210 protein-coding genes, 3 tRNA genes, 1 other RNA gene, 1 pseudogene and 1 riboswitch (1 of these 216 running past the window's edge) are annotated in these 223,418 nt (G+C 68.7%); of the genes and pseudogenes, 89 read left to right on the top strand and 126 right to left on the bottom strand.

The genetic code is table 11. The features are described from left to right. Both glmU and glmS read left to right on the top strand, forming a co-directional pair. On the top strand, positions 1 to 905 hold the 3' portion of the coding sequence (gene glmU / locus DS837_RS03725) for a bifunctional UDP-N-acetylglucosamine diphosphorylase/glucosamine-1-phosphate N-acetyltransferase GlmU (RefSeq protein WP_149163469.1). 451 nt of this gene lie to the left of the window's left edge; only the last 905 of its 1,356 coding nucleotides appear in the window; the start codon falls outside the window, past its left edge; its stop codon occupies positions 903 to 905. A 57-nt stretch (positions 906 to 962) separates the two neighbouring features. Continuing rightward, the gene (gene glmS, locus DS837_RS03720) at positions 963 to 2,789 is read left to right on the top strand and encodes a glutamine--fructose-6-phosphate transaminase (isomerizing) (RefSeq protein ID WP_149163468.1); all 1,827 of its coding nucleotides are present in this window, start codon (positions 963 to 965) and stop codon (positions 2,787 to 2,789) included. Between the two features lie 84 nt (positions 2,790 to 2,873). Here the strand turns inward: glmS and mepK are convergent, their stop codons facing one another. Further along, a complete protein-coding gene (mepK, locus tag DS837_RS03715; protein ID WP_236778089.1) occupies positions 2,874 to 3,401 on the bottom strand; it encodes a peptidoglycan L,D-endopeptidase MepK in 528 nt (175 codons plus the stop codon). A 427-nt stretch (positions 3,402 to 3,828) separates the two neighbouring features. Here mepK and DS837_RS03710 point away from each other — a divergent pair, with 427 nt between their 5' ends. The 4 genes from DS837_RS03710 to DS837_RS03695 all read left to right on the top strand — a co-directional run bounded on the left by DS837_RS03710 (position 3,829) and on the right by DS837_RS03695 (position 6,670). Then, positions 3,829 to 5,136 (top strand): pentapeptide repeat-containing protein, encoded by a 1,308-nt coding sequence (locus DS837_RS03710; RefSeq protein WP_149163467.1) that lies wholly within the window; start codon positions 3,829 to 3,831, stop codon positions 5,134 to 5,136. A gap of 97 nt (positions 5,137 to 5,233) precedes the next feature. Continuing rightward, complete coding sequence (locus DS837_RS33250; protein WP_149163466.1) at positions 5,234 to 5,518, top strand: rubredoxin; 285 nt, start codon at positions 5,234 to 5,236, stop codon at positions 5,516 to 5,518. A gap of 50 nt (positions 5,519 to 5,568) precedes the next feature. Then, the gene (locus tag DS837_RS03700) at positions 5,569 to 6,024 is read left to right on the top strand and encodes an Lrp/AsnC family transcriptional regulator (protein ID WP_149163465.1); all 456 of its coding nucleotides are present in this window, start codon (positions 5,569 to 5,571) and stop codon (positions 6,022 to 6,024) included. Positions 6,025 to 6,046: 22 nt separating this feature from the next. Continuing rightward, on the top strand, positions 6,047 to 6,670 hold the full coding sequence (locus DS837_RS03695) for a LysE/ArgO family amino acid transporter (RefSeq protein WP_149163464.1): 624 nt from the start codon (positions 6,047 to 6,049) through the stop codon (positions 6,668 to 6,670). Positions 6,671 to 6,699: 29 nt separating this feature from the next. Here DS837_RS03695 and DS837_RS33025 read toward each other — a convergent pair whose 3' ends face one another. Continuing rightward, a complete protein-coding gene (locus tag DS837_RS33025) occupies positions 6,700 to 6,828 on the bottom strand; it encodes a hypothetical protein (RefSeq protein WP_282184081.1) in 129 nt (42 codons plus the stop codon). A gap of 314 nt (positions 6,829 to 7,142) precedes the next feature. Here DS837_RS33025 and DS837_RS03690 point away from each other — a divergent pair, with 314 nt between their 5' ends. Beyond that, entirely contained in the window at positions 7,143 to 8,183 is a 1,041-nt protein-coding gene (locus tag DS837_RS03690; protein ID WP_149163463.1) for a patatin-like phospholipase family protein, read from the top strand. A gap of 6 nt (positions 8,184 to 8,189) precedes the next feature. Here DS837_RS03690 and DS837_RS03685 read toward each other — a convergent pair whose 3' ends face one another. Continuing rightward, entirely contained in the window at positions 8,190 to 9,149 is a 960-nt protein-coding gene (locus DS837_RS03685; protein WP_149163462.1) for an SAM-dependent methyltransferase, read from the bottom strand. A gap of 9 nt (positions 9,150 to 9,158) precedes the next feature. Continuing rightward, entirely contained in the window at positions 9,159 to 10,136 is a 978-nt protein-coding gene (locus tag DS837_RS03680) for an alpha/beta hydrolase family protein (protein ID WP_170295723.1), read from the bottom strand. Positions 10,137 to 10,336: 200 nt separating this feature from the next. On the opposite strand from DS837_RS03680, the gene DS837_RS03675 reads away from it, so the two are divergent. Together DS837_RS03675 and DS837_RS03670 are read left to right on the top strand one after the other, a co-directional pair. Next, entirely contained in the window at positions 10,337 to 10,603 is a 267-nt protein-coding gene (locus DS837_RS03675) for a (2Fe-2S)-binding protein (RefSeq protein ID WP_149163460.1), read from the top strand. Positions 10,604 to 11,115: 512 nt separating this feature from the next. After that, on the top strand, positions 11,116 to 11,436 hold the full coding sequence (locus tag DS837_RS03670) for a hypothetical protein (protein ID WP_149163459.1): 321 nt from the start codon (positions 11,116 to 11,118) through the stop codon (positions 11,434 to 11,436). A gap of 58 nt (positions 11,437 to 11,494) precedes the next feature. Here DS837_RS03670 and DS837_RS03665 read toward each other — a convergent pair whose 3' ends face one another. From DS837_RS03665 to DS837_RS03655, 3 genes are all read right to left on the bottom strand, one after another. Next, positions 11,495 to 13,258 (bottom strand): sensor histidine kinase, encoded by a 1,764-nt coding sequence (locus DS837_RS03665; protein WP_149163458.1) that lies wholly within the window; start codon positions 13,256 to 13,258, stop codon positions 11,495 to 11,497. Between the two features lie 131 nt (positions 13,259 to 13,389). Next, positions 13,390 to 13,992 carry a response regulator transcription factor gene (locus DS837_RS03660; RefSeq protein WP_149163457.1) on the bottom strand — a complete coding sequence of 201 codons (603 nt, stop codon included), beginning with the start codon at positions 13,990 to 13,992 and terminating at the stop codon, positions 13,390 to 13,392. Next, the gene (locus DS837_RS03655; protein ID WP_149163456.1) at positions 13,985 to 16,015 is read right to left on the bottom strand and encodes a sensor histidine kinase; all 2,031 of its coding nucleotides are present in this window, start codon (positions 16,013 to 16,015) and stop codon (positions 13,985 to 13,987) included. The genes DS837_RS03660 and DS837_RS03655 overlap by 8 nt, the downstream gene beginning before the upstream one ends. 150 nt (positions 16,016 to 16,165) lie before the next feature. On the opposite strand from DS837_RS03655, the gene DS837_RS03650 reads away from it, so the two are divergent. The 3 genes from DS837_RS03650 to DS837_RS03640 all read left to right on the top strand — a co-directional run bounded on the left by DS837_RS03650 (position 16,166) and on the right by DS837_RS03640 (position 19,292). Beyond that, positions 16,166 to 17,176, top strand: coding sequence for a TRAP transporter substrate-binding protein (locus DS837_RS03650; protein WP_149163455.1), 1,011 nt, complete (start codon positions 16,166 to 16,168; stop codon positions 17,174 to 17,176). A 128-nt stretch (positions 17,177 to 17,304) separates the two neighbouring features. After that, a complete protein-coding gene (locus tag DS837_RS03645) occupies positions 17,305 to 17,997 on the top strand; it encodes a TRAP transporter small permease (protein ID WP_149163611.1) in 693 nt (230 codons plus the stop codon). Beyond that, positions 17,994 to 19,292, top strand: a complete 1,299-nt coding sequence (locus tag DS837_RS03640) for a TRAP transporter large permease (RefSeq protein ID WP_149163454.1) — start codon at positions 17,994 to 17,996, stop codon at positions 19,290 to 19,292. The genes DS837_RS03645 and DS837_RS03640 overlap by 4 nt, the downstream gene beginning before the upstream one ends. A 90-nt stretch (positions 19,293 to 19,382) precedes the next feature. Here the strand turns inward: DS837_RS03640 and DS837_RS03635 are convergent, their stop codons facing one another. The 3 genes from DS837_RS03635 to DS837_RS03625 form a co-directional block, all read right to left on the bottom strand. Further along, on the bottom strand, positions 19,383 to 19,739 hold the full coding sequence (locus DS837_RS03635; RefSeq protein ID WP_145686769.1) for a zinc ribbon domain-containing protein YjdM: 357 nt from the start codon (positions 19,737 to 19,739) through the stop codon (positions 19,383 to 19,385). Positions 19,740 to 19,858: 119 nt separating this feature from the next. Further along, the gene (locus DS837_RS03630; RefSeq protein WP_170295722.1) at positions 19,859 to 21,457 is read right to left on the bottom strand and encodes a methyl-accepting chemotaxis protein; all 1,599 of its coding nucleotides are present in this window, start codon (positions 21,455 to 21,457) and stop codon (positions 19,859 to 19,861) included. Positions 21,458 to 21,524: 67 nt separating this feature from the next. Further along, the gene (locus tag DS837_RS03625) at positions 21,525 to 22,280 is read right to left on the bottom strand and encodes a type 2 periplasmic-binding domain-containing protein (protein WP_170295721.1); all 756 of its coding nucleotides are present in this window, start codon (positions 22,278 to 22,280) and stop codon (positions 21,525 to 21,527) included. Between the two features lie 221 nt (positions 22,281 to 22,501). Between DS837_RS03625 and DS837_RS03620 the strand changes: the two genes are divergently transcribed. Both DS837_RS03620 and DS837_RS03615 read left to right on the top strand, forming a co-directional pair. Then, positions 22,502 to 24,553, top strand: a complete 2,052-nt coding sequence (locus DS837_RS03620; RefSeq protein ID WP_149163451.1) for a molybdopterin oxidoreductase family protein — start codon at positions 22,502 to 22,504, stop codon at positions 24,551 to 24,553. A gap of 118 nt (positions 24,554 to 24,671) precedes the next feature. After that, positions 24,672 to 25,766 (top strand): NAD(P)H-dependent flavin oxidoreductase, encoded by a 1,095-nt coding sequence (locus DS837_RS03615; RefSeq protein WP_149163450.1) that lies wholly within the window; start codon positions 24,672 to 24,674, stop codon positions 25,764 to 25,766. Between the two features lie 10 nt (positions 25,767 to 25,776). On the opposite strand, the gene DS837_RS03610 is transcribed toward DS837_RS03615, so the two are convergent. The 7 genes from DS837_RS03610 to DS837_RS03580 all read right to left on the bottom strand — a co-directional run bounded on the left by DS837_RS03610 (position 25,777) and on the right by DS837_RS03580 (position 34,106). Continuing rightward, a complete protein-coding gene (locus DS837_RS03610; RefSeq protein WP_149163449.1) occupies positions 25,777 to 26,814 on the bottom strand; it encodes a GGDEF domain-containing protein in 1,038 nt (345 codons plus the stop codon). Positions 26,815 to 26,935: 121 nt separating this feature from the next. Beyond that, positions 26,936 to 27,448 carry a pentapeptide repeat-containing protein gene (locus DS837_RS03605; protein WP_149163448.1) on the bottom strand — a complete coding sequence of 171 codons (513 nt, stop codon included), beginning with the start codon at positions 27,446 to 27,448 and terminating at the stop codon, positions 26,936 to 26,938. A gap of 80 nt (positions 27,449 to 27,528) precedes the next feature. After that, on the bottom strand, positions 27,529 to 28,023 hold the full coding sequence (locus DS837_RS03600) for a thioesterase family protein (RefSeq protein ID WP_149163610.1): 495 nt from the start codon (positions 28,021 to 28,023) through the stop codon (positions 27,529 to 27,531). A gap of 141 nt (positions 28,024 to 28,164) precedes the next feature. Beyond that, positions 28,165 to 31,656, bottom strand: coding sequence for a methionine synthase (gene metH / locus DS837_RS03595; protein ID WP_149163447.1), 3,492 nt, complete (start codon positions 31,654 to 31,656; stop codon positions 28,165 to 28,167). 61 nt (positions 31,657 to 31,717) lie between these two features. Continuing rightward, positions 31,718 to 32,191 carry a DUF29 domain-containing protein gene (locus DS837_RS03590; protein WP_149163446.1) on the bottom strand — a complete coding sequence of 158 codons (474 nt, stop codon included), beginning with the start codon at positions 32,189 to 32,191 and terminating at the stop codon, positions 31,718 to 31,720. A 53-nt stretch (positions 32,192 to 32,244) separates the two neighbouring features. Next, positions 32,245 to 33,126 carry a methylenetetrahydrofolate reductase [NAD(P)H] gene (metF, locus tag DS837_RS03585; RefSeq protein ID WP_145626021.1) on the bottom strand — a complete coding sequence of 294 codons (882 nt, stop codon included), beginning with the start codon at positions 33,124 to 33,126 and terminating at the stop codon, positions 32,245 to 32,247. Beyond that, entirely contained in the window at positions 33,123 to 34,106 is a 984-nt protein-coding gene (locus DS837_RS03580; RefSeq protein WP_149163445.1) for an ArsR/SmtB family transcription factor, read from the bottom strand. The genes metF and DS837_RS03580 overlap by 4 nt, the downstream gene beginning before the upstream one ends. Positions 34,107 to 34,515: 409 nt before the next feature. Here DS837_RS03580 and DS837_RS03575 point away from each other — a divergent pair, with 409 nt between their 5' ends. The 3 genes from DS837_RS03575 (at position 34,516) to DS837_RS03565 (ending at position 37,679) form a co-directional block, all read left to right on the top strand. Further along, the gene (locus DS837_RS03575) at positions 34,516 to 35,292 is read left to right on the top strand and encodes an MlaA family lipoprotein (RefSeq protein ID WP_149163444.1); all 777 of its coding nucleotides are present in this window, start codon (positions 34,516 to 34,518) and stop codon (positions 35,290 to 35,292) included. A 93-nt stretch (positions 35,293 to 35,385) separates the two neighbouring features. Continuing rightward, positions 35,386 to 36,003: an MlaC/ttg2D family ABC transporter substrate-binding protein gene (locus tag DS837_RS03570; protein WP_149163443.1), complete on the top strand. Its 618-nt coding sequence runs from the start codon at positions 35,386 to 35,388 to the stop codon at positions 36,001 to 36,003. A gap of 194 nt (positions 36,004 to 36,197) precedes the next feature. Beyond that, entirely contained in the window at positions 36,198 to 37,679 is a 1,482-nt protein-coding gene (locus DS837_RS03565; protein WP_149163442.1) for a pentapeptide repeat-containing protein, read from the top strand. Positions 37,680 to 37,730: 51 nt separating this feature from the next. Here the strand turns inward: DS837_RS03565 and ettA are convergent, their stop codons facing one another. Beyond that, positions 37,731 to 39,407: an energy-dependent translational throttle protein EttA gene (gene ettA, locus DS837_RS03560; RefSeq protein WP_149163441.1), complete on the bottom strand. Its 1,677-nt coding sequence runs from the start codon at positions 39,405 to 39,407 to the stop codon at positions 37,731 to 37,733. A 124-nt stretch (positions 39,408 to 39,531) separates the two neighbouring features. Here ettA and DS837_RS03555 point away from each other — a divergent pair, with 124 nt between their 5' ends. After that, positions 39,532 to 39,999 carry a YaiI/YqxD family protein gene (locus DS837_RS03555; RefSeq protein ID WP_145626027.1) on the top strand — a complete coding sequence of 156 codons (468 nt, stop codon included), beginning with the start codon at positions 39,532 to 39,534 and terminating at the stop codon, positions 39,997 to 39,999. A 4-nt stretch (positions 40,000 to 40,003) separates the two neighbouring features. Here DS837_RS03555 and DS837_RS03550 read toward each other — a convergent pair whose 3' ends face one another. Together DS837_RS03550 and DS837_RS03545 are read right to left on the bottom strand one after the other, a co-directional pair. Further along, entirely contained in the window at positions 40,004 to 41,317 is a 1,314-nt protein-coding gene (locus DS837_RS03550) for a DNA polymerase III subunit epsilon (RefSeq protein ID WP_149163440.1), read from the bottom strand. Between the two features lie 98 nt (positions 41,318 to 41,415). Next, on the bottom strand, positions 41,416 to 42,114 hold the full coding sequence (locus DS837_RS03545) for a hypothetical protein (RefSeq protein ID WP_149163439.1): 699 nt from the start codon (positions 42,112 to 42,114) through the stop codon (positions 41,416 to 41,418). Between the two features lie 403 nt (positions 42,115 to 42,517). Between DS837_RS03545 and DS837_RS03540 the strand changes: the two genes are divergently transcribed. Both DS837_RS03540 and DS837_RS03535 read left to right on the top strand, forming a co-directional pair. Next, complete coding sequence (locus DS837_RS03540) at positions 42,518 to 42,958, top strand: hypothetical protein (protein ID WP_247889746.1); 441 nt, start codon at positions 42,518 to 42,520, stop codon at positions 42,956 to 42,958. A 213-nt stretch (positions 42,959 to 43,171) separates the two neighbouring features. Next, positions 43,172 to 43,564 (top strand): hypothetical protein, encoded by a 393-nt coding sequence (locus DS837_RS03535; protein ID WP_149163437.1) that lies wholly within the window; start codon positions 43,172 to 43,174, stop codon positions 43,562 to 43,564. A 25-nt stretch (positions 43,565 to 43,589) separates the two neighbouring features. Here the strand turns inward: DS837_RS03535 and bfr are convergent, their stop codons facing one another. The 11 genes from bfr to DS837_RS03480 form a co-directional block, all read right to left on the bottom strand. Further along, positions 43,590 to 44,075 carry a bacterioferritin gene (gene bfr, locus DS837_RS03530; protein WP_145626032.1) on the bottom strand — a complete coding sequence of 162 codons (486 nt, stop codon included), beginning with the start codon at positions 44,073 to 44,075 and terminating at the stop codon, positions 43,590 to 43,592. Positions 44,076 to 44,198: 123 nt separating this feature from the next. Next, complete coding sequence (malQ, locus tag DS837_RS03525) at positions 44,199 to 46,388, bottom strand: 4-alpha-glucanotransferase (RefSeq protein ID WP_149163436.1); 2,190 nt, start codon at positions 46,386 to 46,388, stop codon at positions 44,199 to 44,201. A 225-nt stretch (positions 46,389 to 46,613) separates the two neighbouring features. Continuing rightward, positions 46,614 to 47,666, bottom strand: a complete 1,053-nt coding sequence (locus DS837_RS03520; protein ID WP_149163435.1) for a response regulator — start codon at positions 47,664 to 47,666, stop codon at positions 46,614 to 46,616. Positions 47,667 to 47,753: 87 nt separating this feature from the next. Then, a complete protein-coding gene (glgX, locus tag DS837_RS03515; RefSeq protein WP_149163434.1) occupies positions 47,754 to 49,904 on the bottom strand; it encodes a glycogen debranching protein GlgX in 2,151 nt (716 codons plus the stop codon). 28 nt (positions 49,905 to 49,932) lie between these two features. After that, on the bottom strand, positions 49,933 to 50,289 hold the full coding sequence (locus tag DS837_RS03510; protein WP_038527390.1) for a HepT-like ribonuclease domain-containing protein: 357 nt from the start codon (positions 50,287 to 50,289) through the stop codon (positions 49,933 to 49,935). Continuing rightward, entirely contained in the window at positions 50,279 to 50,596 is a 318-nt protein-coding gene (locus DS837_RS03505; protein WP_149163433.1) for a nucleotidyltransferase family protein, read from the bottom strand. Before DS837_RS03505 ends, DS837_RS03510 begins: the two co-directional genes overlap by 11 nt. A 112-nt stretch (positions 50,597 to 50,708) precedes the next feature. Then, entirely contained in the window at positions 50,709 to 52,973 is a 2,265-nt protein-coding gene (glgB, locus tag DS837_RS03500; protein ID WP_149163432.1) for a 1,4-alpha-glucan branching protein GlgB, read from the bottom strand. Positions 52,974 to 53,080: 107 nt separating this feature from the next. Further along, on the bottom strand, positions 53,081 to 56,404 hold the full coding sequence (treS, locus tag DS837_RS03495; RefSeq protein WP_149163431.1) for a maltose alpha-D-glucosyltransferase: 3,324 nt from the start codon (positions 56,402 to 56,404) through the stop codon (positions 53,081 to 53,083). Between the two features lie 179 nt (positions 56,405 to 56,583). After that, positions 56,584 to 57,876 (bottom strand): hypothetical protein, encoded by a 1,293-nt coding sequence (locus tag DS837_RS03490; protein WP_149163430.1) that lies wholly within the window; start codon positions 57,874 to 57,876, stop codon positions 56,584 to 56,586. Between the two features lie 280 nt (positions 57,877 to 58,156). Next, positions 58,157 to 58,591 carry a bacteriohemerythrin gene (locus tag DS837_RS03485; protein WP_170295720.1) on the bottom strand — a complete coding sequence of 145 codons (435 nt, stop codon included), beginning with the start codon at positions 58,589 to 58,591 and terminating at the stop codon, positions 58,157 to 58,159. Positions 58,592 to 58,746: 155 nt separating this feature from the next. Further along, the gene (locus DS837_RS03480; protein WP_247889745.1) at positions 58,747 to 59,256 is read right to left on the bottom strand and encodes a GNAT family N-acetyltransferase; all 510 of its coding nucleotides are present in this window, start codon (positions 59,254 to 59,256) and stop codon (positions 58,747 to 58,749) included. 93 nt (positions 59,257 to 59,349) lie between these two features. Between DS837_RS03480 and cysQ the strand changes: the two genes are divergently transcribed. Together cysQ and DS837_RS03470 are read left to right on the top strand one after the other, a co-directional pair. After that, positions 59,350 to 60,126: a 3'(2'),5'-bisphosphate nucleotidase CysQ gene (gene cysQ / locus DS837_RS03475; RefSeq protein WP_149163428.1), complete on the top strand. Its 777-nt coding sequence runs from the start codon at positions 59,350 to 59,352 to the stop codon at positions 60,124 to 60,126. Continuing rightward, the gene (locus DS837_RS03470; RefSeq protein WP_149163427.1) at positions 60,117 to 60,914 is read left to right on the top strand and encodes a ferritin-like domain-containing protein; all 798 of its coding nucleotides are present in this window, start codon (positions 60,117 to 60,119) and stop codon (positions 60,912 to 60,914) included. The genes cysQ and DS837_RS03470 overlap by 10 nt, the downstream gene beginning before the upstream one ends. Before the next feature lie 15 nt (positions 60,915 to 60,929). On the opposite strand, the gene DS837_RS03465 is transcribed toward DS837_RS03470, so the two are convergent. The 7 genes from DS837_RS03465 to DS837_RS03435 form a co-directional block, all read right to left on the bottom strand. Next, entirely contained in the window at positions 60,930 to 61,226 is a 297-nt protein-coding gene (locus DS837_RS03465) for a type II toxin-antitoxin system RelE/ParE family toxin (RefSeq protein WP_145676834.1), read from the bottom strand. After that, positions 61,223 to 61,429, bottom strand: a complete 207-nt coding sequence (locus DS837_RS03460) for an addiction module protein (RefSeq protein WP_211102050.1) — start codon at positions 61,427 to 61,429, stop codon at positions 61,223 to 61,225. The genes DS837_RS03465 and DS837_RS03460 overlap by 4 nt, the downstream gene beginning before the upstream one ends. A 90-nt stretch (positions 61,430 to 61,519) precedes the next feature. After that, a complete protein-coding gene (locus DS837_RS03455) occupies positions 61,520 to 61,909 on the bottom strand; it encodes a DUF6285 domain-containing protein (protein WP_149163425.1) in 390 nt (129 codons plus the stop codon). Continuing rightward, positions 61,909 to 63,012: a phosphotransferase family protein gene (locus DS837_RS03450; protein WP_149163424.1), complete on the bottom strand. Its 1,104-nt coding sequence runs from the start codon at positions 63,010 to 63,012 to the stop codon at positions 61,909 to 61,911. The genes DS837_RS03455 and DS837_RS03450 overlap by 1 nt, the downstream gene beginning before the upstream one ends. 4 nt (positions 63,013 to 63,016) lie before the next feature. Further along, entirely contained in the window at positions 63,017 to 64,213 is a 1,197-nt protein-coding gene (locus tag DS837_RS03445; RefSeq protein WP_149163423.1) for an acyl-CoA dehydrogenase family protein, read from the bottom strand. Positions 64,214 to 64,249: 36 nt separating this feature from the next. Further along, positions 64,250 to 65,011, bottom strand: coding sequence for an SDR family NAD(P)-dependent oxidoreductase (locus DS837_RS03440; RefSeq protein ID WP_149163422.1), 762 nt, complete (start codon positions 65,009 to 65,011; stop codon positions 64,250 to 64,252). 153 nt (positions 65,012 to 65,164) lie between these two features. After that, positions 65,165 to 66,799 carry an acyl-CoA synthetase gene (locus DS837_RS03435; protein WP_149163421.1) on the bottom strand — a complete coding sequence of 545 codons (1,635 nt, stop codon included), beginning with the start codon at positions 66,797 to 66,799 and terminating at the stop codon, positions 65,165 to 65,167. A gap of 240 nt (positions 66,800 to 67,039) precedes the next feature. Between DS837_RS03435 and DS837_RS03430 the strand changes: the two genes are divergently transcribed. Then, positions 67,040 to 67,750 carry a Crp/Fnr family transcriptional regulator gene (locus DS837_RS03430; RefSeq protein ID WP_170295719.1) on the top strand — a complete coding sequence of 237 codons (711 nt, stop codon included), beginning with the start codon at positions 67,040 to 67,042 and terminating at the stop codon, positions 67,748 to 67,750. A gap of 29 nt (positions 67,751 to 67,779) precedes the next feature. Here DS837_RS03430 and DS837_RS03425 read toward each other — a convergent pair whose 3' ends face one another. The 3 genes from DS837_RS03425 to DS837_RS03415 form a co-directional block, all read right to left on the bottom strand. Then, the gene (locus DS837_RS03425) at positions 67,780 to 70,374 is read right to left on the bottom strand and encodes an SUMF1/EgtB/PvdO family nonheme iron enzyme (protein ID WP_170295718.1); all 2,595 of its coding nucleotides are present in this window, start codon (positions 70,372 to 70,374) and stop codon (positions 67,780 to 67,782) included. A 145-nt stretch (positions 70,375 to 70,519) separates the two neighbouring features. Then, positions 70,520 to 72,334, bottom strand: coding sequence for an adenylate/guanylate cyclase domain-containing protein (locus DS837_RS03420; protein ID WP_149163418.1), 1,815 nt, complete (start codon positions 72,332 to 72,334; stop codon positions 70,520 to 70,522). A gap of 83 nt (positions 72,335 to 72,417) precedes the next feature. Beyond that, positions 72,418 to 73,590 carry a DUF4384 domain-containing protein gene (locus DS837_RS03415; RefSeq protein WP_170295717.1) on the bottom strand — a complete coding sequence of 391 codons (1,173 nt, stop codon included), beginning with the start codon at positions 73,588 to 73,590 and terminating at the stop codon, positions 72,418 to 72,420. 355 nt (positions 73,591 to 73,945) lie between these two features. Between DS837_RS03415 and DS837_RS03410 the strand changes: the two genes are divergently transcribed. Continuing rightward, on the top strand, positions 73,946 to 74,170 hold the full coding sequence (locus tag DS837_RS03410; protein WP_149163416.1) for a DUF1150 family protein: 225 nt from the start codon (positions 73,946 to 73,948) through the stop codon (positions 74,168 to 74,170). A gap of 158 nt (positions 74,171 to 74,328) precedes the next feature. On the opposite strand, the gene DS837_RS03405 is transcribed toward DS837_RS03410, so the two are convergent. The 5 genes from DS837_RS03405 to DS837_RS03385 form a co-directional block, all read right to left on the bottom strand. Beyond that, a complete protein-coding gene (locus DS837_RS03405; RefSeq protein ID WP_149163415.1) occupies positions 74,329 to 74,655 on the bottom strand; it encodes a hypothetical protein in 327 nt (108 codons plus the stop codon). 24 nt (positions 74,656 to 74,679) lie between these two features. After that, positions 74,680 to 75,564, bottom strand: coding sequence for an OmpA family protein (locus tag DS837_RS03400; RefSeq protein WP_170295716.1), 885 nt, complete (start codon positions 75,562 to 75,564; stop codon positions 74,680 to 74,682). A gap of 102 nt (positions 75,565 to 75,666) precedes the next feature. Further along, positions 75,667 to 77,247: a DUF4384 domain-containing protein gene (locus tag DS837_RS03395; protein WP_149163413.1), complete on the bottom strand. Its 1,581-nt coding sequence runs from the start codon at positions 77,245 to 77,247 to the stop codon at positions 75,667 to 75,669. Between the two features lie 45 nt (positions 77,248 to 77,292). Next, positions 77,293 to 77,871 carry a DUF4399 domain-containing protein gene (locus DS837_RS03390; RefSeq protein WP_247889744.1) on the bottom strand — a complete coding sequence of 193 codons (579 nt, stop codon included), beginning with the start codon at positions 77,869 to 77,871 and terminating at the stop codon, positions 77,293 to 77,295. 24 nt (positions 77,872 to 77,895) lie between these two features. Next, positions 77,896 to 78,345 carry a DUF4399 domain-containing protein gene (locus tag DS837_RS03385; protein ID WP_149163412.1) on the bottom strand — a complete coding sequence of 150 codons (450 nt, stop codon included), beginning with the start codon at positions 78,343 to 78,345 and terminating at the stop codon, positions 77,896 to 77,898. A gap of 245 nt (positions 78,346 to 78,590) precedes the next feature. Here DS837_RS03385 and DS837_RS03380 point away from each other — a divergent pair, with 245 nt between their 5' ends. Continuing rightward, entirely contained in the window at positions 78,591 to 80,057 is a 1,467-nt protein-coding gene (locus tag DS837_RS03380; RefSeq protein ID WP_247889743.1) for a mechanosensitive ion channel family protein, read from the top strand. A gap of 1 nt (position 80,058) precedes the next feature. On the opposite strand, the gene DS837_RS03375 is transcribed toward DS837_RS03380, so the two are convergent. After that, the gene (locus DS837_RS03375; RefSeq protein ID WP_149163411.1) at positions 80,059 to 81,228 is read right to left on the bottom strand and encodes a DUF2336 domain-containing protein; all 1,170 of its coding nucleotides are present in this window, start codon (positions 81,226 to 81,228) and stop codon (positions 80,059 to 80,061) included. 31 nt (positions 81,229 to 81,259) lie between these two features. After that, a complete protein-coding gene (locus tag DS837_RS03370) occupies positions 81,260 to 81,805 on the bottom strand; it encodes a MarR family winged helix-turn-helix transcriptional regulator (protein WP_149163410.1) in 546 nt (181 codons plus the stop codon). A 270-nt stretch (positions 81,806 to 82,075) separates the two neighbouring features. On the opposite strand from DS837_RS03370, the gene DS837_RS03365 reads away from it, so the two are divergent. The 7 genes from DS837_RS03365 (at position 82,076) to pdeM (ending at position 88,542) form a co-directional block, all read left to right on the top strand. Beyond that, positions 82,076 to 83,041, top strand: coding sequence for an alpha/beta fold hydrolase (locus DS837_RS03365; RefSeq protein WP_149163409.1), 966 nt, complete (start codon positions 82,076 to 82,078; stop codon positions 83,039 to 83,041). Positions 83,042 to 83,197: 156 nt separating this feature from the next. Continuing rightward, complete coding sequence (locus DS837_RS03360) at positions 83,198 to 83,527, top strand: hypothetical protein (protein ID WP_247889742.1); 330 nt, start codon at positions 83,198 to 83,200, stop codon at positions 83,525 to 83,527. Between the two features lie 170 nt (positions 83,528 to 83,697). Then, positions 83,698 to 84,024, top strand: a complete 327-nt coding sequence (locus DS837_RS03355) for a TMF family protein (protein ID WP_149163407.1) — start codon at positions 83,698 to 83,700, stop codon at positions 84,022 to 84,024. A 2-nt stretch (positions 84,025 to 84,026) separates the two neighbouring features. After that, positions 84,027 to 84,866, top strand: coding sequence for a class I SAM-dependent methyltransferase (locus DS837_RS03350; RefSeq protein ID WP_149163406.1), 840 nt, complete (start codon positions 84,027 to 84,029; stop codon positions 84,864 to 84,866). Between the two features lie 190 nt (positions 84,867 to 85,056). Continuing rightward, entirely contained in the window at positions 85,057 to 85,200 is a 144-nt protein-coding gene (locus DS837_RS31950; protein WP_170295715.1) for a hypothetical protein, read from the top strand. Positions 85,201 to 85,384: 184 nt separating this feature from the next. After that, positions 85,385 to 87,853, top strand: coding sequence for a ligase-associated DNA damage response DEXH box helicase (locus tag DS837_RS03345; protein WP_149163405.1), 2,469 nt, complete (start codon positions 85,385 to 85,387; stop codon positions 87,851 to 87,853). Continuing rightward, on the top strand, positions 87,853 to 88,542 hold the full coding sequence (pdeM, locus tag DS837_RS03340; RefSeq protein WP_149163404.1) for a ligase-associated DNA damage response endonuclease PdeM: 690 nt from the start codon (positions 87,853 to 87,855) through the stop codon (positions 88,540 to 88,542). Before DS837_RS03345 ends, pdeM begins: the two co-directional genes overlap by 1 nt. A gap of 104 nt (positions 88,543 to 88,646) precedes the next feature. On the opposite strand, the gene DS837_RS03335 is transcribed toward pdeM, so the two are convergent. Continuing rightward, positions 88,647 to 89,135 (bottom strand): fasciclin domain-containing protein, encoded by a 489-nt coding sequence (locus DS837_RS03335; protein WP_149163403.1) that lies wholly within the window; start codon positions 89,133 to 89,135, stop codon positions 88,647 to 88,649. 269 nt (positions 89,136 to 89,404) lie between these two features. Between DS837_RS03335 and DS837_RS03330 the strand changes: the two genes are divergently transcribed. The 4 genes from DS837_RS03330 to DS837_RS03315 all read left to right on the top strand — a co-directional run bounded on the left by DS837_RS03330 (position 89,405) and on the right by DS837_RS03315 (position 94,826). Continuing rightward, entirely contained in the window at positions 89,405 to 90,862 is a 1,458-nt protein-coding gene (locus tag DS837_RS03330) for a cryptochrome/photolyase family protein (RefSeq protein WP_149163402.1), read from the top strand. 137 nt (positions 90,863 to 90,999) lie between these two features. Continuing rightward, on the top strand, positions 91,000 to 93,033 hold the full coding sequence (locus DS837_RS03325) for a PhoX family protein (RefSeq protein WP_149163401.1): 2,034 nt from the start codon (positions 91,000 to 91,002) through the stop codon (positions 93,031 to 93,033). Between the two features lie 117 nt (positions 93,034 to 93,150). Further along, positions 93,151 to 93,657, top strand: coding sequence for a Fur family transcriptional regulator (locus DS837_RS03320; protein WP_149163400.1), 507 nt, complete (start codon positions 93,151 to 93,153; stop codon positions 93,655 to 93,657). Next, positions 93,627 to 94,826 carry a CobW family GTP-binding protein gene (locus DS837_RS03315; RefSeq protein ID WP_149163399.1) on the top strand — a complete coding sequence of 400 codons (1,200 nt, stop codon included), beginning with the start codon at positions 93,627 to 93,629 and terminating at the stop codon, positions 94,824 to 94,826. Before DS837_RS03320 ends, DS837_RS03315 begins: the two co-directional genes overlap by 31 nt. A gap of 124 nt (positions 94,827 to 94,950) precedes the next feature. On the opposite strand, the gene DS837_RS03310 is transcribed toward DS837_RS03315, so the two are convergent. The 9 genes from DS837_RS03310 to pdxH all read right to left on the bottom strand — a co-directional run bounded on the left by DS837_RS03310 (position 94,951) and on the right by pdxH (position 104,770). Continuing rightward, the gene (locus DS837_RS03310) at positions 94,951 to 96,534 is read right to left on the bottom strand and encodes a hypothetical protein (RefSeq protein WP_149163398.1); all 1,584 of its coding nucleotides are present in this window, start codon (positions 96,532 to 96,534) and stop codon (positions 94,951 to 94,953) included. A 10-nt stretch (positions 96,535 to 96,544) separates the two neighbouring features. Continuing rightward, positions 96,545 to 97,561 (bottom strand): glycosyltransferase, encoded by a 1,017-nt coding sequence (locus tag DS837_RS03305; protein ID WP_149163397.1) that lies wholly within the window; start codon positions 97,559 to 97,561, stop codon positions 96,545 to 96,547. A gap of 152 nt (positions 97,562 to 97,713) precedes the next feature. Next, positions 97,714 to 98,985 (bottom strand): SLC13 family permease, encoded by a 1,272-nt coding sequence (locus DS837_RS03300; protein WP_149163396.1) that lies wholly within the window; start codon positions 98,983 to 98,985, stop codon positions 97,714 to 97,716. An 82-nt stretch (positions 98,986 to 99,067) separates the two neighbouring features. Next, the gene (locus DS837_RS03295) at positions 99,068 to 99,892 is read right to left on the bottom strand and encodes an MBL fold metallo-hydrolase (RefSeq protein WP_149163395.1); all 825 of its coding nucleotides are present in this window, start codon (positions 99,890 to 99,892) and stop codon (positions 99,068 to 99,070) included. 172 nt (positions 99,893 to 100,064) lie between these two features. Next, positions 100,065 to 100,298, bottom strand: coding sequence for a hypothetical protein (locus tag DS837_RS03290; protein ID WP_149163394.1), 234 nt, complete (start codon positions 100,296 to 100,298; stop codon positions 100,065 to 100,067). Between the two features lie 99 nt (positions 100,299 to 100,397). Beyond that, on the bottom strand, positions 100,398 to 101,432 hold the full coding sequence (locus tag DS837_RS33020) for a methyl-accepting chemotaxis protein (RefSeq protein ID WP_149163393.1): 1,035 nt from the start codon (positions 101,430 to 101,432) through the stop codon (positions 100,398 to 100,400). Between the two features lie 202 nt (positions 101,433 to 101,634). Beyond that, complete coding sequence (locus DS837_RS03280; protein ID WP_149163392.1) at positions 101,635 to 103,026, bottom strand: methyl-accepting chemotaxis protein; 1,392 nt, start codon at positions 103,024 to 103,026, stop codon at positions 101,635 to 101,637. Between the two features lie 162 nt (positions 103,027 to 103,188). After that, entirely contained in the window at positions 103,189 to 104,124 is a 936-nt protein-coding gene (locus DS837_RS03275) for a cation diffusion facilitator family transporter (protein WP_149163391.1), read from the bottom strand. 34 nt (positions 104,125 to 104,158) lie between these two features. Next, on the bottom strand, positions 104,159 to 104,770 hold the full coding sequence (gene pdxH, locus DS837_RS03270) for a pyridoxamine 5'-phosphate oxidase (protein WP_149163390.1): 612 nt from the start codon (positions 104,768 to 104,770) through the stop codon (positions 104,159 to 104,161). Between the two features lie 181 nt (positions 104,771 to 104,951). On the opposite strand from pdxH, the gene DS837_RS03265 reads away from it, so the two are divergent. The 6 genes from DS837_RS03265 to DS837_RS03240 all read left to right on the top strand — a co-directional run bounded on the left by DS837_RS03265 (position 104,952) and on the right by DS837_RS03240 (position 111,698). Then, positions 104,952 to 105,407: an RT0821/Lpp0805 family surface protein gene (locus DS837_RS03265; protein WP_149163389.1), complete on the top strand. Its 456-nt coding sequence runs from the start codon at positions 104,952 to 104,954 to the stop codon at positions 105,405 to 105,407. A gap of 48 nt (positions 105,408 to 105,455) precedes the next feature. After that, positions 105,456 to 106,415, top strand: a complete 960-nt coding sequence (locus DS837_RS03260) for a DnaJ C-terminal domain-containing protein (RefSeq protein WP_149163388.1) — start codon at positions 105,456 to 105,458, stop codon at positions 106,413 to 106,415. 137 nt (positions 106,416 to 106,552) lie between these two features. Next, positions 106,553 to 108,331, top strand: coding sequence for an ATP-dependent zinc metalloprotease FtsH (gene ftsH / locus DS837_RS03255; protein WP_149163387.1), 1,779 nt, complete (start codon positions 106,553 to 106,555; stop codon positions 108,329 to 108,331). A 129-nt stretch (positions 108,332 to 108,460) separates the two neighbouring features. Beyond that, positions 108,461 to 109,258 carry a substrate-binding periplasmic protein gene (locus tag DS837_RS03250; protein WP_149163386.1) on the top strand — a complete coding sequence of 266 codons (798 nt, stop codon included), beginning with the start codon at positions 108,461 to 108,463 and terminating at the stop codon, positions 109,256 to 109,258. Next, complete coding sequence (locus DS837_RS03245) at positions 109,255 to 110,829, top strand: SpoIIE family protein phosphatase (RefSeq protein ID WP_149163385.1); 1,575 nt, start codon at positions 109,255 to 109,257, stop codon at positions 110,827 to 110,829. Before DS837_RS03250 ends, DS837_RS03245 begins: the two co-directional genes overlap by 4 nt. Before the next feature lie 137 nt (positions 110,830 to 110,966). After that, positions 110,967 to 111,698 (top strand): response regulator transcription factor, encoded by a 732-nt coding sequence (locus DS837_RS03240; RefSeq protein WP_149163384.1) that lies wholly within the window; start codon positions 110,967 to 110,969, stop codon positions 111,696 to 111,698. A gap of 22 nt (positions 111,699 to 111,720) precedes the next feature. Here DS837_RS03240 and DS837_RS03235 read toward each other — a convergent pair whose 3' ends face one another. From DS837_RS03235 to DS837_RS03220, 4 genes are all read right to left on the bottom strand, one after another. Next, positions 111,721 to 112,770 (bottom strand): sensor histidine kinase, encoded by a 1,050-nt coding sequence (locus DS837_RS03235; protein WP_149163383.1) that lies wholly within the window; start codon positions 112,768 to 112,770, stop codon positions 111,721 to 111,723. After that, positions 112,767 to 113,165 carry a DUF1987 domain-containing protein gene (locus tag DS837_RS03230; protein ID WP_149163382.1) on the bottom strand — a complete coding sequence of 133 codons (399 nt, stop codon included), beginning with the start codon at positions 113,163 to 113,165 and terminating at the stop codon, positions 112,767 to 112,769. The genes DS837_RS03235 and DS837_RS03230 overlap by 4 nt, the downstream gene beginning before the upstream one ends. Before the next feature lie 26 nt (positions 113,166 to 113,191). After that, on the bottom strand, positions 113,192 to 113,755 hold the full coding sequence (locus tag DS837_RS03225; RefSeq protein WP_247889741.1) for a SiaB family protein kinase: 564 nt from the start codon (positions 113,753 to 113,755) through the stop codon (positions 113,192 to 113,194). A 157-nt stretch (positions 113,756 to 113,912) separates the two neighbouring features. Beyond that, complete coding sequence (locus tag DS837_RS03220; protein ID WP_149163381.1) at positions 113,913 to 115,688, bottom strand: ATP-binding response regulator; 1,776 nt, start codon at positions 115,686 to 115,688, stop codon at positions 113,913 to 113,915. A gap of 228 nt (positions 115,689 to 115,916) precedes the next feature. Here DS837_RS03220 and DS837_RS03215 point away from each other — a divergent pair, with 228 nt between their 5' ends. The 5 genes from DS837_RS03215 (at position 115,917) to sugE (ending at position 118,826) form a co-directional block, all read left to right on the top strand. Beyond that, positions 115,917 to 116,975, top strand: a complete 1,059-nt coding sequence (locus DS837_RS03215; protein WP_149163380.1) for a hypothetical protein — start codon at positions 115,917 to 115,919, stop codon at positions 116,973 to 116,975. Between the two features lie 19 nt (positions 116,976 to 116,994). Further along, positions 116,995 to 117,567 carry a hypothetical protein gene (locus tag DS837_RS03210; RefSeq protein ID WP_149163379.1) on the top strand — a complete coding sequence of 191 codons (573 nt, stop codon included), beginning with the start codon at positions 116,995 to 116,997 and terminating at the stop codon, positions 117,565 to 117,567. Further along, positions 117,564 to 118,109 carry a hypothetical protein gene (locus DS837_RS03205; RefSeq protein ID WP_149163378.1) on the top strand — a complete coding sequence of 182 codons (546 nt, stop codon included), beginning with the start codon at positions 117,564 to 117,566 and terminating at the stop codon, positions 118,107 to 118,109. The genes DS837_RS03210 and DS837_RS03205 overlap by 4 nt, the downstream gene beginning before the upstream one ends. Before the next feature lie 84 nt (positions 118,110 to 118,193). Next, positions 118,194 to 118,367: a hypothetical protein gene (locus tag DS837_RS31945; RefSeq protein WP_170295714.1), complete on the top strand. Its 174-nt coding sequence runs from the start codon at positions 118,194 to 118,196 to the stop codon at positions 118,365 to 118,367. Positions 118,368 to 118,508: 141 nt separating this feature from the next. Further along, complete coding sequence (sugE, locus tag DS837_RS03200) at positions 118,509 to 118,826, top strand: quaternary ammonium compound efflux SMR transporter SugE (RefSeq protein WP_109069639.1); 318 nt, start codon at positions 118,509 to 118,511, stop codon at positions 118,824 to 118,826. A gap of 21 nt (positions 118,827 to 118,847) precedes the next feature. On the opposite strand, the gene DS837_RS03195 is transcribed toward sugE, so the two are convergent. From DS837_RS03195 to murA, 4 genes are all read right to left on the bottom strand, one after another. Then, positions 118,848 to 119,879, bottom strand: coding sequence for an SDR family oxidoreductase (locus tag DS837_RS03195; protein ID WP_149163377.1), 1,032 nt, complete (start codon positions 119,877 to 119,879; stop codon positions 118,848 to 118,850). Positions 119,880 to 119,975: 96 nt separating this feature from the next. After that, positions 119,976 to 120,395, bottom strand: a complete 420-nt coding sequence (locus DS837_RS03190; protein ID WP_149163376.1) for an OsmC family protein — start codon at positions 120,393 to 120,395, stop codon at positions 119,976 to 119,978. 13 nt (positions 120,396 to 120,408) lie between these two features. Next, a complete protein-coding gene (locus tag DS837_RS03185; protein ID WP_149163375.1) occupies positions 120,409 to 120,873 on the bottom strand; it encodes a DUF2948 family protein in 465 nt (154 codons plus the stop codon). Positions 120,874 to 120,917: 44 nt separating this feature from the next. Next, positions 120,918 to 122,222 carry a UDP-N-acetylglucosamine 1-carboxyvinyltransferase gene (gene murA / locus DS837_RS03180; protein ID WP_149163374.1) on the bottom strand — a complete coding sequence of 435 codons (1,305 nt, stop codon included), beginning with the start codon at positions 122,220 to 122,222 and terminating at the stop codon, positions 120,918 to 120,920. A gap of 231 nt (positions 122,223 to 122,453) precedes the next feature. Here murA and DS837_RS03175 point away from each other — a divergent pair, with 231 nt between their 5' ends. Next, positions 122,454 to 122,933, top strand: a complete 480-nt coding sequence (locus DS837_RS03175) for a GNAT family N-acetyltransferase (RefSeq protein WP_247889740.1) — start codon at positions 122,454 to 122,456, stop codon at positions 122,931 to 122,933. On the opposite strand, the gene DS837_RS03170 is transcribed toward DS837_RS03175, so the two are convergent. The 4 genes from DS837_RS03170 to DS837_RS03160 all read right to left on the bottom strand — a co-directional run bounded on the left by DS837_RS03170 (position 122,902) and on the right by DS837_RS03160 (position 126,402). Next, on the bottom strand, positions 122,902 to 123,831 hold the full coding sequence (locus tag DS837_RS03170; protein WP_149163373.1) for a DMT family transporter: 930 nt from the start codon (positions 123,829 to 123,831) through the stop codon (positions 122,902 to 122,904). The two genes, DS837_RS03175 and DS837_RS03170, sit on opposite strands and share 32 nt — an antisense overlap. Positions 123,832 to 123,923: 92 nt before the next feature. Beyond that, positions 123,924 to 124,082 (bottom strand): hypothetical protein, encoded by a 159-nt coding sequence (locus tag DS837_RS31940; RefSeq protein WP_170295713.1) that lies wholly within the window; start codon positions 124,080 to 124,082, stop codon positions 123,924 to 123,926. After that, positions 124,079 to 126,046: an asparagine synthase (glutamine-hydrolyzing) gene (gene asnB, locus DS837_RS03165; protein ID WP_149163372.1), complete on the bottom strand. Its 1,968-nt coding sequence runs from the start codon at positions 126,044 to 126,046 to the stop codon at positions 124,079 to 124,081. The genes DS837_RS31940 and asnB overlap by 4 nt, the downstream gene beginning before the upstream one ends. Before the next feature lie 17 nt (positions 126,047 to 126,063). Beyond that, on the bottom strand, positions 126,064 to 126,402 hold the full coding sequence (locus tag DS837_RS03160) for a hypothetical protein (protein WP_149163371.1): 339 nt from the start codon (positions 126,400 to 126,402) through the stop codon (positions 126,064 to 126,066). A gap of 196 nt (positions 126,403 to 126,598) precedes the next feature. Between DS837_RS03160 and DS837_RS03155 the strand changes: the two genes are divergently transcribed. From DS837_RS03155 to DS837_RS03130, 6 genes are all read left to right on the top strand, one after another. After that, complete coding sequence (locus tag DS837_RS03155) at positions 126,599 to 127,582, top strand: SDR family NAD(P)-dependent oxidoreductase (RefSeq protein WP_149163370.1); 984 nt, start codon at positions 126,599 to 126,601, stop codon at positions 127,580 to 127,582. Between the two features lie 10 nt (positions 127,583 to 127,592). Further along, positions 127,593 to 128,783, top strand: coding sequence for a glycosyltransferase family 4 protein (locus tag DS837_RS03150; protein ID WP_247889739.1), 1,191 nt, complete (start codon positions 127,593 to 127,595; stop codon positions 128,781 to 128,783). Beyond that, positions 128,780 to 129,793, top strand: a complete 1,014-nt coding sequence (locus tag DS837_RS03145; RefSeq protein ID WP_149163369.1) for an MraY family glycosyltransferase — start codon at positions 128,780 to 128,782, stop codon at positions 129,791 to 129,793. Before DS837_RS03150 ends, DS837_RS03145 begins: the two co-directional genes overlap by 4 nt. Then, positions 129,793 to 130,761 (top strand): NAD-dependent epimerase/dehydratase family protein, encoded by a 969-nt coding sequence (locus DS837_RS03140; RefSeq protein WP_149163368.1) that lies wholly within the window; start codon positions 129,793 to 129,795, stop codon positions 130,759 to 130,761. The genes DS837_RS03145 and DS837_RS03140 overlap by 1 nt, the downstream gene beginning before the upstream one ends. A 71-nt stretch (positions 130,762 to 130,832) precedes the next feature. Continuing rightward, positions 130,833 to 132,818, top strand: coding sequence for a polysaccharide biosynthesis protein (locus DS837_RS03135; protein WP_149163367.1), 1,986 nt, complete (start codon positions 130,833 to 130,835; stop codon positions 132,816 to 132,818). A 162-nt stretch (positions 132,819 to 132,980) separates the two neighbouring features. Beyond that, a tRNA-Thr gene (locus tag DS837_RS03130) sits at positions 132,981 to 133,055 on the top strand. Positions 133,056 to 133,251: 196 nt separating this feature from the next. On the opposite strand, the gene pal is transcribed toward DS837_RS03130, so the two are convergent. From pal to DS837_RS03055, 16 genes and pseudogenes are all read right to left on the bottom strand, one after another. After that, entirely contained in the window at positions 133,252 to 133,728 is a 477-nt protein-coding gene (gene pal / locus DS837_RS03125) for a peptidoglycan-associated lipoprotein Pal (protein ID WP_149163366.1), read from the bottom strand. Between the two features lie 148 nt (positions 133,729 to 133,876). Next, positions 133,877 to 135,229 carry a Tol-Pal system beta propeller repeat protein TolB gene (gene tolB / locus DS837_RS03120; protein WP_149163365.1) on the bottom strand — a complete coding sequence of 451 codons (1,353 nt, stop codon included), beginning with the start codon at positions 135,227 to 135,229 and terminating at the stop codon, positions 133,877 to 133,879. Positions 135,230 to 135,231: 2 nt separating this feature from the next. Then, positions 135,232 to 136,377 (bottom strand): TonB C-terminal domain-containing protein, encoded by a 1,146-nt coding sequence (locus tag DS837_RS03115; protein ID WP_149163364.1) that lies wholly within the window; start codon positions 136,375 to 136,377, stop codon positions 135,232 to 135,234. Between the two features lie 28 nt (positions 136,378 to 136,405). Beyond that, positions 136,406 to 136,888 carry a protein TolR gene (tolR, locus tag DS837_RS03110; RefSeq protein WP_014240514.1) on the bottom strand — a complete coding sequence of 161 codons (483 nt, stop codon included), beginning with the start codon at positions 136,886 to 136,888 and terminating at the stop codon, positions 136,406 to 136,408. Between the two features lies 1 nt (position 136,889). Next, entirely contained in the window at positions 136,890 to 137,612 is a 723-nt protein-coding gene (tolQ, locus tag DS837_RS03105; RefSeq protein WP_149163363.1) for a protein TolQ, read from the bottom strand. A 5-nt stretch (positions 137,613 to 137,617) separates the two neighbouring features. After that, positions 137,618 to 138,103 carry a tol-pal system-associated acyl-CoA thioesterase gene (gene ybgC, locus DS837_RS03100; protein ID WP_149163362.1) on the bottom strand — a complete coding sequence of 162 codons (486 nt, stop codon included), beginning with the start codon at positions 138,101 to 138,103 and terminating at the stop codon, positions 137,618 to 137,620. After that, positions 138,096 to 139,187: a Holliday junction branch migration DNA helicase RuvB gene (gene ruvB, locus DS837_RS03095; RefSeq protein ID WP_149163361.1), complete on the bottom strand. Its 1,092-nt coding sequence runs from the start codon at positions 139,185 to 139,187 to the stop codon at positions 138,096 to 138,098. Before ruvB ends, ybgC begins: the two co-directional genes overlap by 8 nt. Next, entirely contained in the window at positions 139,184 to 139,810 is a 627-nt protein-coding gene (gene ruvA / locus DS837_RS03090; protein ID WP_145626103.1) for a Holliday junction branch migration protein RuvA, read from the bottom strand. The genes ruvB and ruvA overlap by 4 nt, the downstream gene beginning before the upstream one ends. Beyond that, the gene (locus DS837_RS32520) at positions 139,807 to 140,355 is read right to left on the bottom strand and encodes an endonuclease domain-containing protein (protein WP_247889756.1); all 549 of its coding nucleotides are present in this window, start codon (positions 140,353 to 140,355) and stop codon (positions 139,807 to 139,809) included. Before DS837_RS32520 ends, ruvA begins: the two co-directional genes overlap by 4 nt. After that, positions 140,338 to 140,874: pseudogene (gene ruvC, locus DS837_RS32515) on the bottom strand (crossover junction endodeoxyribonuclease RuvC); the annotation flags it as partial. The pseudogene ruvC and the gene DS837_RS32520, both read right to left, overlap by 18 nt. A 29-nt stretch (positions 140,875 to 140,903) precedes the next feature. Beyond that, positions 140,904 to 141,656, bottom strand: coding sequence for a YebC/PmpR family DNA-binding transcriptional regulator (locus DS837_RS03080; protein WP_014240508.1), 753 nt, complete (start codon positions 141,654 to 141,656; stop codon positions 140,904 to 140,906). A gap of 200 nt (positions 141,657 to 141,856) precedes the next feature. Further along, positions 141,857 to 142,678 carry a TIGR00282 family metallophosphoesterase gene (locus DS837_RS03075; protein ID WP_149163359.1) on the bottom strand — a complete coding sequence of 274 codons (822 nt, stop codon included), beginning with the start codon at positions 142,676 to 142,678 and terminating at the stop codon, positions 141,857 to 141,859. 12 nt (positions 142,679 to 142,690) lie between these two features. Further along, a complete protein-coding gene (locus tag DS837_RS03070) occupies positions 142,691 to 143,284 on the bottom strand; it encodes a 5-formyltetrahydrofolate cyclo-ligase (RefSeq protein ID WP_149163358.1) in 594 nt (197 codons plus the stop codon). Positions 143,285 to 143,323: 39 nt separating this feature from the next. Further along, a non-coding RNA gene (ssrS, locus tag DS837_RS03065) (6S RNA) lies at positions 143,324 to 143,483 on the bottom strand. 13 nt (positions 143,484 to 143,496) lie between these two features. Further along, positions 143,497 to 143,811 carry a cell division protein ZapA gene (locus DS837_RS03060; RefSeq protein ID WP_149163357.1) on the bottom strand — a complete coding sequence of 105 codons (315 nt, stop codon included), beginning with the start codon at positions 143,809 to 143,811 and terminating at the stop codon, positions 143,497 to 143,499. Between the two features lie 3 nt (positions 143,812 to 143,814). Continuing rightward, positions 143,815 to 144,039, bottom strand: a complete 225-nt coding sequence (locus DS837_RS03055) for a hypothetical protein (protein WP_038527192.1) — start codon at positions 144,037 to 144,039, stop codon at positions 143,815 to 143,817. A gap of 345 nt (positions 144,040 to 144,384) precedes the next feature. Between DS837_RS03055 and tkt the strand changes: the two genes are divergently transcribed. Together tkt and gap are read left to right on the top strand one after the other, a co-directional pair. Next, the gene (tkt, locus tag DS837_RS03050) at positions 144,385 to 146,397 is read left to right on the top strand and encodes a transketolase (RefSeq protein WP_149163356.1); all 2,013 of its coding nucleotides are present in this window, start codon (positions 144,385 to 144,387) and stop codon (positions 146,395 to 146,397) included. Positions 146,398 to 146,541: 144 nt separating this feature from the next. Further along, on the top strand, positions 146,542 to 147,549 hold the full coding sequence (gene gap, locus DS837_RS03045; protein ID WP_109469277.1) for a type I glyceraldehyde-3-phosphate dehydrogenase: 1,008 nt from the start codon (positions 146,542 to 146,544) through the stop codon (positions 147,547 to 147,549). A gap of 102 nt (positions 147,550 to 147,651) precedes the next feature. Here the strand turns inward: gap and DS837_RS03040 are convergent, their stop codons facing one another. Next, the gene (locus tag DS837_RS03040; protein WP_149163355.1) at positions 147,652 to 147,996 is read right to left on the bottom strand and encodes a type II toxin-antitoxin system HicB family antitoxin; all 345 of its coding nucleotides are present in this window, start codon (positions 147,994 to 147,996) and stop codon (positions 147,652 to 147,654) included. Between the two features lie 118 nt (positions 147,997 to 148,114). Here DS837_RS03040 and DS837_RS03035 point away from each other — a divergent pair, with 118 nt between their 5' ends. The 7 genes from DS837_RS03035 (at position 148,115) to DS837_RS03005 (ending at position 154,342) form a co-directional block, all read left to right on the top strand. Continuing rightward, positions 148,115 to 148,558 carry a hypothetical protein gene (locus tag DS837_RS03035; protein ID WP_149163354.1) on the top strand — a complete coding sequence of 148 codons (444 nt, stop codon included), beginning with the start codon at positions 148,115 to 148,117 and terminating at the stop codon, positions 148,556 to 148,558. 86 nt (positions 148,559 to 148,644) lie between these two features. Continuing rightward, positions 148,645 to 148,890, top strand: coding sequence for a hypothetical protein (locus DS837_RS03030; protein WP_149163353.1), 246 nt, complete (start codon positions 148,645 to 148,647; stop codon positions 148,888 to 148,890). A 195-nt stretch (positions 148,891 to 149,085) separates the two neighbouring features. Continuing rightward, positions 149,086 to 150,015, top strand: a complete 930-nt coding sequence (locus tag DS837_RS03025; RefSeq protein ID WP_149163352.1) for a class I fructose-bisphosphate aldolase — start codon at positions 149,086 to 149,088, stop codon at positions 150,013 to 150,015. A 12-nt stretch (positions 150,016 to 150,027) separates the two neighbouring features. Continuing rightward, entirely contained in the window at positions 150,028 to 150,666 is a 639-nt protein-coding gene (gene thiE / locus DS837_RS03020; RefSeq protein ID WP_149163351.1) for a thiamine phosphate synthase, read from the top strand. 19 nt (positions 150,667 to 150,685) lie between these two features. After that, entirely contained in the window at positions 150,686 to 151,492 is an 807-nt protein-coding gene (locus tag DS837_RS03015; protein ID WP_149163350.1) for a TSUP family transporter, read from the top strand. A 179-nt stretch (positions 151,493 to 151,671) separates the two neighbouring features. Then, positions 151,672 to 153,018 carry an OmpP1/FadL family transporter gene (locus tag DS837_RS03010; RefSeq protein ID WP_149163349.1) on the top strand — a complete coding sequence of 449 codons (1,347 nt, stop codon included), beginning with the start codon at positions 151,672 to 151,674 and terminating at the stop codon, positions 153,016 to 153,018. Between the two features lie 328 nt (positions 153,019 to 153,346). Then, the gene (locus DS837_RS03005; RefSeq protein ID WP_149163348.1) at positions 153,347 to 154,342 is read left to right on the top strand and encodes an MDR family oxidoreductase; all 996 of its coding nucleotides are present in this window, start codon (positions 153,347 to 153,349) and stop codon (positions 154,340 to 154,342) included. Between the two features lie 27 nt (positions 154,343 to 154,369). On the opposite strand, the gene epmA is transcribed toward DS837_RS03005, so the two are convergent. Beyond that, entirely contained in the window at positions 154,370 to 155,434 is a 1,065-nt protein-coding gene (gene epmA / locus DS837_RS03000; RefSeq protein ID WP_149163347.1) for an EF-P lysine aminoacylase EpmA, read from the bottom strand. Between the two features lie 167 nt (positions 155,435 to 155,601). Here epmA and efp point away from each other — a divergent pair, with 167 nt between their 5' ends. The 5 genes from efp to DS837_RS02975 all read left to right on the top strand — a co-directional run bounded on the left by efp (position 155,602) and on the right by DS837_RS02975 (position 160,796). After that, positions 155,602 to 156,168: an elongation factor P gene (gene efp, locus DS837_RS02995; RefSeq protein ID WP_014240821.1), complete on the top strand. Its 567-nt coding sequence runs from the start codon at positions 155,602 to 155,604 to the stop codon at positions 156,166 to 156,168. 91 nt (positions 156,169 to 156,259) lie between these two features. After that, positions 156,260 to 157,105: an inositol monophosphatase family protein gene (locus tag DS837_RS02990; RefSeq protein ID WP_109071271.1), complete on the top strand. Its 846-nt coding sequence runs from the start codon at positions 156,260 to 156,262 to the stop codon at positions 157,103 to 157,105. A 179-nt stretch (positions 157,106 to 157,284) separates the two neighbouring features. Next, positions 157,285 to 158,058 carry an OmpA family protein gene (locus tag DS837_RS02985; RefSeq protein ID WP_149163346.1) on the top strand — a complete coding sequence of 258 codons (774 nt, stop codon included), beginning with the start codon at positions 157,285 to 157,287 and terminating at the stop codon, positions 158,056 to 158,058. Between the two features lie 54 nt (positions 158,059 to 158,112). Beyond that, the gene (locus DS837_RS02980) at positions 158,113 to 159,300 is read left to right on the top strand and encodes a flagellar motor protein MotA (protein ID WP_149163345.1); all 1,188 of its coding nucleotides are present in this window, start codon (positions 158,113 to 158,115) and stop codon (positions 159,298 to 159,300) included. A 176-nt stretch (positions 159,301 to 159,476) separates the two neighbouring features. Beyond that, complete coding sequence (locus DS837_RS02975; RefSeq protein ID WP_149163344.1) at positions 159,477 to 160,796, top strand: peptidoglycan -binding protein; 1,320 nt, start codon at positions 159,477 to 159,479, stop codon at positions 160,794 to 160,796. Positions 160,797 to 160,927: 131 nt separating this feature from the next. Here the strand turns inward: DS837_RS02975 and gcvPB are convergent, their stop codons facing one another. From gcvPB to DS837_RS02950, 5 genes are all read right to left on the bottom strand, one after another. Next, the gene (gcvPB, locus tag DS837_RS02970; protein WP_149163343.1) at positions 160,928 to 162,505 is read right to left on the bottom strand and encodes an aminomethyl-transferring glycine dehydrogenase subunit GcvPB; all 1,578 of its coding nucleotides are present in this window, start codon (positions 162,503 to 162,505) and stop codon (positions 160,928 to 160,930) included. After that, on the bottom strand, positions 162,505 to 163,845 hold the full coding sequence (gene gcvPA / locus DS837_RS02965) for an aminomethyl-transferring glycine dehydrogenase subunit GcvPA (protein ID WP_149163342.1): 1,341 nt from the start codon (positions 163,843 to 163,845) through the stop codon (positions 162,505 to 162,507). Before gcvPA ends, gcvPB begins: the two co-directional genes overlap by 1 nt. A gap of 1 nt (position 163,846) precedes the next feature. After that, positions 163,847 to 164,221, bottom strand: coding sequence for a glycine cleavage system protein GcvH (gcvH, locus tag DS837_RS02960; protein WP_149163341.1), 375 nt, complete (start codon positions 164,219 to 164,221; stop codon positions 163,847 to 163,849). A gap of 32 nt (positions 164,222 to 164,253) precedes the next feature. Further along, the gene (gene gcvT, locus DS837_RS02955; RefSeq protein ID WP_149163340.1) at positions 164,254 to 165,366 is read right to left on the bottom strand and encodes a glycine cleavage system aminomethyltransferase GcvT; all 1,113 of its coding nucleotides are present in this window, start codon (positions 165,364 to 165,366) and stop codon (positions 164,254 to 164,256) included. A 174-nt stretch (positions 165,367 to 165,540) separates the two neighbouring features. Continuing rightward, a riboswitch (glycine riboswitch) is annotated at positions 165,541 to 165,640 on the bottom strand. Between the two features lie 73 nt (positions 165,641 to 165,713). Continuing rightward, on the bottom strand, positions 165,714 to 165,959 hold the full coding sequence (locus DS837_RS02950; RefSeq protein ID WP_149163339.1) for a CDGSH iron-sulfur domain-containing protein: 246 nt from the start codon (positions 165,957 to 165,959) through the stop codon (positions 165,714 to 165,716). 302 nt (positions 165,960 to 166,261) lie between these two features. Between DS837_RS02950 and DS837_RS02945 the strand changes: the two genes are divergently transcribed. Further along, entirely contained in the window at positions 166,262 to 167,092 is an 831-nt protein-coding gene (locus tag DS837_RS02945; protein WP_149163338.1) for a hypothetical protein, read from the top strand. Positions 167,093 to 167,169: 77 nt separating this feature from the next. Here the strand turns inward: DS837_RS02945 and DS837_RS02940 are convergent, their stop codons facing one another. Further along, positions 167,170 to 167,601: a hypothetical protein gene (locus DS837_RS02940; protein WP_247889738.1), complete on the bottom strand. Its 432-nt coding sequence runs from the start codon at positions 167,599 to 167,601 to the stop codon at positions 167,170 to 167,172. Between the two features lie 290 nt (positions 167,602 to 167,891). Between DS837_RS02940 and ispH the strand changes: the two genes are divergently transcribed. The 5 genes from ispH (at position 167,892) to DS837_RS02915 (ending at position 172,737) form a co-directional block, all read left to right on the top strand. Then, positions 167,892 to 168,872, top strand: coding sequence for a 4-hydroxy-3-methylbut-2-enyl diphosphate reductase (gene ispH / locus DS837_RS02935; protein ID WP_149163336.1), 981 nt, complete (start codon positions 167,892 to 167,894; stop codon positions 168,870 to 168,872). 49 nt (positions 168,873 to 168,921) lie between these two features. Next, positions 168,922 to 169,494 carry a Uma2 family endonuclease gene (locus DS837_RS02930; protein WP_149163335.1) on the top strand — a complete coding sequence of 191 codons (573 nt, stop codon included), beginning with the start codon at positions 168,922 to 168,924 and terminating at the stop codon, positions 169,492 to 169,494. Positions 169,495 to 169,559: 65 nt separating this feature from the next. Then, a complete protein-coding gene (locus tag DS837_RS02925; RefSeq protein ID WP_149163334.1) occupies positions 169,560 to 170,543 on the top strand; it encodes a homoserine kinase in 984 nt (327 codons plus the stop codon). A gap of 4 nt (positions 170,544 to 170,547) precedes the next feature. Beyond that, positions 170,548 to 171,042, top strand: coding sequence for a ribonuclease HI (gene rnhA, locus DS837_RS02920; protein ID WP_149163333.1), 495 nt, complete (start codon positions 170,548 to 170,550; stop codon positions 171,040 to 171,042). Positions 171,043 to 171,153: 111 nt separating this feature from the next. After that, the gene (locus DS837_RS02915; protein WP_149163332.1) at positions 171,154 to 172,737 is read left to right on the top strand and encodes an AMP-binding protein; all 1,584 of its coding nucleotides are present in this window, start codon (positions 171,154 to 171,156) and stop codon (positions 172,735 to 172,737) included. A gap of 233 nt (positions 172,738 to 172,970) precedes the next feature. Here DS837_RS02915 and DS837_RS02910 read toward each other — a convergent pair whose 3' ends face one another. Both DS837_RS02910 and DS837_RS02905 read right to left on the bottom strand, forming a co-directional pair. Beyond that, positions 172,971 to 173,453: a peroxiredoxin gene (locus DS837_RS02910; protein WP_149163331.1), complete on the bottom strand. Its 483-nt coding sequence runs from the start codon at positions 173,451 to 173,453 to the stop codon at positions 172,971 to 172,973. A 28-nt stretch (positions 173,454 to 173,481) separates the two neighbouring features. After that, complete coding sequence (locus tag DS837_RS02905; protein ID WP_149163330.1) at positions 173,482 to 175,578, bottom strand: protein-disulfide reductase DsbD family protein; 2,097 nt, start codon at positions 175,576 to 175,578, stop codon at positions 173,482 to 173,484. Between the two features lie 158 nt (positions 175,579 to 175,736). Between DS837_RS02905 and DS837_RS02900 the strand changes: the two genes are divergently transcribed. Continuing rightward, on the top strand, positions 175,737 to 176,312 hold the full coding sequence (locus DS837_RS02900; protein WP_149163329.1) for a YqgE/AlgH family protein: 576 nt from the start codon (positions 175,737 to 175,739) through the stop codon (positions 176,310 to 176,312). 73 nt (positions 176,313 to 176,385) lie between these two features. On the opposite strand, the gene DS837_RS02895 is transcribed toward DS837_RS02900, so the two are convergent. The 15 genes from DS837_RS02895 to DS837_RS02830 form a co-directional block, all read right to left on the bottom strand. Further along, positions 176,386 to 176,589, bottom strand: coding sequence for a hypothetical protein (locus DS837_RS02895; RefSeq protein ID WP_149163328.1), 204 nt, complete (start codon positions 176,587 to 176,589; stop codon positions 176,386 to 176,388). 119 nt (positions 176,590 to 176,708) lie between these two features. After that, positions 176,709 to 177,299, bottom strand: coding sequence for a GNAT family N-acetyltransferase (locus DS837_RS02890; RefSeq protein WP_149163327.1), 591 nt, complete (start codon positions 177,297 to 177,299; stop codon positions 176,709 to 176,711). Positions 177,300 to 177,326: 27 nt separating this feature from the next. Beyond that, positions 177,327 to 178,583: a M16 family metallopeptidase gene (locus DS837_RS02885; protein ID WP_149163326.1), complete on the bottom strand. Its 1,257-nt coding sequence runs from the start codon at positions 178,581 to 178,583 to the stop codon at positions 177,327 to 177,329. Next, positions 178,580 to 179,992, bottom strand: coding sequence for a threonine synthase (gene thrC / locus DS837_RS02880; RefSeq protein ID WP_149163325.1), 1,413 nt, complete (start codon positions 179,990 to 179,992; stop codon positions 178,580 to 178,582). Before thrC ends, DS837_RS02885 begins: the two co-directional genes overlap by 4 nt. A 346-nt stretch (positions 179,993 to 180,338) precedes the next feature. Next, positions 180,339 to 181,667, bottom strand: coding sequence for a glycoside hydrolase family 5 protein (locus DS837_RS02875; protein ID WP_149163324.1), 1,329 nt, complete (start codon positions 181,665 to 181,667; stop codon positions 180,339 to 180,341). A 377-nt stretch (positions 181,668 to 182,044) separates the two neighbouring features. Next, positions 182,045 to 183,541, bottom strand: a complete 1,497-nt coding sequence (locus DS837_RS02870; RefSeq protein WP_149163323.1) for a carboxypeptidase M32 — start codon at positions 183,539 to 183,541, stop codon at positions 182,045 to 182,047. Between the two features lie 12 nt (positions 183,542 to 183,553). After that, entirely contained in the window at positions 183,554 to 184,306 is a 753-nt protein-coding gene (locus DS837_RS02865) for an SURF1 family protein (protein WP_149163322.1), read from the bottom strand. Positions 184,307 to 184,308: 2 nt separating this feature from the next. After that, complete coding sequence (locus DS837_RS02860; protein WP_149163321.1) at positions 184,309 to 184,683, bottom strand: DUF983 domain-containing protein; 375 nt, start codon at positions 184,681 to 184,683, stop codon at positions 184,309 to 184,311. An 82-nt stretch (positions 184,684 to 184,765) separates the two neighbouring features. Next, a complete protein-coding gene (locus DS837_RS02855) occupies positions 184,766 to 185,644 on the bottom strand; it encodes a cytochrome c oxidase subunit 3 (RefSeq protein ID WP_247889737.1) in 879 nt (292 codons plus the stop codon). 87 nt (positions 185,645 to 185,731) lie between these two features. After that, on the bottom strand, positions 185,732 to 186,355 hold the full coding sequence (locus DS837_RS02850) for a cytochrome c oxidase assembly protein (protein ID WP_149163320.1): 624 nt from the start codon (positions 186,353 to 186,355) through the stop codon (positions 185,732 to 185,734). A gap of 40 nt (positions 186,356 to 186,395) precedes the next feature. Next, entirely contained in the window at positions 186,396 to 186,530 is a 135-nt protein-coding gene (locus DS837_RS33015) for a hypothetical protein (RefSeq protein WP_256380051.1), read from the bottom strand. Further along, positions 186,527 to 187,456 carry a heme o synthase gene (gene cyoE, locus DS837_RS02845; RefSeq protein ID WP_149163319.1) on the bottom strand — a complete coding sequence of 310 codons (930 nt, stop codon included), beginning with the start codon at positions 187,454 to 187,456 and terminating at the stop codon, positions 186,527 to 186,529. The genes DS837_RS33015 and cyoE overlap by 4 nt, the downstream gene beginning before the upstream one ends. A gap of 83 nt (positions 187,457 to 187,539) precedes the next feature. Beyond that, positions 187,540 to 189,153 carry a cytochrome c oxidase subunit I gene (gene ctaD / locus DS837_RS02840; protein WP_149163318.1) on the bottom strand — a complete coding sequence of 538 codons (1,614 nt, stop codon included), beginning with the start codon at positions 189,151 to 189,153 and terminating at the stop codon, positions 187,540 to 187,542. A 66-nt stretch (positions 189,154 to 189,219) separates the two neighbouring features. Then, positions 189,220 to 190,080, bottom strand: coding sequence for a cytochrome c oxidase subunit II (coxB, locus tag DS837_RS02835; protein ID WP_149163317.1), 861 nt, complete (start codon positions 190,078 to 190,080; stop codon positions 189,220 to 189,222). A gap of 483 nt (positions 190,081 to 190,563) precedes the next feature. After that, positions 190,564 to 191,934 carry a DUF3422 family protein gene (locus DS837_RS02830; protein WP_345772108.1) on the bottom strand — a complete coding sequence of 457 codons (1,371 nt, stop codon included), beginning with the start codon at positions 191,932 to 191,934 and terminating at the stop codon, positions 190,564 to 190,566. 160 nt (positions 191,935 to 192,094) lie between these two features. On the opposite strand from DS837_RS02830, the gene tldD reads away from it, so the two are divergent. From tldD to DS837_RS02815, 3 genes are all read left to right on the top strand, one after another. Next, complete coding sequence (gene tldD / locus DS837_RS02825) at positions 192,095 to 193,528, top strand: metalloprotease TldD (protein WP_149163315.1); 1,434 nt, start codon at positions 192,095 to 192,097, stop codon at positions 193,526 to 193,528. Positions 193,529 to 193,568: 40 nt separating this feature from the next. Beyond that, positions 193,569 to 194,093: a glycine cleavage system transcriptional repressor gene (locus DS837_RS02820; protein ID WP_149163314.1), complete on the top strand. Its 525-nt coding sequence runs from the start codon at positions 193,569 to 193,571 to the stop codon at positions 194,091 to 194,093. A 209-nt stretch (positions 194,094 to 194,302) separates the two neighbouring features. Beyond that, entirely contained in the window at positions 194,303 to 196,378 is a 2,076-nt protein-coding gene (locus tag DS837_RS02815) for a YjbH domain-containing protein (RefSeq protein ID WP_149163313.1), read from the top strand. Positions 196,379 to 196,396: 18 nt separating this feature from the next. Here DS837_RS02815 and DS837_RS02810 read toward each other — a convergent pair whose 3' ends face one another. Beyond that, a complete protein-coding gene (locus DS837_RS02810; RefSeq protein ID WP_149163312.1) occupies positions 196,397 to 197,050 on the bottom strand; it encodes a hypothetical protein in 654 nt (217 codons plus the stop codon). A 330-nt stretch (positions 197,051 to 197,380) separates the two neighbouring features. Here DS837_RS02810 and DS837_RS02805 point away from each other — a divergent pair, with 330 nt between their 5' ends. Then, entirely contained in the window at positions 197,381 to 197,545 is a 165-nt protein-coding gene (locus tag DS837_RS02805) for a DUF1328 domain-containing protein (RefSeq protein WP_149163311.1), read from the top strand. A gap of 217 nt (positions 197,546 to 197,762) precedes the next feature. Here DS837_RS02805 and DS837_RS02800 read toward each other — a convergent pair whose 3' ends face one another. Beyond that, positions 197,763 to 198,467 carry a sigma-70 family RNA polymerase sigma factor gene (locus tag DS837_RS02800; protein WP_149163310.1) on the bottom strand — a complete coding sequence of 235 codons (705 nt, stop codon included), beginning with the start codon at positions 198,465 to 198,467 and terminating at the stop codon, positions 197,763 to 197,765. Positions 198,468 to 199,115: 648 nt separating this feature from the next. On the opposite strand from DS837_RS02800, the gene DS837_RS02795 reads away from it, so the two are divergent. Continuing rightward, complete coding sequence (locus DS837_RS02795; protein ID WP_149163309.1) at positions 199,116 to 200,096, top strand: transglycosylase SLT domain-containing protein; 981 nt, start codon at positions 199,116 to 199,118, stop codon at positions 200,094 to 200,096. A gap of 60 nt (positions 200,097 to 200,156) precedes the next feature. Here the strand turns inward: DS837_RS02795 and DS837_RS02790 are convergent. The 4 genes from DS837_RS02790 to DS837_RS02775 form a co-directional block, all read right to left on the bottom strand. Next, positions 200,157 to 200,232, bottom strand: a tRNA-Glu gene (locus DS837_RS02790). Between the two features lie 38 nt (positions 200,233 to 200,270). Then, a tRNA-Glu gene (locus tag DS837_RS02785) sits at positions 200,271 to 200,346 on the bottom strand. A 68-nt stretch (positions 200,347 to 200,414) separates the two neighbouring features. Next, positions 200,415 to 201,464, bottom strand: a complete 1,050-nt coding sequence (locus DS837_RS02780) for a threonine aldolase family protein (protein ID WP_149163308.1) — start codon at positions 201,462 to 201,464, stop codon at positions 200,415 to 200,417. Continuing rightward, the gene (locus DS837_RS02775) at positions 201,461 to 201,787 is read right to left on the bottom strand and encodes a hypothetical protein (protein WP_149163307.1); all 327 of its coding nucleotides are present in this window, start codon (positions 201,785 to 201,787) and stop codon (positions 201,461 to 201,463) included. The genes DS837_RS02780 and DS837_RS02775 overlap by 4 nt, the downstream gene beginning before the upstream one ends. Positions 201,788 to 201,833: 46 nt before the next feature. Here DS837_RS02775 and DS837_RS02770 point away from each other — a divergent pair, with 46 nt between their 5' ends. Then, complete coding sequence (locus DS837_RS02770) at positions 201,834 to 202,886, top strand: RluA family pseudouridine synthase (protein WP_149163306.1); 1,053 nt, start codon at positions 201,834 to 201,836, stop codon at positions 202,884 to 202,886. Between the two features lie 183 nt (positions 202,887 to 203,069). Next, positions 203,070 to 203,954: an RNA polymerase sigma factor RpoH gene (rpoH, locus tag DS837_RS02765; RefSeq protein ID WP_145626466.1), complete on the top strand. Its 885-nt coding sequence runs from the start codon at positions 203,070 to 203,072 to the stop codon at positions 203,952 to 203,954. A 41-nt stretch (positions 203,955 to 203,995) separates the two neighbouring features. Here the strand turns inward: rpoH and DS837_RS02760 are convergent, their stop codons facing one another. From DS837_RS02760 to DS837_RS02745, 4 genes are all read right to left on the bottom strand, one after another. Further along, positions 203,996 to 204,523 carry a hypothetical protein gene (locus DS837_RS02760; RefSeq protein ID WP_149163305.1) on the bottom strand — a complete coding sequence of 176 codons (528 nt, stop codon included), beginning with the start codon at positions 204,521 to 204,523 and terminating at the stop codon, positions 203,996 to 203,998. A gap of 34 nt (positions 204,524 to 204,557) precedes the next feature. Further along, entirely contained in the window at positions 204,558 to 206,600 is a 2,043-nt protein-coding gene (locus DS837_RS02755; RefSeq protein WP_149163304.1) for a serine/threonine-protein kinase, read from the bottom strand. A 216-nt stretch (positions 206,601 to 206,816) separates the two neighbouring features. Beyond that, on the bottom strand, positions 206,817 to 208,109 hold the full coding sequence (locus DS837_RS02750) for an adenylosuccinate synthase (protein ID WP_114860782.1): 1,293 nt from the start codon (positions 208,107 to 208,109) through the stop codon (positions 206,817 to 206,819). Positions 208,110 to 208,196: 87 nt separating this feature from the next. Then, positions 208,197 to 209,360, bottom strand: a complete 1,164-nt coding sequence (locus DS837_RS02745; RefSeq protein WP_149163303.1) for an ATP phosphoribosyltransferase regulatory subunit — start codon at positions 209,358 to 209,360, stop codon at positions 208,197 to 208,199. 293 nt (positions 209,361 to 209,653) lie between these two features. On the opposite strand from DS837_RS02745, the gene DS837_RS02740 reads away from it, so the two are divergent. Both DS837_RS02740 and DS837_RS02735 read left to right on the top strand, forming a co-directional pair. Next, positions 209,654 to 211,363 carry a hypothetical protein gene (locus DS837_RS02740; RefSeq protein WP_149163302.1) on the top strand — a complete coding sequence of 570 codons (1,710 nt, stop codon included), beginning with the start codon at positions 209,654 to 209,656 and terminating at the stop codon, positions 211,361 to 211,363. 124 nt (positions 211,364 to 211,487) lie between these two features. Continuing rightward, positions 211,488 to 212,963 (top strand): TrkH family potassium uptake protein, encoded by a 1,476-nt coding sequence (locus DS837_RS02735; protein ID WP_170295712.1) that lies wholly within the window; start codon positions 211,488 to 211,490, stop codon positions 212,961 to 212,963. An 85-nt stretch (positions 212,964 to 213,048) separates the two neighbouring features. Here the strand turns inward: DS837_RS02735 and DS837_RS02730 are convergent, their stop codons facing one another. From DS837_RS02730 to DS837_RS02720, 3 genes are all read right to left on the bottom strand, one after another. Next, positions 213,049 to 213,234, bottom strand: a complete 186-nt coding sequence (locus DS837_RS02730) for a hypothetical protein (protein WP_149163301.1) — start codon at positions 213,232 to 213,234, stop codon at positions 213,049 to 213,051. Positions 213,235 to 213,237: 3 nt separating this feature from the next. Next, entirely contained in the window at positions 213,238 to 214,398 is a 1,161-nt protein-coding gene (locus DS837_RS02725; protein ID WP_149163300.1) for a phosphoserine transaminase, read from the bottom strand. 73 nt (positions 214,399 to 214,471) lie between these two features. Continuing rightward, entirely contained in the window at positions 214,472 to 215,608 is a 1,137-nt protein-coding gene (locus tag DS837_RS02720) for a sialidase family protein (RefSeq protein ID WP_149163299.1), read from the bottom strand. Positions 215,609 to 215,746: 138 nt separating this feature from the next. Between DS837_RS02720 and DS837_RS02715 the strand changes: the two genes are divergently transcribed. Continuing rightward, positions 215,747 to 216,763 (top strand): radical SAM/SPASM domain-containing protein, encoded by a 1,017-nt coding sequence (locus DS837_RS02715; protein WP_149163298.1) that lies wholly within the window; start codon positions 215,747 to 215,749, stop codon positions 216,761 to 216,763. A 21-nt stretch (positions 216,764 to 216,784) separates the two neighbouring features. On the opposite strand, the gene DS837_RS02710 is transcribed toward DS837_RS02715, so the two are convergent. Then, positions 216,785 to 218,131, bottom strand: coding sequence for a YihY family inner membrane protein (locus DS837_RS02710; RefSeq protein WP_149163297.1), 1,347 nt, complete (start codon positions 218,129 to 218,131; stop codon positions 216,785 to 216,787). 136 nt (positions 218,132 to 218,267) lie between these two features. Between DS837_RS02710 and fabI the strand changes: the two genes are divergently transcribed. The 4 genes from fabI to DS837_RS02690 all read left to right on the top strand — a co-directional run bounded on the left by fabI (position 218,268) and on the right by DS837_RS02690 (position 222,208). Beyond that, complete coding sequence (gene fabI / locus DS837_RS02705) at positions 218,268 to 219,116, top strand: enoyl-ACP reductase FabI (protein ID WP_149163296.1); 849 nt, start codon at positions 218,268 to 218,270, stop codon at positions 219,114 to 219,116. Positions 219,117 to 219,314: 198 nt separating this feature from the next. Next, positions 219,315 to 220,451 carry a hypothetical protein gene (locus DS837_RS02700; protein ID WP_247889736.1) on the top strand — a complete coding sequence of 379 codons (1,137 nt, stop codon included), beginning with the start codon at positions 219,315 to 219,317 and terminating at the stop codon, positions 220,449 to 220,451. 96 nt (positions 220,452 to 220,547) lie between these two features. Beyond that, positions 220,548 to 221,624 carry a chorismate synthase gene (gene aroC / locus DS837_RS02695; RefSeq protein ID WP_149163294.1) on the top strand — a complete coding sequence of 359 codons (1,077 nt, stop codon included), beginning with the start codon at positions 220,548 to 220,550 and terminating at the stop codon, positions 221,622 to 221,624. 47 nt (positions 221,625 to 221,671) lie between these two features. Continuing rightward, positions 221,672 to 222,208, top strand: a complete 537-nt coding sequence (locus DS837_RS02690) for an invasion associated locus B family protein (RefSeq protein WP_247889735.1) — start codon at positions 221,672 to 221,674, stop codon at positions 222,206 to 222,208. A 9-nt stretch (positions 222,209 to 222,217) separates the two neighbouring features. On the opposite strand, the gene DS837_RS02685 is transcribed toward DS837_RS02690, so the two are convergent. Further along, on the bottom strand, positions 222,218 to 223,312 hold the full coding sequence (locus DS837_RS02685; RefSeq protein WP_149163292.1) for a response regulator: 1,095 nt from the start codon (positions 223,310 to 223,312) through the stop codon (positions 222,218 to 222,220). Positions 223,313 to 223,418: the final 106 nt, after the last annotated feature.

The following is a 223,418-nucleotide window of genomic DNA, read 5'->3' as shown; positions in this document are numbered from 1 at the left end:
GCGGACTGGAAAAGATCGTCGAGTATCTCGACGCCTCGGAGGAGGAACGCCAGGTCACCCTGTGCAACGCCGGGCTGATGGCCTTCGACGGGTCGCGGATGTTCGACCTCATCAGCCGCATCGGCAACAGCAACGCCAAGAGCGAATACTATCTCACCGACGTGGTGCAGATCGCCCGCAGCAACGGCATGGCCTGCGCGGTGGTCGAGGCCGCCCCGGCGGAGGTCGTCGGCGTCAACTCCCGCGCCGAACTGTCGGAGGTGGAAACGCTGATCCAGCGCCGCCTGCGCAAGGCCGCCATGGACAACGGCGCCACCCTGACCGACCCGGACAGCGTCACCTTCTGCGTGGACACCCGCCTCGGCCGCGACGTGATCGTCGGCCCGCATGTGGTGTTCGGCCCCGGCGTGGTCGTCGCCGACCGGGTGGAGATCAAGGCCTTCAGCCATCTGGAGCAGGTCCGCGTCGACAGCGGCGCCCAGGTCGGCCCCTACGCCCGCCTGCGCCCGGGGGCGGAGATCGGCCCGGATGCCCACATCGGCAACTTCGTCGAGATCAAGAACGCGAAGATCGAGGCCGGCGCCAAGGTCAACCACCTCACCTACATCGGCGACGCGCGGGTGGGGGCGAAGGCCAACATCGGCGCGGGGACCATCACCTGCAACTACGACGGCTACGCCAAGAGCCACACCGACATCGGCGCCGGGGCCTTCATCGGCTCCAACACCGCGCTGGTGGCCCCGGTCAGGGTCGGCGACGGCGCGATCGTCGGGGCGGGCAGCGTGGTCACCACCGACGTGGAGGGCGACGCGCTGGTCGTGGCGCGCGGGCGCCAGCAGGCTTACACCGGCTGGGCCAAGCGTTTCCGCGAACGGAAGCAAAACGAGAAAGCGAAAAAGGCGTAATATTGCCCCGGTTGACCGTTCACCCGGCCCCGGCCATCATTCAGGAGTTGCAGGTTCATGTGTGGCATCATCGGCATCATCGGCACGCATGACGCGGCCCCCCGTCTCGTCGAGGGTCTCCGCCGCCTCGAATACCGTGGTTACGACAGCGCCGGCGTCGCCACGCTGGTCAAGGGCGGCATCGAGCGCCGCCGCGCCGAGGGCAAGCTGATCAACCTCGACGCCAAGCTGCGCGAGGCGCCGCTGCCGGGCGTGATCGGCATCGGCCACACCCGCTGGGCCACCCACGGCGGCCCGACCGAGAACAACGCCCACCCGCACGCCACCCACCGCGTGGCCGTGGTGCACAACGGCATCATCGAGAATTACCAGGAGCTGAAGGCCGAGCTGATCGACCACGGCTACGTCTTCGAAAGCGCCACCGACACCGAGGTGATCGCCCACCTCGTCACCTATTACATGGAGAAGGAGGGGCTGGGTCCGGTCGAAGCCGCCTCCGCCTCCTTCAAGCGCTTCACCGGCGCCTTCTCGCTGGTGCTGCTGTTCTCCGGCCAGGAGGACATGCTGATCGGCGCCCGCCACGGCACGCCGCTGGCCGTCGGCTACGGCGAGGGGGAAATGTATTTCGCCTCCGACGCCTTCGCGCTGGCGCCGCTGACCAACCGCATCTGCTATCTGGAGGACGGCGACTGGGTGGAGCTGACCCGCACCGCCGCCGTGATCCACGACGCCGGCGACGCGGTGGTCGAGCGCCCGGTCAAGACCACCGCGCTGTCCGGCGCGCTGATCGGCAAGGACGGCTACCGGCACTACATGCTCAAGGAGATCTATGAGCAGCCGCAGGTCATCGGCGACACGCTGAACGCCTACATCAACCCGGAAACCGGCCGCGTCACCCTGCCGGAGACCAGTTTCGACATCGCCAAGGCGACGAAGCTGACCATCGTCGCCTGCGGCACCGCCTACTACGCCGGCGTGGTGGCCAAGTACTGGTTCGAGACGCTGGCCCGCCTGCCGGTCGAGGTCGACATCGCCTCGGAGTTCCGCTACCGCGAGGCGCCGATGCCCGAGGGCGGCGTGGCGCTGTTCATCAGCCAGTCGGGCGAGACGCTGGATACGCTGGAGGCGTTGCGCTACTGCAAGCGCCAGGGCCAGAAGATCCTGTCCATCGTCAACGTGCCGGAAAGCACCATCGCCCGCGAGTCCGACGCGGTGCTCTACACCATGGCCGGTCCGGAGATCGGCGTCGCCTCGACCAAGGCCTTCACGACCCAGCTGACCACGCTGGCCTGTCTGGCGGTCACCGTCGGCCACGCCCGCGGCGTCATCCCGGCGGAGCGGATGCAGCAGATCGCCCAGGCCCTGCGCGAGGTGCCGGCCCGCGCCGCCGACGTGCTGGCCCACGACGAACGCCTGCACGAGCTGGCGCAGGAGGTCGCGGAGGCCCGCGACGTCCTCTATCTGGGCCGCGGCGCGATGTACCCGCTGGCTCTGGAAGGCGCGCTGAAACTGAAGGAAATCAGCTACATCCACGCCGAAGGTTACGCGGCGGGTGAACTGAAGCACGGCCCCATCGCGCTGATCGACGAGAGCGTGCCGGTGATCGTCCTGGTGCCGTCGGACAACCTGTTCGAAAAGACCGTGTCCAACGTCCAGGAGGTCTGCGCGCGGTCGGGCAAGGTGCTGCTGATCGCCGACCGGAAGGGCATCGACAAGCTGTCCGACAAGGTCCGCTGGTCGCTGGAGCTTCCTGCCTGCGATCCGCTGGTCGCCCCGCTGCTCTACGCCATCCCGGTCCAGCTCCTGGCCTACCACGTCGCCGTGCTCAAGGGCACCGACGTCGACCAGCCGCGCAACCTCGCCAAGTCGGTCACCGTCGAGTAAGGCGGCCCGGTCGAACAAGGTCCCGCCAAGGAAAAGCCCCCGTCCATCCGGCGGGGGCTTTTCATTTTCCGTTCGGGAGGCCGCTCAGGACGCCCAATGGCGCTTCGGACCGACGTCCACATGGACGAAGTTGCTGTCCGGATAATAGCCCACCCCGCCCCCGCGCAGGCTGAGCGCCGCGCGCTGCAGGGTGCGCAGCGGCAGGCCGGGAACCCGCAGATCGATGGCCTTGCCCTGCATGTGGAAGCTGTTCTGGGCGACGCCGCTGCCATCCTGCTCGCGCAGCCATGCGTTGGATTCGGGAGAGCGATAGCCGGAGATGATGTGCACCGGCGTCTTGCTGCCGACCTTGCGGGTCAGGGCGTGCAGCAGATCCAAGAGCTTCGGGTCGATGGGATGCACCGCACCGGTGCGGTGGTCACGCAGGAGGTGGTTGATCTCGCGCAGGCCGTCGCGCTGATAGCGGCCCTTGGACCAGTATTCCGCCCGCACCCGCTCGCCGGTGTGAAGATTGAGGAGGACCAATTGCCGCGGCGGGGCGCGCAACGCCGCCTCCGACACCTCCGGGGCCATCACCATTCCGGCGGCGGCCGTCGCCAGACCGATGCGCAACAGTTCCCTCCGGCCGAGCTTGGCTGCTGGGGTCGGTTGGAATTTGGCCTCGGTCATCATGCCTCCATGGGGTCCCGAACGGGGCGGCGCTTAGAGCACCCCCTTTTTGTCCGATGACTTTTGGCGGCAGAGCCCCCGCTGGTGTCAAGAAACCAATGGTTAACGTCTTTAAAAGGCCCGGATTTCCTGGACCTGCGGGATTGAGCGCGGGCGCCCCAGCGAGGCGGCGGGGTACGTTACAGGGGTGAAACACAGCGGACCGTGCTCCCGATTCGCCCGAGTCCCCACCGGAACCGATCGTGACAAGGTCGGGGCAAAAAACGGCAACCATAAGAGGTACTGCCACGGCCTTTACCGTTTAGCCTTCGGTAAGGAATCTACCCCCATAGTTTGGATAGTGGAAACAACCCCCGTCAGATTCCTGCCCGTGTCCCCCGTCGCCACAGCCCCTGCGCCGGCCCCCTCCTATCTTCGGCCCGATCAACTGGCCGAGGTTCTGGACCGGCATGCCCGCTGGATCAAGGGGCAGCCGGGTGGCGCGCGCGCCAATCTGGCGCTGGCGGATCTGGAGGGCGCGGATCTGTCGCAGCGCGATTTGCGCGGCGCGCGGCTGGTCGGGGCGAAGCTGGCGCGCTGCCGGCTCAGCGGCACCAATCTGGCCGGCGCCGACCTCTTCGGCGTGGATCTGCGTGACGCCGATATCACCCGCGCCAATCTGATGCAGACGGATTTGCGCGGCGCCCGGTTGCGCTCCGCCGATTTCTCGAACGCCAATCTGCGCGACGCCGACCTGCGCGCCGGAACGATGGAGCCGGGTGGCACCGCCCGCCGCGGCACCGATCCGGACGCTCAGGACGCCGAAGCCACCCGACAAACCCACCGGACCGCCCTGGCCCGCCTTCAGGGCGGCGCCACGGCGGAAGGCGGCATTCCGACCGACCTGACCGGCGCCGTGCTGGCGGGAGCCAACCTGACGGAAGCTGACCTGTGTGGGGCGGTGCTTCAGAACGCCGACCTGACCGGCGCGGTGCTGACCGACGCCAACCTCTCCGGAGCGCGGCTGAATGGGGCCAACCTGACCGGCGCTCTGTTGGACGGTTGCACCTTCGACAACGCCGATCTGGTCGGCACGCGGATGGTCGATTGCGACCTTTCGCGGGCCAAGCTCGGCTCCGCCTGCCTGACCCGCCCGATCGACAGCATGGGATCCGAAATCCAGCGGGCGATCTTCGACCATGAGCGCTGGATCGACAGCGTCGGCCAGCGCGGCGAGCGTGCCGAATTGGACGGCACCGACCTCAGCCGCGCCGACCTGCGCGGCGTCAATCTCAGCGCGGCCTCGCTGCGCGGCGCCAACCTGTCCGACGCGGCGCTGACCGGCGCGCGGCTGATGATGGCCGACCTGTCCGGCGCCAATCTGGAGCGCGCGAACCTGATGGGGGCCGACCTGTCCGGCGCCAACCTCAGCTTCGCCCGGCTGGCCGGGGCCGACCTGACGCGGGTCAACCTCGGCCCGGCGGAGATCAAGGACCCCAGCGGGCGGGCCACGGGCCGCTCCTGGGCCGCCAATCTGATGGGCGCCGACCTGCGGCAGGCCATGCTGACCGACTCCCGCATGGTTCAGGCGAACCTGACCGACGCCGATCTGGAGAACGCCGACCTGGACGGGGCGGATCTGGCCGGCGCGAAGCTCCAGCGCGCCCATCTCAAGGGCAAGACGCCGCGGCGGCGCTGACCCGCTTCCCTTCGTTTCCCTTTGCTCCACGACCGTCATCATCCCGCAAAGGATCGCGGGGCATAGTGCGGCACCTCGATCCGCCGGACGGCCCGCCATGCCTACCACCCTTCCCCGTTTCCTACAGCGGCGTGGCGCCTTACGCCTGATCCCCGCCGTCATCCTCGCCCTGTTCGTCCGCCCCACGCGGGCCGAGGACCCGCGCCTGTCCGAAATCTGGCGATGCGGCGGCGGAGACTGCCCCGGCTACGAGTATCACCCCCGTGACGGCGACCCTGAGCACGGCGCGCCGGCGGGCACCGCCTTCCAGGACCTGCCTGCGGACTGGTTCTGCCCACGCTGCGGCGCCGGCAAGCCGGATTTCCGCCAAATGGGCGGGTGAACGGCAAAACTACCTTGCTATCCGGCATAAAATCAGTAATTATTGCTGCTATGGATGATACAGACCGGAAGATCATCGCGCACATCCAGCGGGATGGGCGCGCTTCCTACGCCGACATCGGGACGGCGGCCGGACTCTCGGTGTCCGCCGTGAACGAGCGGCTGAAGAAGCTGCAGGCCAACGGCGTGATCCAGGGTTGGGGGGCGCGGCTGTCGCCCAAGGCCGCCGGCCTGGACGTGCTGGCCTTCGTCGAGGTGCTGCTCGACCGTCCGGAGCATGACGCGCCCTTCCGCGATGCCATGCGCGCCACGGCGGCGGTTCAGGAGTGCCACCACGTCACCGGGGACTGGTCCTATCTGCTCAAGGTCCGCGTGGCCGATACGGAGGCGCTGGAACGCTTCCTGTCCGACCGGCTGAAGGCGCTGCCCGGCGTCGTGCGCTCCCACACCGTGATCGCGCTCTCCTCGGTCAAGGAGACGCCGGTCCTTCCCATCGAGTCAGAATGACGCCTTTGTTGGAGCATTCGCCATGGACGCGCTGCCCGCCCTGCTGAAGGGCCTGATCATCGGATTCAGCATCGCCGCCCCGGTCGGGCCGATCGGGCTTCTGTGCATCCGGCGCACCCTGGCCGACGGGCCGGCCCACGGCTTCGTCAGCGGGCTGGGCGCGGCCAGCGCGGACGCGGTCTATGGCGCCATCGCCGGCTTCGGGGTGGCCCTGGTCACCGACGCGCTGCTCGGCGCCCAGGTGGCGTTGAAGCTGGTGGGCGGGGTGATGCTGCTGTGGCTGGGCTGGAGCACCCTGCGCGCCCGTCCGGCGGAACGCGCCGCGGACGCCTGCGGCGGCGGCGGCCTGACCGGGGCCTACGCCTCCACCTTCGCGCTGACGCTCGCCAATCCGGCGACCATCCTCAGCTTCGCCGCGGTGTTCGGCGGGCTGGGTGTGTCAGCCGGAGACGGGAGCAGCACCAGCGTGGCCGCCCTGCTCGTCGCGGGCGTCTTCACCGGGTCGGCGATGTGGTGGTTGGGGCTCAGCGCCTCGGTCGGGGCGTTCCGGCGCCGGGTCACGCCCGCCGCCATGCTGTGGATCAACCGCGTTTCGGGCGCGGTGCTGGGAGCGTTCGGGATCGCGGCCCTCGCCTCTCTGCTGTGAGGCGAAATGCGCCGGTCACCCGGGGCACTTCAGAACAGAATGGTCACCGGGCCGCCCAGCGCGACCGCGGCGACGATCAGGATGGCCACCGCCGTCAGCTTCTCCGCCGCCGACCAGCGCTGCCAATCCTTCTTGAAACTCTTGAATTCCTGGGCCATGGCAACCTCCGCCATCCCTGACTGTCCGTGGTGAGAGCGACATTGGACGCTTCCAGTTGATGTTTGGTTAACGTCACCCGGAAACTCTTTCATCCATCGCAATGCCACAGGTAATCGGAAGAAAAACTGATGCAAGTCAAATAGAGGGCAAAAGCGGGTACAATTTTCGGCATCCCCCATGAGGAGGGCTCCGGGCGCGTCCCGCGTCCCCCGGATGGAAGGGTTTCCACCGACGGTCCGGTGCCCCAAATCCCTTTGGACACCCATCGACGCGTCGGTGCCGGACAAGCCTGACCAAGCCCACAAGACATGAGGTGCTGGCGGTGAGCGGACTGAAGATCGGACTGGCCCTGGGCAGCGGGGCGGCGCGTGGCTGGGCGCACATCGGCGTTCTGCGCGCGTTGGAGGAGATCGGGGTCGAGCCCGACGTGATCTGCGGAACCTCCATCGGCGCGGTGGTCGGCGCGGCCTACCTGACGGACCAGCTGGACGAGTTGCAGGCCTGGGCGCAGAGCATGGGCTGGCTCGGCATGCTCGGCATCATCGACCTGACCTTCCGCCGCGGCGGGCTGCTGGCCGCCGACCGCACCTTCGACCGCTTCCGCAACCACCGCACCGAAGTCACCATCGATCAACTGCGCAAGCCCTTCGCCGCGGTCGCCACCGACCTCGGCACCGGGCGGGAGATCTGGCTGCGCGATGGACCGATGCTCAGCGCGGTGCAGGCGTCGGCCGCCATGCCCGGCCTGTTCCCGGCGGTGCGGCGCGACGACCATTGGCTGGTGGACGGCGCGCTGGTCAACCCGGTGCCGGTGTCGCTCTGCCGTGCGTTGGGGGCGGACGTGGTGATCGCGGTCAACCTGAACAGCGAATTGTCGCCGCTGAGCCGCCCGTCCGGACGCGGGGCCGCCAAATTGCGCAAAGCGGCGGAGGCCAAGCCGGCCCAGATGCAGGCGTCTCAGATGCAGCAGGCCCAGCCCGTTCCGGAGATGGCGATGGCCCCGGCGGGGGATGCCACCTCCCCGGTCTTTTCCACCCTGACCTCGCAGATCGCGTCCTGGATGGGACGGCGCCCGGCGCCGCGCACGCGCTTCCTCGCCGACCAGCTGACGCGCGCCCCGGCCTCCAACGTTCCGCCCAACGTGATGGACGTGATGGCCGGGTCGATCGACATCATGCAGGACCGCATCACCCGCTCCCGCCTGGCCGGCGAGCCGCCGGACGTGCTGATCGCACCCCGCCTCGCCCACATCGGCATCCTGGAGTTCGACCGCGCGGAGGAGGTGGTGGAGATCGGCTACGGCGCCGCCTCGATCCTCAAGCCCGCGCTGGAACTGGCCCTGCGCCGGGCATAGCTGCGCTCAGACGGGAGCCGCCGGCCACATCCAGGTGAGTTCGTGCTTGTTGTGGTGCAGGTGCAGAACCCGCCCGCCGGGGATCGCGGCGAAGGCGCGTGCTGTCTCGTGGTCCGTCTCGGCCTGGAACTTCAGCGTGCAGATGAAGCGCTTGGCCAGCCCGCTCTCCATCCACTGGTTCACCAGCCGCAGCAGGCGCGTGGGGTAGCAGATCACGTCGCAGCACAGCCAATCCACCGGCCCGACATCCTGCGGCTTCAGCCCGAAGGCGCTTTCCTGGCGGAACTCGATGCGCGGCAGAGCGGCAATGGCCGGATCGAGCGGCGCCTTGTCGACGCTGACGACGCTGGCGCCCAGTTCGTGCAGCACCCAGCTCCAGCCGCCGGGGCAGGCGCCGAGGTCGATGCAGCGGTCGCCCGGCCCCGGCTGCTCCCCGAACAGGGTCAGCGCCTCCCACAGCTTCAGATAGGCGCGGTTGGGCGGCACCGTCCGGTTCTCGACGAAGGCGACCTCGCCGTGGCGGTAGGGGCTGGAACAGCGCGCCGCCGCGACGATGGTGTTCTCGTCCAGCAGCGTCCAGGAGCCCAGCGGGGCGGTCGGCAACGGCGACGGGAAGACCACCGGCTTGGCCGAGACGTGGGGCAGATTCTCTTGGATCAGGCTGGCCCGGCGGTGATGGCGCAGCGTCCAGAGCGCCCAGTTGCGCTGGATGGAGCGCAGGGCGCGTGCGCCCTCCTTGATCGATGCGAACTCGATTCGCACCGGGTCGTGCCAGATGTTCTGCGCCCAGGCGGCCGGACGCGCCGGGCCGTCGGCGAAGACCAGCCGGTCCTCCACCGTCGCCACGTCGCCAAGTTCGGCCACGAGGTCCTGCACGAAGCCTTCGGGCGCCAAGTAGATGGTTTGCCCCAGGGGGGTGTGCCCCGGCGCCGGACGGGTGGTGGAGGTGTCGGATGCGTCGCTCATGCCGAGGGGCTAGCGTCCCTGGCGTTCGATTGCAAGAGCGCGGTCGAAGAAATCGGCGATCTCCGCGTTGAGCCGCTCATGAAAGGCCGCCCGGTCGAAGCCCGGCGGGTCCCAGGCGGGCGGTCCGACCTCCGCCGCGATGGTGGCCGGAAGGGGCATCATGAAGGCGAAGTGCCCGGCGTCGCGCACGACCTCGTATTGGGGCGGCACCGGCAACCCGTCACGCAGTTCCTCGACCTGGGATGCCGCGATCTGCTCGTCCCGCTCCGCCCGATACAGGCGGATGGGGATCGTCAGCCCGGCGAGGCCGTCCTTGGAGAAAGGAACGCCGACCGGCGCCATCAGGACGGCGGCACGGATGCGCAGGTCGCGCGCCTCGACGCGAGCCTGCGTCTCCTCGTTTCCGAGATGGCAGAAGCGCTCACCGGCGGGCGGAGTGCGGCAATGGGCGGCGATGCGTCCCAGTTCCGCCACCCCGCCGGCGGTCACCAGAACCGTGTATCCGCCCGCCGAAAAGCCAAGGGCACCGATGCGTTCGCCATCGAGCCGGTCGGCCAGTTCCGGCTCCGCCAGAAGATGGTCGAGCGTGGCGGAAAGCTGGGCCGGGCGCTTGCGCCACATCCGCTCCGTGCCGGCATCGCGGTCGTCGTCGAAGGCGTTGCCCCGGTGATGAACCGCCGCGACCACATAGCCCCGCCGGGCCAGAGCCATGGCGGTGTCCGCATGACCGAAGGCGCTTCCCCCGGATCCGTGGGACACGACCACCAGCGGGTGGCGTCCCTCGGCCACCGCCCCTCCCTCCGCCACCTGAAACGTGAAGGGGCCGCGCCGCACCGGCGTCTCCGGCGCGTTCGTCGGATACCAGACCACCGCGCGGGCCATGCCGCCGTCCGACGGGTCGGTGAAGGCCAGGGCGCGCATGCCCACCTCCGCCGCGGCACCGCCGGCCCAGAGGACCGCGACTCCGGCGATCAGCAGCCATCCCATTCGCAACACCGCGACCCCCACCACTTGAAAGAAAATTTTGACGATGGAGGTAGCCGCATCCCCCCTTCGTTCGAGCTGTGACATTCCGCCGCAATCCGCTCAAATTTGGCCGTCATGATTCAGATCAATTGACAATCATTCTCAGTCGCAGCACATTGGCCTCAGCACGACCGCACAACACGCACCGATGCCGGGGGCCCATGTACGTCTGCATCTGCCACGCGCTGAACGACAAGCAGGTTACCAAGGCGCTGGAGAACGGCGCCCGCACCCCGGCCTCCGTCTTCCGGCATTTTGAGCGTCAGGTCCAGTGCGGCAAATGCGTTCCGATGATGCGGGACATGGTGCAAAGCCACTGCGCGAACCAGTGCCCGACCTGCCCCAGCCACGCCGCGACGCAGCACCCTGCCGCGCTGCCGGAACCGGCCAACACCGAAAACTTCCCCTACGGCATCGCGGCGGAGTGACGGGCGCCGCCCTTCCCCACCCCTCCAAGTCGCAGCGACAACAGCTGCCGTCCCACCGGTGCGGAGTTGCCTTCTAATCCAGAAGCATGCCGATTTATTTCGGGGCAGGCCGCCACCTTTATGCTGCTTATCTACTTTCTGATGCCGATTGGGATCTTCCATTGGGCTGCGACAAATCGCCATAGTCTTATACCCCTGGCCCGCTTGACGGGGCGGGGCTGATGATGCAGAAAGAGCCCAATCGGATTCAAGAAGTCCGAAGACTTCGGAGCGTCACGGAACGCTCCTGACCGGGCATAAAGCAAACACCTCAAGTTCTTGGGAACTGGAATTGCCTTTCATACGTCTATGGAAGGTAACCAGACGGATTTCTTATTTCGGCGATGCACCGAAGTTTTTTTGCGATGCACATATTTTTGCAAAAGGACATCCGCGGTGCAGCACCGTTCCGGACCACAGGCCTGACAATCCAGGCGAAGGGTCCCCAAGCGATCCGAAGGGAGGAATGAGAAATGAGCTGCCGCAACCGGCACGCTTACGACGTCGAATGCCGCGACCTTCTCCAGGCAACAGCCGACCGGTTGGACCGGCTGAGGTCGTTGGTGGAGCGGTCCAGCCCCGAGGCTCGCGACGTCATGAGCCGGGAAGACATGGAGCGCGCGCTGGACACCTTGCGTGGCCAGCACAACCGCCTTTGCGCCCGCGTCGAGGCGGCGCGCATCGCCACGGACGATGCCTGGGCCTTCGCCCGCGCCATCGCCGACCAAGCGGCGGAAGACTTGGTCGGCGGCCTCGACCGGATGGAAGCCTGCCTGAGGCGCAAGGCGGCCTGACCGCCAATCGCCTTTGACCGGCAATCGCCTTTGACCGCCACCCCCCGACCGAACCGGATCATTCCGCCTTGGACAGCAGGACCTCTCCACGTTCCGTGGGCGGGGTGTGTGGCGGCGTGCCCGGAAGGACGATGCTCACCACCGTCCCCTCTCCGGGGGCGCTGCTCAGCTCGAGCCGCCCGCCGTGGGCCTCCACAAAGCGCTTGGCGAGCGGCAGCCCCAATCCCGTGCCCGAATGGGCCTTGGTCATGTAGTTGTTCACTTGGCGGAAGGGCTCCAGCGCGATCTTGATGTCCTCCGGCGACATGCCGATGCCGGTATCGGCAACCGTCAACGTCACGCAGCCATCCCCTCCACGCGCCGCTTCCACACGCACCCATCCCCCCACCGGCGTGAACTTGATGGCGTTGGACAACAGGTTCAGGACGGCCTGCCGCAGCCGGATGGCGTCGGCCGTCACCGTAAGTCCGGGTTCGACGGGAGGGCATTCCATCCGCACGCCCTTCTGACCGGCCAGCGCTTCCAACAGTTCGACGCATTCGCTCAGCAGGACGGTGACCCGCACCGGCTCCGGATACAGCTCCAAGCGCCCCGCCTCCACCTTCGCCATGTCCAGCACGTCGTTGACCAGCGACAGCAAATGCTGACCGGAAGCGTGGATGCTGGCGATGTATTCCTGATGCTTCGGTGGGCTTGGGCCGAACAGGCCGGACAGCAACGCCTCGCTGAAGCCGATGATCGCGTTCAGCGGCGTGCGCAGCTCGTGGCTCATGTTGGCCAGGAAATCGGACTTTGCGAGGTTGGCGGCCTCGGCATGCTCCTTTTCGGCCTCCAGCCGGCGGCGCTGCTCCGCCAGCATGGCCTCGCGAGCGACGCGGGCCTCGCGCTCCGCATGGCGGCGGCGACGGACATGGCGCGTCACCACCAGCGATAGGACCAGCGTCGCGAGACCGGCCCCCGCCGCACCGGCCAGAATGGTGGTGCGCGTCTGGTTCAACTGGCCGCTGATCTGCTCGAACGGGACGGCCACGATGATCGACCAGCCGGTCTGCTGCGACCGGTGAACGAGAACCAGCGCCTCCTGTCCCTCCCGCGTCGTCGCCGAAAACAGTTTCGTTTGCTGTTCCATGAGCCGGGGGACCATCTGGTCCCTGACCTTCCGGCCGACATGCAGGTCGGGGTCGTGGGACCGCGCGGCGATGACCATGGAAGGGTCGACGACCGACACCGTCCATGCCTGGGGGATTCCCGATCCGCGCAGCACGGCGCCCAACCCGTCCAGCCCGACCGCCAGCGACAGGACGTGCCGGACGGACGCGCCGGGAGGACCTTCCGGGTCCAGGATCGGCGCACGAACAATCAGCGCCGGACGTCCCGGCGGCCCTCCCGGAGGCAGAACCCCGCCGACCACCGTTCGCTGCGTGGCGACCACTTGCCGGGTCACCTCGTCCAAACGCGGTGGCGGCAGGGAAACGCCCAGCGGGTACTGGGTGTGGAATCGGAGGGACATATCCTCCACCCGCACCATTCCGATCGCCAGCCAGCCCGGTTGGCTGCGCACGGCCTCCGCGGCCTCCGACTTCAGCAGGGCTAGATCGTCCACCGTGTTGCGGCTCAACGCGGCCAGAAGCTCCAGGGGGCGGGCCTTGCTTTCCAGCTCCCGGTCGATGGCGACCATCACGGAACGGGCCTGCGCCGCCAACTCCGCCGCCAGGACGTCCTGCTGCCGGAGATCCAGAATCCAGACCACCACCGCCAGGAACAGCAGCAGCGGGGCGATGGCGGCTAGCCCCAGGCCAAGCGTCGATGAGGGCAGGCGCAAGGCACTCTCCGACCATTGACGGAAATGGAATGGCATCCGGACTGGAAAGGGGAAGGCGGTGCGCTTCCCACCCCAATGGGTCGCCCGCATCAGCCCGCCTGTCAAGCCTGTCGGTTGCCCTCCCTCCCCCCTCACCCCACCGTCGCGAGCATGCGGGCCAGTTCCACCGCCGTCTTGACGCCCATTTTCTCGAAGACGTGTGCGCGGTGCACCTCGACGGTCCGCATGCTGATCCCCAGCTCGTCGGCGATGACCTTGTTCAGCTTGCCGGCCACCACCAGCCCCATCACCTGCCGCTCGCGCTGGGTCAGGGTCGCCAGCCGGGCGGCCACGCCGGCCTGCCCGGCCTGCCGCGCGCGTTCCCCGGCGTCGAAGGCCAGCGCTTCGATCACCCGGTCGACGAGGTCGTTGTCGTTGAAAGGCTTCTCCACAAAGTCGCGGGCGCCCTTCTTCAAGGCCGATACGGCGATGGGCACGTCGCCATGGCCGGTGAGGAACAGCACGGGCATCCGGCATCCCATGGCGGTCAGCCGGTCGAACAGCTCCAGCCCGCTCATCCCCTCCATGCGGATGTCCAGCAGAAAGCAGCCGGTCATGGCAGGGTCGTAGTCGGCGAGAAACGCCTCCGCCGACGGCCAGGAGGCCACCGGGACGTTGCGCGACTGGAACAGCCAGCCCAGGGCGTCGCGGATCGCCTCGTCGTCATCGACGATGTGAAGCTTCGGCTCACACATCGGCCGCTCTCTCGTCGTGGGAGTCCGCCGCACCCGTCACCGATGGGTCGCACAGGACCGGCAGGGAGAAGAGGAACACGGTACCGCCGTCCGGCGCGGGCTCGAACCACAGGCGCCCCTGATGGTGTTCAATGATGGACCGGCAGATGTTCAGGCCCATGCCCATGCCCTCGGTCTTGGTGGTGAAGAAGGGAGAAAACAGTTTTTCCGCATTTTCGGACGAAATGCCACAACCGCGGTCCTGGATGCGCGTCAGGACCGCCCCGTCGACCTCCTGCACCGTCACGCCCAGCCGGCGGCGGTCGCGACGGGTCGTCGCCATCGCTTCAATGCCGTTGCGCATCAGATTCACCGCCACCTGCTGCAGCAGGATGCGGTCGGCCATCACCGCCGGCAGGCCACGCCCCATCTCCAGCACCAGCTTCACCCCTTGCTGGCGGGCGTCGGCCTCCATCAGCGCCACGCAGTCCTCCAGCACCTCGGACAGGCAGCAGGGGGCGACGTTCGGTTCGCTCTTGCGCACGAAGTCGTGGATCCGGCGGATGATCTGGCCGGCCCGCTTGGCCTGCCCGGACAGCTTCTCCAGCGCCGTCGCCAGCTCGTCCGGCCGAATGCTGCCGGCCTGGAGGCGGTTGAGGCAGCCGGTGCAATAGCTGGCGATGGCCGACAGCGGCTGGTTCAATTCGTGCGCCAGGGTGGAGGCCATCTCGCCCATGGTGATGAGCCGCGCCGTCTGCTGGAGCCGTTCCTGCTGCTGGCGGGCCAGTTCCTCCGCCCGCTTGCGCTCGGTGATATCGAGGACGGAGCCCATCCAGCCGGTGTGCCGCCCCTTCGCGTCGATCAACGGGGCCTCGTAGATCAGCGCATCGAACCGCTCGCCGTTGGCCCGGCGGAAGCGCAGCTCGAAGCCGTTGGCCGGCGCGTTGCCGGCCAGAACGGCGCGGAAGACCTCCTCGGTGTGGACGAGATCCTCGGGCAACCAGTAGGGCATGACTGGCCCGGCCCCCACCAGTTCCTCCGCCGACCAGCCGACCATGCGGCAGAAGGCCGGATTCACATAGATGATGCGCCCGTCCAGGTCGCGGGCGCGCATGCCCACCGTCAGGCTGTCCTCCATCGCCTTGCGGAAGGCGTGCTCGGCGCGCAGCGCCTCCTCCGCCCGGATGCGCCGGGCAATGTGGCGGCGCACCGCCCACAGGCTCCACAGGGCCGAAACGGTCAGCGCGAAGATGGCGGCGATCAGGATGTTGCGCCCGAGGTTGCCGGACAGCTGATGCAGCGTGGCGACCAGGGTCAGGCCATGCCCCGGCGGATCGAAGGGCACGACGTGGCTGCGCCGCGGCTCCGGCATCGCGATGCGCGACTTGGTCCCCAGCACCGCCCCATAGGGGTCGATGACCTCCAGTTGGTAACGCTGGGCGAACCACCAGGGCACGTGATGGGTCAGCAGGGCGTCGATCGACAGCACGCCGGCAAGCGCGCCCGCGAACTCGTCGCCGCGAAAAATGGGGATGACGACCTCGAAGGCGGTGTCCGCGGCCCCCAGCCGGTAGGGCGCCGAATAGGCCCGCCGGCCCGAGGAGCGGGCGATCAGGAAGGCGTCGGCGCGCGGGCTGGGTCCGAAGGCGTCGTCCAGCGCCGGGCCGTCGTCCACCGGCGGTTCCGAGCGCACCGGCCGGCCCTGCGGGTCCAGCCGCACCACGCGCTGGATCGCCGGATTCACCGTCACGATGTGGCGCGCCATCACCGAGAAGTTCACCGGGTTGGTGTCCTCGCGCCCAAGCGATTCGGCGAGATACTGCAGCTTCTCCTCGTCGGAGGTGAGCTGGAAATGCAGGTTCTGCTCCACCCACAGCACGTCTTTGATGAGGGTGAGAGTCTCCTCCTCCCGCTCGCTGCGGTGGAGCACCCACAGGAAGACGCCGAACAGAAGGACGACCAGCGCCATCGCCACGATGGGCATGGCCTGCACCGGGCCACGCTGGCCGAGGCCATGGGCGGCGCTGGCCGCACCGCTGGTCATGGGGGGGAGAGGCGTTGGCACGGCAACCAATATGTCACGTTCACAGCTACGGATTTCCACAATAGCGTCAGAAGCGAAATTATCGAACAATGAAAGAATATCAAAGGCCGGACCATCAGTCTGACCAATAACATGTGGAGGATGACCCCTATGAAGTTCGTTTCGCTGCTGTGCGCCACCGTTGCCGCCGGCTGCCTGATGGCCGCCACCGCCGCCACCGCGCAGGAGCCGATCGTCATCAAGTTCAGCCACGTCGTCGCTCCGGAAACCCCGAAGGGCAAGGGCGCCGAGAAGTTCAAGCAGCTGGCCGAGCAGCGCACCGGCGGCAAGGTGAAGGTCGAGGTCTACCCGAACAGCCAGCTCTACAAGGACAAGGAAGAGCTGGAGGCCCTGCAGCTCGGCGCCGTGCAGATGCTGGCCCCGTCGCTGGCCAAGTTCGGCCCGCTGGGCGCCAAGGAATTCGAGATCTTCGACCTGCCCTACATCTTCCCCTGCAAGGCCGCCCTGGTGAAGGTCACCACCGGCACGATCGGCAAGCAGCTGTTCCAGAAGCTGGAGAACAAGGGCATCACCGGTCTGGCCTATTGGGACAACGGCTTCAAGATCATGAGCGCCAACAAGCCGCTGCACGCCACGGCGGACTTCAAGGGCCTGAAGATGCGCATCCAGTCGTCGAAGGTGCTGGACGCGCAGATGCGCGCGCTCGGCGCCCTGCCGCAGGTGATGGCCTTCTCCGAGGTCTATCAGGCGCTGCAGACCGGCGTCGTCGACGGCACCGAGAACCCGCCGTCCAACATGTACACCCAGAAGATGCACGAGGTGCAGAGCCACGCCACGCTCTCCGACCACGGCTATCTGGGCTACGCGGTCATCGTGAACAAGAAGTTCTGGGACGGCCTGCCGGCCGACGTCCGCACCCAGCTCGACGGCGCGATGAAGGAGGCGACCGAGTACGCCAACAACATCGCCCAGGAAGAGAACGACAAGGCGCTGGAGGCGATGAAGGCCGCCGGCAAGACCAAGTTCTACGAGCTGACCAAGGACGAGCGCGCGTCGTGGCGCCAGGCCATGCTGCCGGTCCACGAGGACATGGCGTCGCGCGTCGGCAAGGAACTGCTGGCGAGCATCAAGACCGAGACCGACGCCGCCAAGTGCGAATAACACGGTTCGGCTAACCGGGCGGCACCCCCGCCCGGTCTTTTAAGAAAACAAGACAAAAGCACGGCCTTCGGCAAGCGCCCGCGCATACGACGCGGGCGCTTCCTCCTGCGCGCGGAGCCACCATGCCCATGAAAATCCTAGACCATCTGGAGGAGATTCTTATCGCCTTCCTGATGGCCGCGGCGACGACGATCATCTTCGTCGCTGTCGTCCACCGTTACGCGTCCGGCATCCCCGTCATCCAGGACTACATCCTGCATTGGAATCTGGCCTGGGCGCAGGAACTCTGCATCTACATGTTCGTCTGGATGGCGAAGTTCGGCGCCGCCTATGGTGTCCGCACCGGCATCCATGTGGGTGTGGACGTGCTCATCAACAAGCTGTCCGTCCCGATGCGGTCGAAGTTCATCGTGTTCGGCCTGCTGGCCGGCGCGACGTTCACCGGCGTCGTCGGCACGATGGGTTCCACCTTCGTCTGGCACATGTCGAACACCGAGCAGGTTTCGGCGGACCTCGAATGGCCGATGTGGATCATCTATCTGGCGATCCCGGTCGGCTCCTACCTGATGTGCTTCCGCTTCCTTCAGGTGATGGTCAACTTCCTGCGCACCGGCGAACTGCCGCACCACGACCACGGCCATGTCGAGGGTCTGGAGGAGGACATCACCGACCCGCAGCGCGCCGCGCAGGACGTCAACTGGTACGAGATGGACGACAACCTGCACCCGCACGACATCGCCCATCACGAGGGCCGCAAGCCCGGCAACGGCCCGGCCGCCGGCCCGACCGCCGGTAAGGGACCGAAGGAGAACGACCGATGAACGCCGCCATCATCTTCGGCCTTCTGCTGGTTCTGATGCTCACCGGTATGCCGATCTCGATCTCGCTCGGCCTGACGGTTCTGACCTTCCTGTTCACCATGACCAATGTGCCGATCGAGGCCGTGGCGCTGAAGCTGTTCACCGGCATCGAGAAGTTCGAGATCATGGCGATCCCGTTCTTCATCCTGGCCGGCAACTTCCTGACGCACGGCGGCGTGGCCCGGCGCATGATCAACTTCGCCACGGCGATGGTCGGCCACTGGCACGGCGGCCTCGGCCTCGCCGGCGTGATGGGCTGCGCCCTGTTCGCGGCGGTGTCGGGCTCCAGCCCGGCGACCGTGGTGGCCATCGGCTCCATCGTGCTTCCGGCGATGGTCGCCCAGGGCTTCCCGAAGCAGTTCGGCGCCGGCGTCATCACCACCTCGGGCGCGCTGGGCATCCTGATCCCGCCGTCCATCGTGATGGTGATGTACTCGGTCGCCACCAGTGGCAGCCCGCACGCCGCCTCGGTCGGCCAGCTCTTCATGGCGGGCGTCATCCCCGGCCTGATGCTGGCGGCGGTTCTGGGCGGCGTTACCTGGTATCGCGCGCGCAAGTTCGGCTATCCGCGCCTGCCGAAGGCCAGCCTGGGCCAGCGCCTGAAGGCTCTGCGCGAAGCGATCTGGGGCCTCCTGCTGATCGTCATCGTCATCGGCGGCATCTATTCCGGCATCTTCACGCCGACCGAGGCCGCGGCGATGAGCGCCGTCTACGCCTTCATCATCGCGGTCTTCGTCTACAAGGACATGCCGCTGCGCGGCGTGCCGAAGGTGCTGCTGTCCTCGGCCAGCATGTCGGCGATGCTGCTCTACATCATCACGAACGCGGTGCTGTTCTCGTTCGTGCTGACGTCGGAGAACATCCCGCAGGGCATCGCCGATTGGATCGTCGCCCAGGGGCTGGGCGTGATCGCCTTCCTTCTGGTGACGAACATCCTGCTGCTGGCCGCCGGCAATTTCATGGAACCGTCGTCCATCGTGCTGATCATGGCGCCGATCCTGTTCCCGGTCGCCATCAAGCTGGGCATCGACCCGGTCCATTTCGGCATCATGATGGTCGTGAACATGGAGGTCGGCATGTGCCACCCCCCGGTAGGCCTGAACCTCTACGTGGCGTCGGGCATCACCAAGATGGGCATCACCGAACTGACCGTGGCCGTCTGGCCGTGGCTGCTGGCGATGCTGGGCTTCCTGGTGCTGATCACCTACGTGCCGATCATCTCCACCTGGCTGCCGCGCGCGCTGGGGATGATGTAGTCCCTCGTTGCCGGGCGAAGGCCCCTAAGAAAAACCCCTCGCCGGAGCGCTCCGGCGAGGGGTTTTTCTTTTCGGGGCAGTCGGGGGACGTCACGCCTTCTTGACGAACTCCGACTTCAGGTTCATCGCGCCGATGCCGTCGATCTTGCAGGCGATGTTGTGGCCGTCGGCCCCGTCGACCAGACGGATGTTCTTCACCTTGGTGCCGCCCTTGACGACCAGGGACGAGCCCTTGACCTTCAGATCCTTGATGACCGTCACCGCGTCGCCGTCGCTCAGCGCGTTCCCGTTGGCGTCCCGCACCCCCTGATCCGCCGCAGCCTCCGCACCCGCGCCGCCTTCGGCCTGCGGGTTCCATTCATGGGCGCATTCGGGGCAGATCCACAGCATGCCGTCCTGGTAGACATGCTCGGAGTTGCATTTCGGGCACTTCAATCCGTCGTCCATATCATCCTCGCCGTTCGGGACCGGCATCCTAGTGCGGCGAGGCGAAATCCGGAAACGCAACTTGCCTGCGGCGGATGGAAACGCCCGCCGCAGGCAACCTGTGTTTCATTGAAAGCCGCTTATGCCGCCTTGATCGAGGCCAGGAACTTCTGCACCTCGTCGCGCAGATCGACGAAGCGCGCCTGAAGGGTCTGCGCGACCTCCACCGACTGGCGGGCCGCCGTCGCCACCTCCGACGAGGCGCCGGAGGCGACCGCGATGCTGCGGGTCACGGTGTCGGCCTCGCCGGCCACGGTGCGGACCCTCTCGGCGATTTCGCCGGTCGCGGTCAACTGCTCCTCGACCGCCGCGGCGATCTCCGTCGATCGCTGGCTGAGTTGCCCGATGGTTTCGGTGATGGCGCCGATGGCGGAGACGGTTTCCTTGGTGACGGATTGGATGGCGCCGATCTGGGTGGCGATCTCCTCCGTCGCCTTGGCGGTCTGGCTGGCCAGATTCTTCACCTCGCTCGCCACCACGGCGAAGCCCTTGCCGGCCTCCCCGGCGCGGGCGGCCTCGATCGTTGCGTTCAGGGCCAGCAGGTTGGTCTGGCCGGCGATGGAGGTGATGAGGCTGGTGATCTCGCCGATCTTCGCGGCGCCGGCGGCCAGCGCCTCCACCGTCTTTCGGCTGGCGTCGGCGCGGTCGATGGCCTGGGCGGACATGGCGACCGACTGCTTCACGCTCTCGGCGATGCTGCGGATCGATTGGGTGAGCTGCTCCGCCGCCGCGCTGGCGGTCTGGACGGTGCGGCTGGTCTCATCGGCGGCGCCGGCCACCGAGGCGTTGCACTGATCGGCGCGCAGCGCGCTGTCCAGCATGCTGCCGGCGCTGCCCTTCATCTGCGAGGCGGCGGTGGAGGCCTCGCCAACCGTCGCCTGGACCGAGCGGTCGAAGGCGGCGGCGAGGCGGGTCAGCCGTTCCCCCCGATGCGCCTCCTCCGCCTGCCGGGCCAACTTCTCGGCTTCGAGCTGCTCGCGATGCTGGGCGTTCTGGCGCAGCATGTCGATGGTGCGGGCCATCGCCCCCATCTCGTCGCGGCGGTCCAGCGCCGGCACGGCGACCGCGTAGTCGCCCTGGGCCAGCCGCCCGACCATCGCGGTGATCTGCATCAGCGGGCGCGTGATGGCCGAGACGACGAGGTAGAGCGCCGCCATGATGGCGAGGAAGGCGACCGCCCCGACGGCGATCTGGGTCGCCGCGTCGGCGGTCACCCGCGCCTCCACCCGGTCCGTGCGCAGGCGCAGGACGAACTCGCCGATGGTCTTGCGCTGACCGGCCTGCCCGCCGACGATGGGTTTCACCACCTCGATGAAGCCTTTCGCGGCCTTGGTGTCGCCGACCTCGGCCACCACCTTGGCCTTGTCGTCGCGCACCTGGGCGCCGAGGAAATCGGGATCGGCAGACGGCGCCTTGGCGACCTCGCGCACCTGCTCGGTGTCGAAGTCGTAGAGCGGGATCGCCGCCGCGCGGGCCTGCAGCGACGCCACCATGTCGGCGCGTGCCGCCAGCGTCTCCTTGGCCTGGTTGGCCGAGCCGTGCACGCCCCAGGCGATGGCCAGCACCTGATAGATCAGCAGCACGCCGCCGATCAGCAGCATCGCCCGCAGGCGCAGCCCCAAACCACCGCCTTGATTCCCGCTGTCCGGCATCGCGTCTGCCGCTCCGCTGACCGTCATGATCCGCCCTTTTCCTTGCTGAACAACCGGTTGCCGAGGTCGGCGCCCGACGACGCCCGCCGTGGCGTCACTGGGTCGCCTTGAACCCGGCTTCGAGCTTCGCCAGAACCGCCGCGGCGTCCGGGGTCTTCTTCGAAACGACGATGTAGACGTCCAGACTCTGGACCGGCGTCGCCTTCAGGTCGGGAAGCGTCTTACCTCCCAGCGCCTGCTGCATCGGCAACGAGTATTGCAGCAGCGTCGGCGCCCGCCCGGCCTGGAGAAGCTGGAGCGCCTGATCGGCGGTGCGCGCATCGACCATCTGCACCTTGTTGGCCGGGTCCTCCATCCAGGCGCGCCAGCCGCCGTAGGAATAGCCGTTCAGCGCGATGACCGCCTTGCCCGACAGATCCTCCTTCGCCTTCACCGCCGGGGCGTCGCCGATGCCGTAGGCGTTCAGCTCGATCCGGGCGATGGGGGCGGCGCTGATCAACGTGGTGCCGTCGAACTCCTTGACCGTGCGGATGCCCAGGAAAATGTTGAACTCGCCCTCCGCGATGCCGGAGAAAAGGCGGCGGGCCGGGGCCGATTCGGCGGTGTAGGCGATCCCGGCCGCCTTGGCGGCCTTGTCGAACGCCTCGATCAGGCTGCCCTTCGCGGCCCCGCCGTCGGTCTGGGTGTAGGGCGGGAATTCCACATAGCCGAGCTTGACGCCGTCCGCCCGCGCCGTGGCGACCCCCGGAGCGGCCATACCGGCAACCGCTCCGATCATGGCTCCGATCAGGCTGGCGAACACCCCGGCCCGCAGCGTCCGCCGGGCGCCTCCGGCAACATTCGCGATCATACGGCTTCCCCTTGCTGTGTCGTTCCGTGCTCGCGGCGGAGAAAATGCCGCCTTATGAGGGTATTTTTCGGAAAACATACATCTTTCCGCGACGCGCCTCCACAAGGATAGGGCTGCAATATTGAAATCTCATGGCAGTCCTTAAACAATCCTGACCGGTTGCGAAAAGCCGAACGCCGGACATAAGCTGAACACCGTTCCCCCCGCCGAGGCGTCCTTCCGTGAACTCCGTCTTCCTGCCGACCGCCTGCCCGCACGATTGCCCCAGCACCTGCGCCCTCGAAGTGGAACGGGTGGCGCCCGACCGCATCGGCAAGGTCCGCGGGGCCGCCGCCAACAGCTACACGGCGGGCGTCATCTGCGCGAAGGTCAGCCGCTATGCGGAGCGCGTCCATTCCCCGGATCGGCTGAAGACCCCCTTGCGGCGCACCGGTCCGAAGGGGGCCGGCCAGTGGGCGGAGATCGGTTGGGACGAGGCGCTGGACCGCATCGCCGACGCCTTCCTGGACGCCGAGCGGGTCCATGGCCCGGAAGCCGTCTGGCCCTACTTCTACGCCGGCACCATGGGGCTGGTGCAGCGCGGCGCCATCCAGCGGCTGCGCCACGCGAAGGGCTATTCCCGGCAGATCAGCACGGTCTGCGACACGCCGGCCAACATGGGCTGGCTGGCCGGCCACGGCGACATCCGCGGCGCCGACCCGCGCGAGATGGCCGAGAGCGACCTGATCGTGAACTGGGGCGGCAACCCGGTGGCGACCCAGGTCAACGTGATGACCCACGTCAGCCGAGCCCGCAAGGGCCGCGAGGCGACGCTGGTCACCATCGACCCCTACCGCACCGGCACGGCGGAGGTGTCGGACCTCCACCTGATGCTGCGCCCCGGCACCGACGGCGCGCTGGCCTGCGCGGTGATGCACGTCCTGTTCCGCGAGGGTCTGGCCGACCGTGTCTATCTCGACCGCTACGCCGCCGGGGCGGAGCGGTTGGAGGCCCATCTCGCCACCCGAACGCCCGAATGGGCGGCGGCGATCACCGGCCTGACGGTGGAGGAGATCGTCGGCTTCGCCCGGCTCTACGGCACGACCAAGCGCAGCTATCTGCGGCTGGGCTACGGGCTGACGCGCGCCCACAACGGGGCGGCGCAGATGCACGCGGTGTCCTGCCTGCCGGTGGTCACCGGCGCCTGGGCGCACAAAGGAGGCGGGGCGCTCTACTGCTCGTCGGGCATCTACAGCATCGACCGCACCCTGTCGGAGGGGCTGGACCGGCTGGACACGTCGGTGCGCGGCTTCGACCAGTCGCGCATCGGCGCGGTGCTGACCGGGGAGGACATCAAGAGCGGCCCGCCGGTCACCGCCATGCTGATCCAGAACACCAACCCGGCGGCGATCTGCCCGGACAGTGCCCACGTGCGCCGCGGCTTCCTGCGCGACGACCTGTTCGTGGCGGTGCACGAACAGTTCATGACCGACACCGCGCAACTGGCCGACATCGTCATCCCCGCCACCACCTTCCTGGAGCATGACGACCTCTACCGCGGCGGTGGCCAGATGCACATCCTGATCGGCCGGAAGGTGATCGAGCCGCAGTTCGAATCGCGCGAGAACCACTGGGTGATTTCCGAACTCGCCCGCCGCGTCGGCGCCGAGCATCCCGGCTTCGGCATGAGCGCGCTGGAGATCATCGACTCCATGCTGAAGACCTCCGGCCTGACCGACGCCGCCACCCTGACGGAGCAGCGCTGGATCGACGCCCAGCCGGATTTCGAGACCTCGCATTTCCTGAACGGCTTCGCCTTCCCCGACGGGCGCTTCCGCTTCGCGCCCGACTGGTCGGCGCTCGGCCCCTACGGCGCCGGCCAGTTGCCAGAGTTGCCGGACCACATGGCGCCGGGCCGCCCGGCCGACGCCGAGCATCCCTTCCGCCTCGTCACCGCCCCAGCGCGGCAGTTCCTCAATTCCAGCTTCACCGAGACGGTGACCGCCCAGCGCCGCGAAGGCCGCCCCACCGTCCTGATCCATCCAGAGGACGCGGCGGAGCTCGCCCTGGCCGACGGCGACGCCGTGCGCCTCGGCAACGGGCTGGGCAGCGTCGTCGTCCACGCCAAGCCCTTCGCTGGCGTGCCGCGCGGGGTGGTGATCGTGGAGGGCATCTGGCCGAACAGCGCCTTCCTGGAAGGGATCGGCATCAACACCCTGACCTCGCCCGAGCCGATCCCCCCGGCGGGCGGCGCCGCCTTCCACGACACGGCGGTGTGGCTGCGCGCCGCGTGACGTGGCCACGGCCTACCATCACCGGACATGATCCGTCCCATCTGAACAAATCATTTTTCACGATGGCCGGACTGCCCTAGCCTTCCTCCGCGGATCACCGAAAGCGGAGGGCGGCGCGATGCCGGTTCACAGCAGTCTGACCCAGCGCCTGGGCCTGTCCCACCCCATCGTCCAGGCCCCGATGGCCGGGGGCGCCGACACGGCGGACCTCGTCGCCGCGGTGGGCGAGGCGGGCGGCATTGGCTTCATCGGGGCGGCCTACCTGACCCCGGAGCAGATTGCCGAACGGGCACGGACGATCCGCGCCCGGACCGCCCGCCCCTTCGGAATCAATCTGTTCGCCCCCCTGCCCGCGCCCGACGCGCCGGACGCCGGAACGATAGACGCGGCGGTCGCCCGCATCGCGCGCTACCACGCCGACCTCGGCCTGCCCGCTCCCGGGACACCGGCTCTCGGCGCCGACGGCTTCGCCGCCCAACTGGCGGCGGCGCTGGACTGTGGGGCGGCGGCCTTCAGCTTCACCTTCGGTATCCCGCCCGCCGACGCGCTCGCCGCCATCAAGGCGCGGGGGATGCTCCTGATCGGTACGGCGACCGGCGTCGAGGAGGCCATTGCGTTGGAACAGGCCGGCATGGACGCCGTGATCGCCCAAGGCGCGGAGGCCGGAGGACACCGCGGCAGCTTCGCCACCGGTCCGGAAGAGGTGGATTTCGCCGCCGGACTGGTCGGCACCATGGCGCTCGTCCCACAGATGGTGGATGCGGTGGACCTTCCCGTGCTGGCGTCCGGCGGGATCATGGACGGGCGCGGCATCGCGGCGGCGCTGGCGCTGGGCGCCGCCGGGGTGCAGATGGGCACCGCCTTCCTGACCTGCGCGGAGGCCGGCATCCCCGAGGCGCACAAGCGGGCGATCCTCGACGCCCGCGAGACGCAGACCCGCGTGACCCGCGCCTTCTCGGGCCGTCCGGCGCGCGGGATCGTCAACCGCGTCATGGAGGACATCGCGGACGGCGACGCCCTGCCCTTCCCCTTGCAGAACACGCTGACCCGCCCGATGCGCACCGCCGCCGCCCAGCAGGGCCGGGCGGAGTTCCTGTCGCTGTGGGCCGGTCAGGGGGTACGGCTGGCGCGGCGGCAGACGGCGGCGGAGCTGATGGCGCGGCTGGTGGACGAAACCGACGCCGCGGTCCGGCGCCTGACGGGAAATCCCTGACGGGCGGCGGTCAGCCCGCCACCGTCCCCTCCGCGCAAACGCGGTTGCGGCCGCCGCGCTTGGCGGTGTAGAGGGCCTCGTCGGCGCGGCGCATCAGGGCCAGCAGGTCTTCGCCGGGGCGGTATTCGGCCGCCCCGACCGACAGAGTGACCGAGCCGTAATTGGCGTTGCGCGACCGGTTGATGATCTGCCGCGACCCCACGGAGGCGCGAAGCTGCTCAGCCAGCTTCACGGCGTTCTGAAGCCCGGTGTGCGGCAGGATGACGCTGAACTCCTCGCCGCCGTAACGGGCGACGGTGTCGCGCCCCTTGACCCCTTCGGTCAGCACCTTGGCGACCAGCTTCAGGACATGGTCGCCGACGAGATGGCCATGGGTGTCGTTGAAGCGCTTGAAATGGTCGATGTCCACCATCAGCAGCGCCATCGGCATTCCGGTCTGCACCGCCTCCTCCGCGGCGGAGGCCAGCGCCAGATCGAAGCCACGCCGGTTGGAGATTCCGGTCAACCCGTCGGTCATCGCCTCCCGACGCGCGGAATCCAGGACGACGCGCAGCTCGGCCAACTGCTGGCTGGATTCGAGAAGCTGGCTCTGCAGGCGGGTCTGGCGGTCCACGATAGCGGTCGTCTCCGCCGCGATGGCCGCCACCATGGCGCGCAGCTCGGCCAAGCTCATCGGCTGGTCCAGTTCTCCACGGAAACCGGCCAGCGCCTGCCCGTAGCGATCCGTCTCCGAGCCGACACTGCCCAACTGGTCGAGGATGCGCCCCAAGGCGACGCGCGCCCGCTCCGACGTTTCGCGGATCGCCTGGGCTTCGGCGTCGAGCGTGAAGAAGCGCTTGTACAGCTCGTCGCAATGGCCCTGCGACAGCGTGGCGCCGTCACGCTGAGCCAGTTCGATGGCGCGCGTCAGGTCCGGGTTCTGCCCGCCGAAATAGGCGTACCAGAGGGTAAAGTTCTCCGGGTTCGGCAAAAGCCCATGGACGGCGATCCGATCCATGGCGCGGCTCGCGAGAATCCGCGCCGTCTCGAAATCCTCTTCGCCCGCCATTGCCGCCGCCTTTCCACTGCTCATAGGGGAAAAAGGCTACCGCAGCGGGAAAGAGGCGAGCAAGCAACTTTCGGGTAGGGTTATTATAATACGGTGAGAGGCAAATTTACTTGCCGTTTCATCAGTTGCACTGTCCCACGGATTTCTCGGCGCACACCGTCGTGCCGTCGATCCAGGTGGCGCCCGACAGATCGGCGTGCCGCAGGTCCGCACCGCCCAGCCGCGCTCCGGTGAAGTCGGCCTTTTGCAGGATGGCGTTCACCAGCTTCGCGTTGCGCAGGTCCGCTTCCTTCAGGGATGCCCCGGTCAGGTCGGCGCGGGTGAAATCGGCCTCGATCAGGCGGGCGCCGTCCAGCTTCACCCCCGGCATGGTGGCGCTGAAGAATTTCGCGCGATAGCCGTCGGTCTCCGACAGGTCGGCATCCTTCAGCGTGGCCCGCTGGAAGGTGGCGTCGCGCAGCATCGCCCCGGCCAGTTTCACAGACGACAGATCGCGCCCGTCGAAGTAGCAGCGGCGCCAGTTCACCTTCGGCTGAGCCGGATCGGTGCATTCGGCCAATGCGGCGGAGGGGACCAGGGCGGTGCCCAGGAAGGTGGCAAGTACCGCGAAGGCGGCGAAAATTGTCGTCTTCATGCGCCAACAGATAGTGTCGCGCGGGCCGAATAACAAAGGGTCCGGCGCAACAAAAGGCCGTGGCCGGCAGCGACCTACCGTCACGCCCCCTTCGGCGTGCGCAGCCCGACCGACCGACCGGCCTGCGGCGGCACGGGCAGAGCGGCGTGCTCCGCCACGGCGCGGGCCAGCCGCTCCGCGGCGTCCGGAGCCAGCGGCACCGACCGGCGCTCCGCCAGATCCACATGGACCAGAACGAATTCCGCCGTGGCGGCGAGGAATCCGTCTTCCTCATGGCGCATTTCATGAAACAGATGCAGCCGTTTGGCGTCCGCGCCCAGGACAAGGGACGTGAAGGTCAGGCCGTCGCCCTCCGTCACCTCGCGGGCATAGGTCAGGTGCGCCTCCACCGCGAACATCGACCGCCCCTCGCCCTCCGCATAGGCCTTGCCGATCCCGAAATGGTCGAGCACGGCATCGGTCGCATGATCGAAGGCGAGCAGATAGTAGGCCACGTTCATGTGGCCGTTGTAGTCGATCCACTCCGGGCGGACGGTTTCCCGGTGCAGGCGAAGCGGGGTGGGCGAATGGTTCATGCCCTCAAGGATAAGCGATGCCGCCACGCTTTGGGAACCGGCTTGGATGGTCAGCCGGGCCGGTTCCGACCATCCTGAAGGCGCCTCCTTCCCCATCGTAACGCAGGAAAGGAGGCGATGCCCCGCTTCAGGCGGCCTGCATCACACGCTGAAGTATTTCGCCCGCGGATGATGCAGGACGATGGCGGACGTGCTCTGCTCGGGGTGGAGCTGGTGCTCGTCGGACATCTCCACGCCGATCCGCCCGGCGTCGAGGAGCTTCAGAAGCTGCTCCTGGTCGGCGAGGTTCGGGCAGGCCGGGTAGCCGAAGCTGTAGCGGCTGCCGCGGTAGGTCTGCTGCAGCAGCTTCTCCTTGTCGCGGCTGTCCTCGGCGCCGTAGCCCAGCTCAGCGCGGATGCGGGCGTGGACATACTCCGCCATGGCCTCGGTCATCTCCACCGACAGGCCGTGCAGGTAGAGATAGTCCTGGTAGCGGTTCTCGGCGAACCACTCCCGCGCCACCTCGGCGCAATGCTGGCCCATGGTGACGATCTGGAGGCCCAGCACGTCGCGCTCGCCGTCGTTCACGTCGCGCAGGAAGTCGGCGATGCACTCGCCGTCCTCCTTGGCCTGACGCGGCAGGGTGAAGCGGGCGACCTCGCTGGTCCCGTCCTCGGCGAACAGGAGGACGTCGTTCCCCTCGGCCGCCGCCTTCCAGTAGCCGTAGACCGCCTGAGGCCGCAGGATCTCTTCCTTCGCGGCGATCTTAAGGATGCGGTCGAGCACCGGGCGAAGCTCCTTCTTCGCCCACTCCTTGAACTCCTCGAAGGACTTGCCGTCCTTCCGGTAGCCCCACTGGAGCTGGTAGAGCATGCGCTCGTTCAGGTAGGTCACCAGCGTCTTCAGCGGCACATGCTCGATGACCTTCGGCCCCCAGAAGGGCGGAGTCGGCACCGGCACGCCCTCGGCGAGGCGGGCGCGGCGGGCGCGGATGGCGTCCTTGTCCACCGGGCCGACGGCGGCGCTGGTCGCCTGCCCCAGCACGCGGCGGCGGTTGACCGCCCGGCCCGACCGCTTGGCCTGCTGGATGGCGAGCTGCTGGTCGAAGCTGCCGCCCACCACCTGATCCATCAGGGTCAGGCCGTCGAAGGCGTCCCCGGCATAGGCCACACGGCCCGAGCCGTAGGAGGCCACGCAATCCGTCTCCACATAGGCGCGGGTCAGGGCGGCGCCGCCGAGCAGGACCGGAACCTCCAGCCCCTCGCGGGTCATCTCCTCCAGATTCTCGCGCATGACGACGGTGGATTTCACCAGCAGGCCGGACATGCCGACGGCGTCGGCCTTGTGCTCCTTCGCCGCCTGGATGATCGCGCCGATCGGCTGCTTGATGCCCAGATTGACGACCTTGTAGCCGTTGTTGGTCAGGATGATGTCCACGAGGTTCTTGCCGATGTCGTGGACGTCGCCCTTCACGGTGGCCAGCACCATGGTGCCCTTCTGCTGGCCGTCCAGCTTCTCCATGTGCGGCTCCAGCCACGCCACGGCGGCCTTCATGGTCTCCGCGGACTGGAGCACGAAGGGAAGCTGCATCTTGCCGGCGCCGAACAGCTCGCCCACCACCTTCATGCCGTCGAGCAGGTACGTGTTGATGATCTCCAGCGGCGGGTGGGTCTTCATCGCCTCGGCGAGATCGTCCTCCAGCCCGGTGCGGTCGCCGTCGACGATGCGCTCCTTCAGCCGCTCCTCGACCGTCTCGGCGCGGGCCTTCTTCTTGGCGTCCGCGGCCTTGCGGCCCTCGAACAGGGCGATGAAGGCCTGGAGCGGGTCGTAGCCTTCCGCGCGGCGGTCGAAGATCAGATCCTCGGCGGTCTTGACCTCCTTTTCGGGGATCTGGTGCAGCGGCATGATCTTCGACACATGCACGATGGCGCCGGTCATGCCGCGCTTCACCGCGTGGTCGAGGAAGACCGAGTTCAGCACGTGGCGGGCCGCCGCGTTCAGGCCGAAGGAGACGTTGGACAGGCCCAGGATGATCTGGCAGCCGGGCATCTCGCGGCTGATCGCCTCGATGCCCTCCAGCGTCCAGATGGCCAGCTTGCGGTCGTCCTCGTTGCCGGTGGCGATGGTGAAGGTCAGCGGGTCGAACAGCAGGTCGTGGGCCGGCAGACCGAACTCGTTGACCGCCAGATCATAGAGGCGCTTGGCGACGGCGAGCTTGCGCTCCGGCGTCTTCGCCATGCCCTCCTCGTCGATGGTCAGCGCGATCACCGCCGCACCGAACTTCTTGGCCAGCGCGAGGCGCTTGCGGGCCGGCTCCTCGCCGTCCTCGAAGTTGATGGAGTTGATGATCGCCTTGCCGCCGTAGAGCGCCAGCGCCTTCTCCAGCACGATGTATTCGGTGGAGTCGATGACCAGCGGGGCGGTGACCGAGCCGGCGAAGCGCTGCACGACCGCCTGCATCTCGGCCACCTCGTCGCGGCCGACGAAGGCGGTGCAGACGTCCAGCGTGTGCGAGCCTTCCTTCACCTGCTCGCGCGCCATCTCGACGCAGCCGTCCCAGTCGTTCTTCTCCTGAAGCTCGCGCCACTTCTTGGAGCCGTTGGCGTTGCAGCGCTCGCCGATGGCGAAGAAGGCGTTCTCCTGGCGCAGCGTGACCTGGGAGTAGAGCGAGGCGACCGCGGGCACCCAATGGACCGTGCGGCCCTTCGGGTTCGGGCGGTGCGACCCCGCCGGGGCCAGCTTGCGCAGCATCTGGTTGGCCGCCGCGATGTGCGGGACGTTGGTGCCGCAGCACCCGCCGACGAGGTTGACCCCGTCCTCGGTCACGAACCGCTCCAGCCAATGGGCGAAGTCGTCGGCGCGCAACGGATAGTGGGTCTTGCCGTCGACCAGTTCCGGCAGGCCGGCGTTCGGCTGCACGGAGACGAGGCCCGGCCAGTTCTGGCTCAGCCACTTCACATGCTCGCTCATCTCCAGCGGGCCGGTGGCGCAGTTCAGCCCCATCAGCGGCACGTCCAGCGCCTGGATCACCGTGGCCGCCGCGGCGATGTCGGTGCCGACCAGCAGCGTGCCCGTGGTCTCCACCGTCACCTGGACGAAGACGGGCGTGTCGGACCCGGCCTCGGCGCGGGCGCGCTTGATACCGTTGACGGCGGCCTTGATCTGCAGCGGGTCCTGGCAGGTTTCGACCAGGATGGCGTCGGCGCCGCCGGCGATCAGACCCGCGGCCTGTACGAAGAAGCTGTCCTCAAGATCCTGATAGGGGATGTGGCCCAGGCTGGGCAGCTTGGTGCCCGGCCCGACCGAGCCGATGACGAAGCGCGGCAGCCCGTCCGTGAAGGTCTCCGCCGCCTCGCGCGCCAGTTCGACCGCGCGCTGGTTGATCTCGAACGCCTTCTCGGAGATGCCGAACTCGCCCAGCGTCACCGGGGAGGCGCCGAAGGTGTCCGTCTCCACCATGTCCGCGCCGGCCTCGAAGTAGCCGCGGTGGATCTCCCGCACGATGTCCGGGCGCGACAGCGGCAGGATGTCGGTGCAGTTCTCGTGCCCCCAGTAGTCCTTCTCCACATCGAGATCGAGTGCCTGGATGCGGCTGCCGAACCCGCCGTCGCAGAGCAGGACGCGGTCGCGGAGAGTGTCGAGAATGTGCGGCATGGGAAGGGTCTGGTCCGTTTCGGAAGGAAGGTCGGGCGGAGAGGTTCAGGAAGTCAGCGTTTCATTCAAGACCGTGGCGGTTCACCGGCCACCAGTCTTCGTCAAGAAGCTGTTCGAGCGCGTAGGGGCATTCGGACGGCAGATCCCGCTCATCGACGCGATCCTGTCCAAGCCCGTCACTGGCGAAACCGCATCCACGGCGGAACGCGAGATCAAGGTCCACATGGCCTTTCAGACTGGGACTGTCGGCAAGCGCATCCACGGCGGCGGCCCGCTGTTCGCGCACCGACCTCCGCCATCCGCCGCGCGGGTCCGGTGCGGGGGAAAACTCCAGTTTCAGCAAATGCTCGATGACGCGGGCCAGATGGCTGTTGATCGCACGCCGGTCGCTCTTGCCCATGCCCTCGATTTCCTCCGCCACATGGTCCCAGTCGATGGGCGTGTTCAGCCGCTCCCGCGCCGCTTCGCGCAGCAGACGAGCCTGCTCCTGGGTCCAGGCGTAGAAATCGTCGTCATACCCGATCCGGCTGTCCATGGCCCTCCCTCCGCGACCGCGATCATCCGCAACACCCTATCACAGGGGGGCGGTCAGGACACCGCCGGCTGCTTCGCCTTGACGCCCAGCATCCGGCAGATGGCCACCGTCAGGTCCGAGCGGTTCAGGGTGTAGAAATGGAACTCCTTGATGCCCTGGGCCTGGAGCGCCTGGCACTGCTCCGCCGCCATGGTCGCGGCGACGAGTTGCCGGGTCTCCGGGTCGGCGTCCAGCCCCTCGAAGGTCTCGGCGAAGCGCTGTGGCATCGCCGCCCCGCACTTGCCGGCGAACTCCACCGCGCGGGCGAAGTTGGTGATCGGCAGGATGCCGGGCACGATCGGCACGGTGATGCCGGCGGCGGCGCAGCGGTCGAGGAAGCGGAAATAGGCGTCGTTGTCGAAGAAGAACTGGGTGATCGCCCGCGTCGCCCCGGCGTCCACCTTGCGCTTCAGGTTGTCCAGGTCGAACTGCGCGCTCGGCGCCTCCGGATGGCACTCCGGATAGGCGGCGACGGAGATCTCGAAATCGGCGACCTTCTTCATCCCGGCCACCAGATCGGCGGCGTAGGCATACCCGCCGGGATGCGGGACGTAGCGCCCGCCGACCCCGCCCTCGGTCTCCGGCGGATCGCCGCGCAGGGCCACGAGATGGCGGATGCCGGCGTCCCAGTAGGTGCGGGCGATGGCGTCGATCTCCTCGCGCGTCGCACCCACGCAGGTGAAGTGGGCGGCGGCGGGGATGCCCGTCTCCTTCTGGATGCGCGTCACCGTGTTGTGCGTGCGTTCGCGCGTCGAGCCGCCGGCCCCGTAGGTCACCGAGACGAAGGACGGGGCGAGCGGGGCGAGGCGCTGGATCGCCTGCCACAGGCTCTGTTCCATCTTCTCCGTCTTGGGCGGGAAGAATTCGAAGCTGACCGACGGGATGCCGGACGTCATGACTGGGCTCCGCTGATGGAGAGGATGGAGGGGTCGGCCGGGGATGCGCCCTTCGCGGCGCGCACCGCCGGCCAGATGGATACGGTAAGCGGTTCGCCCGGCAGATGCACCACCGTGCCGCAGTCCAGACCGCATTGGCGGCACCAGGCGGCGACCTCGGCGTCGGAGAAGCCCAGCCGGCGGTGCGCGTGCTCCGCCCGCAGGGATTCCAGGGCGTGGGGAGCGAAATCGACCAGCAGCAGCAGGCCGCCGGGCCGCAGCACGCGTGCCGCCTCGGCCAGAAGATCGGCCGGCGCCTCCGCGAAATGCAGCACCTGATGGACGACCGCCGCGTCGAAGGAGCCGGATGGGAAGGGAAGCTGGTACATGTCCGCCTGCCGGACGTGGCAATGGCGGAGCGCCGTGTCCTCCAGCTTGGTGCGGGCGATGGACAGCATCTCGCGCGACTGGTCGACGCCCACGGCGCGCCGGGCGCGCGGCCCCAGCACCTCCAGCATGCGGCCCGTGCCGGTGCCGATGTCCAGGAGATCCCCCACTCCGTCGGCGGGGATCAGGCGCAGCAGCGCCTCCTCCACCTCGCGTTCCGGGACGTGGAGGGAGCGGATTTCATGCCAGCGGGCGGCGTTCTCGCGGAAGTAGCTGGCCGCCGCCTCGGAGCGGGTGCGCTTGATCGCCTCCAGCCGCTCCAGGTCCAGCGTCAGCGTCGGGTCGTCGGACGGAATCGCATCGACCAGCACCCGCGCCAGCTCCGCCGAAGCGCCGCGTTCGGTCAAGCGGTAGAAGGCGAAGGTGCCTTCGCGGAAGCGGTCGAGAAGACCGGCGTCGCACAGGAGCTTCAGATGGCGGGACACCCGCGGCTGGCTCTGCCCCAGGATCTGGGTCAGCTCCGTCACCGTCAGCTCGCCATGCGCGCACAGCGCCAGCAGCCGAAGCCGCGTGGTCTCCGCCGCCGCCTTCAATGTCGCAAGCAGTTCGTCCATGACCGCCGACACCGTCCCGAAACGCCCCGAAGGGCCGGCGGACCACTACGGCCCGCCATGCGGGATACAGATATAAAGATATCTTTATGCAGCGTAAACACGTTTTCTCCGATCACGCTTTCTATCGGGCGGTTCCGGCCGACGGGAAGCCCGGAGGGGACGCGAAGGGCGCGGCAATCCTACCACATAGGGCGGTATCCGTATGACGACCTCGCGTGGCACGCTGGTCAAAAGGCGGCGCCTGTGTTAGGCACGGAACAAAGGGATCGCACGGATTTTCCGGGCGATGTCCTGTCCGGCAGCGTCCGTTGCCGCCCGGCGAGGGGTCGAACCCTTTGGACGTGGCGCGACGGGGCCGCGGAATCGGATGCCCCGCCCAAAGTCGTGTCCCCAGAAAGAGCCGTCGCCGATGAAGCTGGCCAACCTCTCCCGCTCCCTTCTTCGCTCGGCCGCCGTGGCCGTCGTCGCCCTCGGCATGGCGGGCTGCGCAACCGCGCCCGGCAGCAGCGAGGCCGACGTCACGGTGAGCGATCCGCTGGAGATTCCCAACCGATTCGTCTTCGCCGTCAACGAGACCGCGGACATCCTGCTGATCCGTCCGGCGACGGAGGTCTATGTGGGAGTCGTCCCCGACCCGCTGCGCCAGGCGGTTCACAACTTCGTCCAGAACCTGCTCGGCCCGCTCTACATTGCCAACAACCTGCTGCAAGGCGATTTCGAGGGCGCCCAGGTCGCCACCGGCCGGTTCATGACCAACACCATCCTCGGCATCGGCGGCCTCGCCGACGTGGCGACGGAGGCCGGAATCGGCGACCGTCCGGAGGATTTCGGCCAGACGCTGGGTGTCTGGGGCGTCGGCCCCGGCCCTTACGTGGTGCTGCCGTTCCTCGGCCCGTCGAACGTCCGCGACACGCTGGGCTACGGCGTCGACACGCTGGCCGACCCGTTCCGCATCGGCACCAACGCCGCCGGGGCGGACAACGCGATGTACGGGCGGACCGCCGCCGCCGGTCTGGATCGCCGCTCGCAGCTCCTGCGCGAGATCGACGACCTGCGCAAGAACTCGCTGGACTTCTACGCGACGGCCCGCAGCCTCTACGCGCAGCAGCGCCGCGCCGCGATCGCCAACGACATCGCGCCGGCGACGCCGGAATTCCCCGATTTCGACGAACCCGCCAAGAAATAAGGAGGAGGCCTGCCGCGGTGCAGCCGTCCGCGCTCGATCCCTTAACCGATTGAGTGTTGACAAAGCCCCCGCGGCAGCCACTTTTGCCTTGCCATGCTGACACGTCGCCTGTTTCTCGTGTGCGCGGCCCTGCTCGCGGTGAGCAGCTGGGCCGCCCGTCCCGCCGCCGCGCAATCGGCCGATCCGGGCGCGACCGCGTTCATCCAATCGCTGGGGAACGAGGCCGTCGCCACCTTCTCGAACAAGAGCCTGTCGCGCGAGCAGGCGGTGCAGCGCTTCCGCGGCCTGCTCTATCAGGGCTTCGACGTGGCCTACATCGGGCGTTGGGTGCTGGGCCGCTATTGGAACTCCGCCACGCCGCAGCAGCACGACGAATACCAGAAGCTGTTCGAACGGCTGATCGTCAACACCTACGCCGACCGCTTCGTCGAATATTCAGGCGAGACCTTCCGGATCTCCGGGTCCCGCGTCGAAGGCGAAGCGGACACCATGGTCTCCACGCAGATCGTCCGCCCCAACGGCCCGCCGGTGAATGTGGACTGGCGCGTGCGCAAGCGCGACACCGCCTACAAGATCATCGACGTGGTGGTCGAGGGCGTGAGCATGGGCGTGACCCAGCGCCAGGAATTCGCCTCCGTCATCGGCCAGAACGGCGGGCGGGTCGAAGGCCTGCTCCAGGCGCTGCGCCAGAAGGTCGGCAGCGCCGGCTGACCCTTCGCTCCGCGCGTCCCGGACGGACCGGACCATCTCAAGGGCTGCCTTCGGGCGGCCCTTTTTCATGGCCGCATTTCATGGCCCCTTTTTCACGATGGCCCAGACGGCGATTCCGTGACGAACACCGCCGGAAGGGGTATGGTCCCGCCCGAAGCCTCTCTTGTGTGTTGCAGCAGCGGGCGCCCCATCCGATGGCCGACCGGACTCAGAACGAGATCGAAGAGATCAAGGCGATCATCCTCGCCCACCAGACGTGGCTGACGCGCCGCGGCGGGCGGCGGGCCGATCTCAGCTTCCGTGACCTTTCGGGCCTCAACCTCGACCGGGTGAACCTGAACGGGGCGAAGCTGGCCGGAACCAATCTGGTCGGCGCCCGCCTCGTCCGGGCCGACCTCTCGCAGGCCGACCTGTTCGGCGCCGACATGGAAGGGGCGAACCTGACCGCCGCGACCTTGATCGGGGCGGATCTGCGCGGCGCCAACCTGCACCGGGCCATCCTGACCGACGCCAACCTGCGCGGCGCCGACTTCCGCGCCGGGTCGCTGATGAACGGAACGGACGACAAGCCGCGCAGCGATGGCGTCACCCGCCTGACCGAGGCCAAGATGGAGCGCTCCATCCTGGCCGGGGCGAACTTCACGGGCTGCGACCTCAGCGGCGCCGATCTCAACGACGCCGACCTGACGGGCGCCGACATGACCGCCGCCGTGCTGGTCGGCGCCGATTTCTGGGGCGCCACGCTGGATGGCGTGACCTTCGACGGCACGACCATCGACGAGGCGACGCTCGACCGCAACTACCTGCCCGCCTCCCTTCCCAAGAACGCCATCGTCAAGCCGGCCTACAAGCCGATGCCGTCCGAGGCGTTCCTGGAGGCCGTCGCCGAGCATGAGCGCTGGGTGGACAGCCAGGGAGCGGAGGGCCGCCACCTCGATCTCGACCTCGTGTCGGTGATCGGGGCCGACCTGACCGGCCGCGTGCTCGCCGCGGCGCGGCTGCGCCGCTGCCGCCTGATGGGCGTGCGGCTGCGCAAGGCGAGCCTGGAGATGGCCGACCTCTCCTATACCGAGATGATCGGGGCCGACCTGACGGAGGCCTGCCTGAACGGCACCAATCTGCGCCGCGCCGGGCTGTCCCGCGCCGTCCTGGCGCGCGCCGACGCCCGGCCCGCCCGCCTGTCCGGCGACCGCCTCTGGCCCGCCAACTTCGACGGGGCGAACCTGACCGGCGCCGATCTGCGCGACGCCCGGATGGAGGACGCGGTGCTGCGCTCCGCCAAGCTGGGCGGCGCGAAACTCGACGGCACGGGAATCACGGTGACGGTGCACACCGCGCCACCGCCGCCGCCAGCGCCGGAAGAGCGGCGGGCGCAGAAGCGCTACGCCCAGCCCTGTCTGGTCGTCCAGACCGACCGCGGCACCCACTCCTCCCGCAACTGGTCGATCGGCGGGATCTGCCTCTACGCGCCGGACGATCGGTTCGAGGAGGGCGAGACGATCGAGGGGCGCCTGTCCATGGCCGGGCGGGACGACATCATGGCCACCGCGCGGATGGTCGTGGTGCACAAAGGCGTGGGGAAGGGGCAGGTGTCCGTGCGCTTCCACCAGTATGGCGACGATCTCAAGCAGCTCTTGAAGACCGCCTTCCTGGAGCATCAGAAGCTGGAGGGGTAACCGGAAGACGCTCCCTCTCCCGAGGCGGGAGAGGGAGTTCGCAGGAGCCGCTTAGGAACGGACCAGCGGCTTGTACTTGATGCGGTGCGGGTTCACCGCATCCTCGCCCAGACGGCGCTTCTTGTCGGCTTCGTAGGCTTCGAAGTTGCCCTCGAACCACTCCACATGGCTGTCGCCTTCGAAGGCCAGGATGTGGGTGGCGAGGCGGTCGAGGAACCAGCGATCGTGGCTGATGACCACGGCGCAGCCGGCGAAGCTTTCCAGCGCCTCTTCCAGCGCGCGCAGCGTGTCGACGTCCAAATCGTTGGTCGGTTCGTCGAGCAGCAGCACGTTGGCGCCGGACTTCAGCATCTTGGCGAGATGGACGCGGTTGCGCTCACCGCCGGACAGCTGGCCGACCTTCTTCTGCTGATCCGGGCCGCGGAAGTTGAAGGACGAGACGTAGGCGCGGCTCGGCATCGACTTCTTGCCGAGGTCGATCACGTCCAGCCCGTCGGAGATCTCCTCCCACACCGTCTTGTTCGGGTTCAGCGTGTCACGGCTCTGGTCGACATAACCCAGCTTCACCGTGTCGCCGACGCGGAAGGCGCCGGCGTCCGGCCCCTCCTGTTCGGTGATCATGCGGAACAGGGTGGTCTTGCCGGCGCCGTTCGGGCCGATCACGCCAACGATGCCGCCCGGCGGCAGGCGGAAGGACAGGCCGTCGATCAGCAGACGGTCGCCGAAGCCCTTGTTGATGCTCTCGGCCTCGATGACGACGTTGCCCAGGCGCGGCGGCGTCGGGATGACGATGCGGGCCTCGCCCGTCGCCTCCTTGCCGCTCTCGGCCAGCAGCGTCTCGTAGGCGGAGATGCGGGCCTTGCTCTTGGCCTGACGGGCGCGCGGGGACTGCCGGATCCATTCCAGCTCGGTGGAGAGCTGCTTCTGGCGGGCCTCCTCGGCGCGGCCTTCCTGCTCCAGACGCTTCTGCTTCTGCTCCAGCCAGGAGGAGTAGTTGCCCTCGTAGGGAATGCCGGCGCCGCGGTCGAGTTCGAGAATCCAGCCGGTCACGTTGTCGAGGAAATAGCGGTCGTGGGTGACCAGGACGACGGTGCCCTTGTAGTCCTCAAGATGCTTCTGGAGCCACGCCACGGACTCCGCGTCCAGATGGTTGGTCGGCTCGTCGAGCAGCAGCAGGTCGGGCTTTTCCAGCAGCAGCTTGCACAGAGCCACGCGGCGCTTCTCACCGCCGGACAGCTTGGTCACGTCGGCGTCGCCCGGCGGGCAGCGCAGCGCGTCCATGGCGATCTCGACCGTGCGGTCGATGTCCCAGGCGTCGGCGGCGTCGATCTTCTCCTGAAGCTCGGCCTGCTCGGCCAGCAGCGCGTCGAAGTCGGCGTCGGGTTCGCCCATCGCCTCCGACACGGCGTTGAAGCGGTCCAGCAGCCCCTTGGTCTCGGCCAGGGCCTCCAGCACGTTCTCCTGCACCGTCTTCGTCGGGTCGAGCTGCGGCTCCTGCGGCAGGTAGCCGACCTTGGCCCCCTGCGCGACCCAGGCCTCGCCCGAGTAATCCTTGTCGAGACCGGCCATGATCTTCATCAGCGTCGACTTACCGGAGCCGTTGACGCCGAGAACGCCGATCTTCACGCCGGGCAGGAAGGACAGCCAGATGTTGTCCAGAACCTTCTTGCCGCCGGGGTAGACCTTGGACAGGCCCTTCATCACATAAACATACTGATAGGACGCCATGCGCCGCTCCGCCCCTTCTGCACAAAAAGGAAAAATTTCAGGACGCCACCGGCGGCGCCACTTCGCTCGCCCAGGGTTTTAGCGCATAAGGACGCGGCATGAAACGGCGAAGGAGGGAGGCCGGGTGGTCGAGATTTATGTGGATGCCGATGCCTGCCCGGTAAAGGCCGAAATTTACCGGGTGGCCGGGCGCAGCGGAATCAAGGTTTGGATCGTCAGCAACGGCCCGCTCCGCCTGCCCAACGAATGCCTGTCGGAACTGGTCGTCGTCGGGTCGGAGTTCGACGCCGCCGACAACTGGATCGCGGAGCACGCGACCGAGGCCGACATCGTGGTCACCGCCGACATCCAGCTGGCCGACCGCTGCGTCAAGAACCGCGCCGTGGTGATCGGCCCGACCGGCCGCCCCTTCACGGAGGACAGCATCGGCTCGGCCATCGCCACCCGCGCGCTGATGCAGGACCTGCGCGACATGGGCGTGGTCAGCGGCGGCAACAAGCCGATGAGCCAGCAGGACAAGTCGAAGTTCCTGCAGACGCTCGACCAGGCGGTGCAGGCGCTGAAGGCCGGGCGGCGGCCGAAATGGCGGTAAGGCATCACTCCGGAAGCGCGCCGGCCTGACCGGCGGCGAAGGCCCGCGCCTGCCCGTGTGTGGCGATGCCCCGCTGGTCCAGCCGCGTCATCAGCGCCGCAGCCAGTTCCGCCTCGACCAGGGCGGGCGCGAAGGGCCCCATGCGGCGGTCGGTGGCGATGCCGAAGGCCGCGGACAGCTGCTCCAGCGACGCCCCCTCCAGCGCCGGGTCGAGGGCCGCGGACAGCCGCGCGAGGTCGAGCGCCGGTGGCGCCCCCGGCTCCGGCAGGCCGGCGTCGCGGCAGGCGCGGGCCAGCGTGCCGAGCGCCGTATCCACCCCCCAGCCGACCACCGCGCAGCCGCGCAGGGCGTCGGCGATCACCGGCCAGGCCGCGGCGAAGGGGCGCGCGCCCTCCACCATCGCCGCGGTCACGCCGTGGGAGGCGGAGCCCTCCGCCGGGATCGGCGCGCCGGGATCGATGAACAGGTCCAGCGACAGGCTGCGGAAGACACGCGGCCCGACCATCCGCACCGTGCCCACCGCGACGACCGGCCCCTCCTCCGGACGCCCGGTGGCGGTGGCGACCCACAGGCTGACCATCGGCAGGGCCAGCAGCGGGTCCTCGTCGCCGAGATGGACGGGACGGGCGCTGGGGCGCAGCAGCCGCCGCTCGCCGGACAGCAGCGGCGGCGCCTCCCCCGCCTTCGCTGGGAACACCAGGGCGATCCCCGACTGAAGCCCCAAATCCTTGACGCGGACCGGCACCTCCCCCCCTTGGGCGCGGCGCAGCAGGGCGGAGACCATCTGGCCATCCTCACGCGCCCGCTCGATGGCGCGGAACAGTTCGGGGCGCGACAGGTGGTCATAGATGTCGGCCCCCGCCACCAGCCCCAGATGAGCCGAGGCCGCGGGGTTCAGCGTATCGATCCGACCGAAGTCGTCGAGCACCACCACCGGCTCCTCCAGCGCGGCGATCACCCCGGCCAACCGCTCGCCCGGGCGATGCTCCCCATGGCGGCCGTGGCGCAACGCCTCCGCCGCCGCGCGCGCGAGGTCGCCGGCCTCGTCCTCCTTCGCATCGGCGGCGAGGGAGACGGCGCTGCGCCCGCGCCACGCCGACAGGGTCTCACGCAGCCGGCCCAGATCGCGGAAATGGCGGTTCAACCGGGCGAAGGCGATCCACAGCGCCAGCACGCCGAGTCCGACCGCCCCCATGTCCAGCAGGGAACGCTCCGGGTCGGCGACGGCCAGCCGCCCGATCTCCACCCCCAGGAAGGCGAGCGCCATGCCCGCCACCACAAAGCCCAGCACCGCCGAACGCCACGCCCCGCCCCGCATCGGGCCGCCTCCACACACCGTCAGGAAGTCGGGACTGTAGCGCTCCCGGATGCCGGCGGAAAGGGAGCGGGCGGATCAGCCCTCCCGCTCCTGCCCTGCTAATCGGCCGCGAAGCAATAGAGCAGCCCCGCGCCGCCCGTGCCCTTCAAGGCGTCCTGGCTGCAGCCGCCCCGCGTCAGATGCGAGCTGTTCCAGGACTTGGCCGGCGGGTCGTCGCCGAGACCGATGCGGTCATGATGGCCGACCATGGCGGCGCCCTCCGTCCCGCTGCGGGTCCAGTTGCCGCAGGTCCGGTCCTCCGCGCCGCCGAAGGCGGTGCCGTCCGGCTGGCTGCCGGTCAGGATGTCGTGGGTGTTGGGGGTGTCGCCGCGGCCATTGACCATCTCGCCGGTTTCGGTGAGGCCGGTCTGCTTGGTCAGGCCATTGTTGGCGTGAAGATCCTCCACGCTGCGGGCGATCACCTGCCCTTTCACGTTCTGCCAGGGGCCGGCGCCGATGCGGTCGCGGGCGTTCACCGCCGGCCGGCCATCCGCCGCCTGGGTGGACAGGTAGGCCTTCCAGTCGCGGTTCCCCGCCCCGACGGCCTGCGCCAGTTGCCGGCAATGGCGGTCCGCCCCCTCCAGCCCACCCAGATCGGCGCCCTTCCCCGATCCGACGCTGGTGATGAAGAAGCTCATGCTTGCGGAACCGCCGCCCGCTGAACGGTCGGACGTCTGCGCCGGTGCCGGCGCCGCCGACAGCAGAATTCCGATCGCGAGCGCAGCCCCAATGCCAGCCCCGGAGATCTTGCGGTCCATGGATGCCCTCCCCTGTCTTGTTGTTTGGACGATGGTTCCTCCTGGACGCCCGGACGCAAGGCTTTATTCCCACTCCCCTTCGGTGCATCGCCCACCCGCACGGCCGATCCTTCTTTTTTCCCCTTCCGATGCGGCACGGAATCCTTATCTTCCCTGGCGGCCTCGCCCCATGGGCCAATCAAAACGATTTAGTACGAAATTCAAACCAATCTCCCTTCGTATCGCTCGAAAGCTTCATGCAACTCATAATAATTATGAGAATAAGCGCGAACAAACACACGCCCTCGTTATCCAGCTTTTAAAGATTCAAAGACTTATTCGACCGCTGTTAATCGCTCATTAAGGCGGTTTTGGCAGATTTGATCTTGCGTTCTCCTTCACATTTTTGGGTCCGGCAATGGTGATGGTCTACCACCCTTACGCGCTCCAGCATCGGCAGGAGCGGCGGTCCGGGCGCAGGCTTGCGCTGGCGTTGATCGTCGCGCTCGGCCTCCCCCTGGCGGTGGGCGCCGGCTACACCCTGGAAACGGTGCGCGGCTACGCGGTCCAGGCCCGCTTGGCGCAGGCGGTGGACGCGGCGGCGCTGGCCGGCGGGCGGGTCATGTTCGACGACCAGCGTGACGGCCACATCCGCACCTTCTTCGACAATGCCTTTTCCAAGAGCTTTCTCGGCACCCACGCCGCGGTGCTGAGAATCGAGGACGATACGAACAGCGGCGTTCTGACGGTGCATGGCCGGGCGACGGTGAAGGCGCTGTTCACCCGCATTCTGGGCGGCAGCGATCTCGTCGTGGAGGCGCAATCCGTCGTCCGCCGCAACGTCCGTGGCCGCAAAGGGTCTTAAGCCCTCCGAACCGCAACCGTCGGCGCCGTCGGATGGACAACCACCACGGCGCCGCGCCCCTGCCCAAATTTTTTAAGGCATCGGGAAGCTTTGCGCTGATACCATGCGGGACTAGGCTCACCCACAACCCGCCGCGCTCCCGTGTCCAGCATTCCGTCCCTATCATCGCCGTCGAACGCGCAGTCCCTGTCCGGGATGGGCCGGCTTCGGCAGATGCTGGCCAGCGAAGCCATCGCGGTGCAGCCGATCCGGCGCGTGCCGGGGGAAGCGGAACGCCGACGGTCCGACGATGTCTCGGCCGCCGACGATGCGCTGAAAGGCGGAAACCGGACGGAATTGGGGGAAGCGGAAAGCAACCGCGCCCGCCGCGCCGGCTCCTCGTCCAAATTCGCGCTGGACGATGCTGAAGGTGACGACGGACCAGTGACCGGCGCGTCGCCGCGCCTGAGCGCCACCCCCAACGCCGGCTTCATCGCGCAGAGCATCCATCAGGACGCGATGGGCAGCGGCCTGCACATCGAGCCCTGGTCCGCCGCCATCACCGCTTACCGCAAGGCCGACGCCGCGGCCTATGCGGCCGGGACGTCGGCGGGAATGTCCGTCTAGGCGGCGAACCGCTCCGCATCGCTTATCAGGACGAGGAATCCTCGCCGTAGATCTGCTCCTGCTGGTAGGCGGTCAGGCCCACGCGCTGGATCAGGTCGAGCTGGGTTTCCAGCCAGTCGATGTGCTCTTCGGTGTCCTCCAGGATCTCCCGGAAAATTTCGCGGCTCTGATAGTCGCGCACCGCGTCGCAGTCGGCGATGGCTTCCAGCAGGTTGCCCCGGTTGTGGCTCTCGATGCCAAGGTCGGCGGTGAACATCTCCGGCAGATCCTCGCCGATCTTCAGCTTGTGCAGGTCCTGGAGGTTGGGAAGCCCTTCCAGGAACAGGATGCGCTCGATCAGCTTGTCGGCGTGCTTCATCTCGCCGATGGATTCCTCGTAGACCTTGTGCGCCAGCCGGTGCAGTCCCCAGTTCTTCAACATGCGGGCGTGCAGGAAATACTGGTTGATGGCGGTCAGCTCGTTCGTCAGAATCGTGTTGAGGTGCCGGATAACCTTCGGATCACCTTTCATCTACCCCTCCGTCTTGATTGGCCGCACGATGTTGCGCGCGGCGCGCTGTTCTTTTGCCCGACGACTGACGGGAAGTGTAAGCCAATACCGCAGGATGGCAATCGGCTTCCGGTTCGGCTGGCTTCAAGGCCGTTCGCTGCGGACCGCCTCGGCCAGCCGGCGCACCCCTTCATCCTCGGTCATCGCTTCCACTGGCAGGCCCAGGCGGCGGCGCCAGTTCGGATGCTGGTCCACGGTGCCCGGCAGGTTCGGCTGCTCCACCTCGCCCAGCGCATCCTCGATCTGCACCATGGCGATGCGGCCCGGCGAGCGGGACAGGTAGCGGTGCACCGCTTCCATCAGCTCGCGCGAGAAGGGTTGCGAACCCTCGTTGTTCGGGTAGCGGACCGGGCGCAACCCCTCCCGTTCCAGCGCTTGCAGCATCCACCAACGGTCCACGCCGCGGTCCCAGGCATCCTTGTTCCGCGCCGCCTCGTCGGGATAGAGGTCGAGCCGGGCGCGCCAGTCGAGGTCCCGGTTGGTCCAGAAACCCTTGAAGGTGGCGAGGTCGTGGGTGGTCACCGTGACCATGGCCCCGGCGGGATACTCCTCCGGCGCCTTGAACCCGCCGTCGGCGCTGCGCTCGAAATACAGCACGCGGTAGCTGAGGATGCCCGCCCGCTCCAGAGCCGGGCGGAAGCCCTCCGGCACGGTGCCGAGATCCTCGCCGATGACGATGCAGCGGTTGCGCCGGCTTTCCAGCGCGATGATCCGCAGCAGATCCTCGAACGGGTACTCGACGTAGGCGCCGTCGCTGCCGTCCGCCGGGATCCAGAACAGGTGCTGAAGGGCCATCACATGGTCGATGCGCAGCGCCCCGGCGTGTCGCATGTTGGCGCGCAGCATGGCGATGAAGCTGCCATAGGCCGATTCGCGCAGGCCCACCGGCGACAGCGGGGCGAGGCCCCAGTTCTGCCCCTTCATGTTGAACTGGTCCGGCGGCGCGCCGACGTTGGCGCCCTGCACCAGGATGCCCGATTCGCCCCAGGCCGCCGCCCCGCCGGGATGCGCCGCCACAGCGAGGTCGCGGTAGAAGCCGAGGGGCAGCCCGGCCCGCCGCCCGCGCTCCGCCGCCGTGCCGAGTTGGCGGTCGGCCTCCCATTGCAGATATTCGAAGAAGCCCACCCGGTCGGCCTGCTCGGCGGCGAAGGCCTGGACCTCAGGGCTGTCCGGGTGCTGAAAGGCCGCCGGCCAGCTCCGCCACATCCATTGGGACGGGTCGCGGCGGTAGAAATGCTCGTGCAGCGCCTCGAACACGGCGTGGCGGCGCAGCGGCTCGCCCATCTCCCGCCGGAACGTCTCGAACGCCTCGCGCCGCGCGTCGCTCGCGCCGAGCGCCCGGAAGGTGGCGTGCAGCGCCTCCAGAACCGGCATCTTGAGGGCGGAGACGGCGGGATAGTCCACCAGCTCCGTCGCCCGCGCGGCGGCCAGCCGCTGCCGGAACTCCTCCGACGCGATAAGGGCCTGCGCCTGCGGGGTGGCCGCCAGTTCCGGCACCCGCTCCACGTCGATGTAGAGGATGTTGAGGAAGGTCCGGCTGCTCGGCGAATAAGGGCCGATGTGGTTGGGGTCGGCCGGGAACAGCGCGTGCAGCGGATTCAGCCCGACCAGCCCGGCTCCGAGCCCCGCCGCCGTCTCGGCGAAGCGCCCGAGATCGTCGAAGTCGCCGATGCCCCAGTCGTCGCCACTCTTCAGCGCATAGAGCTGGAGGCCGATGCCCCAGGTCCGCCCGCCGGGAACCACGTCCTCCACCGTCAGGCAGCGCTGCGGCGCGACGATCAGCACCGTGCCGCCCTCCAGCGTCCCTCCCACGCCTTGAGGACGGATCACCACCGTCAGCCGGTGATAGCCGAGCGGCAGGGTCGGCGGCAGGCGGGTGGACACCGTGCGCCGCTCATAGGCCACGCCGTCGAGCACCCGCTGCTCGGCCAGCGGCAGGTTGCCGACGCGCAGCGATGCGCGGTGGGCGAGCCCGCCCTCCTCGGTCAGCGTCCAGGTCAGCTCGGCGTCCTCCAGCCCGGCCGGAACGGCCAGGGCGAGGCCGAGCGGCGCGCCCTCGTCGATCACCAGGACGGGGGGCAGCATGCGGCGCCACGCCCGGTCCTCCACCGCGTGCAGGCTCCCCGCCAGTTCCTCGCCGTTGCCGGCGGGATAGCCCATGGCGGCGGACAGAGCCCGCTTCGTCGCGTCGGAGGTCTCGCGCCGGTTGCCCCAGATGTCATGGTAGAAGGGCTCGATGCCAAGCCGTTCGGCAAGCCGGTCGAGATCGCTCATTCAGGGTTCCCCGCGGTTATCGGTCGTGGCGTCTTGGTGGCGTCATTCTGGCCGCAACGGCCTGCGCGCGAGCATTGCGCGTCGGGCCGATTCCGTCCAGCCCCGAACATTCGAATTTTCATATTTACCGCAACGCTTTCGCATGCGGCGACGGGGCATGGGTGACAACGCGCCGCAACCTTGGATGATCCGGCCTTCGCCTTCAGCGGCTCACCATTTGCGGGGTCACGACCCAACCGCCTCTTTCGCGGCATCGCCGTTCGCCGCGGGCACGACCATGGCGGCCTTCGCGGCCTCCGCCTTGGCCGCCTCCGCCTTGGCTTGGGCCATCTGCTCCAGCCGGGAACGGTAGCCGGTCACGGCGACCGACACTTCCGCCATCATGGCCTCCAGGGGACGCGCCGCATCCACCGCCTGCATCAGGTCGCGGGCGAGCGCGCGGACGCGCTCCAGCTCCTCCGCCGCGACGGCACCTGATTCGGCCTGCAGCCGCAGCCGTTCCGCCATCATCTTCAAGGACTTGGCGACGGACTCCGCCGGCCCCGGCTCGCTCAGGTCGTCAAGGCGGCGCAACAGGTCGTCGAGGAAGGCCGGGACGCGGGCCAGATGCTCCACCGCCATGCGCTCCGGCGGGCGGACGGCCAAGCCGGTGGCGGCGAACTCGATCAGGAAGGCGACCTGCACGCTGATGCGCAGCAGCTTCTGCTCGTTGACGAAGTGGTTGGCCTCGGCCATGAGCTGCCGGGCGTTGATGTGCGCCCAGCGGTTGGTGGCCTTCAGCCGCAGCGTGTTCGGCGCGTCGAGCAGCGGCACCTGGGCGCCCTCGCGCGGCGACTTGCGCCGGTCGGGGCCGGTGTAGTCGGCGGTCACCACGAATTTCTTGCGCGACTCGATCAGGGCGGCCAACCGCTCCTGCACCTGCTTGGGCGAGACCGGCTTCACCAGCAGATCGTCGGCCCCGGCGTTGGTGACCCGCATGACCAGAAGCGGCGTCGGCTGCCACGTCGTGGCGACGATGCAGGCGTAAGGGTTGCGGGTGTCCGGCTCGTTGCGCAGGCGGCGGATGAGGCGCAGCGCCTCCGCCTCCTCTCCATCGATATCCAGCAGGATCAGGTCGGGGGTGGCCGCCGTCGCCATGTCCACCGCGTCCCGGACCGAGCCGTAGGCCTCCGCCCGCTTCATCCCCAGCCGCGCCAGAACCTCGCGCAGGACGCGCTGGGTGTTGGACTGGGTGTCGATGATGGCGGCATCAACCAGGGAGTAGTCGTAGTCGGGCATGCGTAGGTTCCGCGGAAACCGGAGGTGGAAAGGCCATCCCCGGCCTGGACGTTAGCACAGGCGGAAAAGACCGCCTATTGACCCGCATCAACGACCGGGCGAATCAACCTGCACGAACACCAGCGCCGTCCGCCCGTCCACCGGCATCGTCCGCCCGGCGAGTTGCATCCGCCCGTCACCGGCCCCGTCCACCACGCGGGTGTCCAGGACGCAGCGCCAGCCGCGCGCGTCGGGCACCTCCGGCAGGGTGACGTTGACCGTGTCGGTGTGGGCGTTCAGCACGATCAGAAGAACCCCGTCGTCCTGCGGCGCGCCGTCCACCCCGGTGTAGGTTCCGGCATGGCCGTTCAGCAGCAGCATGATGCAGCGCGCGTGCCCGTTGCGCCAATCCTCCGCCGACTTCTCAACACCCTGCGGCGTGTACCAGACGATGTCCTTCAATCCGTTCGGCGAGGTCCGGCGCCCATGCAGGAAGACCGGTCGGCGCAGCACCGGATGAACCTTGCGCAGCGCGATCAGCCGCTTGACGAAGGCAAGCATCGGGCCGCCCTCGCCCTTCAGCCGCGCCCAGTCCAGCCAGGAGGTCTCGTTGTCCTGGCAATAGGCGTTGTTGTTGCCCTTCTGGCTGTGGCCGATCTCGTCGCCAGCCAGCATCATCGGCGTGCCCTGCGACAGGAACAGGGTGGCCAGCAGGTTGCGCTTCTGCTTGGCGCGGGCCTCGCGGATCGCCGGGTCGTCGGACTCGCCTTCCACCCCGTGGTTCCAGGAATGGTTGGCGGAATGGCCGTCGCGGTTGTCCTCGCCGTTGGCCCAATTGTGCTTGTCGTTGTAGGAGACGAGGTCGTGCAGGGTAAAGCCGTCATGCGCCGTGACGAAGTTCACCGACGACCAGGGCCGCCGCCCGCGCTTCTCGAACAGGTCCGACGAGCCGGCGATCCGCCCGGCCAGTTCCGGCAGCATGCCGTCGTCGCCGCGCCAGTAGCGGCGCACGGTGTCGCGATAGCGGTCGTTCCACTCCGCCCAGCCCGGCGGGAAGTTGCCGACCTGATAGCCTCCGGGACCGACGTCCCATGGCTCCGCGATCAGCTTCACGTCGGCCAGCGCCGGGTCCTGCCGCACCGCGTCGAGGAAGCCCGAACCGGGGTCGAACCCGTAGGGCTCCCGCGCCAGCACGGTGGCGAGGTCGAAGCGGAAGCCGTCGACATGCATCTCCGTCACCCAGTAGCGCAGGCTGTCCATGACCAGCTGGAGCACGCGCGGGTGGCTGAGATTCAGGGTGTTTCCGGTGCCGGTGTCGTTGATGTAGAAGCGCGGGTTGTCGGGCAGCAGCCGGTAATAGCTGAGATTGTCGATGCCCTTGAAGGACAGGGTGGGGCCGAGATGGTTGCCCTCGCCCGTGTGGTTGTAGACCACGTCCAGGATGACCTCGATCCCCGCCTCGTGCAGGCGGGCGACCATGGTCTTGAACTCCGACAGCACGCCGGTGGTCATGTAGCGCGGCTCGGGCGCGAAGAAGCCGACGCTGTTGTAGCCCCAGTAGTTGCGCAGGCCCTGCCCGACCAGATGCCGGTCGTCGGCGAAGGATTGCACCGGCAGGAACTCCACCGACGTGATGCCCAGCGCCTTGAGATAGTCGATCACCGCATGGGTGGACATGCCGGCGAAGGTGCCGCGCAGCGGGGCCGGCACCTCCGGATGGCGCATGGTGAAACCGCCGACATGCGTCTCGTAGATCACCGTGTCGGACCAGGGCACCGCCGGGTGCCGGTCGTGCCCCCAGGTGAAGGCGCGGTCGACCACCCGGCATTTCGGCATGCCGCGGGCGTTGTCGCGCCGGTCGAAGGACAAATCCTCGCGCGTCGAGCCGACTCGGTAGCCGTAATGGGCATCCGACCAGCGGAACGGCCCGAACAGCGCCTTGGCGTAGGGGTCGAGCAGCAGCTTGTTCGGGTTGAAGCGGTGCCCCGCAGCCGGCTCGTAGGGGCCGTGGACGCGGTAGCCGTAGAGCAGACCGGGCCGGGCCTCCGGCAGGTAGCCGTGCCAGACCTCGTCGGTGTGCTCCGGCAGGACGACCCGCTCGACCTCGCGCTGGCCGGTCTGGTCGAACAGGCACAGTTCGACCTTTTCGGCGTGCGCGGAGAACAGGGCGAAGTTGACCCCGAACCCGTCCCAGTTCGCTCCCAGCGGATAGGGCTTGCCGGGCCAGACGGCGGTACGCGTGGCGGTGGAGATGGACATCAGACGACGATCCCGTCTTGTTGGACCGTCATGGCCGGTTCCCTTCGATCCGCATCAACTCCGCGACGACCACAGCCCTCAGCGGCGAAAGTTCGTGTTGAATGGTGTGCCACGTAAGAGCGTCGTCCACGTTGTCGTAATCGTGCCGGTAGATGTTACCGGCACCGGCTATGGCCCGCCAATCGATTTCGGGATGGCGCTGTCTGACGTCATCGGGGATGCGCCGAGAGGCTTCCGAAATGATTTCGAGAGCGCGCAGCACGGCATAGCTGGTCTTCTGATCGGCCAGAAAATCCTCGAACCCCATTCCGGAAACGAATCGGGCAATCGCATCGATGTTCTGAACGATGTCCTCCAGCCGCCGCTGCGGCGACCTAGAAGGCATGCACCGCCTCCTCCGCCACGCTGTCCCGAAGGGCGGGTTTCAGATTCTTCCGCACCACCACATCCGTCGGCCGGTCGAACAGGTCACCGATGTCCAGCGTCACCCGCGTGTACTCGAACAACCCCATGGGATGCCCGGGGTCCAGATCGATCACGATGTCGATGTCGCTGTCGGATCGGGCCTCGCCACGCGCCACCGAACCGAAGACGGCGGCATGCAGGACACCGCGCCGACGCAGATCCGCACTGTGGCTGCGCAGGATGCGCACCACGTCTTCGACGGACGGCGGCCGGTTCCTCATCGTCATGATCGTTCCCCCGGACGCTCGTCCGCCCGGAGCCTGTGCGGGATAACCAAATCAATAAAGAGGAGGCACGTACCGCCCGTCAAGAGTGCCCATCGGGAAGAGACGGCGCCCCCTACCCCGCCTTGCGCTCCAGCACCAGCGTGCCCAGCGGCGGCAGGGTCAGGCAGATGGAATGCGGACGGCCATGCCATTCCGTCTCCTCGCTTGCCACGCCGCCGGCGTTGCCGACTCCGCTGCCGCCGTACTCCGGGGCGTCGGTGTTCAGCACCTCCTCGTACCGGCCCGGCAGGGTGACGCCGACGCGGTAGCCGTCGCGCGGCATCGGAGTGAAATTGCAGACCACGACCACATGGTGCTCCGGGTCTTCCCCGCTCTTGCGCAGGAAGGCGAGAACGGAGTTGTCGCTGTCGTTGGCCTCGATCCATTCGAAGCCCGCCGGGTCGCAGTCGGTCTGGTGCAGCGGCTTCAGCCCGCGGTACATCCGGTTCAGGTCGCGCACCAGCGCGTGAAGCCCCTGGTGCAGCGGCTCCTCCAGCAGGTGCCAGTCCAGGCTGCGCGCCTCGCTCCACTCGCGCCACTGGCCGAACTCGCCGCCCATGAACAGCAGCTTCTTGCCGGGATGGGCGAACATGAAGCCGTAATAGGCGCGCAGGTTGGCGAACTTCTGCCAGTCGTCGCCCGGCATCTTGTTGATGAGCGAGCCCTTGCCGTGCACCACCTCGTCGTGGCTGAGCGGCAGGACGAAGTTCTCCGAGAACTGGTAGATCAAGCCGAAGGTGAGCTGGTGGTGATGGTAACGGCGGTGGATGGGGTCCTTCGCCATGTACTCCAGCGTGTCGTGCATCCAGCCCATGTTCCACTTGTAGCCGAAGCCCAGCCCGCCGAGATAGACGGGCCGCGACACCGCCGGCCAGGCTGTGGATTCCTCGGCCACCGTCATGATGCCCTGGTGGTGGCCGTACGTCAGCTCGTTCATCCGCTTGAGGAAGGCGATGGATTCCAGGTTCTCGCGCCCGCCGAAGCGGTTGGGAACCCACTCGCCGGCCTTGCGGCTGTAGTCGAGGTAGAGCATGGAGGCCACGGCGTCGACCCGCAGCCCGTCCAGCCGGTAATGATCCAGCCAGAACAGCGCGTTGCCCAGCAGGAAGTTCTGCACCTCCGTCCGGCCGAAATTGTAGATCAGCGTGTTCCAGTCCTGGTGATAGCCCTGGCGCGGGTCGGCGTGCTCGTACAGGTGCGTGCCGTCGAACCAGCCCAGCCCGTGCGGATCGGTCGGGAAATGGCCGGGCACCCAGTCGAGCAGCACCCCGATCCCCGCCGCGTGGCAGGCGTCCACGAAATACTTGAAGTCCTCCGGCGTGCCGTGACGGCTGGTCGGCGCGTACATCCCGATCGGCTGGTAGCCCCAGGAGCCGTCGAAGGGATGCTCGGTGATGGGCAGCAGCTCGATGTGGGTGAAGCCGAGATCCTTCACATAGGGCACCAACCGGTCGGCCAGTTCGCGGTAAGTGAGGAAGCGGTCACCCTCCTCCGGCACCCGCGCCCAGGAGCCGAGATGGACTTCGTAGATGGAGATCGGCGCGGTCAGGTCGGCGCTGGCGGAGCGGGTCCGCTGCCACTCGGCATCCTGCCAGTCGTAGGACGGCAGGCCGTGCACGACGGAGGCGGTCTGGGGACGGAACTCGGCCTGGAAGGCGTAGGGATCGGACTTCAGCGGCAGCAGGTCGCCGCCGGCCCCCTTGATCTCGAACTTGTAGCGCTGGCCGACGGTGGCGTGCGGCACGAAGATCTCCCACACACCGGCTTCCGTCCGCTTGCGCATCGGCAGGCGCCGGCCGTCCCAGTCGCAGAAGTCGCCGACGACGCTGACCCGCCGCGCGTTGGGCGCCCAGACGGCGAAGGCCACGCCGGCCACCCCGTCGATCTCCCGCGGGTGGGCGCCCAGCCGCTCGAAGCTCTTGAGGTGCGTGCCCTCGGCCAGCAGATGGATGTCCAGTTCGCCCAGGACGGACCAGAAGCGGTAGGCGTCCTCGAACTCCACCGTCGCCAGCGGGAACTGGACGCGCAGGCGGTAGCGGAAGGGCTCCTTGCGGTCGGGCAGGACGGCGACGAAGAAGCCCTCGCCATGGACCTTGTCGGCCTCGCCCGCCGGGTCGCCCGACGCGCTGTCGACCACCCACAGCTTCTCCGCGCCGGGGATGAAGGCGCGGACCTCGACGGGCTGGTCCTTGCCGGTCTGGTGCATGCCCAGGATCGCGAAGGGATCGCCGTGGTCGGCGCGGACGATGGCCTCGATGCCGCCGCTCAACGGCGACACGGCCTTCGGCGACGCTTCCTGCGCCTTGGCACGGTTTCCCGTTCGGATGTCGTTCGGCATCGGCTGACTTTCCCCTTACCCTTGCTCGTTCCTGGGGTGTGAACATAGCGCCGGGGCGTTTGTCACACCACGCCCGCGGCGTCCTATGTCCCGTTTCGGGTTTCGCCTCAGGATTCGCCGTCCAGAAGCCCCAGCACGCCCTTCACCGGAATGCCGATCCAATTCGGCCGGTTGGCGGCCTCGTAGGCGATCTCGTAGAGCGCCTTCTCCATCAGGAACAGCGCCAGCAGGCGGCGGTCGGCAGCAGCCCCGTCCGGCGCGTCCGGGCAGGCCGCCATGGCGGCGCGGTAGGCCTCCAGGAAGCTCTGCATGCTGCGCCGCTCCCAATCGAGCGCCGCCTCCATCACAGCACCGGCCTCCTCCAGCGCGCCCGTCTCGTCGATCCGGAACAGCGCCGCCCAGGTGGCGTAGTTGAAGGAGCGCAGCATCCCCGCCACGTCGCGCAGCGGGCTGTGCTTGGCCCGCCGCTCCTCCAGGGACTTCGCCGGCTCGCCCTCGAAATCGATGATGTACCAGTCGTTCTGGGCGCGCAGCACCTGCCCAAGATGGTAGTCGCCGTGGATGCGCGTCTTGTCGCCCTGCGGCGGGGTGTCGGCCAGCTCGGCCAGCCGGTTCATCACGTCGGCGCGGCGGCCCAGCAGGGATTCCGCCTGCTCCCGCACCGCGGGTGCCAGACGGTCCAGCGCGCCGGGCAGCGCTGCGAAGGCGGCCTCGGCCTGACGGCGGGCGGCCTCGCCCCAGCCCTTCAGGTCGTCGGCGGTCACCGGCTCCGGGTCGAAGGCCGGGTCGCCGGTGCGCTTGGCCAGCGCGCAGTGGAGTTCCGCCGTGCGCTGGCCGAGCGTCGCCATCATGGCGGCGTGCATGCCGAAGGGTTCGCCCTCGGTCGGCTCCTCCGGATCATGGGACAGGCCGAGACGGATGTCGTCCAGGTCGCGCACCAGCGAATCGACGGTGCTGCTCCAGCCGTCCCCCTGGTTGCGGACGAAGCCCTGGAGCACGAACAGGGCGGTCGGCGTGCCATCCTCCGCCACATGCTCGACGGAACCGAGCAGCGGCGGCGTGTTCTGGAAGCCCGCCACCTCGGTCAGGAAGCGTCCGACCTCCAGCTCCGGATGGGCGCCGGGGGTCAGGCGGCGGAACGCCTTCAGCACGGCCTGGCTGCCGACCAGAATGGAGCTGTTGCTCTGCTCCACGCCCAGGCGGCGGATCTCCGTCTCGTCGTCCACCACGAGGTCGGCCATGCAGGCCGTGGGCGAGAAGCGCAGATGCCCGTGCGACGCCGGAATCTCCCGCCCCTCGCGCAGGGCGGTCAGCAGGCTGCGGGTGAAGGCGTCGGCCTGCATGGCGTCGTAGATGGCGCCGGTGCGCGGGCCGCGCCGGGCCTTGGCCAGCGTGAAGGGCAGCAGCGGCCAGCCGGTGTTGCCGGCGTTCTCCTCCCAGCTCATGGCGAGCGGCAGGAAGTAGGACTGCGTGCCGCCGCCGGAAAGCTCGACCTCGGCGCGAAGCAGCATGAAGCCGTCGCCCGGCCCGCTCAGCCGCGCGGACACCGGGACATGCGCGCGCTCGATCCGGCGATCCTTGGCGGCGAACCAGCGCTGCTGCGGCAGATAGGCCTGCAGGATGTCGCGCGCCAGCTCGGCCTCCGCGCGCCCGCTGATCAGACTCTTCCAGCCGTCGCGCACGACGATGGTCAGCAGGTCTGGCACCGGCTCCGGCATCGTCTCGTGCCAGGACGGCAGCGCCGCCTCGGCGGCCAGCGCGAACCAGTAGAAGCCGTAGGCGGGGATGGTCAGCAGGTAGGGCAGATCACCGACCGGCGGGAAGACCGTGCGGCCCAGCATCTCCACCGGCACGCGGCCGCGGAATTGCTTCAGGTCCAGCTCCACCGCCTGGGCAGAGCGGGAGAGATTCGCCACGCAGAGGATGACCTCGTCGCCTTCCTCCGTCGAATGGCAGCGCAGATAGGCCAGGACCTTGCGGTTGCCCGGATAGAGAAGCTGGAAGCTGCCGCGCCCGAAGGCCTTGTGCTGCTGGCGCACGGCGATCAGCCGCTTCATCCAGTTCAGCAGAGACGACGGGCTGCGCTGCGCCGCCTCCACGTTGATCGCCTGGAAGCCGTAGATCGGGTCCTGGATCGCCGGGAGATACAGCCGCGCCGGGTCGGCGCGCGAGAAGCCGCCGTTGCGGTCGGGCGACCACTGCATCGGCGTGCGCACGCCGTCGCGGTCGCCGAGATAGATGTTGTCGCCCATGCCGATCTCGTCGCCGTAATAGAGCACCGGCGTGCCCGGCATGGACAGCAGCAGGCTCTTCAGCAGCTCGATCTTGCGGCGGTCGTTCTGAAGCAGCGGGGCGAGGCGCCGCCGGATGCCCAGGTTGATCCGCATGCGCCGGTCGGCGGCGTAGAAGTCCCAGAGATAGTCCCGCTCGCGGTCGGTCACCATCTCCAGCGTCAGCTCGTCATGGTTGCGCAGGAAGATGGCCCACTGGCACTCGTCCGGGATGTCCGGCGTCTGGCGCATGATGTCGGCGATGGGATGCCGGTCCTCCATGGCGACGGCCATGTAGATTCGCGGCATCAGCGGGAAGTGGAAGGCCATGTGGCATTCGTCCCCGCCCTTCTCCAGGTCGCCGAAATAGGGCAGCACATCTTCCGGCCACTGGTTCGCCTCGGCCAGCAGCATGCGGTCGCCGTAGCCCTTGTCGATCTCCGTGCGGATCGCCTTCAGAACGTCGTGGGTTTCCGGCAGGTTCTCGTTGTTGGTGCCCTCGCGCTCCTTCAGGTAGGGCACGGCGTCGAGCCGCAGCCCGTCCACCCCCATGTCCAGCCAGAAGCGCATGACGTTCAGCACCTCCTGAAGGACCTTCGGGTTGTCGAAGTTCAGGTCGGGCTGGTGCGCATAGAAACGGTGCCAGAAATAGGCCTGCGCCTCGGAATCCCAGGTCCAGTTGGACTTTTCCGTGTCGCAGAAGATGATGCGGGTGCCCTGGTACTTCTGGTCGGTGTCGGACCAGACGTAGAAGTTCCGGTGGTTCGATCCCGGCTTGGCCTGACGGGCGCGCTGGAACCACGGGTGCTGGTCGGAGGTGTGGTTGATGACCAGTTCCGTGATGACGCGCAGGCCGCGGTCGTGGCATTCGCGCAGGAACCGCTTGAAGTCCTGGAGATTGCCGTAGGACGGGTTGACCGCCTTGTAGTCGGCGATGTCGTAGCCGTCGTCGCGCAGCGGCGAGGGGTAGAAGGGCAGCAGCCACAGCGTGGTGACGCCAAGCTCCTGGATGTAGTCGAGCTTCTGCGTCAGGCCGGCGATGTCGCCGATGCCGTCGTTGTCGGCGTCGAAGAACGCCTTGACGTGAAGCTGATAGATGACCGCGTCCTTGTACCAGAGCGTGTCGTTCCGATCGATCCGGCCATTGTCCGAGTTCTTCATACCGCCCCGTCGCTCCGCTGGTCTGGTGGAGCGGGGTCGCCGGACGGGCGGGGAATCCCGCGCCCATCCGGCAGCCGCGCCACATCATAAACCAGTTAGAGTTGGGTCCGTTCCACGGCAAAGGCAACGTTGGACGCGAAACCTGCGATGGCGGACCACCATCGGAGGCGGTGCCGGCGTCAGGCGTCGGCCAGCGCCGCGACGGAGAGCGGCTGGGTCTCGGTGCTGCTCCGGACATCCACCGAGACGCCGCCGTTGACGTAGCCCGTCACCGTCTGGCGCAGCGCGTAGACCGTCTTGCCCAGCTCGGCGCTCATCGCCGGATCGTAGGTCGAACCGGGCACCGGCTGGGTGTAGTAGAAGACCGCCGGGGTGCTGTAGGAGGTGGGCGGGATTTCGGCCATCAGGATCGTCATCGTCGAGCTGTAGCGGCAGTCGGCCGGGATCTCGATCGTCTGGCTGACCGACAGATCGTAGTAATTGGTGACCGAGGTCTCCTTCGTGCCCGTGTAGGTGTAGGACATGGAGAAAGTGCAGCCGACCTCGACCTCGCCGGTCAGACCGATTCCGTAAGTGAAGCGCACCTCCTGGACATAGCCGATCGTGTAGGAGTCGGTGACCGACAGCGTCAGGGACTGCGATTTCCCGCTGGTCACCGACACCGTGTCGGTGATCGTCGCCGCACCCTGGTTGGTGCCGGAGATGGAACTGCTGATCGTGCTCGACGGGTTGGTGGGGACCGGCGCGGTGATCGAGAAGGGCTCGACCTCCGAATGGACCGGGGGCAGCAGGTCCCACCGCCACGAGGCCTCCTTGTCGACGAAGGAATAGCTGCGCAGGTCCGGGATGCCGTCCATGCTCAGCCAGCCGGCGACAGACATGGTTTCCCCCTCGCCCTGGCCACCGTCGTACAGAGCCACCTGCTGGGCGGTCAGCCCGCCGAAATAGATCGACGCCGCCCGGTCGCAGATGAACCAGCCGGCCAGCGACAGCACCGTCCCCATCGGCCATTCGCACAGGAAGAAGGTGTTGCGGTTGTCGGCATAGTTCAGCCCGTCGAACAGCTGGAACAAGCCGGTGTTCAGGTCCACGCGCCGCCAGATGTAGGCGGACAGGCAATCGTTGGCGCCGAGCTTTTCGACGTCGACCGTTTGCGTCTTGCCGTTGCCGATCAGATCGACGCAACGCCCGCAACCGTTGAAGCTGTAGGGCTGGCCGGCGGGCGGGGTGGTCTTGTGTTCCAGCAGGGTCAGGACGACCCCCTCCGGCAGATTGAAGGCAATCCAGGTGGTCCGGTCGTTCAGGTTGGTCCCGGCAAAGGAGCTCTGGACGCCTTCGATCGCGCCCGAGGTGGTGATGGTCAGGTTGTCGCTGCTCCAGTTCTGATCGGCGTACAGCTTCACCGTGCCCGACGGAAGGCTGGACGGATAGGCCACGGACGTGGACGGCGGCAGCAGGTAAGGTTCAGTCATGGCGTTCCCTCGCGGTTGGCGAAACATCCCCGACCAGCCGCACGGGCGTGACCCCGCTACGAATCACACAAGAGAAATGCAAGATATCATGAATTGCATTCATTCATATTTATTGCGGCACGGTCGGGGAAACCGGCAAATGTTACCGATGATAATTTACGAAAACAAAATGAAAATATTTAAATACATTTGCACTTAGCATCGCACCTTGGGATTTTCATGCAAACGTGTTTTCCGACGCCACACCTCCGGACCACCGCACCGCCCATGGGGCCGCCGATCAGGCGGAGGTCCGCTTCCGTTTGGCGCCCTGGGTCAGGCTGCGGTAGACACCCTGATCCTCTTCGATGAAATGGGCGATCAGGCGGTGTTCGACCCAATTGGTCAGTTCGTTGGGCGTGCAGAAGACGACGCCGTACGGCCCCTCGAACCGCAGGGCCAGCAATTCCTCAGTGATCTGCCGGTGGAGCCGCTTGTGCTGCTCCACGCCGCCGCTTTTGGCGTCGGTCCAGAACTGCTCTTCGTCGGAGAAATGCTCCTCCGTGTACTTGACCAGGGCGGCGAAGGCGTTCTGGATGATCTTGTAGCCTTGCCCCGCCGCCACCGCCATGTGCAGCAGCCCGGCCAGTTCGAGAAGGGTCCGGTGCTGTTCGTCAATGGACTCGTTTCCAACCGTGTAGTCGGACTTCCACGGGAAGCGGGCGGATGGCTGCATGGGGGCCTGCCGGCGAACGGCCGTGCTGAAGGTATCGGGAAGGCCGCAAGATAGCATCCGCGTCCACCCGCCGGGGTCGGACAACTTGCCGCAAATCGAATCCCCGCCCGGCGCGACGAACACAATTTTCAGCAAATTACCTCAAATACGCCGGATCAGCCTTTCACCGGCTTCGTCATGTAGGTCATCCCGCCGCCGTAGGAGGCGAGCTTGGCGGCCAGCCCGGCCCCGCCGTCATGCGGCCGGAATCCTTGCGCATCCCAGAAGGCCCGTGCACCGGGGGTGGAGGTCAGGGCCAGCCAGCGAAACCCCTGCCGCGCCGCCAGCGCGTTCATGCGCTCCAGGGCGGCGACTCCCAACCTCAGCCCCCGCGCCGCGGGCAGCAGGGCGACGTCGTGCAGATAGAGGCAGTCCGGCGCCTCCGGCAGCGCGCCGAGCGGCGAATCAAGCGGCGGAGGAACACCCAAACGCCCCGGATGCATGACGATGTAGCCGATGCCGAGCCCATCCGCCTCCGCCATGGCGCAGCCGTCCGGGTAGAGGGCCAGACGCTCGGCGAAGACGGCGCGATCCTCCGGGTAATCGGGGTGCACGACCTCGGCGATGTCCAACACACGCTCCAGGTCCGCCGGTTCCATCGCCCGCCAGCCTGCGTTCATCCGCATTCTCCCATCCTCCCCGCCCTTTCCAGCCTTCCAGCCCACCATCCGGGCGCGCTATGGTGACCGTTCGCACACCAGCCGACCGGAGGACCACCCATGACCGACACCGCCGCGGCGAGCCTGCTGCCCAAGGTGCGGACCATCGCCCACGAAGCGGGTCAGGTGATCCTGCGCTTCTACAACGACGGCATCGACGCCGCCACAAAGGTCGACGGCAGTCCGGTCACCCAGGCCGATCTGGCCGCCGAGCATGTCATCACCCCGGCCCTGCACCACATCGCCCCCGGCATTCCGGTTGTCGCGGAGGAGGCCGTGGCCGCCGGGCACCGGCCGGACATTTCCGGCGGACGCTTCTGGCTGGTCGATCCGCTCGACGGTACCAAGGAGTTCATCAGCCGCAACGGCGAGTTCACCGTCAACATCGCCCTGATCGAGGGCGGGCGTCCGGTCCTGGGAGTCGTCTACGCGCCGGCCACGGGTGACCTCTACGCCGCCTGCGGAGCGGGCACCGCCGTCCATTGGGTGGAGGGCCGCCACGACTACCCGATCCAGGTCCGCAAGCCGCCGCCCGACGGCCTGACCGTGGTCGCCAGCCGCTCCCACGGCAGCGGCGGCGAACTGGATGGCTTCCTTGCCGGCTACACGGTGAAGAACCGGGTGACCTGCGGCAGTTCCCTGAAATTCTGCACGGTGGCGTCGGGCAAGGCCGACCTTTACCCCCGCTTCGGTCCGACCAGCGAATGGGACACCGCCGCCGGCCACGCCATCCTCGTCGCCGCCGGCGGGCGGGTGGAGCAGCCCGACGGCTCGCCCTTCCTCTACGGCAAGGCCGACATCCTGAACCCCCATTTCGTTGCGTATGGATGGCAATGACGCTGTGTGACGCGGCCGTCGCGGTGCTGACCACTGCGGCGCCACTGGAGAAGGTGCGCCTGACGCGGGACTACGCCGCAGCGTGGCGCGACGGACGCATCACGGAGTTCGGCGCGCTGGTCGCGCCGGAGCGCCCCGCCCGTCCGGAGCGTCCGCCGCTGATGCTGCCCCGCGACATGCCCAAGCGCGGACGCGGCGGCAGCGCGCAGAACCGCCTCGCCCTGCTCCACGCGCTGGCCCACATCGAGCTGAACGCCATCGACCTCGCTTGGGACATCGTGTGCCGCTTCGTCGGAGAGGGGATGCCTAAGGGCTTCACCGACGACTGGGTGCAGGTCGCCGACGACGAAGCCCGGCATTTCCAGATGCTGGAGGAGCGACTGAACCAGCTCGGTTCCGGCTATGGCGAGTTGCCGGCCCATGACGGGCTGTGGCAAGCGGCGACCACCACCGCCCACGACCTCGCCGCCCGGCTGGCCGTGGTGCCGATGGTGCTGGAGGCGCGCGGGCTCGACGTGACCCCGGAGACCGTCCGCCGCCTGCGCGAGTTCGGCGACGCGGAAAGCGCCGCTCTGCTCCAGGTCATCCACGACGAGGAGATCACCCACGTCGCCGCCGGACGCCGCTGGTTCGGCCATCTCTGCGCCAAGCGCGGCGTGGACCCGGTGGAAACGTGGCAGGATCTGGTGAAACGGTACTTCCGCGGCGGCCTGAAGAAGCCCTTCAACGTGACCAGCCGCCAAGCCGCCGACTTCGGCCCGGAATTCTACGAGCCGATTGCGGAGTGACACGCGATGGCGCCGTCAAGTCCGGCGGCGCCATCGTTCCGGATGGCGGCTGGTATGAAGGCAAGCGATGACATACACGCCGTCGGCCTCGTCACGGAAGAACAGGGCATAGGGAAAACGCCCAAGCAACGCCCGTTGAATGGTGCCATGCACATGCGGAAAGCGGTGGGGCGCGTCTCCAATCCGCCACGACAGCGCATCAATGGCATCGAAAAAGCGGTCGCCCAAACCTGCGGAGCGCGCGTCGTACCATGCCTGCGCCTCGGCCAACTCCTCCGCCGCTTCAGGAAGAAAGTAAACGGGACGGCTCACGCTCTCCCCGGACGCAGGACGCCGCGGAGTTCGGTCCAGGATACGGCCTTCATCCGGCTCTCGTGAAAGTCAGCGTTCCGGCGATCGAGTTCGGCCCGCACCTTCTCAGAAACCGGCACATCGCCTTCATCCAGCGATTCCCAAAGTTCGCCGATCAGGTCCAGGCGCTCCTGGGGAGACAAGTGGCTGAAATCGATGGGCATGACGATGGGCTTTCATCCAGGGCATTCCGCCTGTGAAATGGTAATGGCAACGGGGGGCGTCGAGAAGGAAAAAAAACCCCAGTTCCGTCCCTACCCCCGCAGCAGCTTCGGGTTGGCGATGCCCAGCCGGGCCTGGACGATCTCCTCCAGACATTCCATCAGCACGTCCTGGCCGTCGTGGTCGAAGTCGCCCGCGGCGATCTCGATGCACAGCCGGTGTTGCAACGCCTCCACCCGCTGGCGCAAGTCAGTGCCGGACAGGCTGTCATCCGCGTCCTCGCCGTAGAGCAGGGCCAGCGCCGCCAGCATGGCGTGACCGGCCTCGTCCACCCCGGCCAGTTCCCGCTGCACGATGCCGAGCGCGTTGGCGATCATCAGCGCCGTGTAGCGCTGGGCCGGCGGGATGTGGGGAAGCAGGTCCGTCCGGAAGGTCTCCGCGACGATGCTCAGCAACTCCTGGGCGTCGGGGCTGGTGCGCATCAGGCGACCCTCTCTTCGCCGGCATCGCCGGACGATTCGGCACCCACCACCGCCGGGGCGGAGGCCGTCAGCCCCAGCCCATGGATGTGGCGCAACAAATCCAACTCGATCTCCGGCAGCATCCGCCCGGTCAAAGCCAGCTCCAGCGACGGCTCCTCCCCGGAGGTGTGGCGGCGGCCCTGGAGGACCGCGATGGCCGCCCAGCGCATGTAGGCGGCGGTTTCCCAATAAGCGACCGCCCGCGGGTCGACCCGGCGGCCCGAGGTCTCCTCGTACCCGGCGTAGAAGTCCTCCCGCCCGGCCAGCCCTCCCGCCTCGCGGTCGTGGCGACCGAACCGCCAGGAACGGGCGCAGAACCAGCCGAGATCCTCCATGGGATCGCTGAACCCGGCGAACTCCCAATCCAGGATGGCGGTCAGCCCGCCGTCCTTCACCAGATAGTTCCCGGTGCGGTAGTCGCGGTGGCACAGCACCAGATCGCCCGGCGGCGGCGCGTGGATCTCCAGCCAGCGCAGGCCCCAGGCCAGAACGGCGTCGCGCAATGCCAGATCGCCCAGCCAGTCGCGGTAGGCGTGGACGCAGTCGAGCGCCGGCGACGCGGCCGGCACCGGCAGGTCCTCCAGCCCCGGCGTGTCCGGCCCGGCTTTGTGCAGGCGGCCGAGCTGCCGGCCAAGCTCGCGGGCGAGGCCGCGCTGCGGCTGGTCGGCCTTCACCACCTTGTGCCCGGCGCCGATGCCCTCGGCGCGGCGCATGATGTAGAAGTCGGCGCCGAGAACCGCCGGGTCGCCGCAGGCGGCGATGGGTTCGGGCGCCGCCACCCCGGCGCCGAAGGCGGCGCGCAGCACGGCGTACTCCTGCGCCTTGGAAATGCTGGCCTTCATGCCGGACGTGGCCGCGCGCCCCCCCGGTTGGGCGCGCAGGACGCAGGCGTGCCGCCCGGCCTGCGGCCCGCCGTCGATGTCCAGAGTCACCGCAAGGTTGAGCGAGATGGCTCCCCCGCCGAGCGTGCCTTCGTCGGCCACCGACACGCGCGTCGCGCCGGTCGCCCCGGCCAGCCACGATTCCAGCCGCGGCCGGCTTTCCCCGTCGATCAGTGCGCCCATCCCATCACCCCCAGGCCCAGAAGCCGTCGCCCTCGTCCATGTAGAATCGCGCCAGGACCATCTTGTGGACCTCCGACGCCCCGTCCACCAGCCGGGCCTGCCGGGCGTAGCGGTACATCCACTCGAGCGCCGTGTCCTTCGAATAGCCCCTGGCCCCGCAGAGCTGGATGGCCGTGTCCACCGCCTTGTGCAGCGTGTCGGCGACATGGACCTTGGCCATCGACACCTCCTTGCGGGCGAAGTCGCCGCGGTCGAGCTGCCACGCCGCCTTCATGACCAGAAGCCGGCCGATCTCGATCTGCATGGCGACGTCGCCCATCATCCACTGCACGCCCTCGTGCCCCGCGAGCGTGGTGCCGAAGCTCTCGCGCTCGCGCACATAGGCGGCGGCGATCTCCATAGCCCGCTTCGACAGCCCGGTCCAACGCATGCAATGGGTCAGCCGGGCCGGGCCGAGGCGGATCTGCGTCGCCTTCAGCCCGTCGCCGATGGTCATCAGGACGTTCTCGTCGGAGACCTCCAGCCCGTCGAAGCGCAGCTCGCAATGGCCGCCATGCTCCTCCGGTCCCATGATCGGGATGCGGCGGACGATCTCCCAGCCGGGTTGGTCCTTGTCGAACAGGAAGGCGGTCAGCCCCTTGCGCTTGTCATCGGAGGTGCGGGCTATCAGGATGAAATGCTGCGCCTCGCCCGCCCCGGTGATGAACCATTTGTGGCCGGAGATCACCCAGCGGTCGCCCTTGCGCTCCGCTTTGGTCTTCATCATCGAGGGGTCGGAGCCGCCGCCGGGATGCGGCTCGGTCATCACGAAGGCGGAGCGCACCTTCCCGTCGACGATGGGCTGGAGCCAGCGCTCCTTCTGAGCCTCGGTCCCCACCTTGTTGAGAAGCTGCATGTTGCCGTCGTCGGGGGCGGCGCAGTTGAAGCAGACCGGCCCGAAGATGGAGCGGTTCATCTCCTCGTAGGCCGCCGCCATGCCGACGATGCCCAGCCCCTGTCCGCCGCGCTCTTTCGGCATTTGCGGCGCCCACAGCCCGGCCGCCTTCACCTCCCCGCGCAGGCGCTCCAGCAGGGCGGGCGCGATGTTCTCATGCGCGTCGTAGGAGGCCGGGTCCGCTTCCAGCGGCAGAATGCGCTCCTCCACGAAGGCGCGCACGCGGCGGCGGAACTCCTCGATCGGCGGGGGCAGGCTGAAATCCATCGGTTCGGGTCCTCTCCGTCGTCTTTTCTTCTTTGCTCACAAGCTGCTGACCAGATGCCCGCCGTCCACCGGCACGACCGCCCCGGTCATGTAGGCCGACGCGTCGGAGCAGAGCAGCAGCAACGGCCCGTCGAGGTCGGCCAGCCGCCCCAGCCGCCGCTGCGGCACCCGCCGGATCAGCGCCTGCCCGGCGTCGGTCGCCAGGAAATCGCGGTTCAGGTCGGTCTCCATGTAGCCGGGGGCCAGCGCGTTGACGCGGATGCCGTAGCGCGCCCATTCCAGGGCCAGCGCCTGGGTCATCTGCACCAGCCCGGCCTTCGACGCGGTGTAGGCCACGACATGGCCGGCCACCCGCAGCCCGAGGATGGAGGCGATGTTGACGATCGACCCGCCCCGCCCCTGCTCCCTCATCACGCGCGCCGTCTCCTGTGCGGTGAGGAAGGCGCCCTTCAGGTTGGTGTCGATGACGCGGTCCCACTCCTCCTCCGCGTAGTCGAGCGCGGGCTTGGCGACGGTGGCACCGGCGTTGTTGACGAGGATGTCCAGCCCGCCGAGCGTGCCCGCCGCCTCGCGGACACCGTTGCGGACGGAGGCGGCGTCGGTGACGTCCAGCGGCACGGCGATGGCCTGCCCGCCCGCCGCTTCGATCTCGGCGACGGCGGTGTCCAGGCTCTCGCGTCGCCTTGCGGCCAGCGCGACGCGGGCGCCCGCCGCGGCTAGAACGCCGGCGAAGTGGCGGCCCAGGCCGGCGGAGGCCCCGGTGACCAGGGCGGTGCGGTTGGTGAGGGAAAGGGTCATAGGGGTCCTGAGTTTATGTTGTTAGGGTTCGTGCGTCGGGCCCCCTCCCTAACCCTCCCCCGCTTCGCGGGAGAGGGGATCTGGCTGCGAAGCGGCGGAGTTCCCTCCCTCGCCGAAGGCGGGGGAGGGTTAGGGAGGGGGCAAAAACTCCCCTCACAACCCCCTCGCCTGCTCGCGCAGCACGAACTTCTGGATCTTCCCGGTCGACGTCTTCGGCAAGGCCCCGAACACCACCGTCCGGGGCGCCTTGAAGTGGGCGAGATGGCCACGGCACCAGCCGATCACCTCGGCCTCCGTCACCCGCCCTTCCGATCCCGGCTTCAGCGTGACGAAGGCGCAAGGGCTCTCGCCCCATGTCGCATCGGGACGGGCGACGACGGCGGCCTCCATGACGTGGGGGTGCTGGTAGAGGACCTCCTCGACCTCCAGCGAGGCGATGTTCTCGCCGCCGGAGATGATGATGTCCTTGGCGCGGTCCTTGATCTCGACGTAGCGGTCGGGGTGCAGCACGGCGAGGTCGCCGGTGTGCAGCCAGCCGTCGCGCAGCGCCTCGTCGGTCGCCGCCGGGTTCTTCAGGTACCCCTTCATCACCGTGTTGCCGCGCAGCGCCAACTCGCCCAGCGTCTCGCCATCGGCGGGCACTTCGCGGCCGGTGTCGGGGTCGAGCACGGTCTGCTCGGACATGGTGACGTTGGGCACGCCCTGGCGGGCCATCTTGACCGCCCGCTCCTCCAGCGGCAGGTCCGCCCAGGCCTCCTGCCACGCGCAGCCGGTGGAGGGGCCGTAGCATTCCGTCATGCCGTAGAGGTGGGTCAGGCGGAAGCCCATCCGCTCCATGCCCGCGATCACCGCGCTGGGCGGCGCCGCCCCGCCGGTCGCCACCTGCACCGGCCCGTGGTCGAAGCTGCGCTTCACCGTGTCCGGCGCGTGGATCAGCATGGTCAGCACGACCGGCGCGCCGCAGAGGTGGGTGACCTTCTCCTCGGCGATCAGGCGGAAGATCGTCGCCGGATCGACGGCGCGCAGGCATACATGGGTCGCCCCGACCGCCGTCACCGCCCAGGGGTAGGTCCAGCCGTTGCAGTGGAACATGGGGAGCGTCCACAGATAGACGCTGTCGGGCCGCAGCCCGAAGGTGATGACGTTGCCAAGCGCGTTCAGATGGGCGCCGCGGTGATGGTAGAGCACACCCTTGGGGTTGCCCGTGGTGCCGGAGGTGTAGTTGAGCGCGATGGACTCCCACTCGTCCTCGGGCGTGCGCCAGGGCGCCTCGGGGTCGCCGGTCTTGAGGAAATCCTCATACTCCAGATCGCCCACCGGGTCGGCGTCCTGCGCCGCCGGGTCGTCGATCCACACCACCCGCGGCGGGTTCGTCATGCGCTCCAGCGCGGCGCGGGCCACCGCGGACAAGCCGCGATCCACCAGGAACAGGCGGCTTTCCGCGTGTTCCAGGATAAAGGCGACGGCGGGCGGGTCGAGCCGCGTGTTGATGGCGTTCAGCACCGCCCCGGCGCCGGGAATGCCGAAATGCGCCTCCAGCATCGCCGGGGTGTTGAAGGCCAGGACCGACACCACCTCCCCCGGCCGGACGCCGGCACTGGTCACCGCGGAGGCCAGCGCGCGGGCGCGGCGCTCCACCTCCGCCCAGTTCCGCCGCAGGGGGCCGTAGACCACGGCGGTCTTGTCCGGATAGACCATCGCGGAGCGGCGCAGGAAGTCCAGCGGCGTCAGCGGCACATGGTTGGCCGTGCGCCTGGATAGGTCTGCGGACGGAGTGGTGGCGTCCACGCTCGTCTCCTTCCCCTGTTCTGCGGTCCCTGAATTAAGGCCGGCGCCTCATACCGGGCGCCTTACTGACGATGGTAGTCACGAACCATTGGACAGAACAAGTTTCACCTTTGGTCGGTCCCCTCCCCTATGCCCGCAAGAACGTGGCAGGGACGGGCGAGCGCGTTACCGCCTCTGGCGCCGCGGTTGCGGGCCGTCCGCCCGCTACACTGTCCGGCATCGAGCCGTATGGGGGCGACCATGACGACGGTGCGGATCGCGTTCGACAAGGAACTGGTGCTGTCCGGGCATTTCCTGCTGAAGCATCTGGAGAAGCCGGAGTTGCAACGCCTCGCCGCCAGCGCCCGGCTGGCCTATTTCCGGCCCGGCACGGTCATCTTCCAGAAGGGCGACCCCGGCGACAGCATGATGGCGGTCATCCGTGGGCGGGTGAAGATCTGCTCCCACTCCACCGACGGCAAGGAGCTGGTGCTGAACATCATCAACAAGGGCGGCCTGTTCGGCGAGATCGCCCTGCTCGACGGCGAGCCGCGGACCGCCGACGCCGTGGCGCTGGAGGAGACCGACCTGCTGGTGCTCGACCGCTCGAAGTTCGTGCCGCTGCTGAACGAGCGTCCGGCGGTGGCGCTCCAGCTCATCACCGTGCTGTGCAAGCGCCTGCGCCAGACCAGCGAGCATCTGGAGGACACGCTGTTCTTGGAGGCGTCGTCCCGCTTCGCCCGCGCGCTGATGCGGCTGGCCGACGTGTTCGGCAAGCCGGCGCCGGGCGGGCTGAAGCTGGACATCAAGCTGTCGCAGCAGCAACTCGGCTGCTTGGTGGGTGTTTCGCGGGAAAGCATCAACAAGCTGCTCGGCGAATGGCAGCGCAACGGCGTGATCGCCGTGGAATCCGGGCGGATCACGCTGCTCGACCGCGACGCGCTGGAGGAGATCGCCGAGGCGAATGGGTAGGGTGTCGCGTCGGGCCCCCACCCTAACCCTCAATTTAACTCCCGCAGCACCCTCACCCCGTTGTTCAGGTAGCGCACGTCGGGATCGTAGAACAGCCGCGCCGTGTCCGTGATGTCAGCCAAGCCGCCCCGCCAGGACCCGCCGCGCAGCACGCGCTCCCGGCAGTTGGTGGACGTCCAGGCGCTGCCGTCCGTCGGCGCGCCCGCATAGTCGGCGTGCCAGCAGTCGGCGACCCATTCCGCCACGCCGCCGTTCATGTCGTGCAGCCCGAAGGGGTTCGGCTTGTAGCTGCCGACCGAGGCCGGGGTCAGCCGTTCCTGCGCGCCGCCGCAGTCCTTGCAGTTGGCCAGCGTCCCCGTCTGCCCATCCCACCAGTAGCGGCCGGTCGTGCCGCCGCGCGCCGCGTACTCCCATTCGGCTTCGGACGGCAGGCGGTAGCGCTGGCCGGTCTTCTGGCTCAGCCACTTCGCGTAGGCCTGGGCTTCCAGCCAGGAGATGTTGTGGATCGGGGTGCTGTCGGTCGGCTTGGTCATGCGCGGCATGCCGCCGGTGCAGCCGCCACCCTCGACGCAGGCGCGCCACTCGGCCACCGTCACCTCGTAGGCGCCGAGCGCGAAGGGCTTGGCGATGGTGACCTTGTGCACCGGACGTTCGGAGCGGTCGCCCTGGTCGCTGCCCATGGTGAAGCTTCCGGGTGCGATGCGCACCATCACCGGACAGGCCGGGCAGTCCTGGAAACTGGCCGACCGGCTGTGGTTGCGCACCGCGCTGTTCCCATTGCCGTTCGGGGGCGCTGCGGCCACCTGCTCCGGCGCGGGCACGGGCTGCGGCGATGCCGGTGGGGGCGATGCCGCCGCCTCGACCACCGGAGCCGGGGGCGGGACCGGAGGAGGAGCCGATTGGGTTGATGGCGGCGGCCGAGCCGACGCAACCTCTGGCGGCTTGGCGGCGGGGGTGAGCGCGCCCAGCTTCTCACGCGCCGGCTTGGCGTAGGCGCCGCTGCCGAACAGCCGCAGGAAGGCCTCGAAGTCGGCGGGCTCGCGGCTCCCCTTGACCATCTGCCACAGCGATTCCTCAAGCGCCGGCGCGGCCGGAGCGGCACCCGGCGGGGCGATCTCCAGCGTCACCGTACCGGTGGCCTTGCCCCCCTTGCCGTCCTCCACCTGATAGGTGAAGGCGCCGGCCGCCCCCGCCCGCTCCTGCTCCGGGTCGAAGGTCAGACGGGTCAACCCCTCGGCCGGCAGGCGGTCGCCGGGGCGGATCAGGGTGGCGCCGTCGCGCACCTTGCCGCGGTCGGGCACGGCGGTGATGGTGACGGTCAGCGGGTCGCCGTCGGGGTCCACCGGAGCCTCGATGGCCAGGGGATTCGGCAGGGCGCGGATGGTGCGCGCGCCGGCCACCACCGGTTCACGGTTGCTGGGCTTGATGGTGATCGCCACCCCGCCTCTCACCACGCCGCCCCGCCCGTCCATGATCGCGAAGTCGAAGCGCCCGGCGTCGCCCACCACCGTCGCGTCCGGCTTGAAGCTGGTGGCGGCAAGCTGCTCCACGGTCAGGTAGTCGCCGATCAGCACGATGCGGTCGCCGATGCGCACGCTGCCGCCGCGCGGCAGGCCGGAAATCTGCGCGAAGAGCTGGTCGTCGTCGGGATCGGTCGGGCGCCCGATGCGCAGCGGCTCGGCGTCGCCGCGGTCGGACAGCTCCAGCGGGCGGATCTCGCCGAGCACCGGCGGACGGTTCGGCGGGCGCGGGTTGAAGTAGAAGGGCGCCGCCCCCAGCGAGCCGAAGATGTAGGGCTCCTGCCGGCCGTTGGTCGCCTGCCGCACGGTGTCGCGCACGTTGCGGAAGAACAGGCTCAGCTCCAGCCCCGGCGTCTGGAGATGCTGGAGCAGCGCGTCGGTGTAGGGGCTGTGGTCGCCCTGCCCGTCCTCGGCCAGTTGGTCGGCGCGGGTCGCCATGGCGACCAGCGTGTCGCTCGGCGTGTCGTCGACGCGGGCGAAGCCGTAATTGACCTGGATGCGGTTCTGCCCGGCCTGCTTCAGGCGGTCGACGAAGGGGTTGTTGCGGCAGGAATCGAGCATCAGGATGCCCAGCTTGCGCGCCTGCGAAAGCTCGCCCATCATCAGGTTCAGCGGCATCGCCTCATAGACGAGGTCGCGCTCGCGCTCCAGCTTGGCGTCGGCCGGGACGATGTAGTTGTTGCCGCCCACCTGGATGCCGTGGCCGGCGTAGAAGATCACCGCCACGTCGGCCTGCGAGGCGCGGATGCCGAAGTCGCGCAGCGCCCGCTCGAAGCCGCGGTTGTCCATGTCGAACTTCTCGTCCACGTCGAACTGAAGCATGCGCAAGGCCTCGGCGATGGCCTTGGCGTCGTTGACCGGGTTCTGGAGTTCAGGGGCGAATTCGTACTTGCCGATGCCGACGACCAGCGCGATGCGCTTCTCGGGCGACTGGGAGGCTTGGGTCGGCGGAGACTGGGAGGCTTGGGTCGGCGGAGACTGGGGGGAAGCGGACTGGGCGGCCACGCCCGGTGCCCAGCCGAGAAGGCCCACCAACAGCAGGATAACGGCGAGCGACCAGATGTCTCCGCCTGAACAGCGCTGCGTCAAGGGTCCGTCGAACATCGGCCGGCTCCATGGTGGGAAGGCGGTTTCGCACCCCATACCCGGCACCCGTCGGCATAAAATTGCCAATTAGCCGATCTTAATATTTCGATTCCTGCGCACCAAGCGTTCATTCAGCCTAATCCCGAATACGGGGAATGGCCGGTCACTCCCCAGCCTCCGCCGCGGGCCGCACTTCCTCCCCCTCCCGGTCGAGGACCAGCCAGGCGCGCACCGCCTTGCGCTTGCCCTTCAGCGCCATCTCGCCCACCGGCAGTCCGGCCACCTTGTCCTGCACCGCCGTCCAGGTCGGTTCCCCGATGACGATCCGGCAATGGGGGGAGGAGCGCATGCCCACCGTCTTGCCCAGCGCCTCCAGCCGGGCCGCGGTGTTGGCGGTGTCGCCGAGCAGCGAATATTCCATGTGCCTCAGCCCGCCCAGGCTGCCCGCCACCAGCGGGCCGGTGTGGATACCGACCCGGATGCCGATGGCCGGCAGCCCCTCCGCCTGCCAGCGCTTGTTCAGCTCCTGCAGCTCCCGCCCCATCTGGATGGCGCAGCGCACGGCGCGTTCTGCGTCGGCGTCGATCTCCGCCTGGGTGGTGCGGGCGACGGGGGCGCCGAAGACCGCCAGGATGGCGTCGCCGATGAAGCGCAGCACGATCCCGTCATGCGCCGCCACCACCCGCACCATGGCGTCGAGATAGCCTTCCAGCCAGAGGATCAGCGGCTCCGGCTCCAGCGCCTCGCAGACGGTGGTGAAGCCCTCGATGTCGGAAAAGAAGACGGTGGCGGTCAGCTCCTGCGGTCGGGGGCGCCCGCCGGCCAGGAAGGTCGCGCGCTCCCGCCAAATCTCGTCGGCGACGGGCTGGGAAACGTGGTTGGCGAACAGCTGCATCAGGCTGCGGCGGTCGGTGCGCTCCTTCAGCGACAGATGCGCGGTCATCGCGGCGATGCCGCCCAGCCACGCCGCCGAGGGCGCCATCATCGCCACCAGCGGCCCGCCCTGGGCGAACAGCGCCAGCGCCGCCGCCCACAGCGCCAGCAGCCCGAGCAGGCTGGCCGGCACCAGCAGCCACACCGGCCAGCCGGCCGCCGCCAGCGCCACCCCGGCGGCGCTCAGCGCCAGCACCAGCGCCACGCCCCAGCCGTCGGACAGGTCGCGGCTGGTCCGCCCGTCGAGGATCTGGGCCAGCGCGTGGGCCTGGATCTCCACCCCCGGTGTGGACAGACCGGCGACCGACAGGGGCGTGCGGTGCTGGTCGACCCCGACCAGGACGGTGCCAACCACGGCGATCCGCCCGGCCAGCCAGCCGCGCGGCAGCATCCCCACCATGTCCGCCGGATAGGTCGGGAACGGCGGCGCATCCGGCGACGGGCGGGCGTGCCAGTCGATGCGGAAAGGCTCCGCCGGGATCGTCGCCTCTCCGGCAGCCCCTCCGGCGACCTGGGCCATCCGCGCCGGGAAGCTGGGCAGCCCGTCCGGACCGCGCGGCACATGCCAGCGCACCGTGCCGTCGAGCCGGTCCTTGGCGAGGTTGGCGTGGCCGTGCGGGATGCCGTCGAGGAACCGCCCGAGGTAGCGGCGCTGCTCCTCCGTCAGCGCCGTGTCGCCGAGCGCCGTGATGGCGACCACCGGCACCGTGGCGCGCTGGATGCGCTGGCGCAGCCGCTCGTCGAGCGCCGGCAGGGTCGGCTGGTCGAACAGGATGTCCAGCCCGATCGCCCGCACCCCCGCCGCCTCCAGCGTCCCCACCAGATCGGCGAGGAAGCCGCGATCGACCGGTGACCGGCAGGCCAGCGTGGCGAACAGGTCCTCCCCCAGCGTGACCAGCACGATGCCGGGATGCTGCGGGGCGGGCGGCGTGAAGTAGGCGATGGCGACGTCGCGGAAACTCTCGTCGGCGGAGCGCAGGGGCGGCACCAGCCGGGTCAGCCCCAGCGCCGCCGCCGACACGCCGACCACCGCGGCCAAGCCCACCAGCCCTCTGGCCAGTCCTTTGGCGAGCCACGGGGCTTTTGCCCAGCTTGGCCTGCCCCCCGATGTCCCCAACGGCGGCGCCCTCACTCCACGCGCAGGATCACCTGCGCCATCACCAGTTCGGTCTGCTTCAGCGAGGCGAGCGTCCGCTCCAGCCGGGCCGCCGCCTCGTCGGACAGGGGCCGGAAGGCGTCCTGGCGCCCCGGCAGGTCCGCGCCGAGATCGCGCCCGGCAGCGAAGCAGCGCACCTCCTGGTCGGCGGACAGGCTCCCCGACCGCTCCGCCGCGCGCAACGGCACCGGCATGCGGTCGCCGGCCAGCGTCAGGGTGCGGTGCCCCTCCACCAGCGAGCTGGCCGCCGGCCCCGGCGGGTAGATCGGCGTCAACTGGCCGCGCGTGTTGCGCAGGTAGCAGTAAAGGTGCGCGTCCCGGTTCGTCTGGAGCACCAGCGTCACCGTCTCCCCGGACCGGTAGGTCGGGTAGAGGCCGCGGTCGGTGGCGAGATAGAGGTTCAGCGGCGCCATGCTGTCCCGCACCGGGTCCAGCAGAAACGCCGCCTGGGTGGCGCAGCCGGCACCGGCAAGCCGGACGGCCAGTTCCGCGCCCTGGCCCTCGGCGCTGACCACGCGCAGCGTCATACTGTGACGCACCCGCCCGTCCGGCCCGGCGACGGAGACGGCGGTGCCGTCGGTCATCGGAAGCTCGCGCGGCCAGGGCACCGTCGCCCCCTTGTCCCAGCGCAGCGTGGCGGTGGCGCCGCGGTTTTCGTCACGCAGGGTGGCCGGGATCAGCGCCGGGTCGGCGGGCTTGCGCAGCAGCACCGTGCCGCCGGACTTCACGCATTGGATGCCGGCCCGGCCCGGGTCGAGGGTGAAGACCTGCTCCTCCCCCTTCTGCATCGGGGTGCCGACCGCGCGGGCGGCCCCCAGGTCGGTCTGGAAGAAGCGCTCCCCGCCGACGAGGCTGCCGACTCCGCCCCAACCCGAGGCGTCGGGCATGCGGTCGAGCGGCCCGTCGAACGGCCCCTTGATCCGCAGCATGCGCCCGTTGGCGAACAGGAACATGGCGTTGGCGCCGTCCGGCACGGTGACCGCCGCGCCGTCGGGGACCAGTTGCCCCTGGGCGTAGCCTGGGGCGGTGGAGGCGACGACCACCGCCTGCTCCGCCGCCGCGCGGCCGGCGGTGAAGCCGACCGCTCCGACGGCGGCCAGCGTCAGGGCCGCCGCCACGAGTCCGCTCAGGGTCCTGTGCGCCATGCTGGCCTCCACCGGCGGGGATCGCGGAATCATTGGCGTTTCCCGGACGCCTGTCCAGGCGGCGAAGGGGGAATAGCGGGGCTGCGGACCCGGCCCAAAGAAGGGCGGACGCCGTGAACGGACGGGCATGGTCGGACCTCCGAAATGATGCGCGCCGGCCAAAATGCCGGCCCGTCGAGGCTAGACGGCAAAGGCGGCGGCGGCTGTGAGGCGCAGCACACAGTTGCGCAGGAGTTGGGCACCCTCCGACGTACCGGGTGTGGGGGGCGCCACAGCGCGACCCGGTCCAGCCCCGTAGAGTGCCGGGCAGGACCGGCGCTTCGTTGGTCCGCCCCAGCGCCCGAGGAGACCGGCCATGACCGCCCGCCGCACCGAAGACGACGTCGCCGATGGTTTCGATGACCGCTTCGCCCGTCATGGAATCCTGGAGGTCGCCTATCTGCGGTCGGTGGAGATCGATGGCCTGCCCGCCTACGCCGTGTACGCCGCGGACGGCACCTGCCTGTGGCTGGACACCGACCGCGCGTCGGCGGGGGCGACGCTTCAGGAGCATGGGATGGAGCTGGTCAGCGTGCATTGAGAGCGGAGGTGATGGGGGCGTTGCCCCCACCCTCCCCACTTCGTGGGTCCCCTCCCTCCCCCGCTTCGCGGGAGAGGGCTTTTTCGTGTCAGCAACAACAATTCCCTCCCCTGCGGCAGCGGGGGAGGGTCAGGGTGGGGGCAACGCTCATCCAATCATCAGCCCTTCGGGCTCAACAGGCACGACGTCCGGTTCCGCGTCACGATGGCGAGGCTGTTCTCCGGCTCGCCCGCCCGGCGGAAGCGCAGCGCGTTCAACTGGCTGGCGACGCTGAGCGACAGGACGTTCAGATCGCTCTCGTCGATGATCTTCTCGCCGTCCTGCCAGCACTGGATGCGCACGCGGCCCTTGGGGACCCCGACGTCGAGGCCGCCGGGCTGCACGCCCGCGTCGCTGCTCTTCTTGCGGACCACCGTCGCGTCGGCGGCGCCCCCGACCAGAGGGAGCGCCGCGATCGCCACCAGGAGAAGGAGTTTCCGGACCATGGCGCGCCCTCCCTTCCCTCTCGATCACTGGATGGGCCGGAACTCGACGCGCCGGTTGCGGCTGTCGGTCGGGTCGGGGGTCAGCGGCTGGCTCTTGCCGAGGCCGGCGATGGCGATGCGCTGCGGCTCGATGTGATGGACGCGCACCAGATACTCGCCCACCGACACGGCCCGGCGCTCGGAGAGGGCGAGGTTGTATTGCTCACTTCCCACGGCGTCGGTGTGCCCCTCGATGACGAGGCGGAGCTGCGGGTCCTGCGACATCAGCCCACCGACGGCGTCGACGTAGGAATAGAACTCCTTCGGGACGTCGGCGGAGTTGAAGGCGAAGTTGATGCGGAAGCCGAAGCCGTTGGTCGGACGGGTTTCCGCCGGGCTCTCCGGCGCGGAGAGGGTGGCCGGCTGCACACCGTTGGAACGGCGCGGCGCGGCCGGCGGCGGGGCGACGGGCGGGGCCGCGGCCTCCTGAACCGGCGCGCGCTTGGGCTTGGGCTGGGGCGCCGGCTCCGGCTGCGCCACCGGGGCGGTCGGCGAGTTGTAGGTCGGCGGGCTATAGCTCGGCTGCGGGGTCGCCTGCTGCTGGGCGGGCGCGCCATAGTTCACACTGTCGGTCGGGCGCGGGCGGTTGGCGCTGTTCATGCCGCCGCCGATGATCTCGATGCTGCGGGTGCGGATCTTCGGCTGCTCGCTGCCGTCCGTCGGCGCCGGGCCGGGCTTCACCGCCTCGCGCAGCTCGTCCACGGTCGGCGGGCGCTCGAACATCATGACCCGGTTGCCGCCGGAGCCCTCGACGGTCTGCGCCCGCGCGGGAACCGCCATGCAGGCCAGGGCGATCATCGGCAGGGCCAGAGCGGGAAGCGCCACGCCGTTCAGCCGTCGGGCGCTGGTCTTGGAGGTCGGTCGCGGCATCGCTGGTCTCCCATGATTCGGCGCCATGATCTGGCGTGGTGTTCGGCTGCTCCCTTCTTTACCCCCGTTCCCACCCCCGCGCTGTGAGCCGACCCACAATTCCTATCTTTGAGCCGACACGGCGGGCAGAACCTGCACGGCCATCTGCCGGCTGCGCACGTTGGTCCCCTGGATGCTGCCGTAGGCGCCCACCACATCCTCCAGCGTCGCGCCGGGGATGGGCTGAAGGTCCTCGGTTTTGTAGCGGTCGGCGATGCGGGTCCCGAGTTCGTCGGGCGAGACGACGCAGGCGATGGTCTCGGAGGCGCCGGGACGGTCCATGCGCAGGTTGAAGGGCTTCTGCGCCCCCGGCGGGACCTCGACCTGCTGGTTGGCCTGGACGAAGCTGTCGGGCTGGAAGCGGTTGGGGAAGATGCGGGCCACCGATCCGGCGGCGTCCTGGTAGTAGCAATAGACGAAGCCGTTGGCCGTCGGCTGCACCTTGACCACCAGGGCCTCCCCGGCGCGGTAGCGCGGCTGCGGCCCGCGGTCGGAGCTGAGGACCAGATCGGGCGGCGCTCCGGCCGGCGCCGGGGTGGCGCGGGGCAGCCCCTCCCCGCCCGCGTTCGACACCGATTGCAGGCGCGGCGCCCCCGGCCCCCTTTGGCCGCTGGGCTGGGCGAGCATGCGCTGATAGAGGTCGAAGTCGATGCGCCCCGTGGCGATCAGGTCGTTGTCCGCCTGATAGCGGGAAATCGCGTCGCGGGTGCGCTCGTCGAGCTGGCCGCTGTCCGATCCGTCGTAATAGCCCTCGGCCAGCAGGACGCGCTGGACGTAGGCGACGCGCTGCGAGGGCGCCATGCCGTCGAACCAGTCGCGCGCCTGCCCGGCGAAGGCCGGGTTGGTCTGGTCGATGCCCAGGCATTGCCAGTAGGGGGTGCGGGTCATCTTGCCCAGCACCTCGATCGTGCTGAGTTCGATCAGCGTGCGCACCGCCTGATGCAGCCCCTCGGACTTGTTGAGCGAGACGTTGAAGGACAGGCCGGCCTTGCCGATCACCGCCCCGGCGTCCGCCCCCTTGCCCGACGAGATGATGGCGAGCGAATTGCTGGCCGACAGGCCGGGGATAATCTGGCGCGTCGCCAGTTCCCCGATGTTCAGGTCCACGGAGATCACCGACATCACCTGATCGGCGGAGATGCCGAGGTCGAAGGTCGGCAGGGAGATGCCGGCGCTGGCCGCCTCGCTCACCACATTGTCGTCGAGCTGGGTGATGGCGCCGCGCACGTAGTAGGACGGCGCGCGGAAGTTCGGCTGCACCCCGATCATCCAGTAGAGCGCGTTCACGTCGTCCAGCGTCGGTTCGAAATCGACGAAGCGGAAGGCGTTCGACCGCTCGGACATGCGCGACACGGCGGTGATCAGCATCTCCTTGGTGCCGCCGGCCACCCGGCCCGTGGCGTCGGGAATGCCGTTGGAGGTGATGAAGATGTCGCGCTTGCCATGGTTCCACATCAGCGTGTCCATGCAGCGCAGCGCCTCGCTGAAGTTGGACACGGTGCGCACGGGCGGGGTCTTCGGCTTCTGGACCACGGTCGCCTGTTCGCCCGAGGTGACGCAGGCCCCCAGCAGCAGGAGCGCCGCGGCAGCCGCCACTCTCTCGAAACCGGTGCGCCGAACCAATCCCACGGCCTCAAATCCCATGGCCTCACTCCCTGGACGTTCAGCGGACTGGATCAGCGGGCCAGATCAACGGACCGACACGCGCGTGCTGTCGCCGCCCGGACGCACGGTGATGGTGATCTTCTTGGACAGGACCGGCGGGTCGTGCGGTATGTGCTCCGCGTCGCCCATCAGAAGCTGGAGCGTGTGCCGCCCCGGCGGCAACTCCAGGTAGGTTTCCGTCTGGCCCTTGCCGAAATGGATGTGGTTGCGGTTGTTGGGGATCGGCTCGTCCATCGGCGGCAGGTCGGCGTCCACCAGCAGATGATGGTGTCCGGTGTTGTCCTTTCGCACGCCCGCCGGGGCGACGCCGAAGTTGCGCAGCCCGAACCACACCTTGAAGCGGCCCCTCACCACCTCGCCGTCGTTGGGCCAGCCGACGTAGATATAGGCGTCCTTCGGCGACGCCGTCCGCCCGGACTTCGCCGCATCGGAGGTGGAGGGCGTGCTCTCATGCTCGTGCCCAGGGCTGGCCGGCTGCGGCGTGTTGGTGGTGTCGGACAGCGGCTTGTCGAGCGGGTCGGCTTCCGGCGACGACTGCGCGGCGACCGGCCCGGCGGCGAGCAGGACGGCCAGAAGGACCGGGACGGCGGCGGTGCGCATCATGACTTCCTCCCTGTCATGCTCTCGTTAAGGGACGATGATGGTGATCTTCTGCGACATGATCGGCGGGTCGTGCGGCACATGGTCCGCGTCGCCCAGGATCATCTGGAGCGTGTGTCGGCCCGGCGGCAGCTCCAGCCGCACCTCCGTCTGGCCACCGCCGAAATGCAGCGACTGCTTGGTGTTGGGGATCGGCTCGTCGTAGGTGGAGAGATCGGTGTCCACCAGCAGATGGTGGTGCCCGGTGTCCTCCTTGCGGATGCCCGCCGGGGCGATGCCCATGTTCTGCAAGCCCATGCGGACCCACAGCTTTCCGCCGGAGATGGTGGTGCCGTTGGACGGCCACATGATGTAGGCGCGGGCACCCTCCGGAGCCTTCTCACGCCCATTTGTGCTTTGGGAATTGGCGTTTTGGGCCGACGCCGCGCCCGGCAACAGGAACAGCGCGGCCGCCACGATCATGGCGGCATGAGGCATGGACACCTCGCTCTTCTGGCTCGTCTCTTTGGGAGTTTCAATCTTATGCTTGGTGAGCGGACAATGTTCGCGGTTTTTCGGCCCTTATCCTTTCTCTCCCCACCCTCCGAATATTAAGGAGCGAAGACGATCCCCAACCACCCCACTTTGCGCGAAGACGGGGGCCGCTTCGCCTATTCCTATTTTGGGCTTGACGGTTTCGCCCGCGGTGCGAAGGTCACGGGGCAGGAGGTTGCCGGTTCCGCATGCCCGATTCATCCCGCCTCGCCCCGCTTCCCGTCGGCCCCACCGGCGCGCCGCCGCGCCTCGGCTTCCGCCACCTGCTGGCACCTGCGCTGCTGACACTCGGGGCGGCGGGAGCGGCGGGGCACCGGCCCTGGCTGTCCGGCCACATCACCCCAATCGCCGGCGTCATGGTGGCGGACGCGCTGGCCTCGCTGTTCGCCGTGGTGGCGTGGCTGGGGGCGGCGTGGCTGGGGTCGCGGGTCATCGACCTCGTGGTGGCGAGCCACCCCCGCGCCACGCCGATGCCCCGCCTGCTGACCGATCTGCTGCGCGCTCTGCTCTACGGGCTGGCGGTGCTGGGCATCCTGGCCTTCGTGCTCGGGCAGCCGGTGACCGGGCTGGTCGCCACCTCCGGCGTGGTGATCGCGGTGCTGGGCTTCGCGCTGCGCAACATGATCGCCGACATCTTCTCCGGCATCGCGCTCAACGTCGAGCATCCCTACCGCATCGGTGACTGGGTGGAGCTGACCCCCGGCGTCACCGGGCGGGTGGACGAGATCAACTGGCGGGCCACCCGGCTGGTCACGCTGGACGGCACGGCGCTGGTGGTGCCGAACGGGCTGGCCGCGGGCAACCGCATCACCAACTACAGCCAGCCCGGCAGCGGCTTCCGCGCCGGCGTGCCGGTGACCCTCGACGCCGAGGTGCCGGTGGCCCGCGCCAAGCGGATCATCCTGTCGGCCATCGTCTGCTGCGACGCCGTCCCCACCGAGCCGCGGCCCGACGTGGTGGTGGACTCGATCACGCTCAACGGCGTCACCTATCAGGCGCGCTTCTGGGTGGCGGACTATTCCCGGCTGGCCGCGACCCGCGACGCCGTGGCGACCACCATCCTGGAGCATCTGGCCCGCGCCGGGCTGGAGCCGGCCACCCCCAAGCAGGAAATGCGCCGCCGCAGCAACCGCCCGCCGCCCTGTTCGGCGCTGGGGCTGGGGCGGGACCTGCTGTCCCATGTGGACCTGTTCGCCGCCTTCCGCCCTGAGGAGATCGACGAACTGGCCTCCGGCATGCACCTGCGCCACGTCGCCGCCGGGGAAGCGGTGGTCCGCCAGGACGAGACGGGGACGTCCCTCTTTCTGGTGGCCGAAGGCGCGCTGGACGTGCGCGGGGCCTTCGGGGGGCGGACGCTTCTGCTCGACCACATGGGGCCGGGCGACGTGTTCGGGGAGATGTCGCTGCTGACCGGCCAGCCGCGCAGCGCGTCGGTGATCGCCAACACCGACGCCGTGGTCTACGAGCTGGACAAGGGGGCGCTCGACCCCGTCTTGCGCCGCCGTCCGGAGCTGGCCGCCCGGCTGGCCGACCTGATGGGCCTGCGCCAGCGCCGCAACGACGCCCACCGCCGCGCCAGCGCCCCCGCCGCCGTGCCCCAGACGACGACCGAGCATGACCTATTGGCCCGGCTGAAGACGTTCTTCAGCTTGTGACTCAGTTGCTCAGTGGAGAGAAGGGCATCCCCGCCTGCTCCAGCGCTTTTTCGATCACCTCCGCCGAGGTCTGGTCGAACAGTTGCAGCAGCAAGTCGTCGATCTCCCGGTCCTGGCTGTTGCCGCAGGCGTCGAACAGGGTGGCGATGGCCTCCGTCTGGAAGCGCTCGCGTCCCTCGTCGCCGCCGCGGTAGTCCAGCGCCTTCGCCACCGCGATGGCGACGCGGAAGGGCTTCAGCAGGGTGAAGGACAGGCCCGCCTTGGCAAACAGCCCCTTCAGCGCGTGCGGCCCGCCGTCCCAGGCGAGCTGACGGGCGTTCTCCGGCGGCAGGTTGGCGCGCACCGCCATGCCGGCGTCGAACAGCGCGATCTCCCCGGCGCACAGCGCGCGGAAGAGCAGCGGCGCCGACAGCCTCCCACGGATCAGCAGGTGGCGGGCGAGAAGCTCCACGTCCGCCTCCCGCGGGGTCAGCGGCTTCAGCAGGAGCAGGGTCACCGCCTCCCGCGCCCGCTCCACCAGGATGCCGATCAGGCGGGGGTTGAGCCGGTGGGTGCGGATCAGCCGGTTGCGGATCTCCTCCGACACGAAGAGGATCAGCTTTTCGACCACCGCCGCCGACAGATCGGGGCGCGCCGCCATCGCCTCGTTCACCGTGGCGACGCCGCCCCAGCGGTCGAGCACGCTGTGCAGGGACGGTTCCGGGATGACCGCTCCACGGTTGCGCAGAAGCTCGGTGATGACGATGACGTTGCCGTTGCGCACCAGCGCGTCGGACACCGCGGGCGAGACGGAGCGGCGCCCGGCGATGGCCAGCTCCTTCGCCGGGCGCCGTTCGCGCAGGATGTCCAGGAGCAAGCCTTCGCTCAGCTTCTCCGCGTGGCGGAGGATGGGGAAGGCCACCCGGTCGACGTCGCGGGCCAGCTTCTCCGCCAGCCCCTCCGTCAGCAGGGAGGAGTTGTGGATCTGCCACGCCACCGCCTCGCGCACGGCGGTCACCGCGTCGGCGGCGAAGCGTTGCAGGATGTCCATGGCCAGCGCCCGTTCCGCCTCGGCGAGGTCCCCCGCCTCCAGGTCGCGCACCAGATGGGTCATGGTGTCGATGCGCGCCTGGGCGTCGGGTGCGGCCAGCAGGCGCTCGACATCCTTCTGGCTCAGGGACCGCTTTGACATGCGCTGGGTCTTCCGGAACGGACGCTCGGGATCAATACTCCGGCGTATCGTAGCGGATCAGGTCGCTCCACGCCCGTTCCAAACGGCGCAACGTGCGGTATGTCGTCTCCAGATCGGCGGCTTCCTCGTCGCTGCGGATCAGCGCCTCGCCCCGCACGGCCTCCAGCCCGCGCAGCGCCTCGCACAGCTTCAGGCCGCGTTCGGACAGCCGCAGCCGCGCCGTACGCCGGTCGCGCTGCGAGGCGGAGCGGTCGACATAGCCGGCCTCCACCAGATGCTTCAGGTTGTAGGAGGCGTTGGAGCCGAGATAGTAGCCGCGCTCCAGCAGGTCGCGCACCGACAGCTCCTCGCCGCCGATGTTGATCAGCATCAGGGCCTGACCGGGGCTGAGGTCGTCGATCCCGATCCGCGCCAGCTCCATCCGCAGCACGTCCAGGAAGCGCCGGGTCATGCTCTCGATGATGCGGCCGAGGTCGGTGTAGACGGCGGGCAGCGACGCGCCCGCCGGGGCGGCGCTGTCCGGCGTGGCTCTCTCCGGCACGGCTGGGGTCGGCTGCTGCTTGGCGGCGGCGCTCATCGCGATACTCCCGCTTTGGAAAAAACCATCATGGTATGACGTCGATCCAATTCCGAACGGTGGACGGTTACCCCGTCCTTCTGTCGCAAGAATGATAAGATTTTAGTTTAATTTGTGGAAACAATGTTGAGACATGGCGGTCCTGCGCGTCGGAACGGCCCCGTCCACCTCCTGTTGCACCCCTGACCCTGCAGCCCGGAGGAGCTCGACCATGCCGCATTCCACACGTCATCCCGACACGCCGCAAGCGCGCCATCGGAGGGTCCGCTGATGCGCGGCGGCTTGGCTCTCGCGGCCGGTTTGCTGGCCGGCCTGTGGCTGGACACCCGCCGCCGCACCAACCGGGCGGAGCAGGAGCACCCGCCGACCGGCCATTTCATGAGCGTCGGCGGCGCCCGCCTGCATTACCTCGACCACGGGCCGAAAGACGGCGCAGCGCCGCCCGTGGTGTTCCTGCACGGCAACGGCACCACCGCCGACGACTGGGCGCTGAGCGTTTTGGACGAGGCGGCCCGGCACCGGCGTTGCGTCTGCTTCGACCGGCCCGGCCATGGCTACAGCGAGGCGACGCCGCGGCGCGACGCCGGCCCCGCCGCCCAGGCCGCGCTGCTGCGCGCCGCCACCCGCAAGCTGGGGCTGGAGCGCCCCATCATTGTCGGCCATTCGCTGGCTGGGGCGGTGGCGCTCGCCTGGGCGCTGGATTTCCCGGAGGAGGTCGGCGGTCTGGTCATCCTGTCAGCCTTTACCCACCCGACCCCGCGGCTCGACTTCCTCCCCATGATGGGGCCGGCCATTCCGGCGGCCGGGCCACTGCTCAGCCACACCGTCCTGCCGCCGCTGGACCGGCTGATCCTGCCGACGCTGATGCGCCGCATCTTCGAGCCGAACCCCGTGCCGCCCCGCTACAACGAGCTGTCTCCCGACCTTCTGCTGCGCCCGACGCAGTTGGAGGCGGCCGCCGCTCAACTCGCTGCGCTGATCCCCGGCGTGGCCGCGATGGCGCCGCGCTATTCCGAGATCCGCTGCCCGATGTCGGTCGTCGCGGGACGGGAGGACCGCATCGTCGATCCCCACGCCCACGCGGTGCCGCTGCACAACGCGGTCCGCGGATCGACGCTGCACCTTTTGGCCGAAACCGGGCACATGCCGCAGCACGCCCGCCCGGACGCGGTAATGTCCGCCATCGAGCGGGTGGAGCGGGCCATGACCAGCACGTCGGCTCATGCGGAGGCATGAGTCGACTCTCCTGATTCGGCGACCGGGGATTGCGACTCGAAAAAAGCGACTCGTGGCGACTCGGGTGAGGGATGGTTAACAGTTTGGTTACGATCCGAGCGCTAACCTTTGGCCATATCGCACACTTTCAGCGCCTCAAGGATTACGCCGATGTCCATGGCCGCCGACGTTGACACCATCGAACGCACGTCCATCGTCGCCTACACCCTCCTCAACGAGCTGCACGACGTGCTGGCTCTGCCCAAGGCGCCCGATGACGTGACGCTCGGCATTCTGATGGGGCTGTCCATGTTCATGGACGACAAGGTCGGTCCGATGCGCGCCAAGCGCCTGATGTCGGAGGCGCCGACCATCGTCCTGAAGACCGACGCCCACGTCACGTCGGACCAGATGCAGCGGATCATGCCGGTCCTGCGCGCCTTCGGCGACCACCTGAAGGACATGCGCGCCAAGGCCACCCGCCCGGTCGACGACACCGTCGCCTGACCGCAGAGCGCAATCACCGTTTCACGAAAGGCCCGGCCGGCAACGGCTGGGCCTTTTGCCGTTCCGGTGCCCGGCTTGACCCGCCCGGCAATTCGTCGGATGCTGAAACCATTGGTTCACCGGAGGGTCGCCGCCGGTGGTCCGGACGCAACGCAGGGGCGGCTTCGGCCATGGAACTGCCAACGGGGGATTGGATCTGGGCTTTGGCCGTCGCCGCCCTTCTGACGGGCGCGACGATCAGCGTCATCGTGCTCGCCGCCGTCGGCTCGATCCGCCGCAGCGTCAACGAGGGCGGCGCCCGCCAATCGCAACAAATCCGCAAGCTTGCGGAGACCGTCGCCACCCTGAACGCCCAACAGCAGGCCGCCGAGGGGCGCGTCCAATCCCTGACCGAGGCGAACCGCAAGCTGGCGGAGGAGGTCGCGGCGCTGAACGAGCGGCTGCGCGACGCGGACTCCGCCCCCCGCATCACCGGCACCGCAAGGCTCCTTCACTGACCATGCCCGACTTGTCCTCCTGCCCCATCGACGGCGACGCCGAGCGCGCCCGCTGGACCGCCAGCGCCGACGCCTGGGACCGCTGGGCCGACCCGATGGCCGATCTGGCCGACAAGCTGAACCAGCCCCTGCTGGACGCCGCCGGGGTGACGGCGGGCGACCGGGTGCTGGACCTCGCCTCCGGGGCCGGCGAACCGGCGCTGAGCGCCGCGTTGCGAACAGGTCCGGACGGGCTGGTGGTGGGCAGCGACCTCGTGCCCGGCATGATGGCCGGCGCCCGGCGCCGCGCCGCAGGGATCGCCGACGGGCTGCGCCCGGCCTTCGCCGCCGCCGACATGACCGCCCTGCCCTTCGCCGCGGCGAGCTTCGACCGGGCGACCTGCCGCTTCGGCATCATGTTCGTCCCCGACGTGGCGGCGGCCCTGGCCGAACTGCGGCGCGTGCTGCGTCCCGGCGGGCAAGCGGCCTTCATGGTCTGGGGGCCGCGCGCCGGCAACGCCCTGTTCGACACGGTGGGCGAGGCCGTCGCCGCCCAACTGGGCGAGGACCGCAGCCTGGACCCGCTGTTTCGCTTCGCCGCACCCGGCCTTCTGGCGGAGGCCATGCGCACCGCCGGCTTCGCCACGGTGACCGAGACCGACATCACCCCGGTCCGCAAGGCCCCCCAGGGCCAACCCTTCTGGCGCGCCACGCTGGAGATGAGCTTCGGCCACCGCCTGCACGATCTCACCGCCGGGCAGCGCGCCGCCCTCGACGCCGAGGTGACCCGCCGCTTCGACGCGCAGGCGCAAGGCGGCACGATCCCCCTGCCCATCCACGTCCGCATCATCACCGGCGCCTGATTTCCCTCCCCTGCGAAGCTCTCGCGCAAACCGAGGGTTTGCGCTGACGCGGCAGGCGGACCTTCGGTCCGCCGAGAGCGGGGGAGGGTCAGTGTGGGGGCAAGCCCTCGCACCCCGACCACGCGCCCAAGTGCCGCAGCCATCCCACTGAGCCACATCCCCGGTTGACCGCGCCCACGCATTCCTTTGGATGTTGCGTGCCGACGGGCACTACCCGTCCGGCATCCGAAAGGAGGTGATGCGCTTGAAAAAGTACCTGAAGTGGTTCCGCCGCTTCTGGTTCCGGATGAAGATCGAGTTGGAAGCTGGCTTCAACCAGGACCGCGATAGCTAAGGAACCAATGGGCGGGGCCGGGTAACCGGTCTCGCCTCCAGGGAACCGAAGGCGCATCACCTCCTTGCCTCGTAAAATACCACAGCCCCGAAAGCCGTCAACGGGACGCAAAAGGGCTCCCGTTCTTGCTCCGTTCGATTCGCGACACTATTCTTTCCGGTCTCAGCGAACCATCCGGTCCTTCATGCCCGATCTCCCCTCCCCCCTCCTCCCCGCCAACGTCCAGGGCTGGTTCCGGTCGCGGGGCTGGGCGCCGCACCCGCACCAGCTCGCCATGGTCGAGGCGGCGGTCGCCGGAGACAGCGCCCTGCTGATCGCGCCGACCGGCGGCGGCAAGACGCTGGCCGGCTTCCTGCCCTCGCTGATCGATCTGGCGGAGCGCCCGCGGGAGGGGCTGCACACGCTCTACATCTCGCCGCTGAAGGCGCTCGCGGTGGACATCCAGCGCAATCTGGAGGAGCCCGTCGCCGAGATGCGGCTGCCCATCCGCACCGAGACCCGCACCGGCGACACGCCGGAATCCAAGCGGCGGCGGCAGCGGGCCAACCCGCCGCACATCCTGATGACCACGCCGGAAAGTCTGGCGCTGATGATCGCCTACGCCGACGCGGCGACGATCTTCCGGCACCTGCGCTGCGTCATCATCGACGAACTGCACGCCTTGGCCGGGACCAAGCGCGGCGACCTGCTGGCCCTGGGGCTGGCGCGGCTGGCGAAGCTGGCGCCGCAGGCCCGGCGGGTCGGGCTGTCGGCTACGGTGGCGGAGCCGGCGCAGCTGCTCGCCTGGCTGTCCAAGACCGGGCACGCGGATGGCGGCGACGTGCGGCTGGTCACCGGCCGGGCCGGCGCGTCCGCCGAGGTGGACATCCTGACGACGCGCGAACGGCTGCCCTGGTCCGGCCGCATGGCCATGCACGCGCTGAAGGAGGTGTACCAGCGCATCCGCGCCCACCGCACCACGCTGGTCTTCGTCAACACCCGCGCCCAGGCGGAGCTGGTCTTCCAGGAACTCTGGCGCCTCAACGACGACACCCTGCCCATCGCGCTCCATCACGGCTCGCTGGCGGCGGAGCAGCGGCGCAAGGTCGAGGCGGCCATGGCGGCGGGCAAGCTGCGGGCGGTGGTGGCGACCTCGTCGCTCGACCTCGGCATCGACTGGGCGGCGGTCGATCTGGTGGTGCAGATCGGCGCACCGAAGGGGGCGAGCCGGCTGGTCCAGCGCATCGGCCGCGCCAACCACCGGCTGGACGAGCCGAGCCGCGCCCTGCTCGTCCCCGCCAACCGGTTCGAGGTGCTGGAATGCCGCGCCGCGCTCGACGCCGTGGCGGCGATGAGTCTGGACGGCGAGCGGCCCCGCCCCGGCGGGCTGGACGTGCTGGCCCAGCACATGCTCGGCATGGCCTGCGCCGAGCCCTACCGGCCCGACGACCTGTACGACGAGGTGGTCTGCGCCGCCCCCTACGCCGGGCTGTCGCGGGACGAGTTCGACGACGTGCTGGATTTCGTGGCGACCGGCGGCTACGCGCTCGGCAATTACGAGCGCTTCCACCGCCTGAAACTGCGCGAGGACGGGCGCATGGCGGTGGCCGGGCCGGCGGTGGCGCGGCAGTACCGCATGAACGTCGGGACCATCACGCAGGAGGCCATGCTGCGCGTGCGCCTGAGCCGCGGCCCGGTGCTGGGGGAGGTGGAGGAGCATTTCATCCAGGGCCTCACTCCCGGCGACACCTTCGTCTTCGCCGGCCAACTGCTGAAGTTCCTCGGCATCCGCGAGATGGAGGCGCAGGTCGCCAAGGGCGGCACCGGGGAGCCGAAGGTCCCGGCCTACGCCGGCGGGCGGCTGCCGCTGACCACGGCGCTGGCCGACCGGGTGCGCGCCATGCTGGCCGACCCGGTGCAATGGCCCGGCCTGCCGGAGGACGTTCAGGAATGGCTGCGGCTCCAGCGCTGGCGCTCCGTCCTGCCGGCGCGCGACGGGCTGCTGGTGGAAAGCTTTCCCAAGGCGGGCAAGCGCTTCCTCGTCGTCTACGCCTTCGAGGGGCGGAACGCGCACCAGACGCTGGGGATGCTGCTGACCCGGAGGATGGAGCGGATGGGCTGCGGCCCGCTCGGCTTCGTCGCCACCGACTATGTGCTGGCGGTGTGGTCGCTGCGCACCCCCAAGGACATGGACGGGCTGTTCCACCAGGACATGCTGGGCGACGATCTGGAAGCCTGGATGGACGAGTCCTCGATGCTGCGGCGGACCTTCCGCAACGTGGCGCTGATCACCGGGGTCATCGACCGCCGCCATCCTGGGCAGGAGAAGTCGGGGCGGCAGGTCACCTTCTCCTCCGACCTGATCTACGACGTGCTGCGCAAACACGACCCCGGCCATGTGCTGCTGCGCGCCACCCGCGCCGACGCGGCGGGCGGCCTGACCGACGTGCGGCGCCTGTCGGACTTCCTGGCGCGGGTGAAGGGCCGCATCACCCACAAGGACCTCGACCGCGTCTCCCCCCTCGCCGTGCCGGTCATTCTGGAGATCGGGCGGGAACGGGTGGACGGCTCCGCCACCGACGAGCTTCTGGAGCAAGCCGCAGCCGATCTGGTGGCCGAGGCGATGCCGGAGCTTGATGCGCCCCGTGATGAGCAGGGCCGGCTGACGTTGTGATGACCATGGACACGACGATGACCTTGCGGGGCGCCGCGCTGGTCCCCGCTCCCTCCGGCGCGCTGGTCTGGCCGGCGGAGCGGACGCTGGTGGTCGCCGATCTGCATCTGGAGAAGGGCTCCGCCTTCGCGGCGCGCGGACGGATGCTGCCGCCCTACGACACGCGGGCGACGCTCGGCCGGCTGGCGGAACTGGTGGAGCGGCTGGCGCCGGAGCGGGTGATCTGCCTCGGCGACAGCTTCCACGACCGCCGCGCGGCGAGCCGCATGGAGGAGGGGGACGTGGCGCGGCTACGCGACCTGACCGGGCGGGTGGCGGACTGGCTGTGGGTCACCGGCAACCACGATCCGGAACCGCCGGAGGGGTTCGGCGGGCGCATCCTGGACGAGCTGGCGCTCGGCCCGCTGACCTTCCGGCACGAGGCGGTGCCTGGCGCCATGGGCGAAGTGTCGGGGCATCTGCACCCGGTGGCCGCCGTCGTCGTGCCGGGCCGGCGGGTGCGGGAGCGCTGCTTCGCCTTCGACGGGGGAAAGCTGATCCTGCCGGCCTTCGGCGCCTTCGCGGGCGGGCTGAACGTGCTGGACCCGGCGGTGTCCGGCCTGCTGGCGGCGCGCTTCGAGGTGCATCTGCTGGCCCGCGGCAAGGTCCACCGCTTCCCGCGCAGCCGCCTCTCCCCGGATAAGGCGTGAAAAGAAAAAGCCCGGAGAGTCGGGGGAACTCTCCGGGCGAGTGGTCCTGCCGGAACCGGCGGTGAGACGTCCGGCAGGAGGGACCTCGATGAAAAAGCAGAACGTCAGTTCGGCATCATGACCGTGTCGATCACGTGGATGACGCCGTTTGACGCCATGATGTCGGGCTTCACGACCTTCGCGTTGTCCACCATCACGCCGCCCTTCGTCGCGTCAATGTCCACGGCGGTGCCCTGCACGGTTTTCGGCGATGCCGTCTTGCCGGCGATATCGGCCGAGGTCACCTTGCCGGACACCACATGATAGGTGAGTACGGAGCGGAGCTTCTCGCGGTTCTCCGGTTTCAGAAGATTTTCGACGGTGCCGGCGGGAAGCTTGGCGAAGGCTTCGTCGGTCGGGGCGAAGACGGTGAAGGGGCCGCTGCCCTTCAGCGTGTCCGCAAGGCCGGCGGCCTGGACGGCCTGGACCAGCGTCTTGAACTGGCCCGCCGCGACGGCGGTGTCCACGACGTCCGCCGCCTTCGCGGCGACGGTGGCGAAGGACAGCGGCAGGGCGACGGTGGCGGCGGTCAGCAGCCGCGACAGGCGGGACATGTCATTTCCTCCATTTGGATGGCGTCACGTTCCTCCCCCGACCGTGGAACCGGTGCCGTCGGCCGCCGTGCCTCCGGCTCCACGTCGTGGCAGCGAAGGCGGAAATAGCGGCGCAAAAACCTCGGTCAATAGGATTTCTCCAGGAAAAATTTTTGCCGTCGCGGTGATCCGGAGCAATCGATGCCGCGTAGCAAGAGCCATTCACCGTGGTCATTGGCTGCGGCGTTTTGGCATGCCCGTTCTTCTTTCCATGTCCTTAAAGTTGGCCGATGAAGACCGATCAATCCCCCATCCTCGTCTGGTTCCGCAACGATCTTCGCCTTGCCGACAACCCGGCGCTCAGCGCCGCGGCGGAGGATGGGGCGCCGGTCATCCCGGTCTACATCCGGGAGAAGGACGCCCACGATCCCTGGCTTCCCGGCGGCGCCTCCCGCTGGTGGCTGCACGGCAGCCTGGAGCAGCTGGGCAAGGCGCTGGCCAAGCTCGGCTCACCCCTGGTGCTGCGCAGCGGCGACCCCGCCGCGGTGCTGGCCGCGCTGGCCGAGGAGACCGGCGCCGACACGGTGCTGTGCAACCGCCGCGCCGGCCCCACCGCCATCGCCCGCGACCGCCGGGTGGTCGAGCGGCTGAGCGGGCGCGGGGTGACGGTGCATCCCCACAACGCCGCCCTGCTCTACGAGCCGGGGACCATCCGCACCAAGTCGGACACGCCCTTCCGGGTGTTCACGCCTTTCTGGAAGGCGCTGCTGTCGATGCCGGAGCCGCCGCGCCCCACCCGCGCGCCGGCCAGGCTGACGCCACCGGCCAAGCCGGTGTCCAGCGAGTCGCTGAAGGACTGGGGCCTGCTGCCCACCACGCCCGACTGGGCCGGTGGCCTGCGCGAGCGCTGGGAGCCCGGCGAGGCGGCGGCGCGGGAGCGGCTGGCCGATTTCCTCGATGGCCCCGTCGCCGCCTACCCGGCGGAGCGCGACCGCCCGGACCATGACGGGACCTCCGTCCTGTCGCCGCACCTCGCCTTCGGGGAGATCGGGCCGCGGCAGGTCTGGCACGCCGCGCGCCACGCCGCCGACCAGCGGCACGAACTGGCCGCCGGCGCCGAGTCCTTCCTGCGGGAACTCGGCTGGCGGGAGTTCAACCACCATCTGCTGCGCGAGGAGCCGGGCATTCCGGACACGCCGCTGGACGCGCGCTTCGCCCGCTTTCCCTGGCGGACAGACAAGGCGGGCTTGCGCGCGTGGCAGAGCGGGCACACCGGATACCCCATCGTGGACGCCGGAATGCGGCAGCTCTGGCAGACCGGCTGGATGCACAACCGCGTGCGGATGATCGTCGGCTCCTTCCTCATCAAGGATCTGCTGATCCCCTGGCAGGAGGGCGAGGCGTGGTTCTGGGACACGCTGGTCGACGCCGACATCGCCAACAACGCCGGCAACTGGCAATGGGTGGCTGGCTGCGGCGCCGACGCGGCCCCCTTCTTCCGCGTCTTCAACCCGATCCTCCAGGGCGAGAAGTTCGACCCGGAGGGCGCCTACGTCCGGCGCTATGTGCCGGAGTTGGAAACGCTGCCCAACCGCTGGATTCACAAGCCGTGGGAGGCCCCGGACGAGGCGCTGCGGCAGGCGGGGGTGACGCTCGGCAAGGACTACCCGCGGCCGGTCGTCGACCACGGCACCGCCCGCGACCGCGCGCTGGCCGCCTTCCAGGAGATCAAGAAAGCCGGCGATTGATCGTTGCGGGATCGTAAAATCCGACCGTGCGTTTTCATTCCGCCTTCATGGGAGTGCAAAGAAACCGTCACAGGCCGCCGGTAAGGTGCGCCCGCCCCACCCCAAAATAAATTTGCGGAAAGAGACGAGGCACACCGATGGACACGCATGACCTGCCCCAGAAGGGCACCAAGTACCTGACCTTCGAGGGCCGCGAGGACATCGGCTCCAACCCGTCCGAAAACCCGACCATGGGCGACGTCATCAACGCCCGCCTCGGCCGCCGCGACCTGATGCGCGGCATGCTGACCGGCGCCGCGGTCAGCGCCCTGATCGGCCCGGCCGCCCTGCTCTCCGCGCCGCGTGAGGCCGAGGCCGCCGTGACCGGCGCCCCGCGCCCGGCCAAGGCCAGCTTCTCCTTCCAGGAGGTGGCGCACGGTGTCGACGCCGACCATCACGTCGCCGCCGGCTACAACGCCGACATCCTGATCCGCTGGGGCGATCCGGTGGTCCCCGGCGCGCCGGCCTTCGACCCGATGAACCAGACCGCCGAGGCGCAGTCGAAGCAGTTCGGCTACAACAACGACTTCGTCGGCTACGCCCCGCTGCCGCTCGGCTCGCAGTCGCCGGACCGCGCCCTGCTCTGCGTGAACCACGAATACACCGACGAGGAGGTCATGTTCCCCGGCGTCGGCGTGGAGCAGCAGAAGGACAAGTTCGCCCGCATGACCAAGGCGCTGGTGGACATCGAGATGGCCGCCCACGGCGGCACCGTCGTCGAGATCCGCAAGGTCAAGGGCAAGTGGGTGACGGTGGCGGATTCCCGCTACAACCGCCGCATCACCGGCGAGACGGCCTGCGCCATCACCGGCCCGGCCGCCGGCCACGCCCTGATGAAGACCAGCGACGACCCGGCCGGCACGATGGTCCGCGGCATGCTGAACAACTGTTCCGGCGGCATGACGCCCTGGGGCACCTGGCTGTCGGCGGAAGAGAACTTCAACGGCTACTTCTGGGGCAAGGTTGAGGACACCAACCCGAACGCCAAGGTGCTGAAGCGCTACGGCTTCCCCGGCGAATGGTACAACTGGGGCGTCCATCACGACCGCTTCGACATCGCCAAGGAGCCGAACGAGTCCAACCGCTTCGGCTGGATCGTCGAAATCGACCCCTACGACCCGACCTCGACCCCGAAGAAGCGCACGGCGCTCGGCCGCTTCAAGCATGAGGCCTGCCAGATCGCGCTCGGCAAGGACGGCACCGTGGTCGCCTACACCGGCGACGACGAGCGCTTCGACTATGTCTACAAGTTCGTCGCGGCGAAGAAGTTCGACCCGAAGAACCGTGCCGCCAACATGGACATCCTGGAGACCGGGACGCTCTACGTGGCGAAGTTCAAGGCCGACGCCTCGGTCGAATGGCTGCCGCTGGTCCACGGCCAGGGCCCGCTGACCGCCGAGAAGGGCTTCCCCGACCAAGCCACCGTCCTGATCAACGCCCGCCTCGCCGCCGACGCGCTGGGCGCCACCAAGATGGACCGCCCGGAGGACATCGAGGTCAACGCGGTGACCGGCAAGGTCTACGTCATCCTCACCAACAACTCCCGCCGCAAGCCGGAGCAGGTGGACGCGACCAACCCGCGCGCCGAGAACAACTGGGGCCACATCGTCGAGATCCTGCCGGAAAACGGCAACCACGCCTCGACCAAGGCGGAGTGGACGATCCTGGTCCGCGGCGGCAACCCGGCGGACGCGAAGGTCGGCGCGCAGTTCCACGCCGACACCTCGGCCAACGGCTGGTTCTCCTGCCCCGACAACGCGGCGGTGGACCACCGCGGCCGCCTGTGGATCACCACCGACCAGGGCGAGAACTGGAAGAAGGCGTCCGGCACCGCCGACGGCGTCTGGGCCGTGGAGACCGAGGGCGACCTGCGCGGGCTGTCCAAGATGTTCTACCGCGTGCCGGTGGGTGCCGAGATGTGCGGCCCCTGCTTCACCACCGACGACAAGACCCTGTTCGTCGCCGTGCAGCACCCGGCCACCGACGGCGTCGACCAGTGGGAAGGCTTCAAGGGCAAGCTCTCCTCCTTCGAGGACCCGGCGACCCGCTGGCCCGACTTCAAGCCCAACATGCCGCCGCGCCCGTCGGTGGTCGCCATCACCAAGAAGGACGGCGGCGTGATCGGTCTCTGACCCCACGGGCGTCCGTCCCACAACCCAGCGACACGCCTGAAAGGGCGGCCCCCGCGTCCGGGGCCGCCCTTCTTCTTTGTCTGGTGTCGGCGTCCGGCGATGTAATAAGATAACGCCATGACCGCCGATCCCCACCCCACCGCCGGCCCGGCCTCCGGCCACGGGCACGACCACGCGCATTGCATCGCCGACGCGCTGATGCGCGCCGACGCCCTGTGCGCGGAGCGCGGCGCCCGGCTGACCGCGCTCCGCCGGCAGGTGCTGGAGCTGGTGTGGAACAGCCACAAGCCGCGCGGCGCCTACGCCATCCTGGAGGACCTCAGCCAGCGCGAGGGCAAGGCCACCGCCCCGCTGACCGTCTACCGGGCGCTGGAGTTCCTGGTGGAGCACGGGCTGGTCCACCGCATCGAATCGCTGAACGCCTACATCGGCTGCGCGGCGCCGGGGGTCGTCCATTCCGGGCAGTTCCTGGTGTGCGAGACCTGCGGCAACGCCGTGGAGATCGACGACCCGCGCATCCGCGCCGCCATCGGCACCATCGCCGCCGAGCATGGTTTCCAGGTCAGCCGCCCCACCGTCGAGGTGCGCGGCACATGCACCGACTGCCAGGAGAAGACCCCGTGACCGCCGCAACCACCCCCGCCGCCCCGCCGGCGCCCCGCCTGCCCGTCTCGGTGCTGACCGGCTTCCTCGGCAGCGGCAAGACCACGCTGCTGCAACGGCTCCTGCACCATCCCGGCATGGCCCGCACCGCCGTGGTCATCAACGAGTTCGGCGAGGTCGGGCTGGACCATCTGCTGGTCGCCAAGGCGTCGGAGAACATGGTGCTGATGGACAGCGGCTGCCTGTGCTGCACCATCCGCGGCGACCTCGTCGACACGCTGCGCGACCTGTTCCTGAAGCGGGTGCGCGGCGACATCCCGGAGTTCGATCGGGTGGTGGTGGAGACCACCGGCCTCGCCGATCCGGCCCCGATCATCCACACGCTGATGAGCGACCCGCTGCTGGCCGCCCGCTTCCGCCTGGACGGCGTCATCAGCACGGTGGACGCGGTGCATGGCGCCAGCCAGCTCGACCGCCAGCCGGAGAGCGTGAAGCAGGCCGCCGTCGCCGACCGCATCGTTCTGACCAAGACCGACCTCGCCACGCCGCACACGACGCTCGCCTTGTGCCAGCGCCTTTCGGCGATCAACCCGGCCGCCCCGCAGATCCCCGCGGCCTTCGGCGAGGTCGATCCGGCTCTGCTGTTCGACGCCGGCCTCTACAACCCGGAAACCAAGAGCCCCGACGTGGCGCGCTGGCTGCGGGAAGAGGCGTACCGCGACGAGCAGGCCAAGCATCATCATGACCACGACCACGGGCATGACCACCATCACCATGATCACGGGCATGACCATGGGCATGATCACGAGCATGGCGACGCCTGCGGTCCCGACTGCGGGCACGACCATCACCACCACGACGCCAACCGGCACGACGACCACATCCGCGCCTTCTGCATGGTGGTGGACGAGCCGATTCCGTGGAACAACTTCGTCGACTTCATGGAGGCCCTGATCGCCACCGGTGGGGAGAACCTTCTGCGCATCAAGGGGTTGCTGAACGTGAAGGAAAGCCCGCTGCCGGTCGTCGTCCACGGCGTGCAGCACATGTTCCATCCGCCGGTCCAACTTCAGGAATGGCCCGGCGAGGATCACCGCTCCAAGATCGTCTTCATCACCCGCGACATCGGCGAGGCGGTCATCCAGCCGATGTTCGACCAGTTCGTCCGGGGAGCGGAAGGGGCGGCCTGAGGGGGCGTCCTTGCCCCCACCCCGGCCCTCCCCCGCTTTGCGGGAGAGGGTGCCTTCTGCGAAGCGGCGGCAGTCCCCTCCCCTGCGCAGCGGGGGAGGGTTAGGGAGGGGGCAACCGCCCGCCTCACCTCACCTTGTAGAGCTGGAAGTACCGCCCTTCCTGCACCAGCGTCAGATGCTCCGGCACCGGGTTGGCGCGGCCGGGCTCGCTGAACAGCACGTAGACGTAGCCGAAGCGCCGTGGCCAGTCGACCCAATAATGGTTGTCGCGCAGACCCGGCTGGCGCACCGCGTCGGCGACATAGCCGATGCGCGGCATGTAGGTGAAATCACCATCCAGGTCCGCATAGTCCGGCTTCAGCAACAGCACCTGCTTGCCCGGATGGGTGAAGGCGATGGGCACGAGGCTGGAGCGCTCCATCAGCGCCAGCACCGGCGCGTGGTGCAGGCCGAAGGACAGGGCGCGGTCGTCGGTGAACTGGGTGGCGCGGAAGATCGATTTGTGCAGCGTCTCGTCGGCGTAGGTGGCGAGCACGGTGCTGCCCGGCTCGATCCGCTGCAGGGACTGGCGCACCTCCTCCAGCAGCGGGTCGACCTTGGCCAGCCCCACCCCGGCGTCGGCGCTGCGCAGCAGCGACAGCGCGACCACCACCGCGAGGAAGCCCGCCCGCATGGCCGAGGTTGCCAGTTCCCACCGCACGAAGCCCAGCGCGACGAAGGCGATGCCGATGGGCAGGCGGCTGTCGGCGAACCAAGACCCAAAGAGGACCAGCGGCATCGCCGCATAGACCACCAGCCCCAGCGCGATGGTGATGGCACCGACCGGATGCAGCCGCATCGCCCCGCTCCACAGCCCCCAGGCGATGCCCAGCCCGACGGCGATCCCCGTCACATAGCCGACCGTGTCGGCGTAGCCGCCGAACAGGAAGTCGAAACCCATCAGCTTCGCCGTGCCGACCCACAGCACCGCGTCGGCGAAGCCGGACGACGGGCTCATCAGCAGCAGCGGCGGCACGATCAGGAAGGGCAGTCCGAAGGCCAGCGCGTCCGGCAGCGCCCGCAGCGGCTCACGCCAGCCGCCGCTCCGCCACAGCCGCCAGCCCTCGAAGGCCAGCAGCGTCAGGCCGTAGAGCCCGAACGCGAACAGGTGCGAGATGAACAGCAGCAGCACGACGCCGAGCGAGGCCAGCCCGCGCTGCCAGGGTGCGCGCTCCCGCATCGCGATCCAGCCGGCGATGCCCCACAGCGCCAACCCCAGCCCGAACAGGTAGTTGAACAGGCCCATGTAGGTGGACAGCGTGTAGAGGAACAGCCCGGCGGCCAGCGGCCCCAGCTCGACCCGGCCCCAGACCGCGCGGTAGAGCGCGATGGAGCCGGTCACCAGCACCAGATAGCTGGCGGTGACGAACAGCCGGCTCGCCGTGTGCACCCCGATCAGCTTGGCCAGCGGCGGCACGACGATGTCCATCACCAGATTGGGGATGATCGCCCAGCGCACCATGTAGAATTGCGCCAGCGCCGGGTCCTGGTCGAGATGGGCCAGGGCGTACATGCGGGTGACGTGGTTGACATAGTCGCCCAGCGCCGGAATCTCGAACATCCAGACGGGGATCGAAGCCGCCACCAGGATCAGCAGGGCGGCGGGCCAGACATACACGGACTCGGCGCGCGACGCCGCCCGTCCGTCGAGGGTGAAATCCCTGAACATGCGGCCCCCCTCAGACGCTTTTCGGCAGGGACTGGGGCGGAGGGGCGGGAGCAGCCGCCGTGGGAGACGCCTGCAAGTCCTCCGGATAGCGGTTGAGCAGGCCGGCCCGGTAATGGGTCCAGAAGCCGCGCAGCCCCTTCACGTCGGCCCGCCGGTGCAGCAGATAGTAGAGCGTGTATTTGACCATCATACGGGCGATGGACTTGCGCTCGTAGGTGGCGTGGATGTAGCCCATGTTGCGGAAGAAATAGGGGGCGCGGTTTTCCGGCATCTCCTCCACCGTGCCCAGGAAGCCGCCGGCCAGCGGGCGCTGGGTGCGACGGTTGCGCGGATGGACGTGCAGGGCGTGCACCGCCGTCCCGTCGCGCAGCCCGGCCCGGCGGGCGCGCAGCGTGAACTCCCACTCGTCGCCCCAGATGAACATCTCGCGCTTGATGTTGCCGATCCGCTCGAACACGCGCCGGCGCAGCAGGGTCCCGTTGAACAGCGCGATGGTTCCCGGCACGATGCCGTCCTGCGCCGCGGCGGCAAAGGCGTCGGCCTTGGTGAAGCCCTGCATGGTGAAGGCCAGATCGCCCCGATCCTCCGCCGCGACCACGGTCGGCCCGACGAGGTCGAGGTCGTGCCGTTCGCCCTGGCGCAGCAGTTCGGCCAGCGCGCCGGGCGCCGGGATGCCGTCGTCGTCGGTGCTCCAGATCCAGCGTGCGCCCAGTTCCAGCGCCGTTGCGAAGGCGGTGTGGTAGGCGCCGGCGGAGCCGATGTTGGCCTGCCGGACCACCAGAAGCTCCGGCATCACCGCCCGCTGTTCGACCAGCCACTCGGCGGTGCCGTCGCTGGAGCCGTTGTCCACCACGACGATGCGGTCGGGCCGCGGCTCCTGCCCATGGATGGCCGCCAGACAGGTCTTCAGCAGGGCCAGACGGTTGTGGGTGACCACCACCGCGACGACCGGAGTCTCCCAGGGCGTTTCCCGAGGCCGTTCCTGGGCTCCGGTGTCCAGCGTCCGGGGCGTCTGGGCTTCTGACATGCGGTTTCCGTCCTTCGTCTAAGCTTGGGGCGTCTGAGCTTCGGGCATCTGTGCCTCGAAGAGGCCACCCCAAGTTTTTTGCTTTGCGAAGAGAGGGCAATGCCCCGGACGGAGAGGGGCGGCACCATTCGCATAGCCCATAAGGAGAAAAATCAGCTCAGACGCATCCAGCCGGTGCCCCACAACCACAAAACGGCGAATCCCATCGACAAAAGGGTCATCGGGATGCCGCAACGGGCGTGCTCTACAAAGCCGAGCCGGACGCCGGAGGCCGCCGCCCGCTCCACCACGATGATGTTGGCGAGGCTGCCGGGGATCAGCAGGTTGCCGGCCAGCGTGGACAGGATCGCCAGACCGTAGAGCGCCCCCTCCGGCGGCGACGGCCAGGCGGCGAGCAGCAGGATCACCGCCGGCACGTTGCCGATGCTGTTGCTTGCCGCCAGCGCGAGCGGGGTCATCACCGCCAGCCGGTCGGGCAGCCAGCCGGCGGCCTCCAGCCCCGACACGAACTCGGCGGGGAGGCCGGTCAGCTTCAGCGCGTGGTTGATGGCGAACAGCGCGGCGAAGAGGACCAGCAGATGCCAGTCGACCATGCCCAGCATCCCGCGCGAGGCCAGCCGTCGGCTGATCAGCATCGCCCCGGCGACCAGCAGCACGCCGATCTCGTGCGGCAGGTCGGTGGTGAACAGGCCGAGAAGCACCAGGGTCGCCACCACCGCCTTGCCGAGTTGTGCGCGATCGAGCGTTACCGGCTCGGCTCCGCCCTCCCCCGCCGCGCCGTCATCCGGCTCGCCGAAGCGACCCCGCCAAGCGAGCCACACCACGGCATACACCACCACGAGGCCGACCAGCGCCGGCACCCCGCACACCGCCAGGAAGCGCCAGAAGTCCAGATGGCCCATCCGGCCGATCAGGATGTTCTGCGGGTTGCCGATCACCGTCGCCGCCGACCCGGCGTTCGCCGCGCCGGCCAGGCCGATCAGGTAGGGCCTCGGGTCGAGCCGGCGGGCCAGCAGCCCGACACAGAGCATCGGCGTCATGGCGAAGACCACCACGTCGTTGGCGAGGATCGCCGACAGGCCGCCGCCCACCGCCACCGTCACCGCCAGCAGCCGGGCCGGAGAACGCGCCGCCTGCGCCACCCGCAGGGCGCACCAGTCGTAGAAGCCGCTGGCCGCGTACTGGGCGGACAGCACCATCAGCCCGAACAGGATGAACAAGGTCGGGAAGTCGATCGCTTCCGTCACCTGCCCCGATTCCAGCGCCCCGATGGCCAGCAGAAGGATGGCCGCGACCAGGGCGATGCCCGTGCGGTCGATGCGCAAACCGGGGAAGCGCCCCAGCGCCATGCCGACATAGGTGATGACGAACAGCGCGACGACCGTCAGCGTCATCGGTGGGACGGTCAGGACAGGGTTGGGCATGGATGGGGGATTCGCTGCGGGGTGGAGGAAGCCCCTCTATAACGGCCCGGCCCAGGGTCAGGCCATAGGCGCCAAGCCGAGGTCAGGCCAGCGTGACCGTCATCCCTTCCCGCGCGGCGAAGCAGTCCGGAAACACCGCTTGGGCCGCCGCCTCGATGGCGGTCATGGCGGCGTCGTCATGGTCGGGGTCGTGGTGGAACAGGACCAGTTGCTTGACCCCCGCCGCCTGCGCCAATCGGACGCCCTCGGTCCAGGTGGAATGACCCCAGCCGATGCGGTTCTGCCATTCCTCGTCCGTGTAGGTGCTGTCGTAGAGCACGAGGTCGGCGCCGTCGATCAGGTCGAGGATGTTGCGGTCGGGATGGCCGGGCACATGCTCCGTGTCGGTCACATAGGCGAAGGATTTGCCGAGATGCTCGATGCGGTAGCCGGTGGCGCCGTCCGGGTGGTTCAGCAGCGCCGTGCGGACCTGCACGCCCTCGCCCAGCGCGAAACGGTCGCCCGCCGTGATCTCGTCGAAAACGATGTTGCTTCCCATGGTGCGCATCGGCACCGGAAACAGGGGACGCTCCATCTGCCGCGCCATGGTCGCTTCGATGCCCGGGTTGCCCTTCAGGTGGCCGGAGACGATGCGCAGATGGAAGCCCTTGGTATAGGCTGGAACGAAGAAGGGAAAGCCGCAGATGTGGTCGAGGTGGGTGTGGCTCATCAGCAGGGTCGCCTCGGCGGCGCCCTCCTTCAGCAGGCGCTTTCCGAGCATGCGGATGCCGGTGCCGGCGTCGATGACGATGCGCTGTCCGCCCGCCTGGACCTCCACGCAACTCGTGTTGCCGCCGAAGCCCATATGGGACGGCAGCGGGCAAGGGACCGTGCCCCGAACCCCCCAGAAGGTCACCGAAAAGCCCATACCGACCTCGAGACACCGATCTCCGGACCACCGCACCAAATCGCGGACGGGGACCGTTAAAACGGCATTTTAGCATGGTTTTCGGTTTACGCGGTGACGACCGTCACAGCCCCGCCGGCTCCAAAGAGGGAGCCCGTCCCCTTCCGGATTGGACCAAGTCGGTGACCCTGGGTCAACTGGTCCATAGGATGCCTTCGATGAAGCGTTCGCAGGACCGGCGATGGAAACATCCGGTGCAACCCGTGTCGGGACAGTCCAGCCCGGCTTTCAAAACGGTCAGTCCATCCACCAGCCGGTCCTTCGTGGCCTGATCGATGACGTCCGCCACACGCACGTCGCGGATCGCCTCCGCGACGAGGTCGTCTTCCTGTTCCGGTACGATCACGATTTGCCCGAGAGCCTGCATGCGAAACACCTTTCCGTAGCTCAACTGCACCACAGCGGTGTTTCGCCAACATTTCAGGCAGCACCCTCAAAAGATTCGAATTGCTGCAATCCGATACGCCTATTTGCAAGAGCTGGCCGAATCCTGGACGATCACTCCAAACCAGCCGAGTCCCTTGTAGGTTTCATAGCCCGGCGTCACGGCGAAACCGACCACGCGCCCCTGATCGTCGGAATAGCTGCCGTGCCCATGGCCGCCGGTGCGCAAGGGGAAACTCTCCGTCAGGACGCCCCTGAGGTCGGAGGCGGCAATCACGCGGTGACGGCTGTCCACCAGAAGGCAGCGGGTCCGGGAGCGTTCCTCGTCGGTCAGGCGGACGGAGCCGACCACGCCCTGGGATTGACTCTGCCAGTCGAAGAAGACGCCCAGCACGCCGATGACGGGGCCGTTCTCCTCACCGCCGGCCCGGATGGCCGTGGCGTAGGTCGCGACCGTCGCACGGTCCAGCAGATCGTTGGCGCCAATGTCGGCCACCGCGAAATCGGTGCCGCTGCGGGTCGCCATCGCCTCGCGGAACCAGGATTCGGACGCGACCGAACCGCCCAAGGGGCGGCGGTAGCGGTCGGGCCGTCCGGTCGCCAGAACCACGCCCTTGGCATCGACGACCCAGAGGTCGAGATAGACCGTGTAGGCGCCCAGGATGACGCCCAGCCGCTGCGCCGCGTGGCGCCGGTTGGCCTCGGACGGATCGGCGGCGCAATCCACCACGGCGCTGTCGGTGGCCCACCACCGCACATCGCAGGACCGCTCGTACAAATTGCGATCAATGATGTCGATCATGTTGAGCGCCAGATCGGCGAGACGCCCACCGCGCAACTGCGAGACCAGGCGATTGCCGAGCGTGTTCAACTCGTCGGTCTGCACCGCCATCTGGGCACGCAGTTCCCCGCCGATGCCGGTGATCCGCTCCGAGATGGCCTTCACCTCCTGGGCCACCACGGCGAATCCGCGGCCGGCCTCCCCGGCACGCATCGCCTCGATCAGGGCGTTGAGCGCCAGAATCTTGGTCGTGTTCGTAACGGCCTGGATCTCGTCCATCTTGCGCGTGGCAAGATCGGACACGGCGCGCGACAACGCCACGATACGCTCGGGCATGAACATCACCTCCAAGGATCATCGGTGACGACCCCCAAGGATGACCGACCAGCCATTCATTGGCTCACTCAATCATCCGCAACCCACCCGAGCCGCATTGAATCGACGCAATCACAAATCCGCAACACAGAATGCCAACCGGAACAGCGTCGCCCCCTGCGGCGCAATGTCATCCCCCGGTATGCAGATCCCCGGCCCCGGGTCAGACCTTGTAGGCCAGACGCAGACCACCCCAATGGCGTCCGCGCACGGTGATCGGAGCGGACACGTCCTTCATCAGGGCGTACTGGCCGCCCCCCATGTCGCGCCGGTAGGTCTGAAGCAGGAACGGCTTCGTGCTGCGCCCGGCGGCCAGACCGACGCGGTCGTTGAAGATGCGGCGGTTGCGGCAGTTGGCCGCGTTCCACGTCGGGTCGGCCCCCTGCGGCTGGCTGAACCTGCGGTTGTGGGTCGGCAGGTAGCCATTGGAATCGACCGCCACGCAAAAGACGATGCGTTCGCTTTGCCCCAGCAGCGAGTCGAGCACCCTCGGCAGCATGCGGTCACAGAACTCCGTGAAGCGGGTCATGTGCTGCTGCGGGTTGGAGCCGGGGATGGGCTGGTAATTGCTGTCGAACAGGTCGCCTTCGCGAACCTCGCCACGCGACATCGCATCTTCGAAATCGGCGGAGATGCGCGACGCGGCGTCGCAAACCAGCCGGATGAACGGCGTGTCCACCGTCTCCACGTCCAGCTCGGCGGTGATGCCGATCAGCCGCTCGCTCATCCCGACCAGCGTGTTCACGCGGTCGCGCGCCTGGGCCAGATTGTCGCTGGACAGCTGCACGCCGACCGCGAGGTCGTCGATCTCGTGCTGCAGCTCCTCGCAGTTGGCGCCGATCTCGGAGGAGGCCGCGTCGATCTTGTCCGTCTCGCCGTTCAGTTCCGACATGGCCCGGCCGACCGTTTCGATAACGGCGCCGATGGCGGTCGTGCCCTCGCTCACCGCGCGGGCCTTCCCGGCGCTGGACGCGCTTTCGGCCATCAGGCGCTGCGCCTGGTCGTTGAGGTATTTCAGCGTGGCGTCGATCTCCGTCGTCGCCTCGCTGGTCTTCTTGGACAGGGCCTTCACCTCGTTCGCCACCACGGCGAAGCCGCGCCCGGCCTCACCGGCGCGGGCCGCCTCGATGGTCGCGTTGAGCGCCAGCAGGTTGGTCTGCTTGGCGATGACGAAGATTTCCTTGGCAACCCGGCCCACGCGGTCGAGCGCCTCCTGAAGGCCGGCGATCTGCCCCTCGATGCCCCCCACCGCGGCGACGAGGGCATGGATGTCGTCCATCGACCGCTGCACCCGGTCGTGGGAGGATTCGACCTCCTGCCGGGCCTGCTCGGTCACGGAACGCGCCACGGTGGCGGCGGCGGAGATGCGCTGCGTGCTCTCCGACATCTTGTTCCCGGTGCCGCGCAACTGCGCGAAAACGTTGGCCTGATGGCCGAGGCGGCCGTTGACCTCCTCCACATGGCCCGCGATGTCCGCGATCTCGATGCCGAGATTGCCCGCTTCGGTGGCAATGTCCGCGATCAGATGAGAGCGGCCGCCGAACGCACTGTCCATTTTCCCGCCATCCGTTTCACAAGAATGCGCAAAGCGCTAAAATCCAATGCAATTATTACCGAACCCTTACAATTGCGCAACGGAGGAAGGGTCATTCTAAATGGCAATGTGCTCAATTATTGCGCTCCGGTAACCCGTTCGCAACCGAAGGCGGAGAAAGCGTCAACCCGCACCGTCCTCGACGACGCGTCCGTCGGCGATGCGATGATCCAGCCGCTCGTCCTGCAATCCGGCAGGTTCCTGGTGAATCAGGACCTCGGCACCAGGGAAGGCTTCCTTCAGGCGGTGCTCCACCCGGTCGGTGATGTCGTGCGCCTTGGCGACCGTCAGCGAGGGGTCGAGTTCCAAATGCAGTTCGATGAAGGCACCGACGCCGGAGCTGCGGGTGCGCAGGTCGTGCATCCCCGCGACGTCCGGTTGCGCCGTCACCAGCGCCGCGATGCGCTCCCGCTCCTCCGCCGGCAGTTCCCGGTCCATCAGCACGTTCAGCGCCTCCTTCGCGACCTTGCGGGCGCCATAGAGCAGAAAGGCGGCGATGCCCAGCCCGAACAGTGGATCGAAGGCGGTGATTCCGGTCCAGCCGGTCAGCAGGATCGCCAGGATGACCGCCGCGTTCATCAGCAGGTCGCCGGAGTAGTGCAGCCGGTCCGCTCCCACCGCGACCGAGCCGGTGGCCGTCACCACATGGCGCTGGAAGGTGATCAGGCCGGCGGTCAGCAGGATGGACAGCAGCATCACGGCGATGCCCACCGCCCCCTCGCCCACCGGCTGCGGGGTGATGAGACGGCGCACCGCTTCGATGGTCAGGAACAGGGCGGAACCGCCGATGAAGGCGGCCTGGGCCAGCGCGGCCAGCGCCTCGGCCTTGCCGTGGCCGAAGCGGTGCGCCTCGTCCGGCGGGCGCAGCGCCGTCCGCACCCCGAGCAGTGTCACCACCGACGCCAGCATGTCCGTGCTGGAGTCGATCAGCGACGACAGGATGCTGACCGAGTCGGTCGCCAGATAGGCCGCCAACTTCGCCAGAATCAGCGTGAGGGACACCGACACGCTGGCGTAGGTGGCGTACCGGCGCAGCCGGTGCGAACGCGCTTCGCTCATGAGTGTCTTCTTATGTGATGACGACACTCGTCCTTTAGGGGAAAAGACGTTCCGTCGTCCAGCGCGCCGTCTCCTGCGCCGCCGGGTCGCCTTCACGCAGATACAGAGTCCGCTCGTGCAGGCGGAAGGGACGGTCCTGCCAGAACTCGATTCGCCGCGGCAGGATGCGGAATCCGGTCCAGTGCGGCGGGCGGGGAACGGCGCCCAGGCCGAACTTGGCGGCGAACTGGGCGACCCGCTTCTCCAACTCGAACCGTCCCTCCAGGGGGCGCGACTGCTGCGACGCCCAGGCGCCGATGCGGCTTTCCCGCGGGCGGCTTTCGAAATAGGCGTCGGCTTCGGAGTCGGACACCGGCTCCACCGCGCCCTCGACGCGGACCTGGCGCTTGAGGGTCTTCCAGTGGAAGCACAGCGCGGCGTTGGCATTGGCCAGGAGTTGTTCGCCCTTGCGGCTTTCCGTGTTGGTGTAGAAGACGAATCCGCGCGGATCGATGCCCTTCAGAAGCACCATGCGCACCGACGGCGCCCCCTGCGCGTCGGCGGTGGCCAGCGCCATGGCGTTGGGATCGTTGATCTCGCTGCGGGTGGCCTCGTCCATCCAGTCCTGGAACAGGGCGTACGGGTCCCGGTCGTTGGATTCGCTCATTGTCCCCTCGTCGCGCGGCCGTAGGCCCATAGTTTCAACGTTGGGTTTCGGCGCCGGTCACGGCGTCTTCCCAGTTCACAAATATGCCCAATTCACAGATAGGATAGCCTCGCATATATGAGTGTCCACCGGTGCGCCAGAAGCAAGGCATGCCGGCTCCCAACCTTTCGAGGCAGCATCGATGTTCGTGAAGAAGCTCGTCCCGGCGGCGATGGCGATCGCCCTGCTTGCGGGTTGCGTCAGCACCTCGCAGGAAGCCACCAAGAACGCGGAGACCGTCGGCGGCCGGATCTCGTCGACCTATGGCAACGCGTCGGGCAAGGTCGCCTCCTCGGGCACCGGCCCGCTGCTGGGCGCCTTCATCGGCGGCGCCGCGATCCAGCCGTCGGACGCCGCCGCCGCCGAAACCGCGGCCAAGCGCGCCTATGCCGCCCCGATCGGCGACAAGGTGGGCTGGACCAACCCGGCGACGGGCCATTACGGCTCGCTGACCACGACGCGCGAGGGCTACAACAACGCCGGTCAGTATTGCCGGGAGTTCCATCAAACGGTAACCACAAGGAGCCAGACCGAATTGGCCTACGGAACCGCTTGCAAACAGGCCGATGGTACGTGGAAGATCGTCGCCAATTCGTAACGCCTTATCCCCGGGCTTCGGGGTGGAATAACTCTGTCCGTGGAAAGCATGCGTGACCCTTATCAAATCCTCGGCCTCCCCCGCTCCGCGAGCGCCGACGACATCAAGAAGGCGTACCGCAAGCTCGCCAAGGAGTTCCACCCCGACCTGAAGCCCGGCAACGCCGCGAACGAGGAGCGCTTCAAGGAAATCTCGGCGGCCTACACGCTGCTGTCGGATTCCGACAAGCGCGCCCGCTTCGACCGCGGCGAGATCGACGCCTCCGGCCAGGAGCGGCACCACGGTTTCGGCGGCCGCTCCCGCGCCAACGCCGGGCGCAGCCGCGCCTACAGCGGGGCCGGCGGCGGTACCGGCGACGATTCCTTCTTCGGCGGCGAGGACTGGTTCTCGGACCTGTTCAGCGGCGGGCGCAAGCGCGGCGGAGCGGCGGGCGGCGCCGGTGCCGGAGGAGGTGGCGGCTCCCGGTCGCGCGGCAGCGACATCAATTATTCGGTTTCCGTGCCCTTCGTCGAGGCGGCGCAGGGCACCAAGCGGCGCATCAGCCTGTCCAACGGCAAGAGCATCGACGTCGCCGTTCCTCCGGGGACGGAGGATCAGGCGAAACTGCGGCTGAAGGGCCAGGGGCTTCCCGGTGCCGGCGGCTTCGGGGCGGGCGACGCCATCGTCGAGGTCCATGTCGAGGCGCACCCCTTCTTCACCCGCCAGGGCTCCGACATCCATGTCGAGGTGCCGATCACCCTGAACGAAGCGGTTCTCGGCGCTACCATCCGCGTGCCCACCGTCAGCGGTCCGGTCGCGCTGAAGATCCAGCCGGGGGCCAACACCGGCTCCACCCTGCGGCTGCGCGGCAAGGGCGTCATGAACCAGGCGACCAAGCAGGCCGGCGACCAGTATGTGAAGCTGAAGGTCGTCCTCCCCGACCCGCCCGATGCCGAACTGGTCAAGTTCATGGAGGAGTGGTCGCGGACGCGCAGCTACGACGTGCGCAAGAAGGCCGGCCTGGAGTGACTCCAGGCCGTTAACCCTCTCGTCACTTCTAGGTCAAAGAAAAGTCCTGGACCGAATGCGGTTGATGCGGGGCGGTGGCGCCTTCATCAATGACGATGATGTGCCGGAAACGGTTTTCACCGCCTTCGTAGGACGCCATGCCGCCGATCCCGAAAAAGTATCTGATCGCCGCCGCCGTTGTTGCTGCGCTTCTGCTTGGCTGGTTCGCCTTCGCGGCCTGGACCGACTACGCGCGGGACGGCGCCGAGGAGGTCGCGACCTACAGCGACTTGGTGGCGGCGGCCGAACGGGGGGACATCGCCTCGGTCACCTTCCGCGGCGACGGGGCGCACGCCGTCACGCCGGACGGCCAGCGGCTGCGCGTCGTCGTTCCGGTCACCGACGACCTGCTGAAGGAACTGCGCGGGCGCAAGATCGCCATCGCCTTCGAGGAGGAGGCCGGCGGGCTGGTCTCCGGCACCGTCTCGGTTTTGGAGAAGCTGGCGCCCTTCCTTGTGATCGGCCTGCTGATCGGCGCGCTGCTGCTCAGCGGCGGGCAGTTCCTCGGCGGCAGCCGGGCCACCCGCGTCCGCCCGCGCGACACCGGCACCGTCTTCGCCGACGTCGCCGGGGTGGACGAGGCGAAGGACGAGCTTCGCGAGACCGTCGAGTTCCTGCGCGACCCGCGCCGCTTCGCGATGGCCGGCGCCCGCGTGCCCAAGGGCATCCTGCTGGTCGGCCCGCCGGGCACCGGCAAGACCATGCTGGCCAAGGCCGCGGCGGGCGAGGCCGGCGTTCCCTTCTTCACCGTTTCCGGTTCCGACTTCGTGGAGATGTTCGTCGGGCTGGGTGCCGCGCGGGTGCGCAGCGTCTTCAAGACGGCGCGCGCCGCCGCCCCTTGCCTGCTGTTCATCGACGAGGTGGATGCGCTGGCCGGCAAGCGCGGCGAATCCAACTCCCATTCGGAGCGGGAGCAGACCCTGAACCAGCTCCTGGTCGAGATGGACGGCATCGTGAACGGCGGCGAGGTGGTGGTGATCGCCGCGACCAACCGCGCGGAGATGCTGGACCCCGCGGTGACCCGGCCGGGCCGCTTCGACCGCCACATCCATGTCGCGCTGCCCGACGTGGCCGGGCGCGAGGCCATCCTGGGCGTCCACACCGGCCGGCTGCACCTCGCCCCCGACGTCTGCGTCCGCACGGTGGCGCGGGGCACGCCCGGCTTCTCCGGCGCGGAGCTGGCCAACCTGACCAACGAGGCCGCTCTGTCCGCCGCGCGCAACGGGCGGGTCATCGTCGGCATGGCCGATTTCGAGGCGGCGAAGGACCGGGTCCTGATGGGCAACGAGCGGCGCAGCCTCGCCCTCTCCAGCCATGAGCGGCGGCTGACCGCCTATCACGAGGCCGGTCACGCGCTGGTCTCCATCCGCTGCCCGGAGGCCGATCCCATCCACAAGGCCACGATCATCCCGCGCGGCCGCGCGCTGGGCATGGTGGTGCGGCTGCCGGAAGGCGACCGCGTGTCGGTGTCGCGCGCCAAGCTGCTCGCCGACATCGCCGTCGCCATGGCGGGGCGCGCGGCGGAGGATCTGGTCTTCGGCCCGGACGCCGTCACCACCGGGGCGGAGGCCGATTTCCGCGCCGCCACCGACCTCGCCCGCCGCATGGTCACCGCCTGGGGCATGAGCGACGCCATCGGCTATGTCGCCCACGCCGGCAACGACCCCGCCGTCGTGCGCTCGGAACGCACCGCCTGGCGCATCGACGAGGAGGTCCGCCGCATCACCGACGAGGGGATGGAGCGCGCCCGGCGCATCCTGACCGCCGACCGCGCCGCGCTGGAGCGGATCACCGCCTCCCTGCTGGAACGCGAGACGCTGAGCGGCGAGGAGATCGGCGCGCTGGCCGAGGAAGAACGGGAAACGGAGGCGGCCTGATGGCGAAATTTCTCGTTCGCATTCAACGACAAACATTGCTGCATACGCGCATACATTGGTAAAATGCCGTAGATTTTTCGCATGGCGTAGATTTTTCGCACGGCCGTGCGATCAGCATCGGGGCTGAAGATGGCAAACTCGGTTGCCCGCCGGACGGTACTGGCCTTGGCGCTCGCCGGATTGACGGCGAGCGGCCTGCCGTCGTTCGGCCTTGCGGCAACCGCGGCCTCCACGGCTGCGCCGGTGACCGTCAAGGTCGGCGCGTACGAGTTCCCGCCCTATGTCACCGAAGCCGGCGGCGGCGTGACGCAGGCTTTGCTCGACCTTCTGAACACGGAGCAGAGCGACTTCCGATTCGAGCTAGTCCGCACCTCTCCCCAGCGGCGCTACGAGGACATGGAGCGGGGCCGCTTCGACATGATCGCCTTCGAAAGCCTCGCCTGGGGGTGGAAGGGGCGCCCCGTGGATGCCTCTCGAGTGTTCCTTCACGATGCGGAGGTGTTCGTCGCCAAGACCGGTCCCGGCGTCGACCAGAGCTATTTCGACCGGCTGGACGACAAGACGATCCTGGGACGGCTCGGCTACCATTACGCCTTCGCCGGCATGACCGCCGACCCGGAGGTCCTCGAAAAGCGCTTCAACACCCGCCTGACCGTCACGCATGAGGGCAACGTGCGCAGCGTTGCCGCCGGGCGCGCCGCGCTGGCCATCGTCACACGCTCCTTTCTGGCGCAATTCCTGAAGGCCAACCCCGACATGGCGCCGCAACTCCTGGTGTCCAACCGCACCGACCAGATCTACGAGCACACCATCCTGGTCCGCCGCGACGGCCCGCTCGGCATCGACTGGGTCAACGGAACGCTCGACCGGTTGGAGCGCAGCGGCGCTCTTCCGGCGCTGTGGACGCGGCAGGGAATCGCCCCGTGACCGAACTGCGCTCCCTTGCCGTTGGACGGCGCGACCGTTCGCTGCTCACCCGCATCGGCAGCGTCATCCTGGTCACCGCCGCCGCCGTGGGGGTGATCGCGGTGGCCGTGTCGGCCAATGTGGTGGAGCGCCAGCAGTTTTCGGCGCTGACGAAGCGGGCGCAGCTGGTCGCCGCCATGCAGACGGACGCGCTGGCCAACCCGATCTGGGAAATCGACGACCGCGCCGTCCGCAACATCATCGATTCCCTGCGCGAGCGAGACCCGGCCATTCTCGCCGTCTCCGTCTTCGAGCCGGGGCACAGCGAGCCGATGGCGGTATCCGGCAACCCCAGAACCTCCGCCGACTCCACCACCGTCGAGAAAGTCATCGATCTGCGCGGGCGCGACGGGGTGACCCGGCAGGTGGGGACGCTGCGCCTGCTCTATTCGACGGAGGAGATCCACCGCAACACGCTGGACGCGCTGCTGCCGGTGGTCGGGCTGCTTCTGCTGTCCCTGGTCACCGCCATCGCCATCATCAGCGTCATGCTGAACCGCGTCGTGCTCCGCCCGCTGCGGCGGCTGACCCAGGCGACCCAGGCGGTCTCCCGGGGTGATTACGGCGCCCGCCTCGCCACCGAGCGGGAGGACGAGATCGGCGTCCTGACCAAGACCTTCAACCGCATGGCCGAGACGGTCCAGGACTACACCCAGACCCTGGAATCCCGCGTTCAGGAGCGGACGGAGGCGCTGGCCGACATCAACCGCCGCATCATGGACAGCATCAACTACGCCCAGTTGATCCAGTCGTCGATCCTGCCGAAGCCGGAAGTCCTGGACAGCGGGCTGGCCCAGCATTTCGTCCTGTGGCGCCCGCGCGACGTGGTCAGCGGCGACTTCTACTACTACCGCGAGGTCGAGGACGGCTTCCTGATCGGTGTGGCCGACTGCACGGGCCACGGGGTCCCCGGCGCCTTCATGACGATGACGGCCAGCGCCGTGCTGAACAACGTGGTGGACGGCATGGGCGCCGCCGACCCCGCCGCGCTCCTCGCCACGGTGGACGACAAGGTCCGGGCGGCGCTGCACCAGGACGGCGACGCGGCAAGCTGGGAGGGCGGCTTCGACAACGGGCTGGATCTGGCGCTGTGCTACGTCCAGCCGGGGCAACGGCGGCTCGTTTATGCCGGCGCCCGCCTGCCCCTGGCCATCGCCGGACCCGATGGATTGACCGAAATCCGCGCCGACCGCCGCAGCCTGGGCTACCGCGCGTCCGGCCCCACCCCGGCCTTCACGAACCACAGCCTAGCGCTGCAGCCCGACCAGACCTTCTACATCTGCACCGACGGGTTGACCGACCAGTGCGGTGGGGAGCGCGGGCGGAGCTTCGGCAAGCGCCGGCTGCACGGCGTGGTCGAGGAGTGCAGCGCGCTGCCGCTCGACCGGCAGAGGGAGCGCATCGAGGCCAGCCTGTCCGGCTTCCAGGGCGACCGGCCGCAGCGCGACGACATCACCATGATCGGTTTCCGCGTCCGGCTGGCCGGCGATCCCGCGACCCCGGCACGGAACACACTGTGGGAAATCGCTTAACTACCCTTGTGAGGATTGCGTAATGGTGCAGCAAGGGACCGTCGCGGGCGGAAGTCGCTCGACCTACCATTCGAATTCATATAGTTTCCGCGCCGGCCCTATGAACAATAAGCACCGGTAACGGGGGAGCAGAGGGGATGGCGGCCGTTACGATCGTTGTCGTCGAGGACGAGGCGTCTCTGCGACGTGACATGATCGAATACCTGCGCAGTTGCGGCTTCGATGCGGTCGGAGCGAAAAGTGGGCGCGAACTGGACGAACTGATCGCGTCACGCCCGGTGTCCTTGGTTGTTCTGGACGTCAATCTTCCGGGTGAGGACGGATTCAAGATCGCCACGCGGCTGCGCGAGAATCCCGCCATCGGAATCATCATGGTGACCGCCCGCGGCTCCACCGTCGACCGGGTGGTCGGGCTGGAACTGGGCGCCGACGCCTATCTGGTGAAGCCCGTCGAAATGCGCGAGTTGGAAGCCCAGGCCAAGGCCCTGCTCCGCCGTCTGGAGACGAGCGGCGCCACCACCACCGTACCGGCCTCGCAGGCTTCCAACCAGCCAGCGACGGACGAGGGCAACTGGATTCTGGATGCCACGGCCTGGGCGCTGACCAGCCCGGCGGGCGTGCGCGTCAGCCTGACGAGCATGGAGATGAAGCTGGTTTCTCTGCTGGCCGGTCAGGCTCGCCAGCCCGCGACTCGCGACCAGATCTCCGTGGCGCTCTACAACCGCCGCTGGAACCCGGATGACCGCTCCATTGACACGGTGGTCGGGCGCCTGCGCCACAAGGTCGAGAACGCGATCGGCGAAACCGCCCCGGTCAAGTCGGTCCACGGCGTGGGCTACGTCTTCTCCGCCCCCGTCCGGGTGATCTGAATTGCGGGTGAACTGACGCCGGTCAGACGGATGCGTCGTCGGGGGGCCTGTCCTTCGGGAAGGTCAGGACGAAACGCGTTCCCTGCCCCGGCGCGCTGTCCACGGAAATCGACCCCTTCAGCGCGCCGACCGCCAGGTTGTGCACGATGTGCAGGCCAAGCCCGCTGCCCCCCTCGCCGCGGCGGGTGGTGAAGAACGGATCGAAGATCCGCGGCAGATGGTCCGGCGGAATGCCCCGGCCGTCGTCGGTGTAGACCAGCCGCACGGTGCCGGATTCCGGTTCATCCACGGCGATCGACAGGGAGCCGCCCTGCCGGTCCGCACCCTGCGCGTCGACGAAGGCGTGGGTGACGGAGTTCATCACGAAATTGGTCAGGATCTGCGACAAGGCGCCCGGATAGCTGTCCACCACCAGCCCGTCGGGGCAGGACACGGCGATGGTGTGCTTGCCCTGGCGGAGCTTCGGTTCCAAGCTGACCAGGGTTTCCTGGATGTAGCGGTTGAGATGCACGACCCGCCGCTCGGCGCTGGCGCGGTCCACCGCCACCTGCTTGAAGCTGGCGATCAGCTTGGCCGCCCGCTCGCAGTTGGTGAGGATCAGCGCCGTCGTGTCCGTGGCGGTGGCGACGTAGCGGGTAAAATCCGCCTTGCTCAGGTCCCCCGACTGGGCACGCCCGCGCAGCCTTGCGGTGGCGTCGGACAGATGCGACGCGCAAGACACGGCGATGCCCACGGGCGTGTTGATCTCGTGGGCCACCCCGGCCACCAGGGCGCCCAGGGACGCCAGCTTCTCGGCACGGACCATCGCCTCCTGCGCCTCGCGCAGGTCGGCCAGCGCGGTTTCCGCCTCCTGCCGGCGGCGCTCCAACTCCTGGTTGGCGGAGCCGAGCTGCGCCTGCAACCGGTCGCTGACCCGGACCAGCCGGCGCTGCTCGCGCGTGCTGCGCTGGAACGCCTCCACCAGCGCCTCGAACTCGGTGCGCAGTTCGGGCGCGGCAGCGCCCAGCCTCTCCCCCAGAAGGCGGGCCTGCTCGATGGCCTGCTCCTCGGCGGCGAAGAGGTTGAAGGTCATGACGCCCCGTCTGCGGGAATCTGTTTCAGAGTGAAGGCGACGTGATGCAGATCCTCGGAGAAGTCTTCGCCCAACTCCTGCATGGAATCGTCGTTCTCCTCGTAACACCAGGTGACGGAGATGCTGCGCCCTTCGCTGGCCGCCGTCTCCAGCATCTGGAAGATGTTCATCAGAGCCTTCGCGCTGGAGCTGTTGAAGTACAGCAGCTCCATGTCGAACCGGATGGGATGACCGCTCGCCTCGGCCAGGAAGGCGCGGAGCGCTGCGAAGATCGGCCCGAAGAAGGTCGCCACGTCGTCGGGATAGGACTCGCCGCTGAGACGGAGCACGCCTTGGGCGAAGTCGAAATCGACCTCGGGCGTCCGGCCAGTCGCCGGTAATTTCAGGGATTCCATGGTCGTCCGGATGTCCACAGCCGCTCTCAGATCCGAGCTTTGAGGCAGAAGAAGCTTTTGCCCTCGTCCATTTCGAGAAAGTCGTACTCGATGGGTTCGCTGGCGCGACGCGCGATCTCGATCAACCCGATGTTGGCGCCCCGCGCCCCCTCTTCCGGGGTTTCACGCAACTGTTCCCGGTAATAGGACTTGATCGCGTCCTTGTCCAAGCCCTTGAGATACTCCAGCCGGTCGCGCAGGCGCGGCACGTCGGCGTTGTACACGGTGTTGCCGCAGACGATGAAGACCTTCCCGCCTTCCATGCCGATGGTGACCATACCGGCGCTGAGTTCCACCGGCTTCTCGCGCGCGCCGGTCACCTTTTCGGCGGAGTAGCGGATGATGTTCTGCATCTGCTCGACGAAGACGGCGAAGACCCGCCGGACCGTCGGGCCGTCGGTGTCCTCCAACGTCATCTTTTCCCGCAACGCCTCTCCCAGGGAATAGAGTATCCCCTCGGACAGATAGCCACTGAACGAGAAGATGATGCCCTTCTCGTCAAGGTCCCGTTTGATCCCGGCATATTGCTGAGCGAGCATGGTGGAGTCCACGGTTCTTCCGTTGGAGTGCGACGAGGCCGTCTGTTGCGTCTGAACGTTCCGGACCGCGTCCTGAGATCGCGCCGGCCTTGTTATGGACACGTTACATTTCCGTCGGCGGCGCTGGAAGGATTATCACGGCGCACACCGGCGGGTCGGTGATGCGGAATCAGCCTTTCACGGGAAGGCGGACTCGGAAGACGCTGCCCTGTCCGACCGTGCTTTCCGCGGTGATCGATCCACCATGCAACAGGATGATCTGCCGCACCGTGTGCAGACCGATTCCGGTCCCCGGCACGCCCGCGGAACCGGCCCCCCGGTAATGCCGCTCGAACAGCAGAGGCAACTCGTTCTGCGGGATGCCGCGGCCCTGGTCGGCCACCTCCACCACCGCCACGCAGCCTTCGGCGCGCCCGCGCACGGTAACGCGGCAATCACCGTCCGAATATTTGAAGGCGTTGTTCAGCAGGTTGTTGAAGAGCATTCCCAACAGATGCCCGTCGGCCATCACCACCGGCGGCAGATGGTCAAGCTCAAGCCGGAAGTCGCAACCGGCGTAGGCGGTGCGGAAGGGTTCGGTCACCGAACGCAGCAGCGCCGGCAGATCGACCTCCGCCCGCTGCACCTTCAGCGTTCCGCCCTGCAGCCTCTCGTCGGTCAGATGCGTGTCGATCAGTCCGGTCAGGCGCTGCACGCTGCTGCGGATGACGCGCAGCCGTTCCAGCGAGTCCGGGGTCTCCCGCTCCGCCCGCAGGGTCAGCATCTGGGCGGCGCTGTCGATGATGGCCAGCGGGGTGCGGAACTCATGGCTGACCATGGTGACGAACTGGCGCTGCTGCTCGCGGGCGACCAACTCCGCCTCCAGCGCACGCTCCACCCGCTCCTTGGCGGCGACCAGAGCGGCCTGGTTGGCGGCCAACTCGGCCGTTCGCTCGCCGACGCGTCGTTCCAGCGACTGGTTCAGCGCGACCAGATCCTCATAGAGGCACACATTGTCGAAACCGATGATCACGCGGGCGCAGAACAACTCCAGCAGCCGGTGGTCGTCCTCGCGATAGGGCTCGCTCCGCTCCAGGGCGAAGACCGTCGTCCCATGCTCCCGCGTGCGGAAGGCGAGGATGCAACGGGCCGAGCCGTAATTGCTCTGCTGCGTCTCGAAGGCGGCGATCACCTGGGCGGTCAGGTCGGGCTCCAGCGCATCGGAGGCGGGTCGTCCGACGAAACGCGCGAAGCGGCTGGAGCCGGCGACCACCGTGGCCCGCGTCTTGCCGTCGCCGCGGTCCACCATGCGACAGGCCAGAACGGCGCCGCCGCTGTTGTCCACGACCTTGCTGAGTTGGTCCACCAACTCTTCCACCAGCGTGCGCATGGACCGGGTTTCGAACAGCGGTGCGGAGGCGGTGAGGATGCGCTCCAGCCCCTGGCGGTGCCGCTCGATGGTCACGATGTCGCGCCACGCCCGCAACCCGCTGACCAGCGTGGTGAACAGGCGCTGGGCGGTGAGTTCGCTCTTGGCCTTGTAGTCGTTGATGTCGTAGGCGACGACCACGTCCCGCTCCGGCGCCTGCCCGGGCTGGCCGGTGCGCAGGATGATGCGCATGCGGTGGTTGTTGAGATCCTCGCGGATGAAGCGGACAAGACGCAGGCCGGCGTCATCGGTTTCCATCACCACGTCGAGAAGCGCCACCGGAATGTCCGGGCGCGTCAGAAGCAGCGACCGGGCGGCCGCGGCGGACAGGGCGCTGACCACTTCGAACGGGCGGCCTTCGAACTCGAAGTCGCGCAGCAGCACCTCGGTCATGGTATGAACCTGGGGATCATCGTCGACCACCAGCACGGGCCAGGGGTCCGCCGGTCGGATGTTGGCCGCGGAGTCGTCGGCAAACCCGTCGTCGGGGCCGAACAGCGGCTCGTCGTCCAGACCTTCGTCCCTATCCTGGCCCATGGCCTCCTCCACGCACGACCTACCCTAATGGTTCCGCATCACCGGCCAGAAAGGCACCAAAGCGGTACGAGACCTAAGCCCGGCCGTCCAGAGCCGTATCAAATTGTCACAAAACGCGATGTTTTAGAGCCATCTAGCGCGAATTGGCGCCGATTCTGCCCTTTGATGAATACCCAAGTATTACCTTAATCTTTTATACTCTCCGAAAACGAGGGAGTGGGCCCGCGTATGGACATGGATCTGGGCATGGACCTCAAGGGCGGGAACCTCAATGCTGGGGATTTGGACGGCATGGAAGTGAACGGTTCGAACACGAACGGCGCCTCTGTCGGACGGTACGCGGTGTTCCGCCGAATCCTGTCATGCTTCGAGCAGAGTTCCGGTTCGTCGCGGACCGCGGAGCGGTCAGCCAGCCAACCCATGCGCGCCCTGCTTCTCGGCCTGCTGTCCAGCCGGCGCCGGGCGCACACACGCCGACTGTGGGCGCGCTGGCTGGAGCCGGTGATGCTGCGCGATCCGGCCCTGCTGTCCATCGCGGACCCGTTGCCCGGCTGCATTCGCGTCATCGACACCGCCGGTTGGTGGCCGGCCCTGTCGCGGCGCATGGACGACCTGCCGGTCACCGTGGAGACCCGCCTGGAGAACCGGCTGGGCGACGGCGTCCTGGACCGGGTCCTTGCCTCGCCGGAGATGGTCGACTGGGCCGAATCCTTGCGGGAGCGGTCGCTGGCCGTCCTGGACGCGTTGCGCACCGACCCCGGCGCGCTCGCCCTGTTCCTGGAGGAGGCCAACACGCATCGCATGCGTGCCGCCAGCACCCTGGCGATTCCCGGCGGGGTCGCTGCGCTCCGCCCCTTGGACGGCACGGACGTGGACACTCTGGCCTCCGCGCTGCGCCTGTCGGACGGGTGGCGAGCCCTGGGAGGGCGGGCACCGGACATGGAGATCGACGAGTTGCTGGCCTGCGTGCGTGGCGCGATAACCGACGGCAGCGTCCCGCCGGAGGCGATGGCCCTCTTCGCGGTGGCCGGACTTTACACACACCGCGACCCCCTGCTGGGTGCGGCGCTTCGGGCGCTGTTGCCCCTGCCGCTGGTCGATGCCGCCGCCGCCTGGCTGACGGCGCACACGGAGGAAACGGCCGACGGCGTCACGGACGCGTCTCCGTTCGGCAGCGGTCCGGCACGGGGATTCGACCGCGGCCTGCACCTGTTCGAGGCCGCGCGGCGTTCCGAGAATGCCCTGTCCGGGGTGATGGGCACGGCCGGCGGAATGGGCGGACGCTGATGGTTCGGATGGTGACGCGATGAACATGGACACCTTCGCCTTCGCCGTGCTGGTGCTGTGCGTCGGCGCCCTCGGCCTTGCCATCGTCTATGAGGCGTCCCGCCTGACCGCCACCAGCAGCCGCAAGGCGCTGGCGCGGCGGAAGCTGGAGGTCCTGGCCGCCGACCTCGCCACCCTCGGCCGGCAGATCGAGGATGCCCAGGCCGAGAGCACGTCCCGGCAGGAGTCCATCGACCGGTTGACCGCCGAGCGCGGGCGCCTGACCGGCCTGATCGCGGCGGTGAAAGCGTCCAAGATTGCCCTGGTGCACGAGATCGGCGACGCGCAGAGCGGCGCCCAGCGCTATGAGAGCGAGTTGCGCACCGTCCCGGATTTCGCCCGCCTCGACCCTCGGCGCATGCTGTTCGCGCGGGTGATCTGGGAGCGCCGGAACATCGCCCGCGTCTGGGCCGACACACCGGACGCCGCGGCCGCGATGCTTCAGCGCGCATTCAGCACGCGCAACGGCGTCCTGTCCTCGCGGCCCGAGACGATTCCGCTGATCCCGGCCGGAAACGGGGCCAACGACGGCGCGCGGCCGGTCTCCCCATGACGGCGATCATCCTCTACGCGTCGCTGCTGCTTCTGGCGGCCAGCGTGCTGGTGAACCGGATGGGAGAACGCCGCGTCCGCGCGGCGCGCAACGAACTGACCACCGCCGACAAGGACATCCGGGCCATGGAGCAGCGCGTCCAGGAGGCCCGGAAGACGCTGGAGACGACCCGCGGAAAGCTGGGCGGTCTGGAGGAGACGCTGACCGAGTCGAAGCGGCAGGCCGAACTGCTGGAACGGCAGCTCGACGCGGTCCAGCAGGCGCCGATGGAACTCTTCCACGTCTTCGACCGGCTGGAAGCCCGGCCCGGAACCATTTGGGAGGTGGCGGTGCGCCGCGCTCCGGATGCGTTCTTCACCAGCGGCGCCATGGCCGCCTCCTGGCGCGACGGGCGGGCCTATCTGGTCGTTGCCGCCAACCAGAAGGAGGCGCTGGACCGCGTCGCCCAGCGCTTCCCGCGCGTCAACGGCTACGAGATCGGACCGGTCCTGACCTGCCGCCTGTTCCTGCCCAAGGACGCTGCGGAGCGCAAACGGGCCTGAACCCGCCCTGTGAGCCCCGCCACAGCGTGGGGCGAACACCATGGTTAGAGTGGAGCGAACGACCCTCCCACCCTGGTGACCGCCATGACCCGCCGCACCGCACCGAACACTCAGCCCCCTTCCCCGTCGCAGCCGGCCACCCGCGAGCGTCTCGCCCCCGCCTTCACGGTCCTGCCACTGGACGACCGCCGCTGCCCCCGCCGCGAGGTCGCCATGCTGTGCGAGACCGACAGCGGCCACCGCTGGGATGGGGCTTGACCGGGCCGCCCGCATCCCTATATCCCGGTCGCCCTCCCGTGAGGACGACCTCACCACGGCACACCCGACCATGGCACCCCCGAGTCGGGCGTGGGGAGTTCGGCGGGGACGACCCTGCCTCCAATCCATCGGAGGTGTTCCGTGTCCTGGGTCATCCTGTTCTTCGCCGGCCTCTTCGAAATCGGCTGGGCCGTCGGCCTGAAGCAGACGGAAGGCTTCACCCGTCCCATTCCCACCGCCCTGACCGTCGCCTCGATGGTCATCAGCCTCGCCCTGCTGGGGATGGCGCTGAAGTCGCTGCCGCTCGGCACCGCTTACGCCGTGTGGACCGGCATCGGGACGGTCGGCACCGTCATCCTGGGCATCTGGCTCTACGGGGAATCCGCCGACATCCTGCGGCTCGGCTGCATCGCGCTGATCGTGGCGGGCATCCTCGGGCTGAAGCTGATCACACCGTGATGTGCCGTCCGTGACCCGCCGTCAGGCGCGCTCCTTCCGCAGCGCCGCCCGTGCGGCGTAGCCGATCCCTCCAACCACCGCAAGACCGGCAAGGAAGGCGAAGCCGCGCGCCGCGGTTCCCGTGGTGCTCAGCGCCAAGCGCTCCTCCTGCCCGGTGAAGCGCCCGTGCGTGCGGTGCAGGCCGGGCACCGGCTCGAACAGGTTGTCGGGCCGGCCGGGCGCTTCCGCCTCCTCCGTCTCCTGCCCCTCGAAGGCGGTGAAGGCCGCCCGGTAATCGGCGTAGGCGGGAAGCGCCTGCGTCCCAAGGATCGCCTCGGCGGTGGTGAAGCCCAGCCAGTGCTCGCGCTTCGGATCCGCCGCGGCCCGGACGATCGCGCGGCCGATGTCATCCGGGTCGAAGATGGCGCCGACCGGCTTCGCCCGGTGCGGCATGTGGCTGCGCGCCCAGTCGAACTGCGGGGTATTGACGGCGGGCAGATGGACCATGGTCACCCGAACACGGCTGCCGTCGTGGATCAGTTCCGAGCGCAGGCTGTCGATGAAGCCGCGGATGGCGCTCTTGGCCCCGCAATAGGCGGCCTGGAGCGGGATGGAGCGGTAGGCCAGCGCCGACCCGACCTGAAGGACCAGGCCGCGGTCGCGCGGCAGCATGCGGCGCAGCGCCGCCATCGTGCCGTGTACGGAGCCGAGATAGGTGACCTCGGTCACCCGCCGGATTTCCTCGGGCGTCAGGTCGCGGATGCGCCCGAACACCGTCACCATGGCGTTGTTGACCCAGACGTCGATGGGGCCGAGCGATTGCTCGACCTGCTCGGCGGCGGCCTCCACCGCCTCGGCGTTGGCCACGTCGGCGGGCAGCACCAGCGCCGTGCCGCCGTGCCGCTCGATCTCCGCCGCCACCGCCTTCAGCGCGTCACGGGAGCGGGCGATCAGCCCGACCGCCGCACCCCATTCCCGCGCGAAGGCGAGCGCCGTCGCCCGCCCGACCCCGGCGGACGCTCCGGTGACGACGACGACGGGCCGGTTCCGGCCGGCAACGGGATTGGTGGGCATGGCGGCAGGGCTCCGTGGGCAGGGACGAGCATCGACGCTGTCCCAACCCGCCCGGAGCCCGCCGGTTCCGCCACCACAGTTCCGCCGCCGTTGCGCTTACGGCGCCTCGACGATCTCGAAATCGTGGGTGATCGCGGCGGTGGCGCCCAGCATGATGGAGGCGGAGCAGTATTTCTCCGCCGACAGGGCGATGGCGCGCTCCACCTTCGCCGGGTCCAGGCCGCGCCCGGTGACCACGAAATGGACGTGGATCCTGGTGAAGACCTTGGGGTCGGTCTCGGCGCGCTCGGCCTCGATCTCGGCCACGCAGTCGGTGATGGCCTGACGGCCCTTCTCCAGGATCATCACCACGTCGAAGCCGGTGCAGCCGCCCATGCCGATCAGCAGCATCTCCATGGGCCGGATGCCCAGGTTGCGCCCGCCCGCCTCCGGCGCGCCGTCCATGATCACGGCATGGCCGCTGCCGGACTCGCCGACGAACATCCGCCCGTCAACCCACTTCACCCGCGCCTTCATGGCGGTCTCCCAATTATTGTTCGTCTTCCAATGGATGGCAGGGCTTGCAGCCGGTCGGCCAGGGCTCGCCCAGATCCTCCACGAAGCAGGTCCAGGACGGGCTTTCCAGCCGGATGCAGGCGCCGCCGGCGAAATTCAGGACCAGGGCGCCCTCCACCGCCTCGACGGAGAGCAGTTCCAGGATCTGCGCGCGGTTCCTCACGTCGAGGCCGCGGAGCTTGACCGCCGTCACCCCTTCGATCCGCACGCCGCAATTGACGCGCTCGAACGGATTCAGCTGGTCGTCGTCGGCGGTGGGGCCGGGGCGGCGCCGGTCCGCCGTCTCCCACTTGAAGCGGTTGGCCACCAGCACGAAGCGCGCCTCTTCGGGCAGGAAGCACATGTCGCCGATCGGCAGGATGGCGTCCTGCAGGCAGGCGGAGACGACTTTCAGATCCTCGGCATCCTGGGCGCGCAGGCGGATCGACGTGGCGGTCATGAGCTTCCCTTCGCTGTGGACGGCTGAACGGGCGGAGGACGCCGTCAGTCGTCCTCCGCCCGGATGCGTTCGATGTCCGCGCCGCAGGCCGCCAGCTTCTCCTCCAGCCGCTCGTAGCCGCGGTCGAGGTGATAGACGCGGTTGACCGTCGTCTCCCCTTCCGCCGCAAGACCGGCCAGGACCAGCGACACCGACGCGCGGAGATCCGTCGCCATAACGGGCGCGCCGGTCAAACGCTCCACACCCCGGACGAGGGCGGAGGAACCGTGCACCGTGATGCGGGCTCCCATGCGGGTCAGCTCGGGCGCGTGCATGAACCGATTCTCAAATATGGTCTCGGTGATCATGCCTGCACCCCTGGCCGTGCACATCAGGGCCATCATCTGGGCCTGAAGGTCGGTGGGGAAGCCGGGATAGGGCTCGGTCATCACGTCCACGCCGACCAGCTCGCCGTTGGCGCGGGACACGCGGATGCCCGTCTGGCCGTTGGTCTCGATCTCGGTGAACTCCACGCCCGCCGGGACCAGGGCGGTCACCGCCGCCTTGATCAGGTCCAGACGGGTGTTCAGGATGTCCAGCGTGCCGCCGGTCATCGCCGCCGCCATGGCGTAGGTGCCGGTCTCTATGCGGTCCGGCACCACCATGTGGCGGGCGCCGTTCAGCCGGTCCACGCCGACGATGGTCAGCCGGTCGGTGCCGATGCCGGTGATCTTCGCGCCCATCTTGACAAGGCATTCGGCGAGGTCGCTGACCTCCGGCTCGCGGGCGGCGTTGACCAGGACGGTGGTGCCGCGGGCCAGCGTGGCGGCCATCAGCAGGTTCTCGGTGGCGCCCACCGACACCTTGGGGAAGACATACTCGGCACCGCGCAGGCCGCCCTGCGGCGCCTTGGCGACGATGTAGCCGCCCTCGATGCGGATGTCCGCCCCCATGGCCTCCAGGCCCTTGATGTGCAGGTCCACCGGGCGCGCGCCGATGGCGCAGCCGCCGGGCAGCGACACCTTGGCCTCGCCGCAGCGGGCGAGCAGCGGGCCGAGCACCAGGACGCTCGCCCGCATCTTGCGGACGAGGTCGTAGGGGGCCGTGGTGTTGGTGATGTCGCGGGCGGTGAACTCCACCACGCGGCCGGCGCAATCCCCGCCCGCCCCGGCCATGTGGATCGCGACGCCGTGCTGGAGCAGCAGGTTGCACAGCGTGTTGATGTCCGCGAGGATCGGCAGGTTGGTGAGCGTCAGCGTCCCGTCGGTGAGGAGCGCCGCGGTCATCAGCGGAAGCGCCGCGTTCTTGGCGCCGCCGACCGTGATCGACCCGTGAAGGGGCTTGCCGCCGCGGATGCGGATCTTGTCCATGAAGCTGTCTTGTCCGGTCAGATGCTGTCGAAAAGGCCGAAGCCCGGCGGATTAGGCCATCTTGCGGGTCCGAGGGTCCACGACACGTCCATCGTCGGCGGACGTCTCGGGTCTTACGGGGATTGAATCTGTCAGGCGTTGTAGCGGAGCATGCGGGCACGCTCAAGGGAAGGAATTGAGGCTTTTTCTCATGGAAGCCCTTCTCCCGCCGCAATTGAAAGGACGGACCGCGTGACACAGGACAGCGCCCGGGACAACACCCAGGACAGCATGGTGGCCGGGCTGACCCTCTCCCTTTCCGGGCTGCTCGACCCGGACGAGGTGAAGCAGATCCACGGCGAACTGCGCGCCTTCAACGAGCGCTTCACCGCCCCCTACGACCTGCGGGAGATCATGATCACCGTCCGCGACGCCGACGGGGCGTTGATGGCCGGGCTGACCGGCTACACGAACTGGGAGTGGCTGTATGTGGACTATCTGTGGGTCCATGACAGCCGGCGCGGCGGCGGGCTCGGCGCCCGCCTGCTCGCCGCCGCGGAAGAGGAGGCGGTGAAACGCGGCTGCCGCTGGTCGCGCCTCTACACCTACGATTTCCAGGCGCCGGGCTTTTATCGCAAGCAGGGCTACGAGGTCTGGGCGGAGATGGAGGGCTACCCGCCCGGGCACACGCAGATCTGGCTCAGGAAGGCTCTGCGGCCGGACGCGGAATAGCCTGCACGGCGGATTCGTTGCGCTTCAGGAAGACGATCACCGCGCAGACCACGGCCATTCCGGCCAGTTGGGGCGGCTCGAAGGTTTCGCCCAGCAGCAGGAAGGCCGTCACCCCGGCGAAGACGGGATCGAGCATGCCGATCACCGTCGCCGGGAACGGCTCGATGGTTTTCAGCCCCTCCAGATAGAGCCAGTAGGGCGCCACCGTGCCGAACACACCGATGAACAGCACGAAGCCCACCGTCTCCCAGGTCACCTCGACCGCCGCGTAATCAATGGCCGGAGTGGCGAGCAGCCAGAACAGCGCCGACAGGAAGAAAGGCCAGAAGGTCATCGACCAGCTGTCCAGCCCCCGCCGGTGGCCGTGGGCGCAGCGGACGTTGTAGGCGGCGAAGGACACGGCGCAGAGCATGCCGACCGCCGCCCCCAGCGCGTTGCCCGACCACAGGGCCGGGTCGTAGGCGCCGACCAGCAGGAAGCAGCCGGCGGCGTTGCCCACCAGGATCAGCGCGACCGCCCGGTTCATCCGGTGGGTGCCGAGCAGCAGCCCGGCGGCCACGATCAGCATGGGCGCGGTGTATTCCAGCATCAGCGCCAGCGCCACGTTGGTCAGGGCGATGGCGTAGAAGAAGGTCAGGTTGACCAGCGTCAGCCAGACCGCCAGCTCCCCCAGGAACGGCAGGTCCGCCCGCCGCACCCGGATCGGCCGGCCGAGCGTCAGCATGATCAGGGCCAGCACAGCGGCGGACACCATGGCGCGCACCGCGATCATGACCAGCGGCGGCATGGAGGCGACGAACATCATCTTGGCCGCCGTCCCGGCCACGCCGAACAGCAGGGCTGAGGCGACGATGCAGCCATAGCCCCACAGGCGCGCCCGCGCCGACTCAACCACCATGGCCCTGCCCTGCCCCGTTCCGGATCGGCGGCAACGATACCGTGCGACCAACTCCGAACCGATGCGGCAAATGCGTCATCGGTTAATGACAGTCAGCCCGGCTGGCCGTCCTTCTCCCGCCCGCGCGCCTGCTCCTTGCGCTTGCGCAGGTTCTCGCGCAGGCGGGCGGCGAGCCGGTCCTGCTTGTCGTCCTTCTTCGGCGGGGCGGCGGGAGTCGCAGCGGGAATCTTGGTCGTCTCGTCGGTCGTCATGCGGCGCTCGCGGCAAGCGGAGCCGGGGCGGCGGCGCTGCCCCAGCGGCGGTTCCAGTCCTGGAACATCAGCACGTTCCAGAGCCGGTGCTGGTTGTTGCGGGTCCCCGCCAGATGCTCCGCCCAGCAGGCGCGGATCGGCGCGGGGTCGAAGAAGCCTTCCCGGCGCAGCCGCCCCTCGTCCAGCAAATCCTCCGCCCAGTCGCGCAGCGGGCCGCGCAGCCAGCCGTCCAGCGGGATGGCGAAGCCGGCCTTGGGCCGCTCCACCAGGACCGGCGGGACATGGCGGTAAAGGACCTGCCGGAGCAGCCACTTGCCCTTGCCGTCGCGCAGCTTCTGCGATTGCGGCACGCGCCAGGCGAACTCCACCACCCGATGATCGAGCAGCGGCACGCGCGCCTCCAGCGACACGCCCATGCTGGCGCGGTCCACCTTCGCCAGGATGTCGTCCGGCAGATAGGTGACGCTGTCGAGATGCTGCATGCGCTCGACGAAATCCGGGATGCCCGCGGCCAGCCCGTCGTCCCAGGCCGGGCCATGCGGCTCCCGCCCGCCGCGGACCAGCGCATCGGGCTCCTGCCACTGGCTGACCAGACGGCGGTAGATGGCGTCCGGCCCGGCGGCGTCCAGCACGCCGGCCAGCTTGTGCAGCTTGTCACCGGTCTGGCGCGGGCGGCGCCTCTCGGGGATCAGCCCGGCCAGCGCGTCCCAGCCGGCGGGCCGGACGGCGCGGATCAGCCCGGCGGCGCCCCGGCGCAGCCCGGCGGGCAGCGAGGCCATGCGCCGCCACAAGGCGGGCGCCGTGAGATAGCGGTTGTAGCCGGCGAACAGCTCATCGCCGCCGTCGCCGGACAGCGCCACGGTGACGGAACGCCGGGTCATCTCCGAGACCAGCAGAGTCGGGATCTGCGAGCTGTCGGCGAAGGGCTCGTCGTACCAGTCGGCCAGCCTGGGGATGACTTCCAGCGCGTGGCTGGCCTCCACCCGAAGCTCGGTGTGCTCGGTGCCGAGGTGGGCGGCGACGGCGCGGGCGTGGACCGCCTCGTCGTAGCCGTCCTCGCCGAACCCGATGGTGAAGGTGCGCACCGGCCGCGCGCTCTGCGCCTGCATCAGCGCGACGACGGTGGAGCTGTCGATCCCGCCGGACAGGAAGGCGCCCAGCGGCACGTCGGCCATCATCTGCCGCCCGACCGCGTCCTTGAGCAGCGATTCCAGCGCTTCCGTCGCGTCGGCGTCGGACAGCGACAGCCGGTCGGCAATGCCGGCCCGTGCCGCCGCACCGGCGTCCCAATAGACGGTGCGCTTGGGGTCGCGCCCCGGACGGACGGTCAGGATGCTGCCCGGCTCCAGCTTGTGGACGCCCTGGTAGATGCTGTGCGGCGCCGGGACGTAGCTGAAACGCAGATAGGCGGACAGCGCGTCGCGGTCGATTTCCGCCGCGAAAGCCGGATGGGCGCGCAACGCCTTGGGCTGGGAGCCGAACAGCAGCGCCCCGCCCATCCGCGACCAATAGAGCGGCTTCACCCCCAGATGGTCGCGCACCAGAACGAGCGTGCGCTCGCGGCGGTCCCACAGGGCGAAGGCGAAAATGCCGACCAGGCGGCGCACAGCGCGCTCGACGCCCCAGGCGGCGCAGCCTTCCAGCAGCACTTCGGTGTCCGAATGGCCGCGGAATTGGTGGCCGGCGGCTTCGAGTTCCGCCCGCAAATCCTGGAAATTGTAGATCTCGCCGTTGTAGGCGATCACCCAGCGCCCGTCCGCCGACTCCATCGGCTGTCGGCCCAGCGGCGACAGCTCGACGATGGCGAGCCGCCGGTGGCCGAGCGCGATCCCGGCCTCGCCATCGGCCCACACGCCGTCCCCATCGGGACCGCGGTGGGCGATGGTGTCGGCCATGCGCCGCGCCGTGGCCTCAAGGCCGGACTCAGAGCCCGGGCCGGCCAGAAAGCCGCAGATGCCGCACACGGCGCGCGCCCTCGCCCTTAGTGGTCGGACCGGTGCAGGATGCTGTCGCGCAGACCCGTCTCGTAGGCCATGCCCTCGGCGGTCACGACCCCGTAACCGGGATCGCGGCGCAGCATGCCCTTGCGTTCGAGGATGGTCCAGACGGCCTCGTTGGTCAGGCCGGTGGCGTCGCGGGAAGCGACGACCGCGCTGCCCAAATGGAAGTGGTTGCCATGGGCGTGCGGCAGGTTGGTGACCTGGAAGGCCCCCTCCTCGCCTTCGACCGGCTTCTGCTCCAGACGGGCGAGTTCCTGAAGGAGGGTCAGCGTCTTGAGCTGAAGCGGGTTGAGGTTCGCGGGATTCTTCTTCGGCGGCATGGATGTCCGGCTCGGCAACGTGATTAAGGTTGCGGCAGTAGATCGGGTGCGCCCGGCGGCTGTCAAGCGGCGGAGGATTTTTGCGGACTGGCGTCCCGCGACGGGCTCGGGCATAAGACGGGCTGTTGACGCGCGCGCGCGTGACTTTTTTAAAGGCAAGCGTCTGGCCGGCGCAGGCCCGTCAAGGATGGTGGATATGACGATCGTGGTCACCGGCGCGGCCGGTTTCATCGGCTCGCACGTCGCGGCGGCCCTGTTGGATCGCGGCGAGACGGTGTTGGGGATCGACAACCTCAACGACTACTATTCCGTGGCGTTGAAGGAGGCGCGGCTGGCCCGCCTCGCCGCCCGCCCCGGCTTCCGCTTCGTCAAGGCCGACGTGTCCGACCGCGCCGCCATCGAGGCGCTGGCCCCCGACTTCGCGGAAGCGAGCGGCGTCGTGCATCTGGCCGCCCAGGCCGGCGTGCGCTATTCGCTGGAGAACCCCTACGCCTACGTGGACGCCAACGTCACCGGGCAGGTGGCGATGCTCGAAGCCGCACGGCGCATGCCGAAGCTGCAGCATTTCGTCTACGCCTCCACCTCCTCCGTCTACGGCGCCAACAAGAAGATGCCTTTCTCGGTGGAGGACCGCGTCGACTCCCCCATGTCCATCTACGCCGCCACCAAGAAGGCGGCGGAGATGATGACTTACGCCTACTGCCACCTCTACAAGTTTCCGGCGACGGGCCTGCGCTTCTTCACCGTCTACGGCCCCTGGGGACGTCCGGACATGGCCGCCTACCTGTTCGCCGACGCGATCATGGCGGGCCAGCCGATCCGCGTCTTCAACGAGGGCCGGATGAAGCGCGACTTCACCTTTGTCGAGGACATCGCGGCGGGCGTCCTGGCTACGCTGGACTGCCCGGCGAAACCCGACGTCAACGGCGCGCCGCACACCGTCTACAACCTCGGCAACAACCGCACCGAGGACCTGATGCGCTTCATCGGCATCATTGAGGAATCGCTGGGCCGCGAGGCGGTGAAGGTCATGGAGCCCTTGCAGATGGGCGACGTGCCGGAAACCACCGCCGACATCGAGGCGAGCCGCCGCGACCTGGGCTATGAGCCGAAGACGCCGATCGACGTCGGCCTGCCCCGCTTCATCGCGTGGTACAAGGACTATCACGGCATTGCCTGAGGCCCGTCCCGTGAGCACCAGACCCACAAACGCCGGCCGCAAGCTGATCTATCTGGTGACGGAGGACTGGTATTTCTGGTCCCACCGCCTGCCCATGGCCCGCGCCGCCCGCGAGGCCGGGTTCGAGGTCGCCGTCGCCACCCGCGTCGCCCAGCACGGCCCGCGCATCGAGGCGGAGGGCTTCCGCGTGCTGCCGCTGTCCTGGCAGCGGCGCAGCATCAACCCGGCGGGCGCCCTGTCCGCCGTGGCGGAGATCGCCGCGCTGTACCGGCGGGAGGCGCCGGATCTGGTCCACCACGTCGCCATGAAGCCGGTGCTGCTGGGCGGGCTGGCCGCCGGGCTGGCCGGGGTGCCGGCGGTGGTGAACGCGCTGACCGGGCTGGGCTCCGCCTTCCTCGGCACCGGCGGGCTGAAGTCCCGCGTCGCCGGGGCCGCGGCCCGCCCGCTGCTGCGCACCGTGCTGAAGCGCCCGAACAGCGTGACCATCCTGCAGAACGAGGACGACCGGAAGACGCTGGTGGCCGCTGGGCTTCTGCCCGACGAGCGCGCCTGGATCATCCGCGGCTCCGGCGTCGACACCGCCCATTATCAGGTGCTGCCCGAGCCGCCGGAGCCGCCGGTGACGGTGGGCTGCGTCGCCCGGCTGCTGGCTGACAAGGGCATCGGCCCGCTGGTCGAGGCGCAACAAATGCTGCAGGCCAGGGGGCTGGACGTCCGGCTGCTGCTGGCCGGCACGCCCGACCCGGAAAACCCGACCTCCGTGACCCAGGGCGAACTGGACCGCTGGGCCGCCCTGCCCGGCGTCGAACTGCCCGGCCACAGCGCCGACGTGCGGCAGATCTGGGCGCGCTGCCACATCGCCGTGCTGGCCTCCCGCCGCGAGGGGCTGCCGAAGAGCCTGCTGGAGGCCGCGGCCTGTGGGCGGGCCATCGTCGCCACCGACGTGCCGGGCTGCCGCGAAGTGGCCCACGCCGGCGAAAACGCCCTGCTGGTCCCGCCCGACGACGCCGCGGCCCTGGCCGACGCGCTGGAAGCCCTGGTGCGCGACGCCGCCCTGCGCCAGCGCTTCGGCGCCGCCAGCCGGCGTCTGGTCGAATCCGACATGGCGTCCGACCGGGTGGGCGCGAAGACGGTCGAGCTGTACCATCGGCTGCTGGCGTCCACCCAGCCCGGCACGGCCCCGGTCGCGGAGGCATCATGAGCGGCCCCCTGGCCTTGTTCCTTGCCTTGTTCCTCGCCCTGGCCGGCAGCTTCGCGCTGTCCTGGCTGTTCACCGGGCGCGTGCTCGCCTATCTGCGGCGCAAGGCGATCCTCGACCATCCGAACGACCGCTCCAGCCATTCCATTCCGACGCCGCGCGGCGGCGGCTGGGGCGTCATGCTGACGCTGCTGCCCGTCTGGACGCTCATCGCGATGACGGCGGACCATCCGCTGCGGGCGCTGCCCATCCTGGCCGGAACGGTGGCGCTGATGGCGGTGTCCTGGATGGACGACCGGCGCGGGCTGGGTCCGGCGCCGCGATTCCTCGCCCAGATCGCCGCGGTGGTCGCAGGGCTGAGCGCGCTTCCCGGCGATGGCTTGGTGTTCCAGGGACTTCTGCCTTTCTGGGTGGATCGGCTGGTGGCCGCGGTCGGCTGGCTGTGGTTCGTGAATCTGTTCAACTTCATGGACGGCATCGACGGTCTGGCCGGCAGCGAGGCGGCGTCCATCGGCGCCGGGCTGGCGCTGGTTGCGGCGCTCGGCGCGCTCGACCCGGCGCTGGCGCTCTATGGGCTGGCCGCGGCGGGGGCGGCGCTGGGCTTCCTGGTGTGGAACTGGCACCCCGCCAAGCTCTTCATGGGCGACGTCGGCAGCGTGCCGCTGGGCTTCACGCTGGGCTGGCTGCTGCTGGCCCTGGCGGCATCGGGGCCGTGGGTGGCGGCGTTGCTCATCCCCGCCTATTTCCTGGCCGACGCCACCGTCACCTTGCTGCGCCGTCTGGCCGAGGGCAAGAAGGTCTGGCAGGCCCACCGCGAGCATTTCTATCAGAAGGCCATCCAGCGCGGGCGCAACCACGCCCAGGTGGTTCGGTTGGTCCTGGCGCTGAACGCCATGCTGCTGCTGCTGGCCGTGGCGTCTCTGGCGCTCGGCTGGGCGGTGCTGCCGGCGGGGGCCGCTGCGGTCGTGCTGCTGCTGGCCTTGCTGGCGCGGCCTGCGCGGGCGGCGGCGTGATGCGCGTCCTGGTCACCGGGGCCACCGGTTTCGTCGCGCGGACGGTCATCCCACTGCTGGTGGAGCGCGGGCACAGCGTGCGCGCCGTGGTGCGCCAGAAGGGAGATGGCAGGCCCGACATTGCGGTTCCGCACGCCGCGGACACCGTCACCATCGGTGACATCGGCCCCGCCACCGCCTGGGGCAGCGCGCTCCAGGGCATGGACGCGGTGGTCCATCTGGCCGCCCGCGTCCATGTCATGCGCGACCGCGAGTCCGATCCGCTGGCCGCCTTCCGCTGCGTCAACACCGCCGGCACCCGCGTGCTGGCCGAGGCCGCCGCGGCGGCGGGCGTCAAGCGGATGGTCTATCTCAGCAGCGTCAAGGCGCTGGCCGACGAGAGCCGGCCGGAGGAGTTGAGCGAGGAGACGGAGCCCGATCCGCATTCCCCCTACGGCATCTCCAAGTTGGAGGCCGAACGGGCATTGGCGGAGATCTCGGCCCGCACCGGGTTGGAAGCCGTGGTGATCCGCCCGCCGCTGGTCTACGGCCCCGGGGTGGGCGGCAACTTCCTGCGGCTGATGCAGGCGGTGGACCGCGGCATCCCCTTGCCGCTGGGCGCCCTGGAAAACCGGCGCAGCCTGATCTTCGTGGGCAATCTCGCCGACGCCATCCAGGAGTGCCTGACCCACCCGCAGGCGGCCGGCGGCCGGTTCCTGGTCCATGACGGACGCCCCATGTCCACCCCGGAGCTGGTGCGCGCCATCGCGGAGGCGCTGGGCAAGCCCGCGCGCCTTCTGCCCGTGCCGCCGTCCCTGCTGGCGCTCGCCGCGCGGCTGGCCCGGCGGGAGGCCATGCTGGACCGCGTCGCCGGCTCGCTGGTGATCGACGACGGCGCCATCCGCCGCGCGCTGAACTGGCGCCCGCCCTGCTACCCCGCGTACGGCTTGCGCCTGACCGCCGAATGGTTCAAAGCTGTGCGCGGCTGAACGGCCAGGATGGGCCTGGGATTTCCCGAAAGGGAACGGCTCCGGCGAAGCGATAGTCTAAGGTAAAGCGCATGCGTATCCCGTCTCCGCGGGCGTCCCTCGTCTACCTGCATGATCTGACGATGACGGCCGCCGCCCTGGTCGTGGCTCTGTATCTGCGCGTGGGCGAGCAGGCGTTCCAGGAATACAGAGACCCGCTGCTGACGGGATTGCCCATCCTGGTGCTGATCGCGGCGGTGGTGTTCCGCTTCTCCGGGCTGTACCGCGGCATCTGGCGCTACGCCTCCGTCCCCGATCTGGCGCAGCTCCTGCGCGCGGTCACGACGGTCGTGCTCTGCTTTCTGGCGGTCATGTTCCTGCTGACCCGGCTGGAGTCCCTGCCGCGGTCCCTACCGGTGATCCTGTGGTTCGTGCAGCTCGTTCTGCTGGGCGGGCCGCGCTTCGCCTACCGCCTTTTGAAAGACCGCCGTCTCGGCCTCCACGATCGGGAAACGGGGGGTGTGCCGCGCATCCCGGTGCTCCTGCTCGGCGTCAGCGACGCGGCGGAGCTGTTCATCCGCTCGCTGGACCAGAACGCCGGCGCCGCCTACCGCGTGGTCGGCCTGTTGGACGACAAGAACCGGCGCATCGGCCACGCCATCCGCGGCGTGCCCGTTCTCGGCGGCCCGGACGACCTGCCCCGCGTGGTCGAGGATCTGGCGCAGCGCGGCGACCGTCCGCAGCGCCTGATCGTCGCCAAGGGTCAGGCCGACGTGACCGGCACCGTGCTGCGCGACCTGCTGGAGCAGGCGGAATCGCTCGGCCTGTCCATGGCCCGCCTGCCCAGCCTGACCGAGTTCAAGTCGGCGCTGGGGGAAGGCAAGATCGAGGTGCGCCCGATCGCGCTGGAGGATCTTCTGGGCCGCCCCCAGGCGGTGCTTGATCGCGGCGCCATCGCCAGCCTCGTCACCGGGCGGCGCGTCGTCGTCACCGGAGCGGGCGGCACCATCGGCAGCGAACTGGTCCGCCAGATCGCCGCCCTCCAGCCGGAGACGCTGACCCTCGTCGATGCCGGGGAATTCAACCTCTACAGCATCGAGATGGAGGTGCGGGAGCGCTTCCCCGCCCTGGCGCTCCAGGCGGTGATCGCCGACGTGCGCGACCGCGACCGCATCTTCCGCCTGTTCCAAACGCAACGCCCGCACATGGTCTTCCACGCCGCGGCGCTGAAGCATGTGCCGCTGGTGGAGGCCAACCCGGCGGAAGGCGCCCTGACCAACGTCATCGGCACCCGCAACGTCGCCGACGCGGCGCGGGCGGGTGGCTGTCAGGCGATGGTTCTGGTGTCCACCGACAAGGCGATCCGCCCAACCAGCGTGATGGGCGCCACCAAGCGCTTCGCCGAATGCTACTGCCAGGCGCTCGACATGCTGCCGCCGCGAGACGGCAGTGAGACGGCGACCCGCTACATGACCGTCCGCTTCGGCAACGTGCTGGGCTCCAGCGGGTCGGTGGTGCCGCTGTTCACCCGCCAGCTCGCCAAGGGCGGCCCGCTGACCGTCACCCATCCCGACATGCGCCGCTACTTCATGACGGTGCGTGAGGCGGTCGAACTGGTGCTCCAGGCGTCGGCCCACGGCGTGGCCCGTGTGGAGGAGCGCGGTAAGGTGCTGGTGCTCGACATGGGTGAGCCGGTGAAGATCGTCGACCTTGCGCGGCAGATGATCCGGCTGGCCGGTTACCGGCCCGGCCACGACATCAAGATCGAGTTCACCGGCCTGCGCCCCGGCGAGAAGCTGTTCGAGGAGATCCTGACCTCGACGGAGGCTCCGACGCGCACGGAGGCCGACGGCGTCTTCCTCGCCTCCCCGCGGGTCATCGACTACGCCCTCATCAACCGCGCGCTGGGCGAGCTTGAATCGGCCGCGCGGGCGGGGGATGCGGAGCGGGTGATGACGATCCTGTCCAACATCGTCCCCGATTTCCGCGCGGAGGCCGTCCTGCCGCCGCCGAGCGCCTTCGGCAACGCCGCGGCGGGCGGCGAGGCCGGGGCGCTGAACCAGGGCCGTTCCGACTGAGTGACGGGGAAGCGGACATGACCATGGGCGGGGATTTTCCCGCCCATTTTTCTTTGCTGAAAAGGCACTTCACCGCTTGCATCGGAGCAAAGCCTGTGGCATAACCCGCGCCACTTCGACGGTTGGCCGCAAGTTCTTCCCGGCCAGCGACACCGTCCCGGCGCTGCCGTAGCTCAGTGGTAGAGCACTCCCTTGGTAAGGGAGAGGTCGAGAGTTCAATCCTCTCTGGCAGCACCATCCTCCCCCCTTCGTTATTTCTTTGAGAATGCTGAAGCGCAGCCGTTGGCACGGCTTGCGTGGCTTTTTGCGTTCTGCGTCCGCCACGACGAAACAGCCCGGCCCCACGCCGGCCGTCCTCAACACCTCAAAGAAAAACGCCGCCCCGGATCGCTCCGGAGCGGCGTTTCCCTTGGAACCCGGACGGGCGCCGTCGTTAGTCGACGACGGTCACGCCACGGCGGTTCTGCGCCCAGGAGGCCTCGTTCGAGCCGAGGACCGCCGGCTTCTCCTTGCCGTAGGAGATGACCTTGACGCGCGAGGCGTTGATGCCGCCGGCGACGAGGTAGTTCTTCACCGAGTTGGCGCGGCGCTCGCCCAGGGCGAGGTTGTACTCGCGGGTGCCGCGCTCGTCGGCGTGACCTTCGACGGTCACGGTGACGTTCGGGTACTGCTTCAGCCAGGACGCCTGACGGTCCAGGGTGGCGCGAGCCTCCGGAGCCAGGTCGTAGCGGTCGAGACCGAAGAACACGCGGTCGCCGACGTTGACGACCAGGTCTTCCTGCGAGCCCGGGCGGATCTGGCTGGACGTGGCGGCGCCAGTGGCGTTGGCGTTGCCGGCATCCTTCGGAGCGGTTTCGCAAGCGGCAACCAGAGCGACGGCGGCGATCAGGCTCAGATACTTGATACGCATGTTAAATGACCCCCTAAGCGACACGAGATGTTTTGACCGGATTGTGAAGGAAGAACGCCGCCGACTTCCGCCAGACCCCGACGGAAGTACCGACCTCCGGCCTTCGTCTTGAGCGTCGTTCTTGCGCGCGCAAAATAGGGCTACTCCACTAGGGAATCAAGGGCGACCATGCGGGATCGGAGCCGTCGAGCGGAGTGATCACACGGCGTTCGTTTGCGCCCGTCACATCAATCGTGTAGAGCTTCGCGCTTCGCCCGCGGCCGTCGCCGGCCGGAACATCGCGGAAGAAGCTCAGCACGCGGCCGTTCGGCGCCCAGGTCGGGCCTTCGACGTGGAACGACTCGGTCAGGATGCGCTCGCCGGTGCCGTCCGGACGGATCACGCCGAGCGCGAAGTTGCTGCCGCGCTGGCGGGTGAAGGCGATCAGATCGCCGCGCGGCGACCACACCGGCGTGCCGTAGCGGCCCTCGCCGAAGGTCAGGCGCTTCTGCCCCGAACCGTCCGCGCCCATGATGTAGAGCTGCTGGCTGCCGCCGCGGTCCGACTCGAAGACGATGCGCTGGCCGTCCGGCGAATAGCTGGGGCCTGTGTCGATGCCCGGCGAATCGGTGAGCTGGGTCTGGCGGCGGGTCCGCAGGTCCAGGGCGTAGATGTCGGTGTTGCCGTTCTGCGCCATGCTCATGATGACCTTGTTGCCGTCCGGCGAGAAGCGCGGGGCGAAGGTCATGCCGACGAAGTCGCCGAGGACTTCCTGGCGGCCGCTGTCGATGTTGAACAGGTACACGCGCGGCTTCTTGTTGAAGTACGACATGTACGTGATTTCCTGGGTCGCCGGCGAGAAGCGCGGCGTCAGGACGAGGTTCTTGCCGTCGGTGAGGAACTGGTGGTTCTCACCGTCCTGATCCATGATGGCGAGTTGCTTCTTGCGCGCGTTGGCCGGGCCGGATTCGGCCACATAGACGATGCGCGTGTCGAAGTAGCCCTCCTCGCCGGTCAGCCGCTTGTAGATGGCGTCGGCGACGATGTGGGCGATGCGGCGCCAACTGTCGGCGGTCGCGGTGTAGCTCAGCCCCTGCATGTACTGGCCGGCGGCGACGTCCCACAGGCGGAAGTCGACCTTCATGCGGCCGTCGCCCATGGCGGTGGTGTTGCCGGCAACCAGCGCCTGGGCGCCGACGGCGCGCCAGTCCTGGTAGCGCGGCTCGCCGGAGCGGAGCTGGTCCGGGGTCTGCAGGAAGCCCTTGGGGTCGAGCGGCCGGAACAGACCCGACCGCTCCAGATCGGCGGCGACCACCTTGGAGATGTCCGAGCCGACCTGCGCCTCGCGCCCGCCGGCACCGGCGAAGCTGGTGATGGCGATCGGCAGCGGCTCGACCACGCCCTTGGTGATGTCGATTCGCACCTCGGCGCGGGCCGGGGCGGGCGCCGCGACGCCGAGGGCGAGCAGCAGGGCGCCGGCGCAACCGGCGGCCTTCAGCAGGAGCCTCGTCTTCTTCGTCATGGTCAGAACATGTCCCTCGGGTCGAAATTGAACACGAAGTAACGCCACTCTTCATACCGGGCGGGCGTGAAGTCGCCGGAGAACTCGCTGATGGGCAGGGGGCTGGCCCGCTTCACCGCGCGCAGCGCGGCGTCGGCCGATGCCCGGAAGGCCGCGTCCGACATGTAGCGGGAGCGGTACCTCTCGTTGATCGTCGCGTTGAGGACCGAACCGTCGCGGCCCAGCTCAACGATGATCTCCACCTGCATGTTCCCGGCGTCCTTGCGGCCCGGGTCGAAGTTCCAGTTCTTGCTCACCGCCCCGCGGATGCCATCGATGGCGCGCCCGGACGGCTTGAACGGCTTGTCCGGACCGTTCACCGCCTTGGCGGCCCCCGACGGCGCCGGCGATGCGGCGGCGTTCTGGGTCGGCCTGGCGTCGGCCTTGCTCTCCGAAGCCGCCGGTTTGGCCGGGGCGTTCTTCTGAACGTTCTTCAGAAGGTCGGCCAGCGCGTCGGTCTTCTCCGGCGGCTTTTCCGGCTTCTTCGGTTCGGCCTTCGGAGGCTCCGGCTTGGCCGGCTCGGGCTTCTTGGGCTCGGGCTTGGGCGGTTCCGGTTTGGCCGGTTCCGGCTTCTTCGGCTCGGGCTTGGGAGGCTCAGGCTTGGGAGGCTCAGGCTTGGGAGGCTCAGGCTTCGGCGGTTCCGGTTTGGGCGGCTCCGGCTTCGGAGGCTGCGGCTTCGGTTCCGGCTTGGGCTCGGGCGGCTTGACCACCGGCGCCGGCTCCGGATCGGGCGGCGGCGGAGGTGGCGCCGGCTTGGGCGGCGGCGGCGGTTCGCGCGCCGGGGGCGGCGTCACCTGGGCGACCTTGGGCGGCTCCGGAACCTTCGGTTCGGGCCGGGGCGGCGGCGGGGGCGGCGGCTCGCTGGCCGGCTCCGGCGGCGCGGGGGCCGGCGGGCTCGGCTTGGCCTCGGGGACCGGCGGCTTGGGCGCCGACGGCTTCGGCTCGCCCTTGTCGACGCGCGCGGCCTGGGTCACCTCGCCCATGTCCACGATCTCGATCGGGATGGACTCGGGGATGTCCAGCTTGCGATCGCTGGGCGGCATGCCGAGCACGAACAGCGCGACCAGCGCGACGTGCAGCGTTGCCGAGGCGATCAGGGGTTTGCGCATGGGTCAGCCTTCAACTCGCCGTGGCGTCTCAGCGCTGCGCCGAGCCGCCGACGCGCGGCCCGGTGGCGCCCGGCCCGCTGGGCATCTCGGCGACCAGCCCGACCTTCTTGAAGCCGGCGGCGCTCATGGTGCCCATCACCTCCAGCATCTTGCCGTAGGCGATCTTCGCGTCGCCGCGCACCAGGATGCGGGCGTCCGGGTTGTTGTTGGTGACGGCGATCAGCAGCGGCACCATGTTGGCCGTCTCCACCGCCGTCTCCTGCACATAGACGCGGCCGTCGGACTGGACGGTCACGAACAGCGGGTCCTTCTGCGCCTCCAACGGGGCGGCGTTGGTCTTCGGCAGATCGACGGGCACGCCGACGGTCAGCAGCGGTGCGGCGACCATGAAGACGATCAGCAGCACCAGCATGACGTCGATGAAGGGCGTCATGTTGATGTCGGCCATCGCGCGGTATCCGCGGCGGCGGCCCCGACCGTGGCCGCCCTTTCCTGCGAGCTGGGCTCCCATGTCAGGCGGCTCCCCGCTCCTCGAGGTGGCGCGACAGGATCGCCGAGAACTCGCCCGAGAAGGTCTCCAGCCGGTCGGCGTAGCGGCCGAGGTCGGTGGTGAACTTGTTGTACGAGATCACGGCGGGGATGGCGGCCACGAGACCCAGCGCCGTGGCGAACAACGCCTCCGCGATGCCGGGGGCGACGACGGCGAGGCTGGTGTTGCCCGACGCGGCGATGGAGGTGAAGGAGTTCATGATGCCCCACACCGTGCCGAACAGGCCGATGAAGGGGGCCGTCGAACCGACCGACGCCAGGAAGGTCATGTAGCGTTCGGCGCGCAGCATTTCGCGACCGATGGTCACCGACATGACGCGCTCGACCCGCTGCTGCAGCGAGCCCTTCATGGAACCGATGCCGCGGTCGGCGGCGTGGCGCCATTCGCGCATGCCGGCGGCGAAGGTGGCCGACATCGGATCGGTCGGGTTCTGGCCGATGCGGTCGTACAGGGCGTCCAGCGAACCGCCCGACCAGAAGCTCTCCTCGAAGGCGTCCGCCTGCGCGTTCAGGCGGCGGATACGCATCAGCTTCTCGATGATGATGGCCCAGCACCACACCGAGGCAACCAGCAGCATCAGCATCACGACCTTGACGATCAGGTCGGCCTGCCAGAACAGGCCCCACATCGTGATGTCGTGGGCCTTCGCCGCGGCCCCAACCACCTGGGCGGAATTCAGATCCATCGCAGTCAGTCTCGCTTCTGCCTTTTGTACAAATCGATGAGCGCCTCGCGGACCGGCGCCGGAAGGCGCGCGGGACGTCCGGCCCGGTTACCGGCCAAATTGATCATCGCCAGCTGAATCACCGCCCGCGCGAGGTCACGGCCGTCGCGACGGGCAAGTTGTGCAACTGCGAAGGAGGCACCGCCGGTATCGGTGATTCGCGTCACCACTTCAAGCGTATCCTCGAGCTTCGCGGGAGCGACAAAATCGATCTCCGCCCGTCGTACCGCAAATGACACACCGTCGCTTTCGGCCAGCCCGGCGTTGGTGAATCCGGTCAGCCGCAGCATTTCCGTGCGCGCCCGCTCGAAGAAGCGCAGGTAGTTGGCGTGATAGACCAGCCCCCCGGCGTCCGTGTCCTCGTAGTAGACCCGCAAGCGCAGCCTGTGCTGCGCGTTCTCGTCAAACCAGCCCGAGAGATTTGGCTGCGGAGCCAGGGCGGTGTCAGACATCGCCGTCCTCCGGGTCCGGGTTGGCCTCCGACAGCCGGTCCAGCAGGTCGAACTGGCGGGTCGGCGCCGACGGCGGGTTGAGGCCCAGATAGCGGAAGCCCTGGTCGGTCAGCATGCGCCCGCGCGGGGTGCGCTGCAGGAAGCCCTGCTGGATCAGGTAGGGTTCCACCACCTCCTCCAGCACGTCGCGCTGCTCGCCGAGCGCGGCACCCAACGTGTCCACGCCCACCGGGCCGCCGTTGTAGTTGTTGGCGATGATGCCCAGATAGCGCCGGTCCATGCTGTCGAGGCCGAGCCGGTCGACCTCCAGCCGGGTCAGGGCGGCGTCGGCGATGCGCGCGTCCACCTCCGGCACGCCGGCCACCGAGGCGAAGTCGCGCACCCGGCGCAGCAGCCGCCCCGACACGCGCGGCGTCCCGCGCGACCGGTTGGCGATCTCCCGCGCCCCTTCCGGCGTGATCAGCATGTTGAACACGGCCGCGGCGCGGCGAACGATCAGCTCCAGCTCGTCCGGCTCGTAGAATTGCAGCCGCACGGGAATGCCGAACCGCTCGCGCAGGGGGCGCGTGATCAGGCCGGAACGCGTGGTGGCGCCGACCAGCGTGAAGGGTGGCAGGTCGATCCGGATGGACCGCGCCGACGGGCCTTCGCCGATGATGAGGTCGAGCTGGAAATCCTCCATCGCGGGATACAGCACCTCTTCCACGGCGGGATTAAGGCGATGAATCTCGTCGATGAAGAGGACGTCGTGCGGCTGCAGGTTGGTCAGCAGGGCGGCGAGGTCGCCGGCCCGCGCGATGACCGGGCCGGAGGTGGCGCGGAAGCCCACCCCCAGCTCGCGCGAGACGATCTGGGCGAGCGTCGTCTTGCCCAGGCCCGGCGGCCCGAACAGCAGCACATGGTCCAGAGCCTCCCCGCGCGCGCGGGCGGCCTGGATGAAGATCGACAGGTTCTCGCGCGCCTGCCGCTGGCCGATGAACTCGGCGAGCGAGAGCGGGCGGATCGAGGCTTCGCCGGAGTCGCCGGCGCCCCGGCCCGGCTGCACCAGCCGGTCGGGATCGGTGCCGTTCTGGTCGGCGGTCATTGGCTGAGTTCCTTAAGGCCATGGCGGATCAGCTCCGACACGCCGGCCCCGTCGCCCAGCTTGCGCCCGGCGGCCACGACGGCGCCGAACGCCTCCGACCGCCCGTAGCCGAGGTTGACGAGGGCCGAAACGGCGTCCGCCATGACCATGTTGTCGGGGCCGCCCGCCGGCGCCGCCTTGCCGCCCGCCGCCGGAGCGGCGGAGGCCGAGGCGCCGAGGGTGAGGTTGCCCACCTTGTCCTTCAACTCGTTGACGATGCGCGCGGCCACCTTCGGCCCCACGCCGTCGGCGCGGGTGAGCGCCGTCTTATCCTGCGCCGCGATGGCGCGGGTGAGCTGGTCGGGGTCCAGCACACCGAGGATCGACAGGGCAAGGCGCGAGCCGACGCCCTGGATGGTGGTCAGCAGCCGGAACCAGTCGCGCTCGCCGGCATCGGCGAAGCCATAGAGGGTGATCCGGTCGTCGCGGATGAAGGTCTCCACGACCAGCGCCCGCCGCTCCCCCACCGCCATGCGCGACAGCGTGCGGTTGGAGCAGGCGACCTGGTAGCCGACCCCGTTGACGTCCACCACCACCCAGTCGGTCCCGACCGAATCCACGACACCGGTGAGCTTGGCGATCATGCGCTTTCATCCCCGTTTCCCCTCTCCCGCCCCGGGAGAGGGTGGCCCGAAGGGCCGGGTGAGGGTGCCGCCGCAGAGACTGGCCGACGCACCACCGTGGTTTCTTCCAGGCGCGCTTTGATCGTGCTCAGCACGCCCTCCAAATTGTCGTTCACGTCGTTGTTCCAGAAGCGGAGCACGCGAAAGCCCGCCTGTTCCAGCAAGCGGGAGCGCCGCATGTCCTGTTCGGCACGGTCGGCGTGCTGGCCGCCATCCAACTCGACGATCAGGCGGTGATCGTGGGAAATGAAATCGACCGTGTAACCGAATATGGCCTCTTGCCGCCGGAATTTCGCCCCGAGTTGGCCATTGCGGAGCCGCTGCCACAGGACTTTTTCCACATCGGTGGAATCGCGTCGCAGGATGCGCGCGCGTTCGGTTTCCTGCGGTGTCGGGTAGCGCTTCGCTTGTTTGGCGGGGTCGAGCAACGCAAGACCCTCACCCGGCCCTTCGGGCCACCCTCTCCCGGGGCGGGAGAGGGATTGATCGCCCCCCCGCCGCCACATCTGCCAGCTTGAGCGGTGATGCGCGTGGCAGATCGCCACGGCCAGGGCGTCCGCGGCGTCCGGCGTGGTGATCGCGCAGCCGGGAAGCAGCAGACGCACCATGGCCTGCACCTGAGTCTTGTCGGCCCGGCCCTGCCCCACCACGGCCTTCTTGACCATGTTGTTGGCGTATTCCGCCACCGACAGCCCGGCCAGAGCCGGGACCAGCAGGGCCACCGCCCGCGCCTGCCCCAGCTTCAGCGTGGAGACCGCGTTGCTGTTGACGAAGGTCTCCTCCACCGCCGCCTCGTCGGGGCGGTAGCGCTCCAGCACCTCGGTCAGAGCCTCGTGGAGCTGGCACAGCCGTTCGGCCAGCGGACGGCCGTCCTCGGAATGGACGGCGCCGTCCGCCACGTGGGTCAGCCGGTTGCCGGACACGTCGATGACGCCCCAGCCGGTGTGGCGGAGGCCGGGGTCCAGCCCCAACAGGCGTACGGGCGGCTGTTGCGCCGCCCCGCTCCTTCCGGCCTGCCCAAGCACCCCGGTTCCCTCCGCTCAGCAGCCTGAAATCAGGCCGTCAGCTTCTGCATCAGCTCGTCGGAGATGTCGAAGTTGCCTTCGACGGTCTGGACGTCGTCGTTGTCCTCCAGCACGTCCAGCAGCTTCATCAGGCTGGCGGCGGCGTCCTCGGACGGGGCGACGGTGTTCAGCGGCTTCCAGGTCAGGCGCGCGCTCTCCGCACCGCCGAACTTGGCCTCCAGCGCGTCGCGCACGATCGCGAAATTCTCCACCGTGGTGGTGACCTCGTGACCGTTCTCGTCGGACGCCACGTCCTCGGCACCGGCTTCCAGAGCCACCTCGAACACGGCGTCCGCCGCCGCAGCCGCCGCCGGGTAGTAGATCGCGCCGACGCGGCTGAACATGAAGCTGACCGAGTTCGTCTCGCCCAGCGAGCCGCCATACTTGGTGAAGGCGGAGCGCACTTCCGACGCCGTGCGGTTGCGGTTGTCGGTCAGCGCCTCGACGATCAGCGCGACGCCGCCGGGGCCGTAGCCCTCGTACCGCACCTCGTCGTAGTTCGCGTCGTCGCCACCGCCGGGCGTGCCCTGCTTGATCGCGCGGTCGATGCGGTCGCGCGGCATGTTCTGCACGCGGGCCGCGGTGATCGCGGCGCGCAGGCGCGGGTTGGCCGCCGGGTCCGGGAGGCCGCCCTTGGCCGCCACGGTGATCTCGCGGGCGAGCTTGTTGAAGATCTTTGACCGCTTGGCGTCCTGCGCGCCTTTGCGGTGCATGATGTTCTTGAATTGGCTATGACCGGCCATGCGTCGAACGAGCCCCAGATGGATTCAAAGAGACAAGGTCTTGTGAAACAGATTGGTAAGCGGTGGGACACATGTACCAGCCTTTGTGCGCCACCGCACGCCTTCGGCGCCGGAGACGACACCTACCCATATAGAAAGTCAATATGGCAGTATTGGGGCGCCCCTTTTGGGCCCTGCGGGACCCGAGCCGGTGATGTCGCTCAGCCCCGCACCGGCACGGACTGGCTCAGCCGGCCGCCCAGCCGCAGCGGCTGGATGCTGGTGGCGAGGCCGGTGCGGTCGTCCGTCTCGACGTAGCAGCCGCAGACGGTGGCCTCGCCTTCCGCCGGGCTCAGCCGCTCGGTCGGCAGCTTGCGGATGATCTTGGCCATGGCGACCTCCTTCTTCATGCCGATGGCGCTGTCGTAGTCGCCGCACATGCCGGCGTCGGTCAGATAGGCCGTACCGCCCTTCATCACCACATGGTCCGCCGTCGGGACGTGGCTGTGCGTGCCGACCACCAGCGAGGCGCGGCCGTCGCAGAAATGGCCCATGATCATCTTCTCGCTGGTCGCCTCGCCATGGACGTCGACCAGGATGGCGTCGGCGCCGTTGGGGCCCAGCCGGTGGGCGCGCAGCACCCGGTCCACCGCGGCGAAGGGGTCGTCCATCGGGTCCATGAACAGGCGCAGCATCACGTTCATGACCAGCACCTTGCGCCCGCCCCGCGCCTGCAGCAGCACGAAGCCGCGCCCCGGCGTGCCTTCCGGGTAGTTCAGCGGACGGATGATGCGCGGCTGCTGGTCGATCGCCGCCACCAGCTCCTTCTGGTCCCAGGAATGGTTGCCCAGCGTCACCACGTCCACGCCGGCCGCGAAGAACTCCTCGGCGATCTTCACGGTGATGCCGAAGCCGCCGGCGGCGTTCTCGCCGTTCACCACGGTCAGGTCGGGGTCGAGCCGGTCGCGCAGCATCGGCATGTGCGCGATCACCGCGTCGCGTCCCGACCGCCCCACCACGTCGCCCAGAAACAAAAGCCGCATCGTCCCCAACCTTCACTGCGTAAAGCGGAGCGTCTCGCGCTCCGTCAGAATCCAATCGAGCCGCTCGTCGTGCGCCCCGTGGGGCACCGCGTCCATCTCCTGTGCGGCGAAGGCCATCCCGACCGCCAGGACGGGACGGATCGCGCGCAGGGCGTCCAGCGTCCGGTCGTAATAGCCGGCGCCGTAACCCAGCCGATGCCCGCTGCGGTCGAAGGCCAGCATCGGCACCAGAAGCACCGCCGGCACCACCTCGGACCGGTCAGCGCCCGGCTCCTGGATGCCGTAGCGGCCGGCGTCCAGCGGCAGCGCCGGGTCCCAGTCGCGGAAGGTCAACGCCTGCCCGCGCGGTCCGGACACCGGAAGCGCGATGGAGCGCCCGCCCGTCCTAAGATGGAGCAGCAGAGGCCGGACGTCGAGTTCCGAACCGAGCGGCCAATAACCGGCAACCGGTCCGTCGGCGATGAACCCCGGCCGAACCAACTCCTCCAGGAAGCGGTCGCGCAGAGCATCCGCGGCAAAAGCGCGCATCTGGTCGTCGCTGAGGGAATCGCGCCGGGCGCGCGCCTGGGCTCGGGCGGCGTCCTTGGCCGCGCGCGGGTCGGTCATCGTCGCCTGGAAACGTCGGGGAAAATCACGGGAGAGGCGGAAGGTGCCGCCTTGGCCGTTGGCATTGCTTATCCTCCATGACCTGCAGAGCAGGTGGGCGCCGTGTACCCGGACCACGGTCCGGACAGGGACAGCTCCCGAGAGTCTAAGATTATCGGCCCTGGGGATTATTGCGACCTGACGAACCAGGCAGCGACCTTCCAAGAACTAACTTAGGCGCGCTCGAGCCGCGCGGCAACCTCTTCGATGCGCAAAGCGACATTGTCCACGGCGGCGGCCACCTCGGCCTCGTTCACGGTGGACAGAGGGGCGAGGCCGCGGCCCGCCATCACGTCCTGCATCTCGTCGGCCATGACGATGGCGGTCAGGATGAGCATCTGCGCCTCCGACCCGGATTTTCCGCCGCCGGTCACCTGCTTCAGCTTGGCGTCCACGAAGGCGGCCAGTTCACGCAGGCGCGATTCCTGCCCATCCTCGCAGAAGACGCGGTAGGCGCGCCCGTTCACCTCGAATTCCACCTGGGCCATGGCTCAATTCTCCAGAACCGCTTCGAGACGGCCGATCGCCGCCTCCAGACGCTTCGACACGGTTTCCGCATTCTCCTGGGCGCGCGCCTGTTCGATGCGGGCCTCGCGCAGGGACTCGCTCAGTTCCTGCTCGCGCTTGGCCACCCGTTCCTCGCGGGCACACGCGGCATGCTCCAGACGATCCACGGCCTTGGAGAGGCGGTCGAGCGCGGCTTTCAGGGAATCCATGGGCGGGGAACCTTGACGGACGGATGGACGGCGAACGGGGCAGCAGTTCGCACATGCATAATTCGCACATGCATAAAATGCCGAGCGCTACAGTTGGGCCGACCACCCCACGCCGTCAACCGGAATTACGCCGCGGATTGCGGTGGAGACGGTGCCCCCAAAATGCGTGGAAAGCCGGGCCGCCATCCCCATTCCCGTGTTGACCTGCGCACATGGCTTCTGCATGGTGCGCGCGTCCTGCGGGAACCCCTGGTTTCCCGCCCAATCGGTGTTGCCCGACCCCGTTCGGCCCGCTCCGTTCGCTGCCCGCCTGCCCACGGGAACATTCTTCAGGAACCCTGCCCGATGTCCGCTGCTTCCGCCGCCACCCCGCCCGCCCCCATCACCACCATGGCGAACGCCATCCGCGCGCTGTCCATGGACGCGGTGGAGGCCGCGAAGTCCGGCCACCCCGGCATGCCGATGGGCATGGCCGACGTGGCCACGGTGCTGTTCACGCGCTTCCTGAAGTTCAATCCGAAGCAGCCGGCCTGGGCCGACCGCGACCGCTTCATCCTGTCGGCCGGCCACGGCTCGATGCTGATCTACTCGCTGGGCTACCTGACCGGCTATGAGCGGATGACCATCGACGAGCTGAAGCGCTTCCGCCAGCTCGGCAGCCTGACGCCGGGCCATCCCGAGGTCGATCCGTCGCTCGGCATCGAGATGACCACCGGTCCGCTGGGCCAGGGCGTGTCCACCGCCGTCGGCTTCGCCCTGGCGGAGCGCATCACCAACGCCCGCTTCGGCGACGACCTGATCAACCACTACACCTACGTCATCGCCTCGGACGGCGACCTGATGGAGGGCGTCAGCCACGAGGCCTGCTCGCTGGCCGGCCATCTCGGGCTGAACCGCCTGATCGTGCTGTGGGACGACAACCACATCTCCATCGACGGCTCGACCGACCTCAGCTTCACCGACGACACGCCGGCCCGCTTCCGCTCCTACGGCTGGAACACGGCGACCGTCGACGGCCACGATCCGGAGGCCGTCGCCAAGGCCATCGAGGCCGCGCAAACCTCCGACAAGCCGACGCTGATCGCCTGCCGCACCATCATCGGCAAGGGCGCCCCGAACAAGGCCAACACCCACGGCTGCCACGGCTCGCCGCTGGGCGCCGACGAGGTGGCCGCCACCCGCGAGAATCTCGGCTGGCCGCACGAAGCCTTCGTCGTTCCGCAGGACGTGCTGGACGCCTGGCGCGCCGCCGGCACCCGCGCCGACGCCGCCTACGCCGACTGGGCGCAGCGCGTCGCGGCGCTCGACCCCTCCGCCCGCAAGGTGTTCGAGGCGGCGATGGGCCACGGCGTCCCCGCCGGCCTCGACGAGCTGATCGGCGCCTTCAAGAAGAAGCTGTCCGAGGACAAGCCGAGCTGGGCGACCCGCGTCGCGTCGGGCAATGTGCTCGACGTCCTGGTCCCGGCGGTGCCGGAGATGATCGGCGGCTCCGCCGACCTGACCCCGTCGAACAACACCAAGGCGAAGAACACCGCCGACGTGAAGGGCCGCGGCGAGTTCAACGGCCGCTACGTCCGCTACGGCGTGCGCGAGCACGGCATGGCCACCGTCATGAACGGCATGGCGCTGCACGGCGGCGTCATCCCCTACGGCGGCACCTTCATGCAGTTCGCCGACTACTGCCGCCCGGCGATCCGCCTGGCCGCGCTGATGAAGCAGCGCTCGATCTTCGTGATGACCCACGACTCGATCGGCCTCGGCGAGGACGGCCCGACCCACCAGCCGGTGGAGCATCTGGCCGCGTTGCGCGCCATCCCCAACCTGCTGACCCTGCGCCCGGCCGACGCCGTGGAGACCGCGGAGTGCTGGCAGATCGCGCTGGAGCGCGTCAACGGCCCGTCCGTCCTGGCGCTGACCCGCCAGAACGTGCCGACCCTGCGCACCGAGCACGCGGCGGAGAATCGTTCCGCCCGCGGCGGCTACGTGATCCTGGAGGCCGAGGGCGAGCGCAAGGTGACGCTGCTCGCCACCGGCTCGGAAGTCTCGCTGGCCGCCGAGGCCCGCAAGGCGCTCCAGGCCGAGGGCATCGGTGCCGCCGTGGTGTCGATCCCGAGCTTCGAGCTGTTCGAGGCGCAGGACGACGCCTACAAGGCTTCCGTGCTCGGCAGCGGCGTCCGCGTCGCGGTCGAGGCCGCCGTCCGTCAGGGCTGGGACCGCTGGCTCGGCTATCCGGGCGCCACGGCCACCGCCTTCGTCGGCATGAGCGGCTTCGGCGAGTCGGCTCCCTATCAGGAACTCTACAAGCACTTCGGCATTACCGCCGAGGCCGTGGTCGCCGCGGCGAAGGCGCGCCTGTAAAAGAGCGAGCGTTCGCGGGATCGGGCTCCGGGCCGACGGTCCGGGGCTGACAATGACCGCCTCGGACCACACATCCGGGGCCGGGAGTTACCGCCCCAAGCCGTATGGTTCGGGGTCGGGGAATGCCAGACTGGAGGAAAAACAATGGCTGTTCGGGTAGCGATCAACGGTTTTGGCCGCATCGGCCGTCTGGTTCTGCGGGCCATCTACGAGAGCGGCCGCAACGACGTGGAGGTCGTGGCGATCAACGACCTGGCCGACCTCAAGGCCAACGCCCACCTGCTGAAATACGACAGCGTCCACGGCCGTTTCCCCGGCACCATCGAGACCCGCGACGGCGAGCTGATCGTCAACGGTCACTCGATCAAGGTCGTGCAGGAGCGTGACCCGGCCAAGCTGCCGTGGAAGGATCTGGGCATCCAGATCGCCATGGAATGCTCGGGCATCTTCACCAAGCGCGCCGACGCCGCCAAGCATCTGGAAGCGGGTGCCGAGAAGGTGCTGATCTCCGCCCCGGCCACCGACGAGGACATCACGGTGGTCTACGGCGTCAACCACGACCAGCTCAAGGCCGATCACCGCATCGTGTCGAACGCGTCGTGCACCACGAACTGCCTGGCTCCGGTGGCCTTCGTGCTGAACAACCTGATCGGCATCGAGAAGGGCTTCATGACGACGATCCACTCCTACACGGGGGATCAGCGCATCGTCGACACCAACCACAAGGACCTGCACCGCGCCCGCGCCGCGGCGCTGAACATGATCCCGACCTCGACCGGGGCGGCCAAGGCGGTGGGCAAGGTCCTGCCGGAGCTCAAGGGCAAGCTGGACGGCACCGCCATGCGCGTGCCGACGCCCAACGTCTCGGTGGTCGACTTCAAGTTCACCGCCAAGCGCGCCACGTCGGTGGAGGAGATCACCAAGGCGATCGCCGAGGCCGCCAACGGCCCGCTCAAGGGCATCCTGGGCGCCTACACCGAGGATCTGGTCTCCACCGACTTCAACCACGACCCGCACAGCTCGATCTTCGCGCTGAACGAGACCAAGGTCATCGACGGCAACTTCGTCCGCATCATGACCTGGTACGACAACGAGTGGGGCTTCTCCAACCGCATGAGCGACACCGCCGTCGCCATGGCCAACGCGAAGTAAGCCACCCGTGGCTTGCTGCCAAAGAGGAAGGGCGCCCGGAACGGGGCGCCCTTTTTCATGTCCGTCATTCAGTTCGCCGGTGTATTTCCCGCCGGAACGCGGTCACCCCGCCTTGACGGCGTTGATGCCCGTGGCTTGCGCCAGCTGGTCGGCGACCCAGGCGGCGACGCTCTTGCCCTCGCGCTCGGCGCAGGTGGCGATCGCACGGTGGAGCATCGGATTGACGCGGATGGCGAGCTTGCCCGAATAAGGCTGCTCGGTGTTGCCCGCCATGTCGCAGGCCATCGCCAGATAATCGTCCACGGCCTCGCGGAAGGCCCGGCGCAGTTCATCGACCGAGCGGCCGGTGAAGGTGATGCCGTCGCGCGTGTTGATGACGGCGCCGACGAAGATGCCGGCATCGTCGTCGAAATCGATCTGGGCCTTGTAGCCCTTATAGTCCATCATCGGCGGCGACCCCAGGGATGCGTGGGGTGGAAGGATAGCCTCGCCTCCGCCCCGGCGGTTTGACCTGCCTCAATTCCCGCCATGGGGATGGGGAAATGCCCACTCGGATTTTCCCGTCATGACCGCCGTGCCCGCGCACAGCCGCCCCATCCGCATCCATGGCCTGAGCGACGCCGACGCCGCCTGCGCCGTTGCGACGGACCTCGGCGCTCCCCTTCTGCTGGTCAGCGCACCCGGTGCAGCTGCCTCGGCCGGGGCCGGCTGGTTTCGCGAGGTGGTCGCCAGCGCCACCGCCCGGCACCCGTCGGTTGCGATGACGGCGGTGCTCGACTGCGCCGACCGGCCCGGCGACGCCCTGGGCGCACTGTCCGCCGGGATCGGTGCGATTCTGTTCACAGGACGGGCGGACGTCGCCGGACGGCTGGCCGACATCGCCGTACAGCGCGGTTCCCGCCTGCTGACGGCGCTTCCCCTGGCGCTCGACCTGCGCGGCGTCCGCGATCCCCGGCGCGCCTGCCGGGACTGGCTGAGCGGGCAAGTCGATGGCCATGTCACGGAATAGTCCCAAGGCGATACCGCTTTTTCCCCGAATCCGCACGATCAAAAGTGGTGTATGATGTTTTCATCATCACGATGCGGTACCACCCCATGACCACGACCACGCCTTTGCGGCCCCAGGCGGATGCCATTCCGTTAAAGGGTGAGGAATCGGCCCTGCTCCAGCCGGAAAGGCCGGACGGGCTTCCGCGCGGCTCGCGCTTTCCCGCACCGCATGTGGAGAAGATCCGCGGCGCCCGGTTGCTCGCCGTCTGGGCCGGTTTGGCCGCCGGCGCCTGGGTCGTGGCGGTGGGCGCCGGCTACGGCCTCTACGTCATCGTTCAATCCGTGCTGTGACATAAATCGGCTGACCGAAAACAGCTAGCCCGCGGCGGGCGCCTCACCCTTCGGCGATTTCCGGACCCGACCTCTCGGATAGGCCCTTTTGCCGCCGCGGCTGGCCGCATTACAACCCCTGCCGACGTTGCAAAGAATCCCGCGCTGGGCTATGAGGGCCGCATTTCCGACAGAAACCCCAAGGGGAAGAGCCAGATGAAGCTCACTCGTCGTGTTAAGGAAATTCTTGCGAACTACGAAAGCGACACCCCGGGCGTCAAGGCCAACCTTGCCCGCATTCTTATGGAAGGCAAGTTGGGCGGCACCGGCAAGCTGGTGATCCTCCCCGTCGACCAGGGCTTCGAGCACGGCCCGGCGCGCAGCTTCGCGCCGAACGAGCCGGGCTACGACCCGCATTACCATTACCAGCTTGCCATCGACGCCGGCTGCAACGCCTACGCCGCCCCGCTGGGCTCGCTGGAGGCCGGCGCCTCGACCTTCGCCGGCTCGATCCCGCTGATCCTCAAGATGAACAGCGCCAACAGCCTGTCGCGCCAGAAGGAGGACGCCGACCAGGCGGTGACCGCCTCGGTGCAGGACGCGCTGCGCCTCGGCTGCTCGGCGATCGGCTTCACGATCTACCCCGGCTCGGACGCCATGTACGACCAGTACGAGGAGATCCGCGAGCTGTCGAAGGAGGCCAAGTCGGTCGGCCTGCCCACCGTGCTGTGGTCTTACCCGCGCGGCGGCACCGTCTCCAAGGAGGGTGAACTGGCCATCGACGTGATCGGCTACGCCGCCCACATGGCCGCCCTGCTCGGCGCCCACATCATCAAGGTGAAGCTGCCGTCGGCTCATCTGGAGCAGGCGGAAGCCAAGAAGGTCTACGAGTCCAAGAACATCCCGATCGCCACCCAGGCCGACCGCGTCCGCCACATCATGCAGTGCGCCTTCAACGGCCGCCGCATCGTGGTCTTCTCGGGCGGCGCCACCAAGGGCGAGGACGCGGTGTTCGAGGATGCCCGCGCGATCCGCGACGGCGGCGGCAACGGCTCGATCATCGGCCGCAACGCCTTCCAGCGCCCCCGCGACGAAGCTTTGAAGCTGCTCGACCGGATCATGAAGATCTATCAGGGCAAAGAGTAAGGATCGCCTCGGGTGACCGAAACCGCCTGTCGGCTCTACCTCGTGACGCCGCCGGCCCTGGAGCCGGCGGCGTTCGCGCCGAAACTGACCGAAGCGCTGGACGCGGGCGATGTCGCCTGCGTCCAGTTGCGTTTGAAGGACTGCTCCGACGACGCCGTGCGCCGGGCCTGCGACGTTCTGCGCCCGATCGCCCAGGAGCGCGGGGTCGCCTTCATCCTGAACGACCATCCCGAACTGGCCCGCGAGACCGGCTGCGACGGCGTGCATGTCGGGCAGCAGGACACGCCCTACACCCAGGCGCGGCGGATCGTCGGCAACGACGCCATCGTCGGGGTGACCTGCCACGACAGCCGCCATCTCGCCATGGAAGCGGGCGAGGCCGGGGCCGATTACGTCGCCTTCGGCGCCTTCTTCCCCACCACCACCAAGGACGCGCAGTTCGCGGCGGAGCCGGAGCTGCTCCGGTGGTGGTCGGAGCTGATGGAGGTTCCCTGCGTCGCCATCGGCGGCATCACCCAGGAGAATTGCGGTCCGCTGGTGAGCGCCGGGGCTGATTTCCTGGCCGTGGTCGGCGCCGTGTGGAACCATCCCGATGGGCCGGGCGCCGCCGTGAAGGCGTTCAACGCCGCCATCGCCGCGGCCGAAGGGTGACGAAGGCCGCCGCCGCATCATGGACCTCCTTTCCATCGAGACGCTGACCGCGCTGTTCGCGGTCGGCCTTGTCGCGGGCTTCGTCGACGCCATCGCCGGGGGCGGCGGGCTTCTGACCCTCCCCGCCCTGCTCTGGGCCGGCCTGTCGCCCGCGCAGGCGCTGGCGACGAACAAGCTGCAATCCAGCTTCGGTTCACTCTCCGCCGCGGTGAAGTTCACCCGTGGCGGAGAGGTGAGGCCGCGCGACATGGCGGTGATGATCGGCTGCACCTTCGCCGGTTCCGCGGCGGGCGCCGTCATCGTCCAGATGATCGACCCGGGTTTCCTGCGCAACGTCATCCCGGTGCTGCTGATCGGCATCGCCATCTGGCTGCTCGTTTCCCCGAAGGCCGGCGAGATCGACGCGCAGCAACGCATCGGGGAGCGGGGTTTCGCCCTGCTCGCCGGAACGGGAATCGGCTTTTACGACGGCTTCTTCGGGCCGGGCACGGGGACCTTCTTCGCCATCGCCTTCGTCTCGCTGCTCGGCTTCAACCTGCGCAAGGCGACCGCCCACACGAAGGTGCTGAACTTCACCAGCAACATCGCCGCGTTGCTGTTCTTCCTGGCCGGCGGGCAGATCGCCTGGGTGGCCGGGTTGCTGATGGGGGTGGGCCAGATGATCGGCGCGCAGATCGGCGCGCACATGGTCATCCGCAACGGCGCCGCCATCGTGCGGCCGATGCTCGTCATCGCCTCCATCGCCATCACGGCGAAGCTGATCTGGACGGACGCCCAGGGTGTGATCGCCGCGGGCATGGCCATGGTCGCCGGCTGGCTGGGCTGAGCGCCCTCAACATCCCGATTTTCACACCCGCGGCGACTCGACCTCAGCGGGCATTCCCCTCCCCCATGCACACCTGCGGGCGCATGATTTGTTGGTCCAGCATTTTTTCAGTGGCCCCACTTTACGTTAACGTCAATGTGTGTATCATTGCGTCAAATAACGAAATTGGGGAGAAACGCATGTCCAATTGGTCTCTGAAGGGGAACCTGCTCGCCGCCGCCGCGGTCGTCGCCATTGCGGCCCCGCTGCCGGCCGGCGCCGCCGGCTATCTGCTGAAGGAGCAGAGCGCCTCGGGCCAGGGCACCTCCTTCGCGGGCGCCACCGCCAACGGCATGGGCGACGCCACCGGCCTGTTCTTCAACCCCGCGGCCCTGGGGACCATCGAGGGGAATCAGGCGGTCGGCGTGCTGAGCGGCGTGTTCCCGACCTCGAAGACCAGCAACGCCCGCGGCACCCGCGCCACGCGGCTGGGCGGCAGCACCATCCGGGGCACCTCCGACCCCGGCGACATCGGCATGGACGCGGTGATTCCATCGGGCTATCTGGCCTACACGGTGTCGCCGGACGTGAAGCTGGGCCTCGCCATCACCGCGCCCTGGGGCCTGTCCACCGACTATCCGGAAAGCTGGACCGGCCGTTACCACGGCATCCATTCCAGCCTGCTGACGATCAACATCTCCCCGACCGTGTCCTACCGGTTGATGCCGGACCTGACCATCGCCGGCGGCCTGCAGTTCCAGTACGCCAAGGCGCGGCTGAGCCAAGCCGTGGATTTCGGCTCGATCCTGGCGGCCACGGGGGTTCCCATCGCGCCGGGCTCGCGCGACGGTGTGGGCGAGGTGAAGGGCGACGACTGGGGCGTCGGCGTCACCGCCGGCATGCTGTACGAGCCGGCCAAGGGCACCCGTTTCGGCGTCTCCTACCGCTCCTCCGTCTCCCATGAGTTGGACGGCGATTCGAAGTTCGAGGGCGTTCCCGCCGTGCCGGCGCTGCAGGCCAGCTTCGCCAATTCGCCGGTGCGGGCGAAGGTCGCCACGCCGGACATCATTTCCTTCGGCGCCTATCATGAGCTGACCAGTTCCTTCGCCGTGATGGCCGACGCGCAGTGGACCAACTGGTCGCGCTTCAAGGAGTTGCGCATCCGCTACCGCAACCCGCTGCGCACCGACACCGTGACCGACGAGAACTGGGACGACTCCTGGTTCTTTGCTCTGGGCGCCGCCTACAAGTGGGACGAGAAGCTCACCCTGCGCTTCGGCGTGGCCTATGACCAGACCCCGGTCAGCGACCAGTACCGCACGCCGCGCATTCCGGACGAGGACCGTTACTGGGTGTCGATCGGCGCCGGCTACCAGGTCACGGACAGCATCCGTACCGACATCGGCTACAGCCACATCTTCGCCAACAAGGCCAAGATGGACCTGCGCGACAACCTGACGGGCAGCGACGCCTTCCGCGGCAATCTGTCCGCCGACTACAAGGCCCATGTGGACGTGATCGCGCTCCAGACCAAGATCACCTTCTGATCTGGAGGCTCGCAAGCGTGCTTATCCCTCTCCCGCCCCGGGAGAGGGTGGCGCCGAAGGCGCCTTTCGCGCTGGCTGAAAGCCAGCGCTGACGGCGACAGGCGGATGCCCATGGCATCCGCTGAGAGCCGGGTGAGGGTCGCACAAGGATCGGCAACTTATTCTTGGCCGCACCCTCACCCTTCCCACGCCTTCGGCGTGGGCCCCTTCCCTCTCCCGGGGCGGGAGAGGGGAACGTGACGCCCTTTCCATCCCAACGCCTTGTCCATCGCCGCGTCCGTGCTAGGCTTTCCCCCAATCAAGAACCCGATCCGGGAGAGGAATCCGCATGGCCGACACCTTCACCGCCTTCGTCATCGAGGACGCCGACGGCAAGCCCAAGGGGGGCTTCAAGCCGCTGAGCCTGACCGACCTTCCGGACCATGACGTGCTGGTCGAGGTCGCCTATTCCACCCTGAACTACAAGGACGGCCTCGCCGTCTCCGGCAAGGGCCGGATCGCCCGCAAACTGCCGATGGTCGCCGGCATCGACCTCGCTGGCACCGTCGTGGAATCGCGCTCCGCCGACTGGAAGGCCGGGGATAAAGTGATTGTCAATGGCTGGGGCCTGTCGGAAACCCAGTGGGGCGGCTACAGCCGGTTCCAGCGCGTGAAGCCGGAATGGCTGACCCGCCTGCCCGACGTCTTCTCGCCGGAGGAGGCGATGGGCATCGGCACCGCCGGCTACACCGCCGCGCTGTGCGTGGATGCGCTGGAGCGGTGGGGCACGATCCAGCCCGGCGGCAAGGAGGTGCTGGTCACCGGAGCGGCCGGCGGCGTCGGTTCCGTCGCGGTCGCCCTGCTCGCCAAGGCCGGCTATCCGGTCACCGCCTCGACCGGACGGCCCGAGACCCATGAGTATCTGTCCGGCCTGGGCGCCACCGGCTTCATCGACCGCGCCGCCCTTCAGGAGAAAGGCCCGCCGCTCCAGAAGGAGCGCTGGGCCGGCGGCGTCGATTCGGTGGGCGGCATCACGCTGGTCAACGCCCTGTCGCAGACCGTCTGGGGCGGCGCCATCGCCGCCTGCGGGCTGGCGGGCAGCGCCGACCTGCCCGGAACGGTCCTGCCGCACATCCTGCGCAGCGTCGCGCTGATCGGCGTCGATTCGGTCGCCGCCCCGGCGGAACGGCGCGAACGCGCCTGGGCGCGGCTGGCCCGCGATCTCGACAAGGACCACCTGAAGGCCATGTACAGGGTGGAGCCGATGTCGAAGCTGCCGGAACTGGCCGGCCAGATCCTTGCCGGGCAGGTGCGCGGCCGCGTGGTGATCGACGTCACCGCCTGAGGACGCCGACACCGGTGGCGGACGGACTCAGCCCCCCGCCACCGGCAGCCACAGCACCTCGTCGATGCGCTCCGCCCCGCTGCACAGCATGACCAGCCGATCGAAGCCCAGCGCGATGCCGCTGCACTCCGGCATGCCGTGCTCCAGCGCCGCCAGGAAGTCCTCGTCCACCGGGAAGCGGTCGCCGTAGATGCGTTCCTTCAGGTCCATGTCGGCCTCGAAGCGGGCGCGCTGGGCGCGGGCGTCGGTCAACTCACCGAAAGCGTTGGCGAGTTCCAGGCCGCAGGCGTACAGCTCGAACCGCTCGGCCAGCCGCGGGTCCTCGGGCTTGGGGCGCGACAGGGCGGCCATGCAGACGGGATAGTCGGTCAGCACGCAGGGCACGCCCGCGCCCAGATGCGGCTCGATCCGGTCGAACATGATGCGGAAGACGATGTCCTCCCAGCGGTCGCCGTCGTGCGGGGCGATGCCGATGGCCCGCGCCATGGCGGCCAGCGGGGCCGGGTCGGGGTCGTGACTGCCGTCGAAGGTCTCCAGCAGGTCGATCCCGGCATAGTCCCGGAAGGCGTCCTGCACGGTCAGCACCCGCCACTCCTTGAAGGGATCGCAGGTCATGCCGCGAAAGTCGAATCGCGTCCGCCCGGCGGCGACGGCGGCCTCGCGGACCAGATCCTCGCAATCGCGGATCAGCGTCCGGTAGCCCTCCCCCGCCCGGTACCATTCGAGCATGGAGAATTCCGGCGCGTGGGTGGCCGACCGCTCGCCGTTCCGGAAGACGTGGGCGATCTGGTAGATGCGCGGCAGCCCGGCCACCAGCAGCTTCTTCATGGCGAATTCGGGGCTGGTGTGCAGGTGCAGCCGCAGCCGGTCGTCGGGGTGCGGTCCCACCAGATCCGTCGCGAAGGCCTGGAGATGCGGCTCCATCCCCGGCGAGACCTGGAGCGCCGGGGTGTCCACCTCCAGGAAGGCGTTCTCCTCGAAGAAGCGGCGGACGGCGCCGAGCACGCGGCCACGCACGGCCAGATGGGGGCGGCGGCGGGCGAAGGTCTCGGGAGCCCAGGACGGAGAATGGGCGGGCGTGACGGGGGACATGACGGCCTTCCCTGACGGAGCGATGACGCTGCTTAGCAGAGTGGCAACGGCGGCGAAAACGGACAAAGAAGGCGCAGAACGCTGAATGAGCCCCACCCGGCGTTGCCACCGGCCCGGCAAGCTGCTAGGTTCCGCGCCGCCTGTCTCCTGGAAATCACGAGTATGTCATGAAGGTCAACGCCAACACGATGCGTCCCGGCCATGTGCTGGAGCATAACGGTAAGCTCTGGGTCATCACGAAGACCGCTATCGTCCAGCCCGGCAAGGGCGGCGCCTTCATCCAGCTTGAAATGAAGGATGTGCGCACCGGCAACAAGTCGATCGAGCGCTTCCGCACCCAGGAGACGGTCGAGCGCGCCCGCCTGGACGAGCACGAGATGACCTTCCTGTTCGCCGAAGGCGACAGCTACACCTTCATGGACAAGGAAAGCTACGAGCAGACCGCCATCCCCGGCGAGATCATCGGCGACCAGAAGGTGTTCCTGCAGGACGGCATGGAAGTCACCGTGCAGTCCTTCGAAGGCGCGCCGCTCGGCGTCGAGATCCCCGGCAAGGTCACCCTGCAGATCACCGAAGCCGACCCGGTGGTGAAGGGCCAGACGGCCTCCTCCTCCTACAAGCCGGCGAAGCTGGAGAACGGCGTGTCGATCCTGGTGCCGCCGCACATCGAGTCGGGCACCCGCGTCGTCGTCGACACCCAGACCGGCGAGTATGTCGAGCGCGCCAAGGACTGACCGTCCTGACTGATTTTCTGCGCACCGGCTCTCGCTTCAGGCGGGGGCCGGTGTATTCTTTTTCCGGTTCCGCACGAGATAAAGCACGCCCATGGCCACCCGCTCCGCCCTTATCAACGTGATGGTCCGCGCCGCCGAAAAGGCGGCCCGCGGCCTTGTCCGCGACTTCGGCGAGGTCGAGCACCTCCAGGTGTCGCGCAAGGGCCCGGCGGACTTCGTGTCCGCCGCCGACATGAAGGCGGAAAAGCTGCTGCGCGAAGAGCTGCAGAAGGCCCGCCCGGATTTCGGCTTCCTCATGGAGGAGACGGGCGCCAGCAAGGGCAGCGACCCGACCGCCCGCTGGATCGTCGATCCGCTGGACGGCACCACCAACTTCCTGCACGGCATCCCGCACTGGGCGATCTCCATCGCCGCGGAGAAGAACGGCGAGATCGTCGCCGGTGTCGTGTACGAGCCGGTGCACGACCAGATGTTCTGGGCCGAGAAGGGCCAGGGCGCCTTCCTGAACCACCAGCGCCTGCGCGTGTCGGAGCGCCGCAACCTCGCCGACGCGGTGATCGCCACTGGCATCCCCTTCAAGGGCCGCGGCGACCATGCCGGCTTCCTGGTGGAGGCCGAGGCCCTGATGAAGGAAGTCGCGGGCATCCGCCGCTTCGGCGCCGCCTCGCTCGACCTCGCCTACGTCGCGGCGGGCCGCTACGACGGCTATTGGGAGCGTGGCCTCGCCCCCTGGGACGCTGCGGCCGGCCAGCTTCTGGTCACCGAGGCCGGCGGCTTCGTCGGTGAGATCGGCGGCGGGCGCAACCCGGTGTTCGGCGGCACGATCCTGGCGGCCAACGCCCATTTCCATCTGCCGATCGCCAAGATCCTGCGCGGTGCGACGGAACGCAAGGTGCGCTCCGCTCCCGCCGGGGCGGCGGACGCCGGTCAGGGCTGACCTCCGGCCGAGCCATAAGCCCTTCATGACGTTGGGGTAGCAAGGGCCGCGCTTTGGTGGGGAAACACGCCGCGCGGCCCAAAGGGCGTTGTCCCTACACCGATCGAAGGGCTATGGTACCAACGCTTTTCCGTGTCACTGGGAACAACGCGCTGGTCACCATGAGGATTGTCGGACGCATGAGCGGTTCTCCAAACGCCCCCGTCGGGCGGCAGGTCCCGTTGCGCGTCCTCCCCGCCGCCGCGGTCGTGGCGCTGTCCCTGGCCGTGACCGCCTGCTCCTCGTCTGGCACCGCGCCGACGACGACCAGCGCTTCCGCTCCGGCCCCGGCCAACACCGCCAATGCGGGTGGCCTGACGCTGGAGAACGCGCAGCCGCTGCCGATCCCGCCGCGGCCCGACATCTTCCCCCCGCCGGCCCCGCCGGCTCCGCCCGTCTTCAAGGCCCCGACCCTGATGACGGCGCCGGATCTGCCGCAGATTTCGATCGGTCCCACGCCGCCACCACCGGCCCTGCCGGAAGGCGCGCCGCCGGTCCCGGCGTCCAACCGCCCGGCGGCACCTCCGCCGCCCGACCGGACGCAGACCGCCGCCCTGCCCCCGCCGACTCCGAGAGCGCCCGCAGCGCCCGCCCTGCCCCGGATGGAACCGCTGACCGTGCTGTTCAACGGTACGGCCACCGCCGTTCCCGAACCGGCCCAGGCGCGGCTTGAAACCATCGCGGAGCGTATGAACGCCAACCCGCAGCTTCGAATCCAAATCCGCTCCTACGCCAGCGGCACACCGGAGACGGCGCGCGAGGCTCGGCAGCTGTCGCTGGCCCGCGCCCTGGCCGTCCGCGAGCGGCTGGGGACCGCCGGCATCGCCAGCACGCGCGTCGACATCCGCGCCCTGGGCATGGAGGCGGCCGGTGGCGCGCCGGACCGGCTGGACGTGGAGTTCCTGAACCAGTGATCTGCCCTCTGTAACCCGTACCGACGCCTGCCCTTCCCCTGGACGAGAGTGCCCATGGCCGCCATCGCCCCGTCGTCCCACCCTCTTGAGGAGCCTTCCCCGATGACGCGCCCGGAGCGCTTCCTGACACGGATGATCCTCTTCCTGGTGGCCGTGGGAAGCGTGACGGCGTTGCTGTTCCCGGCCCTGCGCGCCGCCTTCATGAACAACCCGGCGCTGAACGGGCTGATCCTCGGCACGCTGCTCGCCGGCATCCTGTTCATCTTCCGCCAAGTGCTGATGCTGCGGCCCGAGGTGGCGTGGCTGGAGCATTTCCAGTCCGGCAACCCGGCCGTCGCCGCGCCGGAACCGGTGCTGCTCGCCCCGATGGCGCGCATGCTGCGGGAACGGCGCGGCCGGCTGACCCTGTCGGCGCTGTCCATGCGCTCGCTGCTCGACGGCATCGCCTCGCGGCTGGACGAGTCGCGGGAGCTGTCGCGCTACCTGATCGGGTTGCTGATCTTCCTCGGCCTGCTCGGCACCTTCTGGGGCCTGCTGCACACGGTGCAGTCGGTCGGCTCGGTCATCGGCGGGCTGTCGGTGCAGGGCGGCGACGTCGGGGCGATGTTCAGCAACCTCCAGCACGGGCTGGAGGCGCCGCTGACCGGCATGGGCACGGCCTTCAGCTCCTCGCTGTTCGGTCTGGCGGGCTCGCTGGTGCTGGGCTTCCTGGAGCTTCAGGCCAGCCAGGCGCACAACCGCTTCTTCCAGGACGTCGAAGACTGGCTGTCCGGTGCCACCCGCCTTTCCAGCGGGGCCGGCGGCGGCCTGGAGACCGGCGACCAGTCGATGCCGGCCTATCTGACGGCGCTCCTCGAGCAGACGGCGGAGAACCTCGACTCGCTTCAGCGCACCGTCGCCACCGCCGAGGAGGGCCGTCGGTCGGCCAACGCCAACCTGATGGCCCTGACCGAGCGGTTGAGCACGCTGACCGACCAGATGCGCGCCGAGCAGCAGCTTCTCCTGCGGCTCGGCGAGAGCCAGCTGGAGATGAAGGGGCTGCTCGACCGGCTGTCCGACGCGGCGGTCGGCGGCTTCGACGACGCCTCGCGCCAGCATCTGCGCAACATGGACATCTACCTCGCCCGCATGGTCGAGGAGTCGTCCACCGGCCGGGTCCAGGCGGTGCAGGAGATTCGCAGCGAGATCAAGCTGCTGGCCCGCACCATCGCCGCCCTGGCCGAGGAATCGGAACAGCGCTGATCATTCTTCCCTCTCCCGTCCCGGGAGAGGGTGGCCGCAAAGCGGCCGGGTGAGGGTACAGGCAAGGATCAGCGCCTCCTCCGTGCCCGCACCCGCACCCTCCCGCCGCCTTGCGGCGGGCCCCTCCCTCTCCCGAGGCGGGAGAGGGGTTGCAATCGCCGGAGGGACACCCCGCCATGCCCAGCATCAGCCGCCGCAACGGCCACCGCGAGGCCAGCGCATGGCCCGGATGGGTGGACGCGCTGTCGTCCCTCGTCATGGTGGTCATCTTCCTGCTGATGATCTTCGTCGTCGCCCAGTTCTACATGGCGACCGCCTTGACCGGGCGTGACGAGCAGCTCGGCAGCCTCAACCGCAAGGTGGCGGAGCTGAACGACCTGCTGGCGCTGGAACGGGACGCCAACGCCGACCTGCGCATCAACGTCGCCCAGCTCTCGGCGGAACTTCAAGGCTCCGTGGTGGCGAGGGACACCATGACCGGCCGCATCGCCACGCTGCAGGGCGACCTTGACCACGCCGCCCGCGCGGCGGAGGAGTTGCAGCGCACGATCCGCGCCGACAAGGAAACCATCGAGCTGAAGCTGGCCGAGGCCGCCAGCCTCCAGGCCGACCTGAAGGCGTTGCGCGAGGCCCGGACCAAGCTGGAGGGCGAACTCGCCGCCGCCGCCGCGCAGCAACGCCTGACCGAGGAGCAGCGCCAAGCCCTGCTGGCCGAGCTAGGCGGGGAGCGCGACCGTTCCAAGGCGCTGGAAACACGTCTCGCCTCGGCGGACGAGAAGACGATGCTCGCGCAGAAGGACATCGAGACGCGCGACATCCGCATCACCGAATTGATGGCCTCGCTGTCCGCCGAGCAGAGCGCAACCGGCAAGGCGAACGAGCAGGTCGACCTGCTGAACCGGCAGATGGCCGCCCTGCGCGAGCAGCTCGCCCGCATCGGTGCCGTGCTGGATATCTCGGAGAAGAAGGCGGAGGAGCAGCAGGTCCAGATCGCCGAACTCGGCTCGCGGCTGAATCAGGCCCTGGCCGCCAAGGTGCAGGACCTCGCCCGCTACCGCTCGGAGTTCTTCGGGCGCGTGCGCGAGACTCTGGGCAACCGGCCCGACGTGCGCATCGTCGGCGACCGCTTCGTCTTCCAGTCGGAGCTGCTGTTCCCCTCCGGCTCGGCGATGCTGGAGGAGGCCGGCAAGCAGAGGCTGGCGGAATTGGCGCGCACGCTGATCGAGATCGGCCGGACCATCCCGCCGGACATCAACTGGGTGCTGCGGGTGGACGGTCACACCGACGCGCGCCCGGTGCGCATCCAGTTCGCCTCGAACTGGGAGCTGTCGGCGGCGCGCGCGATCTCGGTGGTGAAGTATCTGATCGACCAGGGAATTCCGGCGGACCGGCTGGCCGCCGCCGGCTTCGGCGAGTACCAGCCGCTCGACCCCGGCACCAGCGACGAGGCGCTGGCGCGGAACCGGCGGATCGAGGTGAAGCTGGATCAGCGGTAAGGGGTTTGCCCCCACCCTAACCCTCCCCGCTGTGCAGGGGAGAGAACTCCGCCATCTCCGCAATCAATCCCTCCCCTGCGCAGCGGGGGAGGGAGGGACCCACGAAGTGGGAGGGTGGGGGCAAGTGCGCCCTACTCCGCCGCGACCGTCTCCGGCGCCACCGCCGGCGCCCAGCGCAGCACCGGCTTGCGCGCCGCGGCGGTTTCGTCCAGGCGGCGGCGCGGGGTCAGGCGCGGGGCACCCTGGAAATAGGCCACGTCGCCGGACTTGGCCCGCTCCGCCAGGGCGCGCAGGGCGGTGACGAACTGGTCCAGGCTGGCCTTCGACTCCGTCTCGGTCGGCTCGATCAGCAGAGCGCCATGCACGACCAGCGGGAAGTACATGGTCATCGGGTGGAAGCCCTCGTCGATCAGCGCCTTGGCGATGTCGAGCGTGGTCACCCCCGTGCCCTTCAGGAAGTGGTCGTCGAACAGGCATTCGTGCATGCACGGCCCCGCGAAGGAGGGCGTCATCACGTCCTGAAGGCGCGCCAGCAGGTAGTTTGCGTTCAGCACCGCGTCGTTCGCCACCTGCCGCAGCCCGTCGGCGCCGTGGCTCATCATGTAGGCGAGCGCGCGGACGAACATGCCCATCTGGCCGTGGAACGCCTTCATCCGCCCGAAGGCCGGGCCGTCGCCGGCCTGCTCGACCAGACGGAAGGCGCCGTCCTTGTCCTGCACCACGTAGGGCACCGGGACGAAGGGGGCCAGCGACTCCGCGAAGACCACCGGACCGGAGCCCGGACCGCCGCCGCCATGCGGGGTGGAGAAGGTCTTGTGCAGGTTGATGTGCATCACGTCGATGCCGAGGTCGGCCGGACGCACCCGCCCGACGATGGCGTTGAAGTTGGCACCGTCGCAGTAGAAATAGGCGCCCGCCGCGTGCACCGCCTCGGCGATGGTGATGATGTCGCGCTCGAACAGGCCGCAGGTGTTCGGGTTGGTCAGCATCAGGCCGGCGACGTCGGGGCCGAGCTTGGCCTTCAGCGCCTCCAGATCGACGCGCCCGTCCTCGGTCGCCGGGATCGCCTCGACCGCATAGCCGCAGGCGGCGGCGGTCGCCGGGTTGGTGCCGTGAGCGCTTTCCGGGACAAGGATCTTGGTGCGACCTTTATCCCCCTTGGCGTCATGGGCGGAGCGGATCGCCATGATGCCGCACATCTCGCCGTGCGCGCCCGCCGCCGGGGCCAGCGTCACCGCCGCCATGCCGGTCAGCGTGGCGAGCCAGCGGCCCAGCTCCGCCATCAGCTCCAGCGCGCCCTGCACCGTGCTTTCGGGCTGGAGCGGGTGCACGTCGGCGAAGCCCGGCAGCCGCGCCATCTTCTCGTTCAGGCGCGGGTTGTGCTTCATCGTGCAGGAGCCGAGCGGGTACAGGCCGCTGTCGATGGCGTAGTTCTTCTGCGACAGGCGGGTGTAGTGGCGGACCACCTGCGGTTCGGCGAGGCCCGGCAGGCCGATCCGGCCGCGCGGCTTCACCGCCCCCAGGCGCGAGCCCACCGCGGGGACCTCTGGCAGATCGACGCCGCAACGCCCGGCGCTGTCCTGTTCGAAGATCAGCGGCTCCTCGATCTGCAGGCCGCGGTTGCCGGTGACGGTCTGCGGAACGGCGCTGTCCGAATTCTGGATGCCCCCGGAAATATGAGTCGGGCGACCCTGGTTGTTCATGCTCATCACAGAACCTCGGCGAGGGCGGTGGCGAAGGCGTCCATGTCGGACTCGGTGTTGGTCTCGGTGGCGGCCACGATCAGCAGGTCGTCGAGCCCGCCGCCGAACAGGCGGGAGGCCGGAACGCCGCCCAGGATGCCGCGTTGCGCCAGCGCTTCGACCACCTCTGCCGCCGGCTTCGGCAGTTTCACGGTGAACTCGTTGAAGAAGCTGCCGTTGACGATCTCCACGCCCTTCACCGCGGCCAGCTTGTCGGCCAGCTGCACGGCCTTGCCGTGGTTGATCTCGGCGAGCCGGGTGAAGCCTTCCTCCCCCAGCAGGCTGAGATGGATGGAGAAGGCCAGCGCGCACAGGCCGGAGTTGGTGCAGATGTTCGAGGTCGCCTTCTCGCGGCGGATGTGCTGCTCACGCGTCGACAGCGTCAGCACGAAGCCGCGCCGCCCGTCGGCGTCCACCGTCTGGCCGCAGAGGCGGCCGGGCATCTGGCGGACCAGCTTCTCCTTCACCGCGAACAGCCCGACATAGGGACCGCCGAAGTTCAGCGCGTTGCCCAGCGACTGGCCTTCCGCCGCCACGATGTCGGCGCCCATGGCGCCCGGCGGGGTCAGCAGGCCGAGCGACACGGCCTCCGTCACCACGACGATCAGCAGGGCGCCCTTGGCCTGGCAGGCCTTGCCCAGTTCGGTGTAGTCGCGGACATGGCCGAACACGTCCGGGTTCTGCACGACGACGCAGGAGGTGTCGCCGTCGACCGCGGCCAGCAGGTCCTCGCCGCCGGTCGGAGCCGGCGGCATCACCACCGTCTCGAAGCCGATGAAGCGGGCGTCGGTCGTCGTGGTGTCGCGGTAATGCGGGTGCAGGCCGCCGGACAGCACGGCCTTCTTCCGGCGGGTGACGCGGTTCGCCATCATCACGGCTTCCGCGCAGGCGGTGGCGCCGTCGTACATGGAGGCGTTGGCGACGTCCATGCCGGTCAGCAGCGAGACCTGGGTCTGGAACTCGAACAGGACCTGCAGCGTGCCCTGGCTCACCTCCGGCTGGTACGGGGTGTAGGCGGTCAGGAACTCGCCGCGCTGGACCAGATGGTCCACCGTTGCCGGGATGTGGTGGCGGTAGGCACCGGCACCGAGAAAGCTCGGCACGCTGCCGGCGGGCAGGTTCTTCCCCGCCATCGCCGACAGGGCGCGATCGACCTCAAGCTCGCCCATATGGTTGGACAGCCCCTCGATCGGGCCGGAGAGGCGGGCCGCCTCGGGCACGTCGCGGAACAGCTCGTCCACCGACGGCACGCCGATGGCCTCCAGCATGGAGCGCCGGTCGGCCTCGGTCAGGGGCAGGTAACGCATCTCAGGCTTGCCCTTCCACGAAGGCCTTGTAGGCGGCTTCGTCCATCAGCGCGTCCAGCTCCGACGGGTTGCTGAGGCGCAGCTTGAAAAACCAGCCGGTGGTCTCGGCCCCGGCGTTCACCAGAGACGGGTCGTTCTCCAGATCGGCGTTGGCCTCGATCACCTCGCCGGAAACCGGGGCGAACACGTCGCTGGCGGCCTTCACCGACTCCACGACGGCGGCTTCCTTGCCCTGGACGAGCTGGCGGCCGACGTCCGGCAGCTCGACGAACACGACGTCGCCGAGCTGGTGCTGGGCGTGGTCGCTGACGCCGACGGTGCCGACATCGCCCTCGACGCGGACCCACTCATGGTCCTTGGTGTACTTGATGGTCATGGTTGTCCCCTGTTCGCTCGGTGTTTGTTTGGTCAGCCGCGGTAGTAGCGCTGCGGCACGAAGGGCATGGCGGCGACCTTGGCGGCCAGCGGCTTGCCGCGGACCATGAGCTGGACCGGCGTGCCCACGGCGGCGTGCGCGCGGTCCACATAGCCCATGGCTACCGGCGCCGAGGCGGTGGGGCCGAAGCCGCCGCTGGTCACTTCGCCGATCTTCTTTCCGTCCGCGTCGCAGACGTCGGTGTGCTCGCGGGCCGGCTGACGGCCTTCCGGCTGGAGCCCGACGCGACGGCGCGGGGCGCCGTTGGCGAGCTGGTCCTTGATGATGTCGTGGCCGGGGAAGCCGCCCTCCTCCCGGCGGCGCTTGGACAGCGCCCATTCCAGGCCGGCTTCGACCGGAGTCGTCGTCTCGTCGATGTCGTGGCCGTAGAGGCAGAGCCCGGCCTCCAGGCGCAGCGAGTCGCGGGCACCCAGCCCGATGGCCTCGACTTCCTCCTCGGCCAGCAGTGCGCGGGCGATGGTCTCGGCGTCGGATGTGTCGCAGGAGATTTCGTAGCCGTCCTCGCCCGTGTAGCCGGAGCGGGTGATGACCACTGGGATGCCGTCGAAGGTCGCCGGCAGATAGCTCATGAACTTCATGGTGGCCGCCTCGGGGATGAAGCGCCCGAGCACCGCCGCGGCCTCCGGCCCCTGAAGGGCCATCAGGGCGAGGTCGTCCAGCAGTTCCACCTCGGCCTTGCCCTTCAGCCGCTCGCGCATGTGGGCGACGTCGTGGTCCTTGCGGGCGGCGTTGACGACCAGGAACAGGTGATCCCCGGCGTTGGTGACCATCAGGTCGTCCAGGATGCCGCCCTGCTCGTTCAGGAACAGCGTGTAGCGCATGCGCCCGCGGGCCAGCCCCTTGATGTCGCCGGGAACCAGCGACTCCAGAGCCGCCGCGGGATCGTCGCCGGTCAGGCGCACCTGCCCCATGTGCGACACGTCGAACAGCCCGGCCTTGGCGCGGGTGTGCTGGTGTTCCTTGAGGATGCCGAGCGGGTACTGCACCGGCATGTCGTAGCCGGCGAAGGGCACCATCTTGCCCTTCAGCTCCAGATGGAGGCTGTGCAGCGGCGTTGTCTTGAGGGACTCAGAAGCCTCGGTCACGCGGGTCCTCCGACATAGGGTCGCACAACCCGCGCCGGGATTGGCGCGAGTCCTGCCCCCTCTGTCCTGGACCTGAGAGATTCACCGGTGGGGTCCAACCCCGACAACCGGTTTACTCCTTCGGTGAGCCGTTCCCCGCTGTGCGCGGACCGAGCTGCTTTCCAGAGTTGCCTTATCCCCCTTGCGGTCCTTTTGCCTGAGAGTTTCCGGGGCGGTTGCTCCTTCGGCGCCACTGCCCGGCGGACCGGGCAATGATCTCTCCCGCGAGGGATCGTCGGCTTGTGCCGTTTAACCTACCGGGACCATTGCGAATGTCAATCGGGGTTCGCTGGGGGTTCCGGTGACGCTCACTTCAGGTCGAGATGGCTGCCGTCGCAGAAGGGCGGCTTCCTGGTCGCCTTGCAGCCGCAGAAGCGCGCCTTCATAGAGGTGGCGGGAGAGAACTTCATCGGCTCCAGCCCGGTGCCGGCATGGCTGCCGTCGCACAGCGGCTGCTTGGCGCTGCGCCCGCACCGGCACCACCAGTAGGTTTTGCCGGCTTCCAGTTCGATGACGATGGGTTCCTTGGTCGCGGCGACCGGTGCGCTGGCCATGCATCTTCTCCATTGTTCGACCGCCGATTTTTGTGCGCGTCACCGAAGGCTAACCGACCCGTGCCGCAAGGCAAGCGTCCTGCGCACGGCATCGTCCCAGCCACTCGCCAGCCCGCTTCCAAGCGAATCGGGCGCGGAAAGCCCCCTGCGATGAGCGCGATGCGCCAAGGATTTTAATCTGAGCAATTAAGGAATACAGTCTTTAAGACCATGAAAAAGGATGATAGTCCTATATCCGTTCCCCGCGGGGTCACATGCCGAACCGCCCCTCGCTGCACCGCCATTGTTTCAAGGAGCATCCCGTGTCCGTCCAGACCTTCAACCCGACCGATCTGCCGCAGAGCACCGCCAACTGGGCCGTTGCCCAGCGCATCGTCGGCCCCTTCGCCCCGCACGCCCAGGTGTCGCCCGACCTGACCATCGCGCTCGACCCCGGCTATCTGCTGAACGGCACCACCCTGACGGAAGTGAAGGCGCAGGTCGTCGGCCCCTTCGCGCCGCCGTCGTCGGGCTTCCGCATCGACCGCGTGGTGGTCGACCGCACGACCGGCGCCGCCAGCGTCGTGGCCGGCACCGCCAACAGCCTGACCCCGCCGGCCATTCCCACCGGCAAGTTGCCCGTCGCCCGGGTTTTTCTAGAAAGCACCGCCGACACCATAACCAACGGCGCGATCGTGGACGAGCGCGCTCTGACTGATCTGTCATCCGACAATGCGGTCGTCGCGTGCCGTGCCACGCTGGGCGGAACTGACCAGACCGGGGTGCCGTCCGCTACCAGCACGAAAATCAATTTCAACACGACGGACTTCAACGTCGGAAACGGCTTTGACACCACCAACCACTGGTTCAAGCCGCACTCCGCTGGATACTATCGAGTGCGAGGCCAGATTGCCTTTTCCGCAAATCTCGGGACGAGTTTCCTCGCCTTGCTGTCGAAGAACGGCAGCTCTGCATCCCGCACCGTCAGCAGCTCGGGTGTAACGGCTATGCATACCTGCGCCGCCGACGAAGTTTTCTACCTTAACGGGAGCACCGACAAGGTTGAAATGTACGCTATCCAAAACAATGGCGCGCCCGCCAATATCAATGGGCAGGTGGAGTTCACTTACCTGATTGCTCACCGTATCGGCTGATGCACCAATAGCATTTCGGGCGCCCGTGACTGCGGGCGCCCGTTCCTTGCACAGCGGGTCGAAAGAGGTCAGCAGCTTTACTGCTTCATCTGCGCCCTGTTGAAGGCCAACTGCTCCGGCGTCAGTTGGAAGCCCAGGAAAATTTTCCAGTCCTTGCCATTGGCGTCCTTGGGCAGCGGGATCTTCGGCGCCAGCTCCTCGCGGCTGCCGGAGCGGAGCTTGCCGGACTCGAAGGTCACGGAGGTGTCGAACTCCGTCTTGGTGGTCGGCGCCTCCTCGCCCGGCTTGGCGACGGCGACGAAATAGCGGTAGTTCGCCGTGTTGCCCTGCATGGCCGGCCCGCGCTCCGCGATCAGGAAAACGTTCACGTTCACCGTGACGCCGTCGCTGGTGTAGTCGCAGTTGCCGGAATAGTCGGCCAGAGCCGCGCGGGAGGTGACGTCCGTCAGGTCGCGCCCGCCGCCGTTGCGGAACTGGGTGACCTCCGCCAGATCGCGGACGATGGACACCTTCGGGCAGGCCAGGGCCGCGTCCGCCGCCGTGTTCGATCCGCCCCCGAGTCCGGAACAGCCGGTAAGCGCCAGAACACCGAGACTCGCGAATGCAAGCGCCCGCGGGCTTTTCCGGGCGGGGGTTCCTATATTACGGTCGCGGCGGCGGTCCATCGGTCTGACCTAACGGTTGGAAGGGTGTGTTCTGCCACGACTTTAGAGAAGCGGTGGGGCCGGCACAAGGCCACGCCGCCGCTGCGACGAACGAACCCTTACACCCCCTTTTTCGAGACACCGGAACGACGCGCATGACCCAGACGCCCCTGACCATCCTGCTCGCGGCCCCCCGAGGCTTCTGCGCCGGCGTGGACCGCGCGATCCAGATCGTGGAGGTGGCGCTGGAGCGGTTCGGCGCCCCCGTCTATGTCCGGCACGAGATCGTCCACAACCGATTCGTGGTGCAGAGCCTGGAGGCCAAGGGCGCCATCTTCGTGGACGAGCTGGATCAGGTGCCCGACGGTGTACCGGTGGTCTTCTCCGCCCACGGCGTGCCGAAGTCGGTCCCGGCGGCGGCGGAGCAGCGCGGCCTGTTCTACCTCGACGCCACCTGCCCGCTGGTCAGCAAGGTGCACCGCGAGGCCGAGCGCCACTTCAACGAGGGGCGCCAGATCGTCCTGATCGGCCACGCCGGCCACCCGGAGGTGATCGGCACCATGGGCCAGCTTCCCCAGGGCGCCGTGGTGCTGGTGGAGACGGTGGAGGACGTGGCGACGGTCCAGGTGGACGACCCGGAAAACCTCGCCTACGCCACCCAGACCACCCTGTCGGTGGACGAGACGGCGAGCATCGTCGCCGCCCTTCAGGCCCGCTTCCCGTCGATCGGCGGGCCGAAGAAGGAGGACATCTGCTACGCCACCACGAACCGCCAGCAGGCGGTGAAGGCCATCGCGCCGAAGGTGGACGCCCTGCTGGTGCTGGGCGCGCCGAACTCCTCCAATTCCAAGCGGCTGGTCGAGGTGGCGAAGATCCACGGCTGCCAGCGCGCCCAGCTCGTCCAGCGCGCGGCGGACATCGACTGGTCGGCGCTGGACGGAGTCGCCACGCTGGGCATCACCGCCGGAGCGTCGGCCCCCGAGGTGCTGGTGGAGGAGGTCATGGAGGCCGCTCGCGCCCGCTACGCCGTGACGGTGGAGGAGCTGCGCACCGCCTTCGAGGACATCACCTTCAAGCTGCCGAAGTCGCTGCTGGACGGCGGCGCCCCTTCCCGTCCGGTCCCGGCAGACGCATAATGCAAAGACCCGCATAATCCAGGGACCGGCCTTCGCGAAGGAGACGTTCATGGGCGCGCCCGCCATCCAGAAGCCGGCCATCCAGAAGATGGACATCGACGAGTTCCTCGTCTGGGCAGACCGGCAGGAGCCGGACACGCGCTACGAGCTGGTCGGCGGGCAGCCGCGGGGAATGAGCCCTTGCAGCCAGGCGCACAGCCGTCTTTCGGGCAACATTGCCTTCGAGATTCGGCGGCGCCTGCGCCCATCGTGCTTCGTGCTGACGGAAACGGCCATCGAACGCGACGACCGCGCCGACCGCTTCTACGAGGCCGACATCGCCGTCACCTGCTCGCCCCACCAGCCCGGCCAGCGCTCGACGCCGAATCCGGTGCTGGTGGTCGAGATCCTGTCCGACAGCACGGCCAGCCACGACCGCGGCACCAAGGTGCCCGACTATATGCAGATCCCCTCGGTGCAGGAGGTGCTGCTGGTGGACAGCCGCGCCGTACGGGCGCAGCTCTGGCGCCGCGACGGGCGGCGCTGGATCGTCGAGGATTTCACCGAGGACGCCACGCTGCCGCTGGCCTCCATCGGGGCGGAGCTTCCCCTGGCGGCGCTTTACGACGGCATCGCCCTGTGAGCGGCCCAGGGGTGAGCGGTCGCGGCAGCATTGACCGGCGCCCCGAATCCCGGTAAGGCGCTGGCATGGCCGTATACACCGAAGTCACTGACGACGAGCTGAACGCTTTCATCGCCCAGTACGATCTGGGCGCCGTCCTGTCCTGCAAGGGCATCGCGGAGGGGGTGGAGAATTCCAACTTCCTCCTGGTGACGGAGCGCGGCCCCTACATCCTGACGCTCTATGAGAAGCGCACCCGGCGGGAGGATCTGCCCTTCTTCCTGGGCCTGATGGAGCATCTCGCTGACAAGGGCATCGCCTGCCCGTTGCCGGTCCAGGGCACGGAAGGGCAGGCCCTGCGCGAGCTGGCCGGGCGCCCGGCGGTGATCGTTACCTTCCTGGCCGGCATGTGGCCGCGCCGCATCACGCCGCACCACTGCGCGGAGCTGGGGACGGCGCTGGCCCGCCTGCATCTGGCCGTCGCCGACTTCCGGATGGAGCGTCCCAACGCCCTGTCGCTGGACGGCTGGAAGGATCTGGCCGGAAAATGCGCACCGCGCGCCGACGAGGTAGCCCGCGACCTGCGCGCGACGCTGGAGGCGGAGCTTGCGGCGCTGGAGGCCAACTGGCCCGCCGGCCTGCCGTCCGGGGTCATCCACGCCGACCTGTTTCCTGACAACGTGTTCTTCCGCGGCGACGGGCTGTCCGGCCTGATCGACTTCTACTTCGCCTGCAACGATTTCCTGGCCTACGACATTGCGATCTGCTTGAACGCATGGTGCTTCGAGGCCGACGGGTCGTTCAACGCCACCAAGGCGCGGATGCTGCTGACCAGCTACCAGAAGGTCCGCCCCCTGTCGCCGGCGGAGCTGGCCGCCCTGCCCTGGCTGTGCCGCGGCAGTGCCCTGCGTTTCCTGCTGACGCGCCTCTACGACTGGCTGAACCATCCGCCGGGAGCCTTCGTGCGCCCGAAGGACCCGCTGGAATATCTGCGCAAGCTGCGCTTCCATCAGACCGTCCGCGGGCTCGGCGATTACGCGCTCGACGACGGCGGCAGCTATCAGGTCTGACGCCATGACGGACGCAGCGAACAACGGCACCGGCGGCGACAAGGGCGCCCCGAAGATCGTCGACATCTTCACCGACGGCGCGTGCAGCGGCAACCCCGGCCCCGGCGGCTGGGGCGCCATCCTGCGCTACAACGGGGTGGAGAAGGAGTTGTACGGCGGCGAGCCGGCCACCACCAACAACCGCATGGAGCTGATGGCCGCCATCCAGGCGCTGGAAGCGCTGAAGCGGCCCATGGAGGTGCGGCTCTACACCGACAGCGAGTATGTGAAGAACGGCATCACCCAGTGGATTCACGGCTGGAAGGCCCGTGGCTGGAAGACCGCCGACAAGAAGCCAGTGAAGAACGAGGATCTGTGGCGGCGCCTGGACGAGGCGAAGCGGCAGCACCGCATCGAGTTCCACTGGGTCCGCGGCCACGCCGGCCATCCGGAGAACGAGCGGGCCGACGCGTTGGCCCGCCAGGGCGTCGCCGACGTCCGGCAGGCCGCGCGGGGCTGATCCCGCCCGGCGAACGGCGACCATCCTCAAGGGTTTGTGGACGGCGGACCCGCCGTCCCGCTAGGCTCCCTCCGATAACGAACGACGAAAGATCGTTGGGAGGAGACCGAGATGTATCCGCATGTGCGGAACGAAGCCCGCTGGGTGCTGCCCGAGGTGCTGGCCCATCAGGCCGCCGAACGCGGCGGCAAGACCTTCGTCACAATGATCGGCGGCGAATCCTTGAGCTACGCCGAGGCGCAGGAGCAGGCCGCCCGCGTGGCCGGCTTCTTCGCCGGGCTGGGCGTGAAGCCGGGCGACAAAGTGGCGGTGATGCTGCCGAACGGGCTGGACTTCGTGCGCGTGTGGCTGGGGCTGGGGCGGCTGGGCGCCGTCATGGTCGCGCTGAACACGGAGCTGAAGGGCGGCTTCCTGGAGCACCAGCTGGAGAACGCCGGGGCCGCCCTGGCTGTGGTCGACGCCGCTCTGGCCGACCGCATCACCGACATCGCCCCGCGCCTGACCGCGCTGCGCAGGCTGGTGGTTCCCGGCGCCGCGGCGGGATCGCCGCACGCCGCGCTGGAGTGCTGGCGCGATGCCGCCCCCTACGACGGCCCCCTGCCCCGCGCCGGCGACGACGCCTGCATCATGTACACGTCGGGCACCACCGGCCTGTCGAAGGGCGTGCTGATGCCGCACGGCCACGGCTTCCTGTTCGGGCTGGGCTCCATCGACAACTTCGCGCTGACCGACGAGGACCGCTTCTACATCTGCCTGCCGCTGTTCCACGCCAACGGGCTCTACATGCAGCTCTACGCCGCGATGATCTCCGGCGGGTCGGCGGTGCTGCGCGAGCGATTCAGCGCCTCCTCCTGGCTGGACGACATCCGGCGCCATGGCTGCACGGTGACCAACTCGCTGGGCGCCGTCACCGCTTTCGTGGTGGCCCAGCCGCCGCGCCCCGACGACCGGGACCACCCCCTGCGCCTCGTCGGCGCCGCCCCCAACCCGGCGGACACCGAGCGGGTGCTGCGCGAGCGCTTCGGCGTCCGCGACGTCATCAGCCTCTACGGCATGACCGAGGTGAACATCCCGCTCTACGCCGAGATGGGCAAGCCGCGCCCCGGCACCTGCGGCAAGGTCTACGACCGTTACTTCGAGGTGGAGATCCGCGACCCGCAGACCGACATCCCGGTGCCGCGCGGTCAGGTCGGCGAGGTCATGGTGCGCCCGAAGGCCGCCTTCGGCTTCCTGTCCGGCTATCACCGGATGCCCGACAAGACGGTGGAGGCGTGGCGAAACCTGTGGTTCCACACCGGCGACGCCGCGGTGATGGACGCGGAGGGCTACGTCACCTTCGTCGACCGCATCAAGGACTGCATCCGCCGCCGCGGCGAGAACGTCTCGTCCTACGAGGTGGAGACGGTGCTGTCACGGCTGGAGGGCGTGGCGGAGGTCGCCGCCTACGCCGTGCCGGCGGGCATTCCAGGGGCGGAGGACGAGATCATGGTCGCGCTGGTCGCAGCAACCGGCGCCGCCCTGACGCCGGAGGCCGTGGCCGCCTTCGCCGAGCGTGAACTGCCACGCTACGCCCAGCCCCGCTACATCGACATCGTGGACGCCTTCCCCAAGACGCCGACCGCCAAGGTGCAGAAGGCGAAGCTGCGAGAGCGCGGCGTGGCCGACACCACCTGGGACCGCACGAAGGGGAGGTAAGGCCGCAAATTGGCCCTCTCCCGCCTCGGGAGAGGGAGGGATCCGCCGCAGAGCGGCGGGAGGGTGAGGGTACTGGCGAGAATGGTGCATTGATCCTTGCCGGCACCCTCACCCCGCTCTCGGCGGATGCCACCGGCATCCGCCTGCCGCCGTCAGCGCTGGCTTTCAGCCAGCGCGAGAGGCCGCTGCGCGGGCACCCTCTCCCAAGACGGGAGAGGGATTTCAGGCTCCCCTTACAGCGCGCCCAGCACCGCGTCCGCCGAGGACACATCGAACTGGCCCGGCTTCTCAACGGCGAGGTGGGTGACCTTGCCATCCTTGGCCACCAGGGCGAAGCGCTGGCCACGCAGGCCGAGGCCGTAGCCCGTGCCGTCCATCGTCAGGCCCAGCGCCTGGGTCAGAGCGGCGTTGCCGTCCGGCAGCATGGTGACCTTGCCGCCGACGCCGTTCTTCTCGCCCCAGGCGCGCATCACGAAGGGGTCGTTGACGGCGAGGCAGACGATGTCGTCCACACCCTTGGCCTTCAGGTCCTCGGCCTTCTGGACGAAGCCCGGCAGATGCTTGGCGGAGCAGGTCGGGGTGAAGGCGCCCGGCACGGAGAACATCACCACCGTCTTGCCGTTGAACAGCGCGTCGGTGGTGATGTCCTGCATCCCGTTGTCGGTCAGGTGCTTCAGCGTGACGGACGGGATGGCGTCGCCCACTTGAATGGTCATGTCTCCTGAACTCCCAATTTTTTGTGTTTCAGCTTTTGATCTTGCCGGACGCCCGGTCGAGTGCGTCGAGGACGGTCCCTTCGGTCAGCAACTCCGGAAGCGCGATGCCGTCCGGAGCCCCCGGACCATAGACGATGTTGAAGGGAATGCCATAGCGGCCGTGTCGGGCAAGGTAACGGGCGATGACCTCGTCCGGGCGGGTCCAGTCGGCGCGCATGGCGGTCACCGTCCCGGCGTCCTCCAGCCGTTGCGCGACGGTGCCGCGGTTCAGCACCAGCTTCTTGTTCGCCTGGCAGGTGATGCACCAGTCGGCGGTGACGTCGACGAAGACGGTGCGCCCGGCGGCCACCTGCTCGCGGATCGCCGACTCGTCGAAGGCGACCCAGCGCGCCGCTGTGCTTTCGGCGACCGGGGCCGCCCCGGCGGAGGGGCCGAAGACGGCGGGAACGGCGAAGGCGACCAGGGCCAGCAGCCCGGCCAGCGCCGCCCCGGCCCAGCGCGCCGTCTCCGCCAGCCGGCGGCCCAGCCACAGCGCGGCGACCAGCCCGCCCATCAGCACGGCGACGGCCAGCGCCGGCACCTCGCCCACCTGGACGACCAGCACCGACAGCAGCCAGAGCGCGGTCAGGGCCAGCGCCCCGCCCAGCACCCGGCGCAGCGCCACCATCCAGCGCCCCGGACGCGGCAGCAGGCGCGCGGCGCGCGGGAAGGCGGCGATCAGCAGGTAAGGCAGCGCCAGCCCGACGCCGAGCGCAGCGAAGATGGCGAACACCTCCAGCGCCCCGCGCGCCAGCGCGAAGCCCACCGCCGTCCCCAGGAAGGGCGCGGAGCAGGGCGTGGCGAGCAGCGTGGCGAAGGCGCCCGTGGCGAACTGGCCGCCCAGCCTTTGTCCCTCTGGCCCCTGCCCCTCCGGCCCACCCATCCGGTCGGCGATGACGCGCGGCAGCGGAAGCTCGAACAGACCCCACAGGTTGGCGGCGAACAGGGTCACCAGGACGATCATGAAGACGAGGAACAGCGGCTGCTGGAACTGGATGCCCCAGCCCACGGCGCCACCCGCCGCCTTCACCGCGACCAGCGCCCCGGCAAGGATCAGGAAAGAGGTCAGGATGCCCGCCGCCGAGGCCAGGAAGCCGGCGCGCACCGCCGCGGGCGCCCGTCCGCCATGCTGGACGATGGACAGCAGCTTCAGCGACAGCACCGGCAGCACGCAGGGCATCAGGTTCAGGATCAGCCCGCCCAGCAGGGCGACGCCCAGCATGGCCAGCAGCCCCGCCGGAGCCGCCCCGGCGCCTCCCAGCCCGGCCGCGGCGGTCGCCGGAGCCTCCACGGAGCGATTGCCGTCGACCACGGTCAGCGTCATCGCCCGTCCGGCGAGGTCCAGGCCGGGCGTCGGGTCGGTGGCGTCCAACCGCAGGATCGCGCGCCGGTCGCCGTCGAGGAACTGGCTCTTGGGCGCGGCGAAGGTCACCGGCGGGTCGGTTTCCACGAACACGTCGGGGGCGACCATCGGCTCGCGGGCGGTGACCTCGACCTCCAGCGCGGCGCCCTGGCCGCGCACCGCCGTGACGGTCAGGCCTGACGCCCGCCCGTCGCCGGGCACCAGGGATTGGGCGCGGGCGATGTCGTTGGCCGACGGCCCGGGCGTTGCCGGCCCCTCGGGGATGGACAGGGACAGCGCCACCATCTCCGGCACGCAGATGGTCGAGCAGACCAGCAGTTCCGCCTTCAGCGCGAGGTCGAGCGGCTTGCCCGGCTCCGCTGGGGTGGCGGCGATGGGGAACAGCACCTCCGCGTCGTAGCCCGCCGTCTCGAACCCCAGAACGGTGAAGCGGTGCGGGGCCGGGTAGATCAGCTCCGTCGCCTCGAGGTTCCGCGACTCCGACCAGTCCAGCCGCGGCGCGAAACCGGCGTCGCCTGGGGTGCGCCAATAGGTCTTCCAGCCCGGCTCCAGCCGGACCTCCAGCCCCAGGGGGATTTTGGCGAGATCGCCCACCCCCTGAACCGACGCGACGAGTCGGGCCTCCACCGGGCCGGACTTGACCCAGGAGCCGGTTTCCGCCCTTCCCAGTCCGGGGGCGGCCAAGGCCAGGATGGCGATCAGGAATGGAACAAACCTTTTCATCGCACCGACTGTTCTCATATCAAGACGCAGCGGGCCGCCCATCGGCCGCGGCTGTATATGGATGACAAAGCTTGGCCCGTGCTGTCACACTCGGGCGAAGACGGCTTCGGGTGGCCGCCCAACGGCCCGCCCGTCCCCCGACACTAAGGATAGCGCCCATGCCGCACCTGACCAAGTCCTCGGACTATCTGACCGGCCAGTTGCTGATCGCCATGCCGGGCATGACGGACCCGCGTTTCCAGCGGACCGTGATCTATATGTGCGCCCACAACGAAGACGGCGCCATGGGCCTCGTTGTCAATCGCCTGTTCGGGTCGGTCACCTTCGAGGATTTGCTGGAGCAGCTCGAGATCGAGATCCAGGAGCCGCTCGCCAACATGCCCGTCCATTATGGCGGCCCCGTGGAGTCCGGTCGCGGATTCGTCCTGCATTCGACCGATTACGTGCGGGACGGCACGCTGGTGGTGGACGACGAGGTGGCGCTGACCGCGACCATCGACATCCTGCGCGCGATCTCCGAGGACCGCGGGCCGCGCCGCAACATCCTGTTGCTCGGCTACGCCGGCTGGGGGCCGGGGCAGTTGGACGCGGAGATTCAGGCGAACGGCTGGCTGAACGTGCCCTGCGACGAGACTCTGCTGTTCGATCCCGAACTGGACACCAAGTGGGAACGCTCGATCGCCAAGCTCGGCGTCAGCCTGTCCATGCTGTCGGCGGAGGCCGGGCACGCCTGACGGCGTCCGCTCCCGGTCACGGTCACGACCCGCCGCACCGCAAGCGGCGGGACCTCATGTCAGAACTTTTGACTCACGGACCCTTGCTGGCGATCGCCAGAGCGAGGCCGCGGGCCTGCATCAGCTCGCTGCACCGTTCGACCAGTTCGTCTCCGGCGTAGACCGCCCAGCCGCTCTGGAAGCCCGACGCCTCGTAGCGCAGATCGACGCGGCGTCCGTCCAGCTCGACGGTGTAGGTCAGGGAATTTTCTTTCGTCCAGGTGGGGTTCGACGACATATCCGCCTCGCGCGATGGGAAGGACATGCCGTCAGCCTGCGCCCGGTCCCTTAACCGCGGGTTAAGCCGGCCGGGACAAAGCCTTGGGATTTTGGAGTCGGGCACCTCGACCGGACGGGCTACCCGCGCCACTCCTCGCGCAGGATGGCGTAGAGGACATGGTCCCGCCACACCCCGTCGATGCGCAGATAGCCGCGCGCGTAGCCTTCGTGGGTGAAGCCGACCTTTTCCAACAGGCCGCGGCTGGGCGCGTTGGTCGGCAGGCAGGCCGCCTCGACCCGGTGCAGCCCCAATTGCCCGAAGGCGAAATCCAGCACCAGCCGGGTGGCGCCGGACATGTAGCCGTTGCGCGCGTAGGGTTGCCCAACCCAGTAGCCGAGCGTCGCCATCTGTGCCACGCCACGCCGCAGGTTGGTCAGCCCCAGCCCGCCGACCAGCCTGTCGGTCGCCCGGTCGTAGACGAGGAAGCTGTAACCCTGGTCGTCGCGCCATTCCTGGGCCTGCCGCCGCAGCCGGCGCCCGAAGGCGCTGCGTGTCAGGGCGTCCGCCGGCCAGGTCGGCTCCCAGGGGGTCAGGAAGGCGCGGGAGTCCGCCCGCAGGTCGGCCCATTCCCGCCAGTCCCGCGGCAGCGGCGGGCGGATGTAGCAGATCGGCCCGTCGAGCCGGACCGCCGGCGGGCTGATGAGACCACTGCCGAGCAGGCGGATCATGCTGCCCCTCCCACCCTGGCGCGCCCCTTACCGGAACCGCGCGGCGATGCGGTCATACTCCTCCAGCCGTCCGATCGGGCCGAGCGCGGCCACGGTGGGGCGGCTCTCGCGCAGGCGCCGGGCGACGCGGACGATGGACTCGCGGTCGACCGCGCCGATCTTCTCGACGATCTCCTCCACCGGCACCGGGCGCCCGTAGACCAGGAGCTGCTGGCCGAGCTGCTCGCAGCGCGACATGGAGCTTTCCAGCGCCATCAGCGTCCCGGCGCGGAGCTGGGCGGCGGCGCGGGCCACCTCCTCGTCGGTCACGTCCTCGGTCACCCGCATCAGCTCGTCGCAGACGACCGGGACCAGTTCCGCCACCTCGTCCTCGCCGGTGCCGGCGTAGACGCCGAACAGGCCGCCGTCGCGGTAGGCGCCGGAGAAGGTGTAGATGGAATAGACCAGCCCGCGCTTCTCCCGCACCTCCTGGAAGAGGCGGGAGGACATGCCGCCGCCGAGCAGCGTGGACATCACCGAATGAGCGTAATAGTCCGGATCGTGCACCCCCACCCCGTCGAAACCGAGGACGAGGTGCATCTGCTCCAGGTCCCGCGCCTCGCGGAAGTCACCCCCGGCGTAGCGCGCGTCCTCGGACTCCGGCGCCGGGCGCGAGGACAGCCCGTCGAAGGCCGACAGGGCCATGTCGACGAGCCGGTCATGCTCCAGCCGACCGGCGGCGGCCAGGACGATGCCCGGCGCGCCGTAATGGCCATCGATGTAGTCGACCAGCGCCGGGCGCGACAGGGCGCCGACAATCTCCGCCGACCCCAGCACCGGACGCCCAAGCGCCTGCCCCGGATAGGCGGTGGATTGGAAATGGTCGAAGATGATGTCGTCGGGGGTGTCGGCGGATTGGCCGATTTCCTGGAGCACCACCGTGCGCTCCCGCACCAGCTCGTCGCTGTCGAGGACGGAGTTCTGGAGCATGTCGGCGATGAGGTCGAGCGCCAGCGCCGCGTCCTCGTGCAGGACCTTGGCGTAATAGGCCGTCTGCTCGCGCGTCGTGTAGGCGTTGAGCTGGCCGCCGACATTCTCGATCTCCTCGGAGATGCGGAAGGCGGAGCGCCGCTCGGTGCCCTTGAACAGCATGTGCTCGACGAGATGCGCCACGCCGTTGACGCTCGCGGACTCGTTGCGCGTGCCGACCCCGACCCAGCAGCCGAGCGAGACCGACTGCACGCCGGGCATCGTGTCGGTGGCGACGCGCAGCCCGTTCGGCAGCGTGGTCACGCGGATGCTCATGCGGCCTCCTTGGCGGCGCGGGCGCGGGCGACGACGAACTCCTGGACCGCCGCCATGTCGTTGGGCAGCTCGGACAGCCGCTCCTCGCGCTCGTAGAGGTCGGCGAGGCGCGGCGGCAGGACCGGCCGCCGGCCCGTGGCCGTCTCCACCGCGTCGGGGAACTTGGCCGGGTGGGCGGTCGCCATCACGACCACCGGCACCGACGGATCGACCGGGGCGGTCGCCGCCGAATGGATGCCGACGGCGGTGTGCGGATCGACCTGATAGCCGCCGGTCTTCTCCCAGACCTCCTTGATGACGTCCATGGTCCGGGCGTCGTCGGCGCGGCCCGCGGCGAAGATCGCGTGCGCCTCGGCCAGCTGCGCGTCGGTGACGGCGAATTTGCCGTCCGCGCGGAAGCCGTCCATGGCGGCCTGCACCGCGGCGCCGTCGCGGCCCAGCAGGTCGAACAGCAGCCGCTCGAAGTTGGAGGAGATCTGGATGTCCATGCTGGGACTCAATGTGGGCACGACCGGAGCCGCCGACATGGTGCCGCTGGCAAAAAAGCGGGCCAGAATGTCGTTGGCGTTGGAGCCCACGACCAGCCGCTCCACCGACAGGCCCATCGCCCGCGCGCCGTAGGCGGCATAGACGTTGCCGAAATTGCCGGTGGGCACGGTGAAGGCCACCTTGCGGTCGGGCGCGCCCAGCGCCACCGCGGCGGCGAAGTAATAGACGATCTGGGCCATGATGCGCGCCCAGTTGATCGAGTTCACCGCCGACAGGCCCATCTTGTCGCGGAAGGCCATGTCATTGAACAGAGCCTTCACCAGATCCTGGCAGTCGTCGAAGGTGCCGTGCAGCGCAATGTTGTGCACGTTGTCCGACAGGACGCTGGTCATCTGGCGGCGCTGCACCTCCGACGTGCGGCCCTTCGGGTGCAGGATGAAGATGTCCACGTTCCGGCGGTCGCGGCACGCCTCGATGGCGGCGGAGCCGGTGTCGCCCGAGGTGGCGCCGACGATGGTCACCCGCTCCCCGCGCTTGGCCAGCACATGGTCGAACAGGCGGCCGAGCAGTTGCAGCGCCACGTCCTTGAAGGCCAGCGTCGGGCCGTGGAACAGCTCCATCACCCAGGTGCGCTGGTCGAGCTGCACCAGCGGAACCACCGCGGCGTGGTCGAAGCTGGCGTAGGCGTCCTTCACGATGGCGCGGAAATCGTCCTCGGCGATGGCGCCGCCCAGGAAGGGCAGCATGACGCGCACGGCGATCTCGCTGTAGGGAAGGCCGCGCATCGCGCGGATCTCGTCGGCCGAGAACTGCGGCCAGCTTTCCGGGACATAAAGGCCGCCGTCACGCGCGAGACCGGCCAGAAGGACTTCTTCGAAACCCAGGACCGGGGCCTGGCCCCGCGTGCTGACGTACTTCAACGCACACTCTCCGACGCCTGAAGGTGGCCGACGCTGTGGCGGGCCGGCGACTCTTGTGGAACGGGCATAGTTAGCGCCCTCCCACACGCGGTGCAAGCGGCGGGTTCCGGGTGCGTTGCATTCCACCGTCCCTCTCCCGCCCCGGGAGAGGGTGCCCGTGAAGCGGGCTCTCGCGCTGGCTGAAAGCCAGCGCTGACGCGGCAGGCGGACCTTCGGTCCGCCGAGAGCGGGTGAGGGTCGCACGAGGATCAAGGCGTTGCTTCCGGGCGATACCCTCACCCTTCCCACGCTTGCGCGCGGGCCCCTTCCCTCTCCCGGGGCGGGAGAGGGAGTCACTGCCCGCCAATCACGCGCCGGTGTGGACGTCCAGCGGGTCGTGATGCAGCGCCGAGGCATCGTGCGCGGCATCGACCGGCGGAAGCTCCACCGTCTGGGCGGCCAGCGCGGCGGCCACCGACGCGGCGGTGCTGTGGTCCACCGGCTGCGGCTGGGTCACCGTGTGGGACAGGACGTTGATGTCGCCCTCCCCAAGCGCCTGCGCCGTCGCCGGAGCCCAGGCGGCCTTGGCCGGGCTGCCGCCACCGTCGAACAGGCCTTCCTTGATGGCGTTGTACTTGGTCTGGTCGACCGTCTGCCAATCGTCCTTCAGGATGCCGCCGGTGTCGCCCGAGTTCGGGTTCCACGACCAGTAGGTCCAGCTCGCCCCTTCCTTGCCGGCGCCCAGGTCGTTGGTGCCGTTGCCGTCCAGGTCGCCGTTCATATAGTCGATCAGCTTGGCCATGTAGGCCTTGTCCTGATCGGTCTCCAGCTTGCCGCCGAACTCGCCGACCAGCACGGGCGCCTTGTCGTCCTTCAGCAGCCAGCCCCAATTGTCGGTGTACTGGCCCGGCAGGTTGTTCGGATAGTCGCTGGCCTTGAACCACTCCATCTCATGGATGGACGGACCGTAGGAGTGGACCGAATAGACCAGCTTGCCCGGATTGTCGAACTCGATCGGACGGTCCTTGGCGCCGCGCAGGTTGCCGCCCCACCACTCCCACTGGTTCTCATGGATTTCGACGCCCTCGACCAGCAGCAACCAATCCTTGTTCACGGACTGGATCTCGTTGCCGATGCGCTCCGCGGCCCAGGCCCAGTCGGTGGCCTTGTCGCCGCCGCCCCAGGTCGCCTGCCCGTGCGGCTCGTTGTGCAGGTCGGCACCGACCACCGTGTCGTTGCCCTTGTAGCGCTCGGCCAGCATCTTCCAGTTTTCGATCATCTTCGACTCCGGGTACTTGTCGTCGTACCACAGGCCGTTCTCGTTGGCCGACGCACCGTCGCTGGAGCGGTGGTGGTCGAGGATGACCTTCATGCCGATGCGCCCGGCGTAGTCGATCACCTTGTCCATGACCTCAAGCGGGGACTTGTTCGCGAGGTCGGGATTCTTGGAGGTGTCGATGCCCGTCGCCCGGTCGGCGTCCAGCGCCGCGTCGCTCCACGGCAGACGGATGGTGTTGAAGCCCATCTCCTTCATCTGCTCCATCATCCCCCAGTACCCGCGCATGTCCATGCCGTTGGGGTTGAAGACGAAGCCCTCGCCGCCGAACCAGTTGACGCCGGTCAGCTTGACGTTCTGGCCCGACGAATCGACGATCTGGTTGCCGTCCGTGTGCAGGAAGCCCTTGGCGATGCCCATTGTTCTCAGCCCTCGTTGCCATTCGCGTTGGGCCGGAGGCTGGCGGTTTATGGTTAACGAAATATTGCCAGGAATGTTGCTTAATTCCGGCAATCCAAGACATGTGTGACCATGTCCGGAAGGAAGGATTTTGAAGGCATTTGAGACAATGAAGACGCGTCGAGTGCTTGCGCTGTTTTGAAGCTGTTTATCCGGTCGGTCGGTCGGTTGTTTGGAAAAGCGTTCGGAAACGAAGGAGGGTTACCCGTCAGCCTTTTGCGTTCAGCGAATTTTGCGAATTCTTCCGCAGCAGCGAACGCGGATCGGCGAAACTTGTGCCCCCACCCCGGCCCTTCCCTGCGAAGCGGGGGAGGGCCGGGGTGGGGCAAAAGCTTCGCTCAAACCCCCAGATACCGGCCTTCCAGATGCCGCCGAAACACCGACGCGTCGAGCGGGCGCCCGGTGGCCGCCGTCAGCAGATCGTCACCGGACGCGTAGAGACAGCCCTTGCCGTGAACATTCTCCCCCAGCCACGCCACCAGCGGCCCGAGATCGCCGCGCGCCAGCGCCGGGCGGATGTCCGGATCGGTTTTCGCCGCGGCCTCGAACAGCTGGGCGGCGGTCATGGCGCCCAGCGTGTAGCTGGGGAAGTAGCCCCAGGCGCCGGACGGCCAGTGGATGTCCTGAAGGCAGCCCAGCCGGTCGTTCGGCGGCACTACCCCGACCAACTCCTTCATACCGTCGTTCCAGGCGCCGGGAAGGTCGGCCAAGGCCAAGTCCCCGGCGATCAGCGCCTTCTCCAGCCGGTAGCGCAGAATGATGTGCGCCGGGTAGGTCACCTCGTCGGCGTCCACCCGGATGAAGCCGCGCTCCACCCGGCTGTAGAGGCGGCGCAGGTTGTCCGGCTCCCAAGCCGGGCCGGAGCCGCCGAACGCCTCCTGCGCGACCGGGGCCAGCCAGCACAGGAACTCAGGGGAGCGGCAGGCCTGCATCTCCACGATCAGCGACTGGCTCTCATGCACCGCCATGCCGCGGGCCAGCCCGACCGGCTGACGCAGCCAGTCGCGCGGGCGGCCCTGCTCGTAAAGGGCGTGCCCCGTCTCGTGCATCACCCCCATCAGGGCCTTGGTGAAATCGTCCTCGTCGTAGCGGGTGGTGATGCGCACGTCGCCGGTGGCGCCGCCGCAGAAGGGATGCAGCGACACGTCCAGCCGCCCACGGGTGAAGTCGAACCCCGCCGCGCGCATCAGCCGCTCGCCCAGCGCCTTCTGGTTGGCGACGGCAAAGGGCCCCACGGGGCGCAGCGGCGCCTGCTCTGTGGCTTGACGATCGAGGACGCGCCCGATCAGCTCCGGCAGGAAGCCGGCCAGCCCGGCGAACAGTGCGTCGATCCGTTCGGAGCGGGCGCCCGGGTCATGCTCGTCCAGCATGGCGTCGTAGGGCGACAGCCCCATGGCCGCCGCCTTGGCCTCGCCGCACGCACGCACGCGGCGCAGCACCTCCGACAGGCTGGGCAGCAGCTTGGCGAAGTCGCTCTCCGCCCGCGCGGTGCGCCAAATCATCTCGCAGGCCGAGATCGCCTTGCTGGTCGCCTCGATCAGGTCGCCGGGAACGGCGGTGGCGTGGCGGTGGGTGCGCCGCATCTCCCGCAGGTTGGCCGCCTGCCAATCGTCCAGCCCGCCCGTGCCCTCTGCCTCCGCCAGCCAGTCGGCCAAGCGGGGATCGGTTTGCAGCTCGTGGGCCAGCACGGTCAGGGTGGCGGTCTGCTCCGCCCGCCCGTCGCTGGAGCCGTCGGGCATCATGGTCTGGCTGTCCCAGCCCAGGATGCCCAGGGCGTCGCCGATGGCGGCGATGCGGGCGAAACGGCGTTCCAACTCCCGATAGGCGGCTGTCATGAGGCGCAACTCCTAGGATGCCGGACCGGTCCTCCGGCGTTGGGACAGCACATAGACGACGACCAGCGTCGCGGCGAGGCTAAACCAGGTGAAGGCGTATTGCCTATGGTTGTTGGGCAACTCGACCAGTGGCTGAATCCCGTTCAGCATTCCAGTCTGCGGCGCGTTGCCGCGCGCCGGGTCGGGAATCATCTCGACCGCCAGCGGGGCGACCTTCTCCAGCCCGGCGGACGCCGCCATGGCCGGCGGGTCCAGCCGCATCCAGGATTCCGCCCCCGGCCGGTTGCCCGGCTGGAGCCAGCCGGCGGGCTGCGGCAGGCGGACCAGACCGGTGACGGTCACTGGCCCTTCCACCCGGCTCTCCGGACGGCTAGCCGGGGTGCGCTTGTCCATGGGCAGGAAGCCGCGGTTGACCAGCACCACGCCGCCGCCGTCCGCCGCCGGGCGCTGCAGCGGGGTCAGCAGCTCGTAGCCCGCCTGCCCCTGCCGGGGCCGGGCCACCAGCAGCAGTTCCTTGTCGTTCAGGAAGCGCCCGGTGACGGTCACCGGGCGGAACTCCAGCGCCTCCGGATCCGCGATGGCGGAGGGCAGCGGAATGGGGGCGGCGTGCAGCCGCTGCTCCACCCGACGGACGAGATCCTCCTTCCACGCCAGCCGCTGCATCTGCCATGTGCCCAGCCCCAGCATGACCAGGACGGCGGGCACGGTGATCAGCGTCGCCCACAGCGAGGGGCGGAAGCGGCGGGATTCAACGGCGGCGGTCATGGTCACGCGTCCGGGTCCTCCAGCTCGTTGCGGCGGTGGCGGTACTGGAGCGCCACGACGTAGGCCTTGGCCGGGCGCAGCATGCCGAGCGCCAGCCCAAGGACGACGATGCTCCAGACGATGGCGTGCAGCCACAGCGGCCAGTCCACCGTCATCGACACCCACAGCGCCACCGGCACGACCAGGAAGCCCAGGATGAAGATCAGGAACACCGCCGGCCCGTCGCCGCTGTCCTGCCGGGCGAGGTTCAGATTGCACACCGAACAGCGCTCGTTGACCGTCAGATAACCGTGGAACAGCTTGCCCCGTCCGCAGCGCGGGCAGGCGCAGCGCAGGCCCGCGGTCAGCGGCGACGGGCTGGTATGATAGGTGCTCAAATCATTCGCCTCCTTCCAGGAATGGGAAGCCCCTCTCCCCCGGTGGAGGAGAAGGGCTTCGCAAGGCGACAGGGGGGATCGTTCAGTGGCCGCTCGTGGCGCCCAGCGACCCCCACCAGTAGATCGACACGAACAGGAACAGCCAGACCACGTCCACGAAGTGCCAGTACCAGGCCGCCGCCTCGAAGCCGAAATGGCTCCGCGGGGTGAAGTGGCCCTTCATGGTGCGGAACCAGCAGACCGCCAGGAAGATGGTGCCGACGATCACGTGGAAGCCGTGGAAGCCGGTCGCCATGTAGAAGGTCGACGGGTAGATGCCCTGCGTGAAGCCGAAGGCGGCGTGGGCGTACTCCCAGCCCTGGAAGAAGGTGAACATCACCCCCAGCAGGACGGTCAGGCCCAGAGCGCGCGAGGCCTCCTTGTTGCGGCCCTCGAGGATGGCGTGGTGCGCCCAGGTGACGGTGACGCCCGACAGCAGCAGGATCAGCGTCATCATCAGCGGCAGGTGGAAGGTCTCCAGCACCGTGATGTTCGGCGGCGGCCAGACGCCCTGCGGGTTCTCGGCGAACACCTTGGGGTAGAGAGCCGCGTCGTAGAAGGCCCAGAAGAAGGCGGCGAAGAACATCACCTCCGAGGCGATGAACAGCGCCATGCCGTAGCGCAGGCCGATCTTCACCACCGGGGTGTGCGCCTTCTCGCGCACCGCCTCCTTGATGATGTCGCGCCACCAGCCGAACATCACGCCCAGGATGGACGCGAAGCCGAGGGCCGCCAGCAGCCAGCCGCCGCCGTGCATGTAGATGACCATGCCCGTCGCGAACAGACCGGCCGCGAAGGCGCCCAGCAGAGGCCACGGGCTCGGCTTCACCAGATGGTAGGGATGCGGGATGCCGGCGCCCTCCCCCGCGCCGTGCGCGGAGGCTGGGGGATGCGGCATGTGCGCGTGCGTGATGTCGGCCATCGTCTCTTTCCAACCCCGGTTTGTTTCGCCCGATTTCTTCGTTCAGCCCTAATTCTCTGTTCAGACTGTCTCTTTTTTACAGCGTTCTCAGTTCGCCGCGGTCCCGGTGCCTTTCGCACCCGCGGCCTGAGTTGCGTGCTGCGCCAGCACCTGGGTCTCGTCCTTGGCGCGGAAGAAGGTGTAGGACAGGGTGATGGTGGTCACATCCTCCATTGCCGGATCGTCGGCCAGGGCCGGATCGACGAAGAAGGCCACCGGCATGTCCACCGACTGACCGGGTTCCAGCACCTGCTCGGTGAAGCAGAAGCACTCGATCTTGTTGAAGTACTTGCCGACCTTGTCCGGCGTGACGTTGTAGAGCGCGGTCCCCACGGTGGCCCGGTCCGTCCGGTTGGCGGCCTGATAGGCGGCCAGCCCCATCTCGCCCAGCTTCACCGTCAGCTCCTTCTGCTCCGGCTTGAAGCGCCAGGGCAGCGACTGGTTCACGTCGGCGTTGAAGCGGACCTTGATGACGCGGTCGACCTGCCGCGCGGGGGCAGCGTCGGCCCGCTGGGTGGTGCCGCCGAAGCCGGTCACCTGGCAGAACAGCGCGTAGAGCGGCACCGAGGCGTAGGCGAGCCCGACCATCCCGAAGACGAGACCGAACAGCCCCGCCATGAACAGGCGGTTCTTCCGCCGGAGCCCCTTGTCGCTTTCAGGCCGGTCGCTCATGGCGCCGCTCCCTCCCCTTGCGTTGATCCGGTCGTGGTGGTCAGTGTCCGCCCATCCGCACCAGCGTGATGACGTAGAACATCACCACCAGCCCGATCAGCGCGGCCAGGACCGCGTAGTTGCGCCCGCGCAGCCGCTTGCGGCGTTCCTCGTGGGATTCATCCATGATCGTCATGCCCCGCCTCCGGTCGTCAGGATTCCGCTCACCAGATGCTCGCCCATCAGCAGGGCAAACAGCAGGAACAGGTAGAGGATCGAGAAGCCGAACATCCGCTTGGCCGGCTTGTCGTCGGTGGCGCGCAGCACGCGGACCGCGCACAGCACGAAGTAGGTGCCCAGCAGGCTCGACCCGATCAGATAGGCAAGGCCGCCGACGCCCAGGAAGTACGGCGCCACCGCCACCGGCAGCAGGACCAGCGTGTAGGCCAGCATCTGACGCTTGGTGGAGTCCGGCCCGGCCACCACCGGCATCATCGGCACCCCGGCGCGGGTGTAGTCGCCGTTGCGGAACAGCGCCAGCGCCCAGAAATGCGGCGGCGTCCACAGGAAGATCAGCAGGAACAGCAGGATGGAGGGCAACTCCACCCCGCCCGTCACCGCCGCCCAGCCGATCATCGGCGGGAAGGCGCCGGCGGCCCCGCCGATCACGATGTTCTGCGGCGTCCGCCGCTTCAGCCACATGGTGTAGACGAAGACGTAGAAGCCGATGGTCATCGCCAGCAGCGCCGACGCCGCCCAGTTGACCGCCAACCCCATCACCACGACCGACGCCGCGGCCAGGATCACCCCGAAGGCCAGCGCGTTGTCCGGCTCCACCCGACCCGACGGGATCGGGCGGCGGACGGTGCGCGACATCACCGCGTCGATGTCGCGGTCGTACCACATGTTGATGGCGCCCGAGGCCCCGGCCCCGACCGCGATGCACAGCACCGCCACCGCCGCCAGCACGGGGTGGATGTGGCCGGGCGCCAGCACGATGCCGGCCAGCCCGGTGAAGACCACGAGCGACATCACCCGCGGCTTCAGCAGTTCGATGTAGTCACCCGGCGTCGATCCGGAGACCGGACCTGTCGAGACCCGTTCAATGCTCAGGTCCGTCATACTTCACTATCCTCTGGCTTTTCGGCTCTTTGGCCGGAGGGAGCCTCCCAGGCACCCCCGGCGTCATGGTCACAACCGATACGTCACTTCACCTGCGGCAGCGTCTCGAAGGCGTGGAACGGCGGGGGCGAACTCACGGTCCACTCCAGCGTGCCGGCCTGCGGGCCCCAATAGGCGGCCTCGACCTTCTCGCCGCTGCGCAGGGTCTTGTACGCGATCCACACGAAGAGAAGCGTCGACGCAAAGGAGAGATAGGCGCCGAACGAGGAAACCATGTTCCAGCCGGCGTAGGCGTCCGGATAGTCCGGGATGCGGCGCGGCATGCCGGCCAGACCCAGGAAATGCTGCGGGAAGAAGACCAGGTTCACGCCGATGAAGGTCGTCCAGAAGTGAACCTTGCCCCAGAACTCCGGATACTGGCGCCCCGACATCTTGCCGATCCAGTAGTACCAACCGGCGAAGATCGAGAAGACCGCACCCAGCGACAGCACGTAGTGGAAGTGCGCGACCACGTAGTAGGTGTCGTGCAGCACGATGTCCATGCCGCCGTTGGCCAGCACCACGCCGGTCACGCCGCCGACCGTGAACAGGAAGATGAAGCCGAGCGCCCACAGCATCGGCACCCGGAACTCGATCGACCCGCCCCACATGGTGGCGATCCAGGAGAAGATCTTCACCCCCGTCGGCACCGCGATGATCATCGTGGCGGCGGTGAAGTAGGCCTTGGTGTCGACGTCCAGGCCCACCGTGTACATGTGGTGCGCCCACACCACGAAGCCGACCACGCCGATGGCGACCATCGCGTAGGCCATGCCGAGATAGCCGAACACCGGCTTGTGCGAGAAGGTCGAGACGATGTGGCTGATGATGCCGAAGGCCGGCAGGATCATGATGTAGACTTCGGGGTGGCCGAAGAACCAGAACAGATGCTGGAACAGGATCGGGTCGCCGCCGCCCTCCGGGTTGAAGAAGCTGGTGCCGAAGTTGCGGTCGGTCAGCAGCATGGTGATGGCGCCGCCCAGCACCGGCACGGCCAGCAGCAGCAGGAAGGCGGTCACCAGCATCGCCCAGACGAACAGCGGCATCTTGTGCAGCGTCATGCCCGGCGCGCGCATGTTGAAGATCGTGGTGATGAAGTTCACCGCACCCAGGATCGACGAGGCGCCCGCGAGGTGAAGGGCGAAGATCGCCATGTCCACCGACGGCCCGTTCTGGCCCAGCGTCGAGGACAGCGGCGGATAGATCGTCCAGCCGGTGCCCGCGCCCTGCCCCACGAAGGCGGAGCCCAGCAGCAGCAGGAAGGCCGGGACGATCAGCCAGAAGCTGATGTTGTTCAGCCGCGGAAAGGCCATGTCGGGCGCGCCGATCATCAGCGGCACGAACCAGTTTCCGAAGCCGCCGATCAGCGCCGGCATCACCACGAAGAACACCATGATCAGGCCGTGCGCGGTGATCAGCACGTTCCAGACCTGCCCGTCGCTGACGAACTGCATGCCCGGCGACTGGAGTTCCAGACGCATGATGACCGAGAACAACCCGCCGATCAGCCCGGCGATCACCGAGAAGATCAGGTAGAGCGTTCCGATGTCCTTGTGGTTCGTGGAGAAGAACCAACGCTCGACGAAGCCCGGCATGTGGTGGTCATGGTCATGCCCGTGGCCGTGTCCCTGCGCTTCCCCCGGATTGGCGTTTGCCATGTCTCTAACCCTCGCGTCGGCGGAATGATTTTTCTTTGAGGTGCCGCTGCATCCAAAGTGTGATTCTTACTGGACGGCTCCGGCGGACGCCACCTTTGAGGACTGCGCCTCGGCAACGTCGCGCTTGGTGTCGGGGGTCCCGTAAGCGGTCTTGGCCTTCTCGACCCACTGGTTGAAGGCTTCCTTCGACACGGCCTCGACCGCGATCGGCATGAAGCCGTGGTTGATGCCGCAGATCTCGGAGCACTGGCCGTAATAGACGCCTTCCTTCTCGATCCGCAGCCAGGTCTCGTTGGCGCGGCCCGGCACGGCGTCCTTCTTCACCCCGAAGCTCGGCACCGCCCAGGAATGGATGACGTCACCCGCGGTGACCAGCACGCGCACGGTCGTGCCGACCGGCAGGATGACGCGGTTGTCGACCTCAAGCAGGCGCTTCTGGCCGGGCTTCAACTCCGACTCCTGGATCATGTAGCTGGAGAAGGCGATGTTGCCGTGGTCGGGATACTCGTAGTCCCAGTACCACTGCCGCCCGGTGACCTTGATGGTCATCTCCGACTCCGGCACCCGCTCCGCCTGGTAGAGCAGCTTGAAGGAGGGCACCGCGATGACGATCAGGATGATGACCGGAATGACCGTCCAGGCGATCTCCAGCACCGTGTGGTGCGAGGTCGTGGACGGCACGGCGTTCTTCTTGGCGTTGAAGCGCAGCGCCACCCAGGCCAACAGCCCCGCCACGAAAATGACGATGGCGACGATGATCACCGTCAGCAGATCGTGGAACGAGTCCATGGCGTGCTTGACCGGCGTGGCCGCCTCCTGAAGCCCCAATTGCCAGGGATGGGGTTCGGCGGCGGAACCGGTCGCGGCAAATCCACACAAAGATGTCAGCGCCGCCAGAACGGCAGCGTTCAGGGTCTGCGTCTTCATCCCCACCCTCTTCGTTACCCGCCGCCCACGGTCGTGGACGGCGGTCGTCCCTTCCCGCCGGACCCGCCTTCGCCCCTGTTTCCCTGGTGCGTTCCACCCCTGTCGGGCGGTTGCGCGTCCGGGCGTTGCGACGGTGCCGGTCTATGCAGGGATCGTGCCGTTTGTGGGTGGCGCGGTCCCCGCAGCGCGAGCTTAACCCTGCACTGCGCTTGGGTACAAGTCAGGCGTCCCTACACGAAGGACATAGGCGCAATGCCGATTTCAAGCCCGCATCAGAACAGAAGTTGAGTTTCCGTATCGGCTTCGCACTGCGACAAGCTGTCGCAGTTTGATGGTACAGCGAATTGTCTCGGAAAATCAAGTTTTTAGGCTTGCACGCCTGGGTCGCGGGACGCAAGGGACCTTCCGCGGGCGGCGCCGTCCGGCCGCTGTCCGCGCTGCGGTATCCCTCCACCGTGTTAGAACGGAAAAGCTCCGGGGCCGTCAGTGCCCGCTGGTGATGACCTTGCGGATTCGGCGCACGCCGGACCAGACGAAGGCGATGACGATGGGAATCATCAGCCCGACGAGCAGGTCGGGATCGACCTTCATGCCGAGTCCCTTCAGCCCCTTGGCGGCGTAACCGACGATGCCGACGAGGTAGTAGCTGATCGCCACCACCGACAGCCCCTCCACCGTCTCCTGCAGGCGGAGCTGGAGCTGCGCCCGCTTGTCCATGGAGAGGAGAAGCTCGGCGTTCTGCCCCTCCACGGCGATCTCCACCCGGGTGCGCAGCAGGTCGCTGGCGCGGGCCACGCGCTGGGACAGCGCTTGCAGGCGCGATTCCACCGCCTCGCAGGTGCGGATCGCCGGGGCGAGGCGGCGGTCCATGAACTCGCCCACCGTGGGCAGCCCCTCGATGCGGATCTCGCGCAGTTCGACGATCCGCTTTTCCACGAGGTTGTAGTAGGCCCGCGCCGCGCCGAAGCGGTAGGCGGTCTCCGCCGCGATCTGCTCGGTCTGGGCGGCCAGCAGGGTCAGCCGGTCGAGCAGCTCCCGCTCGTCGTCCAGGCCGCGCAGGGTGGCGATGCGGGTGGTCAGGTCGGCCAGATCGGCCTCGATCGGGCCGATGCGCGGCAGCACGCCGCGCGCCACCGGCAGGGCCAGCAGCGCCATCACCCGGTAGGTCTCGATCTCCAGCAGGCGCTGCACGACGCGGCCCGCCTGGTTGGCGGTCATCGCGTGGTCGGCGATCAGGATGCGCGAGAAGCCGTCGCCATGGATGCGGAAGTCGGTCCAGGCCGTCGCCGCCCGCCCGGAGATGCGCGTGCCGATGTAGCTCGGCGAGCCGAACATCGCCGCCAGCATGTTGGCCGAGGGCTCCGGCGATTCGGCGTAGAGGACGGCGACATGGACGCCGACCATCAGTTCGCCCGGCAGTCCGGCCAGCCATTCCTTGGGCACCGCGTTCAGCGCCGGCTCCAGGAAGGGATCGACCAGCACGCCCGCCGGGGACGCGGCGCTGGGACGGAAGACGGTCCAGGTGGAGAATTCGGTGTGCCGCTCCCACTTCAGGCGGAAGCTGCCGAAGGAGCCGCTGTAATGGGTGGCCCCGGCGGGCGGGCGCGGCACGCCGGCCCAGTCGCACAGCTTCTCCAGATGCAGCCGGTCGGCCTCCGACGCGCCCTCCCCCGACAGCATCGCCAGCATGGTGGCGCGCACCGGGGTGGACAGCACCTCCGGCGGGCGGGTGTGCACCTCGTTGGTCAGCGTCACGCGCAGGGCGTGGTTCTTCAGGGGGTGGGCCAGGGAGCGGCCGGCGTCTCCGTTGCCGGTGCGGCCCATCGCCAGCGCGTCGTCGGTCATCGCGGCCATTCCCCTTCCAAGCCCCTTCCGCCCAGAGACGACGAGCCTTGCCGGATGGGCCGCCCGTCGCCACACTATATGTCTGATCTTAGACCACATCGCGGGTGCGGGTGCGAGAGCGCCGGTGCCGCATCGTTGTCCTACGATAGACCGATACCCCGGAGTCCCCATGAGCGCGCTTGCCGTCACCGACGATCTGTTCTTCAACCGCGCCGGCCTGGACCGTTCCCGTGTCGAGGGGGTGGTGGCCGACGCATTGCGGGGGGCGGACGACGGCGAACTGTATCTGGAATATGCGCAGAGCGAATCGCTGGGCTGGGACGACGGCAAGCTGAAGGCGGCCAGCTTCGACACCACCCAGGGCTTCGGCCTGCGCGCCATCGCCGACGAGGCGACCGGCTTCGCCCACGCCTCCAGCCTGTCGGAGGACGCCATCCGCCGCGCCGCCGCGACGGTGCGCGCCGTCCAGGCCGGGCACGCCGGCACCTTCGCCGAGCCGCCCGCCGGCACCAACCGCGCGCTCTACATCCCGGACAACCCCCTGCCCCTGGTCCCCTTCGAGGCCAAGGTGAAGCTGCTGGCGGAGATCGACGCCTACGCCCGGGCCAAGGACCCGCGGGTGCGGCAGGTTTCCTGCTCGATCAGCGGCGAGTGGCAGGCGGTGCAGATCATCCGCGCCGACGGGGTGCGGGTCGCCGACCTGCGCCCGCTGGTCCGGCTGAACGTCTCCGTCGTGGTGGCCGAGGGCGACCGCATGGAAACGGGCGGCCACGGCGGCGGCGGTCGCGTCACCTACGAACACTACATGCAGCCGGAGACGTGGCGGGCCTTCGTCGACGAGGCGCTGCGCTCGGCGCTCGTCAACCTGTCCTCCGTTCCCGCCCCGGCGGGCGAGATGACCGTCGTTCTCGGCAACGGCTGGCCGGGCATCCTGCTGCACGAGGCCATCGGTCACGGGCTGGAGGGCGACTTCAACCGCAAGAAAACCTCGGCCTTCGCCGGGCTGATGGGCCAGCGCATCGCCGCGCCCGGCGTGACCATCGTGGACGACGGCACCATCGAGAACAGCCGCGGCTCGATCACCGTGGACGACGAGGGCACCCCCGGCCAGTGCACGACGCTGATCGAGGACGGTATCCTGGTCGGCTACATGCAGGACCGCATGAACGCCCGGCTGATGGGGATGCGCCCGACCGGCAACGGGCGCCGCCAGAGCTTCGCCTGCCACCCCATGCCGCGCATGACCAACACCGTGATGCGCCCCGGCGCCTATGAGCCGGAGGAGATCATCAAGTCGGTCAAGAAGGGCCTCTACGCCAAGAACTTCGGCGGCGGGCAGGTGGACATCACCAGCGGCAAGTTCGTCTTCTCCGCCAACGAGGCCTATCTGATCGAGGACGGCAAGCTCGGCCCGGCGGTGAAGGGCGCCACCCTGATCGGCAACGGCCCGGACAGCCTGACCCGCGTGTCGATGATCGGCAACGACACCAAGCTGGACCCCGGCGTCGGCACCTGCGGCAAGGACGGCCAGGGCGTTCCCGTGGGCGTCGGCCAGCCGACCCTGCGCCTGGACGGCCTGACCGTGGGCGGCACGGCGGCCTGATCGCCCCACCGCTTCCCTTTCCCCATCGGAGGTTCCGCCCGTGTCGTCCCTCGCCCTGGTTTCGACCTTCTGCCCCGACCGCGTCGGTCTCGTCTCGGCGGTCACCGGCCATCTGTTCGGGCTGGGCGCCAACCTGCGCGACGCGACCTTCGCGGTGATGGGGTCCGGGGCGGAGTTCTCGGCGGTCTGCGAACTGCCCGACGGCGTCCCCGTCGGGGAGGTGCAGGAGGGGCTGGCCAGCCTGCCCGAACTGGCCGGCGCTCAGATCAAGGTCACGCCCTTCGACTTCGATCCCAACCCTGGCCCGCTCGCCCGCATCACCCACCGCGTGGAGGTGTCGGGCGGCGACCAGCCCGGCCTGATCGCCCGCCTGTCGGAGATCTTCACCCAGTTCGAGGCGAACATCGTCCGGCTGGACGCCCAGACCCTGCCGGAGCGGGAGGGCGGGCGTTACACCATCCGCTTCGCCGTCTCGATCCCGCCGGAGCGCGCCGGCACCTGCCTGTCCGCGATCGCCAACACCGCGGAGACGATGGGCCTGACCTGCACCGCCGAACCGCTTTGATCCCTCTCCCGCCCCGGGAGAGGGAGGGGCCCGCCGCGAAGCGGTGGGAGGGTGAGGGTGCCGTCAAGAAGCAGCGCCTGAGTCCTCGCAGGACCCTCACCCGGCCCTTCGGGCCACCCTCTCCCGAGGCGGGAGAGGGTTTCTGGTTGCATTCATACGCATGAAAATGCCATGGATCGGGAAGTCCTCCCGACAAGTTCCACCATGGCGTGAATCGTGTTCTCCTCGTCCTGGCGCTGTCCGTTGCCACCCTGCCCGCTCGGGCGGAGGGGCTTGAGGCGTCCCTGTCCGACTGGGGAGCCGTCGGGCTGCTTCAAACGCCGACAGCGCGCGGCATGCCGGACGGTGCCGTCACCGCCGGATTGACCGCTCTCGGTGGTCTGCACCGTCATATCTTCACCGGAGCGCAGCTTCTCCCCGGCCTTGAGGTCACGTTTCGCGACAGCACCTATCCAAGCTGGCACGGCCTCAGCGAACCGGGGGTGGACGCCAAGCTGCGCCTGCTGCGCGAAGGGCCATGGTGGCCGGCGCTGGCCGTCGGCGGGCGGGACGTCACCGGCAGCGGGCTGGACCTGCCGGGCAAGGGCCGTTTCGCGGGGGAGTATCTGGTCGCTTCGCGCCGCTGGTGGAACGTCGATCTCAGCCTGGGCATCGGCTGGGGCGGGCTCGGCGACTATGGGCATGTCCGCAACCCTCTGCGCTTCCTCGGCGGGCGTTTCAAGCGCGACCGCGACCCGGCGAAGGCGTCCTCCCGCGGGCCGGAGGCGTGGTTCACCGGGGAGCGCGTGGCCCTGTTCGGTGGTGTCGAATGGCACACGCCGCTGGAGGGGCTCAGCATCAAGCTGGAGTACAGCGCCGACAGCTTCCGCGCCCAGCAGCAGGACGACCCGAACTTCCAGCCCGGCCTGCCGCTGAACGCCGGTCTGGCCTATCGGCCCTGGCGCTGGCTGGAGGTCGGGGCCGGGGTCGAGCAGGGATCGCGCGCCATGCTGCGTCTCGCCGCGCGCTTCGACCCACAGCAGGACGTGGAGACCACCCCACCCACGCCACCGCCCGCGGTCGGCGCCCGTCCCGCCTCGCCGGATGCCGCCCTGCCCGCCCCGGACATCACGGCCCTGGCCCGGCTTCACCGGCTGCCCGCCCGCTCCGCCTTGATCGACGGCGACCGCGCCGCCCTGTGGCTGGACCCGGCGGGAACCGGCACCGCCCCGCTGGCGCAGGAGGTGGGTCGCGCCACCCGTCTGCTGGCCGACGGCGCGCCGCCGGAGGTCGAATGGCTGACCGTCGTCACCGGCGGCGCCGGGCTGGACGGCACGGCCGTCACCCTGTCGCGCCGCGCTGTTGAACAGGCGGCCAGTAAGCGCGGCAGTCCTGACGAAATCTGGCGGACGGCCCGCATCGACCGCTCCGCCGGCCCTCCGCCCGACTGGGCGTCGCGGCTCGCCCTGACCGTCACCCCGAGCGCGGAAGCCAGCCTGTTCGAGCAGAGCGCTCCGCTGGTGCAGCGGACCTACGGCGATACCGTGCTGACCGTGGAACCGCTGCGCGGTCTGGTTCTGAGCGGCGGACTGCGGGTGAACATCAGCCACAACCTCCACCTCCTCGACACCAACGCCATCCCGGCGGCGGAGCCGGTGCGCAGCGACCTGCCGCGCTACGCCGACCGCCTCGCCGCGGTCGAGCGGCTGTACGCGGCGTGGCTGGCCGCCCCCTCCGAGGGCTGGAACACGCGCCTGTCCGTCGGCCATTTCGAGGAGATGTTCGGCGGTGTGGGAGGCGAGGCGCTGTACCGCCCCCTGACGGCGCGCTGGGCGCTCGGGCTCGACCTCAACCGCGTCTGGAAGCGCCCGCCCGACGACGCGTTGCGCCTTGCCCCGGAAAGCGGACGGAACACCGGCCACGTCAGCCTCTATTGGGAAACGCCGGGGGCCGCGACGACGGGCGTGCTGCGGCTGGGTCGCTATCTCGGCGGGGATTGGGGCGGCACGGTCGAACTGATGCGCGCTTTCGACGGCGGCCTCCGTCTGTCCGGCCATGTCACCTGGACAGAGGGGCCGGAGGGCGCGCAGAGCCGCTACGGCGGGCGGTTGGAGCAGGGCATCGCGCTGAGCATACCCTTCAGTCCCGGAGGCTCCTGGCCGCCGGACGGGCGGTTGGCGGCCGCGGTGCGCACCCTCGGACGCGACGCGGGGCAACGGCTGCGCCAGCCATTGCCCCTGTATGACGCGTTGGTCGCGGCGGGTTACGGCCGCCTGACCGGATCATGGCCGCGGCTGATGGACTGAGCTGCGGCGGACCTGGAATCAGCGGATTTCGGAGATCGTCCCGGTCTTGGCGTCGAGAAGCACGGTGCTCCAGGTGCCGTTGGCCGACTGGGCCTCCGCCACGTAGTTCTCACCCTGCTTGCGGAAGTCGCGGACCGAGGTGAAGCCGGCGGCGCTGAAGTAGTTCAGCAGAGAGGTCTGCATCAGCTCCTTGCGGTTCTGGCCGCGCTCGGCGCGCTGGGCGGTGTTCGGATCGACATTCATGATGACCTGCCGGTTGCCCTGCATGGTGTTGGGCATGGTGCCGGTGGCCGACCCGGTGGTCCCCATCGCGCCGCTGTTCGGCACGCTGTTGTTCATGGTCCCGGTCGAACCGTAGGTGCCGGGCGTCGCATAGGTGCCGGTGCTGCCGTAGGTGCCCGCGGCGCCGGACCCGACGGTGGATTCGGCGCTGCCGCTGGTCACGCGGTCGGGCATGCGGCCGTCGGGCATCCGGTTCTGGGTCTGATTGCTCCAGGGGTCGGCCCTCTCGCCGGGCAGGCTTTCGACCTGCGGGCTGGTGGTCGGCAGGCCCGACGGGCTGGAGCGCTCGTAAGGGACCTGCGGCGCGTTGTTCTGATAGGTCTGGGCCATCGCGACGGGAGCGGCGGCCAGGGTTGCGGCGAGAACGGCGAGGGACAGTTTGGCGTTCATGGCATCCTCTTCTCTCGATACGGCGTCTCGCACCGGCGGAGCGGCGCTGCGCCTTTTCACCCGCCCGGCCGGAACCAAGCAGGCTGGCGAACTCGACAACAGCGCTCGTCGGCCGTTGTTGCGGTCAAGCCAGCGTTATCGGGATGCGCCTCCCCCTTTTGGAACCGACCCTACCCAAAAAAAGCTCTTTGCTGGAATGGGGTCCGGGAACCTTTCAGATCGGCGCGGTGTTCTGCACAATACTGACACGCTCTTCACAGAGTATGACGTTCAACAGACTGCGCGCCGGACGAGCCGTAACGCGCTTCGGACCGAGCGAGGGAGGTTAGGATGCTCTATTGGGCACTCGTTTTCTTCGTAGTCGCGCTGATCGCCGGCGCACTCGGTTTCGGCGGAATTGCGTCGGCCTCTTCGGGCATTGCGCAAATCCTGTTCTTCCTCTTCCTTATCTTGTTCGCGGCGAGTTTGATTCTGGGCCTGGTCAGGCGCCGCTAGACCCAGCACCCGCCCGGAACCGTCCGGGCGGGCGTTTCCCGCAGCGCGCCCGAGTCCGGCCTTCACGTTTCGGAGGGTCGGGCTCGCGATTACCCCCAAAGCCTCTCGATGTTAGCCTCGCACCTGACCGGCAACGCCCCATTCGGAGCGTTGCCGGTTTCTCTCTGCGTCCGGCACGAGCGGCTAAGGACATAAGCGGCTATGGAACGAGGACGGATCAATCGTCGTCGGTCGGGCTGTGCCCTTCCATGAGCTGCCTCAGGGCACGACGGCCGCGCGACAGGCGCGACTTCACGGTGCCGATGGAGATGCCGAGAATGTCGGCGGCCTCGCCGTAGGAGATACCCTCCAGCCCGATCAGCAGGACCACCTCCCGCTGTTCGGTCGGCAGCAGGCCGAGCGCGCGCTTCAGGTCGCGCAGTTCCAGCCGGACGAACTGGCCGCCATGGGCGGCGCCGATCGCCGCCTGCCCTTCCCCGTCGATGTCCACGACCGCCTGCCGGCGGCGGATGCCGTTGATGTGCAGGTTGCGCAGGATGGTGAAGAGCCAGGCGCGCAAGTTGCTGCCGGGCCGCCACAGATGCAGGCGCGACAAGGCACGCTCCAGACATTCCTGGACAAGGTCGTCGGCCAGCGTGGCGTCCCGCACCATGGCGCGGGCGAAACGGCGCAGGCGGGGAATCTCCGCCTCGATCTGCGCGATGATCGCCGGATCGGGGGGCGCCAAGGGTGCCTGGGGCGCTTCCGCCGCGCCCTCGGCGGGCGGATCGTCGGCTTCGACGCCATCCTCGGCTTCGACCGCAACGTTCAACTCGTCCTCGTCCGCACGGCGGCTTCCCATCACCGGCTTGAGGGCGACGGGGTCAAGCGGCGCGGGGCTGCTTGCCGGACGGCGCAAGGAACTCGCGACGTGGTTCGCCATCGGTGGAACGCTGCCTCCCTGTGTACCGAAAGATGTCCCGATCATGTCGGGCGCGACTGGAAACGCCCGAACCGTCGCTCCGGACCCCGCCTTGCGCCGAATGCACGCGGGGCTTAACCGGATTCTCCAACGACAATCGTCGGTCCATCAGTACGTAATGGCGCACCACAGGGGCTGCCAGTTGGGAAAAAGGCTAAGCCCCTTAACAATTTGGCGAGATTACCCCTAAATGCCATGGATCGTCCGATTGCTCCCGTAGCATTCGCTCGGGGATGAGGTATCGTCTCCGGACATACGGGAGGCTTCATGACTTTGCTCAAAAGGAAAAGGCCGGCTGGCTTTCACCAACCGACCTCAAATCTCCTTTGCGGGATAGCCATGTCTATGGCCAACGATGAATTCGCTCATTCATCCATCCGCAGGTCCGCTGCCAGCGGTTCTTCTTCTCTGTATAGGCGGCGTTTCCGTCCCTTAGCGGAAGTCTTATTTCATTGCAGTCCGCTTCCTCTCTTGGCCGGAACCATATCGCATTACGTCTTTCGTGGACAGCCGGACGTTGGCGCTAGCGCGCCAATCTTCCCGCATACGCCGAAAGACCGGCCGGATTCACCAGTCGGCGAAAGGCGTGTGAAGGCGGTGAAAAGCGCGGTGGCTCTGGCCACCGGCGGGCTGATCGCGTCCTTTCTGACCGCCCTGCCGGCCACGGCACAGGAGACGTCGGTACAGACGGCCGCCGCCCAGCCACCGGCCTTCCAGAGCACGGGCGAGCGCACGATCCGCGCGCTGGAGGCACTCGCCGGCAAGGGCAGCGCCCGCGCCCAGTACGAGCTGGCCATGCGCTACGAGGTCGGCAAAGGCGTGAACCGGGACGAGCGGATGGCCCTCTCCCTCTATTGCCGGGCGGCCCGCCAGGACTACGCCGAGGCGGCCTACCGCGCCGGGCGGATGCACATGGCCGGGCGGGGTGCGGTGTCGAAGGACGAGGAACTCGGCCGCTCCTGGCTGCGCCGCGCCGCCCTGCTGGGCAACGACAACGCGGCGCAGATGGTCAAGCCGGCCAGCGGTTCGGGCAAGGGGGCGGCGGGCAAGGCGCCCGACCGCTGCGAACCGCCGAGCGTGCGCTGGGGCGTGATCCGCATGCCGCCCAAGGAAATCCGCGCCATGGTCACCAAGATGGCCCCCAGCTACGGGCTCGACCCGGATCTGGTGCTGGCGGTGATCGCCGTGGAATCCGGTTACCGTGTGGATGTGGTGTCGGAAAAGAACGCCATGGGGCTGATGCAGCTCATCCCCGAGACGGCGGAGCGCTTCGGCGTGACCAAGCCCTTCGACCCCGAGCAGAACCTGCGCGGCGGCATGAAGTATCTGCGCTGGCTGCTGGCCTATTTCGACGGCAACGTGACGCTGGCGCTGGCCGGCTACAACGCGGGCGAAGGGGCCGTGGTCCAGTACAAGGGCGTTCCGCCCTACCGCGAGACGCAGGATTATGTGGTGAAGGTCCACAGCGTCTACCCGCGCCGCGTCCATCCCCACGATTCCAGCGTGGTGCGCTCCGCCGGCCTGCCCGCCGCCAAGCAGGAGGAGGTCGCCGAGCTGAGCGTCTCCCGCTCCACCGGCGCAAAACGGTAAAGCCGAAACGACGACGGCCCGCCAAGAAGGCGGGCCGTGGATCGTTGTTGCCGGAAAGGATGGCGTCCCCTAGGGGATTCGAACCCCTGTTACCGCCGTGAGAGGGCGGTGTCCTAGGCCTCTAGACGAAGGGGACCTTCATCGGGCGATGCTCGGTTGCCAGCCGAACGAAAGTGGCGTCCCCTAGGGGATTCGAACCCCTGTTACCGCCGTGAGAGGGCGGTGTCCTAGGCCTCTAGACGAAGGGGACAGTCTTTCGTCGTCTGACGACGTGGCGTCGTCGGCGTGGCGGGTTTTTAGCGAACCCACCCGGCCCGATCAAGCCTTTTCTGACAGACCTTTGGCGATTTTCAGAAAAGAGTTCACGACGGCCTGCGGCGTGTCGAAGGCGGTGACCAGACGCAGCAGATCGCCCTCCCAGCGGTAGAAACGGTAGCCCGCCGCCTCCAGCCCGTCGGCCACCGCGGCGGGCAGCCGCACGAATATCTCGTTGGCCTCCACCGGATGGGCCAGCTCCGCCCCTGGCAGCGCGGCGAGGCCCTGCGACAGCCGGTCGGCCATGGCGTTGGCGTGGCGGGCCAGCCGCAGCCACAGATCGTCGGCCAGCCAGGCGTCGAGTTGCGCCGACAGGAAGCGGCCCTTGGACACCAGGTGCCCGGCCCGCTTGCGCAGGAAGCCGAAATCCTCGGCCAGCGCCGGGTTGAAGAACACCACCGCCTCCGCGGCGAGGCAGCCACCCTTGGTGCCGCCCAACGACAACACGTCCACCCCGGCCTTCCAAGTCACCTCCGCCGGGGCGCAGCCCAGCCGGGCCACCGCGTTGGCGAAGCGCGCGCCGTCCATGTGCACCGCCATGCCGTGGGCGTGCGCGACGTCGGACAGGGCCGCCACCTCCTGCGCGCGGTAGACCGTCCCGGCCTCCGTCGCCTGGGTCAGGCTGAGGGCGGCGGGCTGCACCCGGTGCACCACGCCGATGCCCGCCCCGCCGAGCGCCGCGGTCAGCGCGGCGGGGGTCAGCTTGCCGCCCTCCCCGGCCAGCGGCACCAGCTTGGCCCCGCCGGTGGCCATCTCCGGCGCGCCGCACTCGTCGACGTGGATGTGGCTTTCCTGGTGGCAGTAGACCGCGCCGTAGGGCGGGACCAGAGCCGACAGGGCCAGCGCGTTGGCCGCCGTCCCGGTGGCGACCGGGAACACCGTCACCTCGGCCTCGAAGAGGGCGCACAGCCGGCGGGTGACGCTGGCGGTCAGCGGGTCCTGCCCATAGGGGTCGGCGGACCCGACCGAGGCCGCGACCAGGGCGTTCACCACCTCCGACGCGGCACCGGCCACATTGTCGCTGCGGAAATCGTACACGAAGGCGTTGGTCATGGCGCGGCGGCTCCGGCGGTGACGGTCACGGCGATGGCGCCGGTGCGCGGGTCCATCACATAGAGGCGGTCCGCGGCGTCCGGTATGGTGGCGCGGAAGACGACGCGGTTGCCCACCGCCACCGGGTCGCCCAGGCGCGCGCCCGCCGGCAGGCCCAGCGTGACCTCCTCCGCCCTCCCCGCGGGGGCAGTGGCGCGCTCGGTATCGGCGCCGGCCCGGCGCTCCGGATCGCTGATGCGCCTGTAGAGTTCGACGCCGAGGAACGTGAAGCCGGCGATGATCATCACGCCCATGATGACGATGAGTGCCTTGAGGAACTGCACGGTTTGGGGTCCACTCTCGCGCGAATGTGAGGAGTTTTGCCGAACGATGCCCGAACGCACCGAAATCGACGACGATGAGGACGAATACACCGGAACGCAGGACGGCGAAACCGGCGAAGGCGCGCGGCAGCGCTGGACCGTTCCGGACGGCGCCGGCGGCCAGCGGCTCGACAAGGCCCTGGCGATGGGGCTTCCCGGCCTGTCGCGCTCGCGCGTGCAGGCGCTGCTGGAAAAGGGCTGCGTGCAGGACGGCGACGGACGGACGGTCACGGACCCTTCCGTGAAGGTCAAGCCCGGACAAACTTTCGACGTTTTCATCCCCGAAGCTGAACCTGCACAGCCCGAAGCCCAGGACATCCCCCTGGACGTGGTCTATGAGGATGAGGACGTGTTGGTGATCGACAAGCCCGCGGGCATGGTGGTCCACCCCGCCGCCGGCAATCCGGACGGCACGCTGGTCAACGCCCTGCTCGCCCATTGCGGCGACAGCCTGTCGGGCATCGGCGGCGTGCGGCGTCCGGGCATCGTCCACCGGCTCGACAAGGACACCAGCGGCCTGATGGTCGTCGCCAAGAACGACCGCGCGCACCATGCGCTGACGGAGCAGTTCTCCGGGCGCACGCTCAGCCGCACCTACCAAGCGCTCGTCTGGGGTGTCCCCTCCCCTCGCGAGGGGCGGATCGAGGGCAACATCGGGCGCAGCAGCACCGACCGCAAGAAAATGGCCGTGGTCACCGGCGGCGGCAAGCACGCGGCCACCCGCTACCGCGTCGTCCGCTCCTTCGGCACCGCGCTCGCGCTGGTCGAATGCACGCTGGAGACCGGGCGCACACACCAGATCCGCGTGCACATGGCGCACATCGGCCATCCCATCGTGGGTGATCCGCTCTATGGCAAGGGGCGTGCCGGGCGCGCCGGCGGCAAGCACGCCTCAGCCCTGCCGGAACCCCATCGCGACCGGTTTGTTGGCTTTCCACGGCAGGCGCTGCACGCCGTGGGGCTGACCTTCCGGCACCCGGCAACGGGGGAGACGGTCCGCTTCCAGGCGCCGCTACCCACGGATATTAAAGATTTGTCAGATTTCTTAGAATCCCTGTAATCCACTATACCCGCGCGCAGAAGTCGGTTATTCTTCGCGTCAACAGCCGCCAACGCTCACGCTTGCATCCGGGACCATCCCCGGCGGATCGAACGGGCAAGCGGACGGCGAGGCGGCGCAGAACAGTGAACGGCCGTGTGCCCGTGAGAAGGCACGAAGAACAGCCGTCGGAGAGGGTCCAACATGGCGACGACATCCAGCGTTCCGGTCATCAGTTCCGAAAGCAATCTCTCGCGCTACCTCCAGGAAATCCGCAAGTTCCCCATGCTCGCGGCAGAGGAGGAGTACATGCTGGCCAAGCGCTGGCAGGAGATCGAGGATTCGGACGCCGCGCACAAGCTGGTGACCAGCCATCTGCGGCTCGTGGCGAAGATCGCCATGGGCTACCGCGGCTACGGCCTGCCGCTGTCGGAGCTGATCTCCGAGGGCAACGTGGGCATGATGCAGGCGGTGAAGCGGTTCGACCCCGACCGCGGCTTCCGGCTGGCGACCTACGCCATGTGGTGGATTCGCGCCGCCATCCAGGAATACATCCTGCACAGCTGGTCGCTGGTGAAGATGGGCACCACGGCGGCCCAGAAGAAGCTGTTCTTCAACCTGCGCCGCCTGAAGGGCCAGATGCAGGCCATCGAGGAGGGCGACATGTCGCCCGAGCAGGTGCGCCACGTCGCCACGACCCTCGACGTGCCGGAGCAGGACGTCGTCAACATGAACCGCCGCCTCAGCGCGCCCGACCATTCGCTGAACGCGCCGCTGCGCGCCGACAGCGAGGGCGAGTGGCAGGATTGGCTGGTCGACGAGACGGCGAACCAGGAAATCTCCCTGGCCGAGAACGAGGAGCTGGGCAAGCGGCGCAAGCTGCTGACCGCCGCCATGGAGAACCTGAACGAGCGCGAGCGCGACATCCTGGAGGAGCGCCGCCTGCGCGACAATCCCACCACGCTGGAGGATCTGTCGCAGAAGTACGGCATCAGCCGCGAGCGCGTCCGCCAGATCGAGGTGCGCGCCTTCGAGAAGCTCCAGAAGGCCATCCGCAATGCCGCGGTGGAGCAGAAGCTGGCCGGCTGAGCCTTTGCCCTCCGTTCGCCCATGGCGGGCGGAGGCCGCCCTTACGCCCCCGCGGGTTCGGCCATCTGCTCCTGCTCGTCCGGCGACAGGCCGCCGGCCTCGTCGAACAAGTCGCCGGCGACCTCCGGTCCCCATTCCTGGACCAGACCGACCTTCACGTCCTTCAGCGCGCTGACCCGCTTCTCGGCGCGCATCACCTCGAAATTCGCCACCATCGGCGGAATCCCGAAATAGAGCGCCCAGCCGATCGCCGCCGCCCCGTACATCACCAGCCAAGCCAGCGGGTCCATGAAGATCTTGCCGGCGGCGCCGATGGTGTGGTTGTGCTTCCACAGCTCGATGGCGTAGGGCATGCAGCCGCAGAAATTCAGCCCACCGACGGTGATCGGCGCCGATTTTTCGGGGTCGCGGTCGGTGACGTAGGCGACGATGGTCGGGATCATGCCGATGCCGAACAGGATCGAGGTGGGCAGCACCACCAGACCCGCCGGGATGATCAGCAGGATCAGCGTCAGCATGCTGCCCTTGCGCTTCTTCTTCTTTCCGCCGCTCTTGCCGCCGCGCGCCATGGGTGCCACCCGATCCTTGGTTTGAAGGCCGCCGTCAGAAGGCGAAGAAGAGGATGATGCCGCCGACCAGAATCGTGGACAGCAGGCTCGACACGATCGCCGCCACCTGCCGCCCGGACGATTCGATGATGCTGTTCCGGTCGCCGATGCTCTGCCGCAGCTTGTTGATCTCGGCATCGGCCTCGCGGTAGGCGATCTGGCCGGCTTCGAACTCCAGCTTGTCGCGGCGCAGCGCCTCCGGATCGTCGACGATCTTCAGCAGATCGCCGAGGCGTCCGTTGTGGGCGGCGGAGTCGGCGAGCTTGCGCACGGTGTCCTGGTGCGGCCGGCTGTGGAAACGGCGGAAGGCCGGATCGAGCAACGACACCACCCAGGCGGCGAGGTGCGACAGCGAATCCGTGCCGGTGCGCGCCTGGACGTCGGCCAGGATGGTCAGCATGGCGATCACCCGGCGCATCGGCTCGATGCTGGAGCCGAGCTGGGTGTAGAGCATCTCGTCGGTCCGCCGGTGCCGCACCGCCAGGAAGGCGGCGACGTGGCGGTCGATGGGGTCCTTGTGCCGCTCGCTCCCCGCCCCCATCCAGTCGAGGGCGCGCAGCAGTTCCGCCGGGGTGGTCGGCATCTGCTTGGCGACCAGCGGGCTGATGCAGGGCATGGTGGGGTTCATCTCGTAGAGCACGCGCTCCACCCCCAGCCCGTGGCCCGTGCGGTCCAGCAGGCCGCGGACCTGATCGAAGTTCTGCACCATCGGCACGAACTCCGGCTTGAAGTCGCTCTGCACGCTGACCCAGAACATGGGAAGCTGGTTGGCCAGGACTTCGGCCGACGGCTGCGGCGACTCGCCGCGCAGGAAGGCGTCGGCCAGCATGGTGCCGATGCCGTCGGGCATCATCGCCTTGCCGCGGTAGCGGATGGGTGCAGCGGGGTCCAGCGCCATGCAGACGCGGGCGACCAGCCGTTCGGCCATGCTGCCGCCCTTGCCGGTGGTCGAGGCCGTCTGCACCGCGTTCGCCACCGCCTCCGCCCGCGCGTCGTCGCCCATGGAGCGGCGCAGCCATTTGTCCAGCTCGCCGCCCTCGATGACCGTGGCGGCGGGCGCCACATGGCGGGCGAAGGCGCGGGCCAGCGTGCGGCAATGCCAGTAGTCCTGCCCCTGGAATTCCAGCGGGCGGGCGGCGCGGCGCGGCACCTGCGGCTGCTTCGGGCTGAGGCGGCGCCCGGCGACCCAAAGGTCGAGGTCCTGGAGCGTCCAGCGCTGCTTGGGATCGTCCACCAGCAGCCCGCGGATCACCTCGCTGATCGCCAGCGGCAGGCGCATCTGGCCGACCAGCGCCGGGTAGGACCCGCGCTCGATCTTGGCCTGGAGGATCGCTTCGTCCTCCGCCGCCCCCACCGGGTTGCGCCCCAACAGCAGGAGCAGCAGCGTGACGCCCAGCGAATAGAGATCGTCGGCCATGGTGCCGGTGCCGCGCCCGGCCGGCGAGGCCATGCCGCGCTCCACCGTCTCCAGCAGGACCGTCTGACCGTAGCCCGGCGGAGTGGACAGGCATTCGCCCAGCATCAGGCTGCTGGAGGCCAGATCGCGGTAGTAGAGGTTGGTCGGGCGGATCGCGCCATGGACCACGCCGCGGCTCGACAACTCCTTCAGCGCCGCGACCAGCGGGTGGATGATCTGCCGGGTCAGATGGTCTTCGGGGATCGGGTCCGTGGTCTCGGTCAGGCTGTTCATCAGCCGCTTGCCCGCCGGACGCTCGAAGATCATGCAGAGGCGGCGCCCCTGGCTCGCCGGCCAATCCACCATGCCCCAGTCGAGCAGGCGCATGTGGGCCTGGTTGTCGAGGCTGGCCACGGTGGCGGCGATGTCGGTTCGCGCCAGCGTGGCGCCGTGGCCGATGATGGCGAAGGCTTCGGAGCGCTTGTCACGCAGCGGCTTGGCCGTGTAGGCGTTGCCGCCGATGGCGTTGAGCGCGGCGAGCGGCGCGCTGGGGTGGATCTCGTACCGCTCGGCCAGCTTGACCGGCTCGGCGTTCGCCATCATCCGATCCGCGGCGGCTGCGGTCATGGCATCGGATGGCATGGCGTTCGAATCCCCGGAGCCTGCGAGCGTGTGCCAGCCTTAGTCGCTCGAAAAGGGCAAACAAATTGTTAACGCGGGGGGAAGTGGTCGCGTCGGGCCCCCTCCCCGGCCCTCCCCCGCTTCGCGGGAGAGGGAGATAGTCCCCTCCCTCACCGAAGGTGGGGGAGGGTTAGGGAGGGGGCCCGAGGCCTACACCTTCACATCAATCCTGGCACATCAATCCTGGAACGGGTCGTTCATCAGGATGGTGTCGTCGCGCTCCGGGCTGGTGGACAGCAGGGCCACCGGGGCCTGGATCAGTTCCTCGACGTGGCGGACATACTTCACCGCCTGAGCCGGCAGCTCCGCCCAGGAGCGGGCGCCCTGGGTGCTGTCCTTCCAACCCTCGAAGGTCTCGTAGATCGGCTCGACGCGGGCTTGGGCGCCGGCGTTGGCCGGGAAGTAATCCAGCTCCTGCCCGTCCAGGCGGTAACCGACGCAGACCTTGATCTCGTCGAAGCCGTCCAGCACGTCCAGCTTGGTCATGGCGATGCCGTCGATGCCGCCGGTCTTCACCGCCTGGCGGACCATCACGGCGTCGAACCAGCCGCAACGGCGCTTGCGCCCGGTGACCACGCCGAACTCCTTGCCGCGCTGGCCGATCAGCTCACCGACGTCGTCGAACAGCTCGGTCGGGAACGGGCCGGAGCCGACGCGCGTCGTGTAGGCCTTGCAGATGCCCAGCACATAGCCGACGGCGCGCGGACCCATGCCGCTGCCGGCGGCGGCGTTGCCGGCCACCGTGTTGGAGGAGGTGACGAAGGGATAGGTGCCGTGGTCGATGTCGAGCATCTGGCCCTGCGCGCCCTCGAACAGGATGCGCTTACCGGCGCGGCGCAGCTCGTCCAGCGTCTTCCAGACGACCGAGGCGTAGGGCAGCACCTGCGGGGTGATCTCGCGCAGCGGGTCCAGGATGTCGGCCGGGGTCATTTCCGGCGCGCCCAGGCCGCGGAGCAGCAGGTTGTGGTGGGCCAGCAGGGCGTCCACCTTCTCCTTCAGCACCGCCTCGTCGCCGAGGTCGCACAGGCGGATGGCCCGCCGGGCCACCTTGTCCTCATAGGCCGGGCCGATGCCGCGGCCGGTCGTGCCGATCTTGCCGGCGCCGCGGGCCTCCTCGCGCGCCTTGTCGAGCGCGCTGTGGACCGGGAGGATCAGCGGAACGTTCTCGGCGACCTGGAGCGTGGCGGGGGACACGTCCACGCCCTGGCTCTTGATCGCCGTCACTTCGCGGATGAAGGCCCAGGGGTCGAAGACGACGCCGTTGCCGATGATCGACAGCTTGTTCGGCCGAACCACGCCCGAAGGCAGCAGGCTCAGCTTGTACGTCACGCCGTTGATCACCAGCGTGTGGCCGGCGTTGTGACCGCCCTGGAAGCGCACCACCACGTCGGCCCGGCTGGACAGCCAGTCGACGATCTTGCCCTTGCCCTCGTCGCCCCACTGGGCGCCGACCACCGCCACGTTGGCCATGTGTGTCTCCGCAAAAAAAGAAGGCAGAAAGAAACGTTGCCCATGCAAAGGCGCCCCCGCGGCGCGGGGGTCGCCTCTCGTGAAGTCTCAGGTCAGCGGCGTGACCGTGCCGCCGTCCAGACGGTGGCCGCAGTCCAGACGCTTGGCCTCCGCCGCCGCGTCCGCCACGGGAGCCAGCCCCGCCACGGTGACCCAGCCCTCGGCGCGCAGCTTGCCCGCCGCGGCCCAGGAGGTGCCATGCGGCACGTAAACGCGCTTGGCCGGCTCCGGCGCCGGAACGGCGCGCAGGAGCGTGTCCATGTAGAGGGTGAAGCCGGTCCCCGGCTCGCCCTCCTCCTCCACGCCCGGACGCACGCCGGCGCGGTAGCGGCCCCCCGCCCCCAGTTCGCCGCGCACGTCGCGCGCGAATAGGGTGAAGCTGAGGCCGGTCTGGTATTCGAAGCCGCGATGCTCCACCAGATCGACGGTGATCGTCAGATCGGGGCGCGCGGCGCGCAGCAGGCCCAGGGCGTCGGTCAGGCGGCGCCGGTCCTTCTCCGCCGTTTCCGGCAGCGGCAGCGCCGACAGCACCTCCATGGCGCGCTCCGCCGGGCCGGAGGCGGCCATCAGCGCGTGCAGCAACGAGGCCGCCGGGCCGCCGACCGCCGTCACAGCCGCCGCGTCCTTCTTGTCCAGCGCCTCGCGCAAGCGGGCGGTTTCCTCATCGCCGAGCCCCAGGCCACGGCAGACCCGCGCCACCATGGTCGGCACGCAGAGGTCCACCGACAGGTGCTTCACCCCCACCCCTTCCAGGGCGTGGGCGGCGAGCAGGATCACCTCGGCGTCCGCCTCGGCCTCCAGCGGGCCGATCAGCTCGACGCCGACCTGGGTGATCTGCCGCTCGGGACGGAGCTGCGACCCCTTCACGCGCAGCACCGGCCCGGCGTAGCACAGCCGCACCGGGCGGGCGCCGTTCTTCAGGCGGGTGGTGGCGATGCGCACGATCTGCGGGGTGATGTCGGCGCGCACGGCCATCATGCGCTGCGACAGCGGGTCCATCAGCCGGAAGGTCTGCTTCGCCATGGCGGCGCCGGAGCCGGACAGCAGATTGTCCTCGAACTCGACCAGCGGCGGCTCGACACGCTCATAGCCGTGGGCCGTGAAGTCCGCCAGCAGGCGCGCCACCGCCGCCGCTTCGTGCGCCGCTTCGGGCGGCAGCACGTCGTGCAGGCCGGCGGGCAACAGCGCGGAGCTCAGGGAATCAGCGGGCATGGCCTGCGTCGTCTCGTCGAATGGGTGGCAAACCGTCGGCATGGCGAGAGCCCGCAAGTCCGATGGGCATGCGGTGCTCGGGCATACGGAGCGGGTCAATACCCCACCCCGCCTTCCTCATGCAAACGGAAAAGCTCCGCAGCCCGTGCCCGTCTCCCCTGCGCCGGCCACAGGCGCCGGTTTGGGGCGGTTCGAAACATGAATGCTTTCCAATCGAATCTTTGTTGAGTTTGATGAGAAATCTCCGGCATCCTGTGTACGAACCGTGCCAGCAGCAGCGGGGCAATGGCACCATGGCACGCCCGTCCGCCAGCTACGAAGTCCAGATCTACCAGCAGGACCACTGGGTTCTCGACGGCCGCTTCGACACCGAGGCGGAGGCGCTGGTCTTCGGCCGCAAGGCGCTGTCCGGCGGCAAGGTCGAGGGCATGCGGGTGGTGCGCGACTGGCGGCGCCCGGACGGCCGCCATGTCGAGACGGAAGTCCATGTGGAGTTCCGTCAGGTCTCCCGCACGGTGGCCGCCTCCCCCATCGACGAGGCGCCGGCGCTCTGCCTTACGCTCGACCATTGCTACGGCGTGCAGAGTCGCATGACGATGAACCGCGTGCTGCGCAATTACGTGGAGCGCGCGGTGGTCACCCCGACCGAGGTGCTGCACAACCACGCGGAGCTGGCGCGGCTTCTCAACACCGACAACCTCGTGCCCACCGCGGTCGGGCGGGTCGCCGCCCTCCAGGCGGAGAAGGCAGGGACGGACGGGCGCGGGCGGCGCGACGCGCTGAACCTGCTGATGCACGAACTGACCGACCGGGCGCGCGCCGCCGCCGCGCGCAAGGACCTGCCGGCCATCGCCGCCACCGGCTTCCGCCCCATGTTCGACCGGCTGGATTCCAGCCTGCCGGCGGAGGAGCGCGATTTCCTCGCCCGCGTCGTGCTGTCGCGCGAGCTGGTGCAGATGCGCAACTGGCTGGCCAAGCTGGATTTCCTGGGTGAGCTGGCGCGGGAGGACGGGGGCACGGCCGACCGGCCGCTGGTCCTGCTCGACGGCGTGATCGCCGATGTTCTGGGCGCCCCCTCCGTCGCGCAGGAGCTTCTGGGCGCCCAGGGCAGCCTGGCGGAGGCGCTGTGCAATCTGATCGACCTGTCGCGGGGCCGCCTGTCCCCGGCCAAGCGGGCGGAGGGCGACCGCGCCGTCCAGTTGAACGAGCTTCTGGCCTTCCACGACCTGGACCAGACGCGCCTGGTCATCCTGGATCTGGTGCGCCGGCAGTTGAAGGGGACGCAGCCGCTCTACCGCTCCGACCCGTCGCTGGAGATGGACGCCTTCCAGGAAATCCTGAAGCGCACGCTCGGCCCCGACGGACCCGCCGGGGGCGGTCCGATGGCCGAGGCGCTGGTCCTGCGCTACCTGCGCTTCCTGGAGGGCGGCGGGGCGCCGGGCCGCAAGCAGGCCATCGCGGAGGTGGCCGGCTGCATCCCCGACGCGCGGGACCGGGTGCGCTTCCTGCTGGCGCTCGCCGACTCCGACCTCGGCCATGGGCACGCGGCCGACATCGCCCGGCTGCTGCACACCCTGACCGGCAACCCGGCGGGCTACGGCCGCTTCGTCCACCCCCGCCTGCCGCCCCGCGACAATCTGGAGGCGCTGACCCTGCTCTATTGCCAAGCCGCCGAGTCGGCGCTGCCGGAGGAGGCGCGCACCCGCCTGACCGGCGACCTCGACGCGCTTCTGGTGGCCTATATCACCGAAGAGCGCGTGGTGGAGCGGCTGGACGATCCCGGCGACGCTCTGCGGCTGCGCGCGAACCGTCTGCTGCAGGTCTGCGCGCCGGGCATCCTGCGCAGCCGGCGGGCGCTGGAGATGGTCCGGCGCCGCGTCGTCGAGCATCTCCGCCAACCGCAATTCGACCGGAAATATGTGGAGGACCTGCCCGACGCGGTGACGCAGCAGCGCGCTCTGCGGGAGTTTTACCGCATGTTGGGAGCGGCTGGTTTCGTGTGAGCCCCGGACGGCCCGACCGCCCCGATGCGGATGGACAGCACCCGCCCCTTTGGATAATCAGCGCATCACATCGGGACAAGACGGGGCGCCGCCATCGGCCTCCGCAGCGACGAAGGGCACAGCCTTGGGCAATGGCGTCGGCAATGGAATTGCGCTGGGACCGGTCTTCCACATCATCGGCATCCTTCTGACCATCCTGGGGCTGGGCATGCTGGTGCCGGCCTTGGCCGACGCCGCCGTGGGCAACCGCGACTGGACGGCCTTCGCCGGCTCCAGTGCGGCGACGCTGGCGGTCAGCGGGGGCATGGTCCTGGCGACGTCGAGCAAGGAGCACGCGCGCTTCACCGTGAAGCAGCATTTCCTGCTGACCACGCTGTCCTGGTGCGTCCTGGCGACCTTCGGCGCCCTGCCCTTCATGATCTCCGCCGCCCGCCTGTCCTTCACCGACGCCTATTACGAGGCGATGTCGGGCCTCTCAACCACCGGCGGCACGGTGATCGTCGGGCTGGACGACGCCCCGCCGGGGGTTTTGCTGTGGCGGTCGCTGCTGAACTGGTTCGGCGGGGTCGGCATCATCGTCATGGCGATCGCCGTGCTGCCCATCCTGCGGGTCGGCGGCATGCAGCTGTTCCGCACCGAGTCCTCCGACAAGGGCGACAAGCCCTTCGCCACGGTGCAGGACACCGCCGGGGCCATCGCCATGATCTATCTGGCGCTGACCGTGCTGTCGGCGGTGGCCTACCATCTGGCCGGCATGACGTGGTTCGACGCGATCAACCACGCCATGGCCTCCATCGCCACCGGCGGCTTCTCGACCAAGGACGCCTCGCTCGGCTGGTTCGATTCCCACGCGGTGCTGTGGGTGGCGACCGTTTCGATGATCTGCGGGGCCTTGCCGCTGACCTGGTACATCCGCCTGCTGCGCGGCCAGCGCAACGCGCCGGTCTTCGGCGACAGCCAGGTGAACGCGCTGCTGGCGATCCTGCTGGCGGCCAGCACCGCCATGACCCTGTGGGCCTTCATCGTGGTCGGCCTGCCCTTCCGGGACGCGCTCAGCCATTCGGCGGTGAACGTCACCTCGATCATCACCGGGACGGGCTTCGTCTCCACCGACTATTCGACCTGGGGCAGCTTCGCCGTCGTCGCCTTCTTCTTCTTCTACTTCATCGGCGGCTGCACGGGCTCGACAGCAGGCTCCATCAAGGTCTTCCGCTGGCAGGTGCTGGCGCTGTCGATGCTGAACCAGATGCAGCGGATGCTGAAGCCGAACCGGGTGCTGGTCCCGCTCTATCAGGGCAAGGTGCTGGACGAGGATGTGGTCGGCTCGGTCATCAACCTCGCCTTCGCCTTCATGGCGGCCTTCGGCATCCTGTCGCTTCTTGTCGCCGCGATGGGCGTGGATTACCTGAGCGCCGCCAGCGCCGTCGCCTCCGCGCTCGCCAACGCCGGTCCGGGGCTGGGGCCGGTGGTCGGCCCGGCGGGCACCATGGCGCCGCTGCCCGACGCCGCGAAATGGATGCTGAGCTTCGCCATGCTGCTGGGCCGGCTGGAGGTCTTCACCGTGCTGGTGCTGATCCTGCCGAGCTTCTGGCGGGATTGAGCGGGCCATGAGAAAGGCCGCGCCGGAGTGGCGCGGCCTTATCGAGAGCGGACAACATGCCTGCTTCGTACGAAGCCACCGCCCTCTATCGAGACGCGCGGGCTTGCTTCTTCAGCTCCAACATTTTGTAGATTTCCGCCTCGCCTTCTTCGAGATCGACGAGGGATTCGGCGCGGCGCTGATCGATCAAGGCCCGGATTGCCTCAACCTCAGCGTTGAGGCAATCCGGGTCGACACTATGCTTGTCGGGAAAAGAGCTTGGCATCTTCAAGGTTCAGCGCCCGAAGGTCTCCGCCTTGACCGTGGCGAAGGCCCAGTCGAGCCAGGGCAGGACCGCCTCCATGTCCTCGTTCTCCACCGTGGCGCCGCCCCACAGGCGCAGGCCCGGAGGAGCGTCGCGGTAGGAACCGGCGTCAAAGGCGGCCTCCTCCTTCTCCAGAAGCGCCGCGAGCTTCTTGGCGAAGTCGGCCTGGGCCTCCGGCGTCAGGGCGGTCACCTCGGGGTCGGTGAAACGCAGGCAGATCGAGGTGCAGGAGCGCGTCGCCGGATCGTCCCCCAAGAAGCCGGCCCAGGTCGAGGCCGCCACCCACTCCGAGACGATGCGCAGGTTCTGCTCCGACCGGCGGATGAGCTGGGTCAGGCCGCCGACCGACAGCGACCAGCGCAGCCCGTCGATGGCATCCTCCACGCAGAGCATGGACGGCGTGTTGATGGTGTCGCCGACGAAGATGCCTTCGATCAGCTTCCCGCCACTGGTCAGGCGGAAAATCTTCGGCAACGGGCGGTCGGGGCGGAAGCTCTCCAGCCGCGCCACGGCGCGCGGGCTGAGCACCAGCATGCCGTGCGCGGCCTCGCCGCCCAGCACCTTCTGCCAGGACCAGGTGGCGACGTCGATCTTGCTCCAGGGAATGTCCATGGCGAAGGCGGCGGAGGTCGCGTCGCAGATCGACAGCCCCTCGCGGTCCGCCGGAATCCAATCGCCGTCCGGCACCCGCACGCCCGACGTCGTGCCGTTCCAGGTGAACACCACGTCGCGGCTGAAATCGGCCTGCGACAGGTCCGGCAGTTCGCCGTAGGGGGCCTGGATGGTCCGCACGTCGGACAGGCGGAGCTGCTTGGTGACGTCGGTCACCCACTCCTTGCCGAAGCTCTCCCAGGCCATCATGTCGACGCCGCGCTCACCCAGCAGGTTCCACAGCGCCATCTCCACCGCCCCGGTGTCGGAGGCCGGGACGATGCCGATGCGGTAGTCGCCGGGGATCGCCAGGACGGCGCGGGTCAGGTCGATGACCTCCTTCAGCTTCGCCTTGCCCGGCTTCGAGCGGTGGGAGCGGCCGAGCAGCGCGCCGTCCAGGGCGTCCAGCGACCAGCCGGGCCGCTTGGCGCAGGGGCCGGAGGAAAACAGCGGGTTCGACGGCCGGCGGGCGGGCTTCATGGACACTCTACTCCCCAAAACTCGGGATTGCGGTATGGCCGGCGACGATAGGAGGTGCGCGGAAGCCCGTCAATCAGCCGCTCACGCGCAGCAGCGTCGCCTGGATGTGCCGCGTGCCCGCCGCGTCGCAGATGTAGTAGCAGACCGCCACCCGCCCGTCCGCCAGCACGGTCGCCCAGGGATAGCCGACGTCGGGCGACGGCGCGTCGGCGCGGATGACGATCTCCGGCGCGCTCTCCAGCGTCTCCCGCCGGCTGTCCCAAACGCGGGCGCGCACGCCGTAGGGCTGATGGCGGTAGCCGTAGACGACGAACAGCCGCCCGTCCGGCAGCGGGCAGGCGTCGTAGGGGTGCCCGACGACCGCGTTCTCGATCCAGGGCGCCCAGCTTTCCCCCAGATCGTGGGAGACGGAGGTGGCGAGGCGGTCGCCCAGTCCGGTGGTGCGGTGGAAGGCGACCAGCTGCCCGTCGGCGGTCAGGTGCAGCGCGGTTTCGCAGAAGCCGGCCCGCCCCGCCGGGTCGCGGGCGATGGTGCTGCGCAGAGCCCAGCTTTCCCCCCGGTCGCGGGAGGCGAACAGGTAGCTGGTGTAGGGGCCGCCGGTGTAGGTCGCCATCAGCAGCGTGCCGTCCGGCGCCTCCACCGCCCGCCCGCGCACGGCCCCGCCCAGCATCGGGCGCAGGCCGGGCAGGATCGGTCCCTGGCCCGGCAGTTCCGGCAGATAGCGGTGGGCCGACCAGTGCCGACCGCCGTCGTCGCTGACGCGGGTGCTGCCGCCCCAGAACAGGAAGAAGGTGCCCGACGTCTCGGCGTTGCCCAGCAGGTGGACGCCCTTCTCGCGCAGCCGCAGGCCGTGGCGCGCCGACATCGGGTACCAGCCGAAGCTGCCCAGGATGATCCGCCCCGAACGCAGAACCAGCAGGCTGGGGTCCTGGTCGCCCGCCTCCGGGTCGGTGGGCAGCGGCTGCGGCGCGCCCTCCGGCTCGAAATCCGGGGTGAAGCGCTGGATCACGAGGTGGGAGCGCGAGTCCACATGGTCGACGCTGGTGAAGTCGCCGTTGCCGTCCGCCGGCTCCCCGTGCAGCCAGCGGTGGTCGCGGGCGCGCCGGAAGGCCACCAGAATCCGCCCGTCGGCCAGCGTCGCCGCGGACGGGAAGGACGCGTAGAAGCGCCGGTCGCTGTAGACGATGCGATGGGAAAGACTGTCGAACATGCACCTGAAATCCGCCTTGCGCCCGCGGCATTGGAGGCGCCCGGCCAATGTCCGGTTGCCGGAATGAAGGATTCCTTTACGGTGCGCGTGGTCCCCTGCTAGTCACACCGCTTTCCGCAGCCCTGCCCGGCGAAGGTCATGACCGAAGTGAGCACCGAAGCCGCCGCTCCCGCGAACATCCCCTATGGCCGCCACCGCGACCGCAACGACCTGTCGCAGGTGCTGCCGCTGACCACGCCCTTCTCGCTGCTGATCGACCCGTCGAACGGCTGCAACTTCCGCTGCGTCTTCTGCGCCACCGGGAACCCGGAGCTGCTGAAGGAGATCGGCCGCCCGCGTGGCGCCATGAAGTTCGACCTGTTCCGCAAGATCGCCGACGACATCGCCGCGTTCGACGCCCCGATCAAATCCGTCCACCTCTACAAGGACGGCGAGCCGCTGGTGAACACGCGGATCGAGCACATGGTCCATCTTCTGAAGTCGCGCGGCCTGGCCCGCCATGTCGAGATGACCAGCAACGGCTCCCTGCTGACGCCGGAGCGGGCGGACGCGCTGCTGGCCGCCGGGCTGGACGCCATGCGCGTCTCCGTCTACGGCGCCAGCGACGCCATGTACAAGCGCATCACCCGGCGCTTCGACCGCTTCCAGACCGTCGTGGACAATGTAGCCTATCTTTACCGCCGCAAGACGGAGCTGGGCCGCGACTTCCACCTGCACTGCAAGATCATCAACGTGGAGCTGACGGAGGAGGAGCGGCAGAGCTTCATCGACACCTTCACCCCGATCGCCGACAGCCTGTTCGTCCACCCCCTGCACGGCGAGGCGCTGGCGGATGAGAGCGCCTTCGCCGTCGCCCCGGACACCGCCCGCAAGGTCTGCTCCGAGCCTTTCCTGAAGCTGGCCATCAACTTCAACGGCGAGGTCTCGGTCTGCTGCGCCGACTGGGGCATGGGCACCATCGTCGGCAACGTCGCCGAGGAGTCGCTGCGCGACATCTGGAACGGCGAACGGCTGCGCGATTTCCGGCTGAAGCATCTGGAGGGCCGCCGCGACGAGATCGAGGCCTGCCGCGGCTGCTCCTACGTCCAGACCCTGCCCGCCGACAACAATCTGGACGGCTTCGCCGCGGACCTCATCGCCAAATACCGGGCTTGAGCGTCCGCACAAGTCCCGCCCTCAGGGCCAGCGCTTCGCGCGCAACGGCACCGCTCCGGAGCCATCCCCGGCCGCCGTCTCGGAATCTTGCGCCTCCGGCTCCCGCGCGCCCGTTTCGGGCGGTTCCGCCTCCAAGGGTCGGTCGGACAGCAGGGTCTTGATCGGCACGCCGAGGATGCCCTCCTGATTCCGTTCCGCCTGCTCCAAAAGCTGGGCCGTGCGGTCCTGCCAGGGCAGTTCCAACCCGCCCAGCCCGCGGACGGAGCCGCGCAGGCCGATGCCCAACGCCTTCATCAGGTCGAACAGCGTGGCCTCGCTCAGGTCGCGGGTGACGACCCAGGCGTTGTGCGTGGTGTGGGCCACCCAATGGGCGTCGCGAAGCTGCTCCAGGATGCCGTCGATCAGCACCGTCCCGACCGGCACGCGCCCGACCAGCGTCCGCCGCCGCAAGCCCACGCCGAGCCGCGTGCCCTCCAGAAGCTCGTGCAGGACGGCCAGCGCCAGCCCCAGCCGCTGCGCGGGCAAAAGCCCCTCCGGCCCGCCGCGGGTGATCTTGCCGGCCCGCCATTCCGGCAGCGAGGCGGTGATGACCGCGCCGAACAGCACCGTCGACCAGGCGATGTAGAGCCAGAACAGGAAGATCGGCACGGTCGCCAACGCGCCGTAGATGGTCTGGTAGGCGGGAAACTCCTTCATGTACATGGCGAAGCCCGCCTTGGACGCCTCCAGCAGCAGCGAGGCGACCGCCCCGCCGCAGGCGGCGTCCATCCACCCGACGTCCCGGTTGGGGATGATCACGTAGAGCAGCGTGCAGCCGACCAGTTGCAGCATGAAGGGCAGGATCGCCCCGATCCCCACCAGCGGGTCGGCGAAGCCCTCCAGATGGGCGAACTGGAGCACCGCCCACAGGGTGCTGGACAGCGACAAGCTGGCGCCGGCGAACAGCGGGCTCAGCGACACCACCGCCCAGAAGGAGAGGATGCGGGTGACGTAGGAGCGCGGTTCGCGCACCCGCCAGACGGTGGCGAAGGACCCCTCGATGGTCCAGATCAGCAGGACGGCGGACATCGCCAGCCCGACGATGCCGAACACCGGCATCTGCCCGGCGTTGGCCATGAAGGCCGCCAGATATTGCAGGATGGCGTCGCTGTTCTCGGGCACGAGATTCTTGAACAGCAGCGTCTGGATGCGCGATTGCAAGGCATTGAAGGCGGGAAATGCCGAAAAGATCGCGAAGCCGATGGTCATCAGCGGCACCAGCGCCAGCAGCGAGGTGTAGGTCAGCGACGCCGCGGTCTGGAAGCAGTTGTCGTTGTAGAAGCGCATGGAGGAATAGGCGATGAAGCCGCCGATTTCCCGAACGCGCACAAAGGGGTTCCACGCCCCTTTCGAAGTGCCTTCGGTTTCAGCCACAGGACGCCTCCCGCCTTGGTTTGACCGGGCCGGTCTTTCGTGTAGGATGCGGCCCACTTTTCAAAGCATACTCTGGATGCACGAGGTACGGATGTCCAACCCGAAGCCGCTCATGGACGGCAAGCGTGGCCTGATCATGGGCGTGGCGAACGATCGTTCGATCGCCTGGGGAATTGCCTCCACGCTGGCGCAGCACGGCGCCGAGCTGGCCTTCACCTATCAGGGTGACGCGCTGCTGAAGCGTGTGAAGCCGCTGGCCGATCAGGTCAAGGCCCCGCTGCTGCTGCCCTGCGACGTCACCGACGAGGCCAGCGTCGACGCGACCTTCGCCGCCATCGAAAAGGAATGGGGCAAGCTGGACTTCCTGGTTCATGCGATCGCTTTTTCCGACAAGAACGAGCTGGACGGCCTCTATCTCGACACGACGCGGGCCAACTTCCTGCGCACCATGGACATCTCCTGCTATTCCTTCACCGCGGTGGCGCAGCGCGCCGTCCCGCTGATGAAGGAGGGCGGCAGCCTCCTCACCCTCTCCTACTACGGCGCCGAGCGCGTGATGCCCCATTACAACGTGATGGGCGTCGCCAAGGCCGCGCTGGAGGCGAGCGTGCGTTACCTGGCGGTCGATTTGGGCGGTCGGGACATCCGCGTCAATGCCATCTCCGCCGGACCGATCAAGACGCTGGCCGCCAGCGGCATCGGCGACTTCCGCTACATCCTGAAGTGGAACGAGCTGAACGCCCCGCTGAAGCGCAACGTCACCATCGGCGAGGTCGGCGGCGCCGGCCTGTTCCTGCTGAGCGACCTCGGCACCGGCGTGACCGGCGAGGTCATGCACGTCGACTCCGGCTATCACACGGTCGGCATGGTCGCGGTGGACGCGGCGGCCGAGGTGTCGCAGCTTCTGGGTTCGCTGGGCGGCGCGGGCAAGCCCGCCTGATCCCAGCCTCCGGCGACGGCGGGCGCGTCCGGTTCGTTCCGGAACGCCCGCCGGAAACGCCCTTACCCGGTTTGAGGTATTTTTTACCGATCGTCGTATTACCTACTTTTGCGCACCGCAGCAGACCGCTATTCTTCACGCTTACGGAAGGTTGCGGAAGGTGACGGTCGGATGCGTGCACGGCGGCAATCGGATTCGGTGTCCCCGATTCTGGAGCAGATTCTCTACGGCGGCTCCAGCGTCTCGATGAACTTGATCACCATCACCCGCGAGATCCCTGAAGAAAACCGCCTGTTCCGTGCCCGCGGATTGAACAAGGCCATTCTCTTCAAGTATCCGAATTTCGACGAAGACGCCGACGACTACGCCAATCCCATCGCCGACGAGGATGAGGACGGCGACGCCGCAGCGCGGCCGGTCGAGACCGGCATCTACATTCCGCACAGTGTCGAACACACCGAAGCGGGCGGCCTTGCCATTTATCTGCGCGCCCGCAACAGCAGCGTTCTTCTGGCAGAGCAATTCGGCATCGGCGAGGCCAACAGCGAGGCCGCGGCCGCGGACCTGCGCACCCTCACCCTGATCGACAGCGTGCCGTCGCTGGACGCCTTCCTGCTGAAGGCCTGTTTCGAAGGCGAAAAGGTTGCGGTGGACAAGCGTCACTGGGCGATCAGCGATGCCGAGGACCAGCAGCTCCGCCGCCTGATCCGGGCGCGCATCGAACCCATCGTGCGCAAGGCCATCGACGGCGGCGGCAACGGCGCCCAGAGCATCGAACGTTTCCTGGAGGCGATCTGGAATCCCGAGCTTGAGGAAGCCGGCCTGTTCGTCTCGGCCTTCGGCATCGACCGCAGCGAGGCCGACCAGATCTTCAGCGCCTGGAAGGGCACGACCTTTTACGAGTACCAGCTTCGCCGCATCGCGCCGCGGGCGCGGATCATCCTGAACTGGCTGAAGTCGCGGGAATGCATCCCGGTCGACATCCGCATGCACAAGCCCTACGAGACCCAGCTTCTGATGCACATCGAAAAGGTGGGCAAGCTGCTGGAAACCACGCTGATGGACATCCGCCAGATCCTCGCCGACTACGAGGCGAGCTTCTCCGCCTTCATGGCCGGACAGCCGGAGCCCTTCCGCGACTATCTGCGCAAGATCCGTTCCCACTACTGGCTGCTCGGCTACTGCGTCTCGGCGCTGACCAGCGTCGCCCATCTGGACGCCCGCTGCATGAAGAACAACCCGCAGCGCAAGCTCTACTTCGAAACCACGCACAAGCTGCTGCGCCAGTTCGAGGTCGCGCTCGACCGCCGGCGCGAGCAGAAGGGAGCGTTTTAAGCTCCCTTGCGCTTGACGCGCTGGCCGAAACGCCGCAAGAAACGCGCTCCACCGTACAATGTACGGCAACATCGCGTCGCATCGGGAGTCCTCGCCATGGCCGGCAACAGCTTCGGAACGCTTTTCCGCTTCACCACCTGGGGCGAGAGCCATGGGCCGGCGATCGGCGTGGTGGTGGACGGCTGCCCGTCGCTGCTCTCCCTGACCGAGGCGGACATCCAGCCCTGGCTCGACAAGCGCCGCCCCGGCCAGTCGCGCTACACCACCCAGCGCCAGGAGCCGGATCAGGTCAGAATTTTGTCGGGCGTCTTCGAAGGGCAGACCACCGGCACGCCGCTCTCGCTGATGATCGAGAACACCGACCAGCGGTCCAAGGACTACAGCGAGATCGCCGCCAAGTTCCGGCCCGGTCACGCCGACTACACCTATTGGAAAAAGTACGGCATCCGCGACTACCGCGGCGGCGGGCGCTCCTCAGCGCGCGAGACGGCCTGCCGCGTGGCAGCGGGCGCGGTGGCGCGCAAGGTTCTGGGCGACGGCGTGACCGTCCGCGGCGCGCTGGTGCAGATGGGTCCGCACAAGGTGGACCGCAGCCGCTGGGATTGGGCGGAGGTGGACAACAACCCCTTCTTCTGCCCCGATCCGCAGGCCGCCGCCGAATGGGCCGACTATCTGGACGGCATCCGCAAGAGCGGCTCGTCCATCGGCGCGGTGGTGGAGGTGGTGGCCTCCGGCCTGCCCGCCGGGCTGGGCGACCCGCTCTACGACAAGCTGGACGGCGATCTCGCCCGCGCCATGATGACGATCAACGCCGTCAAGGGCGTGGAAATCGGCAACGGCTTCGAGGCCGCCACCCTGACCGGCGAGCAGAACGCCGACGAGATGCGCGCCGGACCCGACGGTGAAGCGGAATTCCTCTCCAACCAATCCGGCGGCATCCTCGGCGGCATTTCCACCGGGCAGGACGTCGTGGTGCGCTTCGCGGTGAAGCCGACCAGCTCGATCCTCACCCCACGCCAGACGGTCGATCTGCAGGGCAAGGACACCGACATTCTGACCAAGGGCCGCCACGACCCCTGCGTCGGCATCCGCGCCGTTCCGGTCGGCGAGGCGATGATGGCCTGCGTTCTGGCCGACCATCTGCTCCGCCACCGCGCCTACGCGCGGGGCTGAGGCCGATGCGGGAGCCGGGACGAAGGACGGGTGCGTGGCGTGGTGGCGTGATCGCGGGGTTTCTGCTGGCCGCCGCCCTTCCCGCCGCCCCAATCCAGGCCCAATCCCAGTCACCGGCCTACCGCGAGCATGCGGAGACCTTCAAGGACTGGCGGCTCTACTGCCAGGTCTGGAGCGAGCCGCGCCGCGTCGAGTGCGAACTGCTGTCCCGCCCCGGCAGCGACCGGCGGTCGCGCCTCGTCTGGCTGCGCTCCAGCGAGCGTTGGCTGGAGGGGCTGCGTTTCCGGCTGGACGAGCAAACGATGGACCTGTCGAAGATCGTCCGCGTCTGGGTGGACCGGGCGCTGTTCCGTCCCGAATACCCGTGCGAACGGTTCGAATGGGAGACCAACACCTGCGCGGTGGTCGATCCGGAGACCAACGCCAAGCTGGTCGAGCGGCTGACTCCGGCCAAGGAGGTTTCCGCCGTCGGCTCCGCCCCGGAAGGCGGCAAAGCCGAGGTGCGCTTCTCCCTGAACGGCCTCAAGCCGGCGCTGGAGCGCATGGAGGAGATCCGCCGCGAGGCGGGGATCCGCTGGAAATAGTGGCGGCGCTCAGGCCGGATCGCCGTCGCCGTCCGACTTGGCGTATTTCTTCTTGGCGCGGTCCAGCGAAGCCAGAAGCTGCTGGCCGGTCGCCCCGCCGTCGCCGCTGATCCGCCCGGCCATCACCGCCTTGATGGCGTCCACATGCGCTTTCAGCAGCAGACGCTCGTTGCCGGTGACGGCGGGGAAGCCGCCCTGCGTCGCCTCGTAGAGCGACTTGGCGATGCGGGTGATCAGCGGATAGCCGAAAATGCCGCCCTGCCCGCGCATCTCGTGGGCGGAGCGGTTGATCTGCGCCATCAGCGCCGGAACCGCGGCGGGCTCCTCGCGCAGCCGCTCGACGCGGCGGGCCAGCTCGTCCACCTCCCCGGCGATCCAGGTGGCGTAATCGCCCGCCCGGTTCTGGATCTCCGCCTCCGCCGCCGCCAGAACCTCGTCGGGCAGGTTCGGCACCGGGTCCTTCGGCGCGATGCCCATCTTGGCGCCCAGCCGGTTGGGCAGGTCGAAATGAATGACCGGGAAGCGGTCGATGCCCACCGCCCTGGACGCGCTGTGCACCACCAGGATTTCCCTGGGGCCGGTCATCCGGCAGTCCATCGCCACCGGCCGCTGCGTCCGCCGCCGGTCCGGTCCGAAATAACCCTTGGCAAGCACGAAGCGCCGCGGCCGGGCGATGGCGGTCAGCAGGCGGCTGGCGATGGTCGCCGCGGAAAAGGGCTTGGCGATGAAGTCGGTGGCGCCCAGGTCGCGCGCTTGCTCCACATAATGGCGGTCGGCGGCGCCGGACAGCATCAGCACGGGCAGGAAGCGGTCCGGCGACTTCGGGCTGCAGCGCAGCCAGCGCAGCAGCATCAACCCGTCCACCTCCGGCATCACCAGATCGGTGATGATCACATCCACCGGCGCCGTGCCGGGCGGCAAAGCGGCGCGCCGTTCCTCCAAAAAGCGGATGGCTTCCGCGCCGCCGGCCTCGGCATGCACCGCGCCGACCCCGATGGTGCGCAGGGTCGCGGTCAGCACGTTGCGGATGAAGGCGCTGTCCTCGACCACCAGAACCGAGAGGAGGCCGAGCTTGGGCGCGCCTTTGCCACCCGGATCCTTCATCGGTCGAACCACTGCGTTGCGGCGGAGCGCAGTCTTCGCACGGACGGCGACGGCTTGGCGAGAGACAACGTACGAAAGGCAGGGTTGCAACCCCTGGTGAATGGGC

The organism is Azospirillum brasilense, from assembly GCF_008365405.1.
Taxonomy (GTDB): Bacteria; Pseudomonadota; Alphaproteobacteria; order Azospirillales; family Azospirillaceae; genus Azospirillum; species Azospirillum brasilense_D.
This window is presented reverse-complemented; position numbering and strand designations above follow the sequence as displayed.

What these genes read in the sequence shown, in the direction of transcription:
- DS837_RS03040 (WP_149163355.1), bottom strand. Translation starts at nt 147,996, where the DNA reads ATGATGGACTATAAGGGCTACAAGGCCCAGATCGATTTCGACGACGAT.
- DS837_RS03575 (WP_149163444.1), top strand. Translation starts at nt 34,516, where the DNA reads ATGAAGCTGGCCAACCTCTCCCGCTCCCTTCTTCGCTCGGCCGCCGTG.
- DS837_RS03215 (WP_149163380.1), top strand. Translation starts at nt 115,917, where the DNA reads ATGGACATGGATCTGGGCATGGACCTCAAGGGCGGGAACCTCAATGCT.
- ispH (WP_149163336.1), top strand. Translation starts at nt 167,892, where the DNA reads ATGACCCAGACGCCCCTGACCATCCTGCTCGCGGCCCCCCGAGGCTTC.
- DS837_RS03565 (WP_149163442.1), top strand. Translation starts at nt 36,198, where the DNA reads ATGGCCGACCGGACTCAGAACGAGATCGAAGAGATCAAGGCGATCATC.
- DS837_RS03625 (WP_170295721.1), bottom strand. Translation starts at nt 22,280, where the DNA reads ATGATCGCGAATGTTGCCGGAGGCGCCCGGCGGACGCTGCGGGCCGGG.
- ruvB (WP_149163361.1), bottom strand. Translation starts at nt 139,187, where the DNA reads ATGACCGCCGACCAGAACGGCACCGATCCCGACCGGCTGGTGCAGCCG.
- fabI (WP_149163296.1), top strand. Translation starts at nt 218,268, where the DNA reads ATGTCCAACCCGAAGCCGCTCATGGACGGCAAGCGTGGCCTGATCATG.
- DS837_RS03010 (WP_149163349.1), top strand. Translation starts at nt 151,672, where the DNA reads ATGTCCAATTGGTCTCTGAAGGGGAACCTGCTCGCCGCCGCCGCGGTC.
- DS837_RS03445 (WP_149163423.1), bottom strand. Translation starts at nt 64,213, where the DNA reads ATGGATTTCAGCCTGCCCCCGCCGATCGAGGAGTTCCGCCGCCGCGTG.
- tolR (WP_014240514.1), bottom strand. Translation starts at nt 136,888, where the DNA reads ATGGGAGCCCAGCTCGCAGGAAAGGGCGGCCACGGTCGGGGCCGCCGC.
- DS837_RS03060 (WP_149163357.1), bottom strand. Translation starts at nt 143,811, where the DNA reads ATGGCCCAGGTGGAATTCGAGGTGAACGGGCGCGCCTACCGCGTCTTC.
- DS837_RS33025 (WP_282184081.1), bottom strand. Translation starts at nt 6,828, where the DNA reads ATGGCCCAGGAATTCAAGAGTTTCAAGAAGGATTGGCAGCGCTGGTCG.
- DS837_RS03645 (WP_149163611.1), top strand. Translation starts at nt 17,305, where the DNA reads ATGAAAATCCTAGACCATCTGGAGGAGATTCTTATCGCCTTCCTGATG.
- DS837_RS02755 (WP_149163304.1), bottom strand. Translation starts at nt 206,600, where the DNA reads ATGCCATCCGATGCCATGACCGCAGCCGCCGCGGATCGGATGATGGCG.
- DS837_RS03115 (WP_149163364.1), bottom strand. Translation starts at nt 136,377, where the DNA reads ATGCGCAAACCCCTGATCGCCTCGGCAACGCTGCACGTCGCGCTGGTC.
- DS837_RS03470 (WP_149163427.1), top strand. Translation starts at nt 60,117, where the DNA reads ATGGCAATGACGCTGTGTGACGCGGCCGTCGCGGTGCTGACCACTGCG.
- DS837_RS31950 (WP_170295715.1), top strand. Translation starts at nt 85,057, where the DNA reads ATGTTGCGTGCCGACGGGCACTACCCGTCCGGCATCCGAAAGGAGGTG.
- DS837_RS03680 (WP_170295723.1), bottom strand. Translation starts at nt 10,136, where the DNA reads ATGGGATGGCTGCTGATCGCCGGAGTCGCGGTCCTCTGGGCCGGCGGT.
- DS837_RS02975 (WP_149163344.1), top strand. Translation starts at nt 159,477, where the DNA reads ATGCCCAGCATCAGCCGCCGCAACGGCCACCGCGAGGCCAGCGCATGG.
- DS837_RS02930 (WP_149163335.1), top strand. Translation starts at nt 168,922, where the DNA reads ATGGGCGCGCCCGCCATCCAGAAGCCGGCCATCCAGAAGATGGACATC.
- DS837_RS03230 (WP_149163382.1), bottom strand. Translation starts at nt 113,165, where the DNA reads ATGGAATCCCTGAAATTACCGGCGACTGGCCGGACGCCCGAGGTCGAT.
- epmA (WP_149163347.1), bottom strand. Translation starts at nt 155,434, where the DNA reads ATGTCCCCCGTCACGCCCGCCCATTCTCCGTCCTGGGCTCCCGAGACC.
- DS837_RS03335 (WP_149163403.1), bottom strand. Translation starts at nt 89,135, where the DNA reads ATGTCCCGCCTGTCGCGGCTGCTGACCGCCGCCACCGTCGCCCTGCCG.
- DS837_RS03695 (WP_149163464.1), top strand. Translation starts at nt 6,047, where the DNA reads ATGGACGCGCTGCCCGCCCTGCTGAAGGGCCTGATCATCGGATTCAGC.
- ftsH (WP_149163387.1), top strand. Translation starts at nt 106,553, where the DNA reads ATGCCGCCGATCCCGAAAAAGTATCTGATCGCCGCCGCCGTTGTTGCT.
- gcvPA (WP_149163342.1), bottom strand. Translation starts at nt 163,845, where the DNA reads ATGCGTTACCTGCCCCTGACCGAGGCCGACCGGCGCTCCATGCTGGAG.
- bfr (WP_145626032.1), bottom strand. Translation starts at nt 44,075, where the DNA reads ATGAAAGGTGATCCGAAGGTTATCCGGCACCTCAACACGATTCTGACG.
- DS837_RS03195 (WP_149163377.1), bottom strand. Translation starts at nt 119,879, where the DNA reads ATGCCCACCAATCCCGTTGCCGGCCGGAACCGGCCCGTCGTCGTCGTC.
- DS837_RS03345 (WP_149163405.1), top strand. Translation starts at nt 85,385, where the DNA reads ATGCCCGATCTCCCCTCCCCCCTCCTCCCCGCCAACGTCCAGGGCTGG.
- DS837_RS03250 (WP_149163386.1), top strand. Translation starts at nt 108,461, where the DNA reads ATGGCAAACTCGGTTGCCCGCCGGACGGTACTGGCCTTGGCGCTCGCC.
- DS837_RS03535 (WP_149163437.1), top strand. Translation starts at nt 43,172, where the DNA reads ATGCTGGCCAGCGAAGCCATCGCGGTGCAGCCGATCCGGCGCGTGCCG.
- DS837_RS03455 (WP_149163425.1), bottom strand. Translation starts at nt 61,909, where the DNA reads ATGCGCACCAGCCCCGACGCCCAGGAGTTGCTGAGCATCGTCGCGGAG.
- DS837_RS02770 (WP_149163306.1), top strand. Translation starts at nt 201,834, where the DNA reads ATGCCCGAACGCACCGAAATCGACGACGATGAGGACGAATACACCGGA.
- DS837_RS03155 (WP_149163370.1), top strand. Translation starts at nt 126,599, where the DNA reads ATGACGATCGTGGTCACCGGCGCGGCCGGTTTCATCGGCTCGCACGTC.
- DS837_RS02885 (WP_149163326.1), bottom strand. Translation starts at nt 178,583, where the DNA reads ATGAGCATCCGCGTGACCACGCTGCCGAACGGGCTGCGCGTCGCCACC.
- DS837_RS03440 (WP_149163422.1), bottom strand. Translation starts at nt 65,011, where the DNA reads ATGACCCTTTCCCTCACCAACCGCACCGCCCTGGTCACCGGGGCCTCC.
- DS837_RS33250 (WP_149163466.1), top strand. Translation starts at nt 5,234, where the DNA reads ATGCCTACCACCCTTCCCCGTTTCCTACAGCGGCGTGGCGCCTTACGC.
- glgB (WP_149163432.1), bottom strand. Translation starts at nt 52,973, where the DNA reads ATGCCGAACGACATCCGAACGGGAAACCGTGCCAAGGCGCAGGAAGCG.
- DS837_RS02685 (WP_149163292.1), bottom strand. Translation starts at nt 223,312, where the DNA reads ATGAAGGATCCGGGTGGCAAAGGCGCGCCCAAGCTCGGCCTCCTCTCG.
- DS837_RS02870 (WP_149163323.1), bottom strand. Translation starts at nt 183,541, where the DNA reads ATGACAGCCGCCTATCGGGAGTTGGAACGCCGTTTCGCCCGCATCGCC.
- DS837_RS02745 (WP_149163303.1), bottom strand. Translation starts at nt 209,360, where the DNA reads ATGCCCGCTGATTCCCTGAGCTCCGCGCTGTTGCCCGCCGGCCTGCAC.
- DS837_RS03265 (WP_149163389.1), top strand. Translation starts at nt 104,952, where the DNA reads ATGTTCGTGAAGAAGCTCGTCCCGGCGGCGATGGCGATCGCCCTGCTT.
- DS837_RS03570 (WP_149163443.1), top strand. Translation starts at nt 35,386, where the DNA reads ATGCTGACACGTCGCCTGTTTCTCGTGTGCGCGGCCCTGCTCGCGGTG.
- DS837_RS03190 (WP_149163376.1), bottom strand. Translation starts at nt 120,395, where the DNA reads ATGAAGGCGCGGGTGAAGTGGGTTGACGGGCGGATGTTCGTCGGCGAG.
- DS837_RS03275 (WP_149163391.1), bottom strand. Translation starts at nt 104,124, where the DNA reads ATGAGCGAAGCGCGTTCGCACCGGCTGCGCCGGTACGCCACCTACGCC.
- DS837_RS03615 (WP_149163450.1), top strand. Translation starts at nt 24,672, where the DNA reads ATGCCGGTTCACAGCAGTCTGACCCAGCGCCTGGGCCTGTCCCACCCC.
- DS837_RS03650 (WP_149163455.1), top strand. Translation starts at nt 16,166, where the DNA reads ATGAAGTTCGTTTCGCTGCTGTGCGCCACCGTTGCCGCCGGCTGCCTG.
- treS (WP_149163431.1), bottom strand. Translation starts at nt 56,404, where the DNA reads ATGAAGAACTCGGACAATGGCCGGATCGATCGGAACGACACGCTCTGG.
- DS837_RS03315 (WP_149163399.1), top strand. Translation starts at nt 93,627, where the DNA reads ATGCACCGACTGCCAGGAGAAGACCCCGTGACCGCCGCAACCACCCCC.
- DS837_RS03375 (WP_149163411.1), bottom strand. Translation starts at nt 81,228, where the DNA reads ATGTCAAAGCGGTCCCTGAGCCAGAAGGATGTCGAGCGCCTGCTGGCC.
- DS837_RS02900 (WP_149163329.1), top strand. Translation starts at nt 175,737, where the DNA reads ATGCCGCACCTGACCAAGTCCTCGGACTATCTGACCGGCCAGTTGCTG.
- DS837_RS03580 (WP_149163445.1), bottom strand. Translation starts at nt 34,106, where the DNA reads ATGGACGAACTGCTTGCGACATTGAAGGCGGCGGCGGAGACCACGCGG.
- DS837_RS03380 (WP_247889743.1), top strand. Translation starts at nt 78,591, where the DNA reads ATGCCCGATTCATCCCGCCTCGCCCCGCTTCCCGTCGGCCCCACCGGC.
- murA (WP_149163374.1), bottom strand. Translation starts at nt 122,222, where the DNA reads ATGGACAAGATCCGCATCCGCGGCGGCAAGCCCCTTCACGGGTCGATC.
- gcvPB (WP_149163343.1), bottom strand. Translation starts at nt 162,505, where the DNA reads ATGAGCATGAACAACCAGGGTCGCCCGACTCATATTTCCGGGGGCATC.
- tolQ (WP_149163363.1), bottom strand. Translation starts at nt 137,612, where the DNA reads ATGGATCTGAATTCCGCCCAGGTGGTTGGGGCCGCGGCGAAGGCCCAC.
- DS837_RS02990 (WP_109071271.1), top strand. Translation starts at nt 156,260, where the DNA reads ATGGCCACCCGCTCCGCCCTTATCAACGTGATGGTCCGCGCCGCCGAA.
- DS837_RS03490 (WP_149163430.1), bottom strand. Translation starts at nt 57,876, where the DNA reads ATGACTGAACCTTACCTGCTGCCGCCGTCCACGTCCGTGGCCTATCCG.
- DS837_RS03425 (WP_170295718.1), bottom strand. Translation starts at nt 70,374, where the DNA reads ATGTTCGACGGACCCTTGACGCAGCGCTGTTCAGGCGGAGACATCTGG.
- tkt (WP_149163356.1), top strand. Translation starts at nt 144,385, where the DNA reads ATGTCCGCTGCTTCCGCCGCCACCCCGCCCGCCCCCATCACCACCATG.
- DS837_RS03635 (WP_145686769.1), bottom strand. Translation starts at nt 19,739, where the DNA reads ATGGACGACGGATTGAAGTGCCCGAAATGCAACTCCGAGCATGTCTAC.
- DS837_RS02810 (WP_149163312.1), bottom strand. Translation starts at nt 197,050, where the DNA reads ATGAACGCCAAACTGTCCCTCGCCGTTCTCGCCGCAACCCTGGCCGCC.
- DS837_RS03510 (WP_038527390.1), bottom strand. Translation starts at nt 50,289, where the DNA reads ATGCCTTCTAGGTCGCCGCAGCGGCGGCTGGAGGACATCGTTCAGAAC.
- DS837_RS03385 (WP_149163412.1), bottom strand. Translation starts at nt 78,345, where the DNA reads ATGCCTCATGCCGCCATGATCGTGGCGGCCGCGCTGTTCCTGTTGCCG.
- DS837_RS02925 (WP_149163334.1), top strand. Translation starts at nt 169,560, where the DNA reads ATGGCCGTATACACCGAAGTCACTGACGACGAGCTGAACGCTTTCATC.
- DS837_RS03390 (WP_247889744.1), bottom strand. Translation starts at nt 77,871, where the DNA reads ATGATGCGCACCGCCGCCGTCCCGGTCCTTCTGGCCGTCCTGCTCGCC.
- DS837_RS03220 (WP_149163381.1), bottom strand. Translation starts at nt 115,688, where the DNA reads ATGGGCCAGGATAGGGACGAAGGTCTGGACGACGAGCCGCTGTTCGGC.
- DS837_RS02830 (WP_345772108.1), bottom strand. Translation starts at nt 191,934, where the DNA reads ATGGCCGCGATGACCGACGACGCGCTGGCGATGGGCCGCACCGGCAAC.
- DS837_RS03135 (WP_149163367.1), top strand. Translation starts at nt 130,833, where the DNA reads ATGCGTATCCCGTCTCCGCGGGCGTCCCTCGTCTACCTGCATGATCTG.
- DS837_RS03005 (WP_149163348.1), top strand. Translation starts at nt 153,347, where the DNA reads ATGGCCGACACCTTCACCGCCTTCGTCATCGAGGACGCCGACGGCAAG.
- tolB (WP_149163365.1), bottom strand. Translation starts at nt 135,229, where the DNA reads ATGACGAAGAAGACGAGGCTCCTGCTGAAGGCCGCCGGTTGCGCCGGC.
- DS837_RS02780 (WP_149163308.1), bottom strand. Translation starts at nt 201,464, where the DNA reads ATGACCAACGCCTTCGTGTACGATTTCCGCAGCGACAATGTGGCCGGT.
- DS837_RS03210 (WP_149163379.1), top strand. Translation starts at nt 116,995, where the DNA reads ATGAACATGGACACCTTCGCCTTCGCCGTGCTGGTGCTGTGCGTCGGC.
- DS837_RS03290 (WP_149163394.1), bottom strand. Translation starts at nt 100,298, where the DNA reads ATGCAGGCTCTCGGGCAAATCGTGATCGTACCGGAACAGGAAGACGAC.
- DS837_RS03405 (WP_149163415.1), bottom strand. Translation starts at nt 74,655, where the DNA reads ATGGTCCGGAAACTCCTTCTCCTGGTGGCGATCGCGGCGCTCCCTCTG.
- DS837_RS03355 (WP_149163407.1), top strand. Translation starts at nt 83,698, where the DNA reads ATGGAACTGCCAACGGGGGATTGGATCTGGGCTTTGGCCGTCGCCGCC.
- DS837_RS03700 (WP_149163465.1), top strand. Translation starts at nt 5,569, where the DNA reads ATGGATGATACAGACCGGAAGATCATCGCGCACATCCAGCGGGATGGG.
- DS837_RS03080 (WP_014240508.1), bottom strand. Translation starts at nt 141,656, where the DNA reads ATGGCCGGTCATAGCCAATTCAAGAACATCATGCACCGCAAAGGCGCG.
- DS837_RS03035 (WP_149163354.1), top strand. Translation starts at nt 148,115, where the DNA reads ATGACCGCCGTGCCCGCGCACAGCCGCCCCATCCGCATCCATGGCCTG.
- DS837_RS03205 (WP_149163378.1), top strand. Translation starts at nt 117,564, where the DNA reads ATGACGGCGATCATCCTCTACGCGTCGCTGCTGCTTCTGGCGGCCAGC.
- aroC (WP_149163294.1), top strand. Translation starts at nt 220,548, where the DNA reads ATGGCCGGCAACAGCTTCGGAACGCTTTTCCGCTTCACCACCTGGGGC.
- DS837_RS02875 (WP_149163324.1), bottom strand. Translation starts at nt 181,667, where the DNA reads ATGGGCATCGCCAAGGGCTTCCTGCACACGGACGGCAACCAGATCGTC.
- DS837_RS03070 (WP_149163358.1), bottom strand. Translation starts at nt 143,284, where the DNA reads ATGACCGACCCGCGCGCGGCCAAGGACGCCGCCCGAGCCCAGGCGCGC.
- DS837_RS03330 (WP_149163402.1), top strand. Translation starts at nt 89,405, where the DNA reads ATGAAGACCGATCAATCCCCCATCCTCGTCTGGTTCCGCAACGATCTT.
- DS837_RS33020 (WP_149163393.1), bottom strand. Translation starts at nt 101,432, where the DNA reads ATGCCCGAGCGTATCGTGGCGTTGTCGCGCGCCGTGTCCGATCTTGCC.
- DS837_RS03450 (WP_149163424.1), bottom strand. Translation starts at nt 63,012, where the DNA reads ATGGGCGCACTGATCGACGGGGAAAGCCGGCCGCGGCTGGAATCGTGG.
- DS837_RS03400 (WP_170295716.1), bottom strand. Translation starts at nt 75,564, where the DNA reads ATGCCGCGACCGACCTCCAAGACCAGCGCCCGACGGCTGAACGGCGTG.
- DS837_RS03030 (WP_149163353.1), top strand. Translation starts at nt 148,645, where the DNA reads ATGACCACGACCACGCCTTTGCGGCCCCAGGCGGATGCCATTCCGTTA.
- DS837_RS03075 (WP_149163359.1), bottom strand. Translation starts at nt 142,678, where the DNA reads ATGCGGCTTTTGTTTCTGGGCGACGTGGTGGGGCGGTCGGGACGCGAC.
- metF (WP_145626021.1), bottom strand. Translation starts at nt 33,126, where the DNA reads ATGACGTCCGGCATCCCGTCGGTCAGCTTCGAATTCTTCCCGCCCAAG.
- DS837_RS03280 (WP_149163392.1), bottom strand. Translation starts at nt 103,026, where the DNA reads ATGGACAGTGCGTTCGGCGGCCGCTCTCATCTGATCGCGGACATTGCC.
- ruvA (WP_145626103.1), bottom strand. Translation starts at nt 139,810, where the DNA reads ATGATCGCCAAGCTCACCGGTGTCGTGGATTCGGTCGGGACCGACTGG.
- cyoE (WP_149163319.1), bottom strand. Translation starts at nt 187,456, where the DNA reads ATGACGGACCTGAGCATTGAACGGGTCTCGACAGGTCCGGTCTCCGGA.
- DS837_RS03685 (WP_149163462.1), bottom strand. Translation starts at nt 9,149, where the DNA reads ATGAGCGACGCATCCGACACCTCCACCACCCGTCCGGCGCCGGGGCAC.
- metH (WP_149163447.1), bottom strand. Translation starts at nt 31,656, where the DNA reads ATGCCGCACATTCTCGACACTCTCCGCGACCGCGTCCTGCTCTGCGAC.
- DS837_RS03170 (WP_149163373.1), bottom strand. Translation starts at nt 123,831, where the DNA reads ATGGTGGTTGAGTCGGCGCGGGCGCGCCTGTGGGGCTATGGCTGCATC.
- DS837_RS32520 (WP_247889756.1), bottom strand. Translation starts at nt 140,355, where the DNA reads ATGTGGCGGCGGGGGGGCGATCAATCCCTCTCCCGCCCCGGGAGAGGG.
- gap (WP_109469277.1), top strand. Translation starts at nt 146,542, where the DNA reads ATGGCTGTTCGGGTAGCGATCAACGGTTTTGGCCGCATCGGCCGTCTG.
- DS837_RS02750 (WP_114860782.1), bottom strand. Translation starts at nt 208,109, where the DNA reads ATGGCCAACGTGGCGGTGGTCGGCGCCCAGTGGGGCGACGAGGGCAAG.
- pdeM (WP_149163404.1), top strand. Translation starts at nt 87,853, where the DNA reads ATGACCATGGACACGACGATGACCTTGCGGGGCGCCGCGCTGGTCCCC.
- DS837_RS03055 (WP_038527192.1), bottom strand. Translation starts at nt 144,039, where the DNA reads ATGGATTCCCTGAAAGCCGCGCTCGACCGCCTCTCCAAGGCCGTGGAT.
- DS837_RS03260 (WP_149163388.1), top strand. Translation starts at nt 105,456, where the DNA reads ATGCGTGACCCTTATCAAATCCTCGGCCTCCCCCGCTCCGCGAGCGCC.
- DS837_RS03365 (WP_149163409.1), top strand. Translation starts at nt 82,076, where the DNA reads ATGCGCGGCGGCTTGGCTCTCGCGGCCGGTTTGCTGGCCGGCCTGTGG.
- DS837_RS03160 (WP_149163371.1), bottom strand. Translation starts at nt 126,402, where the DNA reads ATGCCGCCGAAGAAGAATCCCGCGAACCTCAACCCGCTTCAGCTCAAG.
- DS837_RS03295 (WP_149163395.1), bottom strand. Translation starts at nt 99,892, where the DNA reads ATGGGCTTTTCGGTGACCTTCTGGGGGGTTCGGGGCACGGTCCCTTGC.
- glgX (WP_149163434.1), bottom strand. Translation starts at nt 49,904, where the DNA reads ATGTCCATCTCCACCGCCACGCGTACCGCCGTCTGGCCCGGCAAGCCC.
- DS837_RS02905 (WP_149163330.1), bottom strand. Translation starts at nt 175,578, where the DNA reads ATGAAAAGGTTTGTTCCATTCCTGATCGCCATCCTGGCCTTGGCCGCC.
- rpoH (WP_145626466.1), top strand. Translation starts at nt 203,070, where the DNA reads ATGGCGACGACATCCAGCGTTCCGGTCATCAGTTCCGAAAGCAATCTC.
- DS837_RS02980 (WP_149163345.1), top strand. Translation starts at nt 158,113, where the DNA reads ATGGCCGCCATCGCCCCGTCGTCCCACCCTCTTGAGGAGCCTTCCCCG.
- DS837_RS31945 (WP_170295714.1), top strand. Translation starts at nt 118,194, where the DNA reads ATGACCCGCCGCACCGCACCGAACACTCAGCCCCCTTCCCCGTCGCAG.
- DS837_RS03540 (WP_247889746.1), top strand. Translation starts at nt 42,518, where the DNA reads ATGGTCTACCACCCTTACGCGCTCCAGCATCGGCAGGAGCGGCGGTCC.
- malQ (WP_149163436.1), bottom strand. Translation starts at nt 46,388, where the DNA reads ATGAGCGATCTCGACCGGCTTGCCGAACGGCTTGGCATCGAGCCCTTC.
- DS837_RS03460 (WP_211102050.1), bottom strand. Translation starts at nt 61,429, where the DNA reads ATGCCCATCGATTTCAGCCACTTGTCTCCCCAGGAGCGCCTGGACCTG.
- DS837_RS03235 (WP_149163383.1), bottom strand. Translation starts at nt 112,770, where the DNA reads ATGACCTTCAACCTCTTCGCCGCCGAGGAGCAGGCCATCGAGCAGGCC.
- ettA (WP_149163441.1), bottom strand. Translation starts at nt 39,407, where the DNA reads ATGGCGTCCTATCAGTATGTTTATGTGATGAAGGGCCTGTCCAAGGTC.
- pdxH (WP_149163390.1), bottom strand. Translation starts at nt 104,770, where the DNA reads ATGAGCGAATCCAACGACCGGGACCCGTACGCCCTGTTCCAGGACTGG.
- DS837_RS03350 (WP_149163406.1), top strand. Translation starts at nt 84,027, where the DNA reads ATGCCCGACTTGTCCTCCTGCCCCATCGACGGCGACGCCGAGCGCGCC.
- DS837_RS02725 (WP_149163300.1), bottom strand. Translation starts at nt 214,398, where the DNA reads ATGAAGCCCGCCCGCCGGCCGTCGAACCCGCTGTTTTCCTCCGGCCCC.
- DS837_RS03655 (WP_149163456.1), bottom strand. Translation starts at nt 16,015, where the DNA reads ATGACCAGCGGTGCGGCCAGCGCCGCCCATGGCCTCGGCCAGCGTGGC.
- gcvH (WP_149163341.1), bottom strand. Translation starts at nt 164,221, where the DNA reads ATGACCATCAAGTACACCAAGGACCATGAGTGGGTCCGCGTCGAGGGC.
- DS837_RS02855 (WP_247889737.1), bottom strand. Translation starts at nt 185,644, where the DNA reads ATGGCCGACATCACGCACGCGCACATGCCGCATCCCCCAGCCTCCGCG.
- DS837_RS33015 (WP_256380051.1), bottom strand. Translation starts at nt 186,530, where the DNA reads ATGACGATCATGGATGAATCCCACGAGGAACGCCGCAAGCGGCTGCGC.
- DS837_RS02865 (WP_149163322.1), bottom strand. Translation starts at nt 184,306, where the DNA reads ATGACCGCCGCCGTTGAATCCCGCCGCTTCCGCCCCTCGCTGTGGGCG.
- DS837_RS03545 (WP_149163439.1), bottom strand. Translation starts at nt 42,114, where the DNA reads ATGGACCGCAAGATCTCCGGGGCTGGCATTGGGGCTGCGCTCGCGATC.
- DS837_RS02760 (WP_149163305.1), bottom strand. Translation starts at nt 204,523, where the DNA reads ATGGCGCGCGGCGGCAAGAGCGGCGGAAAGAAGAAGAAGCGCAAGGGC.
- DS837_RS02720 (WP_149163299.1), bottom strand. Translation starts at nt 215,608, where the DNA reads ATGTTCGACAGTCTTTCCCATCGCATCGTCTACAGCGACCGGCGCTTC.
- DS837_RS02985 (WP_149163346.1), top strand. Translation starts at nt 157,285, where the DNA reads ATGAGCGGTTCTCCAAACGCCCCCGTCGGGCGGCAGGTCCCGTTGCGC.
- DS837_RS03320 (WP_149163400.1), top strand. Translation starts at nt 93,151, where the DNA reads ATGACCGCCGATCCCCACCCCACCGCCGGCCCGGCCTCCGGCCACGGG.
- DS837_RS03410 (WP_149163416.1), top strand. Translation starts at nt 73,946, where the DNA reads ATGACCGCCCGCCGCACCGAAGACGACGTCGCCGATGGTTTCGATGAC.
- pal (WP_149163366.1), bottom strand. Translation starts at nt 133,728, where the DNA reads ATGCGTATCAAGTATCTGAGCCTGATCGCCGCCGTCGCTCTGGTTGCC.
- DS837_RS02950 (WP_149163339.1), bottom strand. Translation starts at nt 165,959, where the DNA reads ATGGCCAGCGCACCGGTCGCCGCGACCAAGGAACCCATCGTCATCGAA.
- cysQ (WP_149163428.1), top strand. Translation starts at nt 59,350, where the DNA reads ATGACCGACACCGCCGCGGCGAGCCTGCTGCCCAAGGTGCGGACCATC.
- DS837_RS03310 (WP_149163398.1), bottom strand. Translation starts at nt 96,534, where the DNA reads ATGTTCAGGGATTTCACCCTCGACGGACGGGCGGCGTCGCGCGCCGAG.
- glmS (WP_149163468.1), top strand. Translation starts at nt 963, where the DNA reads ATGTGTGGCATCATCGGCATCATCGGCACGCATGACGCGGCCCCCCGT.
- DS837_RS03325 (WP_149163401.1), top strand. Translation starts at nt 91,000, where the DNA reads ATGGACACGCATGACCTGCCCCAGAAGGGCACCAAGTACCTGACCTTC.
- DS837_RS03240 (WP_149163384.1), top strand. Translation starts at nt 110,967, where the DNA reads ATGGCGGCCGTTACGATCGTTGTCGTCGAGGACGAGGCGTCTCTGCGA.
- DS837_RS03590 (WP_149163446.1), bottom strand. Translation starts at nt 32,191, where the DNA reads ATGGACAGCCGGATCGGGTATGACGACGATTTCTACGCCTGGACCCAG.
- DS837_RS03610 (WP_149163449.1), bottom strand. Translation starts at nt 26,814, where the DNA reads ATGGCGGGCGAAGAGGATTTCGAGACGGCGCGGATTCTCGCGAGCCGC.
- DS837_RS03480 (WP_247889745.1), bottom strand. Translation starts at nt 59,256, where the DNA reads ATGCGGATGAACGCAGGCTGGCGGGCGATGGAACCGGCGGACCTGGAG.
- DS837_RS02890 (WP_149163327.1), bottom strand. Translation starts at nt 177,299, where the DNA reads ATGATCCGCCTGCTCGGCAGTGGTCTCATCAGCCCGCCGGCGGTCCGG.
- DS837_RS03505 (WP_149163433.1), bottom strand. Translation starts at nt 50,596, where the DNA reads ATGACGATGAGGAACCGGCCGCCGTCCGTCGAAGACGTGGTGCGCATC.
- DS837_RS03630 (WP_170295722.1), bottom strand. Translation starts at nt 21,457, where the DNA reads ATGACGGTCAGCGGAGCGGCAGACGCGATGCCGGACAGCGGGAATCAA.
- coxB (WP_149163317.1), bottom strand. Translation starts at nt 190,080, where the DNA reads ATGAAGACGCAGACCCTGAACGCTGCCGTTCTGGCGGCGCTGACATCT.
- DS837_RS03430 (WP_170295719.1), top strand. Translation starts at nt 67,040, where the DNA reads ATGACGACGGTGCGGATCGCGTTCGACAAGGAACTGGTGCTGTCCGGG.
- DS837_RS02800 (WP_149163310.1), bottom strand. Translation starts at nt 198,467, where the DNA reads ATGGCGAACCACGTCGCGAGTTCCTTGCGCCGTCCGGCAAGCAGCCCC.
- DS837_RS03485 (WP_170295720.1), bottom strand. Translation starts at nt 58,591, where the DNA reads ATGCAGCCATCCGCCCGCTTCCCGTGGAAGTCCGACTACACGGTTGGA.
- DS837_RS03415 (WP_170295717.1), bottom strand. Translation starts at nt 73,590, where the DNA reads ATGGCGCACAGGACCCTGAGCGGACTCGTGGCGGCGGCCCTGACGCTG.
- DS837_RS02740 (WP_149163302.1), top strand. Translation starts at nt 209,654, where the DNA reads ATGGCACGCCCGTCCGCCAGCTACGAAGTCCAGATCTACCAGCAGGAC.
- DS837_RS03145 (WP_149163369.1), top strand. Translation starts at nt 128,780, where the DNA reads ATGAGCGGCCCCCTGGCCTTGTTCCTTGCCTTGTTCCTCGCCCTGGCC.
- DS837_RS03370 (WP_149163410.1), bottom strand. Translation starts at nt 81,805, where the DNA reads ATGAGCGCCGCCGCCAAGCAGCAGCCGACCCCAGCCGTGCCGGAGAGA.
- tldD (WP_149163315.1), top strand. Translation starts at nt 192,095, where the DNA reads ATGAGCGCGCTTGCCGTCACCGACGATCTGTTCTTCAACCGCGCCGGC.
- DS837_RS03395 (WP_149163413.1), bottom strand. Translation starts at nt 77,247, where the DNA reads ATGGGATTTGAGGCCGTGGGATTGGTTCGGCGCACCGGTTTCGAGAGA.
- DS837_RS03360 (WP_247889742.1), top strand. Translation starts at nt 83,198, where the DNA reads ATGGCCGCCGACGTTGACACCATCGAACGCACGTCCATCGTCGCCTAC.
- DS837_RS02895 (WP_149163328.1), bottom strand. Translation starts at nt 176,589, where the DNA reads ATGTCGTCGAACCCCACCTGGACGAAAGAAAATTCCCTGACCTACACC.
- DS837_RS03025 (WP_149163352.1), top strand. Translation starts at nt 149,086, where the DNA reads ATGAAGCTCACTCGTCGTGTTAAGGAAATTCTTGCGAACTACGAAAGC.
- efp (WP_014240821.1), top strand. Translation starts at nt 155,602, where the DNA reads ATGAAGGTCAACGCCAACACGATGCGTCCCGGCCATGTGCTGGAGCAT.
- DS837_RS02910 (WP_149163331.1), bottom strand. Translation starts at nt 173,453, where the DNA reads ATGACCATTCAAGTGGGCGACGCCATCCCGTCCGTCACGCTGAAGCAC.
- DS837_RS03305 (WP_149163397.1), bottom strand. Translation starts at nt 97,561, where the DNA reads ATGTCAGAAGCCCAGACGCCCCGGACGCTGGACACCGGAGCCCAGGAA.
- DS837_RS03605 (WP_149163448.1), bottom strand. Translation starts at nt 27,448, where the DNA reads ATGAAGACGACAATTTTCGCCGCCTTCGCGGTACTTGCCACCTTCCTG.
- DS837_RS03015 (WP_149163350.1), top strand. Translation starts at nt 150,686, where the DNA reads ATGGACCTCCTTTCCATCGAGACGCTGACCGCGCTGTTCGCGGTCGGC.
- DS837_RS03675 (WP_149163460.1), top strand. Translation starts at nt 10,337, where the DNA reads ATGTACGTCTGCATCTGCCACGCGCTGAACGACAAGCAGGTTACCAAG.
- DS837_RS02805 (WP_149163311.1), top strand. Translation starts at nt 197,381, where the DNA reads ATGCTCTATTGGGCACTCGTTTTCTTCGTAGTCGCGCTGATCGCCGGC.
- DS837_RS02850 (WP_149163320.1), bottom strand. Translation starts at nt 186,355, where the DNA reads ATGAGCGACCGGCCTGAAAGCGACAAGGGGCTCCGGCGGAAGAACCGC.
- DS837_RS03185 (WP_149163375.1), bottom strand. Translation starts at nt 120,873, where the DNA reads ATGACCGCCACGTCGATCCGCCTGCGCGCCCAGGATGCCGAGGATCTG.
- DS837_RS03520 (WP_149163435.1), bottom strand. Translation starts at nt 47,666, where the DNA reads ATGCCCGACTACGACTACTCCCTGGTTGATGCCGCCATCATCGACACC.
- DS837_RS03600 (WP_149163610.1), bottom strand. Translation starts at nt 28,023, where the DNA reads ATGAACCATTCGCCCACCCCGCTTCGCCTGCACCGGGAAACCGTCCGC.
- rnhA (WP_149163333.1), top strand. Translation starts at nt 170,548, where the DNA reads ATGACGGACGCAGCGAACAACGGCACCGGCGGCGACAAGGGCGCCCCG.
- ybgC (WP_149163362.1), bottom strand. Translation starts at nt 138,103, where the DNA reads ATGTCTGACACCGCCCTGGCTCCGCAGCCAAATCTCTCGGGCTGGTTT.
- DS837_RS03640 (WP_149163454.1), top strand. Translation starts at nt 17,994, where the DNA reads ATGAACGCCGCCATCATCTTCGGCCTTCTGCTGGTTCTGATGCTCACC.
- DS837_RS03670 (WP_149163459.1), top strand. Translation starts at nt 11,116, where the DNA reads ATGAGCTGCCGCAACCGGCACGCTTACGACGTCGAATGCCGCGACCTT.
- ctaD (WP_149163318.1), bottom strand. Translation starts at nt 189,153, where the DNA reads ATGGCAAACGCCAATCCGGGGGAAGCGCAGGGACACGGCCACGGGCAT.
- DS837_RS02715 (WP_149163298.1), top strand. Translation starts at nt 215,747, where the DNA reads ATGACCGAAGTGAGCACCGAAGCCGCCGCTCCCGCGAACATCCCCTAT.
- DS837_RS02915 (WP_149163332.1), top strand. Translation starts at nt 171,154, where the DNA reads ATGTATCCGCATGTGCGGAACGAAGCCCGCTGGGTGCTGCCCGAGGTG.
- DS837_RS03140 (WP_149163368.1), top strand. Translation starts at nt 129,793, where the DNA reads ATGCGCGTCCTGGTCACCGGGGCCACCGGTTTCGTCGCGCGGACGGTC.
- DS837_RS31940 (WP_170295713.1), bottom strand. Translation starts at nt 124,082, where the DNA reads ATGACGACCGACGAGACGACCAAGATTCCCGCTGCGACTCCCGCCGCC.
- DS837_RS03300 (WP_149163396.1), bottom strand. Translation starts at nt 98,985, where the DNA reads ATGCCCAACCCTGTCCTGACCGTCCCACCGATGACGCTGACGGTCGTC.
- DS837_RS03660 (WP_149163457.1), bottom strand. Translation starts at nt 13,992, where the DNA reads ATGTGTGAGCCGAAGCTTCACATCGTCGATGACGACGAGGCGATCCGC.
- DS837_RS03550 (WP_149163440.1), bottom strand. Translation starts at nt 41,317, where the DNA reads ATGCGGGGCGGGGCGTGGCGTTCGGCGGTGCTGGGCTTTGTGGTGGCG.